The sequence below is a fragment of the Rhizobium sp. NPDC090279 genome (assembly GCF_044769665.1).
Lineage (GTDB): Bacteria > Pseudomonadota > Alphaproteobacteria > Rhizobiales > Rhizobiaceae > Rhizobium.
Genome location: NZ_JBIVYI010000007.1, coordinates 55873 through 285028 on the forward strand (window position 1 = coordinate 55873; position 229156 = coordinate 285028).

Consider the following 229156-nt stretch of genomic DNA (forward strand, 5'->3'; position numbering starts at 1 on the left):
GCGCGGTGACCGGCAACGTCCGCGGCGCAGCCGTCGGTGCCGCAATCGGCGGTCTTTCCGGTGCCGTCATCGGCAGCGTCCAGGAACAGCCCGGCCAGTGCTATTACCGCGACCGCTACGGCCGTCGCTACATCGACGATTGCCCGCGCGGCGGCTATCGCGGTTACTGATCGATCTTCGATCGAGATTTTGGAAGTCCCGGACCACAAGTCCGGGACTTTTTTTGTTCCAGCAGATAGAGCACTCCACCGCCGATACGACCAAACCGGATGCGGACCCGACAACTCAAACGGGTCATCTTTCAGGTCGCCGGAATATGCACAAACTTGCCGCAAACGCTGGTATTTCGCCCTTTGGTGGGCACATTTTCCAGGTTTTTGACTCCAAAACGGTACACCTGAGAGGCTTTTGCCTCTATGGTGGCCGCGCGTTAACTCCCGGGAAACGTCAAACTGAGTAAGTTCTCATGTAACCGTAAAGCGGCGTATGCATAAAAGAACTGAACCGAGAAAGAGTATTGCGTATCGGCAGGCAGGAACCGTGGCAGCGGTTGCGGCAGCGCTTGCGCTCGGTCCGATATACGCCGGAAATGCCTTTGCATTCAAACTCTTCGGTATAAAGCTTTGGGGCGAGGACGAAACGACGGATCAGGTTTACGATCCGGTGCGATACACCGTCGACTTCAAGTCCGACAATCTCGACAAGGACCTAAAGGACGCATTGAGCGAAACCTCGATGCTGGTTGCCGACGAAAAGAAGCCGGTATCCGGCGACCTCGGCGTTGTCGTGAAGGCGCGCGACGATCGCGACCGGCTGATTGCCTCCCTTTATGAGAAGGCGCGCTATGGCGGCGTGGTCACCATTGCCATCAATGGTACCCCTCTCGACGCCTTGCCGCCGACACCGACCTTCAGCCGCGCCAAGCCGGTTGCCGTGACCATCAGCGTCAATCCCGGCCCCGTCTTCAAACTCGGCAAGATCAACCTGCTCGACGACGCCGCCAGGCTCGACCCGGCTAAATATGGCCTCGCGCGCGGCGGCGACGCCGGCTCGTTGACCATCCTGAAGGCAGGCGACAAAATGGTCGCCGACTTCAAGAACGAGGGCCATCCGCTCGCCAAGCTGGACGAGCGCCAGGTCGTCGCCGACCATTCGACCGATACCGTCGACGTTTCGTTGAAGATCGAAAGCGGCCCCGTCGCTCCCTTCGGCAATGTCGGCGTCACCGGCCAGAAATCGGTCGATCCGGATTTCATCAAGCGCTATGCCCGCATCAATGAAGGCAAACCCTATTCGCCCGCGGAGCTGAAGAAGGCATCGGATCGCTTGAGAAAGCTCGGCGTCTTCTCCAGCGTTACCATCCGCGAGGCCGAAAAGCTGGCGCCGGATGGCAGCATCCCGACCACCATCGAAGTGTCGGAAGGTAAGCAGCGCTACTTCGGCGTCGGCGCGCAATATTCCACCATCGACGGCTTCGGCCTGCAGGGTTATTGGGGTCATCGCAATCTGACGGGACGCGCCGATTCTCTGCGCATCGAAGGATCTGTATCGCGCATCGGCGAGACTACGGATTTCGGCCAGCTCGACTACAGCGCCGGTATCACCTATGTCCGGCCCGCAACCTTCTATCCGTCGGCGACCTTTACCGCGGCTTTCAAAATGCAGACCCTGCATCCGGATGCCTATGACGCCAATCTGGCGACGGCAAGCGGCGCTCTCGCCTATGAGATCAATGACCAGGATACAGTCTCGGCCGGCGGCGAAGTGTCCTATGAATCGGACACCACCGATGCCTTCGGCAAGCAGAATTATCTCACGATCGCGATCCCGCTCGAATATGTCCGCGACACGCGCGACAACAAGCTGGACCCGACCGAGGGCTATCGCGCCTCGATCAGCGCCAAGCCGAGCTACGATGCGATAGGCGGTTCGGTCTTCAGTTCCTTCGAGGGCTCTATCACTGGCTACAAGGGCGTTGGCGCCAACAACAATGTCGTCTTCGCCGGCAAGCTCGCCGCCGGTTCGCTGCTGGGCGCAAACAGCATCGAGGATATTCCCGCCACCCGGCGCTTCTATGCCGGCGGCGGCGGTTCGGTGCGCGGCTACGGCTATCAGGAAATCTCGCCCTACAACTCAAACGGCGACGAAACCGGCGGACGCTCCTATGTGACCGCCTCGTTCGAGGCGCGCGTGAAGATCACCGACACAATCGGCGTCGTGCCTTTCGTCGACATGGGCAGCGTCACCGACACCGCCTTTCCGGACTTTTCCGATCTGCGCATTGGCGCAGGCGTCGGCCTGCGCTACGCTACGCCCTTCGGCCCGATCAGGCTCGATGTCGCCGTGCCGTTGAAGAAATATGACGACGGTACATCTTATGGCATCTATGCCGGCATCGGCCAGGCCTTCTGACAAACCGCATAGTTGTCGCGGACGTTTCAGCACACGGTTACAAAATTGAGGTTACTGTCGCTTTCATGAGCATATTGATTCGAATCCTCGGCAGATTGGTGCGCTGGCTGGCCTATGCGGTCGCGGCGATCCTTTTGCTCGTGATCGCGGCTGTGCTCGTCGTCGGCCTGGTACCCTCGGCAACCGGCTATGCCGTCGATCAGGTGGCGAAGCTTGCCTCGACGCCGGATCGCACCATTGCCATCGCCGCGCCGTCGGGACTGCTGAACGGCAATCTGAGGGTCGGTTCGATCACCGTGTCGGACACGAAGGGCACCTATGCCAAGGTGCGGAACCTTGCCATCGACTGGTCTCCGCTGTCTTTGCTGACCGGCACCTTTCATGCCAATCGCGTCGCGGCCGACGTCGTCGATTTCGAGCGACTGCCGGTTTCAACAGCCGCGCCCGCGCCGGAAACACCGTCGACGGGCGGCAGCGGCTTCTCGCTGCCTATCGCCATCGATATCGGTGCCATCGCCCTGCCTGATCTTCGCATCGGGCAGGCTCTCGCCGGACAGGACTTCGTTCTGGCCGCCAACGGCAGCGTCAAGGCAAACGGCAGCAGCATGGGCCTGAGGCTCAATGCCTTCAGGCGCGATGTACCCGATGCCAAGCTCTCCGCCGACATCGCCTTTGCGCCCGCCGAAAACCAGCTGAAGCTGAAGACGCAGATCTCCGAGCCGCGCGACGGCATGCTGGCCGGCCTCCTGCACCTGCCGGGCGGCCCGGCCATCAACATCGATCTCTCGGGCGACGGCCCCCTTTCCAATTGGGCCGGCAAGCTGCAGGCGGCGCTCGACGGCAAGCCCACGGTCGCCATCAGCGGTCGCCACAGCCTCTCCGCCGACGGCCTGCACCACATCGATGTCAAAGGCGGCGGCGATGTCGATTCGCTGCTGCCGCCGACCATGAGGCCGCTCTTTGCCGGCCAGACCACCATCGATCTTTCGGCCACCTTCGATGGCAAGGGCAAGATCGATATCCAGACCGGCAATCTTGCCACCGGCAGCGCCGTGCTTGCCGCATCGGGCACGCTCGATCCCACCGGCAATAACAGCCTCAATGCCAATCTGATCGGCACCTCCGGCCCGGTCGACTTCCGCTGGCCGATGGAAGGCGGCGAGGTCCGCGCCCTGATTTCGCGGGTCGATATCGCGCTGACGGGCGCTGCCCAGTCGGTCAAGATCGATGCCAAAGCCGCGCTTGACAGCGCCAGCACGCCGCAGGGCAATATCGGGCAAATCAATCTCAGCGCCCGCAGCGATTCCTTCAATCTCACCGGCATGTCAGGCCCGCTGCAGCTTCGCCTGGTCGTCGGTCAGACGGCTTTCGTCAGCGCCGATCTCAATCGTCTCATCCGCGCGCCGATCGCCCTGACTGCGCCGTTGCAGCTGTCGCCCGACACGATTGGCTTCAACAATACGACGCTCGAAAGCGCCAGCATCGGCGGCACGGTCAACGGCAAGTACACGCTGTCGTCGAAAGCATTGACGGGCAATTTCAAGCTCTTTGCGCTGCCCGGCGTCCTGCCCGACGGCATCTCCGACAAGTTCGAGGGTACGATCTCGCTGGAGGGTCAGGTCGCCGGCACGGTGCCGACCAAGATGACGCTCTCCAATCTCGCGGTGAAATCCAACGTCGCCGAGATCAACGGCAGTGTCGCGCTCAACGAGCAGTCGCTGACATCGGATCTGTCAGGCAAGGTGCTCGATCTTTCCAAGCTCGTCCCGAATGCGCAAGGACAGGCCGATATCGGCGTCAAGGCCAAGGGACCGCTCTCCGCGCTCGGCATCGATGCCACAGTCAAGGCCGTCAACGTCAAGCTGGCGGGACGGTTGCTGGATACGCTTGACGTCAATGTCACCGGCACCGCCGATCCCAAGGCTCCTCAGGCAAACGTTCAAGCAAGCGGCGCAATCGACGGCAAGCCGATCCGTATCACCGTCGACGCCGTTTCCAAGGACGGCCGCACCAGCATCCCGTCGCTGGCAGCCGAAATCGGCACGAACAAGCTGCAGGGCAAACTGGACCTGTCGCCGAGCTTCGAGCCGACAGGCGCTCTGACTTTCGACCTGCCGGATCTCAGCCTGCTTGCAGCGCTAGCCGGACAGAAGGCCGAGGGCGATCTCAAGGGTTCGCTCGATATCGCCAGCGCCAATGGCAAGATCGGCCTGAAGGTCAACGCCAGCGGCAACGGCATCCGCCGCGACGATCTCGTCATCAACAAGCCGGCCGTGGCGCTCGCCGTCGACGATCTCAAGGCTTTTGCCGCCAACGGCAGTATCCGCGCCGATACCATCGCCTCCGGCGCCAACCGCATCGCCGACCTCAACCTGACCTTCACCCAGCAGGGCAGCCGCACGGATTTCGATCTGAAATCGACTTACGACAACGCACCGCTGACGACGCGCGGCAGCGTCGAGACATCAGGCGGGCAGACGACCGTGAACCTCGACGCCTTCGCCGGCGCACCGAAGACGATACCGGTGAAACTCGCAGCACCGACCAAGATCGTCATCAAGGATGGCGTCGCCTCGCTGAACGGATTGACGCTGCAGACAGGCGGCGGCTCGGTAACCGTGGACGGCACCGCCGGCCAGGCCCTGAACATCAACGCCAAGATCGCCAACCTGCCGGCAAGCCTTGCCAATGTCTTCGCCCCGACACTTGCGGCAGAAGGCGCCATCTCCGGCACGGTCACGGTGACCGGCAAGGCCAGCTCGCCCGCCGTCGTGTTCCAGACCAACTGGTCGGGCGCGGCGACCAGCCAGACGAAGTCCGCCGGCCTCGCACCGCTCGGCATCAAGGCAGACGGCAAATTCGCCGACAATGTCGTCACCATCAACACCAACCTGACCGGCCAGAGCGGCCTGGTGCTCAACGGCGGCGGCACCGTCGCCATTGCCGGCAACAAGGCGATGGCGCTGAAATTCTCCGGCAATCTGCCCTTCGACGCCCTTGCCGGCCAGCTTGCCGCCCAAGCCCTGGTCATGACGGGCACGGCGAAGATCGACATGCAGATCGGCGGCACGACTGCCACACCGGCCATAACAGGCACGATTTCGACCGATGGCGCAAAGCTGGTCGACGTGCGGCGAAACCTGACCCTGAATGGCCTTGCCGCCACGGTCACGCTCGACGGCAGACAGGCCGTCATCTCGCGACTGAGCGGCAATCTCGCCAGCGGCGGCAGCATATCGGGCAGCGGCACGGTCGGCATCACCCCTGATAGCGGCTTCCCCGCCGATATCCAGGTGAAGTTCAACAATGCGACCTATGTCGACGGGACGCTGGTGGCTGCAACCGTCAACGGCACGCTCGGCGTCAAGGGTCCGTTGATGACCGCGCCGATGCTGACGGGCAATCTCAGGATCAACAAGGCGTCGATCACCGTGCCTGAGAAGCTGCCGGCCTCGCTCTCCGAGATCAATATCAAGCACAGGAATGCGCCGGCCGCGGTCACAGCTCAATTCAAGGATCGGCAGCCTGAGGGGCCACGCGGCAAATCGACCACCCTCGGCATCGATCTGCAGCTCGAAGCACCCTCGCAGATCTTCGTGCGCGGCCGCGGCATCGACGCCGAACTGGGCGGCAGCATCACCGTTCGCGGCACGGCGGCGGAGCCGGTCGTTTCCGGCGGCTTCACCATGCGGCGCGGACGTCTCACCATCCTCAGCCGCCGGCTGGATTTCACCGATAGCAGCAAGATCACCTTCGGCGGCGACCTGACGCCGGCGCTCAACATGGAAGCGACGTCAACGGTGAGCTCGACCACAATAACAGTCGATGTTACCGGTCTCGCCACCGATCCGCAGATCGGCTTTTCCTCTTCGCCTGCCCTGCCGCAGGACGAAGTGTTGGCGCAGCTGATCTTCGGCCAGTCCATGTCAAAGCTTTCGCCCATGCAGATCGCCCAGCTCGCCGATGCTGCGAGCCAGTTGGCAGGCGGGCGCTCCACCTCGCTGTTCGAAGGCTTGCGCAGCCATCTCGGCGTCGACGATCTCGACATCTCGACGGATGCAAACGGCCAGGCGCAGGTCGGCGCCGGCAAATACCTTAACAAGCGCACCTATATCGAGCTGCAGCAGGGCGCGTCCAACAACACCAAGGCGATCATCAACCTGAATGTCGGACGTGGCGTGAAGCTGCGTGGTGCCGCAGGCTCGGACGGCGCCGGCGAAGCCGGCATCGTCTACGAGCATGAGTATTGAGAGACAAATCCCCTCGCCCAATGTGGGGTGAGGTGGCGCTACCGGGAAATTGCCTTTCGCTCGCCGCGCACCCCTTCTCCCCACGGGGAGAAGGAGAAACGCGCCTTGCCAACAAGCGCACCGAGGAGACGGCGATCCGGATCACCATATGCTTGTCATTTCTGCTAAATCGAATTGACCAATTCGCCAAAAGCTAGTCAATTTTCGACAATTTTCCATCTTTTTGCTGTCACGCAGAAAATCAATAATGCGGGCAAATAGCCTCTAACCTCGGAGCAATGCCGATGAATACGCAATCCACCCCCATCACCTTGATCGGCGTTCCCCTGGAGGAAGGTTCCGGCCGCCGCGGCGCCGGCATGGGCCCGACGGCGCTTCGCATTGCCGGCATCGAAACCACCCTGATCGAGCTCGGCCATCGCGTCACCGACAGCGGCGACCTGCACCCGGCGCCAGCGGCAGACCTGCCGGAACATCCGCAGGCCCATAACCTGAAGATCGTCGGCGCCTTCACGCGCGCGCTCGAGGCAAAGGTCTATGACGTCGCATCATCAGGCAGCTTTCCGCTGATCCTCGGCGGTGACCACAGCCTGTCCATGGGTAGCGTCTCCGGCATGGCCCGCCATGCGGCGGAAGTCGGCCGTCCCCTCTTCGTCCTGTGGCTGGACGCGCATTCCGATTTCAATTCACCCGCCACCTCGCCATCGGGCAATATCCACGGCATGCCTGTCGCCTACTACTGCGGCGAGGCCGAGATCGCGAACGTATTGCCGGCCGGCCGGCCGCTGGTCGATCCGACGAAAGTCTTCCAGGTCGGCATCCGCTCCGTCGATCCGCGCGAGCGCGAGGCAATCCGCGAACACGGCGTCAACGTCTTCGACATGCGCTCGCTCGATGAACAGGGCGTGGCCGCCATCATGCGCAAGGTGCTCGACACGGTCGAAGCCGCCAATGGCCTGCTGCATGTCAGCTTCGACGTCGATTTCCTCGATCCGGATTTCGCGCCTGGCGTCGGAACGACGGTGCCTGGCGGCGCGACCTATCGCGAGGCGCATCTCATCATGGAAATGCTGTCCGACAGCAGCCTCGTCTCGTCGCTCGATCTCGTCGAGCTCAATCCCTTCCTCGACGACCGCGGCAAGAGCGCCCGCGTGCTGGTGGAAATGGCCGCAAGCCTTTTCGGCCGCCGCATCTTCGACCGTCCGACCAGAGCCGCCTGAGAGCTCTCTAGCCCACCGGTAGAGGGATATCCCGCCAAAGGAGCGGCCTTCCTCTCGGGGGCCATCCTCGCCCTTCGAGGCTTTAGCCCCTTCGACAAGCTCGGGAGCCTCCGCACCTCAGGGTGAGGATGGAGCAGCCTGGCCCTCGATATGGCTTGCCTCTTTTGGGCCGCGGAGCGAGAAGATCAGTCCTCATGGTGAGGTGGCGCGCAAGCGCCCTCGAACCACGAGGACGGGTAGCCAGCCTCCCTTGGCGGAAAGCCCCCCTTCCAGCCTCTTGCCCTGCCGGCCTATACTTCGAAGCCGCTTGTATAGATTTAGGTTTAAGCAATGTTCTTGCTCTATCGTGCCATCAACACGCCGCATTTGGCGTCGCGCTTCAACGGGAAGAACGTTCATGGCCACGATCAATTCCACCAGCTTCAGCGGCGATACCCTGGAAATCATTGCATTCCGCCTTCATGAGCAGGAATTCTGCGTCAAGACCACCACGATCCGCGAAATCCGCGGCTGGGCGCCATCGACGCCGATCCCGCACGCACCGGCCGATGTCATCGGTGTCATGAACCTGCGCGGCTCGGTGATCCCGATCATCGACCTTGCCTACAAGCTCGGCATGCAGAGCACGGTCGCCAATGAGCGCAGCGCCATCGTCGTTGCCGAAGTCCACAACATGGTCATCGGCATGCTGGTCGATCGCGTTTCCGACATCCTGACGATCGCCTCCAGCCAGGTGCAGCCGGTTCCGGAAGTGACCGCCTCCTTCGACCGCGCCTATTGCGAAGGTATCATCGCGACAGAGAACGGGATGATCTGCTTCCTGAACCTCGCCAAGATGTTCAAGGAGAATGAGACAGACGAACTCGCCGCGTAACTTCGCCTTATAGTCTTCTTCAAAGAACCGTCGCCTTTTCGCGGCGGTTTTTTATTTCCTCATAATTTTAGTTAGTTATATTTTATTTAAATTATAATTTCTAATAAACTAATTTTTACTCAAAATTAAGGGGGAGCACTCCATCATCGATTGTGAAGCGAGGAAAGAAAATACAATCTCAACATTCCGACCATCCCGTGCGGAACGTCGTCTTTCGGCGTGCCGGCGAGCGCGGCCGCCCGCTTCGATGCCATCAATCGACGCCCGGGCAGGCGCGAGCTTTCTGAGAGGGAATAGGAATGTTCAGTCTATCATCGGATGCCAGCCGCATTCTTTCCGCCGTTTCCAAATCGCAGGCCATCATCGAATTCGACCTTCAGGGTAAGGTTCTGACCGCAAACGAGAATTTCTGTCGCGCGCTAGGCTATGAGCTGAAGGAAATCGTCGGCAACCATCACCGGATGTTCTGCGAGCCGGCCTATGTCTCAACCCCCGCCTATCATGATTTCTGGGCGCGCCTCGGCCGCGGCGAATATGACGCCGGCACCTACAAGCGCCTTGCCAAGGGCAATCGCGAGATCTGGATACAGGCCTCCTACAACCCCGTCTTCCGCAACGGAAAGCCGGTAAAGGTTGTAAAATTCGCAGCCGACGTCACCGAAGCCAGGAAGAAGGCGATCGACGATGCCGGCAAGCTCGAAGCGCTCTCGCGCTCGCAGGCCGTCATCGAATTCCTGCCGACCGGGGAGATCCTGACGGCGAACGAAAACTTCTGCGGCGCCATGGGCTATGCGCTCAGCGAAATCACCGGCAAGCACCACAGCATCTTCTGCGAGCCGGCCTATGCCCGCACCGAGGAATACAAGCGCTTCTGGCAGCGTCTGGCGGAAGGCGAGTTCATCGCCAACGAATTCGTCCGCTACGGCAAGGGCGGCAAGGAAATCTGGATTCAGGCAGCCTACAACCCCATCACCGATGCCGATGGCAAGGTCTACAAGGTCGTGAAGTTCGCGACGGACGTCACCTCGCGCATGAGCGCCATCAGCGAGCTCGGCGGCGCCCTTCGCAGCCTGTCGGAAGGTGACCTGACGAAGACGCTCGAGCGGTCCTTCGTGCCCTCGATGGAGCAGCTTCGCCACGATTTCAACGCAACCGTCCACAAGCTCGCCGAGACATTGACCACTGTCGGCGACAATGCCAGCGCCATTGCCGCCGGCTCTCGCGAGCTCGGCGATTCGGCCGAAGCCTTCTCGCGACGCACCGAACAGCAGGCCGCCTCGGTGGAAGAGACGGCAGCGGCGCTGGAAGAGATCACCACGACAGTCGCCGATTCCAGCCAACGCGCCGAGGAAGCCGGGCGTCTCGTCGCCGAAACCAAGCAGGGCGCCGAGCAATCCGGCACCGTCGTCCGAAGCGCCGTCGCCGCCATGGATCAGATCGAGAAATCTTCGCGCGAGATCACCAACATCATCGGCGTCATCGATGACATTGCCTTCCAGACCAACCTTCTGGCGCTGAATGCCGGTGTCGAAGCGGCGCGAGCCGGCGAGGCAGGCAAAGGCTTTGCCGTCGTGGCGCAGGAAGTGCGGGAACTGGCGCAGCGCTCCGCCAGTGCTGCCAAGGAGATCAAGGCGCTGATCACGGCCTCCAGCGAGCATGTGAAAAACGGCGTCGGCCTCGTCGGCCAGACGGGCAAGGCGCTCGAGCAGATCGTCACCCAGGTCGGCGACATCAACACCAACGTCGCTGCCATCGTGAAGGCATCGAAGGAACAGACGATCGGCCTTCGGGAAATCAATTCGGCGATCAATTCGCTGGACCAGACGACCCAGCAGAATGCCGCGATGGTCGAGGAGAGCACCGCCGCAAGCCTCAGGCTCGCCAATGAGGCGGATGCGCTGCATACGCTGCTGGCCCAGTTCCGCCTCGCCGATGCTGTCATCAGGGATATGGTCATGCGCCGCGCGGCATGATTGCCATTACACTTGCCCTCTCAGCATGAAGCCGCCCCGACCAGGTCGAGGCGGCTTCATCATTTTTGGGAGGAGCAATCAGCCGAACAGTGCGTACGTGCTTTTGATCGTCACCCAGACGCCCCAGAGCAGCGGAATGCCGACAATGGCCCAGGCGATCAGCGCCTTGCCGTCGAAGCCGCCGGTGCCGATGCCGAAGGAGCCGGTGGGGCCGGCATTGGCGGCCGCGGTCTTTGCCTGCAACGCCGCGACCTCCTCATCCGACATGAACCACTTGTCCGAGAGCGGCTTGATCAGCAAGTTGGCGATCAGCCCCAGCGCCAGCATGCCGGCGAGGATATACATGGTGAAGGTATAGAGCTGCGCGCCCTGGACACCCGCGGCCTTCTGCGCCTCACGAATGTAGTTGACGACCACCGGGCCGATGATGCCGGCCGTTGCCCAGGCCGTCAGCAGCCGACCATGGATCGCGCCGACGAACTGCGTGCCGAAAATATCGGCGAGATAGGCGGGAACCGTTGCGAAGCCGCCGCCATACATCGACAGGATGATGCAAAGAGCGCCGACGAACAGCACCTTGCTGTGAATGCCCGCCGCCCAGGGGGCCAGGATATAGAGCACGATGCCGATGACGAAGAAGCAGTAATAGGTGTTCTTGCGGCCGATCTTGTCGGAGAGCGACGCCCAGAAGAAGCGACCGCCGATATTGAACAGCGACAAGAGCCCGGCAAAGCCGGCGGCGATGGCTGCGACGGTCGCCACCTGATCCTTGCTCAGGGCAGAGAACCCGACATCCGGCAGGCCGATCAGAGCACCGCCGAAGATTTCCTGCAGCATGGGCGAGGCCATGCCGATGACGCCGATTCCGGCCGAGACGTTGAGGCACAGCACCGCCCAGATGAGCCAGAACTGCTTGGTCTTGTGAGCATCGCGCAGATGCACATGCTTCGTCGTGATCATCGTGCTTTTTGCTACGGGCGGCGTCCAGCCTTCGGGGCGCCAGCCGGCCGGCGGCAGGCGATAGCCGAAGGCGCCGCCCATCATGAAGACGAAATAGATGGCCGCCATGACGATGAAGGTCTGCCAGACGCCGACCGAGCCGTCAGCGCGGAAATTGTTCATCAGCAGGCTCGCGAGCGGTGCTCCGATCATCGCGCCGCCGCCGAAGCCCATGATCGCCATGCCGGTCGCCATGCCGCGCCGGTCGGGAAACCATTTGATCAGCGTCGACACCGGCGAGATATAGCCGAGGCCGAGACCGATGCCGCCGATGACACCGGCGCCGATCCACATGATCCAGAGCTGGTGGAAGATGACGCCGATAGCCGCAATCACGATCCCGCCGCACCAGCAGCAGGCAGCGACGACGCCGGCCTTGCGCGGCCCGGCCTTTTCCAGCCAGCCGCCCCATATGGCGGCGGAAGAACCCAGCAATACGAAGAAGAGCGTATAGATCCAGCCGAGATCGCTGACGCGCCAGTCGCAGCTTGTCGTGAACAGGGCCGTCAGCAGATTGAGGCTGGCGCATTCCGCGGGAGCCGGCGTCGATGTACCGAGCGCCTTGGACAGTGGCAGCCAGAAGACGCTGAAGCCATAGGCCATGCCGATGCAAAGATGGATTGCCAACGCGGCCGGCGGCACAAGCCATCGGTTGAAGCCTGGCTTGGCGATGATGCGCTCACGATCGAGCAGGCCCGCCGTTGCCGCTCCTCGGGAAATATTGGTATCCGCAGCCGTCATGAACAACTCCTCCTTGCTCCAAAGACCGACGCCCATCCCCCTGACGGGAATCGCATGAGGGGATGGTGCTCCCCTCTCTCCACCCAGTCACCTGTCAATTTGAGTACTAAGTCGGCTTAATTTCCTCGGTCGGGGCCGGCCTGTGAATCAGCGCTGCCGCCTCCAATACCAACGGGTTCAGTCCGCTGTCGCCTTGGTCGATGATTGCGAACAGCTGGCGCCGCATACGCGGCTCCCAGAATTTGTTGATGTGCGTGGCGACGCCCTGTGCCGCTTCGCTCGCCGGCTGCGTCTTGAAGAAGGTGGCGATCTGGTTCGCCATGTAGATGAGCTTGGTTTCGGTCTTGCCGTGCTGCGTTTCGTCAAGCGACATCGGCGATGCTCCCCGTTATAATGCGATGCGGATGGGTGAAAATCTCGAAATCGTCGCCACGCACCAGCGCGACCAATGTCATGCCGGCCTCCTCGGCCGTGCGGATAGCAAGCGCCGTCGGCGCGGAGATGGCGACCAGCACGGAACTGCCCAATATGGCGGCCTTTTGTACCATCTCGACGGATAGACGGCTGGTGACAGCCACCACACCTTCCGCTCCCTTGCGGCCGGAGCGAATGACGGCGCCGCAGAGCTTGTCGAGCGCATTATGCCTGCCAACATCTTCCCGCACGGCAAGCAACCCCTCGGACGGAATATAGAAGCCGGCCCCATGCACGGCACGCGTCTCGCGATGCAGCGGCTGCGCGTCGTTGAGCAGCGCGATGGCGCGGACGATATCCTTCTGCGTGAGCGTCAACGCCACCTTCGAAACGTCGGGCACCTTGCGCACCGCCTGCTCGATCGATTCGATGCCGCAGAGGCCGCAGCCGACGGGACCGGCCATATGACGGCGGCGCAGCCGCAGCGCGTCGGCCGCGTCATCGACCAGGGTGATCTGCACATCGATCCCCTGCTCGTCCTCGATCGGTTCGATGGCGGCGACCTGAGCTATATCGGCGATGATACCCTCGGTCAGGCTGAAGCCGACGGCGAAATCCTCGATATCGGCGGGCGTGCCCATCATGACGGCGTGAGAAGAACCGCCATAGGAAAAAGCGATCGGCACCTCCTCGGGCACGATGCGCGAGCCGGAATTAATGACGCCGTTGCGGCGTGCGGTCTCGGGGACGGTCGTGGTGGGGGTGAATTTGGTCATTGAGTGACGGGGCATGAAATACCCCCCTCTGTCACTTCGTGACATCTCCCCCACAAGGGGTGAGATTGGTAGCGCGCAGCACTCTCTGGTCTCAAGCCGACGCCGAGTCTGCTGAAACCCGTGTCTATTGTCTTGCGAGTGATGAGCGGCAAACTCCGAACAATCTCCCCCCTTGTGGGGGAGATGTCACGAAAGTGACAGAGGGGGGTATTTCTCCACATCCTCAATCTCACTCAGCCGCCTCCATCTTCCCGGCAATACGACGAGACTGCTTGGCCTGCTCGTCATAATCGACCTGCCATTGCGACGGGCCGTTCGACGGCGAGACCTGCACCGCCGTCACCTTGTATTCCGGGCAATTCGTCGCCCAGTCGGAATAGTCCGTGGTGATGACGTTCGCCTGCGTGTCCGGGTGATGGAAGGTCGTGTAGACGACGCCCGGAGCCACGCGGTCGGTGATGAGAGCCCTGAGCGTCGTGTCGCCGGAGCGGCTGGTCAGCTTGATCCAGTCGCCTTCGCGAATGCCGCGCTGCTCGGCATCGTGCGGATGCATCTCCAGGCGATCCTCGGCGTGCCACATCACATTCTCTGTCCGCCGCGTCTGCGCGCCGACATTGTACTGGCTGAGGATACGCCCCGTGGTGAGCAGCAGCGGGAAGCGTGGGCCGGTGCGCTCGTCGGTTGCGACATATTCGGTGCGGATGAACTTACCCTTGCCGCGCACGAAGCCGTCGACATGCATGATCGGCGAACCGAGCGGCGTCTTCTCGTTGCAGGGCCACTGCACCGAGCCCATCTTTTCCAGATAGTCGTAGGAGACCAGGGCAAAGCTCGGCGTCGTCGCCGCGATCTCGTCCATGATCTCGGACGGATGCGCATAGTTCCAGCCCAGCCCCATGGCCTGCGCCATCTTCTGCGTCACTTCCCAGTCGGCATAGCCGTTGCGCGGCGTCATGACCTTGCGTACGCGGTTGATACGGCGCTCGGCATTGGTGAAGGTGCCGTCCTTTTCGAGGAAGGTCGAGCCGGGGAGGAAGACATGGGCGTAATTCGCCGTCTCGTTCAGGAAGAGATCATGGACGACAACGCATTCCATTGCGGCAAGGCCGGCGGCGACATGCTTGGTATCCGGATCTGACTGGAGGATATCCTCGCCTTGGATGTAGAGACCCCTGAAGCTGCCGTCGACGGCGGCATCGAGCATATTGGGAATGCGCAGGCCGGGCTCGTTGTTCAGCTTCACGCCCCAGAGCTTCTCGAAGATATCGCGGGTCGCATCGTCGGAGATATGGCGATAGCCCGGCAGCTCATGCGGGAAGGAGCCCATGTCGCAGGAGCCCTGCACGTTGTTCTGGCCGCGCAGCGGGTTCACGCCGACGCCGGGCCGGCCGATATTGCCGGTCACCATGGCGAGGTTGGCGATCGCCATGACGGTCGTCGAACCCTGACTGTGCTCGGTGACACCGAGGCCGTAGTAGATCGCGCCATTGCCGCCCTTGGCAAAGAGACGGGCCGCGCCGCGCACGAGATCGGCGGGAACGCCGGTGTATCTTTCCGTTTCCTCCGGGCTGTGCTGCGGCTCGGAGACGAAACCAGCCCAATCCTCGAACTCTGACCAGTCGCAGCGTTCGCGGATGAACTTTTCGTCGAACAGACCTTCGGTGACGATGACGTGAGCCAGCGCCGTCATCATGGCGACATTGGTGCCCGGCTTCAGCGGCAGGTGGAAGCTCGCCTCGACATGCGGCGTGCGCACCAGATCGATGCGGCGCGGATCGATGACGATGAGCTTGGCGCCTTGACGCAGCCGCTTCTTCAGGCGCGAGCCGAAGACCGGATGACCATCCGTCGGATTGGCGCCGATGACGATGACGACATCGGAATGCTCGACGCTGTCGAAATTCTGGGTGCCGGCAGACGTGCCGAAAGCCTGGCCGAGGCCATAGCCCGTGGGCGAATGGCAGACGCGGGCGCAAGTATCGACATTGTTGTTGCCGAAACCGGCGCGCACCAGCTTCTGCACCAAATAGGTTTCCTCGTTGGTGCAGCGCGAGGACGTGATGCCGCCGATCGAATCGCGGCCGTACTGATATTGCAGCCGCTTGAATTCGGTGGCGATATGGGCAAAGGCCTCGTCCCAGGTCACTTCGCGCCAGGGATCGGTCACCTTTTCGCGCACCATCGGATTGAGGATGCGGTCCTTGTGGGTCGAATAGCCATAGGCGAAGCGGCCCTTGACGCAGGAATGGCCGCGATTGGCCTGACCGTCCTTCCACGGCACCATGCGCACCAGCTCTTCGCCACGCATTTCCGCCTTGAAGGAGCAGCCGACGCCGCAATAGGCGCAGGTAGTGACAGCGGAATGCTCCGGCTGGCCGATAGCAATCACCGACTTCTCGGTCAGCGTTGCCGTCGGGCAGGCCTGCACGCAGGCGCCGCAGGACACGCATTCCGAGTCGATGAAATGTTCGTGCATACCCGGCGAGACGCGCGAGCCGAAACCACGGCCCTCGATCGTCAGCGCGAAGGTACCCTGCACTTCCTCGCAGGCACGCACGCAGCGGGAGCAGACGATGCATTTCGACGGGTCATAGGTGAAATAGGGGTTGGACTCGTCCTTCGGCATCCATTTCAGATTGATGTCGCCGCTGTTGCGCGCCTTGACGTGGTTGTCGCCCTCATAGCCATAGCGCACATCGCGCAGGCCGACGGCACCTGCCATGTCCTGCAATTCGCAATCGCCATTGGCAGCGCAGGTCAGACAGTCGAGCGGATGGTCGGAGATATAGAGCTCCATCACGCCCCGGCGGATGTCCTTCAGCCGGCCGGTCTGCGTGTGAACGACGAGACCGGGAGCAACCGGCGTCGTGCACGAGGCCGGCGTGCCGTTGCGGCCCTCGATCTCGACGAGACAGAGGCGGCAGGAGCCGAAGGCATCGACCATGTCGGTGGCGCAGAGTTTTGGCACCTGAATGCCGGCTTCCATCGAGGCGCGCATGATCGACGTGCCCTCAGGCACCGTGATCTGGCGTCCGTCGATGGTGAGCGTCACCATGGTTTCGGAGAGGGAGGCGGGCGTGCCGTAATCGATTTCTGGAACGAGGGACATGGCTCTTACTCCGCCGCTTCAATCAAGGGAGCCGGAGAAAAGTCCTCCGGAAAATGGGTCATGGCGCTCATGACGGGATAGGGCGTGAAACCGCCGAGCGCACAGAGCGAACCGAACTTCATCGTGTTGCAGAGATCGGCGAGCAGAACCCGGTTCTTCTCGGGCTCTATGCCTTGCGCGATCTTGTCGGCCGTCTCGACGCCGCGGGTCGAGCCGATGCGGCAGGGCGTGCATTTGCCGCAGCTTTCCACGGCACAGAATTCCATGGCGAAACGCGCTTGCTTCAGCATGTCGGCTGTATCGTCGAAAACAACGATGCCGGCATGGCCGATCAGGCCGTCCTTGGCCGCGAAGGATTCATAGTCGAACGGCGTGTCGAACAGAGCCCGCGGGAAATAGGCCCCAAGCGGGCCGCCCACCTGCACCGCCTTGACCGGCCGCCCGGTTATCGTGCCCCCGCCAATCCTGTCGACGATGTCGCCGAGCGAAAGGCCGAAGGCCGTCTCGTAGAGACCACCATGCTTGACGTTGCCGGCGATCTGCAGCGGGATCGTGCCGCGAGAGCGGCCCATGCCGAAATCGCGGTAGAAGGCAGCACCCTTGTCCATGATGACGGGAACGGAAGCCAGCGAGATCACGTTGTTGATGACTGTGGGGCAGTTGAACAAGCCTTTATGCGCCGGCAGCGGCGGCTTGGCGCGCACGATACCGCGCTTGCCCTCGAGGCTGTTCAGCAGTGCCGTTTCCTCACCGCAGACATAGGCGCCGGCGCCGGTGCGGATTTCCATGTCGAACGCCTTGCCGGAGCCGAGGACGGAGGCGCCGAGGATGCCCGCCTTGCGGGCGATTTCGACCGCTTCGGTCATCGCGGCAATCGCATGCGGATATTCGGAACGCGTATAGACGAAGCCCTTGGTCGCGCCGGTCGCAAGGCCTGCGATCGCCATGCCTTCGACCAGCACGAAGGGATCACCTTCCATGATCATCCGGTCGGCGAATGTGCCGCTGTCGCCCTCGTCGGCATTGCAGACGATGTATTTGCGGTCGCCCGGCGCATCGAGCACCGTCTTCCATTTGATGCCGGTCGGGAAACCCGCGCCGCCACGGCCGCGCAGGCCGGAATCGGTGACGTCCTTGACGATATCGGCCGCTGCCATGCCGATGGCGCGGCGCAGCCCCTTGAGGCCACCATGGGCTTCATAATCTGTGAGCGAAAGCGGATCAGTGATGCCGCAGCGGGCAAAGGTCAGGCGGGTCTGTTCTTTGAGGAATGGGAGGTTTTCGACCTCCCCAAGACAGAGCGGATGCTCGCCGCCTTCGGCGAGCCCGGCGTCAAAGAGTGCCGCGACATCCTTGGCCTTCACCGGACCATAGCCGATACGCTTGCCGCCGATCTCGACTTCGACCAGCGGCTCGAGCCAGAACATGCCGCGCGAGCCGTTGCGCACGATGCGCGCATCGAGGCCACGTTTGGCGATTTCCTGCGCGACCGACTTCGCGACCTTCTCCGCACCGAGCGAAAGGGCGGCGGCATCGCGGGGGATATAGATGGTCAAGCTCATTGGCGCGCCTCCTTCACGAGGTCGTCGGCGCTCTCATCGTCGAGCCGGCCATAGAGTTCTCCATCAAGCATCGCCGCCGGCGCGCAGGCGCAAAGCCCGAGACAGTAGACCGGTTCCAGCGTGACGCTGCCATCGAGCGTGGTCTGGTGGAAATCGATGCCCAGCAGCCGCTTGACACGCTCCGCCAGCGCATCGCCACCCATCGATTGACAGGCCTCGGCGCGACAGAGCTTCAGGACATGGCGACCGGTGGGATGGTCGCGATAGTCGTGATAGAAGGTCATCACGCCATGTACTTCGGCGCGGGAAAGGTTCAGAGCCTTGGCTACCAGCTGCAGTGCATCCTGCGGCACATAGCCGAATTCCTCCTGAATTCCATGCAGGATCGGCAAAAGCGGCCCTTCCATCGATTTCATGCTATCGATGATGGTGCCGGCACGGGTCGCAATCTCGCCCGCACCCAGGTTCAAGCTCATAAACAGACCTCCCACGCATAATCCGAAAACCGCCGCGGCAATTTCAGAAAGGCTTATGCGGCATTTCCTCCGTGGCGCGCGATCGACACGCCCAAGGATAAGGTCGCAGGGAGAAGGCAAAGGATCAATAAGGCAGTCCCGTCACTCGATAGAAAATTTCTATCAAGATCTATCAGCTTCTGCGAGCAATCTTGCCTCATGCAACAGAGCGGAGACGAGCGGTGTGAAGGGCTCGCGATGCGTGGCGACCAGCCCGACGAGATGCTCTGCATCCGGCTCCGTGATTGGAATTTTGCGGATATCGACCGGAAAACCGAAAGAATCGGCGATATTCTTTGGCATAATGCTGGCCCAGCGCCCGGTCTGAACGTGCGAAAACAACACGATCATCGAATTCGATTCCAGCGTCGGCTTGGCAACCGCGCCTGCCTCCGCAAGGTGACGGTTGATAATCCGACGGTTTTGCATGTCGGCCGTCAATAGACAAAGCCGAAGATTGCCGATCTCCTTCCAGGTGACCGTCTCTCGCTCCGAAAACGGGCTGCCGCCCGCCGTGATGAGGTGATAGCGCTCGGCATAGAGCGGTACACTGGTGACCCGGCCGAGCGGCTCGTTTTCCAGATAGGTGATGCCGGCATCGATCTCGAGGTTTTCGAGCAGGCTCAGAACCTGCAGCGAGTTGCGCGATAAGATGGAGAAGGTGACGTCAGGGTGCCTCTCCTGGAAAGGCGTCGTGATTCTCTGCACCATGGCAAGCGCCGTGGGAATGGCTGCGATCCGGATATGGCCGGCAAGGCCTTTGCGCGCCGCGCGCATCTCCTCGCGCATGGTGCGGCTGTCGCCGACGATGCGGCGGGCCCATTCCAGCACGCGCTGCCCCTCGGGCGTCAGGCCTTGAAAGCGCGAGCCGCGGCTGACGAGCATCACGCCGAGTTGATCTTCCAATTGCCGGATCGCCGCCGACAAAGTCGGCTGCGTCACGCCGCACTCCTCGGCGGCGCGGCCAAAATGCTTCTGATTCGCCAGCGCGATGAAGAATTCCAGCTTTTCGATCATCCTACTCTCCCGCAGCGAAAGAGTTAGACTGGCAGATCGGCGAGCGCAACACGCAAGGCCGCTTCAGGCATCAACGATCGCCCTGGCAGAAGGCTTTCTGCAGGGAATCGACGACCGCGCAGATTTCCGACCGCGCGACGGCATAGTGAATGAGCCGCCCTTCGCGGCGCGTATCGACCAGCTTGTCCAGGCGAAGGCGTGCCAGATGCTGCGATACGACGGCCTGCGGCAGATCGAGAAGAGCCTCGAGCTCCATCACCGTTTTCTCATGCTTGGCGAGCATGAAAAGAATTGCCAGACGGGTCTCATGAGACAGTGCTTTCAGCAGGGCGCTCGCCTTTCGCGCACTCCCCGTCATTTCTTCGACATCACGTTCCGCTTCACCGCCCTGCGGTAGAGACGACGACATATCACAGCCTCTAGTGAGAATTCCCCTAGAGGTATGCTTATAATATTATCAAACCTCAAGCTGATTCAAAAAAGACACGGAAAACCAAAAAAGGTCCGTTTTATCAGCAGATAAGCTGGCCACCGTTGATCTCGACCACCTGCCCCGTGATGTAGCCGGAAAGCGATGGTGCCGAGAGGAAGAGGTACGCCGGAGCGCAATCTTCCGGTGTGCCGAGGCGCTGAAGCGGAATAGACTTTCTGGTCTGCTCCAGCTTCTCCCTGGATGAATAACGCTCATGAAACTCGGTTGCTATCGTGCCGGGCGAGACGCAGTTCACCCGAATGCCGTCGGGCGCCAGCTCGCGCGCCAACGCTTTCGAATAGGTCGAGACGAAGGCTTTCGAGGCGGAATAGATCGCAGAGCCCGGACTGCCGCCAGTAAGAGCGGAGATCGAAACGGTATTGACGATCGCGGCCTGCCCGGCGGCCCGCAGCAACGGCAACAGCCCCCTCGTCACTTCCACGACGGAGGTCTGATTGAGATGAACGATCCCCGCATATTGCTCGTCCGTCAGCTCGCCGGCGGGAAACCGGCCGACCATGGTGCCGGCATTGTTGACCAGCACATCGATGCGGTCGAAACGCTCGCCCGCAGCGCTCGCGAAATCGCGTGTGCCATTGCCGGCGGCAAAATCGCCGGCAATGAGAAAGGCACGGCGGTCCGCCTCGGCCTCCATCAGGAAATCGGGCAATTGGCGACTGGCATCGCGGCCGATATGCGCGAGAACGTGGGCGCCGCAATCGAGAAACTGCCGCGCAACCTCCAGCCCGATGCCACGGCCGGCGCCGGTGACCACGACATTGCGGTTTTCGAATAGCTTCGGATGAAACACGGTAACCTCCCCAACCGCACTATTCGCGCGCCGGTAATTGCGGAATTTTCACTTTACCATATGATGACGAAAAAACGAAAGAAAGGGAGCGAAAACCATGTTCCTGTCCGGACGACAGACCGAGATCCTCGAAATCGCCAAGGCGGAGGGGCGCGTGCTGGTCGAGGAGCTGGCGCTGCGCTTCTCGGTCACGCCGCAAACCATCCGCAAGGACCTGAACGATCTCTGCGACGGGCGCGTGCTGTCGCGCGTGCATGGCGGCGCGATCTTTCCCGGCGGGACAGAGAACGTGAAATATGAGGCGAGACGGTCTATCGCCGCGCCCGAAAAGCATGCGATCGGCCGCGCCGCGGCCAGCCTGATCCCCAACAACAGCTCGCTCTTCATCAATATCGGCACGACGACGGAGGCCGTAGGCGAGGCATTGCTCGGCCATCATGAGTTGATGGTCATCACAAATAATATCAATGTTGCCAACAAGTTACGCATTTTCCCATCCATCGAGGTCGTGATTGCCGGCGGCGTTGTGCGCGGCTCGGATGGCGGCATCGTCGGCGAGGCGGCCGTCGATTTCATCAAGCAGTTCAAGGTCGACTACGCCGTGATCGGCGCCTCCGCGATCGATCCCGACGGCGCGCTCCTGGATTTCGATTTTCGCGAAGTGAAAGTCGCGCAGGCGATCATCGCCAATGCGAGGCATGTCATTCTCGTCGCCGACAGCACCAAGTTCGAACGAACCGCCCCGGTTCGCATCGGCCATCTCTCGCAGGTTCATACGTTCGTCACAGATGAATGTAGTATCGAATCCGTGCGATCCATCGCTGCGGAACATGACGTGCATCTCGTGGAAACCTCGCGCAGATCGGCTTGACGAGAGCATTTTCTGTCAAGAAACGTTCGTTTGACATTCGTATCTGTTTCGCTTTAGATGGATTAATTTCGATTTCCATCTTCAGGGGATGGCTGACCTTTGCGGAGGGGCGGGTGAGCGAGCAGGTCTACGACATTTTCGTTATCGGCGGCGGCATCAATGGTTGCGGCATCGCCCGCGACGCTACCGGGCGCGGCTACAAGGTCGCGCTCGCCGAGATGAACGACTTTGCCTCCGGCACCTCGTCCGGCGCCACCAAGCTCATCCATGGCGGCCTGCGTTATCTCGAACATTATGAATTCCGTCTCGTGCGCGAATCGCTGATGGAGCGCGAAGTGCTGTGGGCGATGGCGCCGCACATCATCTGGCCGATGCGCTTCGTCCTTCCCTATCACAAGGGCGGCATCCGGCCGGCCTGGCTCATCCGCCTCGGCCTTTTCCTCTACGATCATCTCGGCGGGCGAAAGCTGCTGCCGCCGACGGCGACGTTGGACATGAAGACCGACCCTGCGGGCAAGCCTTTGAAAGCACTTTTCACCAAGGCTTTCGAATATTCCGACGGCTGGGTGGACGATGCGCGCATGGTGGTTCTGAACGCGCGCGACGCGGCCGACCGCGGTGCGACGATCATGCCGCGAACGAAGGTGGTCTCGGCCCGGCGCGAAGGGGCGGTCTGGGCAATCGAAACGGAAAACACGATCAGCGGCGAGAAGCGCCAATTCCGCGCGCGCATGCTGGTCAATGCCGCAGGTCCCTGGGTCGATCACGTGCTCTCCGATGCCTTCGGCAAGAACCAGGTCCATAATGTCCGCCTCGTTCAGGGCAGCCACATCATCGTGCGCAAGAAGTTCGACGGTCCACGCGCCTATTTTTTCCAGAATCCGGATAACCGCATCATCTTCGCCATTCCCTACGAGCAGGATTTCACGCTCATCGGCACCACGGATCGCGACTACAAGGACGATCCGAAGGACGTGAAGATCAGCGAAGAGGAAACCCTCTATCTCTGCAACGCCGCCAGCGAATACTTCAAGGAGTCGGTACGGCCGGAAGACATCGTCTGGACCTATTCGGCCGTGCGCCCGCTCTATGACGATGGAGCATCCAAGGCGCAGGAAGCAACGCGCGATTACGTGCTGAAGGTCGAGGGCGAAGAGGGCCAGGCGCCGCTTCTGAATGTCTTCGGCGGCAAGCTCACCACCTATCGCCGCCTGGGCGAACACGCGCTGGAAAAGATCGGCGAGGCCATCGGTCTCAAGGGCACGCCCTGGACCGCCAAGAGCTCGCTGCCCGGCGGCGACTTCCCGGCTCGCGGCTACGATGCCGAAGTCTCCAAGCTCAAGTCGCGCTACGCTTTCCTCACCGATCCCCACGCTCGCCGCCTCATCCGCCGCTACGGGACACGGGCCGCGATGATTGTCGGCGACGCAAAGACGATTGCCGATCTCGGCCGCTGTTTCGGAAGCGATCTCTACGAGGCCGAAGTGCGGTATCTGATCGAGCAGGAATGGGCCCACAACGCCGCCGACATCCTCTGGCGCCGGTCCAAGAAGGGCCTCTACCTCTCGAAGGACGAGGCCGCAGCCCTCGACAGCTACATGGCCGACAGCCGCGTCCACGCCTGATCTCGGCCCATTATTCGGGATCGAGCAGTCTCGGTCCCGCCCCCTCCTCCGAGAGCCGGTCCCATGGGTTTCGCAGCGGGCAGCCTTCGAGCGACAGGCAACCGCAACCGATGCAGCTGTCCAATTGATTGCGAAGCCCCTGCAGGCGTTTGATCCTGGCGTCGAGATCGTCCTTCCATAGTTCCGAAAGCACTTTCCAATCGGATGCCGTGGGCGTGCGCCCCTGCGGCAGGGCACCGAGCGCCGCCTGAACCTCGGCGAGCGGAATACCAACCCGTTGCGCCACCTTGATGATCGCGACACGCCGCAGCACCTCGCGGGGATAACGCCGCTGGTTGCCACGGCTGCGATGGCTCTCGATGAGCCCCTTCGCCTCGTAGAAATGCAGTGCGGATACGGCCACTCCGCTGCGCGCCGCCACCTCGCCAACCGTCAGCAGTCTCGAAAATTGCGCGGGATCGATTTTTCCCATTCTGCCTATTGACCTCAACTTCACTTGAGGTTCTATAACCCGAGCTCCAAACCGCGTAAAGCAGGAGCATGACATGACCGAAAGAACCCGGCTGGCGATTATCTACGGCAGCACCCGCCCGGGTCGTTTGTGTGACCGGGTCGTCAATTGGGTGGCCCGGGAGCTGGCACACTATCCCCTCATCGATATCGACCTGATCGACCCCCTCGAATTTGATTTGCCGTTTCATCACGATCGGGAGCATCCCGGCGTCAGCGCCCTTTCCGACCGGCTTTCGGACGCCGATGCCTTCGTCATCGTCACGCCCGAATACAATCACAGCTTCACCGCCTCGCTGAAATTCCTGCTCGATCTCGTCTACGAGCCCTGGCATGGCAAGCCCGCCGCCTTCGTTTCCTATGGCGGCATCTCCGGCGGCCTGCGCGCCGTCGAGCAATTGCGGGTGGTGCTTGCAGAACTGCATACGGTGACGGTGCGCGACACCGTGAGCTTCGCCAATCCATGGGGTCGGTTCGCCGAAGACGGCACCCTGGAAAATCCGCTCGAAGCAAGAAAATCACTGGTGCTGATGATCGCCCGGCTGACCTGGTGGAGCAATGCTCTGAAACCGGCGCGCGCCAAGCGCCCCTATCGCTCCGCCGCCGCCTGATCCATTCCCCAGAACATCAATCCGGTCTCTCGTTTCTGGCAGGTGCGAGAGAGCGGTTCGACGCCCGGGCTTTGCACCATGGGTCCGGGCGTCATTGATTGCCTTTTGGCATCCGCCTTGCCGAAACCATCGGGATGACCTAACCCAATGAAGAGGGAGTTCGGCGGATACGGGAATGGAGCACGAGAAGCGGCTGGGAGGAGCAGATTTCATGCGCGCCGTCGCGTGCCTGATGGTGCTTGTTCATCATCTCGTGCTGCGGATGAATTTCTACAAGATCCCGCCGAATCTGGATATGACCTTCATACTGGCGCGCTTCGGTAATCACGGCGTCTCGGTCTTCTTCGTTCTCAGCGGCTTTCTGCTTGCCCGCCCCTTCTGGCTGGCGCTGGATAGGGGGCGGCCGCTACCGTCGCTGAGGATCTACGCCATGCGTCGCGCCGCCCGCATCCTGCCGGGCTTCTGGTTTGCCCTGACGGTCGGCTTCGTGATCAGCTTCACGGTCTACGGGTTTGCGCTCGATAGAGAGTTGACCGGCCGCTACATCGCCGGCTTCCTCCTGATGAGCCAATGGCATTGGCGCACCTTTTTCCCGGTGCAGGGGGACGGGCCATTGTGGTCGATTCCCTTCGAGACGACTTGTTATTTCCTGATGCCGATCGGCTTCCTGTTGCTGTTCAATGCCAAGCTGAGATCGCGCTCCGCCCTCGTCAGCCGCCTGCTCTGGATCGGCATCATCGCGGCCTCGCTTGTCGGCCATTGGCTTGTCGTCACCTATCTGCCGACAGATAGCGTCGGGCGCGGATGGCAATATGGCTTCCAGGGCGGCGCCAAGGAATGGATGCCGCGCTACAATCCCATCGGCTTCTTCGCGATCTTCGCGATCGGCGCGCTGGCTGCCGGCATCCAGACGATTCTCCCGCCCCGCCGCTCGGCGATCTACGATGTCATCGGAGCGCTCGCAATCATCATGGGCGCATGGCAGTTGCCGCAGTCCATCGGCGGTCCCGGAGAAGGCTATGCTTGGCTCGGCATTCCCTATCAATTCCCGCTGCTTCCGCTTGCGGTCGCGATCGCACTTACGACGCTGCCGCAATCGCTGCTGCTGGCAAAGCTGCTGGACAATCCCGCGAGCCGTTATGTCGCCACCGTCTCCTTCGGCGTCTATATCTGGCAGGATATCGTGCTGACGGTGATGCCGCAGCTCTTCCCTTCGTCCTTCGGCACCGGCTCGGACGACGTGCTGGGCGGCTGGATAACCTCAAGCCTCATCGCAACCGCCATCATCTTCGCCATCGGCACGCTGAGCTATGTCCTGCTCGAGCGCCCCATCATGCGTTGGGCTCGTGCGCGGGAAAATATCATGACACGACCCGTCACCGCCTGATTGGGACAACCGCATATGAAGCACGTCATTGCCATGCCCTCCTTCTCCCCGCGGGGAGAAGGAGCTTGCGGCGCCGAGGTGCCGGACATGCGGTCGCCCTGCTGCGTGGTAAGCAGTAGCAAACACGGTTTGGAATTCTGAAGGTACCTTTAAATACGCGTCGCCTTTAGGCGCTCCTCATCGAGGACGATGCCGAGCCCCGGCGCGACGCCGAGATCCAGCCAGCCGGCATCGTGCTTGAGTGGTGAGGCCATCGGATAGTCGCGGCGAGCCTCGCTCCACTCCGGATTGTCATAGGGGTATTCGAGCCAGGACGCATCGGCGACGCCTGCGGTCAGATGCGCATTGGCGAGAACCCCGATGCCGTTCGTCCAGGAATGCGGCGTGAACTGCACGCCCGCCTCGCGCGCCTGATAGGCCAGCCGCCGGCAACCGGTGATACCGCCGACGAGCGCGACATCGGGCTGGATGACATCGAAGGCACGCTCTTCGATGATATCGCGGAATTCGTAGAGTTCGCGCGTCATCTCGCCGCCGACAATCCGAACCGACGTTGCCTGCTTCAATTCCTTCATGCCCTTGCGGTCGGAGCGATGCAGCGGCTCTTCCATCCAATAGACGCCGAGCCGCTCGAGCTCCTTGGCAACGGTCAGCGCATCCTTGAAGGTCCAGGACAGCGTCGTATCCCACGGCATCCGCCAACCCTGATTGCAGTCGACCATCAGCTCCAGCCGGTCGCCGACGCGGGCGCGGATCGCTTCCAGCGCCTTGACATCCTCGCGCCAGCCGCCACGGCCGCCCGAAGACGAAGAGAAGCGCACCTTCATGGCCGGGAAGCCTTCATCGATATAGCGCTCGGCCTGTTCGGCCATGGCCGACGGCTCGCGCAGCACGCCGGAGGACGCATAGAGCCGCACGCGGCTGGCGCGGCCGCCAAGCATCCGCCAGACCGGCTCGCCGGTGATCTTGCCGGAGAGATCCCACAGAGCCAGATCCATCGGCCAGCAACGGCCATAATGGAAGTTTATATGCGAGAGCACCTCATAGTGACGCTCAAGATGGCGCGGGTCCTGCCCGATGAACAGGTCCTCGTGCCCTTCGAAGCCCTTCATCAGGTCACCGGAGCCGATGCCTTCCCGGCCCTCATCATCCCTGACGCGCACGATGGTCGCATCGAAATGCCGGCGTGGACGCCCGTCCCAGCTCGCCTTGAACGCCGGATCGAGCGGCAGGCGGTGATGGTTGATTTCGATGGAAACGATCTTGCTCATTATGCTCCCCTTTATCCTCCGGGCATGATCCCGAAAGCGTCGCCGCTTTGGATGGGATCATGCTGATTCAAACATCTTAGCCGAACTGCTGCCAGATCGTCTTGTAATCGCAATACTTATCGATCGCATGCACCGAGCGGTCACGGCCGAAGCCGGACTGCTTGAAGCCGCCGAACGGCGTCGCGAAGTTCGACATGTCGTAGGTGTTGATCCACACCGTACCCGCATGGATCTCTTCGGAAAAACGGTGAGCGCGGTTCATGTCCTTGGTGAAGACGGCCCCTGCCAACCCGTAGATCGTGTCATTGGCGATCTTGAGCGCCTCCTCCTCTGTGTCGAAGGGGATGGCTGCCAGCACAGGCCCGAAGATTTCCTGCCGTGCCAGGCTCATGTCGTTGGTCATGTCGACGAAGACGCCCGGCGAGACATAATAGCCGCCGGTTTCGCTCAAGACGCGCTCGGCACCGAAGGCACGGCGCGCGCCTTCCTTCTCGCCGGCGGCGATCATCGCCAGCACCTTGTTCATATGCTCTTCCTCGATCAAGGCGCCGATCTGCGCCGAAGGGTCGAGCGGATGCTTGAGCGCGATATCGGAGCGGGTGACCGCCTCGATCTTCTCGATCAGCCTGTCCTGCACCGAACGCTGCACGATCAGCCGCGTAGAGGCGTGGCAGGTCTCGCCGGAATTGTAGAAGCAGCCCCAGGCTGCAGCGACGGCAGCAGCATCGAGATCGGCATCTTCGAAGACGACCAGCGGCGACTTGCCGCCAAGCTCCAGCGCCACGCGCTTGACGTTCGATTGCGCCGCATAGCCCATGATCAGCTTGCCGACTTCGGTCGAGCCGGTAAAGGCGATCATGTCGACATCCATGTGCAGCGCCAGCGGCTTGCCGGTCTCCTCGCCGTAGCCCGTCACCACGTTGAAAACACCCGCCGGCAGGCCGGCTTCGATCGCCAGTTCGGCAAGGCGGATCGCCGACAGCGACGACTGCTCGGCCGGCTTCAGCACGACGGAATTGCCGGCGGCGATAGACGGCCCGAGCTTCCAGGCATCGATGATCATCGGGTAATTCCAGGGGGTGATCGCACCGATGACGCCGAGCGGCACCTTGCGGACCAACGCCCGCGCATTCGGACCGGTCGGCGCGACCTCGTCATACATCTTGTCGATCATTTCGCCGTAGAACTGGATGCCCTCGGCGCAAAGGCGCACGTCGACGCCAAGCGAGGCCATGACCGGCTTGCCGACGTCGATCGTCTCCAGCATGGCCAGTTCATCGCCATGGGCGCGGATCAGCTCCGCCCATCTCAGCATGATCTTCTTCTTCTCCAGCGGCTCCTTCTTGCGCCACACACCGCTTTCGAAGGCGGCGCGGGCAGACGCGACGGCGGCATCGATATCTGCGGCATTACCCCGCGCCAACTGCGCACCGGGCTTGCCGTCCATCGGGCGGATACGGGTGAAGGTCTCGCCCGAGGCGGAAGCACGATGAGCGCCGTCGATGAAATGACGGCCTTCGGGCTTGAGGCTGGAGAGCACGCCTTCCCAATAGTCGCGGGTATAGTTCTTGGTCATCTCAGATTCCTTTCGGCAGCGCCATGACGGCGGCGGCAAAGCGATCGATATCGGCATCCGTCACGTCGCGGATCGTCGAGCGCCGCATGGGCTGGTTTTCGGTTGCGCGCATCTCGCGGGCAAGATCACTTTCATCAAACGGCTTGAAGGCTGCAGGCAGCGAGCGCACGACGCCGCAACGATCCATCCAGTCGGACACGAAAGCGGGCAGCTCAGCGGCACTTGCGACACCGCAGGCCTTGGCTGCGGCGTTCAGCTCCGGCGTGTCGGCTTCGACCAGCCAGCCAAGCGTGACTTCGAAACCGAGCGCGGTCGCCAGACCGTGATGGACAGGGCCGAGGCCGGCCAGCGCATGGCTGACATTATGCGCGATCGCCGTGCCGCAATTATCGATGGCGATGCCGCCGAAGCAGGAGCCGAGCAGCACATCGCCGCGCGCCGCCATATCATCGGGCTGTCTGACAGCCGTTTCCAGGGCACCGGTCAGCAGCCGCAGCGCCTGATGCGCATAGAATTGCGCGCCACGATGGGTGTTGCGGTTCGTTGCGGCTTCGAAAGCATGGATGAAGGCATCGAGGCCACACCATGCCGTGAGATTGGCCGGCAAGGTCTTCGTCAGCGCGGGATCGAGGATGACGAGATCAGCCTTCGTTTCCGGGCCCCAGATCCAGAGCTTCTTGCCCTCGGGGCCGGCGAAGATATTCGTCGCCGATGTCTCCGAACCCGTACCTGCCGTGGTCGGGATCATGATCTTCTTCAGCGGATTTTTCGGCAGCGGATTGGCCGCCAGCGCATAATGCATCGGGTCCTCGCCCGACGCGATGCAGCAGGCGACGATCTTGCCGATATCGAGCGCCGAGCCGCCGCCGATGCCGATCACCATATCCGCACCCTGCCCGATCTCGATCGCCGCACGCAGATGCGCAAGCTTCGGCTCGCCGGCGAAATCGGAAAAGACCTGCGTCTTCACGCCGGCTTCTGCAAGCTCGGTGCTGACCTTGGCGGCAAGGCCCGACTGCGCCAGGAAGGCATCGATTACAAGCAGAACGGCGCCGACGCCATCGAAGGATTTAACTGCGGCAGGCAGGCTTGAGAGCGCATCCTCACCGAAGCGAATGTCAGGAATGGCGGAAATGGAGAAGGACACAGAGGAATCCCTTGGAAAAGCGGCTGGAAATGATGCTCTGATCCTGCATCACAATTTCAGATCTTCAAATCCGGGCAATTATCGGGAATATTGATGATCTGAAGTTATGGAGAGCCCATGCTCGAGAAAATACCGCTGGAGGCATTCCGCGTCTTCGACGCCGCCGCGCGCGCGATGAATTTTTCCCGCGCTGGCCGGGAGCTGAACATCACCCAGGCCGCCGTCAGCCGCCGCATCAAGGGGCTCGAGGATCACCTGGGCGCAACGCTGTTTACCCGGCGCGGCCGAAATCTCGCGCTCACGCCGGATGGCGAACGGCTGTTTCAGCGCGTGCGCGCGACGCTGGAATATCTGGAAGAGAGCCTGGAGCCTTTTCGCGCCGGCACGGGCGAGATCATCTCGATCGCGGCGAGCGGTTCGATCTCGCATCTCTGGCTCGGGCAACGGCTGAGAGACTTCGGCAAGGAAAGCCCGGGCATCTCCGTGCGCCTGCTGACGACGGACGTCCATTCCGAACTCGCCTCGGAGAACCACGATCTCATCATCATCTATTCTACGGGCGAACATCCACGCTGGAACCTGACGCCACTGTTGAAGGAGGTGCTGGTGCCGATCGCCTCGCCGGACTACCTGGCGGCGCGAGGCCTTGACCCGCAGGCGCTGACGGCGGTCGATATCGCCGGGCTTGATCTCATCGATTACGAGCGCGCCAATGCTCACTGGATCAGCCTTCGCCAATGGTTCGGCCGCATTGGCGACCCTTTGAAGGGTAAGCTGCCGAGGCCACGCCTTTCCTTTTCGACCTATATCATGGCGGTTGAGGCGGCGCTCAGGGGCGAAGGCATAGCACTCGGCAGCCTCGGCCTTGTCGAAGAGTATCTGCAGTCGGGCGCGCTCGTCACCGTCGGCACTGACCGCGTCGAGAGCGGTTTCGGATATTTTCTCGGCGCACCGCGCTTCCGGGCGCTCTCTCCGGAAGCCGCGCAACTACACAGGTTTCTGTTGCAGGGGCAACAGGCCTGATGGGGTTATCCCTACTATCTTCGCTGTGAGAAGCCGGGGATTTGAAGGGATTGCGGTCGTTCACCACCCGCCCTCGTGGTTCGAGGGCGCTTGCGCGCCACCTCACCATGAGGGCTGATCTTCTCACGCTGTCGCCAATGGGCCGCGAGCTATATCGGTGACTGTGCCAGCTCCATCCTCACCCTGAGGTGCGAGCCCTTCGGGCGAAGCCTCGAAGGGCGAGGATGGCCGCGAGGCCCCTTAACAAAAAAGCGGCCCTTAGGACCGCTTTCGTCTCATTCACTGCATCCAGATCGCATCAATCCTGCGGGATCGAGCCGCGCAGATGCGAGAGTTCCATGATGAAATGCTCAAGACGCGACTTGTGCTCGTGATGCTCGGCATCTTCAAGCTCGGTCTTGGCGGCATTGATGCGGCGATCCAGCTCGTCGCGGCTCATGTCCTCGACCGGAACGGCCGATTCGGCCAGCAGCGTGCAGCCGGTCGGCAGGATATCGGCAAAACCGCCGAACACGACATAATCCTGCTTCTTGCCCGAAGCCGAATGCACCTTCACGACGCCCGGCTTGATGGTGGTCATCGTCGGCGCATGATGCGCCATGACCGTCATCTCGCCGTCGGTGGCGGGAATGACGACATCGATGACCTGCTCCGACAGGAGCAGGCGCTCCGGAGAAACCAGTTCGAAATTGAAATTGTCAGCCATGGCCCGTCACTTCTCGATTGTCTCATTCGCAAGGCAAGGGCGCGCGGGCAATGCCGCGCGCCGATGGATTGGCCTTATCAGGCAGCCAGCTTCTTGGCCTTCTCGATCGCTTCTTCGATCGAGCCGACCATGTAGAAGGCAGCTTCCGGCAGGTGATCGTAGTCGCCGTTGACCAGGCCCTTGAAGCCCTTGATCGTGTCTTCGAGTGCTACGAGCTTGCCCGGCGAACCGGTGAAGACTTCGGCGACGAAGAACGGCTGCGACAGGAAGCGCTCGATCTTGCGGGCGCGGGCAACGGCCAGCTTGTCGTCTTCCGACAGTTCGTCCATGCCCAGGATGGCGATGATGTCCTGCAGGGCCTTGTAGCGCTGCAGCGTCGACTGAACCTTACGAGCGATTTCATAGTGCTCTTCGCCAACGACCATCGGGTCGAGCATGCGCGAGGTGGAGTCGAGCGGGTCGACGGCCGGGTAAATACCCTTTTCAGCGATCGAGCGCGACAGAACCGTCGTTGCGTCCAGGTGGGCGAACGAGGTAGCCGGCGCCGGGTCGGTCAAGTCGTCGGCCGGAACGTAAATGGCCTGAACCGAGGTGATCGAACCCTTGGTCGTCGTGGTGATGCGTTCCTGCATCTGACCCATGTCGGTGGCGAGCGTCGGCTGATAACCAACGGCCGAAGGAATACGGCCGAGCAGAGCCGACACTTCCGAACCTGCCTGGGTGAAGCGGAAGATGTTGTCGACGAAGAACAGAACGTCCTGGCCTTCATCACGGAAGTTCTCGGCAACGGTCAGACCGGTCAGAGCGACGCGAGCGCGGGCGCCCGGCGGTTCGTTCATCTGGCCATAAACCAGGGCTGCCTTGGAGCCTTCGCCGCCGCCATGCTTGTTGACGCCGGACTCGATCATTTCATGGTACAGGTCGTTACCTTCGCGGGTACGTTCACCTACGCCTGCGAATACCGAATAACCACCGTGCGCCTTGGCGACGTTGTTGATCAGTTCCATGATGAGAACGGTCTTGCCGACGCCGGCGCCGCCGAACAGGCCGATCTTGCCGCCCTTTGCATAAGGTGCGAGCAGGTCGACGACCTTGATGCCGGTGACCAGGATCTGGCCTTCCGTGGACTGCTCGACGTAGGACGGAGCATCCTGGTGGATGGCGCGCTTGTGGGCGGTAACCAGCGGACCGGCTTCGTCAACGGGCTCGCCGATGACGTTCATGATGCGGCCGAGCGTTTCGTGACCGACCGGAACCGAGATCGGAGCACCCGTGTCGGAAACGGCCTGGCCGCGAACCAGACCTTCGGTGGAATCCATGGCGATCGTGCGGACCGAGTTTTCGCCGAGGTGCTGCGCGACTTCCAGAACAAGGCGGTTGCCGTTGTTGCTGGTTTCGAGAGCGTTCAGGATCTTCGGCAGATCGCCGTCGAAAGAAACGTCGACGACGGCGCCGATCACCTGCGTAACCTTGCCGACCGAACCTGCGGCCTTAGCTGCGTCAGCCATAATCTTACCCTCTTTTCCTAACCTCAGAGCGCTTCCGCGCCCGAAATGATTTCAATCAATTCCTTGGTGATCTGCGCCTGACGCTGACGGTTGTAGTTCAGTGTCAGCTTGTTGATCATCTCACCGGCGTTGCGCGTCGCATTGTCCATCGCGCTCATCTTGGCGCCCATTTCACCCGCAACGTTCTCAAGAAGCGCGCGGAAGATCTGAACGGAGATGTTGCGCGGGATCAGATCCTCGAGGATCGAAGCCGCATCAGGCTCGTATTCGTAAACAGCACCCTTGTGGGCGGCGTCTTCTTCGACAACGGCCGGAGCCGATGCCGGAATGAGCTGCAGACCGGTCGGCACCTGGCTGATCACCGACTTGAATTCGGAATAGAACAGCGTGCAGACATCAAACTCGCCAGCCTCGAACATCTCGATGACGCGCTTGCCGATGGCATCCGCATTCTCGAAACCGATACGCTTGACGTCGCGCAATTCCTTGCGCTCGATGATCAGAGAAGCATACTCGCGACGCAGAATGTCGTAGCCCTTCTTGCCGACCGTGAAGATCTTCACGGTCTTGCCTTCGGAGAGCAGCTTGCGAACGTGATCGCGGGCAAAGCGCGCAATCTGCGAATTGAAACCGCCGCAAAGACCGCGTTCAGCCGTGCAGACCACAAGCAGATGCACATCGCTCTTGCCGGTGCCGGTCATCAGCAAAGGCGCGCCGTCGGCATCGCTGACGGCAGCCGTGATGTTGGCGAGAACGGCGCCCATGCGCTGCGAATAGGGCCGCGCGGCCTCGGCCGCCTCCTGGGCACGCCGAAGCTTCGCCGCGGCGACCATTTTCATCGCCTTGGTGATCTTCTGCGTCGCCTTGACGGAGGCGATCCGGTTTTTCAGATCCTTAAGTGAAGGCATCCGGTATCCGTCCTAGAAGTGAGGCCCGATCAGGCGAAAGACTTGGCGTAGCTATCAAGAGCGGCGGTGAGCTTGCCCTTGGTCGCGTCACTGATGGCCTTTTCGGTACGGATCGTGTCGAGGATTTCCTTGCCTTCCGACCGGAGGTAGGACAGCAGGCCCTGCTCGAACTTGCCGATCTGCGGAACGGCGATCTTGTCGAGGTAGCCGTTGACGCCGGCGAAGATCACCGCAACCTGCTCTTCCGTCTTCAGCGGCGAGAACTGCGGCTGCTTCAGAAGCTCGGTCAGGCGGGCACCGCGGTTCAGCAGGCGCTGCGTTGCGGCGTCGAGGTCCGAGCCGAACTGCGCGAAGGCGGCCATTTCGCGATACTGGGCAAGTTCGCCCTTGATCGAGCCGGCAACCTGCTTCATCGCCTTGATCTGTGCGGACGAGCCGACGCGCGAAACCGACAGACCGACGTTAACGGCCGGACGAATGCCCTGATAGAACAGGTCGGTTTCGAGGAAGATCTGGCCGTCGGTGATCGAAATCACGTTGGTCGGAATGAAGGCCGAAACGTCGTTGCCCTGGGTTTCGATGACAGGCAGAGCGGTCAGCGAGCCGGCGCCCAACTCGTCGTTCATCTTGGCAGCGCGCTCGAGGAGACGCGAATGGAGATAGAAAACGTCGCCCGGGTAAGCTTCGCGGCCCGGCGGGCGGCGCAGCAGCAGCGACATCTGACGGTAGGAAACAGCCTGCTTCGACAGGTCGTCATAGCCGATCAGGGCGTGCTGGGCGTTATCGCGGAAGTATTCGCCCATGGCGCAACCGGCAAACGGAGCCAGGAACTGCATCGGAGCCGGATCGGATGCCGTCGCGGCAACGATGATCGAGTACTTCAGCGCGCCGCGCTCTTCGAGCACCTTGACGAACTGAGCGACAGTCGAACGCTTCTGGCCGACGGCGACGTAGACGCAGTACAGCTTTTCGCTGTCCGGGCCGGCATCGTGGATGGCCTTCTGATTCAGGATCGTGTCGAGAATGATGGCGGTCTTGCCGGTCTGGCGGTCGCCGATGACGAGCTCGCGCTGGCCGCGGCCAACCGGGATCAGAGCATCGATAGCCTTGAGGCCGGTCGACATCGGCTCATGAACCGACTTGCGCGGAATGATGCCCGGAGCCTTGACGTCGACGCGCGAGCGGCGGGTCGCGTTGATCGGGCCCTTGCCGTCGATCGGATTGCCGAGAGCATCGACGACGCGGCCGAGCAGTTCCGGACCGACCGGAACGTCGACGATCGCGCCGGTGCGCTTGACGGTGTCGCCTTCCTTGATGTCGCGGTCCGATCCGAAGATGACCACGCCGACATTGTCGGCTTCAAGGTTCAGCGCCATGCCGCGAATGCCGCCCGGGAATTCGACCATTTCGCCGGCCTGGACGTTATCCAGACCGTAGACGCGGGCGATACCGTCACCGACGGAAAGAACCTGGCCGACTTCGGAGACTTCAGCTTCTTTGCCGAAGTTTTTGATCTGATCTTTCAGAATTGCGGAAATTTCCGCGGCGCGGATATCCATCAGCCGACCTCTTTCAATGCAAGCTTAAGGGTGGAGAGTTTGGTGCGAAGGGACGTATCGATCTGGCGCGAACCGACCTTGACGATCAGACCACCGAGGATCGACGGATCGACCGTGACGGCAATCGCCACGTCCTTGCCGGTAACGCCCTTCAGCGCCGCCTTCAGTTCATCTTCCTGCGCCTTGGTCAGCGCATGCGCCGAGGTAACCTCGGCGGAAATCTCGCCACGATGCTGCGCGGCGATAATGCGGAAAGCCTTGATCATGCCCGGCAGCGCAAAAAGGCGCCGATTGCTGGCCACAAGCTTCAGAAAATTGGTAACGTAAGCGCCGAAGCCTGCCTTGGTCGCCAGCGCCTGGATCGCGCCGACCTGCTCCTCGGCCGAGAAGACCGGGCTGAGCACGAAACGCTTCAGATCATCGCTGTCGTCAAGCATGGCTTGGAACCGATCGAGATCGGCGGTCACTGCCGGGACTGCGCCCTCCTCAAGGGCCAATTCAAACAATGACGAGGCATATCGTTCTGCGACACCAGAAATATGCTGGGATGTGTCTGCCACGGGCACAAAATTCCCTGATTTCAACCCAAGAACCAAACTTCCGGGTGACGGAAGCGATATGCTCTTGAATTCGTTTTGATTTCCCCCAGAAATCAGCAGGAGTGCTCTCCCGCCTCATCCGAAATTCGGGGTTCGTCTAACATAGGATATTGAGACTCGCAACACGCGTAATCGACGAATACGCCATTCGGGCGAATTTATGATGTCAAAATTCGAAAAGCATGGGGATAGCGCGGGCAAAAGAGGCCGCGTCGGAGCAGTTTTTGGCTCAAATATAGCCAAGCCCATAGAGAAAAGGTAGCGCCGCCAGTACAGCTTGCACAACCAGAAGGAGAAGACTCAAAAATATGCTGCCGCGATCCGACATTAGCGACAGGATGCGACCGAAAGCCGCGACACCGAAGGCCGCGCCGAGCGCGAGATAGATCATCGGCTGTGCGAGCAGGATCGCCACCAGCCCGAAGCCGACCATGAAGCCGCCGGCCGAGCGCGCTTCGGCATAGGCTTCAGACCGCCCTTCCTTCACCTGCAGTTTGAGGAAGCGGTAGGTGTAACCCGGCGCAAACAGCAGGAAGAGACCGATCAGCGCGGTGACCGCGGCAGAACAGTAGGCAAGCCGCTCGCCGAATTCGGTCGGAAAATAAAGCTCCATCGGTCGCCCCCAATATCAGCCGCGCGCAAATCACGTAAATGAGACGGCCGACTTATGGCATGATCCGCGCCGCAAGGGGAAGGCTGAGCCTGGATATCTGCCGCGTCAATCACAGAAAGCTTTGCGGATCGATATCGAGCTGCACCTGCACCGAACCGCGCTCCCTAGGCGACTGCGCCAGCATGGCCCTGAGGAACCCCTGCATATCGGAATTGCGCCGGCCATGCACGAGCAGGCGGAAGCGGTGACGGCCGCGCACAAGCGCGATCGGCGCTTCGGCCGGCCCGAGCACCGAGATACCCGAGACCTGCGGCGCCGCATTGCGTATGCCGCGGGCATGGGTCTCGGCATCCTGCCTGCTATCGGCGGAGACGATGATCGAGGCGAGCCGGCCGAAGGGCGGCAATATCGCCCTCTCCCGCTCGGAAATCTCGCGCTCGTAAAAGGCGCCGGCATCGCCCGACACGATCGCCTGCATGACGGGATGCTGCGGCTGGTAGGTCTGCAGCAACCCGTGGCTCTTCAGGCCGGTTCGCCCGGCACGCCCCGTCACCTGTGACAAAAGCTGGAATGTCCGCTCGGCGGCGCGCGGATCGCCATTGGCAAGGCCTAGATCGGCGTCGACAATGCCGACCAGCGTCATCAGCGGAAAATTATGCCCCTTGGCGACGAGCTGCGTGCCGATGACGATATCGGCCTCGCCTTTGGCGATCGCATCGAGCTCCAGTCTCAGCCGCTTGACCCCGCCCATGATGTCGGAAGACAGCATGATTGTCCGCGCTTCGGGAAAATGCCGCTCCACCTCCTCGGCGATGCGCTCGACGCCCGGCCCGCAGGCAACGAGATGGTCGAGCGTGCCGCATTCGGGGCAGGCTTCCGGCGTGCGCTCAGCGTAACCGCATTGATGGCACTGGATCTGGCCGCGAAACCGGTGCTCCACCAGCCAGCTTGAACATTGCGGGCACTGGAAGCGATGGCCGCAGACCCGACATAGCGTCAGCGGCGCGTAACCGCGCCTGTTGAGGAACAACAGCGCCTGCTCGCCCTTGGCGACCGTCTTGCCGATCGCGCGGATCATGACGGGTGAAAGGAACCCGCCGCGCTCCGGCGCGTGGCGGCGCATGTCGATCAGATGCAGGTCGGGAAGGGCCGCATCGCCATAGCGCGTCGGCAGGTGGATTGTCGTGTAGCGGCCGCTTTGGCCGTTGACCTGGCTTTCGACGGAGGGCGTGGCGGAGACCAGCACGACGGGGAAATCGCCGATGCGGCCGCGCACAACGGCCATGTCGCGCGCATTGTAATAGACGCGGTCCTCCTGCTTGTAGGCAGGATCATGTTCTTCGTCGACAATGATGAGCCCGAGATCCTCGAAAGGCAGGAACAGCGCCGAGCGCGCACCGGCCACGACCCTGACCTCGCCCGTCACGGCCTGGCGCCAGACCTTTTCGCGCATCTTGGGTGCAAGATCGGAATGCCATTCGGCCGGCTTGGCGCCGAAGCGATCCTGAAAACGTTCGAGAAAGCTTGCGGTCAGCGCGATTTCAGGCAGGAGGATAAGCACCTGCTTGCCGCGCCTCAGCGTTTCGGCGATGGCCTCGAAATAGACCTCCGTCTTGCCCGAGCCGGTGACGCCGTCGATCAGCGAAACCGCGAATTCGCCCTTGCGTACATCGGCCAGGATCTCGTCGGCGGCATCCTTCTGCGGGCCTTCCAGCCGGGACGGAATGAATTCAGGATCGGGCTTGGCGACGACGGGCGGCGGCGGTAGGAAGATGGTCTCGAAAATACCCTGCGAGATCAGCCCGTCGACGACGCTGGTGGAAACGCCGGCCGCATGCGCCAGGCCAAGCCGCGTCCACGACAGGCCGTCGGCGGCAATCTCCATCACCTTGGCGCGGGCCGGCGTCAGCCGCTCCGGCAGCCCGCCGATGAACCGCAACCCCTCCACCATCGGTTCGGGATCGAAGGCGGCAGGCGCGCGCAAGGCCATGCGCGCCACCAGCCCCGGCGGCGACAGCGTGTAAGTCGCAACCCAATCGACGAAATCGCGCATATGCTTGCCGAGCGGCGGGCAATCGAACACATGGCTGATCGGCCGAAGCTTCTTCGGATCGACCCCGCCATCGTCATCACCATCCCAGACGACGCCGATGACCTGCCGCGGCCCGAGCGGCACCTGCACGACCGACCCCGGCTCCACCGCCATGCCTTCAGGCACGGCATAGGAATAGGCCCTCGGCGCCGGCATCGGCACGAGAACGGGAACCGTGCGGTTCATCACAGGCTTCGCGGGCGCCGCCTCGAAAAGCGCACCGAACAGATCGGAAGAATCCTTGCTCATTGCGCCAGACCATGCCCCGGACGGGCGCAAAAGGAAACCCGGCTTTTGGCGCAGCGTTGCCCCACCGGCGCATCAAAATCTACCGATAACGTGTGAACAATACACCGCGCACAATGAGCCGAGCCGTTTGAAAATCTCTCGCTCACCAGGTGAAACGAGGACCGAAAGAGCCATAGGACCCCGGCGCCGATCCGCTTGGATCTAGCTGATTATCCCGTTGGACTCTGTCTTCCCATCGCCGACGCTCGGCCGCCTTGTCTTTGGCAGAAGCCGTCGACTTGCTCGCGATCACGGAACGGGGTTGACCGCCAGTTCCGCCGAACGTCGAGCAAGAAACAAGGGAAACGGCGGGAAAAACAACCAGAATGCCTAGCGCAACCGCCCTGGTGAGCCCGTAGTAGATCGGCTGCATAGACATCCCCAATGCTCTCGTTGGCCATCGCTAACAGAAAGAAAGATTATTCGATTTCGCGTCGAGTGGAAACCGGAGGCTATCCGGATTTCGATGTGATCGACAGCAGCCAATGCTGCAGCTCCACATCGTCCCCGCGGCCGGCATCGGCACGAGAACGGGAGCCATGCGGCTCATCACAGGTTTTGCGGGGGCCACCTCGAAAAGCGCACCGAACAGATCGGAAGAATCTTTGCTCATCGCGCCAGACCATGCTGCCGGAAGGGCAGAAAAAGAAACCCGGGAGTGGCGAGCGGCGGCTTGCAAAATGCGAGCGGTCTGTAGCTGCAGTGAGTATCCGACCCCTATAGAGCAATGTCGTCAATGACCATTATCAGCCCATTGCGGTGAGAGATCAGAACGTTGCCGACGAGGATGACTGCGGATTTATCTTTAGCGTTCGGGCCTCCAGTCCGGGGCATTTTTTAAAACTGGCGGGCGGTGGCCCTCATATTCAAATTCTGCAAAAGGTGGCTCCACTTTATAGGCAGGGTCGCAGTAGTGCCGCAGCCATTGAGCGGCACGCTCTTCGCAATGGCGCGAATTGAGAGGAACGCCGTTCTCGTCAAGTTCCAGATTGTTGGTGAAGACTGTATAGACCATCTCCATGGCGCTTGGTTCTTTCAGAACATCAGAATAGTCGATGCCTTCCAAGATAGGATACCCTACGGTTCCATTCGCTATCCAAAGCGAGAATCGGGCCAACACGCCGCGCATTTCCGGGTGCATTTTATTTCGCATTGCATCTTCTCGCCTATATCAAATGACTTAATGGTGAACGCAACTATAATGATACAAACTGGCGGCGTCACTGGCATAAAGTTGCAATGAATGGCTCTGCTCAATTTGGTCTCATCCGCTACCAAACTCCGTGAATACCAAAGATCTCACAACACCCCAGAAAGCCTGCCACCCTCGCGAATCTGAAGCGTCGGCCGCTCAAAATCGTCATTGTTGATAATCGCATCGGCGGAAAGAGCGGGCGCAGCCAAACTCTCATATAGCGCAAACGCCGGCCGATAGCGGTCGGCATAAAGCTGGCGGGTCGTCTCCGTTCCGCCCAGAAGCGCGGTGTCGCGCGCAATGCCGCGCTGCTCGGATACCTGCTCCGAGGTTTCGACGAAGATGGCGAGGTCCCAGCCTTCCCGCAGCTCCGGCCGCTGCAGAAAGGTGCCGTCGACGATGAGGATCGCGTCGGCTGGCGCAAATTGCGGGTCCTGTTCGATCGGCACGTCATTGTGCAGATCGAAGGATGCCGTGCGATACCATTGATCGCCGCCCGGCCCCAGGGGCTTGAGCAGCAGTGCATTGATCGCGGGAAGATCGCGAGCATCGTGGTAATAGCCCTCGGCGGAGTGCCGGCCGCGCGCATAGCGCTCCACCTTCGGCCGATGGAAGCCATCGATCGAGGTGCGGATGGTGTCCCGCCCGCTGACCTTCAGGCACTCGGCCAGTTCGTTCGCGAGCGTAGTCTTGCCCGACGCCGTCCGGCCGTCGATCGCAATGCGGATCGGCCGTGCCGGCTCGAGGCTCGCAATCATGGTGGCTAGATCGGTCAACAAAGCGGCCCTGCTCAAAGAGGTCATTTCAAAAATTCCTTTTGGGATTTTTCCATGTGGTAAAAAATGAAACAGCCGCCGGACGGTCGCTATTCGTCGTCATCGTCGATCTCGCCGGTCAGCCGCATGCCGTCGATCCAGGTGGAACCGTCCTCGCGGATGACCCGGCGCGGTTTTGCCCCGCAGCGCTCGCGCACGGCCTGCGCCAGAACCTCGGAATGGGTGACGATCCAGACCTGACTCGTTTTCGCGGCTTGCGCGATCATGTCGGCGAGCGGTGGCAGCATGTCAGGATGCAGGCTCGCCTCCGGCTCGTTGAGCGCGATCAGCGGCGGCAGGCGGTAGGACATCAGGGCCGCGGCAAGACCAAGGAAGCGGATCTGGCCGTCTGATAATTCGCGCGGCTGGAAGACGCGGTTGGGAAATTCGGGCAGCATCAGCCCGAAATCAGCCGTTTCCTCCGGCGTGGGCACAACGAGCCGCGCTCCACCGAGCGCTGCCGCAAGAACCCGGTCCAGCTCGACCGTGTCTCCTCGTATATGCGCGAGCGTGGCGAAAACGGCGGCAATATTGCCACCATCCTCGTCCAGCATCGGCGACGTGACCGCAAGGCACGGTGCGCGCAGCGGCGAGCCGCGATCAGTGCGGAAGCCATGAAAGAAGCGCCAGGCGTCGACAGCGCGGCGGAACGTGCCGATCTCCGGATAATGTCCGGCATCACCAAGTAGCGCGATCGCAGTTTCCGACGGCAAAGCCTGCTCGCGATAGGCTTCCATACGGCCAGTCTCGCCGCGCACCGAAATACCGGCCCCTTCGCGCTTCATCATCGTCACCGGCCGACGCCCGCCTTCGAACGAAAGTTCTTCGGCCTTAATTTCCGGCTCGAGCGAGAAACCGGCAGCACCCGGTGGACGCATGCCCGCCTCGATCCAGTAGCGGAAGGTCGCTGCCCTCTCCGTGTCGAGGAGTTCGACATCGAAACGGATGCGCGCGGACTCATGCGAACGCCGCTTGCCCGACCACATGGCCGAGAACATGCCGCCTTCGCTTGATATCTCATGCGCCAGCCGACCGCGAACCGCCGCCTGCACCAACTGCAACGAGCGATAGAGGTTGGATTTGCCGACGCCGTTCTCGCCGATGAACAAATTGACATCGGCCAGATCCATGCGGATCGAGCGCAGGGAGCGATAATTCCGGGCAAACATGGAGCGAAGTTGCATGCCGGAGGGTTTAGCCGATTCCCGTATTAAAGAGAATGCGAAACCAGGGCCTCGTCCTGCCGGGGGGAAACGAGCGGCGCGAAAGCTGCGTTGCCATCCGCCGCAAGGTCGACGACCGTGTGCTTCTCCAGCGCCTTCGTCACTTCATTGACGTCGCCATCCAGATGCTCGACGGGAATGAGATTGCCGACGAGGAAATCGAACCGGTCGCCGCGTTTGTTCAACAGCTCATGAAAGACGGTCATGTCGCGCAGCTCGGTCGACCATTTGGCGAACCAGTAGAACAGACCGGAATTGCGCGCCGTCAGATGCACGGGCAGGATCGGCAGGTTGTATTTGCGCGCCAGGCCCACGGCCGATGTCTTCCAGGGACGCTCGTTCAGCTTGCCGTTCGCCCAATAGGCGATGCGGCCGGATGGGAAGAGCACGGTGACCTTGCCCTCCGCGACGGCCCGGTTGGTCAGTTGCAGCGTCTCGCGCGTCTTCGGCTTGCTCTTATATTCCTCGCGCCATTCGACCGGAATGATCATCTCGGCGAAACGCGGATTGACCCGAACAGCATCGCGATTGGCAAAGATCATCATGTCGGGCCGGCGCGACTTCAGAAGATCGAAGACAGCGACACCATCGGCAATGCCTGTGGGGTGGTTGCTCACGAGGATGAAGCCGCCAGAGGCCGGAATTCGGTCGGCATGGGTGACGCCGATGTCGAGCCGCAGCAGATCGCTCATATATTCGAAGCACTGGAAGCCCGAAAGCTTCGCCACGTCATCGGCGAATTCGATTGCCTTGTTGTAGCGCAGCAGCGTGTAGAGAAACGGGCGCATGAGCGGCCAGAGCGGATTGCGCACGATCTTCTGACCGCGCTCGGCGATCAAAGTATCGACAATATGTCCGGGCTGGCCCTGAGACACCAAAGCGATCGCCTCTGCAAGCTGTCCCAGTGCAGTTATCGAACCGCGGCGTGCCATGAAAAGTCCTGAATGGTTGGGAAATATTCTATCGCAATCGAATATGATCGAAGCATGACAAGCGCCTCGCATATCGAGGCCGAACCATCCGAGATCCGGGATCGGCCCATATGCAGTTTCATTGAAGTCCAGCTGCGCTCGCGGCACGAGGGGAAACCTACCGGAAGCAACGGGAAAGTTAGCGATTCCATAACCTTCCTTCCTTCAAAGTGGCAGATGCGATCCGAATTTCAAGGGGTTTTCCACTGAACGAATTGTTGATCATCGCCGACTCAGGGTTGATGGCGGAACGCAACCGCTGGCTCGACGCGCTCGGCCGCGAGCGACGGCTGGCCGCCCACACGCTGAATGCCTATGAACGCGACACGCGACAGTTCCTGGCCTTCCTCACCGGTCATCTCGGTGGTCCGGCGACGATCGAGGATATTCATGCGCTCCGCCCCGCCGACTTTCGCGCCTTTCTTGCCGCCCGCCGAAAGGACGGCGCCGGTGCGCGCTCGCTCGGGCGCAATCTTGCCGGCCTTCGCTCGCTGCTGCGCTATCTCGAAAAGAAGGGTCTGGTGAATGCCGCGGGTGCTGCCGCGGTACGCTCGCCGAAACAGCCGAAATCGCTGCCGAAGCCGCTCTCCGACAGGCAGGCGATCACCGTCGTCAGCGACGAGGCGCAGCTGCACGAGGAACCCTGGATCGCCGCGCGCGACGCCGCCGTGCTGACGCTGCTCTATGGCTGCGGCCTGCGCATCTCCGAAGCGCTGGATCTGAGGCCGCAGGACTTTCCGCAAGGCGCCACTTCGCTGCGCATCACCGGCAAGGGCAACAAGACCAGGCTGGTGCCGCTGCTGCCGATCGTCGTCGAAGCTGTCGATCAATATCGCAAGCTCTGCCCTTACCATCTCGATGCGGACGGCGCGCTCTTTCGCGGCGCGCGCGGCGGCAAGCTGCAGCCGGGCATCATCCAGCACGGGATGCAGAAGCTGCGCGGTGCCTTCGGGCTGCCGGATACCGCCACGCCGCATGCGCTTCGCCATTCCTTCGCGACCCATCTCCTGGCCGGAGGCGGCGACCTGCGCACCATTCAGGAGCTGCTCGGCCACGCCAGTCTTTCGACGACACAGGTCTATACCGGCGTCGATTCCTCGCGCCTGCTCGAAGTCTACGACCGCGCCCATCCGCGTGCATAAGGAAGGATTAACCTCTCGCGTTAAGGGAATCTCCGTCTCGCGCGCGTAAAGCAGAACCATGTCCCGGCATGCCTCCCGAAAGCCGCTTTCGGGCGTTAGGGGTCATGCCCTCTGCAAACGGAAGATTCTAATGATTTCTGCCCTCGGGTCCAAGACGATGCGGTCGATGAAGCCAACGCTCGGCGATATCCTGCTCTGGCTTGCCACGGCCTTTCCGCTCATGCTCGCCATCCTGCTGATCGCGACCATGCTGACGCTGCAACCGGCACATGCCGAGGGCGCGGTGTCCGACAGCTGCGGCGGCAAGGATCTCATGGCCGAACTTCAAAAGAGCGATCCGGCGAAATATGCCTCCATCATCGCCGCCGGCGACAAGGTGGAAAACGGCAAGGGCATTTTCTGGAAGATCGAAAAACCCGGCCTGAAGCCGTCCTGGCTGCTCGGCACCATGCATGTCTCTGATTCGCGCGTGCTCACCATGCCAAAAGGTGCGGCGGAAGCCGCCGCTTCGGCCGACGCGATCGTCGTCGAGTCCGACGAGATCCTGGATGACAAGAAGGCTGCCGCCGCCCTCTTCGCCAATCCTTCGCTCACCATGCTCACCGATGGCTCGACCATCAGCCAGCATCTGTCGCCGGAGGACAATGCCCGTCTTGAAGCAGGATTGAAGGAGCGCGGCATTGCCCTTGCCGCCGTCTCCCGCATGCAGCCCTGGCTGATCTCGAGCTCATTCGAAATGACCGGCTGCGAGGTTCGCCGCAAGACAGCAGGCGCAAAGTTCCTCGACCAGAAACTCGCCACCGATGCCGCCGCCGAAGGCAAGAAGGTGGTCGGACTGGAGACACTTGCCGAGCAGGCCAAGGCCATGAGCGACCTGCCGATCGCGCTGCATCTGAAATCGCTGCTGCAGACGCTCGAGCTGGGCGACAAGATCAACGACGTCAACGAAACGATGACCGATCTCTATCTCGACGGCAATATTGGCGCGATGATCCCGATGCTGAAGGTGATCGAGCCGGACCAGAAGATCACGGATGCCGATACCGCCGCCTTCGAGCAGCGCATCATCCTCGATCGCAACAAGGTCATGGCAGAGCGTGCGGCACCGGTTCTCGACAAGGGCAACGCCTTCATCGCCGTCGGCGCGCTGCATCTCGTCGGCGATCAGGGCCTCGTGGCTCTCTTCCGCGAGCAGGGCTTTACGGTGACGGCGGGGAACTGATTACCCGTATGCGCTTGCCGAAATCAGCAAGCATCGTCGCGACGATCAGCCGGTGGAACGGCGCGATGACCGCGATATAGATCCGGCCAAGCAATATCTTCCGTCTGACAAGCGTGGTCGCATCGACGAGCCGGCGCCCCTCATCGTCGTCCCGCACGTCGATGACGACCCGAAAATCGAGATGCCGATCGTCGAAACCGAGAACGATCTGATTGTCAGACTGGCTGACGATAGGAAAGAAGCCGATCTTTTGCAGTCCGTCGGCCTGATGGCTCCGGGTGGATCTCAACCCGAACGGACCGGTCACCGCATCGCGCAATCGCAATAGAAGCCTTACCCACAACGGAAAGCGGCCAAGCATGGCGCGAGCCGCGGCAATCGCCGAGATATCCAATTTCGGAATCTGCAGTTCGTAGCAATCCGCCCAATCCGCGCCGGGCAACGCTGGATGCGGCACGTGTGCCTTTACCGTCGCGGGTCTTGCTGACATCGCTTCGTCCGTTGATCTGCCATCCCTGCAAGCTAGCATAAGCTGCAAGCAGACCCGACCGGCAAACGCCGACTGCGGCAATTTGGCCGGCAGATAGCAGCCTAGCGCACCGCCGATCCGTTGGCCGGCAATATCTTCAACCGCCAGGATGTCCCCGGCTTCAGATAGGTCGTTGCGATGGCGCGGACATCCTCGGCGGTCACGGCCTCGTAACCGCTGATGCTCCTGCGAATACGGTCCAGGCGTCGCGGGTCGGTCTGGGCATCGCGAAGGCTCTGAACCCAATAGCCGTTGGTCTGCTGCGAACGCTTTACCGCTTCGATAATCGGAACCTTGGCCCGCGTCAGTTCGTCGGGCGAAACGTCGCCGTTGCCGAGATCGGCGGTGATCTTGTTTGCCAGCTCGAAAAAGTGATCCACCTTGGCGGGCGTGGTTTCGACATAGAGATAGGCAAAACCATAGCCGGGGATCGATCTCGACAGGTCGACCTCACCCTGAGGGCTATAGGTCGCCCCCTCGGCGATGCGGAACTGGTCGATCAGGCGGTTCTGCAGGATCGCGCCTGCTACATTGGCGGCAGCTGCTCTCGGCAGATCGGAAAGGAAATCGCCGATCGGGATGGCAACGGCGGCACCCGCACTGTCGATTCGCCCGTCGTGAAGAAGGACGACGGGATCGGTGGTCGGCGCGGGAAAATGAACGCCGGAACCGTCGACACGATCCGCCCCGCCGCCGCGGGCTGGCAAGGCGCCAAAGGTCTGCGCCGTCAGGCGAATGGCGTCATCAACCGCGACATCGCCGGCGATGATAACCTCGATCGGCCCCTTTGAAAGCGAGGGCTGCAGAAGGCCCTCGAAGTCCTCCAGCTTGGCATCGACCAGTTGCGTCCGGTCCGGAAATGTCCAGCGCGGATCACCGGAATGGAGAAGACCGGAAAGATCGCGTCCGACCACGCTGCCCGGCGTCGCCTGCAGTTGGGGGAGCGTGTTCAGATAGGCTTGCTGAACCCGCTTGAAGACGTCCGGACGGTAAGCTGCGTCGGAAACATAGGCCGTCAGCAGCTGCAATTGCGTCTGTAGATCGCGCGGCCGCGTCGTGCCCTCGAATTTGAAGGCGGCGTCCTGAATGGCGAAATCCGCGCCGACGACCTTTGCGGCAAAGGCCTTTTGCATGTCGTCATAGCTAATGGCCTTCAGGCCGGAGAGCGGCAGCGCCGGCGCTGCCCAGATCGGCAGCGGACGGTCATTCGGCAGGTCCAGCCGGCCGTGGCCGATCTCGGCGCGGACTTGTATCTCGTCAACGCGATACTTGGTCGGCTTGATCGTCAGCCGGACACCATTGGCAAAGCGGACCATTGTCACACCGAGGTCATCGACCGTGCGGCGTTCGGCGACATCGCCCGGCTTGCCGAAATCGGTATAGGGCCATGCGACCGATGCCACATGTTCCGGCGCTGTCACCGCCACGGCGCGCGAGGCCGCATAGGCTTTCCCAACCGCAGCATCCCCACCATCGGGCAATTGAGGAATCTGCAGCACGAGTTGCGGACCATTGCCGGCAAAGACGCGCTGAAGAGCCTGGTTGACCTCATCGGCGCTCAGGTCTTTCATCGCCGCATCGAACAGCGCCAGATCTTCCGCTGGCGAGGTGAAAACCATGTTTTCGCCGACGCTCCAGTTGAGCGATCCGGCAATGTCGGGGCTCGTGCGCGTCGCGGCGCCACCTGCAGCAGCCTGCAGAGTGGAACGGTATTCGGCAATTTCGCGATCGATCTCGCTCTGGTCGGCGCCGAATTGCGCGATGCGGCGCTGTTCCTGGTCGATGGCCGCAAGTGCCATCTGCCATTTAGCGGGATCGCTGTCGGCGGCAATGATCGCTAGATGGGCTGATTTCAGCAGATCCTGCGAACCAGCCTGCGCGCTGACGAAGGCCGGATCGGGCTGTTGCGCCAGCACGGACAGGCGCCGGTTGAGAACGGCAAGGCCAATGTCCTCGACCAGCTGCGCGCGGCGCTTGGCAGCCATATCCGCCGAAGCGTCGTAGGGTCGCGTCCAGGCGATCTGCACACGGGTCGCGCCGCCGGGCACGACGACCGTACCGACGCGCTCTCCATGCTTCTGGAGCATGCCAAGATCAGGATCGGCCGGCGCCGGCGTAGCGGCAGCCCAATTGCCGAACCGGTTGCGGATATCGGCTTCGATGGCTGCCGCGTCGATATCGCCGACGACGATCAGGGTGGCCCGCTCGGGGCGATAATAGCTGCGGTAGAAATCCCGCAACAGATCGACAGGGGCATTACTGATGATGTCGGTCTTGCCGATGGGCGAGCGCAGCGGCACGCGCTGGCCCGGCAGCAGCTGAGTGAGGAAGCCGGTCCCGGCGCGATATTGCGGCGTGTCGCGCAGCTTCTCTTCCGAAAGGATAACGCCGCGCTCGCGGTCGAAGGCGCCGGCATCGAGCGTCAGCTCGCTCGCCGTCTCGCGCATCAGCATCAGGCCGGTGGAAACCGTCTCCGCATCGGCTTCGGGCAGATCGAGCGCATAGACCGTTTCGCCATAGCTCGTAGAGGCATTGGTATCCGCGCCGAAAGCCAGACCCAGGCGCTGAAGCGTGCGTATCATCTCGCCTTCGGGAACATGGGTCGATCCCTTGAAGGCCATATGCTCGAGAAAATGCGCCAGGCCCTGCTGATCGTCGCGCTCCTGCAGCGAGCCGGCCCCAATGCGGAAGCGGATCGCCACCTGACCGGCCGGCGTCGCGTTGTGCATGACCGCAAAGCGCATCCCGTTCGGCAGGGTCCCGAAACGGATGCCCTGCTCCACCGGCAGGTCGCTGACCGCTTGCGGCCAGCCGGCAGCCGGCACTTCGGCGTGAGCCGGGACTGCAACGGTCGCGAGGATTGCGAGCGTCGTTGCAATGAGGAGTTTTAGAGATGCGCGAAAGGATGAGATCTGACGTGACATGCTTGCTTTGCTGATGAGATCGAGTCGATGATGCGATGCGGGAGTGTTGCCGTTCATCGCATCATCGAGCAAGCATTGCAATCCCGGCGCCTGTTGCGCCGGGGCCGCCGATTCTTACATGTGGATCGGCTTGAAGAAGGTCGCGAGTGCCGCTTCCTTGACGGCTTCCGACATCGTCGGATGCGCATGGCACGTGCGGCCGAGATCTTCCGACGAACCGCCGAATTCCATCAGTACGGTGATCTCGTGGATCATCTCGCCGGCGCCGAAGCCGACGATGTGACCGCCGAGAACGCGGTCGGTTTCCTTGTCGGCGAGGATCTTGACGAAGCCATCCGTCGCCAGCATGGCGCGGGCGCGGCCGTTGGCCGAGAACGGGAACTTGCCGACCTTGTAGGCAACGCCCGCGGCCTTCAGCTCTTCCTCGGTCTTGCCGACGGAGGCGACTTCCGGCTGGGTGTAGACGACGCTCGGAATGACGTCGTAGTTCACATGACCGGCCTGGCCGGCGAGAATTTCGGCAAGCGCGACACCCTCGTCTTCGGCCTTGTGCGCCAGCATCGGGCCCTTCACCACATCGCCGATCGCATAGATGCCGACGACATTTGTCTTGAAGTGACCGTCGATCTCGACGCGGCCACGATTGTCGAGCACGACACCAGCCTCTTCCAGGCCGAGGCCCGCCGTGTACGGCTTGCGGCCGGTAGCGACCAGCACGACATCCGCATCGAGCACGACCTTGTCGCCGCCCTTGACCGGCTCGAAGGTGACCTTCGCGCCATTGCCGGACTTCTCAACGCCGACAACCTTGGCGCCGAGATGGAATTCGATGCCCTGCTTGGCCAGCATGCGCTGAAACTGCTTGGAGACTTCGCCGTCCATGCCACCGAGGATGCTGTCGAGATATTCGACGACCGTGACCTTGGCGCCGAGACGCGACCAGACCGAGCCGAGCTCGAGACCGATGACGCCGCCGCCGACCACGATCATCTTGCCCGGCACCTTGTCGAGCGCGATGCCGCCGGTCGACGAGATGATGACCTTTTCGTCGATTTCGAGCGGCACGCCCGGAATGCCCGCAACGTCGGAGCCGGTGGCGATGACGATGTTCTTGCCCTCGATCTCGGTGACCTTGCCGTCGTCGGCCGTGACGGCAACCTTGCCGGCGGCAACGATCTTGCCGGTGCCCTGGAAGGCATCGATCTTGTTCTTCTTGAACAGGAAGGCGACGCCGTCGACATTCGACTTCACCGTCGCATCCTTGTGCGCCAGCATCTTGCCAAGGTTCAACTTCGGCGCGGCAACCTCGACGCCGAGCGCATCCATGCCATGGCCGGCATGATGGAACACTTCGGAAGCGTGCAGCAGCGCCTTGGACGGAATGCAGCCGACGTTGAGGCAGGTGCCGCCATAGGTCGCGCGCTTTTCGACGACCGCGACCTTCAGGCCAAGCTGCGCTGCCTTGACTGCGCAGACATAGCCGCCGGGGCCGGTTCCGATAATGATCACATCGTAGGACATGTTTTAATTTCCTTGTTTGGTATCTTTTGTTAGTCGGTCGCCCGTGCCAAGGCGAGGCGGATGCCGAAGCCGACCAGCGCCGCTCCGGTGATGCGGTTAAACCACTTGCCCGAAGCGATGAAGCGATCGCGGACCGGCTTGACGGTGAAGAACGTGGAGACGCCGGCAAACCAGGCGACAAGCGCCGTCGCCATGCCGATGCCATAGCTGAACTGGATCAAGGCCGGCGTATCGTGATGCACCAGCGTCGAAAACAGCGACAGGAAGAACAGCACCGGCTTCGGGTTGAGCGCATTGGTGATGAAACCAGTCGCCAGGCAACGCCAGACGGAAACCGGCTTGCGGTCTTCCTCGGTGATCTCAACCTCCTTCACCTGGAAGCCAGGCTGGCGGAACGATTTGATGCCGAGATAGACGAGATAGGCCACGCCGGCCCATTTGATCAGGCTGAACAGGACAAGCGATTGCGAGACAATCAGGCCAAGGCCGAGAATGGTATAGCTGATGTGGAAGAGCAGCGAGAAGCCCATGCCGAGCCCGGTCATTATGGCGGCGCGGCGGCCATGCACGATGCTCTGGCGCAGGATGACGGCAAAATCGGCGCCAGGCATGACGATGAAAATCGAGAACACCGCCATCAGGCCGAGAAATTCGAGAATATACTGCATGTCACCTATCCATTCTGATCAGCGGCCGCCGCTCACGTCGACCACGGCGCCGGTTATATAGGATGCGTGCGGGCTGAGCAGATAGAGGATGGCGTCTGCGACCTCATCGGCCGTTCCCGCCCGCTTCATCGGCAGTTGCGGCGCGATATCGCGCGCACGATCCGGCAGGCCGGCAGCCGCATGGATATCCGTATCGATGATGCCCGGGCGGACGGCATTGACGCGGATGCCTTCCGCCGCCACCTCACGCGCAAGGCCGACGGTGAACGTATCAATCGCGCCCTTCGAGGCGGCATAATCGACATATTGCCCGCCACCGCCAAGTGTGGCGGCCATGGAAGAGACATTGACGATCACCCCGCCCTTGCCGCCATGCCGGGTCGACATGCGGCGCACGGCTTCGGCCGCTGCCAGCATCGAACCGGTGACGTTGATGCGGAACATGCGGTCGATCCGCTCAGGCGTCATCTCGTCCAGGCGCTGGATAGCATCGACGATGCCGGCATTGTTGACGAGGCCATCGATGCGGCCGAAATGCGCGTCGACCTTGGCGAAGATGGATTTGATGTCCTTGGGCTTGCCGACATCACCGGCGATCGCAATCGCCTCGCCGCCGGCGTCGCGGATCGTCCCCACCACCGCTTCGGCCGCATCCTTGTTGGACGCGTAGTTGACCGCCACGGCCCAGCCATGCTGAACGGCAGCCAAGCAAACCGCAGCGCCGATGCCGCGGCTGCCGCCGGTCACGAGAAGAACAGGTGCATCGCCGATCATTGATTGCATCCTTTCAGACTAAGGACATCCCAGGGCGCGACGGTCGCCTTGCCCTTGCCCCAGAGGGACGACTTCTGGATCGAGGGACCGAGCGCCGGCAGGAAAAGCCGGTCGGCCGCACTTTCGCCCTCTGCCGGCAATGCGCGGATATGGCCCTTCAGGTCGGAGGCGTAGATCATGCCCTGCCAGACGGTGCAGGCTCTGAGATCCGCCCCGGTCACATCGCCCTCCGGGCATTCGAACATGATCCTGCCATCAGCACTCGGTTGATCCTCGCCGCGCATGACGATGCCTTCTGCGATGATGGCGGTGTTGCGCACCGAGAATTTGAACTTGTTGCTGACGGACGATTCCGAGCCCATGGGCTCGAAACGCAACTCGTAGGCATTGTCCATATCGCCGTAGACGGCCTTTTCCTGCACGCATTCAGCCGAATACGCAGGCAAGGGATTGACGATAAAGGCCAGTATCGCCCCGCATAGAGGAGTACGCCGTGCCATCGCGCTTTCTGTCCGCATGGTCATTGTCCTCCCGGCTCGCGCCGGCCGTCGGCATTTTCGGTCACGCCAAAATCGGTAAACAGAACCAGTGGCCGACCGTCGGCATCGAGCCCCCAGAAAACCGGATAGAAACCGTCGCCCCAGCCGCTCCAGAAGACGGCGACATTGCCGCGCTTGCCCGCTATCGGCCGATGCATGGTGTATTTGTCGTTATTCGCTCCCAGTTCCGAAGCCAGGACATCGTCGTAGTAGTTGACATCCGACGAGGACTTCTCGGTCTGGACCTGCTTTTCGCGTTCCTGGATCAGCGCGTAAGTATCGGCATCCATATAACAACCGAGACCGGCATCCACCGGATAGCCGAAGAACTCGTCGCCCTTCAGCGAATTGATATCCTGGCCGGGGATCACGGCCAGCTCCCAGCGCATTGGCTTGCCTTCAGCAAAGCGCATGCTGGCAGCGGCGATGCGGCCGAACGCCTGATACAGCGTGACGGGATAGTCACCGGGGGAAACCGTGCGGGTGAGCGCCGGGCGATCAGGCCCGACAAGCGGATCGCTGGCGACAATGCGCCCGGAGGTCAGCTCCACCTTGCCGATGCGAAGGGTGTTGATCGCCCGGGCGGCAAGATCGGCGTCGCCAAGCGACGCCAGATCGAGATTGCTGCTGAGCTTGGAAATGTCGAGTTCGACCGCGCCAGCGGACGATGGCACCCATGCGGCGACGGCGCACAACAATCCGCGCAGCGTCCGCATGGGCCATGTCGACATGATCCAACGCTCCCCTTAGAGATCGAGAACGAGACGTTCCGGATCTTCCAGGCTTTCCTTGACGCGCACGAGGAAGGTCACCGCTTCCTTGCCGTCGACCATGCGATGGTCGTAGGAAAGCGCCAGATACATCATCGGACGGATGACGACCTGACCGCCGATGGCGACCGGACGTTCCTGGATCTTGTGCATGCCGAGAATACCCGACTGCGGCGCGTTCAGGATCGGCGAAGACATCAGCGAACCGTAGACACCGCCATTGGTGATGGTGAAAGTGCCGCCCTGCATGTCGGCCATCGACAGCGTGCCGTCGCGGGCAGCCTTCGCCAGACGGCCAAGCTCCTTCTCGACTTCGGCGATCGACATCTGGTCGGCATCGCGGATGACGGGAACGACCAGGCCCTTGTCGGTGCCGACAGCCATGCCGATGTGGCAATAGTTCTTGTAGATGATGTCGGTGCCGTCGATCTCGGCGTTGACGGCAGGCAGTTCCTTCAGCGCGTGCGTGACGGCCTTGGTGAAGAAGCCCATGAAGCCGAGCTTCACGCCATGCTTCTTCTCGAAGATGTCCTTGTACTTGTTGCGCAGGTCCATGACGGCCTTCATGTCCACCTCGTTATAGGTGGTGAGCATGGCGGCGGTGTTCTGCGCATCCTTGAGGCGGCGGGCAATCGTCTGGCGCAGGCGGGTCATCTTGACGCGCTCTTCGCGGCTGACGTCCTCGACGGCGGTCGGTGCGCGCGCGGCGACCGGAGCAGCCGGTACGGCGGCCGGCGCCGAAGCAGCCTTGGCGACGGCGGCGATCACATCGCCCTTCAGGACCTGGCCGCGCTTGCCGCTGCCTTCGACCTGATCGGCGGAGAGATTGTTTTCAGCAAGCAGCTTTCCAGCGGCCGGTGCCGGCGGCATGGAAGACGCCGGAGCGGAAACGGCGGGGGCAGCAACCGGAGCGGCAGGCGCAGCAGCAGCGGGTGCGGCGGCCTGTGCCGGAGCGGCCGCAGCGCCGTTGCCGGCAGAAATCTGGCCGAGCAGCGCGCCGAGACCTACGGTTTCGCCGGCCTGGGCAACGATTTCGGAAAGCGTGCCAGCGGAAGGCGCCGGAACTTCGATCGTCACCTTGTCGGTTTCAAGTTCGAGAAGCGGCTCATCGGCCTTGATGGCATCGCCGACCTTCTTGAACCAGGTACCGACGGTCGCTTCGCTGACGGATTCGCCGAGGGTAGGAACGCGGATTTCAGTGGCCATTGTTCAAATCCTGATTTTTCGTCTTTATGAGTTGGATGGAATTCCGGCGACAGACGGCCGGGGGACGGGTGATACGCCGCGGCGCAAGCGCCCGGGCGACGATAATAATCGACCGGGCATTTACTTGATCCTGGCGATAGGCGGCATGTTGCTGCATGGCGGCCATCTTCTCCCCCGTCGCGTCATGCGGAAGGCTGGGGCGCGACGCCGCGATTTTCAAACGAAAACGCGTCATCGCGCAACCCCTCAACCGCCGAGCGCGTCCTCAAGGAACGCCGCAAGCTGCGACAGATGCTTGGACATCAGGCCCGTCGCCGGAGAGGCGGCGGCCGGACGGCCGGTGTAGCGAACGCGCTGGTACTTGGCATCGATATGGGCAAGCACCCATTCCAGGTATGGATCGATGAAGGACCATGCGCCCATGTTCTTCGGCTCTTCCTGGCACCAGACCATCTCCGCATTACGGAAGCGGCTGAGCTCGTTGATGAGCGCCTTGGCCGGGAACGGATAGAGCTGTTCGATGCGCAGCAGGTAGATGTCGTCGATGCCGCGCTTCTCGCGCTCTTCCAGAAGATCGTAATAGACCTTGCCCGAGCAGATGACGACACGACGGATCTTGTTGTCCTTCTGCAGCTTGATCGGGCCGTCCTTGATCAGTTCGGCATCATCCCACAACAGGCGGTGGAAGGAGCTTTCGCCCGCCAACTCCGCAAGCGTCGACACGGCGCGCTTGTGGCGCAGCAGCGACTTCGGCGTCATCAGGATCAGCGGCTTGCGGAAGTCGCGCTTCAGCTGACGGCGCAGAATGTGGAAGTAGTTGGCCGGCGTCGTGACGTTGGCGACCTGCATGTTGTCCTCGGCGCAAAGCTGCAGATAGCGTTCAAGGCGGGCGGAGGAGTGTTCCGGGCCCTGGCCTTCATAGCCATGCGGCAGCAGGCAGACGAGGCCGGACATGCGCAGCCACTTGCGTTCGCCCGACGAGATGAACTGGTCGAAGACGACCTGTGCGCCGTTGGCGAAATCGCCGAACTGGGCTTCCCAGAGGGTCAGCGCATTCGGACGGGCCAGCGAATAGCCATACTCGAAGCCAAGAACCGCTTCTTCCGAAAGCATCGAGTTGATGACTTCGTAGCGAGCCTGGGTCGGCGAGAGGTTTGCGAGCGGGATGTAGCGCTCTTCGGTTTCCTGATCGTAGAGAACCGAATGACGCTGCGAGAAGGTGCCGCGTTCGCAGTCCTGACCGGACAGGCGGATCTTGTGCCCATCGACGACGAGCGAACCGAATGCCAGGGCTTCCGCCATGGCCCAGTCGATACCTTCGCCCGTCTGCACCATGTTGGCGCGGTTTTCCATGAAACGCTGGATGGTGCGGTGCGCATGGAAGCCGGCCGGGATTTCAGACAGCTTGCGGCCGATTTCCTTCAGCGACTTCATCGGCACGGCAGTCTTGCCGCGACGCTGCTCATCGGCATTGTCAGCCGTGTGCAGGCCGGACCACTCGCCGTCAAGCCAGTCGGCTTTGTTCGGCTTGTAATGCTGGCCGGCCTCGAACTCCTGCTCGAGATGGGCGCGCCAGTCGGCCTTCATCTTTTCGACTTCGCCTTCAGTCAGCACGCCTTCGCTGACCAGCCGCTGCGAGTAAAGCTGCAGGACCGTGCTGTGTGCGCGGATGACCTTGTACATGTTCGGCTGCGTGAAGGACGGTTCATCGCCTTCGTTATGGCCGTAGCGGCGATAGCAGAACATGTCGAGGACCACAGGCTTGTGGAACTTCATGCGGAATTCGGTCGCGATCTTCGCCGCATAGACGACGGCTTCCGGATCGTCACCGTTGACGTGGAAGATCGGCGCTTCGATCATCTTGGCGACGTCGGACGGATAGGGCGACGAACGCGAGAAGGCCGGATTGGTGGTGAAGCCGATCTGGTTGTTGATGATGACGTGCATCGTACCGGCGACACGATGACCGCGCAGACCGGAAAGGCCGAGGATTTCGGCAACGACGCCCTGGCCGGCGAAAGCCGCGTCGCCATGGATCAGCAGCGGCACGACCTTGGCGCGCTCGGACAGCGGGATGATGTCGCCGTCCCATTGGGTGGCCCCCATATCCTGCTTGGCGCGGGCCTTGCCCATGACGACGGGATTGACGATTTCCAGATGCGACGGATTTGCCGTCAGCGAGACGTGCACCTTGGCGCCGTCGAAATCGCGGTCAGAGGAGGCGCCGAGATGGTACTTGACGTCACCCGAACCTTCGACTTCGTCAGGAGCGTAGGAGCCGCCCTTGAACTCGTGGAAGATGGCGCGGTGCGGCTTGCCCATGACCTGGGAGAGCACGTTCAGGCGACCGCGATGGGCCATGCCGAAAAGGGCTTCCCTGAGGCCGAGCTGGCTGCCGCTCTTGAGGATCTGTTCGAGCGCCGGAATCAGCGATTCGCCGCCGTCAAGGCCGAAGCGCTTGGTGCCCTTGAACTTGACGTCGAGGAACTGCTCATAACCTTCGGCTTCGATGACCTTCTGGAGGATGGCTTTCTTGCGCTCGGGATTGAAGGCGATGCCCTTGTCCGGCCCTTCGATGCGTTCCTGAATCCATGCCTTTTCCTCCGGGTTGGAGATGTGCATGAATTCGACGCCGAGGGTCGAGCAGTAGGTACGCTCGAGGATCTCGATCATCTCGCGAATGGTCGCGAATTCGAGGCCGAGCACGTTATCGATGAAGATCTTGCGGTCGAGGTCCGCTTCGGTGAAACCGTAAGCTTCCGGCGACAGCTCCTTGTAGTCTTCCACCGGAGCAGCGATGCCGAGCGGGTCGAGCTTGGCGTGCAGGTGGCCGCGCATGCGATAGGCGCGGATCATCATGATGGCACGGACCGAATCGCGCGTCGCCTGTAGGACGTCGGTCGCCTCAGCCGGCGCACCGGCGGTTTCGGCCTTGGCCTTCAGCTTGGTCTCGATGACCTTCTCGACAACGCCCCAGTCGCCGTCGAGTGCGGAGACCAGATCGCCCTTTGCCGGGATCGGCCAGTTCTTGCGCTGCCAGGAGGCGCCCTTGGCTGCCCTCTTCACATCGTCGGGGCTATCCTCGAGCGCCTTGAAGAAAGACCGCCATTCGTCGGAGACCGATGAAGGATCGTCCTCGTAGCGCGCGTAAAGCTGCTCGATATAGGCAGCGTTGGCGCCGTCCAGGAACGAGGTGATCTGAAATTGCTCGTTGGCTTCTTGCCTTGCCATGGTGAATCCGCGGGCGCTCTCGCCCGTCTCCCAACTTGTTTGCATTGCCGGTTTTCGGGTCCCGGCGACCGTATTTCGTTCGCGGCCGTCAGGGCCGCAGATATGCACTTGCGAATGTCGAAACCGGACGGGAGAGGCGGCGCCGCCCCGTCCGGGTTTTGCTATGGGTAGGCTCAGCCCTTCAGGACTTCCACCAGCGTCTTGCCGAGACGCGCCGGCGATGGCGACACGCGAATGCCTGCCGCTTCCATCGCCGCAATCTTGTCTTCCGCGCCACCCTTGCCGCCGGAAATCACGGCGCCAGCATGGCCCATGGGGCGGCCGGGAGGTGCCGTGCGGCCGGCGATGTAGCCGACCATCGGCTTCTTGCGGCCCTTCTTGGCTTCGTCCTTGAGGAACTGCGCGGCTTCTTCTTCAGCCGAACCGCCGATTTCGCCGATCATGATGATCGACTTGGTTTCGTCGTCCGCGAGGAACATCTCGAGGATGTCGATGAACTCGGTGCCCTTGACCGGGTCGCCGCCGATACCGACAGCCGTCGTCTGGCCGAGACCTTCATTGGTGGTCTGGAACACGGCTTCGTAGGTCAGCGTGCCGGAACGCGAGAGAACGCCGACCGAACCCTTCTTGAAGATGGAGCCCGGCATGATGCCGATCTTGCATTCGTTCGGGGTCAGAACGCCCGGGCAGTTCGGCCCGATCAGACGCGACTTCGACTTGATGAGGCGGTCCTTGACCTTGACCATGTCGGCGACCGGAATGCCTTCCGTGATGCAGACGATCAGCGGGATCTCGGCGTCGATCGCTTCGAGGATCGCTGCGGCAGCGCCTGCCGGCGGCACGTAGATGACCGAGGCGTTGGCGCCGGTGGCGTCCTTGCCTTCGGCGACGGACTTGAAGATCGGCAGCTTTTCGCCGTCCTTGCCGGTCCAGGTTTCGCCACCCTTGGAGGGGTGGATACCGCCGACCATCTTCGTGCCGTGATAGGCAAGCGCTTGTTCGGTGTGGAAGGTGCCGGTCTTGCCGGTCAGGCCCTGAACCAGAACCTTGGTGTCTTTGTTGATGAGAATAGACATGCGAGGCCTTTGTTACGAGAGGTTGGAAGACGCGGAGGCAACGCGACGATATAAGCCGCTGACGACCTCCTGCCATGTATCGCTGCCGGCGGGCGAGAACGTGACGCCCATGCGGTAGCAGTCTTCATTTTCGAACTGGAAGAGAGTGCGCTGCGCACCGCGCGGCGAGACCTTGGTCAGGACAAGCTTGTCGTCGATCCATTCGCCGGAGGCCGGCGCGGCGGGTACAAAGCCCACCGTATCGAATTGATAGAGCTTGTAGGCCTGATCCGCAGCGTCGAAGCCGAAAATATTCCGGGCTTCGAACGATGTGGCTCCGTCCCGCGTCTGCACGTAGCGCTGTTCGACGAAAGCACCGTCGAACAGACACTGGGCCGTGAGTTGCGCGGTCGCCGTGCCTTCCTTCGTCCAGGCCGAAGCCGCGACGCGCTCTTCCCCTTCCCAGGTGCCGGCAAAGGCACCGAGGCGAAGATGAGCAGCCGTTGGAGCGAAGGAAGCAGCCATCCCGATCAGCCCTTGACTGCCTTGACGATCTTCTGGGCGGCATCGTCCAGGTCATCTGCGGAGATGACGTTGAGACCGGATTCGTTGATGATCTTCTTGCCGAGCTCGACATTGGTGCCTTCGAGGCGAACGACGAGCGGAACCTTCAGACCGACTTCCTTGACGGCTGCGAGCACGCCTTCGGCAATGACATCGCACTTCATGATGCCGCCGAAGATGTTGACCAGAATGCCCTGGACAGCCGGATCGGCAGTGATGATCTTGAAGGCGGCCGTAACCTTTTCCTTGGTGGCGCCACCGCCGACATCGAGGAAGTTCGCCGGCTCAGCACCGTAGAGCTTGATGATGTCCATGGTCGCCATGGCAAGGCCGGCGCCGTTGACCATGCAGCCGATGTTGCCGTCGAGGGCGACATAGGCGAGGTCGTATTCGTGCGCCTGGATTTCCTTCTCGTCTTCTTCCGACGTGTCGCGAAGCGCGCGGATGTCTTCGTGACGGAAGAGAGCGTTGCCGTCGAAGGAAACCTTGGCGTCGAGAACGCGCAGGCGGCCGTTGGTCATGACGATCAGCGGGTTGACTTCGAGCAGCGCCATGTCCTTTTCGACAAAGGCCTTGTAGAGGATCGGGAAGAGCTTGGCAGCGTCTTCGCGGGCAGCGTCCTCGAGCTTCAGCGCGTCGGAAAGAGCAGCCGAATTGGCAGCCGTGACGCCTGTCGACGGATCGATGGCGACGGTGATGATCTTTTCCGGCGTGTCGTGCGCGACGGTCTCGATGTCCATGCCGCCTTCGGTCGAAACGACGAAGGCGACCTGACCGACCGAGCGGTCGACGAGGATCGAGAGGTAAAGTTCACGGTCGATGTCGGCGCCGTCTTCGATGTAGAGGCGGTTGACCTGCTTGCCGGCAGGACCCGTCTGCTTGGTCACCAAAGTATTGCCGAGCATGTCCTTGGAATTGGCAACGACGTCCTCGACGGACTTGGCCAGGCGAACGCCGCCCTTGGCGTCCGGGCCGAGTTCCTTGAACTTGCCCTTGCCGCGGCCGCCGGCGTGGATCTGGCTCTTGACGACGTAAAGCGGGCCCGGAAGCTGCTTGGCAGCAGCAGCGGCTTCGTCTGCGGAGAAGATGGCAACGCCGTCCGCGACGGGTGCGCCATAGGACTTCAGCAGAGCCTTGGCCTGATATTCATGAATGTTCATGGGTGTATCCCTGTTATAACGGCTAGATTATTTCAGCGACGGCGCGATGGCGATGCAGGCTTCGCAAAGGCCGGCGACGGATGCGACCGACTTGTCGAAGGCTTCCTTCTCGGCCTTGTTCAGGTCGATCTCGATGATGCGCTCGACGCCGCCGGCGCCGATAACCGTGGGAACGCCGACATACATGTCCTTGACGCCATACTGACCATCGAGATGGGCAGCGCTGGGCAGAACGCGCTTCTTGTCCTTGAGGTAGGATTCAGCCATCGCGATGGCGGAGGCAGCCGGAGCGTAAAAGGCCGAGCCGGTCTTCAGGAGGCCGACGATCTCGGCGCCGCCGTCACGGGTGCGCTGGATGATCTCTTCCAGGCGCTCAGCGGTGAGCCAGCCCATGGTAACGAGGTCGGTCAGCGGGATGCCGGCAACGGTGGAGTAGCGAGCAAGCGGAACCATCGAATCGCCATGACCGCCGAGAACGAAAGCCGTGACGTCTTCGACCGAGACGTTGAATTCCTTGGCGAGGAACAGGCGGAAGCGCGAGCTATCGAGCACGCCGGCCATGCCGACGACCTTATTGGCCGGGAGGCCCGAGAACTTCTGCAGTGCCCAGACCATGGCGTCGAGCGGGTTGGTGATGCAGATCACGAAGGCGTTCGGGGCATACTTCTTGATGCCGGCGCCGACCTGCTCCATGACCTTGAGGTTGATGCCGAGAAGATCGTCGCGGCTCATGCCCGGCTTGCGGGCGACACCGGCGGTGACGATGCAGACGTCAGCGCCTTCGATCGCGGAATAGTCGCTGGCGCCGGTCAAGTTGGCGTCGAAGCCTTCGACCGGAGAAGACTGGGCGATGTCGAGACCCTTGCCCTGAGGAATGCCGTCCGCGATGTCGAACAGGACGATGTCGCCCAGTTCCTTCAGGCCGGCGAGATGCGCCAGCGTGCCACCAATCATGCCAGAACCAATAAGTGCGATCTTGTTGCGCGCCATTTCGGTGTATCCTTTGCGATCAAAATCCGTGGCGGGACACCGTGACAGGCATCCACAATAGCCGTCAATCGCATAGACCCAAAGGTCGAAATTGGCAATTGATTATTTTGAGATCAGGAATTTCAATCGGTTAGATAGAAAAATTCTTACGTAAACGTAAGATACTCTGTCACCGAATTGTTACTCGGCGGCGCGCTTGGCCGGAGTCTGGGCGAGATATTCGGCGCTGCGCATCTCGAAAAGCCGCGATGCCGTGCGGTCGAATTCGAAGCCTTCCGTCCCACGCCGCACCTCAAGAAGATCCTCCGGCATGGCAGCCGCGGAAACATAGAGACGGATGTTGTGATCGTAGAGCGTGTCGATCAGAATAATGAAACGCTTGGTCTGATTGCGTTTTTCCGGCCCGAGCTTCGGCACGCGATCAACGAAGATCGTATCGAAGCGTTCGGCGATGGCGAGAAAATCGGCAGGCCCGAGCGGCGCCTCGCAAAGATCGGCGAAAGAAAAGCGCGCCATGCGTTCGACAGCGAGCGGCACATGGATGGAGCGCCCCTTCATCGGGATTTCCATCGGCTGCGCTTTGCGGCCGTGCAGTGCCTGCATCCAGGAGGCGTCCATCGCCATGTCGGTGCGCTGGTCGAGAGGCGTCAGATAGACGGGCTGGCTGTTCAGCTTCTCCATGCGGTAGTCGGTCGGCGAATCCAGCGTCACCACATCGACATGCTTCTTCATGAGATCGATGAAGGGCAGAAACAGGCCGCGATTGAGCCCGTCGCGATAGAGATTGTCCGGCTCCACATTCGAGGTCGCGATCAGCACGCAGCCGCGCGAGAACAGCTCGGAAAACAGCCGCGACAGGATCATCGCATCGGCGATATCTGTGACGGTGAATTCGTCGAAGCATAGCAGCTCGGCTTCGGCATAGAGATCGGCGGCAACAGGCGGTATGGGGTCGGCCTGCTTGGTTTCGCCGTTCTTGAATTTCAGCCGCTGTGCCGCAATCCGGTTGTGCACATCGGTCATGAATTCGAAGAAATGCGCCCGGCGTTTCTTCTGGCTGGGCGCCATCGAGAAGAACATGTCCATCAGCATCGTCTTGCCGCGGCCGACGCTGCCATGAATATAGAGGCCCTTGATCGTCTCGACCGACTTCTTGCGTGCGGCAAACATCCAGCCGAGCGCGCTGGATTTGGCGGCGGGCCGCTTGCGCTTGAGATCGGCAAGCACGCGGTCCAGCATTTTCGCCACATCCATCTGCGCCGAATCCACCTGGAGCGATCCGGACGCCGTCAGCGCCTTCAGCTGTTCGCAGACGCTGATCGAGTAATCTGGCATGGGCTGCATGGGGAAATATCCGCCTGTGCAAATGGGGCGCACCCAAAGGTGCGGCCCCTTTCAAATAAGCTTATCGGCTGAGGCTGAGCGGCTGACCGGAAGCGGTCGAGCCGTCAAAGCGCGAATCGGCCGTCTTGTAGAGCGTACCGACCGTGGTGCCGTCGCGACTTTTCAGCAGAACCTGCTTGCCGGAAACTTCCCAGGAACCCATCGAGGTGAGTTCGCCTGCGCAGCCGCGCGTACCGCCACGCGAGCCGCTGCCGAGGTTGGTCAGCGTCAGGAACATGTCGCAGCTCGATCCGCCGTTGCTGACCTTCCAGCTGCCGACCATCGATTCCTTCGTGACATCCATGGCCGAAGCCGCCATCGCCTGCTGCTGCGCCGGGTTGGCTGCATTCGGCGCACCCGCCGGAGCGGCCGGGAATTGCGAACCGTTACCGGCGCCTGGAGGCGGAAGCTGGCTGGATTGTACGGAAGGGACAGGCTGGGCCTGCAGTGGCGGGGCAGAATAACTATCGTTATTGTATGCTGTGCGCTGGCAACCGGCAAGCGACAGGCCAATCGCCGCAGCCGTCACTGCATATCTAAACTGCATCATCACACTCCTGATTGATTGTCCACCGCTGACATCTGCAAAGTTATGTTCAATGATGTCCGAATTATCGTATTTCACTTTGGTTAATCAAGTCGATACCGCCACAAATTGCCGTTGGCCATAGCTGGACAAGAATCGGGTGGTTTCAAGGCTCAATCCGCCGAACCAGAGGTAAAATACACGCGAGCGGCTAATTTCGACGCGCCCTGGCACTAAGACGCGTCGAGAAAGATCGGAACAGCGGGTCAGACCCGCCGCTCGACCATCATCTTCTTGATTTCAGCGATCGCCTTGGCCGGGTTCAGGCCCTTCGGGCAGGTCTGGGCGCAGTTCATGATCGTGTGGCAGCGATAGAGGCGGAAGGGGTCCTCGAGATTGTCGAGGCGTTCGCCCTTGGCTTCGTCTCTGGAGTCGATCAGCCAGCGATAGGCCTGCAGCAGCACGGCGGGACCAAGGTAACGGTCGCCGTTCCACCAATAGCTCGGACAGGAAGTCGAGCAGCAGGCGCACAGGATGCACTCGTAAAGACCGTCGAGCTTCAGGCGGTCCTCGTGGCTCTGCTTCCACTCCTTGGCGGGCGGCGGCGAAACCGTCTTCAGCCAGGGCTCGATCGAGCGGTGCTGCGCATAGAAATTCGTCAGATCCGGCACGAGATCCTTGACGACGGGCATATGCGGCAGCGGATAGATCTTCACCGTGCCCTTGATCTCGTCCAGACCCTTGGTGCAGGCGAGCGTGTTGGTGCCGTCGATGTTCATCGCGCAGGAGCCGCAAATGCCTTCGCGACAGGAGCGGCGCAGCGTCAGCGTCGGGTCGATGTTGTTCTTGATGTAGAGCAGACCATCGAGCACCATCGGGCCGCAATCGTCGATATCGATATAGTAGGTATCGATGCTCGGGTTCAGGCCGTCATCCGGGCTCCAGCGATAGACGCGGAATTCGCGCGTATTCTTGGCGCCGACCGGCTTCGGCCAGACCTTGCCTTCGCGCATCTGAGAGTTCTTGGGGAGAGCGAGTTCAACCATGGTCAGTTATCCAATTCCTATGGCAGCTTCGGACGACATTTTACCGAATGATGATTCGGATCGGTGTGCCCGGTTAACCTAAAATTTCTCTGCGCCTCGGTCAGACACACTCGATTTGCTCCACCGGCCATTTCAGGAGCGGCTTCCTGCGCTGGATCATCTTCCCAACCGCAAGTTCCACAAATTTCCCATCCACCAGCTTCGCCGAATACAAGTGTGTCGCAACAAGGGCACGGAAAAACTCCATCAACGGCTATACGCGACGATGCCGCTTGGTCAGCCACATGAAAGTACTTTTCCGCCTCTGTTGTCATCATAAATCAATACACGCGTGCCTTCGGCTCGATCTTGTGCGGATCGATACCTTCGGCGATCAGGTCGGTGTGAACGGGACGATAGTCGAGCTTCACGTCGCCTGCATCATTGACCCAGGCAAGCGTATGCTTGCGCCAGTCTTCGTCGTTTCGGCCGGCGAACTTGCCCTCGGTGTAATCTTCGCGGGCATGCGAGCCCCGGCTTTCCTTGCGAGCCTCGGCGCCGTAGATCGTCGTGATGGCGTTGGCCATCAGATTGTGCAGTTCCAGCGTTTCGACGAGGTCGGAATTCCAGATCAGCGAACGGTCGGTGACCTTGATATCGGCCATGTCCTTCCAGATCTCCGAAATGCGGCGGCAGCCGGATTCCAGCGATTCCTGGGTGCGGAACACGGCGGCGTCTTCCTGCATGGCGCGCTGCATCTTTTCGCGCAGTGCCGCGGTCGGCGTCGAGCCGCTGGCGTGGCGCAGACGATCGAAGCGCTCCATGATCTTGTCGCAGGCAGCGACGTTGACGGGCGGGACCGGACCGACGCGATCGATGACCTGGCCGGCGCGGATGGCGGCGGCGCGGCCGAAGACCACGAGGTCGATCAGCGAGTTGGAGCCAAGACGATTGGCGCCATGCACCGAAGCGCAGCCGGCTTCGCCGACCGCCATCAGGCCCGGCAGGATGCGCTCGGGATTGTTGCTATCGGCATTCAGCACTTCGCCCCAATAGTTGGTGGGAATGCCGCCCATGTTGTAGTGAACCGTCGGCAAGACCGGGATCGGCTCGCGGGTCACGTCGACACCGGCGAAAATGCGGGCGCTCTCTGAAATGCCGGGCAGGCGCTCATGCAGCACGGCCGGATCGAGATGGTCGAGATGCAGGAAGATATGGTCCTTGTTCTTGCCGACGCCGCGACCCTCGCGGATTTCCAGCGTCATGCAGCGCGAGACGACGTCGCGCGAGGCAAGGTCCTTCGCCGAGGGAGCATAGCGCTCCATGAAGCGCTCGCCCTCGGAATTGACGAGATAGCCGCCTTCGCCGCGCGCGCCTTCGGTAATCAGGCAGCCTGAGCCGTAGATGCCGGTCGGATGGAACTGCACGAATTCCATGTCCTGCAGCGGCAGGCCGGCGCGGGCCACCATACCGCCACCGTCGCCGGTGCAGGTATGGGCAGAGGTCGCCGAGAAATAGGCGCGGCCGTAGCCGCCGGTCGCCAGCACCACCATCTTGGCGGCGAAGCGATGGATCGTGCCGTCATCGAGGCACCAAGCGACGACGCCGGTACAGCGGCTGCCATCGTCGGACATGATGAGGTCGAGCGCGAAATATTCGATGAAGAATTCGGCATTGTTGCGCAGCGACTGGCCGTAGAGCGTGTGCAGGATGGCGTGGCCGGTACGGTCGGCGGCAGCACAGGTGCGCTGCACCGGCGGTCCCTCGCCAAAATTCTGCATGTGGCCGCCGAACGGCCGCTGGTAGATCTTGCCCTCTTCATTGCGCGAGAAGGGCACGCCATAGTGCTCTAGCTCGTAGACGGCCTTCGGCGCTTCCATGACCATGTACTGCATGGCATCGACGTCGCCGAGCCAATCGGAGCCCTTGACGGTGTCGTAGAGGTGCCACTGCCAGCTGTCCGGCGTCATGTTCTGCAGCGAGGCGGCGATGCCGCCCTGGGCTGCGACGGTGTGCGAACGGGTGGGGAATACCTTGGTGATGCAGGCGGTGCGGAAACCCTGCTCTGCCATGCCGAGCGTGGCACGCAGGCCGGCGCCGCCGGCACCGACGACGATCACGTCATAGGAGTGATCGACATACTTGTAGGCTTTCCCGTTTTGGGCGGGCCCATTCTGAGCGGAAGAGTTCGTTGCCATGATGCATTTATCCTACGAACGCGATCTTCAGAATGGCGAAAAGACAGAGCCCGGCCATGATGATCGCGAAGAACGTGTTGAGCATGAGAAGGACGATCTTGCCGAATTCGCCGTGGACATAGTCTTCGATGATGACCTGCATGCCGAGCTTCATGTGAATGACGCCGGAGATCACCATCAGGCCGAAGATGACGGCGACGATCGGGTTAGAGATCGCGTGCACGACTTCCGCGTAGGGGGCGCCGGCATAGATCATCAGGAAGATGACGAAGAAAAGGAAGAGTGGAACGTTGGCAACGGCGGTCAGGCGCTGACGCCAGAAATGATCGGTGCCTTCCTTGGCGGAACCGAGACCGCGGACTTTGCCCAGAGGAGTGCGCATATCCATGAGAAATTTCCTTTAAAGCATGACCCCGAAAGGCGTCCGAGCGCTTCCGGGAGCGATCATGCCAATCAACCCATCCGGAAGACGATGCCGATGATCCAGACCAGCGCGGTCAGACAGATCGAAGCGACGAGCGTGAACTTGGCCATTTTCGTCGAGACGGCGGGATCGAAACCATGCCCGAGGTCCCAGACGAAGTGGCGCAGGCCGCCGATCATATGGTGCAGCAGCGCCCAGGTGTAGCCGAGCAGGATGATGCGGCCGATGATCGTGCCCATGATCCAGTTGACCAGCTCGAAATAGGCCTGGCCGGTCGCAGCGGCAATCAGCCACCAGGCAACCAGCACCGTGCCGAAGTAGAGCGCGCCACCCGTGATGCGGTGGACGATCGACATGACCATGGTGGGAATGGGTTTGTAGATTTGCAGGTGCGGCGACAAGGGCCGGTTTTGTGTGACGTTCGCCATCAGAACCTCGCGGCGTTACGATACGCTTAGAACCCGGATCTCCGGGGCAACGCATGCGCTAAGACGTGCAGTGTGCGTTGCATCATTGCGACCATTAATCACACAGACGCCCATCGACAAGCACAATTGATGCCTGCATCGAATTTAATCGATTCGGGTCGCTCTGCACTTTAGCGAGCATGCAGTGACGGACTTCCCATTCCGGGCTGTTTACCATTTCGGCAACCCTGACGTGGACTTCCAGCCGGTCTTGGGGCAATCTGCCGTTAAGATTTCATTAACCGGCGAAGCGGGGACGAATCATGACACCGCATCTTTTCAAGGCAGCAGCGCTCGTTTTAGCCGCAGCAGCCACCCTCTCCTTCGCGCCCGCATCGGCGGGCGACTATCGCCACTGGCATCACCACGATCGCTCCGGCATCGTGCGTCTGAAACAGATATCCCAGCCGCAGGGTTCGGAGCAGCACCCGGCCAGGATCGTGATCATGGAACGTCGCGATGCGGCGAACGCTGGCAGCTATGCCGGCTCGGCCGATGTCTATCGGGCCGATGGCGGCACCTATGTCATTGGCTATGGCGGCTACAATCCCTATGCGCGGCCTGTTGCGGCGCAACCAAGACCGAAGGCAAAGGTCATCGATGTCCGCTATGCGGGCAATCCTTGCTCGTACGAGGCCGGCGTCTGCGTCATCAGGCACTGACGATTTTCAACTGGCGAGAAATCGCCAGACCGTCGTTTTCTTGACCTCGCTGTCCTCGAGCGCCCGCGTCACCGGCACCTGATAGGTTGCCTGCGCCTCCAGACGATCCTTCGGAAGGTAGGCCCTGCCGGGATCGCCAACCAGAACAGTCCGGCCCTCCCCTGCTAAACGCCTGAACCAGGGAACAAGCTTCTCTGCAAAATCGCGATCGTAGAAGACATCGCCGGCAAGGATGACATCCGCATCCACGGCTCGGCCGATGATATCCTCGCCGGAGAAATCCAGGGGAACGCCATTTTCAACGGCATTGAGCCGGATCGCCGTGCCCGCCCAGGGATCGATATCGACGGCGAGCACATCGCTGGCGCCGGCACGCTTGGCCGCAATTGCGACAAGCCCGGAGCCGCTGGCAAAATCCAGCACCGTCCGGCCGGCAACGATCTCCGGATGGTCAAGGATATAGCGCGCCAGTCCCTGGCCGCCCGCCCAGGCGAAGGCCCAGAAGGGCGGCGGCAGGCCGATCTCTTCCAGTTCCTCCTCCGTCTTCAGCCAGAGATCGTGCGCCTCGCTTGCCAGATGCAGCCGGATTTCTGGCACATGCGGCGGCGCCATCAGGCTGGTATTGGTACGGATGAAGCTTTCCGGATCGGTTTTCAATGAACCTTACCTACCGAATCAGGCCGGAGGGTTGTCCAGACCGCCCATACGGCAGACTTCGAGCCATTCCTCATCCGTTACCGGCTGCACCGAAAGCCGCATCGAGGTGACGAGCGCCATCTGCGAGAGCTTCGGATTGGCCTTGATATCCTTCAAGGAGACAAATTTCGGCATGTCGCGGACGGCACGGATATCAACGCATTCCCAGCGAGGATCGTCCTTGGCGGTCGAATCCGGATGCGCCAGCGCGCAGACCTCAACGATGCCGACAACCTCCAGCCCGTCATTGGAGTGATAGAAGAAGCCCTTGTCGCCGATCTGCATGGCCCGCATATTGTTGCGGGCGAGATAGTTGCGCACGCCGGTCCATTCGGTTCCCTTGGCGCCGGCATCCTTCTGCTGCTGCCAGGACCAGGAGGACGGCTCGGATTTGTAAAGCCAGTGCGCCATGCCTCATGCCCCCGGATTGTTGAAGACCCAGTTGAACGGCTTGATCTCGACGCTCTCGAACAGGCCGGCCTTCGTATAGGGGTCCGCATCCGCAATCGCGACGGCCGCTTCGACGTTTTCCGCTTCGACAATCACCAGACTGCCATTCGGCTTGCCTTCCGCATCCAGGAACGGACCCGCCATCTTCAGCGTTCCCTCGGCATTGAGCTTGTTCAGATGCTCCACATGCGCCGGACGCGCCTCCATACGAACATTCAGGTGACCGGGTTTATCCTTGCAGACAAAGGCGAACAGCATTGTTTGGCTCCTTTAGATATCCAGAAACTATTCCGTGGTGATCGGCCGCGTCATCAATTGCCCGATGGCGGCCGTTATGTCGAGCTTGCCGTCGATGATGGCGGAGACGGCATCGGTGATCGGCATCTCGACACCGAGTTCGCGTGCGAGCCGAGCGGCGATCGAGGCGGCATAGGCGCCCTCGACCAAGGTGCCATGCGTGGGATCGGCAGTTTCGCCCTGACCAAGCGCGATACCGAATCTGAGATTGCGGGATTGATGGCTGGTCGCCGTCAGCACGAGGTCGCCAAGACCGGAGAGCCCGCGAACGGTCTCGGCTTTTCCGCCCTTGGCCGCGACGAAGCGTGACATTTCCGCCAACCCGCGGCTGATCAAGGCCGCCCGCGCGGAATCACCGATGCCCCGGCCCTCGACGATGCCGCAGGCAATGGCAAGGACATTCTTCAGAGCGCCGCCGAGCTGCACGCCGATGCGATCATCCGATGCGTAGAGACGGAAGGTCGGGCCGGAAATCGCCTGGGCGAGCCTTTCAGCGACAGTCATGTCCGCAGCGGCGATCGCCATGGCCGTCGGCAGGCCCTTGGCGATATCGGCAGCAAAACCCGGTCCCGAGAGAACGGCAATGGCGTGCTGCGGTAGTTCCCGTTCCAGCATGCTTGTCAGAAGATCGCCGGAAACCTTGTCGATGCCCTTGGCGCAGGTAACGACGATGGCATCCTTGCCAAGATATGGCCCATAGTGTCGGGCAGCATCGGCTTGCGCCTGCGACGGCATGGCGAAAAGAACGATGCCGGCGTCGGAAACGGAATCCGGGTCGGCCGCAAACTGCAGCGAATCGGGAAGCGCGACCCCAGGCAATACGGCATCATGCATCCGATCGGCGGCAAGGTCCGCCATCAGCCCCGCCTTGCGCCCGACGAGCGTCACGTCGCCGCGGCCGGTGAGCGCGATGACGGCCGCGAGCGCCGTGCCGAAAGCACCGGCGCCGATGACTGCAATTCGTTCTCTGCCGCTCATGCCTTCGCTCCACGTTTGCCGTGCCCCAGCAAAGTCTCCGCCCTCTGATCCAGCGGCCAGCGCGAGCGTGGCTGCACGTCGAGATCATCAGGTGCCGCACCCGTTGCCATGCGCTCCAGCCCCGCCCAGGCGATCATGACGGCATTGTCCGTACACAATCTCAATGGCGGCGCGATGAAGCGGAAACCATTGGCGTCGCAAAGTTCCTGCAAGGTGCGACGCAATTCGAGATTGGCGGCGACGCCGCCGGCCACGACAAGGGACGGCTTTTCTTCGGTCTTCGGAAATTCGGTCTTGAAGCGTTGCAGGCCGCGGCCGATCCGGTCTTTCAAGGTGCGCGAAATCGCCTTTTGGAAGGAAGCGCAGATATCGGCGATATCCTGCTCCGTGACAGGCGCGATCGCCGTTGCCGCCTGGCGCACCGCCGTCTTCAGGCCGGAAAAGGAGAAATCGAGGCGCGCCTCGCCGACCAGCGGCCGCGGGAGATCGAAGCGATCCGGATTGCCGCTTCTGGCAGCCGCTTCCACGGCCGGGCCGCCGGGATAGGGCAACCCGAGAAGCTTGGCCGTCTTGTCGAAGGCTTCGCCGAGCGCGTCATCGATGGTCGTACCCCAGCGCTCATATTCGCCGACGCCGCGCACCAGGATAAGCTGGGTATGGCCACCGGAAACCAGCAGCATGAGGTAAGGAAAGGCAAGCCCGTCCGTCAGCCGCGCCGTAAGCGCATGGCCTTCCAGATGGTTGATGGCGTATAATGGCTTGCCTGTCGCCCGCGAGATCGCCTTGCCGGTCATCAAGCCGACGAGCAGCCCACCGATGAGGCCGGGACCGGAGGTGGCGGCGATCGCATCGACGTCTGAGAGCGACACATTGGCGCGTTTCAATGCTTCGTCGATCAGCGTATCCAGCGCCTCGACATGCGCCCGCGCTGCAATTTCCGGCACGACGCCGCCATAGGCGCTATGTTCGTCCAGCTGGCTGAGGACGACGTCGGAACAGACCGTGGGCGTGCCGTCATCGCGGCGCTCGACAATGGCCGCAGCGGTTTCGTCGCAGCTTGTTTCGATGCCGAGAATACGAAGAACGGATGCCATGGAGAAAGTTCGTTGCCTACAGGTCGATTGCGGTAAAGCGGAAATATGGTTACGGGAACTGTCGGTAACAACGGATCAAAGCGGATGCAAACAAAACCTTTCCGGATCGGCACGCGCGGCAGCCCGCTGGCGCTCGCCCAGGCACACGAGGCACGCGACCGTCTGATGGCGGCCCATGGCCTTCCGGAGGAGATGTTCGAAATCGTCGTTCTCACCACCAAGGGCGACCGCATCACCGACCGGTCGCTCGCGGCGATCGGCGGCAAGGGCCTGTTCACCGAGGAGCTGGAGGAGAAGCTGATTTCGGGCGAGCTCGACTTCGCCGTACACTCGGCCAAGGACATGGCGACGAAACTGCCGCAAGGCCTGGCCTTGTCAACCTACCTGCCGCGCGAAGACATTCGCGATTCCGTTATCGGCCGCACGGCGCCGAGATTGATCGAGCTGCCGCATGGCGCGACCGTCGGCTCGGCATCGCTGCGCCGCCAGGCGCTGATCCGCCGTCTGCGCCCGGATCTTAACGTCATCACCTTTCGCGGTTCGGTCCAGACCCGGCTTCGGAAGCTGGAAGAGGGCCAGGCGGATGCAACACTCCTTGCCGTTGCCGGCCTGAAGCGGCTCGGCATGGTCGAGGTCATCACCGATATTCTCGACCCGGACGAATTCCCGCCCGCTCCAGCGCAAGGCGCGATCGCCATCGAGAGCCGCATCGGCGACAACAGGATGAACGACCTGCTCGCCGCCATCAATGACGGGCCGACCTTCGATGCGGTTTCTTGCGAACGCGCCTTCCTCGCAGCGCTCGACGGCTCCTGTCGCACGCCGATAGCCGGCTACGCAGTTTGCGAAGGCGATCATCTGCGCTTCTTCGGCATGATCCTCACCCCGGATGGCACGCAGGTGCACACGACCACCATCGAAGGCCATCGCCGCGACGCCGAGGCGCTCGGCGTCAATGCCGGCCAGGCGATCCGCGCCGAGGCCGGCAGCACCTTCTTCGAAGACTGGACCTGATAGAGTATGCGCGTCGTCGTCACCCGCCCTCAGCATTCGGGTGAACGCACCATGCGGCGGTTGGCGCAGATGGGGCACGAGCCCCTGCTGCTGCCGCTGGCAGAACCAGTCCACCATACAGAGGACGCCGGACACGCACTCTTCGCCACCAAGGGTGCCATCGCCATCACCAGCGCCGAAGCGATCCGAGCGCTTGCGCCATTGGGCTCCGATATCGAACCCCATCTCGGCCGCCTGCTCTTTGCTGTGGGCAAGGCGACCGCCAAAGACGCGGCTGACGTCGGATTCAACAACATCGCCATCTCGGAAGGCGGCGGCACCGAGCTTGCCGCCCTGATTTCCAGCCATTCCGCCGATCAGAATAACGGCCCCCTCCTTTATCTTGCCGGCTTTCCACGTGCGACCGGCTTTGAAGCCGGATTGACGGAACTGCACCTGCCGTTCCTGACCGTCGAATGCTACCGGATGCAGGATATCGTCCCCGACGACGCCGTTCTTCGCCGGCTTTTCGCCGACACGCGCACGGATGCCGTACTGCTTTATTCCCACGAGACCGCCAAACGTTTTTTCAGCCTGCCGTTCGTCGGGCACAACCCGGAGGCTTTTGCCGAAACACGGTTTCTCTGTTTGAGCGAGGCCATCGCCGGAGCTGTTCCGGAGCCGATGCGATCCCATGTCGACATCGCCGACGTGCCGAATGAAGACCGACTTCTGGCGCTTCTGACCCACGCCTAAGGCCGCAATTTTGATGTAAGGCCTTTCCATAATCGCCTTGTCTGTCTAACTTCGTTGCAGCGCATGAAAAGAGGACCTCATGGTATCGCGAAAAACGCCTAACCATTCGAAGCCCAACGACGAACCGGTCACGATCGATCTGGAAGCCGAAAAAACGGCGCAGGACGCAGTTCCCGAAGATTTGACTGAGCGCAGCCATGGCGAGCTCGGGGGCTCCTCGGCTGATGAAGTGGAAATGCCGCTCGAAGCGGATAAGGAGCCACTTCGCGAAGAAGCCAGGGGGTCTGCTTTCGCCACTGCTCCGGAAGAGCCGCAAGCGGCTACAACGCAGCAGGCCGACCCTGCGCCTTCCCATGCCGACGGCCGCCCGCCGTCGCGCGAAGGTTCGACCTCCGGTCTTCTCGCGGCCGGCATCGCCGGCGGCCTGATCGCACTCGTCTGCGCCGGCGCCTTGCAATATGCGGGCTTCCTGCCCGGCGGCCGGACCGGCAAGGACAATTCTGCCGATATCGCGGCGTTGAACGCGGAGATCGACGGCCTCAAGCAGAGCGTCGCCAATCTGGCCGCCGCACCTGCGGCAAAGCCGGACGAGGCGCTGGCGTCCCGTGTCACAGCGCTTGAAACGAGCGCGGCCAAAGGCACTTCGACGGACGGATCGGGCGGGACGGCAAATCCGGCATCCGATCAGAAGATCGCTTCGCTGACGAGTGAGGTCGAACAGTTGAAGGCGGATCTTAGCAAGACGACGCAGAGCCAGGCCACCTCCGACGCCGAAGTCAGCAAGCGTCTCGACGACGCCGAAAAGAAGCTGGCCGGCCCAAGCCAGGAAAGCGCCGTTGCCCGCGCGATTGCGGCGGCCGCCTTGAAGGCAGCGATAGACCGCGGCGGCCCCTTCCAGCCCGAGCTCGATACCTTCGCCAATGTCGCATCCGACGATCCGGCGGTTGCCGATCTCAAGAATTTCGCCCAGACCGGCGTTCCCTCGCGTGCTGATCTGATCCGTCAGGTTTCCGATGTCGCAACCGCAATCGTCGCGACAGCGCAGACGGACGATCCGAACCAGAGCTGGAGCAGCCGGCTGATGTCCGGCGCCAAATCGCTGGTGCAGGTCCGCCCGGTTGGCAATGTCCCTGGCGACAGCATCGACGCTATCGCCGCTCGCTTCGAGGACAAGGTCAGGAACGGCGATCTGCCGGGTGCGGTGACGGAATGGAACAGCCTGCCCGATGCCGCCAAGTCCGCATCGGCTGCCTTCAAGCAATCGCTGGAGGCCCGCATCCGCGTCGAGGATCTGGTAAGCGACGCCTTGTCGAAGGCGATCGCCAGTACCGGGAAACAGAACTAAGGACGGAGCGCAGCAATGATCAGACTGCTTATCTTCGCCATTCTCGTCCTGGCTCTCGGCTACGGCTTCTCCTGGCTGGCGGATCGCCCCGGCGATCTCTCGCTGGTATGGGGCGGCCAGCTCTACCAGACGAAGCTGATCGTGGCCGCCGCGATCCTCATCGCGCTGGTCGCGGCCGTCATGATCCTCTGGTGGTTCGTGCGGCTGATCTGGACCTCGCCGCACTCCGTTACCCGCTATTTCCGCGCCCGCAAGCGTGATCGCGGCTATCAGGCGCTCTCCACCGGCCTGATCGCCGCCGGTGCCGGCAATTCACTGCTGGCCCGCAAGATGGCCGCGCGCACCCGCGGCCTCATCCGCGCCGATCAGGAGCCGCTCATCAATCTGCTCGAGGCCCAGGCCGCATTGATCGAGGGCAAGCACGACGAGGCCCGCCAGAAATTCGAGCTGATGGCCAATGACCCCGAAACCCGCGAGCTCGGGCTGCGCGGCCTTTACCTAGAAGCCAAGCGCCTCGGGGCGCACGAGGCAGCACGGCAATATGCCGAAAAGGCCGCCGATCAGGCGCCCTATCTGCCTTGGGCCGCGCAGGCGACGCTGGAATATCGCAGCCAGTCCGGCCGCTGGGACGATGCCATCAAGCTGCTCGACCAGCAGAAGGTCGCCCATGTCGTCGACAAGACCACGGCCAACCGTCAACGCGCCGTACTGCTGACCGCGCGCGCCAACGACAGGCTGGAGAGCGATCCCACGGGCGCCCGCGACGATGCGTTGGCGGCATTGAAGCTCGAGGACGATTTCGTGCCTGCGGCGCTGATTGCGGCCAAGGCTCTGTTCCGTGAAGACAAGGTGCGCAAGGCCGCCTCCATTCTCGAACAGGTGTGGAAGGCGCGGCCCCATCCGGAGATCGGCAGGGCATACGTGCGGGCGCGCAGCGGCGATTCCGTTACCGACCGCCTCAAGCGCGCCGAACGGCTGGAGGCGATCCGCCCCAACAACGTCGAAGCGCTACTGCTTACGGCAAAGGCGGCGACGGATGCCGGCGATTTCGCCAAGGCCCGCGCCAAGGCCGAAGCCGCCGCACGGATCGACGCACGCGAAGGTGCCTTCCTGCTTCTCGCCGATATCGAAGAGGCCGAAACCAGCGATCAGGGTCGCGTCCGCCACTGGATGGCGCAGGCACTGCGCGCGCCGCGCGATCCGGCCTGGGTCGCCGACGGCGTCGTCTCGGAAAAATGGCTGCCGCTGTCGCCGATCACCGGCCGTCTCGACGCTTTCGAATGGAAGGCGCCGTTCGGCCAGATCGAAGGTCCGGTCGAAGAAGGTTCCATTGTGTCGGTCGATGCAGCGCTGAAGTCGTTGCCGCCGGTGCGCGAGGCGGCTTCCGCAACCGCGCACGAGAAGGTGACCTCACCGAAAGTTGCATCGCCGGCCGCCGATACCTATGTCATGGAATTGGAGCCCGCAGGGGCAAAGCCCGCGTCGAGCGCATCCGCCGCAGCGCCAAATCCGGCGCAGCTGGAGTCGGACCCCCGACCCTTTTTCGGGGGGGCGCCGGACGATCCGGGCGTGAAGGATCATAGACTTGAACCGGCCCCCAAGACACGGCTCAAGCTGTTTTAGAGCAATTCCAGCAAAGCTGCGCAGCGGTTTTGCTGGAATTGCGTGACGACGAAAAGATGGAGCACGGTGCCCCAAGAACCCTGCTCTCCTTGCTTTGAGAATGGAAACGGATGTTCGAACGCTTTCAGGAATTCCTTCATAACCTGACCCAGGACCACCCCAAATCCGGCTTTGCACCCGACGACCCGCGCGTCGCGGTCGCAGCCCTCTGCATCCAGGTCATGGAGGCGGACGGCAAGATCGAGAACAGCGAGAAGAAGCGGCTGCGCAAGCTCCTGAAGGAGCAATACGGCCTCGACGGCCGCCAGCTCGATCAGCTGATCGCCGCCGGCGAGGAGGCCGAGAGCGAAGCGGTCGACTATTATCGCTTCACCTCGGACCTGAAGCGCCATCTCGATGGCGCACAACGGCTGGAGCTGCTCGGCATCCTCTGGGATATCGTCTATGCCGATGGCGAGCGCAGCGAGATGGAAGACCATGCGATCTGGCGCATCGCCGATCTGATGGGCATTTCCGACCGCGAGCGCATCATGAAGCGCCAGGAAGCGGCCGCACGCGCGCCCGGCTCCAAGGTGGAGACAGGAAATGATGATTGAAGCGCCGAAGAGCGCTGGAAGACCTATATTGATCGTCCTGCATCAGGAGCGCTCCAGCCCCGGCCGTGTCGGCCAGATGCTGCTGGAGAAGGGTTACGATCTCGATATCCGCCGTCCGGTGCTTGGCGATCGCCTGCCCTCGACGCTCGAGGCGCATGCCGGCGCCGTGGTCTTCGGTGGCCCGATGAGCGCCAACGACCCGGACGATTTCGTCAAGGCCGAGATCGACTGGCTGAAGGTGCCGCTCAATGAGAACCGTCCCTATCTCGGCATCTGTCTCGGCGCGCAGATGCTCGCCCGCCATCTCGGCGCCAAGGTGAAGGCGCGCGACGACGGCAAGACGGAGATCGGCTGGTATGCGCTGCAGCCAACGGAAAAGGGCCGGCTGCTGATGCGCTGGCCGCAGATGGTCTATCATTTCCATCGCGAAGGCTTCGAGCTGCCCCACGGCGCCGATCTGCTGGCAACGGCCGACACCTATCCCAACCAGGCCTATCGCTACGGCGCCAATGCCTGGGGCCTGCAGTTCCATGCCGAGCTTACCCGCGCCATGATGCAGCGCTGGGTGGTGCATGGCGAGCATCGCTTCTGCATGCCGAACGCCCAGCAGGGTCGCGAGCATCTGGAAGGCCGCATGATCTTCGATGCCGCGCTCAAGGCCTGGCTATCCGAATTCCTCGACATGGTTTTCGCGGGCAAGCAGGCAATGTCGGCCGAAGTCTTAGCCCGCTGCTAGAATTCGATCATATTGCTCGATCGCCCCACGCACCGATCCGGCATATCGTCGTAGCCTCCCCGCATCCGCCAAGAGCATATCCCTGACGTGCCTTGGAATCTCCAGCTGAACGCCGGCATTCCGCCTGCCGCGATTGCATATGTTACCGGCGCCTGCCCCCGCCAGAGCTTCCCCTTTCGCCCTCGCAACCGCCGCGAAATCATTCCCGCGCAAAGCCTGAACGATCAGATCGCCAAGCGAGGTATCGAGGCCGCCGACCCAGCTTGTTTCCGGATCGCCCCTGTCCAACCGGCCATGGATGGTGATAACGATCAGCGATTGGGACACGAGGCCGAGACCCATCGGCTCGTCGAAATGCCCGGAAGTCAGGTGCAGCTCATGATGCAGCCTGTCCGCGCTCAACCCCTCGAAGCAGTAGAAGGAAAAGCTTTCGGCCGCTATCTCCAGCGTGATTTCCGACGTAGCAGGCTCGATGAAGCCGCCATGAGGAGCGATGATGGCCACTCGCGATGACCGGTCTTCCATGCGGATGCAATAGTCGACACCTTCGATCTCGTGCTCACACAGCGCCGAAAACGAAGCATATCGATCCGGCTGCCTTGTCATCACCCACTCCTCAGGCCGGCTGCGGCTCGCCGTCGCGATCGGGCGCCCTGAGGCTGTCGATCCGGCGAAGCTGCGGAAAGCCCGTCGCCCAGAGACCGGCAACGGCGAGCGTGCCGATACCGCCTATGACGACAGCGGGGATCGCGCCGAAATAATGAGCCATGGTGCCGGCACGGAACTCGCCGAGCTCGTTCGACGCTCCGACGAAGACCATGTTGACGGCATTGACCCGGCCGCGGACGTGATCGGGCGTCCAGAGCGTGATCAGCGTCTCGCGGACATAGACCGAGATCAGGTCGGAGGCGCCCATGATGGCGAGGGCTGATATCGACAGCCACGGCGTATGCGAGATGCCGAAGATCAGCGTTCCCAGGCCGAACAAGGCGACGCCGATGAACATGCAGATTCCGGCACGATGCCGGATGGGATAGGTCGCCAGAAACAGGCCCATTGCAATCGCACCGAAGCTCGGCGCTGCACGCAGCAGGCCGAGGCCCCAGGGGCCGAGATCAAGGATATCGCGCGCATAGATCGGCATCAGCGCGACGGCGCCGCCGAGCAGCACCGCGAAGAGATCGAGCGAGACCGCACCGAGCACAACTTTTTCCGACCAGATGAACCGGAAGCCGGCGAGCATTTCGTTCAGGCTTCGCGCCTCATGCGCCACGCGCTGCTGCGGCTTCGGGATCAGGAAGGTCAGTATCGAGCCGGCCCCAAAGAAAAGAACGGCAACCGTATAGGCAATTTCGGGACCGACACCGTAGAGTAGGCCACCCGCCACCGGACCGAGAATGGCGGCGGCATCCCAGGACATCGAATTCCAGGTGATGGCATTCGTCAGGTCCGCGGGCGGGATGAGATTGGGCGCCAGCGATTGCATGGCCGGCGTCATGAAGGCGCGCTCGATGCCGAAGACGGTGAGGATCATGAAGACCGGTAGCGGCGCGAAGGTGCCGGATACGGTCAGGAACAGCAGCGCGGCGGTGCAGATGGTGCCGACGAAAATGCAGATCGCCGCGATCATGCGCCTGTTGTAGCGGTCAGCGACGGTGCCCGTCACCAGGATCAGCAATAGCGACGGCAGGAATTGCACCAGGCCGATCAGGCCGAGATAGATCGGTTGGCCGGTATGCGCATACATCTGCCAGCCGACCGAGACGCTGACGATCTGCGTGGCGAAGGATGTCAAAAACCGCGCGAAGAAGAAGTAAGTATAGGCAACGTGCCTGAAGGCGGCAAACCGGTCTCCGCTGGCGGCGAACGACATGGGACGAGACTTTCCGACGCGGCGGCTAGCGCAAGCGCCTGCCTTTTAAACATGATTCAACATGCTTCGGAGCATGGGACTTGCCCGTTTAGTCGCCAATGTCTACATGTCTGTCAACCGCGAATTGGAGACGGACATGCTCGCCTTATTTCAAACCATTGATCTGGCTTTGAATCTTTATACCTGGATCTTGATCGCCAGCGCCATCTTTTCCTGGCTCCATGCGTTCAACGTCATCAATTCGAGCAATCAGTTCGTCAATTCCGTCGGCAACTTCCTTTATGCGGTCACCGAGCCGGCCCTGCGCCCGATCCGCCGCATCCTGCCTGATCTCGGCGGCATCGACATCTCGCCGGTCATCCTGCTGTTGCTCATCTTCTTCATTCGCTCGCTGATGTGGAATTCGATCGTCCCCCTGTTCCTGCGGTGAACAAGCCCTGGCGGGCTTTTCCGGATCACCTGTGACGATCGGTGCGGCTCACGCCCAATGGAGGGCGTGACGGGCTCGATGGGCTGGAAGCCGGCGGTGACGGCGAATGCTATCTGAAGGCGCGCGTCTCAGTCGCGCCGGAAAAGGGCACAGCTAACAAGGCGCCGGACGCCCTGCTTTCAAAGAGCCTCGATATCCCCAAATCCACGCTTGCCTTCCTCAGCGGCGACACGACGCGCAAAAAAATCCTCCGGATCGAGGGCGAACCGGAGGATTTGATTGGAAGGCTTTGCGCCGTAACCGAAGGCCGTTGTGATCAGGCCTTCTTGGCGCGCTCGATTGCTTCGAGAATGAGTTCGCCGGCTTCCTTCGAACCCTTCCAGCCGAAGATCTTGACCCACTTGCCGGGCTCCAGATCCTTGTAGTGCTCGAAGAAATGCTCGATCTGCTTCAGCGTGATCTCGGGCAGGTCGGTATATTCCTTGACCTTGTCGTAGCGCATCGTCAGCTTCGGCGCGGGAACGGCGATGATCTTCTCGTCCTTGCCCGAATTGTCTTCCATCATCAGCACGCCGATCGGGCGAACGTTGATGACGCAGCCGGGGATCAGCGGACGGGTGTTTGCGATCAGCACGTCGATCGGGTCGCCGTCGTCGGAGAGCGTGTGCGGAACGAAACCGTAATTGCCCGGATAGGTCATCGGCGTGTAGAGGAAACGGTCGACGACCAGCGTGCCGGCCTCCTTGTCCATTTCGTACTTGATCGGATGACCGCCGACCGGCACTTCAACGATGACGTTGACGTCTTCGGGCGGGTTCTTGCCAATGGAAATCGCGTCGATACGCATGCTTGTCCCCTAAATAAGGATGGTTGCCGCCAGCCCAATAATAGGAATCATGCCGCAACGCAACAACGCATCGGGAAAGAGGCGGATTTACTGCATAATTCCTTAAATCGATTCCGATTTAAGGACAAATTTATGCAGCAGATTTAAAGCGCTACAGCGCCGCTCAGGGCCAGACGAAGCCGATCTTTCTCAGCTGCCTGTGGTCGAAGGTTTCGATGCCCTCGCAGAAATCCGCGCCACCCTGCCCGCGATAGAAGCGGTCGGCATTCTCGTTTTCCTCGAGGCACCAGACGACCAGCCCTTTGCAGCCGAGGGACTTCAACAGCCTGCGCGCCTCGCCAAATAGCATACGCCCCAAGCCGAGACCCTGATATTGCGGGCGCAGATAGAGTTCGTAGATCTCGCCTTCTTGCGGCAGCGCGCGGGCGCGGTTGAGGCCGAGCGTGGCATAGCCTGCGATCTCGCCGGCAACATCCAGAACCAAGAGCGTCGCCGGACCGCTGGTCGCCTTGCGCCACCAGGCTTCCCCTCGGCGCTCGATCATCTGGCCAAGCGCGCGATGCGGAATGATGCCGGCATAGGTGTACTGCCACGCCTGGCGGTGCACCTCCGAAATGGCCCGGGCATCATGGGGTTCTGCCCGCCGAACATCAATCGACAACGTCTTCATAACGTCTACTCTGGTCTTACCAACGCGAATTAACCATCCTCATTCATAAAGACGGCAGACTTGCCCACAGGCTTTATCCGTGGATCATTAACAAAAATTAACGACTTTTTAACCTTTAGGACAAGGGCTCAAAAACCGAACATGCAAATAAAAACCCCGGCGTAATCGCCGGGGTTGAATAGTTCGAAGCGATACAGGCTAGACCTTAGGCGGTGCGTGCCTTTTCGAAGCGCTTGCGCTCGTTCGGGTCGAGATACATCTTGCGCAGGCGAATAGACTTCGGGGTCACTTCCATCAACTCGTCGTCCTGAATCCAGGACAGAGCGCGGTCGAGCGTCATGCGGATCGGCGGCGTCAGCTTCACGGCCTCATCCTTGCCGGCGGCGCGGATGTTGGTCAGCTGCTTGCCCTTGAGCACGTTGACTTCGAGGTCGTTGTCGCGGGAGTGAATGCCGATGATCATGCCGGCATAGACCTTTTCGCCCGGCTCGATGATCATCGGACCACGGTCTTCCAGGTTGAACATCGCGTAGGCGACGGCTTCGCCGGAGGCGTTGGAGAGCAGGACGCCATTGGTGCGGCCGCCGATCGCGCCCTTGAAGGGCTGATAATCATGGAACAGACGGTTCATGATGGCGGTGCCGCGCGTATCCGTCAGCAGTTCCGACTGGTAGCCGATCAGGCCGCGGGTCGGCGCGAAGAATTTCAGGCGCAGGCGATTGCCGCCGGACGGACGAAGCTCGACCATTTCGGCCTTGCGCTCGGACATCTTCTGCACGACGACACCCGAATGCTCCTCATCGACGTCGATGACGACTTCCTCGATCGGCTCCAGCATCTGGCCGGTGGCTTCGTCCTTGTGCATGACGACGCGCGGACGCGATACGGCAAGCTCGAAGCCTTCACGGCGCATGGTTTCGATCAGAACTGCGAGCTGCAATTCGCCGCGGCCGGAAACGTAGAACGAATCCTTGCCTTCGGCTTCTTCGATCTTCAGCGCGACGTTGCCTTCGGCTTCCTTGAACAGGCGGTCGCGAATGACGCGCGAGGTAACCTTGTCGCCCTCGGTGCCGGCCAGCGGGCTGTCGTTAACGATGAAGGACATGGTGACTGTCGGCGGATCGATCGGCTGGGCGTGCAGCGCCTCGGTGACGGACGGATCGCAGAACGTGTCGGCGACGGTGCCCTTGGACAGGCCGGCAATCGCAACGATATCGCCTGCATGGGCTTCGTCGATCGGCGTGCGCTCGATGCCACGGAAGGCGAGGATCTTGGAAATGCGACCGGTTTCGATCAGCTTGCCATCCTGGCCCAGAACCTTGACGGCCTGGTTCGGCTTGATCGAGCCGGAATGAATGCGGCCAGTGATGACGCGGCCGAGGAAGGGGTTGGATTCGAGCAGCGTGCCGATCATGCGGAACGCGCCGTCTTCTTCGCCGACACTCGGCTCCGGCACATGCTTCAGCACGAGATCGAGAAGCGGGCCAAGACCGTCATCAACCGGGCCATCCGGCGAATAGTTCATCCAGCCGGCGCGGCCCGAGCCGTAAAGGATCGGGAAATCGAGCTGCTCGTCGGTGGCGTCGAGTGCCGCGAAGAGATCGAAGACTTCGTTGATGACTTCCTCATGACGCGCATCGGGGCGGTCGATCTTGTTGATCGCAACGATCGGGCGAAGGCCGACTTTCAGCGCCTTGCCGACAACGAACTTGGTCTGCGGCATCGGGCCTTCCGAGGAATCGACCAGCACGATGGCGCCATCGACCATCGACAGGATGCGCTCGACTTCGCCGCCGAAGTCGGCGTGGCCTGGCGTGTCGACGATGTTGACGCGAACGCCCTTCCAGACGACAGAGGTTGCCTTGGCGAGAATGGTGATGCCACGTTCTTTTTCCAGATCGTTGGAATCCATCATGCGCTCAACAGTGCGCTGGTTCTCGCGGAAGGAACCGGACTGCTTCAGAAGCTCGTCAACGAGGGTGGTTTTCCCATGGTCAACGTGCGCGATGATCGCGATGTTGCGAAGTGCCATTTGTCTTAATCTCTGAGGCTGGGGCGCTGTATAAAGTAAACACGCCAATTACGTTTGGCGCGCTCATAGCCTTTTTTTCGCGATTGCGAAAGGGGGGAGGCGCGAAAGCTCGTTTCCACGCCTCCTTAAACCATCGAATCCAGCGTCCGGCTATCGAAGTCCGATAGCTGGGATCAGGCCGCCAGCCCCTTCTTCTTCAGCATCGCATCCGGGCTCGGCAGCTTGCCACGGAAAGCCTTGTAGGCGTCTTCCGGGTCGATCGAACCGCCGACGGAATAGATGTTGGCCTTCAGTTTTGCGGCCATATCGGCGTTGAAGGCATCGCCGGTTTCCTCGAAGGCGGAAAAGGCGTCGGCATCCAGCACTTCCGACCACATGTAGGAATAGTAGCCAGCCGAATAGCCGTCGCCGGAAAACACATGCTGGAAATGCGGGGTCGCATGGCGCATGACGATCGACTTCGGCATGCCGATCTCGGCAAGCACCTCCCCCTGCACCGCCATCGGATCTTCGACCGCGCCGCGGGTGTGGAAGGCCATGTCGACCAGCGCCGAGGAGGTGAACTCGACCGTGTTGAACCCGGCATTGAAGGTACGGGCCGCCAGAACCTTGTCGAGCAGCGCCTGCGGAATCGGCGCCCCGGTCTCGTAGTGAACCGCATATTCCTTCAGGATGGCGGGCACCGTCAGCCAATGCTCATAGAGCTGCGACGGCAATTCGACGAAATCGCGGGAAACGCCGGTGCCCGAAACGGACGGATAGGTGACGTTCGAAAGCATGCCGTGCAGCGCATGGCCAAATTCATGGAACAGCGTACGGGCATCGTCGAGCGACAATAGCGCCGGCTTGCCTTCCGCCGGCTTGGCGAAGTTGCAGACATTATAGATGATCGGCAGCTCGCCGACATGGCCGTTCTTCAGCGGCAGCTTGTGCTGCGACTGGAACGAGCTCATCCAGGCGCCGGAACGCTTCGAGCTGCGGGCGAAGTAATCGCCGAGGAACAAGGCAACGAGCTTGTCTGAGCGATCGCGGATCTCGAAGACGCGCACGTCGGGATGATAGGTGGGAATGCCCTTCTGCTCGACGGCCTTGATGCCGAACAGGCGGCCGGCGACATCGAAGCAGGCGGCGATGATCTTTTCCAGCTGCAGATAGGGCTTCAGCTCCGTTTCGGAGAAATCGAACTTCCGCGTCCGGATCTTCTCGGCATAGTGCCGCCAGTCCCAGGGCATGACCTCGTGATTGCGGCCTTCCTCGGCGATCAGCCCGGCAATATCCTTTTCCTCCTCTCCCGCGCGCGCGGCCGCCTTCGTCCACACGGTCATCAGAAGATCGTTCACCGCTGCCGGCGTCTTCGCCATGGTGTTGTCGAGCTTGAGTTCGGCAAAGTCGGCATAGCCGAGCAGCTTCGCCTTCTCCGCCCGCAGCGCCAGCGTCTCGCGGATGATTTCGCGATTGTCGGTCTTGCCGCCGTTGGCGCCGCGCGCCACCCAGGCATTGAAGGCCTGCTCGCGCAGGTCGCGCCGTTCGGAAGATGTCAGGAACGGCTCGATGATCGAGCGCGACAGGGTGACGGCATATTTGCCTTCGTCGCCGCGTTCGCGGGCCGCAGCCGCCATCGCATCGCGCAGATAGTCGGGAAGGCCGGCAAGGTCGGCCTCTTCCGACAACAGCAGCGCCCAGCTTTTTTCATCCGCGAGCACGTTCTGGCCGAACTGAGCGCCAAGGCCGGCGAGCTTCTCGTTGATTGCCGAGAGCCGCTCCTGCTCGGCCTTCGGCAGCTTGGCGCCCGACTTGACGAAGCCCTTCCAATGCCGCTCCAGCACGCGGGTTTCCTCCAGCGTCAGCCCCAGGGCCTCGCGACCCTCCCAGAGCGCGTCGAGGCGGGAGAAAAGCGCCGCATTCGTGCCGATCTTCGAATAGTGCCGCGCCATCTTCGGCGCGATCTCGCGCTCCAGCGCCTGGATCGTATCATTGGTGTGAGCACCAGCCTTGTTCCAGAACAGTGCCGAAATGCGCGACAGAGCGTCGCCGGCGATCTCGAGCGCGGTTACCGTGTTGGCAAAGGTCGGCGCCTCACCGTTCCCGGCGATCACATCGATCTCCGCCTCATGCGATACGAGTGCCGTATCGAAGGCGATTGCAAAATCCGTGTCCTTCACCGCGTCGAAACGCGGCAGCCCCTGATGTCCGGTCCATTCGGTGAGCGCAGGATTGACGGTAGCGTGAGAAGACATGCGGGCATCCTTTCGACAGACATCTGATCGAAGCACGATATAAGGCTACCCCCGCCGAATTGGTATGGCGGGGGCCGAACAAATTGATCCGATGAGATCAGGCCTTGCGCCAGCCGAGCAGGCCGGGCGTGGCATGCCAGAGCGCCTGCGCCGCAAACCCCATGAACAGCACGCCGGAGCAACGCACGATCAGCCGCTCATGCGCGCGATAGAAGCGACGCACGGCGCCCGCCCCGATGATGCTCACGAGAATGAGGTCGGCCGTTATGAAGCCGACAAAGGAAACGATGAGCAGCAGCGGCAATGCGCTGAAGGTTAATGCGCTGGCGGAGCCCGCGACAAGAGCCGTGAAGGTTGCCAGCGCGACCGGATATCCCTTCGGATTGGTGACGCCGAAGATCAGGCCGCGACGGAACGGGCGGTCGACATTGACGAGCGCCTTGCCATCGCCCTTCGGCTTGGCGGTCACGGCACTCCAGCCGATCCAGGCGAGATAGAAGCCGCACAGCAATCCAAGCAGATCGAAAACGAAGGTGCCGATGGTCTTTGCGCCGACGATGGCGACCAGGGCGAGCGTGGACCAGACGAGATCGCCGAGCAGATGGCCGCTGACGAAGAAGGCACCCGCCTTGCGCCCTTGGCCGGCACCTATGCCGAGCAGGGCGAGGAAGGCCGGACCGGGAATGAGCACGTAGAAAAGCGCGGCGAGGAAGGCGCCGACAACGAGTGATTGCGTCATGATGAATGTTCCTGCTGGTGATCGCGCGAGAGTAGCAATCTGCGAAACCCGGTCAAGCCGCTGGTCGTTTTAAGTCTCAGGAAGCCGTTGTGTTAAGCGGACGAAATCAATAAGAACGTAGTGGGGCCCCAAAAACTTAAAAAGCGTAGGTAGGGAAGCGCTTATGAACAGCAGGATTAACACGGACTCGCTTGCTTTTCTTGTAAGCGATTGTGCCCGACTGATCAGGACGGCTTTCGAGCGACGCATTCTTGTCGCCGGGCTGGGGTTGACGGCGGGCGAAGCACGTACGCTGATGCAGGTCGCCGCCATCAACGGCAGTCGCCAGCTCGACATCGCCTCCCGCATGGGATTGGAGCCGATGACGGTCAGCGCCTTTCTCGACAAGTTGCAGGCACGCGGCCTGATCGAACGCCAACCCGATCCGCTCGACCGCCGCGCCAAGCGGATCGTGCTTTCGGAAGCGGCCGATGCGAAGCTGAAGCAGATCGACCGGGAGATCTGCGAAGTCGAGCGCAACGCGACGCAGGGCTTCGGCAAGGATCTTCAAGTTCAGCTGCATGATGCGCTCTGCGCCTTCCGCAGCAACCTTCAGAAGGCCGAAGCGCCCGCGGAAGTCGAACGCGAGTTGAGGCCGGTGGACTAGCTCCAGGCCGTTTCCTCCAAAAGGAAGCCCGCCCCCGGCGACCGGAAGCGGGCTTTTCGCGTGTCGTGAATTACTTCGACAGGTTGCGCTTGGCGAGCGTCCGCAGGCGCAGAGCGTTGAGCTTGATGAAGCCGGCCGCGTCCTTCTGGTCGTAGGCGCCCTGGTCGTCCTCGAAGGTGACCAACTTGTCGGAATAGAGCGACTTCGGGCTTTCGCGACCGATCGTCATGACATTGCCCTTGTAGAGCTTCAGCGTCACTTCGCCTTCGACATGTTCCTGGCTCTTGTCGATAAGGGCCTGCAGCATCTCGCGTTCCGGCGAGAACCAGAAGCCGTAATAGATCAGCTCGGCATAGCGCGGCATCAGCTCGTCCTTGAGGTGCGCGGCACCGCGATCGAGCGTGATGGATTCGATGGCGCGGTGTGCTGCGAGCAGGATCGTGCCGCCGGGGGTCTCGTAGACGCCGCGCGACTTCATGCCGACGAAGCGGTTCTCGACGAGGTCGAGACGGCCGATGCCGTTGTCGCGGCCGTAATCGTTCAGCTTGGCAAGCAGGGTTGCGGGGCTCAGGCGCTCGCCGTTGATCGACACGGCATCGCCCTTTTCGAAGCCGACCTTGATGATCGTCGCCTTGTCGGGAGCGGCTTCGGGAGAAATCGTGCGCATATGCACGTATTCAGGCGCTTCCTGCGACGGATCTTCCAGAACCTTGCCTTCTGACGAGGAGTGCAGCAGGTTGGCGTCGACGGAGAACGGCGCTTCGCCCTTCTTATCCTTGGCAACCGGGATCTGGTGCTTTTCGGCAAATTCGAGCAGGTCGGTGCGGCTCTTGAACGACCAGTCGCGCCACGGAGCGATGATCTTGATGTCCGGGTTCAGCGCATAGGCCGACAGTTCGAAACGAACCTGGTCGTTGCCCTTGCCGGTTGCGCCATGCGCGATGGCATCGGCGCCGGTCTTCCTGGCGATTTCGATCAAATGCTTGGAGATCAGCGGACGGGCAATGGAGGTGCCGAGCAGATAGACGCCTTCATAGACGGCATTGGCGCGGAACATCGGGAAGACGAAATCGCGCACGAATTCCTCGCGCACGTCCTCGATATAGATTTCCTTGATGCCGAGCAGTTCGGCCTTCTTGCGCGCCGGCTCCAGCTCTTCGCCCTGGCCGAGATCGGCGGTGAAGGTGACGACTTCCGCGCCCAGCTCCGTCTGCAGCCACTTCAGGATAATCGAGGTGTCGAGACCGCCGGAATAGGCGAGAACGACTTTCTTCACGTCTTTATGTGATGCCATGATGAGTTCCGTTTGAAGGCGAGCCAGGGGAGAGGCCCGCAAACCTGTATCGCGGAACTTTTAGCGAGATTATCGGGAGGCGCAAGGGGAGGCGCCGTATCGCCGCCTCGGACGAGTTTGACACGCTTTCGGAAAGCGCCATATTCGCCGGCGAGCAAGCAATGCCTGGAGGGCACGCCTTTGACCGATATTCAAGACATTTTCAAGAAATCCAATGTTGCCGTCATCACCGGAGGCGCGTCCGGCATCGGCTTTGCGGCCGCTAAATATTTCGCCTCGCTCGGCATGAGCGTCGTCATTGCCGATCTCGGCGGCGACCGGCTGGCGGAAGCGAGCGCCGAGCTGAAGACGATCACGGGCGAAGAACACGTTCTGGCCGTCGAGACCGACGTCGCCAGCAAGGAGGCGCTGGAAGCGCTGGAGCGGGCCGTCCTGCAGCGCTTCGGCCGCGTGCATGTGCTGATGAACAATGCCGGCATCGGCCCGGAAACTTCTATCTTCAGCGCGCAAGGCGGCTGGGACGCCATTCTTGGCGTCAACCTGCTCGGCGTCATCAACGGCACGCGCGTCTTCGGACCGGGCATGCTGGCGCATGGCGAACCAGGCCTTATCATCAACACCGGCTCGAAGCAGGGCATCACCACGCCGCCGGGCAACCCCGCCTACAATGTCTCCAAGGCCGGCGTGAAGGTCTTTACCGAAGCGCTGCAGCACGAATTGCGCAATACGGAAGGCGCCAAGATATCCGCCCATCTCCTCATCCCTGGCTTCGTCTTCACCGGCCTGACCAAGGGCGAGCGCAAGGAAAAGCCCGCCGGAGCCTGGACGCCGGAGCAGACGGTCGAGTTCATGGTCGAGAGCCTGAAGCGTGGCGATTTCTATATCCTTTGCCCCGATAACGATGTCGCCCGTCCGACAGACGAACGCCGCATGCTCTGGGCCGCCGGCGATATCGTCGAGAACCGCCCTCCGCTGTCGCGCTGGCATCCCGACTACGCCGATCAATTCAAGGCATTCCTGGAAAAGAAGGATTGATTTGCAATCCCCCGAAAGCCGGATAAGAGAAAAATGCATTCCCCATCCGGCTTTCGGAGCATCCTATGGACTTCATACCCAGCCTGCCGACCCTTCTCGCCTTTTCGGCAGCAAGCCTCTTGCTGGCAATGACGCCAGGCCCCGACATGACGCTGTCGATCAGCCGTGCGCTGGCGCAGGGCAAGAAGGCGGCGCTCTTCGTCGTGCTCGGCACCACGCTCGGCGTCGTCGTCCACACCTGCCTGGTGGCCTTCGGCATTTCCGCGCTGATTACCGCCTCGCCGGTCGCCTTCACCGTGCTGAAGACGGGCGGCGCTGCCTACCTGCTGTGGCTGGCGATCCAGGCGATCCGCTTCGGGTCCAACCTGTCGGTCAAGAAAGTCGATGCCGTCGGCAAGACGCCCTTCGCCAACATCTCGAACGGCTTCTGGGTCAATCTGCTGAATCCGAAGGTCATCATCTTCTTCATGACCTTCCTGCCGCAGTTCGTCACCGTAGGCGATCCCGCCGTCGCGCACAAGCTGCTCTTCCTCGGCTTCTTCTTCATCGTCATCGGCATTCCGGTGAATGTGCTGGTCATTCTCGCCGCCGACGGCCTGTCGTCCTGGCTGCAGCGGAACCGCAGCGTCATGCGCGGTCTCGACTACACCTTTGCCAGCGTCTTCTCGATCTTCGCGGTGAAGATCTTCTTCACTCAGGCTCGCTGAGAACGGACCATCGCCCCGCAAACCGGCCGGCGATCCACCAATAGACGGTGGCGCTTGCGACACCCAAGAAGGCAAAGCAGACGGCAATAGTGATCAGATTGAGCGTCTGCGGCCGTTCTATGCCGCCCGAAATCAGGATGGAAGCGACCGCCGACAGCGTCGCGCCAAAGATCGCGTAGCCGTACCATCGGCGCATTCCGCGCCATTCCAGAATCGGAATGACCACGAGGGATGGCAGGATGCTGACGATCATCGCCACTTTCGTCAGCGCAATGGTCAGGACGAAAAGCTCGGGCGCCGCCGTTTCCGGCACGGTCCAGGCGGCAACGCAGGCGAGCACGAAGCCCATCAGAACGCAAGCGGCGAGATAGCCCCACAGGAGGCGTATCGGCTTGCGCAGTCCAAGGAGCATCGATCTCAATCCTCGCCGTGATTGGCGATCATCATCGCTTCGAATGCCAATCGCTCCGTCTTGCGCATGCGCTCGGATTCCGACTTCAGCTGACCGCAGGCGGCGAGAATATCGCGGCCGCGCGGCGTGCGGATCGGCGAGGCATAACCGGCCGAATTGATGAAATCGGCGAATTTCTCGATGTGCTCCCAGTCCGAACACTGATAGTTCGTGCCGGGCCAGGGGTTGAAGGGGATCAGGTTGATCTTGGCCGGAACGCCCTTCAGGAGCTGGATCAGTCCCTTGGCATCCTCAAGGCTGTCGTTGACGCCCTTCAGCATCACATATTCGAAGGTGATGCGCCGCGCATTCGACAGGCCCGGATAGGCCCGGCAGGCGTCCATCAGCTCCTTCAGCGGATACTTCTTGTTGATCGGCACCAGCATGTCGCGCAGGTCGTCGCGCACCGCATGGAGCGAAATCGCCAGCATCACGCCGATTTCTTCGCCGGTGCGGTAGATTTCCGGTACGACGCCCGAGGTCGAAAGGGTGATACGCCGCTTCGAAAGCGACAGGCCGTCGCCGTCGGATGCGATCAGCAGCGCCGTCTTGACGCTGTCGAAATTGTAGAGCGGCTCGCCCATGCCCATCATGACGATGTTGCTGACCTTGCGTCCCTCAGCCGGCATGACCGTGCCCTGCGGCGCTTCGCGGTCCGGGAAATCGCCGAGCCGGTCGCGTGCCAGCAGCAGCTGCGACAGGATCTCTTCCGCCGTCAGGTTGCGCACGAGGCGCTGCGTGCCCGTATGACAGAAGGAACAGGTGAGCGAACAGCCGACCTGGCTGGAAATGCACAGCGTGCCACGGCCTTCTTCCGGAATATAGACGGCCTCGATCTCGACGGGACGGCCGGCGCCGCGCGGCGGAAAGCGCAGCAGCCACTTGCGGGTGCCGTCGTTGGAGACCTGCTCCTCGACGATTTCGGGGCGCGCGATGGTGAAATGCGTCTTCAGCATTTCCCGCATGTCCTTCGAGACGTTCGCCATGGCATCGAAATCGGAGACGCCGCGCACATAGATCCAGTTCCAGAGCTGGCTGACGCGCATCTTGATCTGCTTGTCGGCAACGCCCTTTTCCTTGAGCGCCGCACCCATCTCTTCGCGCGTAAGGCCGATAAGCGATGGCTTCGGCGCAAGCTCGACCGGCTGGGATACCGGCATCGGCTTCATCTTGGAGGGGGTTATCACATCGGTGGCGGACATAGGATCATTCCAACGGTTCACATCGGCGATGCCGCAAAAGCTGACGAAAGCTGCGGATGCGGGCAAGGCACGGAAATCTGAGGATTCATGCGGTGGCGGGACATGCTGTCTGCCGGACACCTGCTGTTGGCGCGGCCTTTAGCATTAATTTCCGCTCGCGTCATCCCTTTCCCTCAAAAGCGAAGCTTGGCCCTCAAAAGCAAAGTTCGGCCCTCAAAAGCGAAAGGCCGGTCGACATGACCGGCCTTGTTCATTGCGGTCGCGGCAACGGGAGGATCACATTATCGTGATCCCTCGGTCCTCGATCTTATTTGCAGTTTTCGATCTGCTTCAGGGCAGCAGTCACACCCTTCAGCGAATAGGTATACGAGGTGGCAGTGCCCTTCTTCGAGGTCGCTGTGACCTTGAGCGAATGTCCGGACTTCAGAGCCGCGACCAGCGCGGGCTCCTGCGCGGCGTTTTCGACCCAGGCGGCCTTGTCCTTGGTGAACATCACGAAGGTCTTGTTGTCGATGACGACATTGACCTTGGAATTCTCTTTGAGGGGATAGCCCATCATCGCCTGCGGCTCATAGGAAATATTCTGGCCCGGCCGCTGCGACACGATGAAGAAATTGTCGCCGTGGTCGATGCCCGTCGCCGGCATCTTGGCAGTCGGCACGGAGAGGACGTAGCAGACCTTGCCAGCAGCGGACTGGTAGGAATAGGCGCCCCAGGCGTCGAACTGCTGAATGCGAGAAGGAGCCGCCGGTGCTGCTGCTGGTGCTGCCTGCGTCTGCTTCTTGGTCTGCGCGGACGCTATGCCGGTTCCGGCCAGAACGAGCGAGAGGGCGATTGCGAAGCTTTTTACAAACATGGTTTCCTGCCGATTTCTTGCGGTCCAGAGCTCATGGCGATTCGATTAACGCACGCCTATGCTCGTGAGCTGCCTTATTTTGACTTTATTCAGGTTACCAAACCGTCAACGGAGCGCCGCCCGCCACTGGCTCCGTGTCATTTCAACCCAGGTATCGCACTAAGCTTGAAAGGCACCAGAAGGAATTGGAAAACCCGGATGGTGGAGTACCACCCAACGGATTCGATTTAAGACAGAAAGATTCAGGCAAGAATTTGACCTCGCTAAAATCAGGGGATCTTATAAATCTCTGGAAACCCGAGAGGATTCCGATCTGCCTCGCAAAATGGGCATCAGGCCGTCTTCACGGCATCGGGCTCGTTCTCCAGAGCCCGGTCGGCGGCGTCGTAATGTTCCTGGCGGATATGCCCCCTGATCATGCTGAAGGCGAGCGTCAGCACCGCAACGTCATCCGAATAGCCGATGACGGCAAAGAAATCGGGGATGATATCGACGGGCATGACGAAATAGCCAAGTGCCGCGAGCAATATGCCGCGAACGCGGGTCGGCGTCTGCGGGTCGAGCGCGCAATAAAAGGCAGCCACGACATCGCGTGAAAACGGGATATGGCGAGCCGCCTTCCGCAAGGTCGGCCAGAATTTTCTGCGCACCGATGTCTCTTGCTCCTTTTGGGCCTCTTCGTCACCAGGCATCAGGATTTCCCCGTACTTGATGTCATCCATTCCATTCACCTCTATCGAGGCCCGTCGCCCGGGCCGTGTCAACATATGGTGATCGCTTGCCGCTATTCAATCGATCCGGCGCGCTGCCGCTTTCTCCATCGCCTTCGCCAGCTTGACGTCATGATCCGTCAGACCGCCGACATCATGCGTCGTCAGCTTCACCTCGACGCGGGAATAGACGTTGAACCATTCGGGGTGATGATTGAATTTTTCGGCGGCAAGCGCAGCTTCCGTCATGAAGCCGAAGGCTTCGACGAAGTTGCGGAACTTGAAGGTCTTCGAAATCGAAAGGCCGTCGGCGGCAAGCGCCCAGCCTGAGAGTTCTGCAAGATTTTCATCGATTGCCGTGCGGTCCAGCTTCTCGTATTTCATGACACGTCACTCCTCTCCAGAGCGTGATGCCGAAAAGTGTAGGCGGTTTTCGGCCGACATCACGCTCTACTCCCTTGATTCTGGAGCTGGATGATTTTAGCTCGATTCGACCTAAAATCATCCAGCTCCAGCGGTTGAACGATAGCATGGATCGTCACAGGGTACTTTTCGTCTGCGCCGGCAATATCTGCCGGTCGCCCCTTGCCGAAGGCATATTCAGGCATCTGGCGAACGAGGCCGGCCGCGCGGACGAATTCGAAATCGATTCGGCCGGCACCGGCGGCTGGCATCAGGGAGAGCCTCCGGATCGCCGCTCGATTGCGGCTGCGGCCGGTCATGGCATCGATATATCGGGCCAGCGAGCCCGACGCGTCGTATCAGCCGATTTCGGCAGGTTCGATCTGATCCTGGCAATGGATCAAGACAATTTGAAGAACTTGCGCAAGACAGCGCCCGCTGAAGCCTTCGGCAGGCTGCATCTGTTCAACACCCTTGCGCTTGGCAGCAACAAGGATATCCCCGACCCCTACTACGGCGACCGTGAGGATTTCGAGGCTGTCTATACCATGCTCTTGGCCGGCTGCAGCGCGCTGTTGCCCAAGGCGGGCAAGCTGCTGCGGGGCTCATGAAGCGGGAATATCTCTTCGGTGAGATAAGGACCGCCACCGACCGATTCGCGCGAGGACAGAAGCACGAAGCGTCCGACCGTGAACGGTTGAGTATAGAAGTTGCCGCGACCGGAGAGATAGTGCACGACATCATCGACCCGCGAGGATTTCAGCCTGGCGAGCGTCACATGCGGCGTGAACTTGCGGGGGTCGGACTGCAGGCCGATGCGCTGGCAGATGCGCTCGATTTCGCCTTGCAGCGCGAACATATCAGGCGTCTGCGAGACGCCGGCCCAGACCGAGTGCGGTTTCTTCGAACCAAAGGAACCGATGCCCTCCAGCCGAAGCTGGAACTCAGGTCGATCTATCCGGTCCAGCCGGTCGACGATCTCATCAGCCGTGCGGCCATCGACATCGCCGATGAAGCGCAAAGTGATGTGATAATTTTCAACGTCGATCCACCTGGCTCCCGGGAGACCACCGCGCAACAATGACAGGCTCATGGCCGCATTGCGCGGAATTTCGAGGGCGGTAAAAAGTCTCGGCATGACGAGCACTCCCCGAATCTCTTGCAGGTTTAAGTAGGGAATCACGCATTTGCAGTCGGTGCAAGCATCTATTTCGCACCTGCGTCAATCATCCCTACAAAACTCATAACGGCCGGTAAGATATGCTCGACCATGATATCGACGCCCTTGGGGTTCGGATGCATGCCGTCTGAGAGCTGCAGATCCGCATGCGTGGCAACGCCATCAAGGAAGAACGGATAAAGCGCAAGCTGGTATTTATCGGCCAGGCGCTTGTAGATCGGGTTGAATTTCTCGGCATAGTCGGCGCCCATATTCGGGGGCGCCAGCATGCCGGCGAGAAAGATCGGGATCTTTCTATCCCTCAGACGCTCGATCATCGTCTCGAGGTTCTTTTCCGTCTGCTCCGGCGGAATGCCGCGCAGCGCGTCGTTGGCGCCGAGTTCCAGGATCACGCCGTCCGTGCCGTCGGGCACCGACCAGTCTATGCGCGAGAGCCCACCCGAGGTCGTGTCGCCGGAAACGCCGGCATCGGCAACCGCCACATCCAGCCCCTTGGCCTTCAGCGCTGCCTGCAGCTTGGCGGGAAATCCGTCGCCGGGCGGCAGCTGATAGCCTGCCATCAGGCTGTCGCCGAAGCCGACCAGCTGTATGGTCCGCGCATTCGCAGCCGCTGCCGCGCCAAACAAAAGACCGAAAGTGATGACAGCGAATTGAAACGCAGCAACTTTAAATCTCATGATCCATTCCCTAAATTCGCTGCTCGGGCCAAATCACGCCCGCCATTATCTTTGATGTTCTCTGATATATAGGGCGTTCGCATTGGCAAAAACCATCATCGAGCTGAAGAAGGCGGATTTGACGCTCGGTAACGCCGCCGCATCGGTCCATGTGCTGAAGGGCATCGACCTGACGATCATGGAGGGCGAGGCCGTCGGCATCGTCGGTCCCTCCGGTTCCGGCAAGTCGACCTTGCTCATGGTGCTGGCCGGCCTCGAAAAGCTCGACAGTGGCGAACTTCTGATCCGCGACACGCCATTGCACAGCCTGAACGAAGACCGTATCGCCGATTTCCGCGGCCGCAACATCGGCATCGTCTTCCAGTCCTTCCACCTGATCGCCAACATGACGGCGCTCGAAAATGTCGCCGTGCCGCTGGAGCTTGCCAATGTCCGCGATGCCTTCGATATCGCCCGGCGGGAGCTGGAGGCGGTGGGGCTCGGCGAGCGGCTCACGCACTATCCCGGCCAGCTTTCCGGCGGCGAACAGCAGCGCGTGGCGATCGCCCGCGCGCTGGCGCCTTCGCCGGCCGTCCTCATCGCCGACGAACCGACGGGCAATCTCGACACCGATACCGGACGGCAGATCGCCGACCTGCTCTTTGCCCAGCAGGCCGAGCGCGGCACGACCATGCTGCTTGTGACCCATGATCCGGCGCTTGCCACCCGATGCTCGCGCCAGATTCGCGTCCGCTCCGGCGAAATCGAGAACGACAGCGCCCGCACCCGCGCCAACCAGGCAGCCATTGCATGAGCGCGGCGGGACTGCGCCTGCCCCTCGCCTTCCGTCTTGCCATGCGCGAACTGCGCGGCGGCCTTGGCGGCTTCTACATCTTTCTGGCCTGCATCGCGCTCGGCACCGGCGCGATTGCCGCCGTCAACTCGGTTTCCCGCTCGATCACCGACGCAATATCGACCCAAGGCCAGTCATTGCTATCGGGCGATGCCCGTTTCGAGCTGCGCAATCGCGAGGCGACGCCGGAAGAGTTCGCCTATCTCCAAAGCTTAGGGAAAGTCTCCCGCTCCACCGGCCTGCGCTCGATGGCACGATTGCCCGATAGCTCCGACCAGGCGCTGGTCGAGGTCAAGGCGGTCGATGACGCCTATCCGCTATACGGCACCTTCGAGGCGGACCCCAATCAGCCGCTCTCGACCCTGCTCGCGGCCAAGGACGGCGCCTATGGCGCCGTCGTCGCGCCGCTGCTGCTCGAACGCCTGAACCTCAAGATCGGCGATAATCTGCTGTTGGGCAACGTCAAGCTGCGCATATCGGGCACGATAACGACAGAGCCCGACGCCGTCTCGGAAGGCTTCGGCTTCGCCCCTCGCCTGCTCACCAGCCGCGACGCCTTGATCGCCTCCGGCCTGATTACGACGGGCAGCCTCGTCGAGCAGTCCTACAAGATCCGCATCGCCGATCCCGCAACCGGCCTTCGCAATCTCGGCGACCGTGCCAATGCCGCTTTCCCGCAAGCCGGCTGGTCGATCCGCAGCAGCGACCGCGCCGCGCCCCAGCTCGCCGACAACGTCACCCGCTTCTCGCAGTTCCTGACGCTGGTGGGATTGGCGGCGCTCATCGTCGGCGGCGTCGGTGTCGCCAATGCCGTGCGTGCCTTTCTCGACTCGAAGCGCACCACTATCGCCACCTTCAAATGCCTGGGCGCGCCCGCCTTTGTCGTCGTGCTGATCTATCTCATCCAGATCGCCGTCATTGCGCTCGCCGGCATTGTTGTCGGCCTTGTTCTCGGCGCCATCGCACCCATGATTGCTTCACAATTCATGGCCGAATTCCTGCCCATCTCGACCGCGCCACGGCTCTATCCCGGCGCGCTGACACTGGCGGCCCTGTTCGGCTTGCTGACGACGCTTGCCTTTGCCATTCCGCCGCTCGGCCACGCCCGCGAAGTGCCGGCAACGGCCCTGTTCCGGGAACAGGGCTTCGAGGCACGTCGCCTGCCCGGCTGGCCCTATCTGCTGGCCGCCGGCCTGCTGATGGCCGCGCTTGCGGCTTTGGCGATCGTCACCGCCTATGACCGCTTCATCGCCATCTTCTTCGTCGTTTCGATCGCAGGCGCTTTCGTCGTGCTGCGCGCCGTCGCCGCCCTGCTCTCCTGGCTTGCCCGCCGCAGCCCGCGGGTGCGCTCGCCCGCGCTGCGCCTTGCGATCGGCAACATCCACCGGCCGGGCGCGCTGACCTCGTCCGTCGTGCTGTCGCTCGGCCTCGGCCTGGCGCTCCTGGTGACGCTGACGCTGATCGACGGCAATATGCGCCGCGAGCTGATGGGGCGCATGAGCGAACAGGCGCCGAACTTCTTCTTCGTCGACATCCAGGGACCGGAGCTGGAAGGCTTCCGCAAGATCGTCCTCGACATCGACCCCAAGGGCAAGCTTGTCGAAGCGCCGATGTTGCGTGGCCGCATCGTCGCCTTCAACGGCGAGGATGTCACCAGGATGAAGGTGCCGGCCGCCGGGCAATGGGTGCTGCGCGGCGATCGCGGCATCACCTATGCCGAAACCGTGCCGGAAAACGCCGCCCTTACGGAAGGCAAATGGTGGGACAAGGATTATGGCGGCGAACCGCAGGTGTCCTTTTCCGAGGAGGAAGGCAAGGCGCTCGGCCTGAAGCTCGGCGACAAGGTCACCGTCAACGTGCTCGGCCGCAACGTCACCGCCAAGATCGCCAGCTTCCGCAAGGTGCAATGGCAATCGCTGTCGATCAATTTCGTGATGATCTTCTCGCCCAATACCTTCAAGGGCGCGCCGCACGCCTGGCTCGCGACGCTGACGGATACCTCCGCCACCTCGGAACAGGAGGCGACGATCCTGCGAAGGGTCACCAATGCCTATCCGACCATCACCAGCGTCCGCGTCAAGGATGCGCTCGATGTCGTCAATACGCTTGTGGGACAACTCGCCACCGCGATCCGCGCCGCCGCCTCGGTCGCACTCATCGCCTCCGTGCTGGTGCTTGCCGGCGCGCTTGCCGCCGGCAACCGTGCCCGCACCCATGACGCGGTCATCTTGAAGACGCTCGGCGCGACGCGGGCCATGCTGATTCGCGCCTTCAGCTACGAATATCTGATCCTGGGTGCCGCAACTGCCGTCTTCGCATTGATCGCCGGCTCGGCATCGGCCTGGTACATCGTCAGCCGCATCATGCACCTGCCCTCGACCTTCCTGCCCGATGTCGCCTTCTCGACGCTCGTCATCGCTCTGGTGCTGACGGTCGGTATCGGGCTGATCGGCACCTGGCGCATTCTCGGCCAAAAGGCGGCGCCCGTGCTACGTGAGCTTTAACCCCACGAAGCATTGACAGAACATCACGAATCGACCCGATATTACGCCGATTTAACATCGGCCCGACCGCTTGACCCTTGTGTATAAGGCCTGAAAGCCTCATATTCTGTGCAGGCATGCTGAAGCTCCGCAGCGGCGCCTGGGCCCGAAAGGCCCGACACCGTACCCAAATCGGAGCTTGAAAGAGGAAAACATGGCTGACTTTCGCAATTACCAAAACCGGGCGCAGAGCGATGCGCAATCCGGTGCGATGATAGACGCAGGCCTTCGAGCCTACATGCTCAAGGTCTATAACCTGATGGCGCTGGGTCTGGCGATCACGGGTGTTGCCGCCTATCTCTCGTTCTCGCTCGCTTTCTCGAACGGACAGATCACGGCCTTCGGCCAGGCGATCTATCTGAGCCCGCTGAAGTGGGTGGTCATTCTGGCACCGCTGGCAATGGTCTTCTTCCTGAGCTTCAGGATTAACCGTATGAGCGTGGCCGCCGCGACGACGACCTTCTGGGTCTACGCCGCGCTGGTGGGTCTGTCGCTGTCGTCGATCTTCATCATCTACACTGGCCAGAGCGTCGTGCAGACCTTCTTCGTGACCGCCGCCTCCTTCGGCGCGCTGTCGCTCTACGGCTACACGACCAAGCGTGATCTCTCCGCGATGGGCTCGTTCCTGATGATGGGTCTCTTCGGCCTGATCATCGCGTCGCTCGTCAACATCTTCCTGGCTTCGTCCGCGCTGCAGTTCGCGATCTCGGTGATCGGCGTGCTGATCTTCGCAGGCCTCACCGCCTACGACACGCAGCGGATCAAGGAAATGTACTACGCCGCCGACGATGCCACCATGGCAGGCCGCAAGGCGATCATGGGCGCCCTGTCGCTCTACCTCGACTTCATCAACCTGTTCATGTTCCTGCTGCAATTCATGGGCAACCGCCGTTAATCGCGCAGCATGAATAAGAAATGGAAAGGCGGCTTCGGCCGCCTTTTTTATTTGCCTGGCTGCCGGGCCTGCGATTTGATAGCGACGGTCATATCAAGCAGATCAGGCAATAGAAGCAATGTCCGCCAGCCTTCGCAGCGCAACCCCAGACGACCTCCCCCATATCACCGCCATCTACCGGGATTCCGTCTTGAACGGTACGGCGAGCTATGAACTCACCCCTCCGACCGAAGAGGAAATGGCGGCGCGTTTCCAGGCGATCCTCGACAAGGGTTATCCCTATATCGTCGCAGAGGGCCGAGGTGGCGAGTTCCTGGGCTATGCCTATGCCTCGGCATTTCGCACGCGCCCGGCCTATCGCTGGATGGTGGAGGATTCGATCTATCTGGCGCCGGAAGCACGCGGCCGCGGCGTCGGCAGGCTGCTGCTCGATGCCCTCGTCGAAAGCTGTCAGACGCTCGGCTTCCGCCAGATGATCGCCGTCATCGGCGGCGCCCATCCGGCCTCCGTCGCCGTGCATCGCGCCGCGGGGTTCACCGAAGTCGGGCTCTTGAAGGGCACCGGCTACAAGCATGGCCGCTGGCTGGATACCATGCTGATGCAGAAGGCGCTCGGCGAGGGAAGCGGCACAGATCCAGATCCGTCGGTCTATCCTGGGATTTTGTTTGGAGGTTAAAGCGGGTCTCGTATATGCCGCACCTCTGATACCCCCCTCTGTCACTGTCGTGACATCTCCCCCACAAGGGGGGAGATTGTAGGGAGTTTGACGCTCGTTCCTTCCAAATTAACAAACTGCAGATTCGACATTCGCTTGGGGCAAGAACGTGCGGCGAGTTACCAATCTCCCCCCTTGTGGGGGAGATGTCACGAAGTGACAGAGGGGGGTGCACCCTCCGCAAACATGCAATTAACGAAGAAAAACTACTTCTCCACCAGCTTCAGCTGCTTGTCGAACACCTTCAGCACCTGCTGCAGCTCGTGGCCGCGCTTCAGGATCATGCCGTTGGTGTTGACCACCGAGAAGGCGCCCTGCTTGGCGGCCAGCTTTGGATCCTTTTCTATGCGGAAGAGCGGCATCTCGCCGGAGCGCTTGAAGACGGAGAAAACCGCCTTGTCCTTCAAGTGGTCGATGGCGTAATCGCGCCATTCGCCCTCGCCAACCATGCGCCCATAGATCCAGAGAATCGCATCGAGTTCCCGGCGATGGAAGGTCACCGGCAGCGGGTCCTTGCTCTGTTTGTATTCCCTGAGATCGACGACGACGGAGGAATTCGTATCGGCGGAGCGGTTTTCGCCGTGTCGCAAATCCGGCTGATCAGTCATCAATCCCCCAGGGGCTATCTCATGACAGGAGAATGACAGTTTGCCTCAGCCGCACCAAATTGCAAGACGGCAGACGGCTCACAATTTCTTTCCCACGCCTGAAAGCACCTCGTCAGTGCCGCATTTCAGCCAAAACGACGCCCAATTTGCAGGAAGTATAGAGGGCCGTTTGACGCCGCCGCGTCAAACGGCCCGGCCGGGGCGCATCGATTAAACCCCAGCCCCGAATGCGTCCTCGCCGGGCACCTCTCCTTTTTGGTTTATGCCAAAATAGGGACCTTTTCGGCGCAGGCCGGAACGGGAAATCTTTTCGGGCGAACCGAAAAAGAAAAGCACGCCGGCAAAGCTGGAAGAAGCCGTTCAGCCGTCCGAGCCGACCACCAGAACAGTTGCTCCGAGAATGGCGGCCGGATCACCCGAAGGCGTCGACGATTGCAGCAGGACGGCAAGGCCTCTCCGACCGGCTTTATCCAGGACGTTGGAAGGCAGCACGAGACTCATGGCCTTTCCGTCCCACATGCCCACCGTCTCGACATCCGAGACCGCATGCATATAGGCGATCTGCTGCCCGGTGTTTTCGCCACCCTTTGGCGCTACCATCTGTTCCTTGTCGAAATAGACGATGACCACATTGGCCTTGCCCGCGCCGGCGCCGATCTTGATCTCGAGCTCGTCGCCCTTTGTCGATGCAATCACCGGAACCGTCAGGCCCTCGCCGCGGTGCTGGAAATCGTCCAGCTTGACATTGATGGCATCGAGGTCGGCACCGTTCATATGGTCTCTGCCGTTGACGATCGCCTGCGGCGTATAGACCCCGCTGCGCCCCATCGTGCGGGCATAGGCATATTGGCGCGCCGTATTGTCCTTGGACGCCATAGTGTCGTTCCAGCCGAGATAATTCCAGTAATCGACGTGATAGGCGAGCGCGACGACATTGCCCTGGCGAATCAGCTTGCGGAACGCCGCATCGGCCGGAGGACAGGAGGCGCAGCCCTGCGAGGTAAAGAGCTCGACGACACCTTTGATCTTCGCCGCTTCCTGCGCATGCAGCGAACTTGCCAGCGCGATGCCTGCCAGAAGTGGAACCAAAAATCGAAGGCGCATTCTATCTTACCTCTGAATCCAATCTCGAGCGCCGTTTGCCCGCTAGGGCTCCGAAACACTCGCGCTTCTTGGGGCGACCAAGCCACATCAAGCCGGAAAAATCTGAAACAAGAGATAATAGTTTAGCGCGATGACGCAAAGTCACGATGGGGTGAGGCCAATGCCACACGGCAGCAGCGCCGAACACAACACCGTGAAAAACAAGACGCCGCCGGAAGAGTTTCCCGGCGGCGTACAGGATTAATTTGAATGTCTATCAGGCAGCGAGATCGCGCAGAACGGTCTGCAGGATGCCGCCATTGTTGACGTAGACGACCTCATCCAACGTATCGATACGGCAGATGATCGGGATATCGCGAACCGTGCCGTCGCCATAGGTGACCTTGGCGATCTTGCGCTCGCGCGGCTTGATATCAGCCAGGCCTTCGATGGTGACGAGTTCATCGCCCTTCAGCTCGAGGCTTGCCCAGGTAGTGCCGTCCTCGAAGACGAAGGGGATGACGCCCATGCCCACCAGGTTCGAACGGTGGATACGCTCGAAGGACTGGGCGATCACCGCGCGCACACCGAGCAGGTTCGTGCCCTTGGCAGCCCAGTCGCGCGACGAGCCGTTGCCGTATTCGACACCGGCGAAGATGACGAGCGGAACGCCCTCGGTCTTGTACTGCATGGCCGCATCGTAGATCGACGTCTCTTCCTTGGACGGATAGTGGATGGTGTAGCCACCTTCCTTGCCGTTCGGGCCGAGCATGTGGTTGCGGATGCGGATGTTGGCGAAGGTGCCGCGCATCATGACTTCATGGTTGCCGCGGCGTGTGCCGTACTGGTTGAAGTCGGCAACGCCGACGCCATGACCGATGAGGTAGGCACCGGCGGGCGAGGCAGCCTTGATCGAACCGGCCGGAGAAATATGGTCGGTGGTGATCTTGTCGCCGAAGAGACCGAGAACGCGGGCACCCTTGATATCGGAAATACCGGCGCCGGTCTTGCCCATGCCCACGAAGTAGGGCGGGTTCTGCACGTAGGTCGAGTCGTCGTCCCACGCATAGGTCTGGCCCGGAGGAACCTGCACGGCCTGCCAGTTGGCATCGCCCTTGAAGACGTCGGCATACTTGCTCTCGTAGAGCTCGCGGGTGACGTACTTCTGGATGAACTCCTGAACCTCGTGCGAGGTCGGCCAGATGTCCTTCAGGTAAACAGGCTTGCCGTTCTGGTCTTCGCCAATCGGCTCCTTCGTCAGGTCGAGCTGTACGGTGCCGGCGAGCGCGTAAGCGACGACGAGCGGCGGCGAAGCCAGGTAGTTTGCCTGGACGTCTGGCGAAATACGGCCTTCGAAGTTGCGGTTGCCCGAGAGCACGCCCGACACGATCAGGCCCTTGTCGTTGATCGTCTTGGAGATCGGCGCCGGCAGCGGACCGGAGTTGCCGATGCAGGTGGTGCAGCCGAAACCGACCAGGTTGAAGCCGAGCTTGTCGAGATCGGCCTGCAGGCCGGACTTGGCGAGGTATTCGCCGACGACCTGCGATCCCGGTGCCAGCGAGGTCTTGACCCACGGCTTGGTCTTCAGGCCCTTTGCAACGGCATTGCGGGCGAGAAGGCCGGCTGCGATCAGCACCGACGGGTTGGAGGTGTTGGTGCAGGAGGTGATGGCTGCGATGGCGACGTCGCCATGGCCGATATCGAAATCCGTGCCTTCGACCGCATAGCGGTTGGAGAGCTGGCCGGGCTTCTTGTATTCGGTTTCGAGCGAGGTTGCGAAGCCGGAAGCGATATTTTCCAGCGCGATGCGGCCTTCCGGACGCTTCGGGCCGGCCATCGACGGCACGACGTCGCCAAGGTCGAGTTCCAGCGTGTCGGTGAAGACAAGATCGGAACCGTCGTTGTCGCGCCACATGCCTTGAGCCTTGGAATAGGCTTCGACGAGCGCGATGCGGTCCTTGGCGCGGCCGGACATGTTGAGGTAGTTCAGCGTTTCCTTGTCGACCGGGAAGAAGCCGCAGGTCGCGCCGTATTCCGGACCCATGTTGCCGATGGTGGCACGGTCGGCGAGCGGCATGTTGTCGAGGCCGGGGCCGAAGAATTCGACGAACTTGGAAACGACGCCCTTCTTTCGCAGCATCTGCACGACGGTCAGTACGAGGTCGGTCGCGGTGACGCCTTCTTTGAGCTTGCCGGTGAGCTTGAAGCCGATGACTTCAGGCAGCAGCATGGAGACCGGCTGGCCGAGCATCGCGGCTTCAGCTTCGATACCGCCCACACCCCAGCCGAGAACGCCGAGGCCGTTGATCATGGTCGTGTGCGAATCCGTTCCGACGCAGGTATCGGGATAGGCGATCGTTTCGCCGTCTTCTTCCTTCGTCCAGACGGTCTGGCCGAGGTATTCGAGATTGACCTGATGACAGATGCCGGTGCCGGGAGGAACGACGCGGAAGTTCTCGAAGGCCTGCTGGCCCCACTTCAGGAAGCGGTAGCGCTCGCCGTTGCGCTGGTATTCCAGCTCGACGTTGCGGGCGAAAGCCTGCGGCGTGCCGAATTCGTCGACAATGACGGAATGGTCGATGACGAGGTCGACGGGAACGAGCGGGTTGATCTTTTCCGGATCGCCACCGAGCGAAACCATCGCGTCGCGCATGGCGGCAAGGTCGACAACGGCCGGAACGCCGGTGAAGTCCTGCATCAGCACGCGCGCCGGGCGATAGGCGATTTCGTTCTCGACGGTGCCCTTGTTGGTCAGCCATTCGGCGACGGCAAGGATATGTTCCTTGGTAACCGACTGCCCGTCTTCAAAACGCAACAGGTTTTCCAGAAGCACCTTCATCGAATAAGGCAGCTTGGAAACATCGGGCAGACCGTTCGCTTCAGCCTTGGGCAGGCTGAAATAGGTGTAGTCTTTCCCGTTCACGGTCAGCGTGGAACGACAATTGAAACTGTCAAGAGATTTAGACACGAGATACCCCGTTTCTGATAGCCAACACAGTCGTGCGAACGCCTATGCACTTTATGCACATCAGGATGCGGGTACGGCCATTTCCGCTGTCCGCACGTAAGGCAGAAAACCTTATGTTCGGCGCAAGGATGAAATTCACGCCGACCGCTGGCGTGGTTGCAGGTCTTATAGATAATTTCGTAAAGACTTGCCAGAGTGACAAGATGCAAATTTGGACAAATTTTTGCGCGTTGCGGCAATGAAAATAAGGGAAGCCTGAGCGAATGCATCTAAGCGCTGAAAACCTGGCGGCAAGGCGGGGCGAAGACCTGATTTTCTCGAACGTTTCCTTTGACTTGGCGGGCGGCGACGCGCTCGTTCTGACCGGTCCTAACGGCTCTGGGAAATCGACGCTTCTGCGCGTCGTGGCCGGCCTTCTCAGACAGGAAAGGGGTCGTGTCACATGGACAGGAAACGGCGGCGAGCCGGACCGGCAGGCAGGCGAAGCCAGCCACTATCTCGGCCACCGCAATGCGATGAAATCCGAGCTGACCGTGACAGAAAACCTGGCCTTCTGGAAAACCTTTCTCGGCGACATGGCGGGCGGCCTCGGCCTAGATATCGATGAAGCGGCCAATGCCGTCGGGCTTGCCGGCATCACCCATCTGCCCTTCGGCTATCTCTCCGCCGGTCAGCAGCGGCGAATCGCTTTCGCAAAGCTGCTCGTCGCCCATCGCCCGATCTGGGTCCTCGACGAACCGACGGCAGCGCTCGACAGCTCGGCCGACCGACTCTTCGCTGATCTGATTGCGGCGCATCAAAAGAATGGCGGCATCGTTCTTGCAGCGACGCACCAGCCGCTCGGCCTGGAGAATGTGCGGGAAATGCGGATGACGGGATTTGCCGGGGTGAGCGAGGGGGTATGGGGATGAGTTCGATGCTTTTGCCTGCGCCGCACCTTCGCCACCCCCCTCTGTTCCTTCGGGACATCTCCCCCACAAGGGGGGAGATTGTTGGGAGTTTGCCGCACCTGCTTGCAAAACCAGCGGGCTCAGCTCCCGCTTCTATGGATTCGATGTTGGATGGGGAGATGTACGCGCCGCAAATGACCAATCTCCCCCCTTGTGGGGGAGATGTCCCGAAAGGGACAGAGGGGGGTATCGCACGGCATACTGGGTGCCACCCATGACCGCCCTCTTCCTCCGCGACCTCAGACTCTCGGTGCGCGCCGGCGGCGGGGCGTTGATCGGCATCCTTTTCTTCCTCACCGTCGTCGCCGTCATCCCCTTCGGCGTCGGACCTGACCTGAAGCTGCTTTCCCGCATCGGCCCGGCCATCGTCTGGATCGGTGCGCTGCTCGCCTGCCTGCTCGGCCTCGACCGCCTGTTCCAGGCAGAACGCGATGACGGTTCGCTCGATCTGCTCGTCATGCAGGAAACGCCGCTGGTCCTGACTGTTCTCGTCAAATGCGCGGCGCATTGGGTGGCGACCGGACTGCCGCTGGTCATCGCCTCGCCGCTGCTCGGGCTCTTTATGAATATGGACGAGACGGCGATCGGCGCGACGGCGCTGACTCTGCTCGTCGGCTCGCCGGCGATCACTCTCATCGGCGCCGTGGGTGCCGCCGTCGCCGTGGCGTTGCCGCGCGGCGGGTTGTTGGTGTCGATCCTCGTGCTGCCGCTCGCTATTCCGGTGCTGATCTTCGGCGTCAGCGCCACCTACGCGGCCGTCGAGGGGCCGCAACCCTTCCTGCCGCCCTTCCTGATCCTGATCGCTCTTACATTGTTCTTCGCCGTCATCGGCCCGGCAGCCGCCGCCCTTGCGCTGCGCAACACGACAGATTGATCGCTAGAGCCGGATGATTTTAGGTCGAATCGACCCAAAATCTGAATCCGCTCTAGAATCAAGGAAGTGGAGCGTGATGTCGTCCGAAAACCACCAACACTTTTCGGCATCACGCTCTAAGAGATACTGTTTCGTCGATCTGAGACAATGCTGTCGATTGCCGCAAAAGCCATAACGGGTTAAACAAGCCGCATGAGCGATATCAGCCCTGCGATCAGCCGATTTTCCGACCTCGCCAACCCCACGCGGTTCCTGGCCTTTTCGACGCGTCTCATTCCCTGGCTGGCGGCGATGACTGCCATACTCCTAGCGATCGGCCTCTATCTCTCCTTCTCGACCGAGGGCGACTACCAGCAGGGCGATACCGTCCGCATCATGTATATCCATGTGCCATCAGCCTGGCTTTCGATGATGTGCTACACGATCATGAGCATGTCGGCGATCGGCACGCTGGTCTGGCGCCATCCGCTCGCTGACGTCGCCGGCAAGACCGCCGCACCGCTCGGCGCCGCCTTCACCCTGATCGCGCTCGTCACCGGCTCGCTCTGGGGCAAGCCGATGTGGGGCACCTATTGGGTCTGGGATGCGCGCCTGACCTCCGTCTTCATCCTCTTCCTGATGTATCTCGGCCTGATCGCGCTCAACCGCGCCATGGACGATCCGTCGAAGGCCGCCCGCGTCGCCTCGGTGCTGACGCTGGTCGGCTTCATCAACATTCCGATCATCAAGTTCTCCGTCGACTGGTGGAACACCCTGCATCAGTCGGAAAGCATCATGCGCCTGGATGGCCCTGCCATCGACGCGGAATTCCTCTGGCCGCTCTTCATCATGGCGCTGGCCTTCACGCTGCTGTTCTTCACGCTGCATCTGATGGCGATCCGCAACGAGATCTGGCGCCGCCGCATCGCCGCGCAGCGCCGCATCGCCGCGCGCATGGCAAGCCGGGAGGAATAGCATGACCCATCCCTTCTACGTCTTCGGCTCCTATGGTTTTGCCGCCGTCATGATCCTCGCCATCATTGCCTGGACATGGATCGACGGCCGCCTGCGCCGCCGCGAACTGGCAGCACTCGAAGCATCCGGCATCCGCCGCCGTTCGCAGCGCCCGCCCGAAGGCGATGCGAAATGACCACCGATGCCGATAATAAGGATCAGCCGAAATCGGGCGGCGGCACCGCGCGCTATCTGCTGGCGCTGATCCCGCTGATCGTCTTTGCCTGTATCGCCCTTGCGGTCGGCAAGGTCATGTATGACCAGGAAGTTCATGGCACCGACATCTCCGCCATCCCCTCGGCGCTGATCGGTACGAAGGCGCCGAAGCTTGCTCTGCCCCCATTGGATGGCTCCAACCTGCCGGCGCTGACCGATGACGCCATCAAGGGCAAGCTGACCCTCGTCAACGTCTTCGCCTCCTGGTGCATTCCCTGCCGCGACGAGCATCCGGTGCTGAAGCAACTCGCCCAAGACGGCCGGCTGAATATCGTTGCGATCAATTACAAGGACACGAGCGAGAACGCGCTCCGTTTCCTCGGCGAACTCGGCAATCCCTACAACGCCATCGGCATCGACCCCAACGGTTCCGCCGCCATCGACTGGGGCGTCTACGGCATCCCGGAATCCTATCTCGTCTCGCCTGACGGCACGATCCTCTACAAGCAGGTCGGCCCGTTTACGCCGACCAGCTTGAAAGAGGGGCTTTATCCGGCGATCGAGAAAGCGGTGGGGAAGCCGGCGTCTTAATTTTATCCGAGAACAACCACCCGCCCTCGTGGTTCGAGGCTCCGGCCCGATGGGCCTCCGCACCTCACCATGAGGACTGATCTCCCTTGCTTCATCTAACGCTGAGCTACCGTTCAATCGTCGCGAGAACCGCTCCACCTCATGGTGAGGTGCCCTGTTGCCGAAGCATAACGCAGGCAATAGGGCCTCGAACCACGAGGTGGCCACGAAGTCAGCTTCAAAACTCTCCTAAATCCCACCCTGCCAGGTCTTGATCGCATCGACCGGCCAGACGAGCATCAGCACATTGAGCGTGAGATTGTCGCGGATCAGGTAGCCCGTCAGCAGCTCGAAGAAGATGGCGATGGCAACCGTCACCAGCACCGGAGCGCGCCAGGCGAACAGGAAGCCGACCACCATGAACACCGCGTCCATCGCCGAGTTCAGAATGCTGTCGCCGACATAGTCGAGCGAGATCGTCGCGGCACGATAGCGGTTGATGATGATCGGCGAGTTCTCCAAGAGCTCCCAGCCGGATTCGATCAACATGGCAACGAACAGCCGCATCGACAGCTGCTTGCCGCGCATGATCAGATGCGTGAGCCCGAAGAACAGGAAGCCGTGGATGATGTGCGACGGCGTGTACCAGTCGGCGATATGCTGCGAATTGCCGCTCGATTTCACCACCGGCTCGAAAAGCTTCACGTAGCCGCAGGTGCAGATCGGCACGCGGCCCATCATGTATTCCGCGACGATCTGCACGAGCAGAACGACCGCGCAGGCGATCAGCCAGAAGCTCTGCTGCCGATAGCGGTTTTGGTCGTCGAGGGTCGCGTTCATTTATCGCCGCTTATCGGCGGCTCGACCGTGTGCTTCATGATCAGCGGCATCTGCGACAGGGTGAAGAGGATGGTGATCGGCATCGTTCCCCAGACCTTGAAGTTGACCCAGAGATTGTCCGCGGCCTTGACGTCGGGCAGGTAGTACCAGTTCGAGCCACGCCAGACGACCTCGTTGAGCACGGCGAGAACGAAGAAGAAAATGCCCCAGCGCAGCGTCAGCTTGCGCCAGCCCTCGGCATCCAGCTGGAAGGCGGCATTGAAGACATAGCCGAGCAGTGACTTGCCGAAGACAAGGCCGCCGAGCAGCGCGGCGCCGAACAGCGCATTGACGATGGTCGGCTTCATCTTGATGAAGGTTTCGTTCTGCAGGTAGATGCCGAGCGCGCCGAAGACGAGGACGACGATACCAGATACGAACGGCATCAGCGGCAGATGGCCGAGCATGACCTTCGAAACGACGAGCGAGAGCACCGTTGCCGCCATGAACAGGCCGGTGGCGACGAAGAGCGGCCCGCCGAGCGCCGCCAGCTGCGGAAAATGCTGCACCAGCCAGTCGCCACGCAAATTGCCGAAGAAGAACACCAGCAATGGCCCGAGTTCCAGCACCAGCTTCAGCATCGGATGATGCTTGTCGGCTGCACTTGGGGTGAGGTCGTTGTCGCTGGTCGTCATTGCGGCACTTTCGCTATCGTCGAATTTGTTCTTGTCGTTCATTGGCTGCTTCCGGCGCCTGTCCCTGCGATGGCGTTGGCAAAATCCTCGGCCTCGAAAGGCTCGAGATCGTCTACACCCTCGCCGACGCCGATGAAATAGACCGGCAGCTTGTGCTTGGCCGAGATGGCCACAAGGATGCCACCGCGCGCCGTACCATCAAGCTTCGTCATGATCAGCCCGTTGACGCCGGCGACATTGCGGAAGATCTCCACCTGGCTCAACGCATTCTGACCTGTAGTGGCATCAAGCGTCTGCAGCACGGTGTGCGGCGCATCCGGATCGAGTTTGCCGAGCACGCGCACGATCTTCTCAAGCTCGGCCATCAGCTCCGCCTTGTTCTGCAGGCGGCCGGCGGTGTCGATGATCAGCACGTCGCTCTTGTTGGCCTTGGCCTGCTGGAAGGCATCGAAGGCGAGACCGGCGGCATCCGCGCCGAGCTTGGTACCGATGAATTCCGATTTGGTGCGGTCAGCCCAGATCTTCAACTGCTCGATGGCGGCGGCGCGGAACGTATCGCCAGCGGCGACCATGACCTTGAGACCGGCGCCGGACAGCTTCGACGCCAGCTTGCCGATGGTCGTCGTCTTGCCGGTGCCGTTGACGCCGACGACGAGGATGACATGCGGCTTGTGGCTGAGATCGAGCTGCAATGGCTTTGCCACAGGCTTCAGCACCTTGGCGATTTCCTGCGCCATGATGCGGCCGACATCCTCGCTGGTCACATCCTTGCCGTAACGCTCGGAGGCCAGCGTATCGGTGACGCGCATCGCCGTCTCGACGCCGAGATCGGCCTGAATCAATAGATCCTCGAGATCCTGCAGCGTCTGATCGTCAAGCTTGCGCTTGGTGAAGAGCGCCGCGATCTGGCCGGTCAGCTGCGAGGAGGTACGCGCGAGCCCGGCGCGCAGGCGCTGGAACCAGGAAAGCTTTTGCTTCGGGGCTTCGGGAGTGGGCTCGGGGATGCTGGAGGCGGTGGCGAAGCCTTTGGGAAGAATGGGGGCAGATGGGGTTTCGGTGTTTTCCGAGGAAGGTTCGGAGTCTTTCGACGAAGGTTCCGAGCTTGCCGAGGCTTCGTCACCCCCCTCTGTCCTGTCGGACATCTCCCCCACAGGGGGGGAGATCGGATCGGTGGGGCGCTCTTCCGAAACTAGATTCGCTTCCGTATCGGCGGATTGCTCCAGTTCGAGTGCCTGAAAGCCTTCATCCTGCTCTTGCGACTCGGATTCAAGAAAGCCGGGAGTTTCAGCGGCCTCGATCTCTTTCGCGCCGGAAGCATCCACCTGGCTTTCAGCGTGAGGTTCTTGCTCAGCCGGCCCTGCATCCTCCAAACGATCTCCCCCCTTGTGGGGGAGATGTCCCGAAGGGACAGAGGGGGGTGACGCGGGCTCGGCAAATTCGGAAGCCGGCGAAACATCCGTTTCCTGCCCCACAGCAGGCGTTTCAACCTTCGCCAAATCCTCCGCAGGCGCCTGCTCCTCAGCCGGCTTTTCACGGCCGAAGGTGAAGACTTTTTTGATGAAACCGAGCGCCATGAAGTGTCCGTTGAAGCATTAGGCCGCGTCGGCGGCCAGAAGTTGCATGTCGAGGTGCTTGCCATTGTGGCCGGTGATTGCGACCTGCACAAGGTCGCGCGGCCGGAGGCCGGGGGCGGCGACAAGCGTGAAGTTTTCCGTATGCGCCAACCCGCCATTCTCCACAAGCAGCCATTGCCGCGTGCCGACCATCTTGTCCAGATGGGCCTGATGCAATCTTTGTCCAGCTTCGCGCAGGCGGGCGGCGCGTTCCTTGATGAGGCCGCGGTCAAGCTGCGGCATACGGGCGGCCGGCGTGCCGGGGCGCGGGCTGTAGGGGAAGACGTGCAGATGCGCGATGCCGGCTTCTTCCGCAAGGCCGACGGCATTGGCGAACATCTCCTCCGTCTCCGTCGGAAAACCGGCGATCATGTCGGCGCCGAAGCTCGTCTCCGGGCGCAGGCGGCGCACATCCCTAATGAAGCCGATGGCATCGGCGCGCGAGTGCCGCCGCTTCATGCGCTTGAGGATCATGTCGTCGCCATGCTGCAGGGAGAGATGCAGATGCGGCATGAAGCGCGGCTCGTCGGCGATGAGATCCATCAGATGCTGATCGGCCTCGATGCTGTCGATCGAGGACAGCCGCAGCCGGCGGATATCCGGGAGCTGCTTCAAAAGCGTCTTGGCAAGCAGGCCGAGTGTCGGCGTTCCCGGCAGATCGGCGCCATAGCTCGTGGCGTCGACGCCGGTCAGCACAATCTCGCGATAGCCGCTTTCGGTGAGGTTGCGGGCCTGATCGACGACGGCGCCCATCGGCACCGAGCGCGAATTGCCGCGGCCATAGGGGATGATGCAGAAGGTGCAGCGATGGTCGCAGCCGTTCTGCACCTGGATGAAGGCGCGCACATGGCCATCGATATGGCGGATCATCTGCGGCGCCGTCGCTCGCACACTCATGATGTCGTTGACGCGCAGCTTCTCTTCCGCCGAAACGCCGAAATCCGGCAGGGAGCGGTAGGAAGCGCTCTTCAGCTTTTCCTCGTTGCCCAGAACTGCGTCCACTTCGGCCATTTCGGCAAAGGTCTGCTTTTCCGTCTGCGCGGCGCAGCCTGTCACGATGATACGGGCATGCGGGTTGTCGCGCCGCGCCCGGCGGATCGCCTGGCGCGCCTGACGTACGGCCTCGCCCGTCACGGCGCAGGTATTGACCAGGATAGCGTTGTTGAGCCCGGCGGCTTCCGCTTGCGCCCTCATCACTTCGGATTCATAGGTGTTGAGGCGACAGCCGAAGGTAATGACCTCGACCCCGCTCACCGCGCCTGAGCCCCCTGCTCCGGATCGCGCGAGAAGCTGCCCGTGACCGGATCGACGGTGCCGGACCATTCCCATTCGGCGGGGCCGGTCATGACGACATGGTCGTCACCCTCCCGCCACTCGATGGTAAGCTTGCCCGGAGCAGGCGCCGAGGCGACCTCGATCGTCACCTTGCGGCCGGTGCGGCCGGTACGTGCGGCGCTGACGGCGGCGGCACAGGCGGCGGAGCCGCAAGCAAGCGTCAGGCCGGCGCCGCGCTCCCAGGTGCGGGTGCGCACAAGCGTCGGCGACAGCACCTGCGCCAGCGTGATGTTGGCGCGCTCGGGAAACATCGGATGATTTTCCAGCAGCGGGCCGAAACGATCGAGATCGAAGGACATCGGGTCCTTGTCGACCCAGAAGATCGCATGCGGATTGCCCATCGAGGCAACCGAGGGCGAATGCAGGACGGGATTGTCGATCGGCCCGATCTGCAGCTCGATGCGGCTGGTATCGGCAAATTCCTCGGCAAGCGGGATCTTGTCCCAGGCAAAGACGGGCGTGCCCATATCGACCGAAATCGTGCCGTCCTCGTGCTCCCTGGCATTCAGAATGCCGGCCACTGTCTGGAAGGTAAAGACGTGTCTGCCGGTTTCCGCCGCCAGCGCCTGCACGACGCAGCGCGTGCCATTGCCGCAGGCCTGCGCCTTCGTGCCATCGCAGTTCAGAATATCGATCCAGGCATCAGTGCCCTCAAGCTTCGGATCGTGGATCGCCATGATCTGGTCGAACTGGGTTGCCGGATCGGCATTGAGCGCAATCGCCGCCGCCGCGGTCACCACGTCCTTACGGCCGCGCATGTCGACGACCAGGATCTTGTTGCCAAGCCCGTTCATCCTCGCGAATTCGACCGTATTGCTCATGATGCCATATCCGTCAGTGTTTTCGAGCTGTATATGGCGGAATTGCGGGGGAATTACCAGTGGGGAGTCAAGGACGGCACTATTCAGGATTGGTCGGGGACATCCGGGCCGCCCCGATCCTTCGAGGCTTCGCCCTTTGGGCTCACACCTCAGGATGAGGCGGAGTTTGCCTCATTCTGGCGATTCATGATTTTCTTTACGATAGCCACCCCACGAGAGCGCGACCAACTCAGAAGGTCAGTCCTCATGGTGAGGAGGCCTGCAGGGCCGTCTCGAACCACGAGGACGGATGACCCGCCCGTATGACTGGAGCGAAAATCCTGCCGAGAAACCTTGACGCGATTAACTTTGAGAAAAAATCATTCGCCGTGTCGGACCACCGAAACCCCGCACGTCCTAGGCTCGTCCACTCCGTCAAACCATAGGGATTATGACCATGCCGAATACCATACGCCTGCACCGCGTCCTGGCGACCAGCCCGGAAAAGGTCTATCGCGCATTCATCGAAGCGGATGCGCTTGCCAAGTGGCTGCCGCCGAACGGCTTTGCCTGCACCGTGCATCATCTGGAGCCGAGCGTCGGCGGCACGTTCAGAATGTCGTTCCGCAACTTCACGACGGGCGAAAGCCACTCCTTCGGCGGCGATTTCCGTGAGCTGATCCCGGGCGAGCTGGTGCGTTATACCGACAAGTTCGACGACCCGAACCTGCCGGGCGAAATGGAAGTGACCGTGACGTTGAAGAAGGTCCTCGTCGGAACCGAAGTCGACATCACCCAGGCCGGCGTGCCTGACGTCATTCCGCCCGAGACCTGCTATCTCGGCTGGCAGGAATCGCTGATCAACCTGGCAAAGCTCGTCGAGCCAGAGATCAATCAGTAAGGCGCGGCGACCCGCACAAGGCTTCCGGAAACTCCTTCTCCCCTCGGGGAGAAGGTGCCGACAGGCGGATGAGGGGGAGGAGCTGCCAGGACTACGAAAGTAGCGACGTCAAGGTGGTTAGCCCCCTCATCCGACCCTTCGGGCCACCTTACCCCCAAGGGGAGAAGGAGTTTTTGGCGCAATACTCAACCAATCGGCACGTCGAAGACTTCGCCTGCCCTGAGCGGGCGAAAGCGATCCGGCTCCACACCCTCCGTCTTCAGGGCCGCATCCAGCGCGTGAACAGGCTCGTCGATCCCCTCGTCCGTCAGCTGGAAGGTCGCGAAGTGATGTCCGGCGACATAGGCGGCATTGCAGAGCTTCATGCCCTTCACCGCCTCATCCGGATTCTGGTGTTGGCCCTTCATGAACCAGCGCGGCTCGTAGGCACCGAACGGCAGGATCGCGAGGCGGAAGCCGCCATGCTTGCGGGCAGCCGCCTCGTAATTGATGCCATCGTGAAAGCCGGTGTCGCCGACATGGTAGATCTTGCCCGCTGGCGTGGTCAGCACGAAGGCCGCCCAGAGCGCCATGCGCCGGTCGCCCATGCCGCGCGCCGACCAGTGATGACAGGGCTCGACATCGATGGTCACGCCGGCCTTGAAGGCGATGCGATCACCCCAGTCGACCACGGTGATATCGGCGTCGGGAACGGCGCGACGAATGATCGTGTCGTTGCCGAGCGGCGTCACGATGTCAGGCCGATGCGCATGATGCAGGCGCGCAAGCGTGGCGACATCGAGGTGATCGTAGTGATTATGCGTCACCAGCACGAGGTCGATATGCGGCAGGTCCTCAAAGCGGATGCCGGGCGGCACGACACGCTTCGGCCCTAGGGATCGGAAGGGGCTGACCCGCTCCGACCAGACCGGATCGGTCAGGATGTTCAGCCCGGCGACCTGCACCAGCATCGAGGCATGGCCGACCATCGTCACCCGCATCTGCTCGCCGAAGACGTGCCGGTCGGGTCTTGCCGGCGGAAAGGCGCTGATGACGGGATTGGGCCAGCGCACCCGCCCGCCGCCAAGCTGCCATCTCAGCAGATCGAACGCACCGCCCGGCTCGACGCCGCCGGGATTGAAGAAGCGCTGACCGTCGAAATGATCGGAAACCGGACCCTGATAATAGGGATTCTTCTTGGCGGTGCCGGATGCGCTGGTCATGCCTTATCCGCCCTTTGCGCGCCTGTCGCCTCGCTGGACGGCATGCCGGCCTTGGCGAACCATTCTTCGGCCTCGGACGCCGTCAGCGTCTCCTCCAGCACCACATTCGCCGGCATGGCGAAAAGCTGCGGCGTGAAGAAGCTCGTATCCCACAACGCCGCACCTTCGACGGGAGGCGAAAGCAGGATGACCTGCCGGCCATCGATGCGGGCGATCGTCTCAACTGAGGCCTCGCCTGATATATCGACAGGGCCTAGTCGATCCGGCTGCACCGTCTCATAGCGCCACCACGGCTCGTCATTGCCGTCTTCGGCCACCGTCACGCAGCGCGCCATGTCGACAATGAACCTGTTGGGTGCGCGGCCGCCTGGCAGCCGCTCGCCGAAGGCGGCCTGGATCAGCGTGAACAGATGGAAGCAGTTGACGATATTGTCGTAGCGCAGACGAAAGCCCCGACGGCTTGGCAGGTGCAGCACCAGCAGATCGTCGCTGCGGCTCAAGAGCACCTGACGGACCCAGGCCGCACCCGGCGTATAATCCTGCAGCTCGGCCAGCTGCGCCATCAACGCTTTATTGCCGGCCGCAAGCTTGCGTTCTTCCGGCATGGCGGAAAGATGCGAAACCGTCGACTGGCTGAGCAGCTGGAAGGCATCGAGCAGTTGCCTTTGCCGCGGGCTCAGCTCCTTGCGGCCGGCAAAACCGTGATGGATCTGCGGCAGCCATGCCAGGTAGAGCTCCCACACGGCGGCGCCGCTGCGCTCAACCGCCCCGCCTTTCTCGATGATGGTGCCGAGCATATTGGCAAGGATCGCAGCACCCGGCGGCGGCAGGCGGCCAAGCTCGCGCGCCGCCCGCGCCACGATCTTCGGCTGCGTCGTGGCGCTCGCATAGAAGGCCTGCGCCGCCTCGTTGAAACGGGGATCGACCCGGCCGCCGGCGTAAGCGCGGCAGGCGGCGAGGAGATCGGTCAGGGCTGCATCATTCATTCGGAACTGTCTCGGGGAATCACTTGATGGCGGGGATCGATACAATAATTGGAAGACGATGGTACGGGCAAAACGACATTGATATAGCCATGTCATCAGTGCATTTCAGGCATTTCGGCCGCCTTGGGTTGACTTTGCCGGCCTTTTCCTGTTTATCGCCCGCAATCTGCGACGAGCACAAGCCTCCGAGCCACCGACCGGGACCCATAAAAGGTATAAAGAGATCCCGGAGGTCAACACCCGACAGCGCGATGCGCCCTCGGGTGCTTTTTGGCTTTGCGTCTTGTTTTCGTCATGGAAAAGCACGACGTTTCGGGCAAGGAACCGCGCATCTCCCTTTCGAGGCAAGGCCGAGAAAGATAAGGCATAGGCGCAAATCCAAAGCCCAGAGCGATCGATAAGGAAGAATTGATGTTTGAAAACCTCCAGGACCGTCTTGGTTCCATTCTGAATGGACTGACAGGCCGCGGCGCGCTTTCGGAAACCGATGTTTCCGCAGCACTTCGCGAGGTTCGCCGCGCGCTCTTGGAAGCCGACGTGGCGCTTGACGTCGTTCGCTCCTTTACCGATCGCGTCCGCGAAAAGGCCGTCGGTGCCGAGATCCTGAAGTCGATCAAGCCCGGCCAGATGGTCGTCAAGATCGTCCATGACGAGCTGATCGAAATGCTCGGCGGCGAGGGCGTCGGCATCGACCTCAACGCGCCGGCCCCGGTCGTCGTCATGATGGTCGGCCTGCAGGGCTCGGGCAAGACGACGACCACGGCGAAGATCGCCAGCCGCATGACGAGCCGCGACCGCAAGAAAGTCCTGATGGCGTCGCTCGACACGCGCCGTCCGGCAGCACAGGAACAGCTGCGCCAGCTCGGCGTGCAGACGGGTGTCGATACGCTGCCGATCATTGCCGGCCAGTCGCCGACCGATATTGCCGCCCGCGCCGTACAGGCCGCCAAGCTCGGCGGCCACGACATCGTCATCCTCGACACCGCCGGCCGTACGCATATCGACGAGCCGCTCATGGTCGAGATGGCGGACATCAAGAAGAAGTCCAATCCGCATGAAATCCTGCTGGTCGCCGATAGCTTGACCGGTCAGGACGCCGTGAACCTCGCCCGCAATTTCGACGAGCGCGTGGGGATCACCGGCCTCGTGCTGACCCGCATGGACGGCGACGGCCGCGGCGGTGCTGCCCTTTCGATGCGCGCTGTGACCGGCAAGCCGATCAAGCTGATCGGCGTCGGCGAAAAGATGGGCGAGCTGGAGGAATTCCATCCCCGCCGCATCGCCGACCGCATCCTCGGCATGGGCGACATCGTTTCGCTGGTTGAGCGGGCTGCGGAAAATATCGACGCCGAAAAGGCGGCCGCCATGGCCGCCAAGATGGCCAAGGGCAAGTTCGACCTGAACGATCTTGCCGACCAGCTCGGCCAGATGCAGAAGATGGGCGGCATGGGCGGCATCATGGGAATGATGCCCGGCATGTCCGGCATGAAGGACAAGATGGCCGCCGCCGGCCTCAACGACAAGCTTTTCGGCCGCCAGATCGCCATCATCTCCTCGATGACCAAGGCCGAGCGCGCCAACCCGGATCTCCTCAAACATTCCCGCAAGAAGCGCATCGCCGCCGGCTCCGGCACCGACGCCTCCGATATCAACAAGCTTCTGAAGATGCACCGCCAGATGGCTGATATGATGAAGATGATGGGCGGCAAGGGCAAAGGCGGCATGATGAAGCAGATGATGGGCGGCCTTGCCGGCAAGATGGGTCTCGGCGGTGGTATGGGCGGGATGCCCGACCTGTCGAACATGGACCCGAAGCAACTCGAAGCCCTGCAGAAACAGGCCGAAGCCGCCGGCCTCGGTCGTCCCGGTGGTATGCCGGGCCTCGGCGGCGGCGGTGGATTGCCAGGCCTGGGCGGCGCCAAGTTGCCGGGCCTCGGCGGTGGTTTCCCGGGGCTTCCCGGTTTGCCGAAGAAGAAGTGAGAAGGATCGAAGACCCCCATGATTGATCCAGACGTCAAGGCCCAACTGGGCAACTACCGCCAGTCGATCGACAACATCGATGCCGCACTGGTGCATATGCTGGCCGAACGCTTCCGCTGCACGAAGGAAGTGGGCGTGCTGAAGGCCAAATATGACCTGCCGCCGGCCGATCCGGCGCGCGAAGAATACCAGATCGAACGTCTGCGCCATCTGGCAAAGGACGCCAATCTGGACCCGGATTTCGCCGAGAAGTTCCTGAACTTCGTCATCAAGGAAGTCATCCGGCATCATGAACAGATCGCTGCGGATCTCAAAGGGTAACCCCCGAGCAGCCTGATCCCGAAAGGCGCAGGACGCTTTCGACAGGGATCAGGCGGCAAGAGAAAAGCAGCGCGACGTAACCATACCGCCTCAACGAAGCGGTCAAGAAAAGCCTAAGGAGTAGAAATTATGGCACTGAAAATTCGTCTCGCCCGCGGTGGCTCCAAGAAGCGCCCGTACTACCACGTTGTGATCGCCGACGCCCGTTCGCCGCGCGATGGCCGTTTCCTGGAGAAGGTCGGTTCCTGGAACCCGATGCTCGCCAAGGACGACGCCAAGCGCGTTGAACTCGACGCCGAGCGCATCAAGCATTGGCTCGACAACGGCGCGCAGCCGACCGACCGCGTTCTGCGCTTCCTCGCAGAAGCCGGCGTTGCCCAGCGCGATGCCAAGAACAACCCGGAAAAGGCAAAGCCGGGCAAGCGCGCCCAGGAACGCGCTGCTGAGAAGGCACAGAAGGCCGCTGACGCCGCTGCTGCCGCTTCTGAATAAGCAGTTCTTGTGACGATCAAAAACGGGCGGCATGGCAACATGCCGCCCGTTTTTCATTTCCCATTGGCGGATGTTCAGCCTATGAGAGAACGCAACGACAGCGCCGCGCGTCAGATATGACGCGCAAAGGTCGCTGTAGTACTTTAGATCTGCTGCATAATTCCGGGCAATCAGCGAAGAGACCATGACGACACTGCAAAATCCGGTATTGATGGCGACCATCGGCGCCGCACAGGGCCTCAAGGGCGAGGTGCGCGCCCGCGCCTATACCTCCGATCCCACAACGCTGGGCGATTACGGCCACCTGCACAGCATGGACGGCCGCAGCTTCGAAGTTCTGGAAATCCGCGAGGCCAAGAACGTGGTCGTCGTGCGCTTCCGGGGCATCAACGACCGCAACGCCGCCGAGGCGCTGAACGGGCTGGAACTCTATATCGAGCGTGACAACCTGCCGGACGAAGAGCTCGACGATGACGAATTCTTCTATACCGATCTCGAAGGTCTGGAAGCCGTCGACGACAAGGGCACCGGCTACGGGACTGTCAGCGGCATCTATGATTTCGGCGCCGGCGATCTCCTCGAGCTGAAGGGTCCGGGCAAGCGCCCGGTGCTGATCCCCTTTTCGGAAGCGGCCGTGCTCGAAATCGATCTCGAGGGCGGCAAGATCCTGATCGACCCGATGGCCGCCGGCCTGATCGACGATCCCGACGATCTCATCGGCAAGCCCGCGAAGCCGGAAAAGCCGCAAGGCAAGACGAAGAAGTGATCCTCATTGGGAAGTGACCGCGCCATGAGTTTCCGGGCGACCATCCTGACGCTTTATCCCGAGATGTTTCCCGGCCATCTCGGCACATCCCTTGCAGGCAAGGCGATGGAGCGCGGGCAATGGGCGCTCGACACCGTGCAGATCCGCGATTTTACCACCGACAAGCATCGTACCGTCGACGATACGCCCGCCGGCGGCGGCGCCGGCATGGTGCTGAAGCCGGATGTTCTTGCCCGCGCCATCGACCATGCCAGCGAAAACGACAGCCGCCCGCGCCTGCTGATGAGCCCGCGCGGCAAGCCGCTGACGCAGAAGCGCGTGCGCGAGCTCGCTGATGGCGACGGCGTCATCATCGTCTGCGGCCGCTTCGAAGGCGTCGACCAGCGTGTGATCGATGGCCGCGACCTCGAGGAAGTCTCGATCGGCGACTATATCCTCTCGGGCGGCGAGCCGGCCGCGCTGATCCTGCTCGACGCCATCGTCCGCATCCTGCCCGGCGTCATGGGCAACGACCTCTCGGGCCTGCACGAAAGCTTCGAAGGCGGCCTGTTGGAGCATCCGCACTATACCCGTCCGCAGATCTGGGAAGACCGCGAGATCCCCGCCATCCTCACCTCGGGCAACCACGCGGCCATCGCCAAATGGCAGAGGGAGAAGGCCGAAGAGCTGACGCGAGAGCGCCGGCCGGATCTGCTTGACGGGCTGCCGGGGAAATAGCAACAGCGATCCTGCCGCTGAGTGGGGTAATGGAGATGATATCCCGGTAGCGGTGGCATCCATTCTCCTAGTGCTCTTGCAAGCTGACCGTTTCCAATGTGCTTGATGACCTGATCCAGGGGCAGATTGGCAAGTCCGAGACTGGCAAGTGCAGCATCCAGGATCAGATCTATGGTGTTAAACACCAGCAGCCCATCGATACGAACCCGAATTTCACGCCCATTTGGCAACTGGAAAAGATAGAGCGACCAACAAGGGAAAGATCGTCATCGCATGAGCGATAACGGTATTCTCCAAGTCGTGAATTTGTGCATAAGCGAAAAACAGGGTTGCCTTGGCGATGTATCCGAGGATCAATGAGGACTATGATACCCATCGTTAAAACTGATCTCGGCGAGCTTTATCAAGACGACTGCCTCACAGTTATGGCTTCGATGCCGGATGGTGTGGTGGATCTGGCCTTTGCCGATCCCCCTTTCAACTTAGGTAAAGCCTACGCATCCAAGATCGATGACTCACGTCGGGATCAGGAATACCTTGCATGGTGCAAACGGTGGATCGACGAAATGATCCGCGTGCTAAAGCCAGGCGGTTCCCTCTTCCTTTACAATCTTCCCAAATGGAATCTCCCACTCGGGGCTTATGCCGGAGAGAAGGTGACGTTCCGTCACTGGATCACGGTCGATATGAAATACTCGCTACCCATAGCGAAGCGCCTTTATCCGGCTCACTACTCGTTGCTATATTTCGTCAAGGGCGACAAGCCCACAATCTTTCATCCCGATCGGCTGCCCGTCCCATGCTGCCGGCATTGCGGCGGAGAGTTGCGTGACTACGGCGGATACAAAGATAAGATGAATCCCCTTGGCGTGAGCCTTACCGATGTGTGGACCGACATACCACCGGTAAGACACGCCAAATACAAGAAGCGAGACGCCAACGCCCTTGCACTAAAGTTCATGGACCGCATCATTTCAATGGCGAGCGACCCGGGCTCGCTGATATTGGATCCCTTCGGTGGGTCCGGCACAACTTTTGTAGCAGCAGAATTGACCGGGCGCCGATGGATCGGCGCAGAACTCGAATGCACCGATATCGTCGATCGTTTCAACGCCCTGGAAGGCGACCGAGATCACCTCGCTGACATCCATTCGAACAAGAATGTTCTCTTCACGCGGGACGATCTCAAGCGCCGCAAAAAATACGGCAAGCCGCTTCCGGCCGAATACCGCATACAGAGTGACCTCGCTCCACAATGCTCGTGCCCCGAACCTGCTCAGACGGACTTGGGTTTCTGACGTCTTTCGGCTTTGACTTTGGAAGCTTTTTTGGCATTCCCATCCTTGCCCACGCTGAGGAAGGGAACCGAGGGATCATCGGTCAGCTCGTCATGCTCAACAACGGTGATGGCAAGAACCCCACTATCGATAGCATCTCCCAGCCCGTGCCACATTTCAAGGTAGCCGGACAGCTCCTGAACATTGCCAATCCGATCCGTCAGGTGCTCGTAGAGCGCCCGCGAAGGTACGATCAATACGCCGACGTCAATCAACCGATTTGCAAGCGCGATTGCCAGCTTGTTCATGCTCCGATGCGAGGAGGAGATATTTCCCGTTTCCCACTCAATGGCGAATTTCAACCCACTCGGCCCGGTCGTCAGAAAATCAAACTGACCAAATTTCGAGCCAACCGGCTCTTGATATGACTTCAACGATGGATAGAGCTTCAGTTGTGGGGGCGCGTGATCCGGGTTGAGCTCGACATTCAGCTCGGCGCGCCATCCCCCTTCTGTTGTCATGTGCTCCAGAAACCGGGCACGCAGAAAGTTCACGCCATTTCGCAGCCAGTCGCTGTCCTTCTGATCCTCGTTCTTGCGCTCTTTCCGTCGCAGCGTGAGCGTGCCTGCCCCAGCAGGATGGTCAATGCTCGCGATCGACCGCACATAGCTGTCATGCAGGAGCCGGAGGTCGGACGACCCGAGAATATTTCCCTTGTCGAAAACGATGATAGTTCGGAGCCATTTCAACGTAAAAGCTCCGGGATGCCTGTTGTTAGTGCCGCAACATCACAGCTGAGCGCGATACAGACCTGACATAGCACCGAAAACGTGATGTTGCGTTCACCGCGCTCGATACCACCCATGTAGGAGCGGTCGATGCCAGCGCGATCCGCCAGTGTCTCCTGCGTCCACTGCAGGTGCTTCCGTCTATCACGGATACGTTGGCCGAGAATCTTTAGTGCAGAGGAATTGTTCACACACCAATCATCAGTTGAAAGAGGATTATGAGTCCACGGACAAGGATCCTCATTTTGATCGAAGCAACTGGTCGGTCAGCCTATGTTGCGCCTTGGCTGATCAAGCGGTAACCGGGGCACAAGTGAATGTGAAGAAACAAAGAGGCCGGGAACGATGGAGGAGGAAAGCGGCTGAGAGAGCCACGGCAGTGCTTATAGATCGAAAGGCGCGTCCCCGGCGGCCACCAATAAACGCCACTTAATTCCGCCCCAAGGGGTGACAAAGCTGTGACAATAGGATATGTGCGCGCCGGGCATGGGAAATTTCCCATCAACCACCAAAGAAAAACAGACGTATCCGCCCCTGCCGTAACAGGCATATATCCGAGGCGAGACCTTGAAGGTCCGACCAGGGATAGAGATCGTTCAGGGCGCTCTGGCTGTTGAAGCAACAACGAGGTTGATACTATGAACATCATTCAGCAGCTGGAAGCCGAACAGGCTGCCAAGATCGAAGCCAAGCGCACGCTTCCCGAATTTTCCGCCGGCGACACCGTTCGCGTCAACGTGAAGGTCACGGAAGGCAACCGTACCCGCGTTCAGGCCTATGAAGGCGTTTGCATCGCTCGCTCCGGCGGCGGTCTGCAGGAAAACTTCACGGTCCGCAAGATCTCCTACGGCGAAGGCGTCGAGCGCGTATTCCCGGTCTACTCGCCGATGATCGAAAGCGTCGAAATCGTTCGCCGCGGTAAGGTCCGTCGCGCCAAGCTCTACTACCTGCGCGACCTGCGCGGCAAGGCCGCCCGTATCGTCGAGAACACCGGCACCCGCGCCCGCAAGCTCAACGATGCCGAGCGTCAGGCTCTGGCCGAAGAAAAGGCACGCATCGAAGCCGAGAAGGTTGCAGCCGCTCAGGCGCTCGCAGCCGAAAAGGCAGCAGCAGAAGCCGCCGAAGCAAGGGCCGCAGCCGAAGCAGCAGCTGCTGCAGCGGCAGCCGCTGAACCGGCAGCAGAATAAGCTTTCGATCCCCTCGGATCGTAGACATCAAGGCGACCTTCGGGTCGCCTTTTTCGTTCTGGGCGGTCAAGTGTGGTTGGGGCCGAAGAAATATTCTCCGCAAGCCATGGGCTTTGGTGCAGCTTTTCTATTTTTATCATCGCGACCATGGCAATAGCCTTGCCATTCGCTTTCCAACTATGACAGTTTTCCGTCGCGCTATCTGGGGAGATTTCCATGGCATTCCGTCGTTCGTTCCTTCTGGGCCTCAGCGCCCTCATGCTTGCACCCTTTGCCTCCTTCGCCGCCGATCTTCCGAACCTCAACGGCAAGACCGTCATCGTCGTCACGGAGAATGCCTATCCGCCGCTGCAATTCATCGATCCAAAGACGAACAAGGCGATCGGCTGGGAATATGACGCGATGAACGAGATCGCCAAACGCCTGAATTTCAAGGTCGAGTACCAGAACACCAGCTGGGATGCGATGATCCAGGCCGTCTCCGAAGGCCAGTACAACATCGGCATGACCGGCATCACCATCAAGGATGACCGCAAGCAGAAGGTCGACTTCTCCGATCCCTACATGCGCTCCGAGCAGTTCATGCTGGTGCGCGGCGACGAAAAGCGCTTCACCGACGCCAAGAGCTTCGCCGCCTTCAAGGACGGCCTGATCGGCGCGCAGCCGGGCACGACGCCCTTCTACACCGCCGTCTATTCGGTCCTCGACGGCAACGAGCAGAATCCGCGCATCAAGACCTTCGAAACCTTCGGCGCCACCGTACAGGCGCTGAAAACAGGCGACGTCGACATGGTGCTGACCGACGGTACCGCCGGCAAGGGCTATGTCGATGCCTCCAATGGCGGCCTGAAGCTGGTCGGCGGCCCGCTCGGCACCGAGGATTTCGGCTTCATCTTCCAGAAGGGCTCAGATCTCGTCGCCCCGGTCAATGCCGCGATCGCCAGCCTCAAGGCTGACGGCACGCTCGAGGCGCTGAACAAGAAGTGGTTCCTCGATTACAAGATGGGCCAATGAACCCCGAAGATCGATATACGGGAAGCCCGCTCTGATGGCGCCATTGGCAGGGCCGGGCGGGCACCGCGGCAAGGAAGACTTTCCCTGGTGGTTGGTCGCCCTTGCCATCCTCGGCGGCGGCGCCTCGATCGCAATTGCGGCGAATGGCCTCTACGCCCAGATCTTCTCTCTTCTGCTGAACGGCATCGGCGTCACGATCTTCGTGACGCTGGTGGCGTTTACGCTTGCCATGCTGCTCGGCCTCGCGCTTGCGCTGCTCGGCCTGTCGGATTTCCTCGTGCTGCGACAGCTCGCGCGCTTCTATATCGAGATCGTACGCGGCATCCCGATACTGGTGCTGCTCTCCTATGTTGCCTTCGTCGGCACGCCGGCCTTTGTCGCCGTCTACAATTTCATCGTCTCGCCTTTGATCTCCGCCGGCTGGACAAGCCCGCTCGTCACCCGTGACGTGCCCTTCGTCTGGCGCACGATCATCGCGCTGACCATCGCCTATTCATCCTTCATCGCCGAAATCTTCCGCGCCGGCATCCAGGCGGTCGACCAGGGCCAGATCGAAGCGGCAAAGGCTCTCGGCCTCAGCCGCTTCCAGCGCTTCCGGCTCGTCGTCTTTCCGCAGGCGATCCGCGTCATCCTGCCGCCGCTGTCGAATGATTTCATCGCCATGGTCAAGGACAGCTCGCTGGTATCCGTGCTTGGGGTTGCCGATATCAGCCAGCTCGCCAAACTCTATTACTCGGCCAATTTCCGCTATTTCGAGACGTTGTCGATCCTCGCCTTCATCTATCTGCTGCTGACGGTCGGCTTGTCGCTGCTCCTGCGGCAACTCGAATCCTGGATGCGCCGGCGCTCCGGTAGCGACCGTTCCGCCTTCCACCGCATGGCGGCCGGCCAGCCGCCGGGCGCGCAAGTCTGACGACAGGTGTAGCGGCTGCGGTCAAATGCGGAGCGTACCGTCACACCCCATCGTCGCCATTGCCGAAAGTTTTGAAAATTGATATGAGCATGGCCATGAGTAAGATCATGAGCAAAGACGGCCGTTACGTCATGGCTTTCGTGCTGCAGGACCACAAGCGCCTGCCGGCACGTTTCTTTGCGATGATTTCGGGCGCGCTCAACAGCCGACTTCGCTGATCACACCCGAGGCCGGCGGTCCTGATCCGTCAATCCCTATCTTCGACAATGCCAATATGGATCTGTAGCCATGAGCGCTCCACGCACACTTTACGATAAAATCTGGGATGACCATCTGGTCGACGCACAGGATGACGGCACCTGTCTTCTCTATATCGACCGCCATCTCGTTCATGAGGTGACGTCGCCGCAGGCATTCGAAGGCCTGCGCATGACCGGTCGAAAGGTTCACGCCCCGCAGAAGACGCTGGCTGTCGTCGACCACAACGTTCCGACGTCTGCCGATCGTCACCTCGGCATCAAGAACGAGGAAAGCCGCATCCAGGTCGAGCAGCTTGCCAAGAACGCTGCCGAGTTCGGCGTGGAGTACTACTCCGAAAACGACAAGCGCCAGGGCATCGTTCACATCATCGGCCCTGAGCAGGGCTTCACCCTGCCCGGCATGACCATCGTCTGCGGTGACAGCCATACCTCGACGCACGGCGCATTCGGCTCGCTCGCCCATGGTATCGGCACCTCCGAGGTCGAGCACGTGCTCGCCACGCAGACGCTGATCCAGAAGAAGGCCAAGAACATGCTGGTGCAGGTCGACGGCCAGCTGCCGCCTGGCGTCACCGCCAAGGACATCATCCTTGCCATCATCGGCGAAATCGGCACCGCAGGCGGCACCGGCTACGTCATCGAATATGCGGGCGAAGCCATTCGCGCACTGTCGATGGAAGGCCGCATGACCATCTGCAACATGTCGATCGAGGGAGGCGCCCGTGCCGGCCTGATCGCGCCTGATGAGATCACCTTCGAATACATCAAGGGCAAGCCGCGCTCGCCGAAGGGTGAAGCGCTGGAACAGGCGATCGCCTACTGGAAGACGCTGACGTCGGATGAAGGCGCGCATTATGACCGCATCGTCAAGCTCGACGCCGCCGCCCTGCCGCCGATCGTCTCCTGGGGCTCCTCGCCGGAAGACGTCATCTCCATCCAGGGCATCGTTCCGAACCCGGACGAGATCCAGGACGAGACCAAGCGTACATCCAAGTGGCGCGCTCTTGACTATATGGGCCTGAAGCCGGGCACGCCGATGACCGAGATCAACGTCGATCGCGTCTTCATCGGCTCCTGCACCAACGGCCGCATCGAAGACCTGCGCGCCGTTGCCAAGGTCGTCGAAGGCAAGACGGTGGCGTCGACGGTCGACGCCATGATCGTTCCGGGCTCCGGCCTCGTGAAGGAACAGGCGGAAGCCGAAGGCCTCGACAAGATTTTCAAGGCTGCCGGCTTCGACTGGCGCGAGCCTGGCTGTTCCATGTGCCTGGCCATGAACGACGACCGCCTGAAGCCGGGCGAACGCTGCGCTTCGACCTCGAACCGCAACTTCGAAGGACGTCAGGGCTTCAAGGGCCGCACGCATCTGGTCTCCCCGGCCATGGCCGCAGCCGCCGCGATCGCCGGCCACTTCGTCGATATCCGCGAGTGGAACTGATCCTCTCGAAGGCATGAATAACAAAGGGCGGCCTCGGGCCGCCCTTTTTGTTTGTGGACAGAGCAATCGCCTATGAAATGAAAGTTCACCAGGGAACCCCTTCTCCCCTCGGGGGTCCGAAGGACGGGTTGAGACCCGCGGCTCAACCCCGGTTAGGTGCCGACAGGCGGATGAGGGGGATGTCAGAAGCATGAAAGCCTTTGGCTTAAAGAAGATTGCCCCCTCATCCGACCCTTCGGGCCACCTTCTCCCCAAGGGGAGAAGGAGTCTGCCGGGCCGCAGCCTGCTGCGCCCTCTGGCTGAGCCAGACGCTGCCGATGACGACGACAATGCCGAACATCTGCATCGCACTCAGCTGCTGACCAAGCACGACCCAACCCAGAATCACCGCCGTCGTCGGGCTAAGGAAGCCGAGCGGCGAGACCACCGAAGGTTCGAGCCGTGACAGCCCCCGGAACCAGAGAATATAGGTGAGCGCCGCGCCGATCAGCCCAAGATAGGCAAAGCCCAGAATATTGGCGCCCGTCAAATGCGGCAGCGGCGGTTCGAGCAGCAGCGCCACCGGCAGCAGCAATAGGCCGCCCGCCGTCAGCTGCCATGCCGTAAAGGTCAGCGGCGAAACATCCGGCCGCCAGCGGCGGCTGAGCACCGTTCCACCGGCCATGGAAAAGGCCCCCGCAATACCAGCGACGATGCCGATCGGATCGAGCGTCGCATTCGGCGTCAAGATCAGCAGCGCAACGCCTGCAATACCGGCAATGGCGGCGACGATGGAAAGGCTGCGGATCGGCGAGCCCAGCAGCAATCGCGCCAGAACGATGACGATCAGCGGCTGAACGGAGCCAACGGTGGCGGCGACGCCACCGGGCAAGCGGTAGGCCGAAATGAACAAAAGCCACCAGAAGATAGAGAAATTCAGCGCGCCGAGAATGATGGACTTGATCCACCAGATCCCATGCGGCAGCCGCCGCACGATCAGAAGCAGAAGAAGTCCGGCGGGCAGAGCGCGCACCATGGCGACCGTGAGGGGATAGCCGGCCGGCAGCAGTTGCGTCGTCACCAGATAGGTGCTGCCCCAGATCGCCGGCGCGATGGCTGTCAGCAACAGGTCGAGATTGCGGTTCATGACTTGGCCCCAGAATTTATCTTGACCTCAAGATAATTCAAAATACCTTGACGTCAAGATAAATTTGTGGCGATGTCTCGGCATGGATCGTATCGACAAAATTCTGGAGCAATGGCGCCGTGAGCGGCCCGATCTCGACACCACGGCCATGGGTCTCTTTGGGCGCATGCGCAACCTCACGCTCCATCTCTCGCGCGAAATGGAGAAGACCTTCGGCCGCTTCAACCTGAACTCGGCGAACTTCGACATGCTGGCGACCCTGCGCCGCTCGGGCGAGCCCTATACCCTCTCCCCCAGCGACCTGATGGAGACGATGATGGTGTCATCGGGCACGATGACCAATCGCATCGATCAGCTGGAAAGGGCCGGCCTCGTCGCCCGCAGCCAGAACCCGGATGACGGCCGCAGCTTCCTGATTTCCCTGACGCCAAAGGGTTTTGACCTGATCGACGCGGCGGTGACGGCGCATGTCGAAACGCAGAGACGTTTGATCTCGACCCTTTCAGAAGGCGAGCGAAAGGCTCTTGACCGCCTGCTGCGCAATTATTTAGCCGACTTCGAATCTCGCTGATTGGTCCGAACGCCGCTCGGCGCAGACATCGCGGATACAGCCGCGCAGCCAGCGATGCGCCGGATCGGCGTCCATCCGTGGATGCCAGAGCAGCGAGATCGTCACGTCCGAAGTCGGCACCGGCAGTGCGAAACTGTGCATATCGGCCCGCAAGTTGCCCGTATAACGTTCCGGCACGCTGACGATCATGTCGGAGGCCCGCGCCAAAGCCAGCGCCGCCGAGAAACTGCCGACGATTGTCGTTATCTGCCGCTCGCGCCCAAGCCTTTCCAGCGTCTCGTCGATCTCTCCCTTCCGCAAGCCGCGCCGCGAAATGAGAATATGCTGGCCGGCGGCATAACGAGCCGGCGTCATCGGGCCCTCGCTTAGCGGGTGGCCGCGTCTCACCACGCCTATGAAGCGGTCCCGGAACAGGGCCTGCGTTCTGAGCTCCGGCCCGGTATCATCGCCCACGACGCCAGTCTCGAAATCGATCGTACCGTCGCGCAAAGGCGTGCTGTCCTTGTCCACCTTCTGCGTGAAGTAGAGCCGCACGCCGGGAGCCTGCTCCGCGATGCGAGCAATCAGCTCAGGGCCGAAATTCTCCGCGAAGCCTTCGCGGGTGCGCAAGGTGAAGATCCGCACGAGCTGCTTCAGGTTCAGCGTCTCGGAGGGCCGTAACGCCGCCTCCGCCGCCTGCACGAGTTCGCCGACACGCTCGCGCAGCTCAAGCGCCCGCGGCGTCGGCACAAGCCCGCGACCGGCCCTGACCAGCAACGGATCGCCCGTCGTCTCGCGTAGGCGGGCCAGCGCCCGGCTCATGGCGGATGGACTTAACTGCAATCGCCGCGCCGCGCGCGCGACACTGCCCTCCGTAAGAAGCGCATTCAGAGTGACGAGCAGATTGAGATCAGGCGTGGACATGGCGCCAGCATAGCATGGTTTCGCCAATACATAGCGTCAAACGCACGAATGAAGTGCAAATGCTGCGCGTTCCGCCACATCGATCAAGCGGCTACCTTTCTGCCGGGACATTTTCGACGTCGCCAGAAACGGAGCCCATATTGAAATCAATCATCGAAAGACCGGACAAGACCGATTCCAGACGCATCAAAGTCACACCCTCGGTCCGATGGGCGCTCGCCAGCCTCTGCCTCTCCATGCTGATGCCCTCGCTCGACACCAGCATCGCCAATGTCGGCCTGCCGACGCTCGCCCAGGCATTCGGCGCCTCCTTCCAGCAGGTACAGTGGATCGTGCTTGCCTATCTGCTCACCATCACGACGCTGATCGTCAGCGTCGGGCGGCTCGGCGACATTTTCGGGCGGCGACGCCTGCTGCTGATCGGAATAGCCGTCTTCACGCTTGCCTCGCTCTTCTGCGGCATGGCCCCGACGCTGCCGCTCCTGCTCGCCGCCAGAGGCCTGCAGGGCCTCGGCGCCGCCATGATGATGGCGTTGACGGTGGCGATGGTCGGTGAAACCGTGCCGAAGGAAAGGACGGGTAGCGCCATGGGCCTGCTCGGCACCATGTCCGCCATCGGAACGACACTCGGCCCGTCGCTCGGCGGCATCCTGATTGCCAGCTTCGGCTGGGAAACCATTTTCCTGGTCAATATTCCGCTTGGCATCGCGAACTTCCTGCTCGCCGCCCGCTTCCTGCCGGCGGATCGTGCGGACCGGAAAACCGCTCAGGGGCGCCTCGATGCGATCGGCACCGCGCTTCTGGCCCTGACACTGGCTGCCTATGCGCTCGCCATGACGATGGGGCACGGCAGCTTCGGCGCGCTGAATATCGGCCTGCTGTTGGCCGCAGTCTTCGGAGTGGCTCTCTTTGCGTTCACCGAGATGAAAGTGAAATCACCGCTGCTGTGCCTTTCGATGTTCCGCGATCCCTCGCTGAGCGCCGGCCTTGCCATGAGCACCCTCGTCTCGACCGTCATGATGGCGACGCTGGTGGTCGGACCCTTCTATCTCTCCCGCGCCCTCGGCTTCGATGCGGCCCATGTCGGCGCCATCATGTCCGCCGGCCCCTTGATATCGGCGTTGACAGGCATACCCGCCGGCCGCATCGTCGATCGCTTGGGCGTCAACCGCATGATCGTGACCGGTCTCATCGGCATGATTGCCGGTCTATCCTTGTTAGTCATGCTGCAAGGCAGATTCGGTGTTGCCGGCTATATCGGCCCGCTCGTCATCGTCACCGCAAACTATGCACTGTTTCAGGCTGCCAACAACACCGCGATCATGACCGACATCCGGCCAGAACAGCGCGGCGTCATCTCGGGCATGCTGAGCCTGTCGCGAAACCTCGGGCTGATAACAGGCGCATCCGTCATGGGCGCGGTCTTCACGCTGGCATCGGGAACCGCCAACGTAACCGCGGCGGCCCCGGAGGCGGTCGCGACCGGCATGCAGATCACCTTCGCGATTGGCGCCCTCGTGATCACCACAACGCTCGCGATCGCCCTCATGGGCCTGGCATTTGCAAAGCGCGCCGCGCTCGCGCAGGAAACCTCGTGAGGATCGGCAGGCAAGGATGGCGGAGGACAAGCCCGCCATCCAGTCAAACCGATCCATGGCTGCCGAATTCGGCGGAAACGAAGTCGAGGAAGCTGCGAAGCTTTGGCGTGACGCGGCGATCAGGCGCGTAAAGAATATGCAGCGGGCGCGTCGGCACGCTGTATTCGGGCAGGATTGATACCAGCGCGCCTGCCTCCAGGCTCGATCGGATGAGTTCGAACGGCTGCAGGATGATGCCGATCCCCGCCAGCGCCGCCTGCAGCAGCGCCTCGCCATTATCGATCATCAACCGGCCGGAGATCGGAATGCTTATATTTCCGTCCGGCCCTTCGAAATCCCAATGGGTCCTCAACATTGTATGCGAGAAGATCAGGCACTCGTGATCCCTGAGATCATCCGGCCTGGAGGGGGCACCGTGCGCATGCAGATAGCCCGGCGCGGCGCAGATCACCAGTCGATACGGGTCAAGACGGCGGGCGATCAGGCCGCTGTCCGCAAGTTCGCCGACGCGAAACACCGCGTCATAGCCCTCGTCGATCAGATCCACCATGCGGTTCGACAGCGACAGCTCTATCGAAACCTCGGAATGCGCGCTGAGATATTTGGGAAGCTTCGGTGCGAGCGCATGAATTCCGAATGAGACGGGAGCATTGACCTTCAACCTTCCGCGCGGCACGGCGCGTGTCTCGGCCGCCAGCGCCTCAGCGGCCTCGACCTCGGCCAAAATATTCCGCGAGCGCTCATAGAACTGACTGCCGATCTCTGTCAGGTGCTGGCGACGAGTGGTTCGATTGAGAAGTCGAACGCCTAGATGCTGTTCGAGAAATTGCACGTGCTTGCCGACGAGCTGCGGCGACATGTTCAATGCATCGGCAGCAGCGCTGAACGAGCCGAATTCGACGGCCTTGACGAAGATGCTCATGCTGGAGAAACGATCCATTAGAAATATTCCATTTCAAGTATAGCCCCATATAGCTTATTTATCCCAATATGGCGATAATAGTATCTATTCGTCAGCAACAACAAGGAGCTGACGACCATGAAAATCGCTGTCATTGGTACTGGAAATATGGGAGCGGGCCTGGCACGCTTGCTGGCTGGAACGGGTTCGGACGTGGTGATCGGCCATCGCGATCCGGCAAAGGCGGCCGCATTTGCCGCGGAGCTGGGCACCAACGTCGAAGCGGGTGGGATTGCCGCCGCCGTCAAGCTCGCGGACATCGTCATATTGGCGCTGCCCTATGGCGTCGTGGCCGACGCCCTCAGGGAAGCCGGCAATCTCGAGGGAAAGATACTGATCGATATCAGCAATCCGGTCACCGCAGATTTCCGCGGTCTCGTTGTCGGCCACTCGACGTCGGCCGCCGAAGAAATTCAGGCGCTCGCGCCCGAGGCAACGGTGGTGAAGGCATTCAACACCATTTTCTCGCAGCTGCTGCCTGCCGAGGGGCGTAAGGGCAAGGCGCTACAGGTCTTCGTCGCCGGCGATAATGAGAAGGCCAAGGAGGCTGTATCCCGCCTCGCTCAATCCATCGGCTTCGAACCTGTCGATGCAGGTCCGCTCTCCAATGCCCGCTTTATCGAGCCCATCGGCGAGATGAACATTCATTTCGGCTTCTTCCTCGGCAAAGGCCCATCCGTGGCGCCTGCCTGGATTCAGCTCTGAGCGCATTCGGCAGCATGGAGACGAAAAAGGCCCGAGGCGAGAGCTTTGGGCCCTTTTGATAGCTGAACTTCCTCTGGAGCCGATATCAGAAGCTGGCCGTCATCGGGTCCGGGCCGATGCGACCACTGGCCGAATCGAGCTTGGCAATCTCGGCCAGATCGTCGCTATCCAGCTTGAAATCGAAAACCCTAAGATTTTCCTCGATGCGGCTCGGCGTCACCGATTTCGGGATGACGATCAGGCCGTTGTCGATGTGCCAGCGGATGATGACCTGCGCCGGCGTGCGGCCATGCTTTTGGGCGACATTGCCGATCACGGCATTGGTGAGAAGCTTGCCCTGGCCGAGCGGGCTCCAGGACTCGGTCTTGATGCCGAGCCTGTCATGCACGTCGCGAAGCGCCTTCTGCTGGAAGGTCGGATGCAGCTCGATCTGGTTGAGAACAGGCGTGACGCCCGTCTCGCCGATGATGCGGTCGAGATGCGCCTCGGCAAAATTGGAAACGCCGATCGAGCGGACCCGCCCTTCTTCCTTGAGGCGAACGAAGGCCTTCCAGGTGTCAAGATAGCGGTTGCGGTGCGGCGACGGCCAGTGGATGAGGTAAAGATCGACATAATCCGTACCGAGACGCTTCAGGCTTCCTTCGAAAGCCTTCAACGTGGAATCGAAGCCCTGCGCCTCGTTCCAGAGCTTGGTGGTCAGATAAATGTCCGCGCGAGCGACGCCGGATTGGCGCATGCCTTCGCCGACACCATCCTCATTGGCATAGATGGCAGCGGTATCGACGTGGCGATAGCCGGCTTTCAAAGCCGTGTTGACCGCCATCGGCGCGACGTTTTCCGGGGTTTGCCAGACGCCGAGGCCGACTTGCGGAATGGAATTGCCGTCATTGAACGTGATTGTCGGTTGCGTGGTCACGGTAAGTCTCCAAAGGATGAAAAGTGGGTGAAGTGAAGGCGTGATTTAAATTCTGAAAGGAAAGGGGTGGACCAGATCCGCGCAGGCGCGCCGGTCGAAAACCCATATAGTGGAGAATGTTGGGATTTTAACCCTGATCATTCGCTCAGACAACCCGGATGGCGGTTCCCTTGCGCAGCAGCGGCAGGATGCGTCGCATGTGGCCAAGGCTGACCGCGATACACCCGGCCGTCGGCTCATAGCCAGGCCTGATCAGGTGGAAGAAGATCGCCGAACCTCGATGGCGCCGGCGCGAACGCACATTCCAGTCGAGCACTAGGCAGATATCATAGAGGCCGTCGCTCCGCCGCAACTCCTCGTGGCTCGGCTTGAAGGGAGCCTTCACCAGCCTGTTGTAGTTGGGATTATCGGGCTGATCGCACCAGAGCATATTCGTGCGGATGCGCCGCATCGGCAGGGCCGTACTCATGAGGCGGACCCGATCGCCGCGCATGAAGCCGTAGAGCAGCTTCATGTCCGCAATCGGCGTCGCACCGTCCCCTTCCCGCTTCACGATGCTGCGCCCGGATCGGCCGATCGCTGCCGGCACGGTCAAGGGCCCCACCTGCACCAGGGCCCGTGTCTTCTTGCCCGGCGCGGGACGCACGACGATCGTCGAAGCTGTTCGCCTGGCCCCCGCCCTTGTCTTTTGCATTTTCCTCACATGTTTTTGCTTTGCGCGTGATTTCATTTGAAATCATAGCAGTTTCAACCAAACGACCAAGCCTGAGCCGCGTCGCGACTTGCTAAAAATGCAATTTGGCGTAGGACTTAGGTGGGATTAGAACGAGGACCCGAACGGCATGACTGCACGCACCATTCTCCTGGTGGACGATGACAACGACTTGCGCGAGATGTTGGTCGAGCAATTATCGCTTTATGAGGAATTCACTGTTCTGCAGGAGGCGACTGCCGGAAAGGGTGTGCAGACCGCGCGCACCGTGCCCGTCGATCTCCTCATCATGGATGTCGGCCTGCCCGATATGGACGGCCGCGAAGCCGTGAAGCTGCTGCGCAAGAACGGTTTCAAGCCGCCGATCATCATGCTGACGGGTCACGACACGGATTCCGACACCATCCTCGGCCTCGAAGCCGGCGCCAACGATTATGTGACGAAGCCTTTTCGCTTCGCCGTGCTTTTGGCCCGCATCCGCGCGCAGTTGCGCCAGCACGAGCAGAGTGAGGATGCGACCTTCACTGTAGGACGCTATCTCTTCAAGCCAAGCCAGAAGCTGCTCACCACCGAAGACGGGCAGAAGATCCGCCTGACGGAAAAGGAAGCGGCTATCATCCGCTATCTCTATCGCGCCGACCAGAAGGTTGTGACCCGCGATATCCTGCTGGAAGAAGTTTGGGGCTACAATTCCGGCGTCACCACCCACACGCTCGAAACCCATGTCTACCGCCTTCGCCAGAAGATCGAGCGCGACCCTTCCAATGCCGAGATCCTGGTGACGGAAAACGGCGGCTACAAGATCATTCCGTAGGCGATCGATGGCGCTGAACGACGATATCCGACTGCTGTCGCAACTGCCGCTGTTTCACGGCATGGGCGATGAGCCGTTGCGGCTGATCGCCTTCGGCGCCGATCGTCGCCATGTGAACGAGGGCCAGACGCTTTTCCGGGAAAAATCGCCCGCCGAATGTGCCTATGTCGTCACGCGCGGCAGTTTCGAGCTCAGCACCATCGATGGCACCGGCCAGAAGCAGGTCGAGGCGGTGGTCCAGGCAGGCACCATGCTTTCGGAGTTGGCGATGGTGACGCTGGTGGAGCGGAAATATACGGCTGTTGCCGCCGAGGAAGCCGACGTGATCCGCATCACCCGCGCTCTCTTCCACCGGCTGATCGAGGAATATCCGGACGCCGGGCTGCTGATCCAGAACCGCATCCGCGAAAACTTTGCCGCCCTTGCCCGGCAAGCGGCCGCACTTCTCGGCCGCTTTTCCTGACGTTCACCGACGACCGGCTTCAGGACAATGACTTTACGAGCAAGACCGTCGTCAGTCCGCTATCCCAATCTTCATCCGGATAGCGGTCAATCTCGCGATAACCTAGGGTTGCATAGAAGGCTTGGCTGGGATGATTGAATGTATCGGTTTCCAGCCGTGCCGTGGCAAAGCCGGCAGCGGCAATCTGCTTCTCCGCATGGTCCATCAGGCGTCGTCCTATTCCGCGTCGGGCATGCGCTGAATGCACGTGGAGGGCATGCACGAAGTCGTCCTCCCAATCGACAAAGCCGACGACCTCACCGGCAACCTCGGCCACCCAGAATTGAAGCCCGCGCATATCCACATAGGCAGCAGGTTTTTCCTCCTGAATAAACGCCTGCGCAGCGGTCTCGGTGATATTAGGCCGCCAGGTGCTGTTGAACGTATCGTGAAGAACATCGCTCAGGTGGGCCATGTCTTCCCGGCGCGCTGCCCGAAGGATGAGATCTCTATTTCCACTCATGATAGCAGGATAGACCTACCGGCGGATCGAATCCAGCGCTTGGTGCCCTCGTTTGACGGCAGCCCGCAGATCGATCGCAGAGCGGAAGACTCCGCCTATTCTATCCGCTAGAGATCGAAATGCGCCGTTACCGGCACATGGTCGGACGGACGATCCCAACCGCGCGCCGCCTTCAGGATCTCGATCCGCTGCAGGTGCGGGCCAAGGTCGGATGACGACCAGATGTGGTCGAGGCGGCGGCCGCGATCGGCAGCCTCCCAATCCTTGGCGCGATAGCTCCACCACGTATAGAGCTTCTCGCTGTCAGGCACCTGCTGGCGCATCAGGTCGAGCCAGGAGCCGCGCTTCATCACCTCGATCAAGCCGTCGGTCTCGATCGGCGTATGGCTGACGATCTTCAACAGCTGCTTGTGCGACCAGACGTCATGTTCCAGCGGCGCGATGTTGAGATCGCCGACGAGGATTGCAGAGGTGTTCTGCTCGGCATTCGCATGCAGCTTCTTCATCTCCTCGATGAAATCGAGCTTGTGGCCGAATTTCGGATTGATGCTGCGGTCCGGCTCGTCGCCGCCGGCCGGAACGTAGAAATTGTGCAGACGGATGCGCCGGCCGCCGCGCTCGAAGATCGCCGAAATATGCCTGCTGTCGCCGACATTGCAGTAATCCTGGCGATGATCCTCCGTCAGAGGAAAGCGCGAGGCGATTGCGACGCCATGATAGCCCTTCTGGCCGTGGATGATGATATGCTCGTAGCCAAGCGCTCTAAGAGGCGCATAGGGAAAAAGCTCGTTCGGAACCTTGGTTTCCTGCAGGCAGAGAATGTCGGGCCGGGCCTGCATGACGAACTGCTCGACGATGGGCATGCGCAGCCGCACCGAGTTGATGTTCCAGGTCGCTATCGAAAATCCCATGCCCAAACCTTCCCCTTAGAGCAATTCCAGGAAAAGTGCGCAGCGGTTTTCCGGCCGGAATTGAGTGAAAACAGACAGCTGGAGCGGCCCGGCGATTCCGTGAAACGCTAAACAGCTCTAGTCAGACTAAGGCTTTAGACCGGCTGCGCGCGAAAGAAAAGCGCCATTCAGCGCTTCCCTTGCCACCGAGGATGGAGATGTCGATCAGCGTATGTAATCGATGCGGAAAACGCTGTCGTCGAAGGACACATTGGTCTTGACGTTGTTGATGATGACGTCGGTCGTCTTGCCCTGCGGATCGATGACGGTCCATTGACGCAGGTCGTAAGTCTTTGAATCGAAGATCATCGTGATGGTGGAATCACCGAAGACGGTGCGGTTGCCGAGCGTGATCTTGGTCAAATCCGGCTGCGAATCGACATTGCGCACCATGTCGGCGGAAAGGTCGATCTTGTTGGCTAGCAAAAGGCTCAGCGGCGTTTTCGACAGCTGATACATGTTCTTCGTATTCGTCTGGTCGTTGACGACCTGCACGTTGTTGCCATCGCAGATGACGCGCATGCGGGATGGCGGATCGTAGTTGAAGCGCATCTTGCCCGGGCGCAGAATGAAAAACGCACCGCTCATCTGGTCACCGCGCGGCCCGATCTGCAGGAAGCCCCCCTTCATCGACTTGATGGACGAAAAGTGATCGGCGATAGCCTGGGCGATGTTGGGATTGAGGGTGGCTGGAGCTGCCTGGGCCTGGGCTTGCGCAAAGGCCGAAACGGGCAGAACGCCTGCCGCACCGACCGCGACCACGGCGCCGAGGAAATGCCGGCGGGTCAGGGAAAGTCGGTTGGACGGCTGCGCATCAAACTTTGTCATCGAATTCTCCTTCATGCTTTGTCCATGGCGCGCAAAATCGGCGTCTTCATGGCGCAACGGCCTATGGCCGGTAAGGGTCTGCGATCAAATTTCCCTGAACATGGCCGGGATGTGCGGCACAGAAAGACGGGCTGCCTCAGCGATCGAGAATATCGGCTTCGGTCGGAACGAGAATTTCGCGCTTGCCGGCATGGTTCGCCGGGCCGATCAGGCCTTCCTGCTCCATGCGCTCGATCAGCGACGCCGCACGGTTGTAGCCGATGCCGAGGCGCCGCTGGATATAGGATGTCGAGGCCTTGCCGTCGCGCAGCACGATCGCAACCGCCTGGTCGTAGGGGTCTTCCGAGTCGGAAAGATTGGAGGTGCCGACCGGACCGTGACCGTCTTCGTCCTCGTCGTCATCGGCAGTGATCGCTTCGAGATATTGCGGCGAGCCCTGCGTCTTCAGATAGGCGACGATATCCTCCACCTCGCCATCGGAGACGAAGGGGCCGTGGACGCGCTGGATGCGGCCGCCGCCGGCCATGTAGAGCATGTCGCCCATGCCGAGCAGCTGTTCCGCACCCTGCTCGCCGAGGATGGTTCGGCTGTCGATCTTCGACGTCACCTGGAAGGAGATGCGGGTCGGGAAGTTCGCCTTGATCGTGCCGGTGATGACGTCGACGGATGGACGCTGCGTCGCCATGATGACATGGATGCCGGCGGCACGCGCCATCTGTGCCAGGCGCTGCACCGCGCCTTCGATATCCTTGCCGGCGACCATCATCAGGTCGGCCATTTCGTCGATGATGACGACGATATAGGGCATCGGCTTCAGGTCGAATTCTTCCGTCTCGTAGATCGCCTCGCCCGTGTGGCGGTCGAAACCGGTCTGCACGGTCCGGCTGATCGCCTCGCCCTTGGCGACGGCCTGCTCGACGCGCGTATTGAAACCATCGATATTGCGAACGCCGATCTTCGACATCTTCTTGTAACGCTCTTCCATCTCGCGGACGGTCCATTTGAGCGCAACGACCGCCTTTTTCGGGTCGGTGACGACGGGCGACAGCAAATGCGGGATACCGTCATAGACTGACAGCTCCAGCATCTTCGGATCGATCATGATCAGGCGGCATTGCTCCGGCGTCATGCGATAGAGCAGCGACAGGATCATCGTATTGATGGCGACGGACTTGCCCGAGCCGGTGGTGCCGGCTACGAGCAGATGCGGCATCTTGGCGAGATCGGCGATCACGGGCTCGCCGCCGATCGTCTTGCCGAGCGACATGGCAAGCTTGGCCTTGGAGGTCTCGAAATCGCGGCTGGCGACGAGTTCGCGCAGATAGACCGTCTCGCGCGTCGAGTTCGGCAGTTCGATGCCGATGGCATTGCGGCCGGGAACGACCGCGACGCGGGCAGCAATCGCGCTCATCGAGCGGGCGATATCGTCGGCAAGACCGATGACGCGGGACGACTTGATGCCGGGCGCCGGCTCCAGTTCGTAGAGCGTGACAACCGGGCCGGGACGGACATGGATGATCTCGCCCTTGACGCCGAAATCCTCGAGGACGCCTTCGAGCATGCGGGCATTCTGCTCCAGCGCATCGGCCGAGAGCGTCGCATCGCGGGCGACGGCCTTCGGCTCGGCAAGCAGGTGGACGGCGGGAAGCTGGAATCCGTAGGGACGGATGAAGGAGGTCTGCGCCTCCCGTTCGGCCCGCGCACCCGGCTTCGGACGCGGTGCGGCTGCAGTGACGCGATGGCCGGCGGCGGTAGCCTTCGGCGCAGCCGGGGTCAGCGGCCAATCCTCTTCCTCATCGTCGGGCAGGATATCAGCCGGGCGCCGCGGATCGCGGTCATAGATCGAATCCTCGTCATCATCCTCGTCATCGCCGAGGCTGATCGAGGGCGCGGAAACAAGGCGGCGCGCTGCCGGGCCGTCCATGGACGGATCGAGACGGTCGCCGCGCGCCACCGGCGCCTTGGCGCGCACCGGCTCGTTCAGCGTACCGAATTCGTCGTCATTGAAATCATAGGGCGCATCGAAGGCATGGTCGCGGCGCTTGCGCGGCCCCATGCCGAACAGCCGGCGAAGGCGGGCCTGCGTGTTGTACCAAGCATGCATGATGGCGCCGAAGGCCATGAAATTGCTGAGGAAGCTGCCGCGGTCGTCGTCCTCGTCCGCATCGCCCACCCGGCGAGCACGGCTGCGGGTTTCCTCGTAATCGTCCTCATCCTCCTCGTCTTCCACAAGGTTTTCGCCGATGACGCCAGCGGCAAAGAGCATGAGCCAGATGGCCGGAACGGCAAGAACCGAACCGATGATGATGGCGACGATGCCGCTCGGATAGGTGCCGATGAAGAGCGCCGGAAGGCGCAGCAGAAGATCACCGACGACACCACCGATCCCGTTCGGGATGGGCCAGGTCGGCGGCGCTGGAAAGCAGGCGATGGAGCCGGCTGCGACGATGCAGCCGCCCAGCCAGGCGCCGAGGCGCGAAGGCACGCGATGAAGCTTGCGGTTGGTAATCAGCGCCAAGGCCCAGGCGGCGACGGGCAGCATTGCCAGAACCGAGGCAAGGCCAAGCGACTGCATCATGATGTCGGCAAAGGCAGCACCCGGAAAACCGAGCAGATTGGTTGGCGCATTGGCGGTTGCGTAGGAGTAGCTGGGGTCCATGACGTTCCATGTCGCCAGCGCCGCAACGGCGAGCGCCAGCAGGAACAGTATCGCAAAGCCTGTCAGGCCCTTGACCTGACGCCAAACCACGCTCGATAGCGATAAGCGGTCGGGGCGACCGCTCAACGCCGCCGAATTGCTTCTGCCCATGATATCCAGCCCCGTTCCGTATCCAAAGCGCAAGCGAATCGGTCTATGCCCACTCGCCGGCAGGTTAGCCCTACCTAATCAGAGGAGGGTTAATGGCATGTTAACCATGCAGGCCAACCCCGGGAATCGCCGGCTTTTGCAGCTGGATATCGTTGCATCAACGAAAAGGGCCCGAACCGAGGTCCGGGCCAAGGGCGGCCTATTTGCGATGAAATAGGACGCGACGGGATGTTGAGCGAAACCGGAGGCGATGCTCCGGTTTCGCAAGCTTCGATCAGGAATTGTGGTAGGCGGCTTCGCCGTGCGAGGCGAGGTCGAGACCTTCGCGCTCGGCTTCCGGAGCGACGCGCAGGCCGATGATGACGTCGACGACCTTGTAGAGGATCGCAGAGCCGATACCGCACCACAGGATGGTGGTGACGACCGCGGTCAGCTGGACCACGACCTGGCTGCCCATGGTGACGCCATCGGCATAACCGACACCGCCGAGCGAGGCGCTGGCGAAGATGCCAGTCGCGATGGCGCCGAAGATGCCGCCAATGCAGTGTACGCCGAAGACGTCAGCCGTATCGTCGTAGCCGAACTTGTTCTTGACGACCGAGACGAAGAAGTAGCACAGCGGCGAGACGATCAGGCCCATGACGATCGCGCCCATCGGACCGGCGATACCGGCGGCAGGCGTGATGGCGACGAGGCCGGCAACCATGCCCGAAGCGCCGCCGAGCATGGACGCCTTGCCGCGGGTGAAGGTTTCAACCAGCGACCAGGAGATGATGGCGGCGGCAGTTGCGACGAAGGTGTTGACGGTTGCGAGCATCGCGCCGCCGGAAGCTTCGAGGTTCGAGCCGGCATTGAAGCCGAACCAGCCGACCCAGAGCATCGAAGCGCCGACCATGGTCAGCGTCATGGAATGGGGAGCCATCATGTCCTTGCCGAAGCCGACGCGCTTGCCGACGAGAATGGCGCCGACGAAGCCGGCAATACCGGCATTGATGTGAACGACGGTGCCGCCTGCGAAGTCGAGAGCGCCCATCTTGAAGAGCATGCCGTTCGAATCCCAGACCATGTGAGCGATCGGGAAGTAGACGAAGGTCGCCCACAGCGCGCAGAAGAGCACGGCAGCGCCGAACTTGATGCGCTCGGCAAAGGCGCCGATGATCAGCGCCGGCGTGATGGCGGCAAAGGTCATCTGGAACAGCATGAAGATGAATTCAGGAATGACGACGCCCTTGGAGAAGGTTGCAGCCGTCGTCGAGGTCGAGACGCCCGACAGGAACATCTTGGCCGTGCCGCCCCAATAGGGGCTGGAGCCGCCGCCGAAAGCGAAGGAATAGCCGTAGAGAACCCAGAGGATCATCACGACGGCGCCGACCATCGTGCACTGCATCAGAACCGAAAGCATGTTCTTCGAACGGACCAGGCCGCCATAGAACAGCGCAAGACCCGGCACGAGCATGAAGAGCACGAGAATGGTGGAGATGAACATGAAGGCGGTATCGCCCTTGTCCGGAACCGGCGTGGCGGCGGTCGCAGCCGCGGCAGCCGGAGCGGCGTCCTGGGCGAAAGCGATCGCCGGCGCAAGCAAGGCCGCAGAAAGCGCGCCCACCCGAGTCAAGGTGGAGGAAAGCTTGGAAAATGACATGCAAATAACTCCCTGATCCGCCGTGTCTTACAGCGCTTCTGAATCGGTTTCGCCCGTACGGATGCGCACGGCATGGTCAATGGAATAGACAAAGATCTTGCCGTCGCCGATCTGGCCGGTCTTGGCGGCCGACGCGATGGCCTCGACGGCCTTGTCGACGGTTTCGGATGCGACCGCGACCTCGATCTTCAGCTTCGGCAGGAAGCTGACGGCATATTCGGTGCCGCGATAGATCTCGGTATGCCCCTTCTGGCGCCCGTAGCCCTTCACTTCGGTCACAGTCAGGCCCTGGATGCCGACAGCCGTGAGGGCTTCACGGACCTCATCGAGCTTGAACGGCTTGATAATGGCCATCACAATTTTCATCTGGTTTCCCATCCTTTGTTAGCCTCGGCACGGAGCCGACTCTCCTTGCCGCCGACGAGTGTTTCTGCAGCGACTGGGCATACACATTCAAAGGACGTGCCAGATTCGTGACACATTTATAACATATTGAAATTTAACAATTTTATTGAGAATACCCAATAAAGCAGCATTTCTCGTCGCGAGAACGGCACAAATAAAGTGCAAATTTATAAGTTTGCCGTTTATTTAATCATTTGCCTTTTTACGAATCAGGCCTTCCTGCGCCACCGACGCAATCAGAACACCGGATCGCGTAAACAGGCTGCCGCGCGTAAATCCGCGCGCGCCGGAGGCGCTGGGGCTTTCCTGGCTGTAGAGCAGCCAGTCATCGAGCTTGAACGGGCGATGAAACCACATGGCATGGTCGAGGCTCGCCACCTGGACGCTCGGGTCGAGAACCGATGTGCCATGCGCATTCAGCGAAACATCAAGCAGCGTCATGTCGGAGAGATAGGCGAGTACGGCATTCTGATAGAGCCGGTCATCCGGCACGGGTCCGGTCAGGCGGACCCAGATATTCTGCCGCTGGCTCGGCTGCGCGCGTGAGAAATAGCTCTCGATCGAGACCGGCCTGATTTCGACCGCACGCTTGCGCTCCCAGTAGCGGCGCACATTTTCGGGCGCATGGGCGAGATAGCGCTGCTTCACCTGTTCCTCGTCCATCAACTCCTCCGGCATCGGCACGTCGGGCATCTCTATCTGATGATCGAAGCCGGGCTCGTCGACCTGGAAGGAGGCCGTCAGCGCGAAGATCGCCTTGCCGTGCTGGACCGCCAGCACTCGCCGCGTGTTGAAGCTCGAACCATCGCGCAGGCGATCGACCTGATAGAGGATCGGCACCGAGGGATCGCCGGGCAGCATGAAATAGGCATGCAGCGAATGCGCGAACCGATCGCCATCAACGGTTCTCTGCGCCGCCATCAGCGCCTGGCCGATGACCTGCCCGCCGAAGACGCGCTGCCAACCGACCTGCGGGCTGCTGCCGCGAAACAGGTTCATCTCGATCGTTTCGAGATCGAGCGTCGCAAGCACGACCTCCATCGGGGTGGGCTTCTCGGTCTCTCGCGACATTTTGCTTGAACTCCAATGGTAGGAACCACGAACAGGATGTTCTATATAGAACAGGACGTGACAGTAGGACACAGGGAAGCGCTATGTTGGACATGCTGGTAGTGGGTGGCGGATATGTGGGTCTTGCCGCCGCGGTCGCGGTCAAGCAGGCGGCTCCCCACCTCGACGTCATGATCGTGGAAGCCGCGCCCGAAACCGTGTGGAAGAAGGATATGCGGGCATCGGCGGTGATCGCGGCCGCCTCGAAGATGCTCGACGTCCTCGGTGTCTGGAACGAGATCGCGCCGGAGGCTGAGCCGATCACCCGCATGATCGTTACCGATTCGCGCACCGGCGATCCCGTGCGTCCGGTTTTCCTCACTTTCGACGGCGAAGTGGCGGAAGGCCAGCCTTTCGCCCATATGGTGCCGAACCTCGCCATGGTCGGTGCCTTGCGCGGCGCCTGCGAGCGTCTCGGCATCACCATCAGGCATGGGCTCAGCGCCACCGGATTCGTGACCGACGATAGCAAGACGATGCTGACCCTCTCGGATGGCAACACGCTGGAAACGCGACTTCTGGTCGCCTGCGACGGCGTGCGCTCCAAGCTGCGCGACATGGCCGGCATCAAGACCGTCAACTGGGATTACGGCCAGTCCGGCATCGTCGTGACAGTCGAGCACGAGCGCCCGCATGGCGGCTGCGCCGAGGAACATTTCCTGCCCTCCGGCCCCTTCGCCATTCTGCCGCTGAAGAACAATCGCTCCTCGCTCGTCTGGACGGAGCGCACCTCCAATGCCGAACGGCTGGTCGCCTCGGACGATCTGCTCTTCGAAGAGGAACTGGAGCGCCGCTTCGGCCACAAGCTCGGCACGCTCACCACCATCGGCGAGCGCCGAGCCTTCCCGCTCGGCCTGACGCTTGCCCGCGACTTCGTCGCGCCGCGCTTTGCGCTAGCCGGCGACGCCGCCCACGGCATCCACCCGATCTCAGGCCAGGGCCTCAATCTCGGTTTCAAGGATGTGGCGGCATTGGCCGAAACCATCGTCGAGGCCGACCGCCTCGGCCTCGATATCGGCTCGATCAATACGCTCGAGCGCTACCAGACCTGGCGCCGCTTCGACACCTTCCGGATGGGGGTGACGACCGACGTGCTGAACCGGCTGTTCTCCAACGACAACACACCGCTTCGCATCGCCCGCGACTTCGGGCTTGGGATCGTCGACCGCCTGCCAAGCCTTAAATCCTTCTTCATCGGCCAGGCGGCGGGTACGACTGCTAGGGACAATCCGCGGCTGCTTGCCGGCGAGGCGATTTGAGCAGCCGAGGAATTTGAAGGGGTGTAATTCGCCGCAGACGTCTGCCACTAGGGCCGTGAGCGGACTGACCGCTGCTAGGACCTCCAAAAACGGATAGCGGGCACTCGCCCTTGCCACGGAGTTCGGGAATTGGGCGGGTTAAACCGGGCATAGTAGTGAGCTCCGGCAGCCAGAGTCGTTTTCCGCCGTATAAACTAAGCTTTACCCGACTGGTCATAATTTTGATTGTCGTAGCACACAACTGCGTAGCAACCCTATTAAACTGGGACGCTACTTGGGTTTGATGACCGCACTATCTGAACAGACTACGATCTTACGAGCACCGTTAGTGAGCGCGACATACAGATCCTGTGCCGAGAAGGAAGAGGTGTCCAGCAGCACCGCGACATCGGCCTCGAGCCCCCTTTAAGAGCAGAGTACTTACCACAGCTCAGCCCTTTATCTAAGACCACCCCCTTTGCATGGATCACTCATTTGTCGAACCATCCACAGGCTCGGCGGCATCTGCGGCGCCATGTGGACCAACGGCATCGCCAACTGGGGCAGTACGGGGTAGCCATTTGGTATTAAACAGTTCGTCTACCTTGCGCGAGTTTTCGGCCAAGTCGGCGTCCTCGTGCCACTTCTCCGTCAAGGGCAGCAAGGCGTCGACCGGCGCAGTCGTGTTGATATTGTCCACGATGACGTACCACCGATCCCGCTTGGAATCATATTTGTGCTTCTGGCCGATCGCTTCAGCGGCGATTCGAATTTTATCATTCATGGCCCTGCAGACCAGATAGGTGAAGCCACCCGATTCCGTCAAAATCGAGAACGACTTCATCTGCTTGCCCGCCGCGACCTCCTTCCGGATGGTTCCCACTGTCTTGGCGATATCTGTCAGCGAGCCATAAGAGAAATCATAGAGGTCGATCACGACCGAAGCTAGTTCGGGCGGCGCCGTCTTCAGGCTCTTGAAGAGGTCGGAAATGATCGGAATGTCCAACCGCTCAAGGATGCTGACGGGACGGACCGGCCTCGCACCAATATCCTGCGGCAACATGAAGTCCTCCACGATCTCCGCGAAATCCTTCTGCAGGGTCATGAAATCATACTCAGAGTCCATCACCAGCTTGTATTTCAAATGGTAGCCGAGAAAGTTGTATTCGCTGTCGGAGTGCACTTTGTCGAACACGTCCGAGCGGCATTTCAGGTAGTAGAGAAACTCGATCGGCGTCGGCAGCATGCGGGCTACGCAATCGAGAACGCCCAGGTCCCAGATGACGGGCGCGATCCTTTCGCTGCGCTTGAGCATAATATTGGAAAGGAATGTCGCTGCGGGAAAGGCGTCGCTTAGCACCACGGCCGGAAATGTCCGCACCGTTGTTGGGAACACAAGCGTCTTACCTTCTTTGGTTTTGCATTCCGCTCCGGCCTGGATCAGTTCGGCAAATTCGTAAGCTTGCCGATATGGATCTTGAATGGCCCGTTCGAAGTCATTCGCAAGGGCTTCTTCATCACCCGCTCTTGCCTTCAATGTCACACGCTTGGACTTAGCCTGCACGACGATCACGAACTCGCCGTAGACGACGAGCGCATCGGCTTCGCCCGCTGTCTTCTTTTTGCTCGGCTGGATAATAACGTTCTCAAAAACATTAGCTGGGCCAAACACGGAGCGGAGCAGATCGGCCGTCGCCCGTTCCAGAAAGATGCCCCTATGCTGGGCCGCTATGTCAAGATAATCGGGATCGGCCATCATCCAATAGGTCGGGCTTTCATATACGCTCTCAAGTAGCCGGTAGGCGTTGGGCGCGTAGAGATGTTCGCCGATGTCGATCATTGGCGCGAGATTGGCTTTGTTCACGAGGAACGGCGACGTGAAGGGTGCGTTGGCGTTTGTTGCTGGCGTGGCGAACCTCGCGATAAAGGCGCTCGCCTTCCCGGAGCCGAATTTTTTGACAAGTTCAGCCTTGGAGATGAGGAGGCTATTTGTCAGATCTTCCTTGCTGGGAGTGATCCCTTCCTTTCTCATCGCACCGATCGCCGACATCTGGCGCGAGATGCACTCCATGACGAATCGCGCGATTTCGACCATCGGCCGCGCCGCTATGCCAGCATTGCTGATTAGCCATTCGAAGTCGTAGCGATAGCGCTCTCGGCCAAAGCGCTCAAGCTGATGAAGAAAGAAGCTGTCTGCGCCGTAGTAGATAGCTTCCCTGGCAGCGGCACCGAATTTCTGTTCGATCTTTGCCGGATCGTCAAAGTTTATGGAATCTAACATCAACCGGTCGTGAAATTCCTGCAAAAGTTTGTCGGCCCTCTCTTCAAACTCGCTTTCGGGGGCGATGACGGAGAAGATGCGATCGGATGGCGACTGAACCATCAAACCGAGCAACAGCATGAATTCGTTACTGTTCAGCTTTGTCGCCGACCAACGTTTGTCCGGATCATCAGCAACTTTGCCCTCCTGGAGGTCAATGGCAACCACCCAATCGCGATACATGAGGACCGAAACATCGTGCAAAGCGCCGTCGCTGTGTGCCAGCGCCCGTAGGTCGTCGAAAATACTTTGCAGATTACGCGGCTCTGGCCGCTCGGTATTATCGGTTTCGGCATCCATAGAGTTGCAACCCATACATACTGTTGGTTCACATACCTATAGCGCAAGATCATTTTGCGGAGGATCAGTTTTCCGCCTCCGGCTGCGCGGGACTGGGCTCTTTTGGGCCAGCCAGTTCACGAGGACGTTTGGCATACTTCCGGGCCTCCATTTTTCCGGCCTTAGATTTCGGATCGACACAGAATCTGGGACAACACCGGCGATCGCCGACGAGCCGGCTTGCCTCGCAGACCATCTCGTCAGAAGTCGAGTCGCCTTGTTGAGACGCCCAGGATCATCTGGGACCGCAGTTCAGAGTATCCGCGACCGGGTCAGATCGCGACTTTCTCTGTATCCAGCATAAAGGTCGTAGACTGCGCGACGGCGACCTCCACCGTGGCCGTTAGCAGTGACTACTTTAGGCGATGGCAAAGCTGACTTTAACAGCAACAATGAAGGCGCAAAATTGCCATTCCATTGATCCCTGAGAGGGACGCCGGCCTCTAATTCCCAATCCCGCAAGAACCAACCTCAATCCTCGATGCGTCTTGCTTCCGAGATCAGCATGATCGGGATGCCATCGCGGATCGGATAGGCAAGGCGCGCCTTTTCCGAGATCAGCTCGTTCTTTTCCCGGTCGTAGCTCAGCCGCCCCTTGGTGAGCGGGCAGACGAGCAGATCGAGCAGTTTCGGATCGACCTTGCTGACCGTGACATCCATGGGCAAGCTCCTATTGCAGCAGCGAATCGGTATCGCCGGAGCCGGCGAGCACGATCTTGACGATGGCAATGAAGGTTTCCGCGCGGGTCTTCAGGTCAGGCGCTTCCAGCAGCGCCTGCTTCTCGGCCGGCTCGAAGGGCGCCATAATCGACAGCGAATTGACCAGCATCATGTTGTCGGCCCGTTCGACGCTTTCCCAATCCGCCTCCAGCGTGTTGGCTTCCAGATAGGCCCGGAAAGCCGACAGCAGCGCCGTGCGGTCGACCGTGCCCTCTTCGTGATGCGACTTGAGGTCGGAGATGAAGGGCGTGATGCGGAAGGTGCGATAGGGCTGGTGGGCGGTGATCTCGTCCATCAGGCGAAAACGGCATATGCCGGTCAGCGCAGCGATATAGCGTCCGTCGCCGGTTTCCGCGATGGACGTGATGCGCCCGAGGCAGCCGACATGCGAGAGGTTCGGGGATTCGGCCGGTTCGGAAAGAGCCGGCTGCACCATGCCGATCAGCCGGTTGCCGGCAATGGCCGCATCGAACATCGCGAGATAGCGCGGTTCGAAGATATTGAGCGGCAGTTGCGCACCGGGCAGCAGCAGCGCGCCGGACAGGGGAAAGACAACAACCGATTCGGGCAGATCGCCCGGCTTCAGATATCTGGCATTGCCGACTTGCATCTCTTCCATCCCGCTAAAGCATGTCGCGCAAAAGTATGCAGCGATTTTGCGACAACGACATGCGCAAAATCAAGGACCTAAAGTGCGAGAAGCGAATCTGAAAGATCGCGACGCGCTTTAGAACACCGCGCTGCCGGCCGCAGTGGGCCGTACAGGAACGACACACATCGCGGCCATCGCCCTTCTCGCGCCGCGTCACCGACAATGTGGGCCGGTCTGCCGAAAACACAAGAAAATTTTGAACGAGGACGCCAAGGTGCTTCCGCTCGCCGGATACCCGGGACTGCCGTCTGACAAGCGATCGTACGGAAGGTTCCGCACGATCGCCATGCCCTTTACGAAAATAGAATGGAGGAAAGCTTGCGCCGTGCCGCGATCGTGGCTGGGTCCTTCGCCCCCCAGACCTCGAAGAATTCCAGCAGCTGGCGGCGCGCGCCGTCATCGTCGAAGCTGCGATCCTTGCGCATCACCGTCAAAAGATGGTCGGCCGCCTCCTCCCGCTTGCCTTCGACATTGCGGATCTTGGCAAGCTTGATGCGCTGCTCGTGATTGTCGGGATTGGCGGCCAGCTCGTGCTCGATCGCCACGGGATCGCCGAGCTTGCGGGCTTCGTCGATCTGGTCGAGCTTCTTGACCACGGCCTGAATGCCGGCATCGTTGGCAAGCGTTTCCGGCAGGTCGGCAAGCGCTTCGCGGGCGCGCTGGCTCTGGCCGGCGGCGATCATGCATTCCGCCATGCCGGCAAGCGCCTTGGCATTTTCCGGGTCGGCCTGCAGCACCGCGCCGAACAATTCGGCCGCGCCGTTGACGTCGCCGGCGGCAAGCAGGCCGCTTGCTTCTTCCAGAACCGCGGCGATCTCGGCCGCCTGATCATCGGCGCCGCCTGCAGGGCCGCCGAGGCGATCGATGAACTGGCGAACCTGGCTTTCCGGAACCGCGCCCATGAACCCGTCGGCCGGACGGCCGTCGACGAAGGCGATAACCGCCGGGATCGACTGGATGCCGAGCTGGCCGGCGATCGACGGGTGATCGTCGATATTCATCTTGACGAGCTTGACCCGGCCCTGGGCTTCGGTGACGACCTTTTCCAGAACCGGCGTCAGCTGCTTGCACGGGCCGCACCAGGGCGCCCAGAAATCGACCAGCACCGGCTGCTTGCGCGATTCCTCGATAACGTCCTTGGCGAAATTGGCTGTCGTCGTGTCCTTGATCGGCGAAGCGCCGCCGGCGGCCGGCGCGGCGCCAAAGGATGCCGTGGCCGACATCTGCCCGCCGAAGGAAGCGTTATAGGGATTGTTCGAACCGCTCATGAGTGTCTCCCGCCTGCCGGCATCTTTGGATTTTGTGAGAAGCATGATCTCCAGACGAGACGACGCGATTCGCCTGGCAGCACGCTCCATGAAATGGCCAAAACGACCGGACAATCCGAAGACAAGCCGATCGCCATAATCTTAGCGCTAAAATCGTACGTTAGCTCGTCACTTTCAAGACTAGCGGTGCATGACCCGTCGCCTCCATGAAACGCAGGAGATCGCCGCTGGCAATCGAGGTCGTCGCATCGTTCGACAAAGGATGGCAATTGACGATGTCATGCGCCATCAGCTCGGCGTCGAGCACGAAGGTGACGTTCCCGGCCGTGTCGTTGATCGCGCCGAATGCCGTCACCGAGCCCGGAATGACGCCGAGATATTCCATCAGCTTTTCCGGCTTGCCGAAGGACACCTTGCTTGCCGCGCCGATCAGCGTGTGCACGGTCTTCAGGTCGACCGTCGCATTTTCTTCCACGGTCAGCAGGAAGAAATTGTCCTTCTTGTCCTTCACGAACAGGTTCTTCGTATGACCGCCCGGAATTTCGTCGCGCAACGACACCGATTCGGCCACGGTGAAGACCGGGGCATGATCCTTGGTCGCGTGGCTGATGCCGAGCCCGTCCAGGAATCGGAAAAGATCGTCGCGGGATTTCGGGCTGGTCTCGGTCATGGCGTCTCGCAATCAAGAATGGTATGCCCCTGATACGTCGCCGGCAATTTCATTGCAATCTTCCAGGCGACAAAGCCCGGCGTTTCCGGCCTTTGCGGCGGCTCCTGAAAAGAACATGCAATTTTTCTTGGCGAACTCGTCATTTCCCTGTTGCATTTGAAAATCGGTTAGGCCATATACCGCCCGTCGCCGCAAGACGACGCCCAGCGGTCCAACACACTACCCCGGATCGCGACGGGAATGAGCGGGTGTAGCTCAGGGGTAGAGCACAACCTTGCCAAGGTTGGGGTCGAGGGTTCGAATCCCTTCGCCCGCTCCAGTTTTCCAGCCTTTCTCTGATAACGAAGAAGCCACGGCTCAGGCTGCGGGCTGATTTTTGCCAAAAGGCCGAATTTCCATAGTCCTGTTTCCTTCCCCGGCACTATGGCTTTCCCAACGCGCCTTGGGTCTCAAATCAGTCTCATTTGGCGTTCAGGTCTGCGCGTCAGATGGATGGACGGAACCCGGTATTGACCGCATGAAAAGACAGACTTCCCTGCTGGTCGCGATGCTCGCGCTTCTGCCCGTTCCCGCGTCTGCCCATCCGCATATCTTCATTGACGCCAAGTTCGATGTCGTCGCAGCACCCGACGGCTCGATCAGCGAGCTGCGCAATGTCTGGAGCTTCGACGAGGTGTTCACCTCCTCCGTCCTCATGGATTTCGGCAAGGCTGGCGATGACGCGCTGAGCGCGAGCGAGCTGAAGGCGGTCGGCAAGACGGTCAAGGATTCGCTGGCGCAGTATGATTACTATACGAACGTCACCAGCAACGGCAAAGCCGTGCCGATGGCCAAGCCGGATGCGATCCAGGCCGACTACAAGGACGGTTCGCTGACCCTGACCTTTTCGCTGAAACCCGTGGAGAAGACCTTCCTCAAGGGAACGACGATCTTCGGGATCTACGACAAGACGCTCTACACCGCCGTCGATTTCGCCACCGACAACGACATGAGCATGTCGGGACCCGCGTCCGGCCGCTGCAAGCGCAAGGTCATCAGGCCCAATCCCAAGGAAGTCATGGCGGAAAACCAGGCCGCGCTGACAAGCATGTTTTTCAGCGATCCGAAGGGCACAGACTACTCGCTGCTCGTGGCGACGCGGCTGGAAGTCCAGTGCTGATCCCGCACCCGGAAATATCCCGATTCATTTGAGAGGCGGAGCGCCCCGCCCTGCTGGGCTCTCGCCATCCGGCGCAAGCGATATGTAGCGGCGGGCGATGATCCAGCAGGCGAGCGCCCAGGTCGCACCTGCGCACCAGCCGCCGAGAACGTCGGTCGGATAATGCACGCCGAGATAGATCCGGCTCGCGCCGATCATCAAGGTCAGGAGAATACCGGCCGCAACGGTGAAGACACGCGTCGACCGATAGGTCCGCGTGCCCGAGATCAGTGCGGCAAGGGTCAGATAGGTCACGGCAGACACCATCGCATGGCCGCTCGGAAAGCTCAGATCGTGAACCTCGACGAGATGCGGCACGATATCCGGTCGCGGTCGCGCGACGCCGACCTTCAGGGCCGCGCTCAACGCCCAGCCGCCAAGCACCGAAGCGAGAATGAAGATGGCGATGGCGCGCTGCCGGTCGAGCAGCAGATAGATCGTCACCAGGGCCGTCATCAGCGCGAGCACGGTCGTCCCGCCGAGACTTGTGATGTCCTTGACGGCATGGGTCAGCCAACCGGGCCCTATCGGAACGGAGAGATCGCCAGACTGGCGAAGCGCCAGCAATATCGCCTCGTCGAACCCCTTCGTGCTGCCTTCGAGAACCTCTCCCGTCAGGTAGATGAACAGGAGAATTCCACCCGAAAGCGCGGCGAACATGACAAGCAGCAAGGGCTCGTAGCGGTTCAACCATCCAGGTAGGCGCGATGTGTCAAATGGTCGATCCTTCATGCGCCGAAACCCGCCTTGCATATGATCATATCGTCTCTTCCATAGTCGGAACGCGAAACAGGACACTGCCTATCTAGGGATACAATGTGCGGCTTCCAACCGTGAAGCAAACAGACTTGGCCTGCTTGGCGCAACAAGCGCTTCAGGTTCATGACATGTTATGTCGCTATCCTGACAGATGTTTTCTGCAATCCACGGCTGCTGCGGGAGGGAATATGGTTCGGGTCATCTCCTGTTGAACGACGATGCGTGGGAGGCGTCGCCAAAGAGAAAGGATGTGTGCTGTGGCCGTATTTCCACAAACGGTGCAAAATCATCCCGTCCGTCCGGTAGCCGCGATGATTGCCGTAAAATTTCTGCTATTTTCGAAATGTTGAGCTGTGCTAGTAGTACCGCAGGGGCGATCAGAGATCGGGTAATGTCAGAGTGTTAAGTGTTGGGACATCTTTCTCCGCTCAGTTGTCGACGCTGGCCGGAATGGGATTGCTGGCTGCGTCTGTGGTCGGTATATTTCCCGTATCATCCAGGGCGGAAGACGCCGCAAAATCCTCCTCGAGCACCTGGGTTGTCACGCTCGGCGCCACCGTGGAATATGGCCCGAGCTATGAAGGCTCGAAGCACTATACATTCGGTGCCTTGCCCTCTTTCGACGTCCATCGCCTCGGCGAGGCCAAGGAATACAGCGCCCCGGACGATAATTTCGACTATCAGCTCCTTGATCTCGGCGGCCTCGAAATCGGCCCTGTGGTCGGCTTGAGGGATGATCGGTTCGATCTCAATAATCTGCATCTGCAAAGCCAGCGCAGGGTGCGCTGGAATTTCGATGCAGGCGGCTTCGCACAATATTGGCTGATGGAAAATCAGCTCCGGTTTCGCACGGAAGTGCGTCAATCGCTTTGGGGTGGCGATGGCCTGGTCGGCGATTTCGCGCTCGACTGGTTTCAGCCCGTTGGCGAGAAGTGGCTCTTCTCGGCAGGACCTCGCCTGTCGGTGGCCAACTCTGTCTATATGCGCAGCAATTTTGGTATTTCGGAGAGCGAGGCGGCAAGAAGAGCGCATGTCAGCGCTTTCGACGCCGGCGCCGGCGTGAAATCTGTCGGCTTTACCGTGGCTGCGACCTACACGATCTCCCCGGAATGGAGCGTGCAGGTCTATGAGAAATATAATCGCCTGGTGGGCGATGCAGCCGACAGCCCGATCACCTCGCGCTTCGGCTCACCCGACCAGAACATCATTGGCTTCACGCTGAACAGAACCTTCAACATCAACTTTTGAAGCGCTCTTCGCTTCATTCTCGGCGATATAATTGCGCGTCAGCGGAATGATGTCGTTGCGCTTGGCGATCTGGATCTGGAAGACGACGAGATCCTCGTAGCGGAAGGCGGCCTCCGCCGTCGAAAGATAATATTCCCACATGCGGCAGAAGCGCTCGTCATAAAGCTTGGCGGCATCGTCCCAGCGCGCCATGAAACGCTCCCGCCACGCCTCGAGCGTCTTGGCATAATGCAGCCGCAGCACTTCGACATCGGTGATGGCAAGCCCCGCCGCCTCGATCTCGGGCACGATTTCGGAAAGCGCCGGAATATAGCCGCCGGGAAAGATGTACTTGTCGAGCCATGGCGTCGTGAAGCCGGGGGTCGCCGAACAGCCGATGGTGTGAAGCACCATGATGCCGTCATCCTCGAGCAACTCCGCGCATTTGCGGAAGAAGGTGCGATAGGACGCCAGCCCGACATGCTCGAACATGCCGACGGAAACGATCCTGTCGAAATGGCCGGTGAGGCTGCGATAGTCCCTCAGTGCGAACTGAACATCTGCCGGCGTTCCTCCGGCCCTTTCGGCGACGCGTTTCGACGCATAGTCATGCTGCTCCTCGGAAAGGGTGACGCCGAGCACGGAGCCGCCTGGCGCCTGCTCTGCCATATGCAGCGCCAGACCGCCCCAGCCGCAGCCGATATCGAGGATGCTGTTTTTCGGTTCGATCAGCAGCTTGGCGGCGAGATGGCGCTTCTTGGCGAGCTGCGCATCCTCCAGCGACTGGTCGGCGCGCTCGAAATAGGCGCAGGAATATTGCCGGTCCGGATCGAGGAAGAGCTCGTAGAGCCGGCCATCGAGGTCATAGTGATGCGCGACATTGGCTTTCGATCGCCCAGGCAGATTGCGGTGGCGGAAAATCCGCAGCTTCGTCCTGATGTGATCGATGATGCGGGCAATGAGCGGGTGGGTAGTGTTCTGCCCCTCGCGCAGCATCATCGCCACGAAATCGTAAAGCGTGCCCTGTTCGACAATGAAGCGACCGTCCATGAAGAGCTCGCCAAGCCGCATATCGGCATCGATCAGAAGCGCCCATTCCGCGCGGTTGTCGGTGAAACGGACGTGAACAGGCTCGCCGGTGCCATCGCCGAAGGTCAGCACGCGGCCGCTTGCCGTCGTCACGGTCAGCGCCCCTCGCGTGACGATCGACGACAGCGCGCGCTTCACACACCAGTCGACAAGGCCGGAGAAAAACACATTGTTCTTGCCCTTGGGGCGGTTTTCAGCTTGAGAACTCGACATCACCTATCCTTGCCGGTACCCGTGCGCAGTTCATTGCGCTTCGCGTCCCATTCGCCATCATCGGCTTTCGTCTCGACGCTGGCGCCGGCAATCAGCCAGACGCCCGTCAGGATCAAGCCGCTACCAATCAACTGCAGGGCGACCACCCGCTCGCCGAAGACAAACCAGCCGCTCGCGACGACCAGCACGTAGGCGATGCCCGTCAGCGGAAAGGCGCGGCTGAGATCGAGCTCGGCAAGCACCTTCATCCAGATGAAGAAACCGACGATCTCGACGGCTATCGCCGCCAATATCCATTGGGAAGACAAAGCCTGCCAGAGCCAGGTCTGTGTACCTTCGTCGTGCAATTGCTCCGCACCGAGCTTAATGAAAAATTGGAACAGGGTGCTCAGCACCGGCACGGCGAGCCAGAAAAAACGCATAGGCATCACGCATCCGCCTCGTCTGTCGAGAACAGCGGCGATACCAGCCGTAGCAATCTCTGAAGCAAAGGGTTGCGATGGCGGAAATACATCGCATTGGCGGTCAGCTGGCTGCCGAGACGCAGCTTGTTTTCATAATGAGCCTGACCGCTCAGATAACGGCTCAGGCCGTTGTCCAGGCAGTAGCGCAGGTTGGTAAACCAGCTCAGGAAATAGAGGTTATAGGGCCGGCCCTTTTCGCCGTCCATGCAGAAGAATTTGTCGATGGCCACGCGCTCGTCATGCATGATCAGATTGGCAGCAAGCAGCTTGTCCTCGACGAAATAAAGAACGCAGAAGGAGCGTCCGGACATGCGGGCGAGAATGCCCTGGAAATAGGCCGATGTCAGTTCCTCGAATTGCAATTCGCTGCGGTTGCGCGTGTCGCGGTAGAGCGTCATGACCTCAGGCAGCAATTCGCCAAGCTCCGTCCGGATCTCCACCCTGACCTGCTCGAAGGATTTCATCTTGCGGCGCATGTCCTTGCGGGTGCCGGCCGAGAGCCTCGCGAGATAGTCGTCGATCGTCTTGAAGTCGATGTCGAGCCACGCCGTCGGAAGACCGCCGATCGCGGCATAGCCACGCGCGGCAAGCAGATCGCCGAACTCCGCCGAAGCCTGTTCCGGAACATCCTTGAGGCCGATCAGCCCGCAACGCTCCGTCGCGGCGACCTGATCGAAGAAGGACAGCATCTCCGTCAGCAGTAGGCGACGACGCTCGCGCGACAGGTCGGGATGAAAACCGATCGCGCCGGTTTCCGTGCATGGCGATCCCAGGCATGCAAGGCGCAACTTCAGGAAACCCGGAAAATTACGCTGCACGCTGCGCACTGATCTGCGCAGGAAACCTTCATCCAGCGTCGTATCGAGCGCATAGAGGCAAAGAAAAGCCGGCATGGCGGCGCTCACGCGCCCGCCTTCGGTGACGGTGATATAGCGCCATTCAAATCCCTCAAGGCCTGCTTCCTCGATGGCAAGCAGGCAATCATAGTCCTCGACCTGACCCGGGAAGCACGCATTCCACGCATCGCGGCCGATGGCGCAAATGCTGAAATGAACTTCGGCCACCGGATCGCCTGTCGGCCGAGGTGGGATTTTAAGCAGCGGCTGCGACATGACGCGCCTCGAAGAAGTCGGCCGTGAAATCGGCCACTTGGCGGTGCTGCCGGTCGACATGGATCATATGATAGCTGTCCGTGATCCATTTCAGCTCGTGCGGAGCGCCGATATGCTCGGAAATATAGCGGGCATGCTTCGGGCTGGCGAGATCGTCATCCTCGGCATGCAGGATCAGCGTCGGCGTCTGCATCTGCGGCAGCAGGCTGCGCAGCGTCTTGCCCAGCCGATGCATTTCGACCAGACCCTTGCCGGGGAACTTCTCCAGAACGCCTTCGCTCGCCATGCCTTCGATCAGCCGACGCATGCGTTCGTCCTTGATCCCGAGCGACGTGGTTTCGCTGAAACTCAGCCGATCGAGGAAAGGAACGCGCGACAGCCAGCCGATCTGGGAGGCCAGCAGCGGATAGTAGAAGGGAACGTCCCAGCCGTCATAACTGAAGCAGGGGGAATAGATCGCCACCGCGCTGATGGTCTTCTTCTGCTGTTCGGCAGCCAGCATGGCGAGCTTGCCGCCAACGCAGATACCGGCGGCGAAGACCTCCTGCGTTCTGGATGCCAATAGCTCCGATGCCGCGACGACAGAGGCGAGCCAGTCTTCCCAGCTGGTCTGCCGCAGCGTCTTCGCATCGACACCGTGACCGGCCAGCAGCGGCGCATAGACGCTGTATCCCCTGCGGTTGAGGTGCCGGGCGACCAGCTTCATTTCGGCAGGCGCCCCGGTCAGACCGTGGACCAGAAGGACGCCTTTGCCGTTTGAGCCCTCCATGAAGAAGCTCAATTCATCAGCTTTCATGAGACAGCTCCGACTGCCGGTTTTCCTTGGCCATGAAGCCGAGGGCATGGCAGGTGCTGATCACATGCGTGCCATTCTTTTCCTGCTCGTCCTTGATCTGCTCGTGCAGCGCCGGGAGCTTCGTCCAGTGAGTGCGCGGACGATAATGATGCTCCGCATGATAGCCATTGCCGAACCACAGCCAGTTGTAGAAAGGCTGGTGGCTCGAAACGCCCCAGGCAATCGGCTCGTCCGGATCGCCGTTCAGATGCTCGTAATAACCGTTCAGCGACGACAGGCAGTTGCCGATATAATAGAACGGCACGAAGAACAGCACGGCCTTCCAGTCGTAGATGAGCGCAAGCGCGGCAAGCCCCAGGAAGAAATAGAGCTCGAACCGCCCCCAGGCCGCATCGAACGGCCGATTGCGGGCAATCGCCTTGTGGATGTCGCCGATGCTGTCACGGAAGAAGCTCAGGAGCGTATAGGACCAGACGTTCTCAGGCTGGCCGTCATGGCCGTGGCGATAGATCGACAGCAGATCGACAGTATCGCCTTTTTCGTCCGGCCGGTCGCTGTTGCCGGAATGATGACGCATATGCACCCAATGATAATAGGTCTGCGAGAAACCGATCGCGACCGATTCCAGCAGGCTGAAGCCGTAGTTCATCCAGCGCGGCTTGAAATAGGGCGTGTGGATGAAGTTGTGCGATATGCTGTTGATGTTCCAGGAGATCGACACAGCGTAAAGGCAGCCGAGAACGGCCGAAAGCCAAAGCGGCCGGCTTTCGAAGCCGACGATCAGATAGACATCGAAGGCGAGATGGGCGACAGCGGCCAGAACCGGCGCCAGATCCCATCGAGTGTGTGCAAAGATTTTCATAATCCTGTAACTCCCACGCAAACCACGCCGGCGGTGACGAGAAACACGCCCGTCGCGTGGCGCAGGTTGATGTTTTCCTTGAAGATGACGGCGCCGGCGAACACGATGATGACATAGCTCAGCGCCATCAGCGGGAAGGCGATGGTCAGCGGGACGTGTTCCAGAACGGCCGTCCAGGCGAAAAGCTCCACGACCCAGAGCACGATGCCGAGCCAGGTGACCGGCTTTGCCAGCGCCGAAAGGGGGGCGTTTCCACTGGCCGATTGCTTGAAGCAGACCTCGCGGGCGGTCTCCGCGATCACGCAGAACAATATGAGCCCAAGCATGGGAAGTGTCAGGCTGCCAGTCATTCCATGTACTCCGCCAGCACCTCCAGCAGGGCGTGATTGGCCGCGCTGTTGATGTTCCTCATCGTCTCGACGCCCTGCCGCATGCGCGGCTGATCGATGAAGATCTCCGCGCGTTTCATGAACTGCGTCCGAAGGCTGCCAGCATAACTCGGAGTTGAATAATCCCCAATGACATCCGCGCCGATGATGCGGTGACGGCTGCCGATTTCACTGATCAGAGCCAGGAGATAGGGCAGCCGCATGCGGCCTTGGTCCCAATTGGTGACGGCATCGTCAGCGGCCAGCACGTCCTTGTCGATCGTGACGTAGACGGTCTCGGTGCGAATGCGGCTGAGCATGTGGTCGATGAAATTTTCCTCGCCGATTTCGGCGATCGATTTCCAATGCAGCGCACCCTTTTCTTGCCGGTAACTGGCGCCGGTTCCGTAATCGGCCAGCACGCGGCTCGGCGGATGTTCGTAAGGGTAGAGTTCCAGCTTGCCATCGCCGAGCCAGTGCAGGTTGGCCCCCTTGCGCTCCGGGCTGCGAAGATCATGGCTGCAGACGCCGATGGTGATGACCTTCTGGATATTCGGATTGGCAAGGGCGGTGTTGACCCAGGAACCGCAATGCATGCCGCCGTCGAATTTGACCCAATCGGGATGATTGTCGAAATGGATCAGCGTGGCCGCGCCGGACTGTCGTTCGAGCGCGGCATCGAGCAGCAAGGCGGTGATGTGATGGAAGTCGCCCGACCCCATGAAACACAATTGCGGGTCCTTGCCGGTCGTCGGCCTGTTCTTGACGATCTCGCGGCTGAGGTCGTCAAGGGCGCCCTGCTTGCTCCACAGTCGAACCTGCGACCCCGCATTCTTGCCGAAATACTGGTGCGCGCCTGCGAATTTGCAAGCGCGCACGAAGTCTGGCTGCAACTCCAAAGCATCATCGAGATGAAGAAGCAGCAGTTGCACGGTCTTATCTCCGGACCGCGCGCGTCAGAAGCTGATCGAGCAGGGCAAGCGCCAGGTCGATCTCTTCGCGGGTAATGAGCAGATTGGGGGCGAAGGTGATGACGTTCTTGTGGTAGCCGCCGACGTCGAGCACGAGGCCGTAGGTCTTGCCGCCGACCTGAAGATCGCCCTTCATGCCTTCGTCGCACATCCAGTCCATCGTCGCCTTGCTGGGCGTGTAGCTGTCGTCCTGGCAGATTTCCATGCGAAGGGCGAGGCCGAGACCATCGACTTCGCCGACAATGGCGTGGCGCTTCTGCAGCTGCTTCAGCCCGTCAAGGAAGTGTGCGCCCTTCTCCATGATCGCGGCGCCGAAATCTTCCTCTTCCAGCATCTTCATGGTTTCGAGCGCAACGGCAGTCCCCATCGGGTTGCTGGCGAAGGTCGAATGCGTGGAGCCGGGCGGGAAGATGGTCGGATTGATCATCTCTTCACGGGCCCAGACGCCCGAAAGCGGGTTGAGGCCGTTGGTGATCGCCTTGCCGAAGACGAGAATGTCAGGCGAAACGCCGAAGTGCTCGATCGACCAGAGTTTGCCGGTGCGGTAGACGCCCATCTGGATTTCGTCGACAACGAGCAAAATACCGTGTTCGTCCAGCACCTTCTTCAGTTCGACGAAGAAGTTCATCGGCGGAATGACGTAGCCGCCCGTGCCCTGGATCGGCTCGATGTAGAAGGCTGCATATTCGGACTTGCCGGCCTTGGGGTCCCAGACGCCGTTATATTCGCTCTCGAACAGGCGAGCGAACTTCTGGACGCAATAATGTCCGTATTCTTCCTTCGACATGCCCTTCGGGCCGCGGAAATAATAGGGGAACTCGACGAACTGCGCCCGATCGCCGAAATGGCCGTAGCGACGGCGATAACGGTAGCTCGAGGTGATCGCGGACGCGCCGAGCGTACGGCCGTGATAGCCGCCTTCGAAGGCGAACATCAGGCTCTTGCCGCCGGTATAGTTGCGCACCAGCTTCAGCGAATCCTCGACGGCCTGCGAGCCGCCGACGTTGAAATGAACGCGGCCCTTGTGGCCGAACTTGCGCTCGGCGTCCTGGGCGATCATCGCGGCAAGCTCCACCTTTTCACGGTGCAGATACTGCGAGGCGACCTGCGGCAGGCGATCGAGCTGGCGATGGGCGGCTTCGTTCAGGCGCTCGTTGCGATAGCCGAAATTGACGGCGGAGTACCACATCTGCAGATCGAGGAACGGCGTGCCGGTCCGATCGTAGACGAAGGAGCCTTCGCATTCCTCGAAGAATTTGGGCTTGTCGGTGTAGTGAACCGTGTCGCCGTGCGAGCAATAGAGCTCTTCGAGGGCGCGCAATTCTTCTTCGGAGCGGACAGACTCGGTCTCGCCGCTGAAGGCTTCTGCTGCATTCGTTTTCATTCAATGCCTCTTGGTCTGGTTTACGCTGTCTTGAAATGCGGCAGCGTACGGGAGCGTCGTTCGACGCTCGGGAGAACGGCTTCCATCTTCGGAAGCAGATCGGAAAAGTCTTCGAAACCGACATAGGGGATGCCGTTTTCCTCGCAGTAATCGACAAGCTTGGCTTTGGCGAAAACGAGGTCGACCTTGTCGGAAACGCAGAAGTCGCTTCGACCGTCGCCGATGTAGACCTGCAGGTCGTTGCTATCGACGACGCGACATTTGCAGACGCCGGCACCGGACACGCAGCCGGTCGCCGTGAATGGCGGAAACAGCGAGTAGGACTCGCGACCCTGTGAAACGCTGCAGGTCAGCACGTTGGCGATGATCGGCAAGCCGTCTATGCCATGACGCGCCAGGATGCGGCGGATGAAATAGTCCACACCATCACTGACGATCGTGACAGGCAATTCACCACGCCGGCAAAAAGACAGGAAGCCCTCAAAGCCCGGATCGATCGATAGAGTGTCGAGAAACCGGTCGAGTTCGCCTCTGTTGGCCTGGATGAGGGCGATCTGCCGACGCATGCACTCGCCGGAGCCGATCAGCCCCTGCTTCCACAGCTTCTCAATATCTTCCCACTCGGAACCGGCGAAACGGGTTAGCACCATATCCGTCGCGTCTTCGATGGATATGGTTCCATCAAAATCGCAAAACACCTGCATGAAACACCCTTTCGCCTTATCCTAAGTTGCGTCTAACAACCTCAGATGAGCCGGGTATGAGCGGAAAATGATGCGAAAATGAAAAACGACGAGAGGTCGATTTTTAGCTCAAAGGCAATCTTAGATCAACTTGAAGACCGCTGCCGGAACGCGAAGTAGAAAGGTCGACCATCGCCGAAAGGCGGTCCGCGGTATCCGCAACGATGGCGAGGCCGAGGCCGGCGCCTTCCGTGTGAAGCGTATTGAGGCGGTAGAAACGCTGGAACACCGCCTCCCTCTCATGCGGCGGGATGCCGGGACCGCTGTCGCTGATCGAAATGCGGCCGAAACCGTCCTCGGAGGCGATGGAAATTTTGATCTCCCCCCCGACGGGCGTGTACTTGATGGCGTTGTCGAGCAGGTTTGTGACCAGCATGCGCAGCAGCGACTCGTCGGTCGTGACCTGGATCAGCTCGTCCCCTTCGAGCACGACGTCGAGCTCGCGGCTGGTGATGATGTTGCCAAATTCGGCAATGAGCGACGCCATCCAGTGATAGAGCGGCACCGATGTCAGATTAAGGGGATGATGGCTGACCCTGGCGAGCCGCAGCAGCTGCTCGATCAGATGGATGGTGCGGTTGTTGCTGGCGACGAGATCGGAAATGATCGCCTGCCGCTCGTGATCGCTGTCGCTGTGTTCGAGCATCCGCAAAAGCAGCTTCACGCTCGCCTGCGGCGTGCGCAGCTGATGCGCGGCAAGGTCGGAGAAACGCCGCTCCAGCGTCAGCGACTGGCCGAGCTTTTCCAGCAGCTGGTTGATCGACCGGCCGAGCGGCAGGAGGTCGCGCGGCAACTCCTCGACGGGGATTGCGGAGAGATCCTCGGGTGATCGCGTGCGGATCTGCCGCACCAGCCCATGGATGGTGCGCAGGCCGCTATTGATGCCGAGCCAGATGAGGAAGCCGATGACCGGCACCAGCATCAGCAGCGGAAAGAACAGATTGAGGAGAATGTTGGAGACCAGCGTTTCGCGAAGCGCGATCTTTTCGCCAAGCTCGATCACGATGCTCGTATTCGGGATCGGCAGCGAATAGATGCGCCACTCCTCCCCGCCATAGGTCAGCGTGGTGAAGCCGACCCTTTGCTGCGGCACATCGGACAGGAAGGCCGTGCTGCTGTAGAAGCGGATCTTGCCGTCGACCCAGGCGCGAAACATGTGCGCGTCGGCATAATCGTCGGCGTCTTCGTTGAAGGCCAGCTGATTGTCCATGTTGAAATCGATGTCGTCGATCTGCTTGGCCGCATGGTCCGGATTCTTCTCCAGCGGCCGGCGCAGCAGGCTCCAGATCACGTTGGCATCGTCGATGAGCTGCGCGTCGTAGATATTGTTGATCTCCCGCGTCGCGCTGTTGAAGGCGAAGGCGGCGATGACGACTATGGTCACCACGACGACGGGTGCGATGCGGAGAAATAGCTTGCGGGTAAGCGTGGAATTGTTCATCGCTCGATCATGTAGCCGACGCCGCGGATCGACTTGATGAAATCGGTGCCGAGCTTCTTGCGGAGATTGTAGATCGTCACTTCGATCGTATTGCTTTCGACGGTGTTTTCCGCGTCGTAGAGCGCATATTCGATATCGTTCTTCGTCACGTATCGGCCGCTGCGCTCCATCAGCAGCTTCAAGAGATGGAATTCCTTCGCCGTGGTATGGACCTGCACACTGCCCTTGCGCGCCACCATGGCGGAGGGATCGACCTCCACGTCGCCACAGCGGATGACGCTTTCGGTCCGCCCGTCGCGCCGGCGGATGAGCGCCCGCAGCCGCGCCAGCAGCTCGTCGAGATCGAACGGCTTGACCAGATAGTCGTCGGCGCCCTCATCCAGCCCTTCGACCTTCTGGCGCACCGAATCCATCGCCGTCAGCAACAGCACAGGCACGGAATTTCCCCGCTGCCGGATGCGCCGCAACACCTCCATGCCGCTCAGCAACGGCAAATTGATGTCGAGGACGATCGCCGCGAAATGCGAATGTGCCGCTGCCTCGAGACCGGATTCGCCATCGCGCATCCAGTCGACGCCATAGGCATGCTTTTCCAGCGCCTTCTTCAGCGATGATCCGAGGATATTGTCGTCTTCAACAAGCAGAACGCGCACGACCGACCTCATTTAGTCGAATATTTCTTAGCCGATGTGGGCCGCAATTGGCGCGGCGATGTGGCAAAGCTATGACGGATCATTTCCGTCTGGCAAGAGCGGTGGCTTATCGCCGCTCCTAAACATGGCGAAAACGATCGCCAATCCACTGGTCGGGAGCGCTATTTCAACCTTCGCATCGAGGCTTCCAGCACCTCGAAGATCCGGGGATCGGTCGATTGTGCAACATTGAACCGCATAAAACGTCCGGCCCCCTCCGAGAGGCTGAAAACGTTGCCTGGCGCGAGAACGATACCCTCGGCGACGCAAACGCGGGCAACATCGGCGGCATCGAGCCCCTCCGGCAGCCGGCACCAGAGAAACATCCCAGCCTGCGGCTTCAGCCAGGGCACGATGCCGATCGCCTCCAGCCGCGCCGATACCTCCTCCATCGTCTTGGCGAGCCGCAGCCGCAGCGCCTCCACATGCTTGCGGTAGCTGCCATCCTTCAAGGTCAGATAGACCAGCTCGGCCGACAGCTGTCCGGAGCTGAAGCTGCTCGCAACCTTGAGATCGACAAGCCCGTCGATCCAGTCCCGTCTCGCCGCAATGAAGCCGCAGCGTATCGAGGCCGAAAGGGTCTTCGAAAAGCTGCCGATATGGATCACCCGGTCGAGCCCGTCAAAGGCGGCAAGACGCGGCGCCGGCACATGCTCGAAATCGGCGAAGATATCGTCCTCGATGATGACCAGGCCGGAAGCCTCGGCGAGCTTCAGCAGGCGATGCGCCGTGACAGGCGAGAGCACGGCGCCTGTGGGATTGTGGATCGCCGAATTGGTGATGTAGAGCCGCGGCTTGTGCCGTTCGAGAGCCTGACCGAACAGCTCGATGTCCGCCCCCGTCGGCGTGAAGGGCACGCCGATGACGTTGACGCGATGCGCCCGCAGGAGCGCATGAAAATTGAAATAGCAGGGATCGTCGACCAGCACGGTATCGCCGGGCTCAACGAGGAAGCGGCAGAGAAGATCGATCGCATGCGTTCCGGATTCCGTCAGCATGATCTGATCCGGCGGCACCGTGATGCCGTGATCGCCGAGGCGTCTTGCCAGCAGCTGCCGCAATGGCCGCAGGCCGAGTGGCGTTCCGTAATTGGCAAGCACGCCCATATCCCCTCGTGCCACCGTTCGCAGCGCGCGCCGCAATCCCGGCTGCGGCAGCCAGGAGGGCGGAAGCCAGCCGCAGCCGGGCTTCAAGACGTCATCGCCCATTTCCAGCGATTGTCGCGCGATCCACAGCGGATCGACGTCGGGATCGGACGCCGTGCCCCCCTCCGACAGTGAAAGCGGCGGCAGCGGGCCGCATACATAGAATCCCGAGCCCGGTCGCGAGCGGATCGTGCCTTCGGCGGCAAGCCGCTCATAGGCTTCGACCACGGTGGAAACCGACACCTGCATCGTCTTGGCGAAGCCGCGCACGGAAGGAAGCCGGGCTCCCGGCATCAGGCTGCGACTGGCGATGCGGTCGGAAATCGCCGCCATCACCTCCTCGATGCGGGTGCTTCCACCTGTGTTTTGCGGCGATAGATTGTCCATCCGTACTGCCTCTTATGCCATAACAGTTCTCAAAAATTGTACTGCACTGTCTCTGGCTTGACCAGGCGAAGTTTCCGATACCGCTGGGATCAAGAAGGAGCATGTACAATGGATAAGACGACGACGGGATGGATCTACGGGATGACCGGGGTGGTGATCTTCAGCGGATCGCTGCCGGCGACACGCGTGGCCGTCATGGATTTCGACCCGCTGTTCCTGACGGTCGCCCGTGCTGTGATCGCCGGCCTGTTGGGCCTTTGCCTATTGCTCGCCTTTCGCGAAAAGCGCCCCGCTCGTAGCGACATCGTATCACTGGCGATCGTCGCACTCGGCTGCGTCATCGGCTTTCCCCTATTGACGGCGCTGGCACTCAAGCACGTCACGTCAGCCCATTCGATCGTCTTCATCGGCTTGCTGCCGCTGGCGACCGCCATCTTCGGCGTATTGCGCGGCGGCGAGCGACCACGCCCGGCATTCTGGATATTCTCCGCCATCGGCAGCGCCCTCGTCAGCGGTTATGCACTGGCGCAGGGCATCTCGGCTTCGCCGGTCGGCGATCTCCTGATGCTGGCGGCCGTCGTCGTCTGCGGGCTCGGCTACGCCGAAGGTGCCGTGCTCTCGCGCCGGCTCGGCGGCTGGCAGGTCATCTGCTGGGCGCTTGTTTTGTCCCTGCCGGTCACCATCGCGCTTTGCGTCATGACCATGCCCCAAACCCTTGACGGCATCGGCGAGCCGGCCTGGCTTGGCCTCACCTATGTTTCGCTGTTCAGCATGCTGATCGGCTTCATCTTCTGGTATCGTGGGCTGGCGCAAGGCGGTATCGCCGCCGTCGGCCAGCTGCAATTCCTGCAGCCCTTCTTCGGCTTCGCGCTCGCCGCAGCGCTCCTCAAGGAAAGCGTCAGCTGGTCGATGCTCGTGGTGACGATCGCCGTCGTCGGCTGCGTCGCCGGGGCGCGGAAATTCGCGCACTGAGACCATTACCTCGGCAAAATCCCAGCTGCTTGATCTTCTAAACCGATCAGTCTATAAATAACCAATCGGTTTAGAAGGAGCTCGTCATGCCGACCCCACTCGTCCCGCCTTTCACCCGCGAAACCGCCATCGCCAAGGTCCGCATGGCCGAAGACGGCTGGAACAGCCGCGATCCCGAGCGCGTCTCCAAGGTCTATACGGAAGACAGCCAATGGCGGAACCGCGCCGAATTCCCGCGCGGCCGCAAGGAGATCGTCGAATTCCTGACACGCAAATGGGCAAGGGAACTGGACTATCGGCTGATCAAGGAGCTCTGGACCTTCGAAGGCAATCGCATTGCCGTGCGCTTTGCCTATGAATGGCATGACGATAGTGGTCACTGGTTCCGTTCCTACGGCAACGAGAACTGGGAATTCGATGCCGATGGCCTGATGCAGCGCCGTTTCGCCTCCATCAACGACATGCCGATCGGGCAAGAAGACCGGAAGTTCCACTGGCCACTCGGCCGCCGGCCCGACGATCATCCCGGCTTGTCGGAACTCGGCCTTTGAGATGGTGCGAACCGTCTTCGAAAAATCCGATGCCGTTGCCCTCGTGGCCGAGGTCTTTCGCGAACTCGGCTACGAGGGGGCGTCGATGAGCGAGATCACCGCCCGCACGAAGCTCTCCAAGGGCAGCCTCTATCACTTCTTTCCCGGCGGCAAGGAACAGATGGCGGCAGAGATCATGGCCCATATCGACGCCTGGTTCGTCGCGGAAATGTTCAGGCCGCTCGAGGAGGGCGAACCGCACGAGGCCATATCCAGCATGTGGGAGACGACCGACAGCTATTTCCGCTCCGGCCGCCGCGTCTGCCTGATCGGCGCCTTTGCGCTGGACGAAACGCGCGATCACTTTTCAGCTGTCATCCTCGGCTATTTTCACCGCTGGATCGAAGCGCTTGCCGGCGCCCTGACGAGAGCTGGCATGGCCAGCATCGAAGCACAGGCGCTCGCCGAAGAAACGGTTGTCGGCATTCAGGGTGCGCTGATGCTTGCAAGGGCACTTGGGGATGAAGCGGTCTTTGGGCGAATGTTGGAGCGGCTGAAGAACCGTGTGGAGGCCGCGCTAGTGCTTTAACGCGGCCAGCGCCAGGATGGCTGCGACAGCCGCCACGTCAGGAATTCCGCCAATGCTTCGATCTTTGCCGGTCGCGCCCGAGCCGACTGGGTGACGAAATAGAGACCACCGCCTTTCAGCGACCAATCCGGCACAAGCCGCTCCAGCCGCCCGTCGGCAAGATACTTCGCAGCGACGAACTCCGGCAGTTCGGCGATGCTGAGCCCCGAGAGCGTCATCGGGATCAAGGCGTCGACATTGGTGGCCTTCAAATATCCCCGAGGTGTCACCGTCTCCTCCTCCTCGTCGGCATTGAAGAGTCGCCATACGTCCTGGCGGGGACGATAGGCGTAGCCGAGACAATGACGTTCATTGAGATCTTTGGGATGCGCCGGACGGCCATGACGGGCAATATACTCCGGGGAGGCGACGATAAAGCGCGAGACCGGGGTGAGCTTGCGCACCGCCAATGACGAATCCGGTAACGCCACGGCGATTCTCAGCGCCGCATCGAACCCTTCCGCGACCAGATCGACAACGGCGTCGCTCAGATGCAGATCGATCGAGACATCGGGATAGGCCTTGAAAAAATCCGGCAATATCGGCGCCAGCCAGTGCAATCCGAAAGACATCGGCACAGCGAAGCGGATGAGCCCCCGCGGCGCGCCCGCCATATCGCGGGCCTCGTTTTCCGCCTTCTCAGCCTCGCAATAGATCTGACTGGCGTGCTCGGCAAGCGTCCGCCCGGCATCCGTCAGTGAGAGCTGGCGCGAGGTGCGGTTCAAAAGCCGAACGCCGAGACTGTCCTCCAGCCGACTGACGCCGCGCGAGACGGTGGCGACGGAAATATCCATCGCTCGGGCGGCAGCCGCGAAGGAGCGCTCCTCGGCCACCTTGGCGAACATCGCCAGCCCCTCGAAATCCGGTCGTTTCGACATCATCAAATCTGCAACGATAGTTTGCGTTTCTTTCTATTTCTAAACGATGGCGGCGTCCATACCTCTTCGTTCGGCACTCCGCCTAACCGAACACAAGAGAACTGGAAAGAAGATGTCCCTTAAGCTCGAAGGAAAAATCGCCGTCATCACTGGCGCCACCACCGGTATCGGCCTCGCCATCGCCAAGCGTTTCGCCAGGGAAGGCGCGGAAGTCGTTATCACCGGCCGCCGCAAGGCGGAGCTCGACGCGGCCGTTGCCGCTATCGGCTCGCGGGCCACCGGCATTCAGGCCGACTCGACCAGCCTTTCCGATCTCGACGATCTCTATGCAAGGGTGAAGGCCGAGAAACACCGGATCGACGTGCTCGTCGCCAATGCCGGCGGCGGATCGATGCTGCCGCTCGGCGCAATCACCGAAGAACAGTATGAAGACACGTTCAATCGTAATGTCAAAGGTGTGCTCTTCACCGTGCAGAAGGCATTGCCGCTGCTTTCCGATGGTGCCTCCATCATCGTCACCGGCTCGACCGCCGGCAGCACTGCGACACCGGCCTTCAGCGTCTATGCAGCCTCGAAGGCAGCCAGCCGCAATCTCGTGCGCAACTGGATTCTGGACCTGAAGGACCGCAAGATCCGCGTCAATACCCTAAGCCCCGGCCCAACGAAAACGCCCGGCCTCGTCGATCTAGCCGGCCCGGATGCCGCCAACCAGCAGGGCTTGCTCGACTATCTCGCCACGCAAGTGCCGCTCGGCCGTGTCGGCGAGCCGGACGAAATCGCCAAGGCCGCCATCTTCCTCGCCTCTGACGATGCAAGCTTCATTACCGGCACCGAGCTGTTTGTCGACGGCGGCCAGGCACAGGTCTGATATCGAGCGCCGCCCTTCCTCATCAGGGAGAATTTACCTCACGCTACCGCCAGTAATCTCGCGGCGGTAGCAGCCGAACCATGAGTGTGACCATTTCGCCATCTCTTAAACAATCGTCCATAAAATAATGCCATTATTAATCATGTTTGATTTGCAACTATCCAAGCTCCCATGTTCAGCAGGCAATGGGAGCATCGAGGAGATGGATAGAAGATGCTGCAGCAGGTAAACGAAACCGACGACGCGCTGATCGACCAACTGCAACGCTCGGCGTTCGAATATTTCATGCTCCACACCAATCCGCAAAACGGACTGGTGGCGGATACCTCCATAAAGACGAGCCATTGCAGCATCGCCGCGGTCGGCTTTGCGCTGTCGAGCTATCCCGTCGCCGTCGAGCGCGGATGGATCAGCCGTGCCGATGCGGCCAAACGGGTGCTGACGACGCTCGATTTCTTCGCCAACAGCGATCAGGGCACCGAGCGCGGCGCCACCGGCCATCGCGGCTTCTACTATCACTTCCTCTATATGGAGACGGGCAACCGCGCCTGGAACAGCGAACTTTCGACCATCGATACCGGTCTGTTGCTGCTCGGCGTCTTGACCGCGGCGGCCTATTTCACCGGAAACGGTCAGGTCGAGCGCGACCTCCGCAAGCAGGCAAAATTCCTCTATGAGCGCTGCGACTGGCACTGGGCCCTGAACAAGGGGCAAACCATCAGCATGGGCTGGAAACCGGCGAGCGGCTTCCTGCGCTGGCGCTACCAGGGCTATGACGAGGCGATCTTCCTCTACGTCATGGCGCTCGCTTCGCCCACGCATCCGATCCCATCCTCAAGCTACGATGCCTTCGCCTCGACCTACACCTGGATGATGTTCAAGGACACGCCCTTTCTCTATGCCGGGCCGCTGTTCATCCACCTTTTCTCGCATGCCTGGATCGATTTCCGCGATATCCGCGACAAGCATGTCGCCGACAAGGATACCGACTACTTCCGCAATACGCAGACGGCGATATCAGTGCAGCGCGATTATACCGAACGCAATCCCGGCCATTTCGCCGGCTATACCAAGGACATATGGGGTCTCTCCGCCTGCGATGGCCCGAACCCCACGGGCACCAAGCATAGCCTGCGCTATGCCCCGAAAGTTTTCGGCTATGCCGCCCGCGGCGCTCCGCTCGGCCCGGACGACGGCACCATCGCCCCCTGGGGACCGCTATCCTGCCTTGCTTTCGACCGACAGGCCGCACTCGACGGCACGCGGGCGCTGCTTTCGACCTATCCCAACCTGCTGCTCGACGGCCGCTTTCCCGGCGGCTTCAACCCGAGCGTCAAAGGCCCCGGCCCGGAAGGCTGGGTGGATGATCGCTCCGTCGCCATCGACCAGGGCCTGCTGGTCATGATGATCGAAAATGCTCGCACCGGCATGATCTGGAACCTGATGCGGCAGTCACCGATCCTCCGCACCGGGCTGGAACGCGCCGGCTTCACCGGCGGCTGGCTGGACGAGAAGAAGACGGCGCCCGCCATCGCTTGATCTGCGGATCATCGGTAGATTTCGGCCATATGATATCAGAGCGTCGGGCTTGGCCCCTCACCCGACCTTTGGCCCCTCAAAGCCTCTCGATCGCCGCAATCACCTCATCCTCGACGGAGATTCCCTCCGTGAGAGCAAGCCGCCGCGAACTCTGCCCGCGCCGGCCCGGCAGACGGACATTCGGGTCGCGGGTGATTTCGCCTGCGAGCAAGGCCAGCCGTTGCGCCGTATCGGCCGCACTCGTCGCTACCGGGTTGATGGCAATGATCGTGTGACCAAGCGCTGGTGGTGCCCCCTTGTCGTCGAAGAGCGAAGAGGATTCGAAGGCGTAATTGGCGCCGGTCAGGCCGGCCGCCAGAATTTCGACCATGAGCGCGAGTGCCGCCCCTTTCGAATCGCCGGCCGGGATCATCGTGCCGGCCAAGGCCTCTTCGGCATTGGTGGTCGGTCTTCCCTCGCGGTCGAAAGCCCAGTCGGCGGGGATCGCGGCACCCTGCTGCCGGGCGGCCATCACCTTGCCGCGCGCCACCTTCGAAAGCGCCAGATCAATGACGATCGGCTCGTCATCCGGAAGCGGCGCGGCGAAAGCGATCGGGTTGGTACCGAAGACCGGCGTCTTGCCGCCCCAGGGCGCCATCGCCGCCGGCGCATTGGCAACCATCAGCGCCACCAGTCCCTGATCGGCGAACCGCTCCACCGTCAGGCCCATGACGCCGGCATGATGCGAGCGGCTGACGGCGGCAAGCGCGATCCCCTGCTCGCGGGCAATCTTGGGAAGCTCGGCAACGGCAAGATCGAGCGCGGGGTAAGCATAGCCATTGCCGGCATCGATGCGCAGCACGGCCGGAAAGGGCCGGCTCAACCGCGGCGTGGCAAGGCCATCGGTCTTGCCGACCTTGGCCTGTCCGGCATAGGCGGGAACGCGGCGCAGACCATGACCGCTCTGCCCCGCAGCCTCTGCCGCAACGAGCGCAACCGCCACCGAACGGGCATTTTCCACACTCACCTTGCTTCGCTGCAACGCCTCCACGACCAATGTTTCGGCTTCGGCAAGCGACAGGTGCATGAGACAAGACCTTGAAAACCAATGGGGAGGATAGAGGCTTTCTACGCCTTCGCCCTCCCCATCGCAATGCAGCAAAACTCTTGTCTTATTGTTCCTTTACGCATTCCGGACGGAAAACCGCTACGCACTTTTCCTGGAAATGCTCCTGCGCTATGCCACGTCGAACTTGACGCCCTGGGCCAGCGGCAGCGTGCGGCCGTAATTGATGGTGTTGGTCGCCCGGCGCATATAGGCCTTCCAGGCATCCGATCCGGACTCGCGGCCGCCGCCGGTTTCCTTCTCGCCGCCGAAAGCGCCACCGATCTCGGCACCGGAGGGACCGAGATTGACATTGGCGATGCCGCAATCCGAGCCACGCGCGGATACAAATGTCTCTGCTTCCCGCATGTCGTTGGTGAAGATCGAGGACGACAGGCCCTGTGGTACGGCGTTATGCAGCGCCAGCGCTCTGTCGAAATCGCCGTACTTCATCACATAGAGGATCGGCGCAAAGGTTTCCTGCTCGACCGGGCCGGTCTGCTCTGGCATTTCGACGAGGGCCGGACGGACGTAAAAGGCGTCGGCGGAACCGCTTTCGACGCGCTCGCCGCCGGTGACGGTACCGCCAGCCGACTTCGCAGCGACAAGAGCCGACTGCATGCGGTCGAAGGCCTGCTTGTCGATCAGCGGGCCAACGAGGGTCCCTGCTTCAAGCGGATTGCCGATCGTCACCGAGCCATAGGCTTTCTGCAGGCGCGGCACGAGCTGATCGTAGACGCTCTCATGGACGAAGAGACGGCGCAGCGACGTGCAGCGCTGGCCTGCCGTGCCCATCGCGGAGAAGGCGACGCCGCGCAATGTCAGGTCGAGATCGGCAGACGGGCAGACGATCGCGGCATTGTTGCCGCCAAGTTCGAGAATGGCGCGGGCAAAGCGACCGGCAAGGCGCGGACCAACGGCGCGGCCCATCGCCGTCGAACCGGTTGCCGAGACCAGCGGCACCTGCGGATGATCGACCAGCAGCTCGCCGAGATCGCGGCCGCCGATCAACAGCGTCGAAAGATTGGCCGGCGCTTCGCCACCCTCGGCGACATAGCGCTTCAGCGCCTTTTCGAACAAGGCCTGCACGGCAAGCGCCGTCAACGGCGTCTTTTCCGATGGCTTCCAGATGGTGGAATTGCCGCAGACGATGGCGAGCGCCGCATTCCACGACCAGACGGCAACCGGGAAATTGAAGGCGGAGATAATGCCGATGGCACCCAGCGGATGCCAGCTTTCCATCATCCGGTGTTCCGAGCGCTCGGTGGCGATGGTCAGGCCATAAAGCTGGCGCGAGAGTCCCACAGCGAAATCGCAGATATCGATCATCTCCTGCACCTCGCCGAGGCCTTCGGACGTGATCTTGCCGACTTCGACGGACACGAGACGGCCAAGCGCCGCCTTGCCGGCGCGCAGCTCTTCTCCAAGCAGGCGGATCAGCTCGCCGCGCTTCGGCGCGGGCACATTGCGCCAGGACAGAAACGCCTCGTGCGCCGCCCCGATCGCAGCCTTCGCCTCGGCGGCCGAATGCTCCTTGAGCCGGCCGATCTCCGCGCCGGTGACCGGCGAGGTAACGGCAAGCGTACCGCCGGTATAGCGATCGGCCGATACGCCAAGCTCCGTCAATATTGCCTTGGTTTCGGCAGCAAGATCTGATGTCGCGGTCATCTTGTTTCCTCTTCCCGTAGTTCTGGTTCGTTGTTTTTTAGACCCGAGCACCGACGAAATGCGCGGCCTGGGCGCCGGCCTCGTACCACATTTCCTTTGCCGCCCTGAAGCTTGGCTCGACGATATCGCTCACCGGCAGCGGCAGATCGGCCTCGGAAATCTGCCCGAGAATATGCCCGGCAAGCACCTTGCCAAACACGGTGCCCGGCGCGATGCCACGGCCATTATAGCCGGAGAAACCGACGACATTCTGGGCGAGCTTGTGGAAGCGCGGCAGGGCGTTGTCGGTCATGCCGATCTTGCCGTACCATTCGCATTCGAAGGGAATGTCGCCAAGCTGCGGAAAGAGTTTCTTGATCGACCGCCGCGCCCAGCTCTTGTGGATGGCAAGGCCGGTGTTGCGCAGCGCACCGACGCTGCCGAAGACGAGCCGGCCGGCCTGATCCATGCGGAAGGATGAGAGCACTTCCTTGGTGTCCCAAGCGCCCTCGCGCCCAGGCAGGACGGACTTGCGCAAGTTGTCGCCCAGCGGCACGGTCGCGAAATTGAAATAGGGCAGATGCACCTGTTCGTTCCTGATCGCCTCCCACGGACCGGTGCTGTAGGCGTCGGTGGCGACGACGATCCAGTCGGCGCTGACCTTGCCGCTATCGGTCGAAACCACCCATTTCGCGCCGCTTCGTTCCGTCGACGTCACACGACTGCCGGTATGGATGGCGACGCCTGATTTCACCGCGGCGTGGGCAAGACCGCGCGCATAGGCAAGCGGCTGCAAGGTGCCGGCGCGCATATCGAGCAACGCGCCTGCATAAGCGGAACTGCCGACGCGGCGCTCCGTCTCCCGCGCATCGAGGACGGTAACCGGCGCTCCGCGTTTGCCCCATTGCCGGGCCCGCTCCTCGATTTCCTTCAATCCTTCGGGGCCGACAGCGCAATGCAGCGTGCCGTTACGCTCGAGCTCGCAGGCGATGCCGTGCTTTTCGATCAGTTCCATCACCAGCTTCGGCCCATTGCCGAGCAGATCGAGCAGTCGTTCGCCGTGGACGGCACCGAGTTCGCCCGGCAGATCATCCGGCATCACCCACATGCCGGCATTGATGAGACCGACATTGCGTCCCGCACCGCCGAAACCGATTTCATTGGCTTCCAGCAGCACGACGCTCGTGCCGGCTTCCGCCAGATGCAGTGCCGTCGAAAGACCGGTATAGCCGCCACCGACCACCACGACATCGGCGTGGACATCGCCGGAAAGCGGCTTGGTTGCCGGCGGCGAAGGGGCGGTCTTTTCCCAAAGACCATGGGAGCGCGGGTCATTCAGCATGAAATCAGTCCAATCAAGAGAGATATTCGCGCCAATCTAGCGCCACGCGCGAAATTGCGGAAGCGGCAAGAACGACATCCGGTGGACAGAGCATGATGCCGAAAAGTGTGATCGGTTTTCGGACGACATCATGCTCCACTTCTTTGGTTCCAGAGCGGATGATTTAAGGTCGAACAGACCTAAAATCATCCGCTCTGGAGAAAAACTTGCATGGCGGCGGGGCTTTCGGCCATTATAGAGAAAATGCCGGCCGCCATGGTGGCCGCAGACAAAAACACGCCGCCATCGCGGCTGCGGACAAAAGCAGGACACTCTCATGAAGCCCATTTTCGTTCAGCTCCAATGCGCGCCCGGCAAGACCTACGAGGTCGCCGACGCAATCTACCAGACGGAGCTGGTTTCGGAGCTGTATTCCACCAGCGGCGACTACGATCTACTGCTGAAGGTCTACATCAAGGAAGAGCAGGATATCGGCATTTTCATCAACGACAATATCGCCAAAATCCCCGGCATCGTCCGCTCGCTGACGACACTGACCTTCCGAGCGTTTTAAGAGGTCGAGATTTCGGATCGGCACCCGTCACGGTTAAAGCCGCGTTCGCAGGATTGCCCCTCACCCCAACCCTCTCCCCGTTCTGACGGGGAGAGGGAGTTCACTGAGTTTTGTGGCTGGGGCAGGATCGCGCTGCAAGCGCCGGACCAGTCCCCTCTCCCTGCATTGCGGGGAGAGGGCTAGGGTGAGGGGCCAGGCACTATAATCCGGCATCAACACACTCACCTGACAAGCACAATACCCTTACGCGACACTCCGATATTAACCCTCTTACCTAAAGCTGCTTGGCTTTCGACCGGCAATTAAGCCCTCTTTAACCACCCCGATGATCTGCTTTGCCGACTGATCAACGGGTGGCGCGCTGCAGCGCCGGATTGCCGGCACGTGGCGCGGCATAGGGGTCGAGGGTGGATCGATGACATCGGCTGTTGCGGATATTCAGGCAAACAAACAGGCCGGGCCGCTGATCGTGCATGTCGTGCGCCAGTTCCTGCCGAACAAGGGCGGCCTGGAAGACGTCGTCGCCAATCTCTGCCGTCAGCTGGTCACCCGCGGCTATCGCGTCCGGGTCGTCACCTGCAACAGCCTGTTTTCCGATCCCGGCCGGGAACTCGCGGAACGCGAAACGATCGATGGCATCGAGATCGTCCGCATTCCCTGGTCCGGCTCCAGCCGCTATCCGCTGGCTCCGAAGGTTTTTCGCCATCTGGCCGATGCCGACCTCGTTCATGTCCACGCCGTCGATTTCTTCTTCGATGCGCTGGCCTGGGGCAAGCTGATGCATGGGCGGCCCATGGTTGCCACCACCCATGGCGGCTTCTTCCACACCCAGAAATATGCGGCCATCAAGAAGGTCTGGTTCAATACGGCAACGCGGCTTTCGGCCCTCGGCTATCATTCGCTCATCTGCTGCAGCCAGTCCGACGCGCGGCTCTTTTCCCAGATTGCAGAGAGCCGTGTCCGCCTCATCGAAAACGGCGCCGATGTCAGCAAGTTTTCCAATTGCGCCGCGCTGGAAGCCCGCCGCCGCATCGTCACCATCGGCCGCTTCTCGGTCAACAAGCGGCTCGACCACCTGCTCGACGTCATGAAAGTGCTGGCAGCCCGCGAGGCCGACTGGCATCTCGACATCATCGGCGCCGCGTCGGATCTCGATCGGCCGATGCTGGAAAAGGAAATTGCCGCCCACGGCCTCGACCACAATGTCGCGCTGCATGTGTCGATCGATGACGGCTCGATCCGCAATATCATCGCCCGCGCCTCGCTCTTCGCGTCGGCCTCCGAATATGAAGGCTTCGGTCTGGTGGCGATTGAAGCCATGAGCGCCGGCCTGCTGCCGGTGCTGAACGCCAACGAAGCCTATAAGGCGATGGCCGAAACCCACCCTGCCCTGATGCTCTCGGATTTCTCCGATGCGCAAGCCGCCGCCGATACGCTGACATCAGCCTTCGAACGCCTCATGGCCGACGACCTGAGCCTGCGGCAGGAGTTGCTGCGCGATGCCCGCGCCTACGCCTGGGACGAAGTCGCTCAGCGCTACATGGATGTCTATGCCGAAACCCTGACACCGAAAGGCAAGTCGCCTCAGCTTCTCCGCCAACGCGGCCAGGTGGCGTAACCTTCCAGAATACCCATCAGCCAGGCGCGCTTGTAGCGGGCCGCATCGAGGTTGAAACGTGCCAGCGCCGCCAGCCAGCCGGCGACCGGCCGAAACAGTCGGTAGCCGACATAGTACAGGGGAAAGGCCTGCTTGCGCATCAGCGCGCCGAAGCCGCGTCCATATTTGCGCGCCCGCTCCACCTGCCGCGGCCCATATTCGCTGGTGACCTGATCGTGATGGACGATAAGCTCCGGAAAGAACGCCGCTTGTCTGCCGGCGGCAAGCGCGCGCAGCAGAAAATCCGCCTCCTCGCCGCTCTGAAAGGGCGATTCCGAGCCGACGCCGAGATCCTCATCGAAGCCGCCGATATCGGCAAGCGCCGCACGGCGCACGAATATGCCGTTGGAATTGCCGCATTTCAGGTAGTTCCAGCGCGTCAGTACAAGCCGCGTCTCGCCCGTCGGGCTGACGGAGGCCGCCCCTTCGGCATCGAGCGTGCGGCCGGTGACGATCGCCAGGTCCAGATGAGTCGAAAACAGCATCGCAGCCGTCGAAAGCGTATCGGCTTCGTACCAGCAGTCGTCGTCGGGAAAGCAGACATAATCACCTTCGACAACCGCCATGCCGTTGTTACGCGCCCGCGAAAGTCCCTTCGGCGAACGGATATGGCGAATGAGGAAGGAAGGCGAGAAACTGTCGATGAGCACACGCAGCCGGTCGTCGACATTCTGGTCGACGACGATAACTTCGAAATCCCGGTGGCTTTGCGCCGCCAGCGAACGGAACAGCCGCTCCAGCTGGTCGAACCGATCGATCGTGCAGACGATGAGGCTGAACACTAAAACCCTCCGCACAAGCCCCAAGCGACCAATATCAGAGAGAAAGAATATTAGCCGAAGTAAAAAATGAACTTAGGGCAGCATTAAACCCTAAATATTAAGGCATATGAAATAGAGCTGACGTTATCCCGCAATCAACCGGATGTGTGCGAGTAGGTTCCGGTGATTTGAGGAACGGTCTGTCTTCATGACGAAGAGCATTATGGCAAATTCGGTTTTGAACGCGGCGGCGGGATTGACCCTGCTTGCGACCGGCTTTGCATGTTCGATCATCGCGGCGCGATTGCTTGGCCCGGAGGCCAACGGCATCATCGCCTTTTCCCTGTGGCTGACGACGACCGGCGCGTTGATCGCCGAGCTCGGCGCTGGCGTTACCCTGCTGCGCATCCTGCCGCAACTGAAGGGAAATGGCTATTCGACGGAAGAGCGGCTTGGCTTTGCCGCCTATCTCCTGCAGCCGACGATTCTCGCAACCGGAATTCTGCTTCTCGGCTACGCCGCCTATTATTGGGATACGGAGCGATTGCATTGGGCCGGCGATGCGTCCGCAGTCATCGCCATCACCGGGGTATTCTTCGTTCTTCAGTCACTCGGCGCCTACAGCAAGAACTATCTGATCGGCGAGCAGCAAGTCGGCGCGTTCCTGCGCATTACCGTGACGAGTTCGGTGTTGCAGCTCGTTACCGTGCTCGCGGGAGCCATTTTCTTCGGCGTCAGCGGCGCGTTGGCCGGCTATGCGATCGGCCAGCTGCCGATGTTCATTGCAACGCTCAGGATTGCGATCGCGCGCAAGAACAGCTGCGGCGTCGGCTTTTCCGCCCTCGTCGGTTCATCGCTCATTCTCTCGATCGAACTCATCAACAGCTCGATCTTCCTCAATCGCATCGAGCTCGTCTTCCTGCAGCGTTACTGGGGCATCGAAGCAGTCGGCTTCTATGCCGTCGGCCTGTCGCTCGCCAACCTGGCGCTGCAGCTGCCGGTACAATTGAGCGGCAGCCTGCTACCCTATTATTCCGAGCAGATGCACGCGCGGGCATCGGACAAGCTGCCGGTCGAGGTCTTTGCCGGCGTGGCGCGCAGCATAGCCTATATCACCCTGCCGATGAGCTTCGGGCTTGCCGCCATCTCGCCCGAGCTTGTCGTGACGATCTTCGGCCCGGCCTTTGCGCCGAGCGGAAGCATGGTCGCGCTTCTGTCCCTGACCGCGGCCCCCTACGTCTTGATGCAGATATGCACGCAATATCTCTATTCGCTCGATCGCGTGCGCGAACGCACCGTCATCGGCGTCATCGCCAGCGTCCTCATGGTCATCGGCTGCCTGATCGCCGTACCGTATTACGGAGGCGAAGGAGCGGCGCTGGTCCGCCTGCTGGCCTTCACCGCCATATGCGTGCTGACGGTGCGACGCATGGAATTCGAGGGATCGACACGGGGCATGCTGATCAACCTTGCAAAAGTTACGGTTGCTGCCATTGTGTGCGCGGTTGCAGCCTATGGTTTCGTTCAGGCGCTGACCGGTGTCGCAGGTCTCATAAGCGCCATCATCGCCGGCGCCCTGGCCTATTGTGCCGCGCTCAGATTGCTGAATGCCATTCCAGCCGAAGATATCGAGGTCTTGCAGAAGATCGCAGCGCGATTGCCTGCCAGGGCTCATCCTATTGCCACTCAGGCTCTGGCACTACTTGCGCCACGCCGAATGTGAGGAGAATGCCATGGCTGGTTGGGGAGCCGCCGAAAAAGAACGGAACGAAGGCAAGCAGCTGAGATCGGCAGCGACACCGGCAACCTTCGCCGGAACGGTCGGCCTGTTTACATCAGCCATTGCACCCTCGCGTGGCACGGCCGTGCTGTTTCTCAGCCCCTGGGGCTTCGAGGAGATGTGCGTCCGCAAGTTCTGGCGGATTCTGGCTGAGGATCTCGCCGATATCGGCCTGGCCAGCCTGCGTTTCGACTATGCCGGCACCGGCGATGCGCTTGATGCGGCGGACGAAGGCGAGGGTCTTACGCTTTGGCAGGAAACCGCGCTTGCCGCCGCTGCCGAGCTCAAGGCGCTTTCCGGCTGCAAGCGCCTGATCCTCGTCAGCCAGGGACTTGGCGGAACCATCGCCGCTGCTCTCGCCGAACGTCTTGCCGGCGTTGACGGCATTGCCTTTCTTGCACCCGTCATCTCCGGCCGCGCCTATCTGCGCGAACTGACGGTCTGGTCCAGGATGATCGATGAAAGCATGGGGCTTGCCGAAGCGCAGCGTCTGGCCGAGGGCGTCACCGTCGCCAGCCTGCGCATGCCCGATAGCGCGGCCGATGCGATCAGGAAGCTGAACCTCATGACGCTCGACCGGCTCGGCACACCGAACTGCCTCGTGCTGACGCGACCCGGCCGCCCCGGAGACGCCGACTTTGCGCGTCATCTCGAAACGCTGGCTCCCCAGGTCGCACAGGCCTCCTACGAAGGCTACGACGATCTCGTCTCGAACCCGACCGTCGCCACCATGCCGACCGCAGCCGGCCGGAATATAATCGAGTGGGTGCAGTCGGTCGCCGCCGTGCCTGGCGAGATCGCAGCGACCGATCCTGCCCTGCCCGTCGCGCAGCCTCTCGTCGGCGAAGGTTTTCGCGAGACGCCGCTGCGCTTCGGCGCGGAAAGCCGCCTATTCGGTATTCTCTGCGAACCCGAAGGCAGCCGCACCGGCGCGACCGCGCTGCTCCTGACCACAGCCTATGACAGAAGCGCCGGTTGGGGCCGGATGTCGGTCACCATGGCGCGCACGCTTGCCCGCGACGGCATTGCCTCGCTGCGTTTCGATACGGCCAACGTCGGTGACAGCCCGCCGCTTTCCGGCGCTCCCGAGCAGGTGCTCTATTCCCGCGAACAGCACCGGGATGTCGCGGAGGCGCTGGACCTCTTGGAAAAGCGAAATCTGCTACCGGCCTATGTGGTGGGGCGTTGCAGCGGCGGCTATCTCGCCTTCCAGGCCGCGGTGCGCGACGCGCGCTGCGGTGGCCTCATCACCGTCAACCCCTACAGCTTCCATTGGGATGAGAGTCGATCGGTCGACGAAGCGCTGCGCTTCGCGCCCCGGTCGCTGGAAACCTACGGCCGAAAACTGCTGCAGATGGAGACGCTGAAGCGGCTCTTTGGCGGCCAGATCGATGCGAAAAGCGCCATATACAACATGGCGACCGGGCTCCGCCGGCGCGCGGCACGAACGGGCCGTCAGCTGCTCGGCGCATTCCCCGTCTTCGCCGCGGCGCAAGGACCTGTCCTTGGTGGTTTTCGCACGCTTGCCAGGCGCGGCGTCGACATGTCCTTGATCTACAGCGCCCATGACATCGGCCTCGACCACCTGCATGACCAGTTCGGCGAGAACGGCGTCGGCCTGAAACATTTTCCGGATATACGCCTCACCATCATTCCCGAAGCAGATCACAATCTGACCCCGCCCTATGCGCGCAAGGTCTATCTGAAAGAGGTCAGGGAAATGGGTTTGCGGCTCGGCGCACGATGATGCCTCGACTGGAAAACTGCCGGAAATGTTCGCCACATCCGATACTTGCTGTATAGTCGTCCGATGAGGCTCCTGATCGTCGAAGACAACCGCGAACTGGCGTCCTGGCTCGGCAAGGCGCTGCGTCAGGCGCAATATGTCGTCGACATCGCCTATGACGGCGAGGACGCCGAGCACATGCTGAAAGTTGCGGCCTATGCCATCGTCATCCTCGATCTGTCGCTGCCGAAAATGGACGGATTGACGCTGCTGAAACGCCTGCGCCAAAGCGGCAACAAGGTGCCTGTCATCATCCTGACGGCCAATGCCAGCCTCGACGGCCGGGTGACCGGCCTCGACAGCGGCGCCGATGACTATCTGGCAAAACCCTTCGAAATTGCCGAGCTGGAAGCCCGCATACGCGCCGCCGTCCGCCGCGGTCATGACCGTGCCGCGCCCGAGATCGCCGTCGGCGACCTCGTGTTCGACGGCGGCACACGGCAATTCTACCTGGCCGGCGAATCCTTGGCGCTAACCCCGCGCGAACACGCCGTGCTCGAACATCTGGTCATGAAGGCAGGCACGACCGTCACCAAGACGACGCTGTCGGAAAGCGTCTTCGGCTTTGACGATCTCGCCGACACCAGCGCCATCGAGATCTATGTGCATCGCGTCCGCAAGAAGCTCGAAGGCAGCACCGTGCAGATCGCGACGCTGCGCGGCCTGGGTTACCTCCTTCGCCATGCACAATGACGAGATTTCCCGACCTCAAGGAGTCCTGAGCCGCGCCATGCGCGCGCTGACGACGAGCCTTCGGGCGCAACTCTTCGCCTGGGTGGTGCTGACCCTGATCGGGGCGATCTGCATCAACCTTTATCTGAGCTACCGTTCGGCCGACGCGACGGCCAAGCTCGTCACCGACCACACATTGCTTGCTTCGGCGCGCGTGATCGCCGAGGCCGTGCGTGTCGATGCCAGCGGCTCGGTGCAGATCGACATTCCGCCCGCCGCACTGGAAATGTTCGACACCGGCTATGGCGACCGCGTCTTCTATCAGGTGATGACCGCGTGGGGAAACCTCGTCGCCGGCTTCCCCGATCTGCCACGGCCGGAGCGTGATCGGGTCGGCGAGGACAAGACGTTCCGGACCGATGGCGTCCGCGTACTGATGCTGAGCCATCCCGTTGTTGGCCTCGATCAGGACAGCACCATTTCTGTTGCCGTCGCCGTCACCCATAACAGCCAGGATGCCATGCGCCGCAGACTGTGGCTGTCGGATTTCACAAAGCAGCTCGTTCTCGTCCTTCTCGCCGGTCTTGTGACCATTATCGGCCTGCAGCGCGGCCTTGCGCCGGTGCTGCGCCTGCGCGACGCCGTTCGCGAACGCGGCCGCCAGCGCCTCGATCCACTGGACCCTCACATGGTGCAGAACGAGCTCCGGCCGCTGGTCCATGCCCTCAACGATCATATGGAGCGGGTGCAGAACCAGATGGCGGCGCAACGCCGCTTCGTCTCGAATGCCGCCCATCAACTGCGCACCCCGCTTGCCCTGATCTCGACGCAGGCAGGTTTTGCCGCGCGCGAAACGGACAGTATCAGACGCGACGAGGCGCTGACGGCGCTGCGTTCCAGCACGCGGCAGGTCACACGCCTTGCCAGCCAGCTCCTGACATTGTCTCGTGCCGAGCACGGCAGCCGGCGGCCGCGCAACGATACGATCGATCTCGGGGAGACGGCCCGGCGGGTGCTGGAAACGCTCGCCGAGGAAGCCTTGCGCCGTAATATCGACCTCGGACTGGAGGCCGATGACACGCCCGTGCATATCGAAGGCGACGGCACCATGCTGCGCGAAATGCTTGTTAATCTCGTCGACAATGCGCTGCGCTACACGCAGGCGGGCGGCCGCGTGACGGTCGGCGTCGCACAAGAAGGCGACACGGCGCTCCTATGGGTCGAAGATAACGGCCCGGGCATTCCCGAGGCCGAGCGCGCCCATGTGTTTGAGCGTTTCTACCGCATCATGGGCACGGAGCCGGAAGGCAGCGGCCTCGGGCTTGCCATCGTCCGCGAGGTCGTCGACGGCGCCGGCGGTTCCGCCGCCCTTGCCGATGCCGCCGGCGGCGGGCTGCTGGTCAGCGTTCGGCTGCCGGCCGTTTGAGGCGCAGTAATTTCGGGATAGTCCCCTCTCCCCGCCTGCGGGGGAGAGGGAGTCTCTTGTGGCGATAAAACAAAAAAGGCCGGGCAAGATGCCCGGCCTCAGCCTTGGGAGGCTACGGAAATAGTCGCTTAATGCGTGTCGAGGCTCTGCTGCGGACGCCAGCGGGTGATGTGGTTCTCGATGAGCGTCATCACGTATTCGGCGCCGAGCGTCACCACCATGACAAGGATGATCGCAGCGTAGAGGCCGGCTGCATCATAGGTGCCCTTGGCGATGGAGATCAGGTAGCCGATACCGGCCAGCGAACCGACGAACTCGCCGACGATCGCGCCGATGATGGCGAACGAGAACGAGACGTGCAGGCTGGCGAAGATCCAGCTCATCGCCGACGGCAGGATGACGTTGCGGGTCACCTGCCAGTTCGAGGCGCCGAGGATGCGGGCATTGGCGATCATGTTCCGGTCGGCTTCGCGAACGCCCTGGAAGGCATTGGCGAACACGACGAAGAATACCATGATGAAGGCGAGCGCCACCTTGGACGGCAGGCCGAGACCCATGATCATCACGAAGATCGGCGCGAGAACGACGCGCGGGATCGAGTTGATCGCCTTGATGTAGATCGACAGAATATCGGACGCCAGCTTGTTGCGGCCGAGTGCGACGCCGACGAGAACGCCGGCGACCGAGCCGATGATAAAGCCGATCAGCGCTTCTTCCATGGTGACGCCGAGGTGATACCAGAGCGAGCCGCTCTCGGTGCCTTCGGTGATCCATTCCCAGAGGCGCAGCGCAATACCATACGGGCTCGAATAGAAGAACGGGTCGATCCAGTGCAGGTCCGAGGCAATCTGCCAGAGGCCGAGGATCGCGGCGAGAATGGCGACCTGCCAGAACAGCACGACGTATTTGCGCCGTGTCATCGCCTTCATCGCTGCGGCTTCAATTTCCGCATCCGAGGTGCCGGCGCGGAAGATGGGGGCATTGCCTGCTTCGAGAGCTGTATTTGCCATGATCAATCCTCCCTTATGCCGCTTCCGCGGCACGGCGATAGCTGGTTTCGACCTCTTCACGCAGGTCGTCCCAGATCGTCTTGCAATAATCGATGAAGTTCTGCTCGTAGCGGATCTCGGAGACCACGCGCGGCCGCGGCAGATCGATCGTGTAGACCGACTTCACCGTCGCCGGGCCGGCCGTCAGCACATAGACCTTGTCGGCGAGCGCGACGGCCTCTTCGAGATCGTGCGTGACGAAGACGACGGACGCCTGCCGTTCGGCCCAGAGCTTCAACAGCTCTTCATGCATGACCGTGCGGGTCTGCACGTCGAGCGCCGAGAAGGGCTCGTCCATCAGCAGGATTTCCGGCTCATTGATGAAGGTCTGCGCCAGCGAGACGCGCTTGCGCATGCCGCCCGAGAGCTGATGCGGATAGTGATGCAGGAATTTCGTGAGGCCGACGCGGGCAAGCCAGTCCTTGGCCATCTTTTCAGCCTCAGCCTTCGGCTTGCCGCGAAACAGCGGGCCGGCCATGACGTTTTCGATGACGTTCTTCCAGGGGAAGAGCGCATCCGTCTGGAAGGCGAAGCCGACGCGCGGGTCGATGCCGCTGACCGGGCCGCCCATCAGGCGAACTTCGCCGGCACTGGGCCTGGCAAGGCCGGTAACGAGATTGAGGGTCGTGGACTTGCCACAGCCCGTCGGTCCGACAACGGCGACGAATTCGCCGCGTTCGACCGTCATGTTGAAATCGCGAAGTGCCGTCAGCGACTTGCCGGTCGGCGATACGAAACGGCGGCTGACATTGATGAGCTCGATCGCCGGAGTGCGGCGTCCATCCTGTTGCATGGTGCTGATCCTCACGCGTGCCTTCGGGCGTGCACGCAAAGCCCGGTGAACTGCAAAGTCCCTTGAACTGCCGCTTCCGGAATCTGTCTGAAAACTGGCCGGAAGCGGCGTTATGACTGCTTACTTGACGTTCTTGACGAATTCCGTCGTGTAGGTCTTCGACAGGTCGATCGTCTTGCCCTTGACGTTCTTGGAGAACTGCGAGAGCACGGCGAGAACGGTCTTTGGACCATCTTCCGGCATCACGCCGTCGGCCGTGAACATTTCCTTGCCGGCGTCGAGAGCCTTGATGTAGCCGTCCTTGTCGCCGACGTAAAAGTCCTTCGGCATCTTGTCGGCAATCTCGGCGGCGGAATGCGTGTGGATGAAGCGCATCGTCTTGACGAAGGCGTTCGCCAGCTTCTGCACCTCTTCCTTATGAGCGTCGACCCATGCGGCATCCATATAGAGCGAAGCGGCCGGATAGGTACCGCCGAGCGCTTCCTCGGTGCCCTTCAGCGTGCGCAGATCGACGAGGATCTTGGCTTCGCCGGTCTTGAGCAGGCGCGAGATTGTCGGTTCGGTGGTCATGCCGACCTGGATGGCGTCCTGCTGCATGGCGGCGATAAAGGTCTGGCCGGCACCGACCGGAACCGGCGTGATATCAGCCGGCGACAGGCCGGCCTTCGACGCCATGTAGAGTGTCAGGAAGTTGGTGGACGAGCCGAGGCCGGTGACGCCGGCGCGCTTGCCCTTGAGATCGGCGAAGGACTTGATATCAGGATACTTGGCCGAGACCAGCTCCACTTCGCCCGGTGCCTGGCTGAACTGCACGACAGACTTGATGAACTTGCCCTTGGCCTGCAGGTCGACACAATGGTCGTAGAAACCGACGACGCCCTGAACGGCGCCGGCCAGCAACTGGTTTTCGGCGTCAACGCCGGCGGACTCGTTCAGAAGCTCGACCTCGAGGCCTTCATCCTTGAAGTAGCCGAGGGATTCGGCGAGCTTGGCCGGCAGATAGATCTGCTTTTCGTAGCCGCCCACCATGATGGAGATCTTATCGGCGGCGTTGGCGGCCGTGGCTGCAAAGGAAGCAGCTGAAATGACAAGGGAAAGGGCTACGGTATGAAAAAAGGTGCGCGATGGACGCATCAATGTCTCCTCCTGTTTGAATAGCTGCGCCACACGACGCTGCGAAAATATGCTTCCTCCACGAAGCTCGGCGAACCTAACGTGGGCAACCTTTCAGTCAGCTTTCAGCGCACAATCCTTCTAGGGCGGCATTGCAATTTTATTTCAGCGGTGCCGGCGGCACGATTATGGCTGCCGGCGCTGTCTTTTACTTCGGGATCGGAGATGTGGCCCCGAAGCATCCGGTCAATACCGGAAGCGATACTCGAGCTATTTGGCGTTCTTGACGAATTCCGTCGTATAGGTCTTCGACAGGTCGATCGACTTGCCCTGGACGTTCTTGGAGAATTCGGAAAGCACGGCGAGAACGGTTTTCGGTCCATCTTCCGGCATCACGCCATCGGGCGTGAACATGGCCTTGCCGTTTTCGAGCGCCTTCACATAGCCTTCCTTGTCACCGACATAGAAATCCCTAGGCATCTTGTCGGCGATCTCGGCGGCCGAATGGGTGTTGATGAAATGCAGAGTCTTGACGAAGGCGTTGGCAAGCTTCTGCACGTCCTCCTTGTGATCCTTGATCCATGATTCCTGCATGTAAAGAGAAGCGGCGGGATAGGTTCCGCCCAGAACGGCCTTCGTTCCGGCCATCGTGCGCATGTCGATCAAAACCGTGGCCTCGCCGGTCTTCAACAGGCGCGAGATCGTCGGCTCCGTCGTCATGCCCGCCTGGATGGCGTCCTGCTGCATGGCGGCGATGAAGGTCTGGCCGGCGCCGACCGGAACGGACGTAAATTCTCCGAGCTTCAGGCCGTTCTTGACCGCCAGATATTGCGTCAGGAAATTGGTCGAGGACCCAAGGCCGGTGACGCCGAGGCTCTTGCCCTTGAAATCGGCCGGCGACTTGATTTCCGGATGTTTGGCCGACACCAGCTCCACTTCGCCCGGCGCCTGGCTGAACTGCACGACGGATTCGACGAACTTGCCCTTGCCCTGAAGGTCGATGCAATGGTCGTAGAAGCCGACGACCCCCTGGACGGCGCCGGCGAGCATTTCATTTTCAGCATCGACGCCGGCAGGCTCGTTGAGAAGCTCGACGTTCAGACCCTCGTCCTTGAAATAGCCGAGCGCTTCCGCGAGTTTCGCCGGCAGATAGATCTGCTTTTCGTAACCGCCCACCATGATCGAAATCTTGCCGGCTGCCTGTGCCGTCGTCGTAGCGAATGAGGCGGCGGTCACCGCAAGGGAAAGAGCCGCCGAATATCTGAGAATGCTGGATGCACGCATGAAGTCCTCCTCTCCATTTGTGTACCGACGCCGATTGATAGCGGCACGGCACGCGCTTCCTCCTGAAGCGAAAGAGACATGCACGCCCAACCTTTCATTGAGCTGAAAGCTGCTGATTCCCCTTATCCGCGGCTGACATCGGCCGTGATCGCTGGCGTCTCATCAATGCAAAACCGGATCGCCGTGCAACGGGAAGCATCACCACATCTTGGCATTTCCCGTATCGCTACTATTTTAGATTGAGCGCTTTTGCGGGAGAGACCATCCATGAAAATCATTGCCGCAGCCCTTATTCTGACGGTGATCGCGATAGCCGGGCCGGCATCGGCAATTTCCCGCTACGAGTCGCTCAGCAAAACCTGTGCGTCGGTGCAGCAACTCATCGCCGGCGAACGCGCCGTGATATTGCGCTATCCTGCACCCCGTGGCGGCCCCGTTCTCTACGACCGCTACGTGGCCGACAGCGGCCAATGCGACATTTCAGAATATGCCGGCCGCAGCTACGTGCCGACGAGGGACAACCCGCGCTGCCCGGTCTACAATTGCAAGCCGTCATCCGTCTTCAATCCGCATTGACGCGAATCATCTTTTCTGCGGTTTATGCGCGTGGCGGAGTTATAAAATTTAACATAAAAAGACTTTTAGTTGAATTCTACCCATATTTAACGCACATTTTGCGGGCAGATAGAGCACGCGTCCCTTCCCGCGAAGGGTCACGAGTATGGTGCTATCCACCAGCCCCTATTTGATAAGGAGATCGCGCAGTGAGTGCAAAAGTACCGAACCCGATCGATGCCTATGTTGGCTCTCGCGTGCGCACGCGCCGTCTTATGCTTGGCATGAGCCAGGAGCGGCTCGCCGAACAGATCGGCGTGACGTTTCAGCAGGTGCAGAAATACGAAAAGGGCACCAATCGCATCGGCGCCAGCCGGCTGCAGGCCATCGCCGGCGTGCTGGCCGTTCCGGTCGCCTTCTTCTTCCAGCAGGACAATTCGCAGCCGCTGAACACGGACGGCCTTGGCGCGATCAACGGCCTCGAGGACCTGTCGGATTTTCTGACGTCCAAGGAAGGGCTGAGCCTCAACAAGGCGTTCATGAAGATCAACGATCCCAGCATCCGCCAGTCCGTGCTGATGCTGATCAAGTCGCTGGCAAATGCTTCCGACGTTCTACCGGATCACGTTCCCCATGCGAAGAACGTGTCGGTCAGCTTGCACAGCTGAGGCCTGCCACCGGCGAGCATGCCGGTTTATTTTATTCGCGCCGAAACCTGCCGATAGCGGAAGCATAGGCGGGTTTCGGCAAGCAAATATTCGGGCCGCGATATCGCTTGCCCGTCTACATGCCGCGGTTTCGCGCCTTGAAATTGCAAAATAAAAATTTTGCCACAATCAAGCATCGTGTCACGCCGCATGTCACGCGCCAAGCTGCAAAACATTCGTTACGGTTTGCTCATGTTCCCGGCCAGACACGATTCGTCTGCCGGGAACGGGGGCAATAGAGGGCACGAAATGACAGCAGCACTTCCGATCGGAACAGCATACCAGGACCCGGACTCACTCAAGGAGCTGGCATCCATCGCTCGACTGATCACTTATGCACGGCAGAGCGCCAAAAACCTGAATGCGGAATTCCCGGTCTGGTGCCTGGACTTGGCGCTCGGTGCCGTGCTGCAGGAAATGTATCAAAGCGGCTTGCCGAACCCCGTGTTTGACGAGGCGATGGATGCGGCAAACGTGGTGGCACACTGAATGCAGTAATCCCGGCTTTCGCCGGATACGGAACGATGCCGATATGGTTAGAAGCCATATCGGCATTTTTCGTTGATGAGCCGAGATTGTCAGAGCGAACAGGCTTAGCAATCGCCCTTGCGCGGCTGGACGCCGGCGGTAAAAATCGCGATGCAGTGGCGCAGATGACGCAGCCGCGTTTCACGGTTTGGCCAGTCGTTCGGGTGGCCCGGTTTCGAAATCATCGCGCCGAAGATCATGTTCATCAGCATGCGCGCACCGCTCGAAGCATCGGCAATCTCGATCAGGCCGCGCCGCTGCTGCTCGCTAAGCCAGTCCGCCAGCATCTGCTGCGATTGCCTGGCGCCATAGGTGTGCAGCAACGTCGCGATCTCGGGAAATTGCTGTGATTCGCTAAGGGCGAGGTGGATGAAGGCCTCGCGTTCGCGCTCCTGGGCTTCGTCCATGTCGATCATGAATATCTGTTCGAGCGCCTCGTCGAGCGGCAGATCCTCATCCGCGGGGCGCGGCAAGGCAAACATGGAAGCGCGATGTTCGGCGATGATCGCCATGAAAAGTTCGGTCTTGCTCGGAAACAGTCTGTAGAGGGTCTGCTTCGACATCCGGCACCGGGCGGCCACGAGATCCATCGTCGTGCCGCCATAGCCGAGCTCATAGAAGGTCGCGCGCGCCTCGCTGACGATCTCGGCTCTGCGAGCGTCGTCGTTGATGGTTTTAGGGCGGCCCCGCGGGCGACGCTGGTCAGCCTTGGCTGCTCGTTCCTTTGTCAGCACTTCCGTATTGACCTCAACAGCCGAATGCGATTGACATTTGAAGCAGTACAAATATTTTCTGTACGACATGGTACCATAAATAAGGCAACAGGAAATAGCAACGTGCGAAAGCTCGCCCCTCCCACTTCTGCACCCGCATATCCGGCGATATCCAACCGCCTTTCGGTTGGCCGCGGCTCGATGACCGCTGCCGGAATTGTCGCCGTGATGTTGCTGGCAGGCTGCAACCAGCAGAATGCCGCCAAAAACAATACTCCCGTCGTCAAGGCGGAAGTCAGCGCGATGTCGCTGCATCCGCAATCCGTCGCCATCACTGCCGAATTGCCAGGCCGCACCAGCGCCTACCTCGTCGCCGAAGTGCGGCCGCAGGTCGGCGGCATCATCCGCAGCCGCAATTTCAAGGAAGGCACGGAGGTCCGGGAAGGCGAGGTGCTCTACGAAATCGATCCGGCCTCCTACCAGGCATCCTATGACAGCGCCGCAGCAGCCTTGCAGAAGGCAGAGGGTGCCGTGCCCAGCGCCCAGGCCAAGCTCGACCGCTACAAGGGCTTGAGCGCGCAGAACGCCGTCAGCAAGCAGGATTTCGATGACGCGCAGTCCACGCTGGTACAGGCGCAGGCCGATGTCGCCTCCGCCAAGGCTGCGCTCGAAACCGCCCGCATCAATCTCGACTACACGAAGATGCGCGCGCCGATCTCCGGCCGCGTCGATGCCTCCACGGTCACGGTCGGCGCACTCGTCACCGCCAATCAGACGACGGCGCTGACCACCATCCGCCAGCTCGATCCGATCAATGTCGACGTCACCCAGTCGAGCACCAACCTGCTCGAATTCCGCCGCGCCGTCGCCGACGGCCGGCTGAAGACCAGCGGCGACAACGTCTCCGTGCATCTGACGCTCGAGGACGGCAGCCAGTACAAGGAAACCGGCAAGTTGGAATTTGCCGAATCCTCCGTCGCTGAGACGGTCGGCACCATTACCGTCCGCGCCGTCTTCCCTAATCCCGACCGCATCCTGCTGCCAGGCATGTATGTCCGTGCCACCATCCAGGAAGGCATTGCCGAAAACAGCTTCCTGGTGCCGCAGCGCGCCGTGACGCGTAACACGAAGGGCGAACCGATCGCCCTGTTCGTGACCGCAGAAGGCAAGGTGCAGCAGCGGGTCTTGAAGGTGGAGCGCAGCATCGGCAACAGCTGGCTCGTCAATCAAGGGGTCGCCGACGGCGACCGCGTGGTCGTCGAGGGCATCCAGCGCGTCCGCGACGGTCAGGAAGTCAACATTTCTCCGGTGACGATCGACGATGCGACCGGCGAAGTGAAGCAGGCCGCCGCCGACAGCAAGCCGTCCTCGGAGCAGGCCGGCCTGGAAAAGACCGATATGAAAGCCGCCTCCGGCGTCCAGAAGTAAGGTTAGATCATGTCTCGTTTTTTCATCGACAGGCCGATCTTTGCCTGGGTGATCGCCATCGTCATCATGCTGGCGGGCGCTTTGTCGATCTTCACGCTGTCGATCTCGCAATATCCGCAGATCGCACCGACGACGGTCAGCATCAGCGCCACCTATCCAGGCGCTGATGCCGCAACCGTCGAAAACTCGGTGACCAAGGTCATCGAGCAAGGCATGACCGGTATCGATAATCTCGACTACATGACGTCGACGTCCACCTCGACGGGTCAGGCCTCGATCTCGGTGACCTTCACCAACAAGGCCGATCCCGACGTCGCGCAGATGCAGGTGCAGAACAAGCTGCAGCTCGTCACCGCCCAGCTGCCGCAGACCGTGCAGTCCACAGGCATCGTCGTTTCCAAGTCGACGTCGAACTTCCTCATGGTCGTTGGCTTCGTCTCGACCGATGGCAAGCTGAACTCCAACGACTTGGCGGATTATGTTGCCAGCACGCTAAACGATACGCTGAAGCGCATTGACGGCGTCGGCAACACCCAGATTTTCGGCGCCGGCTATGCCATGCGCATCTGGGTCAATCCGGACAAGCTTGCCAAATATCAGCTGATGGTCAGCGACGTCACCAGCGCGATAGAAGCTCAGAACTCGCAGGTCTCGGCTGGCCAGCTCGGCGCGTTGCCGCAACGCAAGGGTCAGCAGCTCAACGCAACGGTGACCGCCAAGAGCCGCCTGCAGACGCCGGAGCAGTTCGAGAATATCATCCTGAAGAGCCAACCCGACGGCTCTCTGGTGCGTATCAACGATGTCGCCACCGTCGAGCTCGGGGCTTCATCCTATACGACCTCGACCACTTATAACGGCCATCCCTCGGCCGGCCTTGCCGTGATGCTCGCCTCGGGCGCCAACGCCATCAATACGGCCGAGGCGGTGAGGTCGACCATCAACAATCTGAGCCAGACCCTGCCGCCGAATGTCGAGATCGTCTATCCCTATGACACGACGCCGTTCGTGAAGCTGTCGATCGAGGACGTGGTCAAGACGCTGTTCGAAGCCATCGTGCTCGTCTTCATCGTCATGTTCGTCTTCCTGCAGAACATTCGCGCCACCCTCATCCCGACGCTTGCCGTCCCGGTCGTGCTGCTCGGCACCTTCGGCGTGCTGTCGCTGTTCGGCTACTCGATCAACACATTGACGATGTTCGGCATGGTGCTGGCGATCGGTCTTCTGGTCGACGACGCCATCGTCGTCGTCGAAAACGTCGAGCGTGTGATGGAGGAAGAGGGATTGTCGCCGCGCGAGGCGACGATCAAGTCGATGCAGGAAATCACCGGCGCGCTGATCGGCATCGCCACGGTCTTGTCGGCGGTGTTCATCCCGATGGCCTTCTTCTCCGGTTCCGTCGGCGTCATCTACCGGCAGTTCTCGGTGACGATCGTCTCGGCGATGGTGCTGTCGGTCATCGTCGCCCTGATCCTGACGCCGGCCCTTTGCGCCACCCTTCTGAAGCAACCCAAGCATGGGGCCAAGGAGAAGGGCGCCTTCGGCTGGTTCAACCGTAATTTCGAACGGGCGACTCATCGCTACCAGCGCAGCATCCGCGGCATGATCCGCTTCTCCGCCGTCTTCCTGGTGATCTTCGTGCTGATCGGCGTCGGTGTCGGTTATCTTTTCAACCGTCTTCCCAGCTCGTTCCTGCCGGAAGAAGACCAGGGCATCCTGCTCACCGCCGTCCAGTTGCCGCCTGGCGCCGCGGATTCGCGGACCTGGGCCGTGCTCGATCAGGTGAGGGACTACTACCTCAACACCGAGAAGGACTATGTCGAAGGCGCATTCGCCGTCGCCGGCTTCGGCTTCAGCGGCCAGGGCCAGAACGTCGGCCTCGTCTTCGTCCGATTGAAGGATTTCGATCAGCGCAAGACACCGCAATCGAAGGCACAGGCGATCGCCGGCCGCGCAATGGGCGCCTTCTCGAAGATCAAGGACGGCAGCGTCTTCGCGCTGGCGCCGCCGGCAATCCCCGGCTTCGGCAGCTCCAGCGGCTTCGACTTCTTCATCAAGGATATCAATGGCGCCGGCCATGCAGCCTTGATCGCCGCTCGCAACCAGCTGCTGGGAGCAGCCGCCAAGAATCCGAAGCTCTTCGGCACGCGTCCGAACGGCCAGGAGGACACGCCGCAATACTCGGTCGACATCGATCAGGAAAAGGCAAGCGCCTTGAACATCACCTTGTCGGATATCGACTCGACGTTGTCGACGGCCTGGGGCGGCACCTATGTCAACGACTTCATCGACCGCGGCCGCGTCAAGCCGGTCTACGTGCAGGCCGACAAGGATTTCCGCATGCAGCCGGAGGATTTCGGCCGCTGGTATGTGCGCAACTCCAGTGGCGACATGGTCCCGTTCTCGGCCTTCTCGAGCGGCGAATGGAATTATGGCTCGCCGCGACTGGAACGCTACAACGGCTCGTCCGCCGTCGAAATCCAGGGGGCGGCCGCTCCCGGTGTTTCCTCGGGCGACGCCATGAACGAGATCGACAAGATCATGGCAACCCTGCCGCCCGGCTTCAGCCATGAGTGGACCAGCCTGTCCGCTCAGGAAAAACTGTCAGGCAACCAGGCAAGCCAGCTCTATGCCATCTCCATCCTGGTCGTCTTCCTGGCGCTCGCAGCACTCTATGAGAGCTGGTCGATCCCGCTCGCCGTCATGCTGTCGGTGCCGATCGGCATCTTCGGCGCGCTCTTGGCTGCGACGCTGTTCGGTCAGTCGAACGACGTCTATTTCAAGGTCGGCCTGCTGACGACCATCGGTCTGGCCGCCAAGAACGCCATTCTGATCGTCGAATTCGCCATCGAGCAGCAGAACCAGGGCAAGAACCTGATCGATGCGACGCTCGAAGCATCTCGCCAGCGCCTGCGGCCGATCCTGATGACCTCGCTTGCCTTCATCCTCGGCGTTCTGCCGCTGGCGATCGCCAACGGCGCAGGCTCGGGTAGCCAGAACTCGATCGGCATCGGCGTCATGGGTGGCATGATTTCCGCCACCGTGCTCGGCATCTTCTTCATTCCGCTGCTCTTCGTCTCCGTCCGTCGTGTCTTCAAGGGCAGGGTTGGCGCGGTGACCGCGCAGGAGACGCCGGCGCCCGATAGCGGCACTACGCATTAACGAAATACCGCCCGCCCTCGACAGGGGAGCGGGCGGCGTCACTCCTGATTAAGCCAAGGGGGCTCCCGCATTGATGCGGGAACCCCTTTCGTTTTGATGTCATAGGAGCCGAACAAATACTCGGGAACTGTCTCCGGGAAACGCAGGGTAGTCTCATGCGAGGCATGTCGGCGGCGCAAGCTCCTTCTCCCCTCGGGGAGAAGGTGGCCCGAAGGGTCGGATGAGGGGGCGGCTGACCGATCTGAATTCATGGATTTCGCGCTCTTGGCAGGCCCCCCTCATCCGCCTGACGGCACCTTCTCCCCGCTGGGGAGAAGGGGTACGCGCCAACGATCAATGGAGGTAAGGTCAACTCAGCTCGACGATACCGGAGCCGGTGCCGCGGGCTGCGCCTTCGGCGACCATTTTGCGTGCAGCTTGGCGAGCATCAGATAGATGATCGGCGTCGTATAGAGCGTCAGCACCTGCGACACGACAAGGCCGCCGACGATGGTGATCCCGAGCGGACGGCGCAGCTCCGAACCGGGGCCGGAGGCGATGATCAGCGGAATGGCGCCCATCAGCGCGGCGAGCGTCGTCATCAGGATCGGGCGGAAACGCTTCAGGCACGCCTGATAGATCGCTTCCTCCGGCGGCAGGCCGAGCGTGCGCTCACCCTGCAGGGCGAAGTCCACCATCATGATGCCGTTCTTCTTGACGATGCCGATCAGCAAAATAATGCCGATGAAGGCGATGATCGTCAGTTCGGTGCCGCTGATTGCGAGCGCCAGCAGCGCGCCGAGACCGGCCGACGGCAGCGTCGAGATGATCGTCAGCGGATGCGCCAGGCTCTCATAGAGAATGCCGAGAACGATGTAGACCGTCAGCAAGGCCGCCAAAAGCAGAAGCGGCTGGCTGCCGGAGGACTGGCTGACGCTTGCAGCATCGCCGGCGAAATCCGCATGCAGCGTATCGGGCAGGTGCATGTCCAGCACCGCCTTCTGGATCGCGTCGTTCGCCAGCTGCAGCGGCGTGTTGAGCGCCAGATTGTAGGAGATGGTGACGGCGGGATACTGCCCCTGATGATTGACCACCAGCGGCGCCAGCGTCCGGTCGATCGACGCCACTGCGCTCAGCGGCACCTGCGTGCCGCCCGTCGCCGGCACATAAAGCTTGGAAATATCGTGCGGATCGAGAGCATAGTTCGGATCTGCCTCCAGCACGACGCGATACTGGTTGCGCTGCGTGTAGATCGTCGAGATCTGCCGCTGCGCGAAGGCGTTGTTGAGCGCCGAATCGATGGATTGGATGTTGACGCCGAGCTGGGAAGCGAGGCTTCGGTCGATATTGACGGTCGCCTGCAGGCCGTTGGGCTGCCTGTCGGTCGCGACATCCGTCAACGTCGGAAGGGCCTGCAGCCGCTCCAGCACCTTGGGCGCCCATTCCACCAGCTCGTCGTAATTCGCGCTCCAGAGCGTGAATTGGTATTGCGATTGCGACTGGCGGGCGCCGGCGCGGATATCGCCCGGCGAAAACAGGAATGTGCTGAGGCCTGGAACGGCCATCAGCTGCTTGCGGAGCCGGTCGATGACCTCGGCCGTCGGCGCACGCTCCGATTCCGGCTTCAGCGAAATATAGAGCTGCCCGCGATTGATCGAGCTGGAAAAACCGCCGCCGCCAACGGATGAGCCGAGACCCGACACCGCAGGGTCTTTCGAGGCGATATCCGCCGCCTGCTGCTGGAGCTTGACCATGGCGGGATAGGAAATATCGGTCGCCGCCTGCGTTCCGCCCTGGATGAAGCCGGTGTCGTCCTGCGGAATGAAGCCCTTCGGAACCTTGACGTAAAGATAGCCCGACATGACCACGCAAGCGATGATGACGAGCACCGACAAGACCCGGTGATGCAGCACCGCCCGCAGCGTCCGGCCATAAAAGCCGATAATGGCGCCCAATGTGCCCTCGACGATGCGGCCGAACGGGCCGGGCCGGGCATCGATATCATGCTGGCGCAGGCGATGGCCGCAGATCATCGGTGTCAGCGTCAGCGACACCAGCGTCGAGACAACGATGGTAAACCCGAGCGTCAGCGAGAAGGTCTGGAAGAACCGGCCGACGATGCCGCCCATGAAGAACAGCGGGATGAAGGCGGCAAGCAGCGACAGGCTGATCGAAACGACGGTGAAGCCGATCTGCTTTGCCCCCTCGAGCGCCGCCTTCATCGGCTTCATGCCGGTTTCCAGATTGGCATAGATATTCTCGATCATGACGATGGCATCGTCGACGACGAAGCCGACGGATACCGCAAGCGCCATCAGGGAGAGATTGTCGATCGACAGCCCGAACAGCCACATCGCGGCGAAGGTCCCTGCGAGCGATAGCGGAACGGTGACGCCGGCCGCGACCGTGGGCGTGGCGCGCCGCAGAAACACGAAGACGACGGCCATGACCAGGCAGATGGTGGCAAGCAGCGTCCACTGCATGTCGTTGACGCTGGCGTGAATCGTCGTGGTGCGGTCAGAAAGGATCGATATTTTGACGCCGGCGGGAATGAGACGCTGCAGCTCGGGGATCAGCTGCTTGACGCCGTCGACCGTGGCGATGACGTTCGCATCCGCCTGCTTGGTGATATTGAGCAGCACGGCAGGCTTGCCGTCAAACCAGGCATCCGAGCGGCTGTTGCGAACGCCCGGCTCGACGGTGGCGATATCGGAGAGGCGAACGGCGGTGCCGTCGCCGCTCTGCACGATGATCCTTCCATAGGCTTCCGGCGTCCGCAACTGGCTGTTCACAGCAAGCGAGAAAGCGCCCCCCGCCCCGTCGATGGCGCCAAACGGCCCCAGCACGCTGGCGTTGACGATCGCCGTGCGGACGGCATCGAGCGACAGGCCCATGGCCGAGAGACGGTCGGGATCGAGCCTGACGCGTACGGCGGGCTGGTCCGCGCCGCTGACGGTGACGCCGCCGACGCCATCCACCTGCGAAATGCGCTGCACGACCACCGTATCGGCTGCATCATAAATGGCGCTTGGAGAGACGTTGTCCGATGTCAGCGCCAGGATCAGGACAGGTGCTGCCGCCGGATTGATCTTGCGGAAGGACGGCAGGGTCGGCAGATCGCCAGGCAGGTCGGTTGCCGCCGCATTCAAGGCGGCCTGCACGTCCTGCGCCGCGCCATCGACGCTGCGCGAGAGATCGAATTGCGCGATGATGGTGCTCGAACCGAGCGAGCTCACCGATGTCAACTGCGTGACGCCGGCAATGGTGCCGAGATGGCGTTCGAGCGGTGCTGCGACGCTCGCAGCCATGCTGGCGGGATCTGCGCCCGGACGGCTGGCGGAGACGACGATCGTCGGCAGGTCCACGGTCGGCAGGCTTGCGACCGGCAGGAAGCGATAGGCAACGATGCCGAGGATCATCAGCCCGATCGCCAGAAGCGTCGTCCCGACAGGGCGTTTGACGAACGGCTCGGAGATGTTCATGTCTCGCCGCCCGCCAGTTCGTCCATCTCGGTGCTCGGCGTACCGCTATTGCGGCCGACGACCTTGGCGCGCAGGCGCTCGAAGGCGAGATAGATCACAGGTGTCGTATAAAGCGTCAGGAGCTGCGACAGCACGAGGCCGCCGATGATGGTGATTCCGAGCGGAATGCGCAGCTCTGCGCCGGTGCCCTGTGCGAGTGCCAGCGGCAGCGCGCCGAACAACGCCGCCAGCGTCGTCATCATGATCGGCCGGAAACGCAGGATCGAAGCCTTCAGAATGGCCTCGCGCGGCTCAAGGCCTTCCTTGCGCTCCGCCTCGAGCGCGAAGTCGATCATCATGATCGCATTCTTCTTGACGATACCCATCAGGAGCACGATGCCGATGAGGGCGATGATCGACAGATCCTGCCCGAACAGCATCAGCGCCAGAAGCGCGCCGACGCCGGCCGAAGGCAGTGTCGACAGGATCGTGATCGGATGGACGGCGCTTTCGTAAAGCAGGCCGAGCACGATGTAGATCGTCACGACGGCCGCCAGGATCAGCCAGGGCTCGCCGGCAAGCGAGGAGGCGAATTCCTCGGCGTCGCCTGAATATTTGCGCTGGATATTGTCGGGCATGCCGATATCCAGCTCGGCCGCCTTGACCTCGGCCACGGCATCGCTGAGCGACGCGCCCTTGGCAAGATCGAAGCTGAGCGTCACGGCCGGAAACTGTTCGTCGTGGCTGATGACCAGCGGCGCGGTCGTGAAACTCGCCGTGGTGAAGGCGTTGAGCGGAACCTGGGTGTCGCTGGCGCCGGCGACATAGAGCTTGTCGAGCGACTTCGGGTCCGCCTGATATTGCGGCGCGGCCTCGAGGATGACGCGATACTGGTTCGCCTGGCCGTAGATCGTCGCGATCTGCCGCTGGCCGAAGGCATCGTTCAACGTATCGCTGACGGCCTGCATCGACACGCCGAGCCGCGAAGCAGTCTCGCGATTGACGTCGACGAAGATGCGACCGCCGCCCATTTCGACTTCGGAGGAGACATCGAAGAGCTTCGGGCTCTCCTGCAGGCGCTGAGCGAGCTTCTGCGACCAGTCGACCACCGTGTTCGTGTCCGTGCCGGTCAAGGTATATTGATAGGGCGCGCGGCTTGCCCTGGTGCTGATGGAGATGTCGCGCACGCTCTGGAAGGTGACGTGGATGCCGGGCATACCGGTGACCTCGCCGCGCATCCGGTCGATGATCTGATCGGCGGAAGCATTACGCTCGCTGCGCGGCTTCAGCACGAGACTGAGATTGCCCGTATTCAGCGTCAGATTGCTGGCGCTGGCGCCGATGACGGAGACGACGCCATCGACATCCGGGTCCTTGCGCAGCCGGTCGGTCACATCAGCCTGGATCTGTTTCATGGTCTCGAAGGACGTCGTCGGCTCCGCCTCGATGACGGCGGTGATGAGACCCGTGTCCTGCGCCGGCAGAAAGCCCTTGGGAATGACGATATAGAGCGCGATGGTTGCGGCGAGCGTCACCACCGTCACCAGCAGCATGAGTGCGCTGCGATCCACGGCCCAGACCAGGCTGCGGCGATAGCCTTCGATCATCCAGTCCGTGAAGCGGTCGGCGCCGGCCAGGAAGCCGCCCCGGCGCTCCTTGGGCTTGCGCAGGATGCGCGCGCACATCATCGGCGTCAGCGTCAGCGAGACCACCGCCGACACGACGACGGCAATGGTGAGCGTCAATGCGAATTCGCGGAACATGCGCCCGACGATCCCGGTCATGAACAGCAGCGGAATGAACACCGCAACGAGAGAGACCGTCAGCGAAATGATGGTGAAGCCGATCTCGCCGGCGCCCTTCAGCGCCGCCTGCATCGGGTTTTCGCCCTCCTCGATATGGCGGGCGATATTCTCGATCATCACGATGGCATCGTCGACGACGAAGCCGGTGCCGATGGTCAGCGCCATGAGCGACAGATTATCGAGGCTGAAGCCGGCAAACCACATGACGCCGAAGGTCGCGATCAGCGACAACGGCAGGGCGACGCCGGCGATGAAGGTCGCCGTCATCGTCCGCAGGAACAGCAGAACCACGAGGATGACGAGGCCGATGGAGATGACCAGCGTCCATTGCACGTCATGGATCGAGGCGCGGATGGTCTCGGTACGGTCATTGACGATATCGAGGGAAACGCCGGCCGGCATGGCCTGCTTCAGCTTCGGGATCTGCTTCAGCACGTTCTCGACCGTCTGGATGACGTTGGCGCCCGGCTGGCGCATGATGTCGATAATGACGGCGGGCTGCCCCTGATACCAGGCGCCGACGCGGTTGTTCTCCAGCCCTTCGACAACAGTCGCCACGTCCTTCAATTGCACCGGCGCACTGTTGCGATAGGCGACGATGACAGACCTGTAGATGTTCGGATCGACGATCTGGTCGTTGGCCGCCAGCGTGAAGCTCTGCTGGGTGCCGTCGAGCGAGCCCTTGGCGCCGGCAACGCTGGCATTGGTGATGGCAGAACGGATGTCTTCCAGCGCCAGGCCATAGGAAGCAAGGCGCGGCAGGTCCACCTGGATGCGGATGGCCGGCTTGACGCCGCCCTGGATATTGACGTCGCCGACGCCGGATACTTCGCTCAGACGCTGCGCCATCATCGTGTCGGCGAAATCGCTGAGCTCGCGGATCGAATAGCTGTTGGAGCGCAGCGCCAGTGTCACGATCGGCGTATCGGCCGGGTTCACCTTCGAATAGGTTGGCGGATAGGGAAGCGTGCGCGGCAAGGTCGAACCGGCGGCATTGATCGCCGCCTGGACATCCTGCGCGGCGCCATCGATATCGCGGCCGAGATCGAATTGCAGCGTGATCTGGCTGATGCCGAAAGCACTCGACGAGGTCATGGAGGCGAGCGATGGGATCTGGCCGAGCGGCCGCTCCAGGGGTGCCGTCACCAGCGCCGCCATCGTGTCGGGATCGGCTCCCGGAAGCTGCGTCGTCACCTGGATCGTCGGGAAATCCACCTGCGGCAGCGGCGCGACCGGCAGAAAGATAAAACCGAGAATGCCGCCCAACAGAACCGCCACCCCGAGAAGCGAGGTGGCGATAGGCCTGGAGATGAAGAGCGACGAGACGTTCATTGTTGTTGCGTCGGCGTAGCGGAGGAATTGTTGGCCGTGGAGCCGCCGCCCGTATCCGCCCCCTGCGCGGCGCCAGCAGCAGGCTGACCATCCTGGCCGCGATGGCCGTTGTGACCGCCCGTGCCGCCCTGACCACCTTGGCCGCCGTTTCCACCCTGGCCGTTGTGGCGGCGATGCGGACGTTCGCCCGCGTTCGCGGCGCCGGCACCGGCATTCTGCGGGTCGTTCTCCGCCACCGGTTGCCCGTTGTTGTCGGTTGACGGCGCAGCCGGCGAAGCCTGATCCGGATTGGCCGAGATCTCCACCTTCGATCCGTTCTGAAGCCGCGCGAAGCCCGTCGTCACCACCTTGTCGCCGGGCGACACGCCATCGGTAATGACGGCCAGCGTGTCGTCCTGCTGACGCACCTTCACCGGCTTCATCGCGACCGTCTGATCCTGTCCGATGATATAGACGAAGGTGCCGTTCGGCCCGCGCTGCACGGCGCCACTCGGAATGACGGTGACGCCCTTCAGCGTCTCGACGAGCAGGCGGGCATTGACGAAGGCGCCGGGCCACAGCGCCAGCTTGTCGTTCGGGAAATTCGCCTTCAACTTGACCGTGCCCGTCGTGGGATCGACCTGATTGTCGACCACTCCCAGCGAACCATCGTCGACGACCGTCTCGCCGTCATTGCCCATGGCCTGGACGGCAAGCGTTCCGGCTGCGCTTGCCGCATTGACGCGGGCAAGCTGCTGCTGTGGAATGGAAAACAGCACGGAGATCGGCTTGATCTGGGAGAGCGTCACGATGCCGGTCGCGTCCGACGAGCTGACGAGGTTGCCGACATCGACGTTGCGGATACCGGTCCGCCCGTCGAAGGCTGCCCTGATCGTCGTATAGTCCAAAGTCGCCTGCGCGCTTTCGATGGCGGCCACATCCACCTGGACCTGCGCGGTATATTGCGCCACCAATGACGTCTGCGTGTCGACCTGCTGCTGCGTGCCGGAGGCGCTCTTCACCATCAGCTGATAGCGCACGAGGTCGCGCTGGGCGCCGGCGAGCAGAGCTTCGTCCTGCGCCTTCTTGGCGATCGCCTGGTCGAGCTGCGCCTTATAGACGGAATCGTCGATGCGGGCGATGACATCGCCCTTCTTGATATCCTGGCCCTCGACGAAATTGATTCCGACGATTCGTCCGTTGACCTGCGCACGCACCGTCACGGTATTCAGCGCCTTCACCGAACCCACGCCATTGATATAGACGGGAACGTCGGCCGTCGTCGCATCCGCGGCCAGCACCGGAACCGGCCCGCTGAACTGCGACAGGCTGCGCCGTCCGCCGGAGCCGCCGCCCTGCCCCTGGCCGTTACGGCGTCCGCCCTGGGCCTGCTCGCCAGGTGCTGCAGCATTCTGATAGCCGAGCAGCTTCTCTGCCGGCCCAAGCCAACGATCGCGGGTCGCATAGGCGCCGTACCCCACTGCGCCAATAACAGCCAACCACACCACGACCCGAAACGTCCGAGCCATTCACGCACCTTTCTTCAAAGCCCCAGGTGATCCGTGATCCCCCGATTTTCATGGCGCGACCTTAGCTTGCATCGTGCCGCTTAGGAATTTGGTATGGGCATTAAATTTTGTCCATTTTAGCGCCACTTAGCGTAACAAACTGTAACATTGGACGAAAAACTAGGGTTGTGGTTGCAACGCCGCCGCGCCTACCCGCACTGGCCGTTGCGGCGCATCAAAGGACGCCCCAGCCACGGTAGCGGCCACGACCCGTCATCTCGCGCAGGCCGAGTTCGGCCACCAGATTGAGCGCACCTCTGGAAGTAACGCCGACATGACGCGCGATCATCTTTGCCGACACGATCGGCCGCGACAGCACGATGTCGATGACTTCGGGCAGGCTGCTGTTCGATCGCCGGTCCTTGAGCCGCAGCTCCATCTGCAGCCGGGCGAGCGAAAGCCGATCGAGCTCCTTCAGACCCGAATCGGCCGACAGCGCCATCGCCTCCAGAAAGGCTGTCAGCCGCGTGATGCGGTCCGGCGCGCGCCGCCGATCATGCCGGACGGCTTTGAGCCCGACATTCAGGCAGAAGAGATGCGACGTGACCTTGCCCCGGCTGCGCAGATAGGCGCTGACCAGCAAGCCGCCGAGCCAATGCTGGCGCCTGAGCGGTTCGATCCGCTCCCAGGCATCGAACAGCACCGCGGCGCCGAGAGCCGCGGGCAACAGATCCGCCTCGCGGATGATGGCACGCCAACTCTCCACCCGTTCGTCTTCATCCCAATCCTCGTCGCGGATGAGCGCCAGGGGGTCTTCGATATCGACCGTCGGCAGCCGGGCCTCCGGGATGCCGCCGTTCAGGATCTTGTCGGATCGGGCAAGGATCGCATCGATCTCGGCGAAATCGACCCCGAAATCGTCCTCCTCGTCCTGCTGCTCGTCTGGCTCCATAATTTCCGCAGGCGTCGAACGCGGCACAATTGCATCCTCGGCCTCGCCGACGTCACCGCGCAGGACGGCAAGACCTGCCGGCTCCAGCCCCCAGGAAGGATCGGCGGTCCAAAGGCGGCGCCGGCTGCGCAGCACGGCATGGGCGATGGTCAGCTCGTGCGTCGGCGTGCGCGTATCCATGCGCGCGTCATGCAGAACGAGATCCTCCACATGCACGAGTTCCCCGCCGACCCAGAGCGCGCCGGCCGCGTCGAAAAAATGCCCGCGCTCGCGAAAGCCATCCGCCACCACGTGCCTGAGGACACGCTCGTCCAGCCGCGCCAACATGTCTTCCGCCTTGACGATGGCGGGCAGAAGCGTGGCAAGCGGCAGTGTGGTCAGATCATATCGCATTGGAATCACATCGTTGCATCGATCTTACGGAACCTATCATCGCCATTCGCAGCGAGATAGGAAGGCAACTCTGTGAACTGTGGATGGCAATCACTATTTTTCGTCTTGACCTTCCAGCGATGGGAAGGTTCATAAAACGATCCGACGCCCTCTTCGGGCAAGGGAGTATGACATGACACCGCACGACGAGTACGATCACGGCAATCATGGTCATAGCCGCGACCATCATGACGCCCATGTGCAGGATGTGGTGATCCGCGATCCCGTCTGCGGCATGACCGTCGATCCCACGGGCAAGCCGTCGCTGGATTATCGCGGCCGCGCGTTTCACTTCTGCAGCAACGGCTGCCGCGCGAAGTTCGAGGCTGCGCCGGAAAACTATCTCACCGCCAAGGACCCCGTCTGCGGCATGGCGGTCGATCGCGCCACCGCACGCCATTTCCTGAAGCATGAAGGCGAGAAATTCTACTTCTGCTCCGCCGGCTGCCAAACAAAGTTCGAGGCAGATCCATCCGCCTATCTCGACGGCAACAAGCCGGCGCCGAAGCCGGTGCCGAAAGGCACGCTCTACACCTGCCCGATGCACCCCGAAGTCGTCAGCGACCACCCCGGCGATTGCCCGAAATGCGGCATGGCGCTGGAACCGATGGGCGCGCCCGCCGCCGATGAAGGCCCGAACCCGGAACTGGTCGATTTCACGCGCCGGCTCTGGATCAGTGCCGCCCTGTCGCTGCCGCTGCTCGTCATCAGCATGGGGCCGATGCTCGGCCTGCCCATCCGCGGCTGGATCGGCGAACCCACAGCCACATGGGTCGAACTCGTCCTCGCGGCGCCGGTCGTGCTCTGGGCCGCCCTGCCCTTCTTCCGCCGCGCCTGGAACTCGATCGTCAATCGCAGCCCCAACATGTGGACGCTGATCGGCCTCGGCGTCGGCACCGCCTATCTCTACAGCATCGTCGCCACGCTGGCGCCTGGCCTCTTCCCCATGATGTCTAGTGGCCATGGCGAGGCCATACCCGTCTATTTCGAGGCGGCGTCGGTCATCGTCGCACTGGTCTTTGTCGGCCAGGTATTAGAACTGAAAGCCCGTGAACGCACCGGCTCGGCCATCCGCGCCTTGCTCGATCTCGCGCCGAAGACGGCGCGGCGTATCGACGCCAACGGCAGCGAAACCGATGTGCCCGTCGACGAAATCCTGGCTGGCGACCGACTGCGCGTGCGCCCTGGCGAGCGCGTTCCCGTGGACGGTTCCGTCGTCGAAGGGCAATCCACCATCGATGAATCAATGATCACAGGCGAACCCTTGCCGGTCGAAAGGGCCAAGGGCGATCCCTTGACCGGCGGCACGATCAACAAGAACGGCACGCTCATCATGCGGGCCGAGAAGGTCGGCGCCGAGACGACGCTGTCGCGTATCGTCGAGCTCGTCGCCAAGGCACAGCGTTCGCGCGCGCCGATCCAGACAATGGTCGACCGCGTCTCCGCCGTCTTCGTGCCCGCCGTCGTGGCGGCCGCCATCATCGCCTTTGCCGTCTGGGCCTTTGTCGGGCCGGAGCCGCGCCTGGCGCATGCGCTGCTTGCCGCCGTCGCCGTTCTGATCATCGCCTGCCCTTGCGCGCTCGGCCTGGCAACGCCGATGTCCATCATGATTGCCACGGGCAGAGGCGCGCACGAAGGCGTGCTGGTGCGCGACGCCGAGGCGCTGGAACGCTTCGCCAAGGTCGACACGCTGATCGTCGACAAAACCGGCACGCTGACCGAAGGCAAACCGAACCTCACCGATATCGTCACCGCTGCGGGTGTCGATGAGGCGCGCCTGCTTTCCCTCGCCGCCAGCCTGGAGCGCGGGTCCGAACACCCGCTCGCCGAAGCGATCCTTGCCGGCGCCGAGCAGCGCGGCGCGCAATTTGTCGAAATCTCCGGCTTCTCGGCGGTGACCGGCAAGGGCGTCGAAGGCCGCGTCGGCGAGACCGTAATCGCGCTCGGCAATGCCGCGATGATGGCCGACCTCGGCGTTACGACCGATGCCTTGAAGGCGGAGACCGAGCGCCTGCGCGGCGAAGGCAAGACCGTCATGTTCGTCGCCATCGACGGGAAGCTTGCCGGCCTTGTCGCCGTCGCCGACCGGATCAAGCCGACCACGGCAGCCGCGATCAAGGCGCTGCATGACAGCGGCCTCAAGATCGTCATGGCGACCGGCGACAATGGCAAAACCGCCGCCGCCGTCGCCAGAGAGCTCGGCATAGACGAGGTGCGCGCCGACATGCTGCCCGAGAGCAAGAAGGCGCTGATCGACGAACTGCGCACCAGAGGCTACGTCGTTGCCATGGCCGGCGACGGCGTCAACGACGCGCCGGCGCTTGCGTCAGCCGATGTCGGCATCGCCATGGGCACGGGCGCCGATGTCGCGATGGAAAGCGCCGGCATCACGCTGGTCAAGGGCGATCTGAACGGCATCGTCCGGGCGCGCCGCCTCTCGGAAGCGACTATTCGCAACATCAAGCAGAACCTCGCCTTCGCCTTCGGCTACAATGCGCTCGGCGTGCCGCTGGCAGCCGGCGTGCTCTACCCGGTCTTCGGGCTGCTTCTGTCTCCGATGATCGCCGCGGCGGCGATGAGCCTCTCCTCAGTCTCGGTCATCGCCAACGCACTCCGGCTCCGGCTGGCGAAATAGAGCAATATTGAGAAATTGGACACCGCAAATGCCTGATGCCAGTATCCGTTCGCCAAACAAGACAGCGGATGGGGCAAGAACAGGGATCAATTTCAGCTAAGGCGGCGAAGCGACGACTTGGTTTTGTACGTTTCATCGCAAACAGCTGCCCGACGGAAAGATCGGCTACCAGCGTGAGGACGCCGACCTCTGGATCAGCTTTCAATCGGGTTTCGGCTGGGGCGTTTGGGACGACAAAGACGCGGCCTTGCTCGGCAGACCATGGAACGTGCCGTTTCCGGAACAGGATGCCGATTATCCGCCCGAAGGAGAATGGGTAAGCAAGAAGGAGGCGAAATCCTACGTCTACGAACTGGTCTATGTTTAACGGCATGGAGAGGGCGGACCGCGCTGCCCCTCACCCCAGCCCTCTCCCCGCAAGCGGCGCGAGGGGGCTTTGATGGCATAGCCTACGATCTTTCCTGTAAGTTCACGGGCCTGGCGTAGTCGTCCCTTCTCCCCGCCTGCGGGGAGAAGGTTAGGATGAGGGGCTATCTCGCCAGGCGCACCCTAAGCATCTTTTAGCTAACCCGCTCGATAGCAATCGCCGTCGCCTCGCCGCCGCCGATGCAGAGCGCGGCAACGCCACGCCGCGCACCCTGACGTTCGAGCGCATGCAGCAGCGTCACGATCAACCTTGCCCCCGTGGCGCCGATCGGGTGGCCAAGGGCGCAGGCGCCACCGTTGACATTCAGGCGATCGCGCGCAATGCCGAGCTCCTTGGCGGCCGCCATGGCGACGACGGCAAAGGCCTCGTTGATCTCGAAGAGATCGACATCGCCCACCTTCCATCCGGTCTTCTCAAGCAGCTTGCGGATCGCCGGGATCGGCGCGGTCGTGTACCAGGCAGGCTCTTGGCTGTGCGTGGCATGGGCCTTGATCTCGGCAAGGATCGGCAACCCCTCGCGCTCGGCAACCGAGCGGCGCGTCAGGACCAAGGCTGCCGCACCATCGGCATTGGCAGAGGCGCTGGCCGCTGTGATGGTGCCGTCCTTACGGAAGGCGGGCTTGAGCGTCGGGATCTTCTCCGGCGAGACTTTCTGCGGATGCTCATCCTTCGACACCATGACAGCGCCACCCTTAGCCATGACGGAAACTGGGGTAATTTCCGCCTCGAAAGCACCTGTCTCCAGCGCCTTGCGAGCACGTGACAGGGTTTCGACCGCATAGGCATCCTGATCGTCGCGAGTGAACTGATAGGCCTCGACCGCCCTCTCGCCGAAATCGCCCATAGATCGGCCTTTCTCATAGGCATCCTCGAGCCCGTCGAGCATCATATGGTCGAGGATGCGGTCATGGCCCATGCGATAACCGCCGCGCGCCTTGGCAAGCAGATAAGGCGCATTCGACATGGACTCCATGCCGCCGGCGATTGCAATGGAGGCCGAACCGGCAAGAATGAGGTCATGCGCCAGCATGGTCGCCTTCATGCCCGAGCCGCAGACCTTGTTGACGGTGGTGGCGCCGACGGCATCCGGCAGGCCAGCCCCGCGAGCAGCCTGCCGGGCCGGCGCCTGTCCCTGCCCCGCGGGCAGGACGCAGCCGAACAGAACTTCATCCACCCTGTCAGCCGAAAGGCCGGCACGCTCCAGCGCGGCGCGGATAACATGCGCGCCAAGCTCGGGCGCCTGCAAAGGCGAAAGATCTCCCAGGAAACGGCCGAGCGGCGTACGCGTGGCGGATACGATGACGACGGGGTCGATAGCGGACATGACGTTTCCTCACGGGTCAACAAACGATATCTTCGCCTGTATAGCTATCACGTTAGATGATGATCGTCATCTAAATATTGCGAGAGGTTGAATGCGAAACCGGCGACAGATGTGATTGCCCGCTTAGCGGATACACCGTAAGGATATCTCTAGAATTCAAAGGGATATTCCATGCCGCTTTACATCAAGGACGACGCCATCGACCGGCTGGCACGGCGCTACCAGGTGCTGACCAAGGCCCCCACCAAGACCGAAGCCGTGCGGCTCGCCTTGCAGAAGGCACTGGATGAGGAACTGACCAAACCGGCGCTCGCCGACGTCGCCGTCGCCTTCTGCCGCAACCTCAGGCAGAAGGCCACCGCCAGGGGTGGAAGCGCTGACACGACGGGGGAGGTTTGATGTTTATCGACGCTTCGGTGCTGTCGGCGATGATGACCGACGAGGAGGAGGCGCGCGCCTTCGCCATCCGCATGCAGCCGGCAACCGTCAGAATGACCTCGCCGCTTGCCGCAGCCAATGCCACAATCCAGGTTTCCACCACTTTGGGGATGTCGCCGACCGAGGCCGGCGAAGCAGTGCGCACGTTTCTGCAACTGATGAATATTCAGCTGCTCGCAGTTCCGCCTCGTGCCGCCGCCTTGGCGGCAGAAGCATATGAGCATTTCGGCCAAGGCCGCCACTCGGCGGGCCTCAGCCTTGACGATTGCATGACCTATGCCTGCACTCGCTATTATCGCCAGCCGCTATTGTCGAAGAGCGACCGGTTCAAGCAGACGGACATCGAGCTGGCCTAAGCGGCTCGATGCGATATTGCGATCAAGGGCAAAGCGATGCTGAACCTGCGGAAAACGCGCTCGCGCGCGCGCCGACAGAGTTCGGTGCGGCAGCGCATTGCAGACGGGAAATCGTGTCACCCGCACGGATCGGGCCGGTCACCGACGGGTCGGTATTGATAACCCCGTTCGGGAGGATTGCGTCCTTCGAATGATCGACATTGCCGATATCGGTCTGGAGCGCCTCGACATTGACGCGCTTGGGATGATGCTTGTGCACCTGTTCCGCCATGGCGGCGCTGGACATGCCGATGACGAGGGCGGAAATGGCGAGGGTTCTGAGCAGCATGGAACTGGCTCCTGTGGGAGTTGACGCAAATTTCATATGGGAACTGGCAGGCCATTTTTACAGCGGCTTGCCTGTCAATATCGTTAAGAATTTGAAGGTTTTGATCAGGTCTTCACTTTATGGCGGGACACCTCGGCGCCGGCATCATGCGGCAGGCTGATAAAACGCAATGCGGAGATGCCACCGATAAGGCCAACGACGAGGAAAGCCCAGCGAAAATCGACGAGCGAAAGCGTTTCCCCACCATGAATCGTGCGCGAGAGATTGAGGACGGCGGCGGCCACGGCAACGCCGAGCAAGAGCGAAACCTGCTGCAGCATGCTCGACAACGTCGAGGCTGAACTGCGCTGCGCGGCATGAATATCGGCAAACCCCAGCGTATTCAGCGCCGTGAAGTTCATCGACCGCGAAAGGCCGGCAATGAATAGCAGGCAATATATCAGCAGGTCCGGTGTCGACGGGGACAGAAACGCACAGCCGCCAATGCTGGCCGACGAGATCAGGCCATTGACGACGAGCACGTTGCGGAAGCCGAAGATTTTCAGCATCTGCGTCGTGATCGCCTTCATGCCGAGATTGCCGGCGAAGTAAAACAGCAGATAGGTGCCCGCGTCGATCGCCGTGCGGCCGAAGCCGACTTGAAAAAGCAGCGGGATCAGAAACGGCGTCGCGTTGATCGCGATCCGGCTCGCCGTGCCGGCCGAAAGCGTCGACATGGCGAAGGTCTGGACCTTGAAGGCCGAGAGATCGAGCAAAGGGGCGTCGACCCGCATGAAATGCCGGGTGGCAATGACCGAAAGGACGATCCCGACGACAATCAGCCCGACACTGGGCGCAAGACCGAACGTGCCCTGGACGACAAATTCAAGACCGGCAAGCAGGAAGGTCAGCCCTGCCGCCGACTGGAGGAAACCGACGACATCGAGCGGTACGGCCTTCTCCTCGCGCTGATCCGGCACGAAGCGCAGGACGAGACCGATGCCGACGAGACCGATCGGGATATTGATCAGAAAATTCCAGTGCCATGTCAGGTAAGTCGTGATGAAGCTGCCGAGCACCGGCCCGATGACGGGCGCCGTCAGCGCCGGCCAGACGATCATCGACATGGCGTTCACGAGATCGGACTTGCGGGCGTTGCGCAACACGATGATGCGCCCGACAGGCGTCATCAGCGCGCTGCCGACACCCTGGACGGCGCGCGCGATGACGAACTCGGTGAGGCTGCCGGACAGGCCGCAAAACAGCGACGCCGCGGTAAAGATGATGATCGACGCCAGAAACACCCGCCGGGCGCCGTAGCGATCGCCCGCCCAGCCGGCGAGCGGCACGAAGGCCGCCATGGTCAACAGGTAGACCGTGATGCCGATGCTCATCGACACCGGCTCGACGCCGAACGTCAGCGCCATCTGCGGCAGCGAGGTGGTGATGATCGTGCCGTCCAGGAACTGCATGAAAAAGGAGACGGCGACGACGAAGGCGATGATACGCGATTGCCGGCCGAAATTGTCTTCGGAAAGCTGTTCTGTAGTCCGGGCAACGGTCATGGCATGGAATTTCAAAGAATCGTGTTCAAGGGATGGTCGGGTTCTCCCGACAGCAATCATAGGATCAATGAATACGCCCATCGCCACGGCTTGCAAAGCCGCAACCCATGTCAGAGGTCATCAAAAATTGGCACTATGACATAAGAAACCCCGCCGCTAGCCGGATTTGCCGCGGTAACTCTCGATCCGCACCACTACCCAGGCGTCAATCGTCGGAATAACGTTGCTCGCGCCAGGGGTCGCCATACATGTGATAGCCGTTCTTCTCCCAGAAGCCGGCCCTGTCGGCGCCGATGAGCTCGATGCGGTTCAGCCATTTCGCGCTCTTCCAGAAATAGAGATGCGGCACGACGAGACGCATCGGCCCGCCATGCTCGCCGGTCAGCGGCTGGCCCTCCCAGGCGGTGGCGAGGATCGCATCCTCGGCCGCGAAATCTGAAAGCGGGAGGTTGGTGGTATAGCCGTCATAGCTCGTCAGCAGCACATGATGCGCCTCCGCCGTCGGCATGACGAGATCAAGGAGATCGCGCGTCGAAACCCCTTCCCAGCGATTGTCGTAGCGCGACCATGTCGTCACGCAATGGATGTCGCTGATCCCCGTACTTTGTACGATCGCCTGGAAGGCAGCCCAATCGAGGCTGAGCCGCTTTTCCACGAACCCGAACACATCGAGCCGCCAGCTCGACAGCGAAACCTGCGGCTGCTCCCCGAGATCGAGTACCGGCCAGTTCTTGACGAGATGCTGCCCCGGCGGCAGGCGCTCGGTCTCGGGTCGGCTGATGCGCCCGGTCAGAAACCTGCCCTCCGCCGCCCAGCGGCGCTTGGAAGTGGTGAGCTTGCTGTCGGCGGGGATCTGGTCGTCGCTCATGCAGCTATCCTCTCTGCTGAGCAGAAATAGGATGACCGAGCTGCGCGGGAGTCAAGTCAAGGACGGCAGATAGCCAACTATATAGCCGCGATGGCGATGCAGAACAGCTGCGCCTTGCCGGAGATCGAGCGCCTTGCGGCACTGTCATCCGTGACAAGCAGGCAATCGCCCGCATCAAGCGCCATGCCATCGATTTCAGCATTGCCGCGATGGCAAAGAACAAGGCTGGCCCCGCCCTCGAAACCGACTTCGCCATTGCCATCCACCGAAACGCGCCGCACCGAATGCGTGAAGCGTCCCCGCCGCGTCATCACGTTGAGATCCGTGATCGTCCCGTCGATCAAGGTCGCCGAAGTCGGCGCATCGGCCGCAAAGGGTAGCGGATCGCTTGTCTGCGTCAGACGCTCCGGCTCGCGCCCCTCGATGAAGAGGGTCATTCCCTCGCCTTCGAGAATGGACAGCGTGCGATCGATGCCCGGAAAGACCGAAAACGGCCCGTCCGTGGCAACGGTCGCCATGCTGACGCGCCAGTCGAAGTCGGCAAGCCCCACGCCCTCGGGCGAAACGGCGATCTCCACCGTTTCTCCGCCGCCGTTTTTCCAGGGCATGCGCTTGTGATCACCGGCGCGCAGCAGCTTCATCTTTAGTTCCCCAGGATGGCCGGCAGGCGCAGGCCCTGCTGCTTGGCCCAATCGAGCGCAACGTCGTAGCCGGCATCGGCGTGGCGCATGACGCCGGTTGCCGGATCGTTCCAGAGAACACGCTCCAGACGACGGGCCGCATCATCCGTGCCATCGGCGCAGATGACCATGCCCGAATGCTGGCTGAAGCCCATGCCGACGCCGCCGCCGTGGTGCAGCGATACCCAGGTCGCACCGGATGCGGTGTTGAGCAGGGCATTGAGCAGCGGCCAGTCGGAAACGGCATCAGAGCCGTCCTTCATGGCTTCCGTTTCGCGGTTCGGCGAGGCGACCGAGCCGGAGTCGAGATGGTCGCGGCCGATGACGACAGGCGCCTTCAGCTCGCCGTTCCTGACCATTTCGTTGAAGGCGAGGCCGAGGCGATGGCGATCGCCAAGACCGACCCAGCAAATGCGCGCCGGCAGGCCCTGGAAGGCGATGCGCTCGCGCGCCATGTCGAGCCAGTTGTGCAGGTGGGTGTTGCCGGGGGTGAGTTCCTTCACCTTGGCATCCGTCTTGTAGATATCTTCCGGATCGCCCGAAAGAGCGGCCCAACGGAAGGGACCGATGCCCCGGCAGAAGAGCGGGCGGATATAGGCCGGCACGAAGCCCGGGAAGGCGAAGGCGTTTTCAAAACCCTCGTCCTTGGCGACCTGGCGGATGTTGTTGCCGTAGTCGAGCGTCGGCACGCCGGCGTTCCAAAAATCGACCATGGCTTCCACATGCACCTTCATCGAAGCGCGGGCGGCAGCTTCGACGGCCTTCGGATCGCTCTCGCGCTTGGCCCTGTGTTCGGCAACGGTCCAGCCGGCCGGCAGGTAGCCGTTCAGCGGGTCGTGGGCGGAGGTCTGGTCCGTGACGATGTCCGGACGCGGGCCGCCGGCCTTCATGCGCTTCACCAGTTCCGGGAAGATTTCGGCGGCGTTGCCGAGCAGGCCGACAGACTTGGCTTCGCCGGCCTTGGTCCACTTTTCGATCAGATCAAGCGCTTCGTCGAGGCTCGATGCCTTCTCATCGACATAGCGGGTGCGCAGGCGGAAATCGATGCGGGTTTCGTCGCTCTCGACGGCGAGGCAGCAGGCGCCGGCCATGACGGCCGCCAGCGGCTGTGCGCCACCCATGCCGCCGAGACCGCCGGTCAGTATCCACTTGCCCTTGAGGCTGCCGTTGTAGTGCTGGCGACCGGCTTCGACGAAGGTCTCGTAGGTACCCTGCACGATGCCCTGCGTGCCGATATAGATCCACGAGCCGGCCGTCATCTGGCCGTACATGGCAAGGCCCTTCTTATCCAGCTCGTTGAAGTGATCCCAGGTCGCCCAATGCGGCACGAGATTGGAGTTGGCGATCAGCACGCGCGGCGCATCCTTGTGGGTGCGGAACACGGCGACCGGCTTGCCGGACTGCACTAGCAGCGTCTCATCCTCGTTGAGCGTCTTCAGCGTCGCGGCGATGCGGTCGAAATCGTCCCAGGTGCGGGCGGCGCGGCCGATGCCGCCGTAAACCACCAGCTCGTTCGGGTTTTCCGCAACGTCCGGATCGAGGTTGTTCATCAGCATGCGCAGCGGCGCTTCGGTCAACCAGCTCTTGGCATTGAGCTCCGGACCACGAGGAGCGCGGATTTCGCGGATATTATGGCGTGGATTGGTCATGTCACATCTCCAAGGAGGGCAGGATGTCGGTTGAGATCGAGGCATTCAGTGCGCCGGAAGCGATGAGGTCGCTGGCGGCCTTGAGGTCGTTTGCCATGTAGCGGTCCTCTTCCAGCGACGGCACGGCGGCGCGTATCGAAGCAATGGCAAGGGTCAGCTCCGGGCTGGTCGTCAGCGGCGCGCGCAGCTCGACGCCCTGGGCGGCGGTGAGCGCTTCGATGCCGATGATGCCGAACAGGTTTTCGGTCATCCCGAGCAAACGGCGCGCGCCATGGCAAGCCATGGACACATGGTCTTCCTGGTTGGCGGAAGTCGGCGTCGAGTCGACCGAGGCCGGGTGCGACATCTGCTTGTTTTCCGACATCAGCGCCGCCGAGGTCACTTCGGCAATCATCAGGCCGGAATTCAGGCCCGGCTTCTTGGCGAGGAAGGCGGGAAGACCATAGCTGAGTGCCGGGTCGACGAGCAGCGCGATGCGGCGCTGTGCGATCGCGCCGATTTCGCAAACCGCGATAGCGATCTGGTCGGCGGCGAAGGCGACCGGCTCTGCATGGAAATTGCCGCCGGAAACGACGGAATTGTCCGAAAGCACGAGCGGATTGTCGGTGACGGCGTTGGCTTCGATTTCGAGCGTGCGGCCGACGGAGCGCAGAAGGTCGAGGCAGGCGCCGTCGACCTGCGGCTGGCAGCGAATGCAATAGGGGTCCTGCACGCGCTCGTCACCCTCGATATGGCTTTGGCGGATCACCGAGCCGGCGAGCAGGCCGCGAAGGGCGGCGGCCGTATCGATCTGGCCCTTATGGCCACGCAGCGTATGGATATCGGGATGGAACGGCGCCGAGGAGCCCATCGCCGCATCCGTCGACATGGCGCCGGTGATGAGAGCGGCCTGGGCGGCGCGATGAGCGCGGAAGAGACCGGCGAGCGCCAGTGCCGTCGAAACCTGCGTGCCGTTGATGAGCGCCAGCCCTTCCTTGGCGGCCAGCACCACCGGCGTCAGGCCAGCCTTATTGAGCGCTGCCGCGCCGGAAAGCTGTTCGCCGGCATAAAAGGCTTCGCCATGACCCATCATGACGGCAGTCATATGGGCAAGCGGCGCGAGATCGCCCGATGCGCCGACGGAACCCTTTTCAGGAATGACGGGAACGACGCCCTTTTCGAGCATATCTTCGATCAGCCGCACCAGCTCCAGCCGCACGCCCGACGCACCGCGGCCGAGCGAAACAAGCTTCAGCGACATGATGAGGCGAACGACATTCTCGGGCAGCGGCTGGCCGACACCACAGCAATGCGAGAGGATGAGATTGCGCTGCAGCGTCGCGACATCCGCGCTGTCGATCTTGATCGACGCCAGTTTGCCGAAGCCGGTGTTGATACCATAGACCGGCGCATTGCCGGCGGCGATCTCGGCAATGCGGGCCGCCGCCTTGGCAATACCCGCGTCAAAGGACACATCAAGCTTAGCCGGCTCACCGCTCCAATAGATCGTCGCCAGCTGTTGCAGCGAGACGGAGCCCGGATGGAGAACGACAGTCATCGGTTGAACCTCTTTCCCTTGAAAACATGAGCGTGGAGCGGATTGAAGCCGATGCGGTAGACGAGCTCCGCCAGGCTTTCGACATCCCAGATGGCGAAATCGGCCGACTTGCCGGCTTCGAGCGTTCCGGTCTCCGACAGAAGGCCAAGGGCGCGCGCGCCTTCACGGGTGGCGCCGGCAATGCATTCCTCGACCGTCAGGCGGAAAAGGGTGGCAGCCATGTTCATGGTCAGGAGCAGCGACGTCAGCGGCGAAGTGCCGGGATTGGAGTCCGTGGCGATGGCGATCGAGACGCCCGCATCGCGCAGCGCCTGAACCGGCGGCTTCTGCTTCTCGTTGATGGCATAGAAGGCGCCGGGCAGGAGCACGGCAACCGTTCCCGCCGCAGCCATCGCCTTGACGCCATCCTCGTCGAGATATTCGACATGATCGGCTGACAGAGCACCATAGGAGGCGGCAAGCTTGGCACCGCCGAGATTGGAAAGCTGTTCCGCGTGCAGCTTCATCGGAATGCCGAGCGACTTGGCGAGATCGAAGACGCGGGCGATGTCCGCCGTCGAGAAGGCGATGCCTTCACAGAAACCGTCGACAGCATCGACGAGGCCTTCGGCATGCGCCTGCTTGAGGCCTGGCAGCACGACATCGTCGATATAGTCGCCATTGCGGCCCTTATACTCCGCCGGCGTCGCATGCGCGCCGAGATAGGAGGTGACGACGCGGACCGGGCGAACTTTCTCCAGCTTCCGGGCGGCCCGCAGCATCTTCAGTTCGGATTCAATATTGAGGCCGTAACCCGACTTCACCTCGATCGTGGTCACGCCCTCGGACAACAGCGTATCTAGGCGCGGTAGCGCGACGGCAACGAGTTCGTCCACCGACAGCGCGCGCGTCGCATTGACGGAGGAAACGATGCCGCCACCGGCCCTGGCGATTTCTTCATAGCTCGCGCCTTCCAGCCGCATCTCGAATTCGCGGGCGCGATTGCCGCCATAGACGATATGTGTGTGGCAATCGACGAGGCCAGGGGTCACCCAGCGTCCTTCGAGATCGATCGTTTCGGCACCGGAGGTATCGGGCAGGTCGGCTTCATCACCGGCAAAGACGATACGGCCGCCCTTCGTCAGGATTGCGCCCTTCTCGATCGTACCGAGCCGCGTCTCGCCCTCTTTCAAGGTCGCGAGGCGGAGATTGCGCCAGACGCGGCTTGCTACGCCGCTCTCCTTACCATCTTCGGAAAAATTGTTCCCACCCATCAGCTTTACGCCTTTCCTCGTTGGCTCATAATGTATATACATAATCGAAAGGCTGACAAGAGGGATTTTGGACTCCGCGTCCAAAAGGAAAGGGTGAGACCATGACGACACTTCATGCATGCTCGGCACTGCTCGGCGACGGATGGCACGAGAATGTGCGATTGACCCTCGAAGGCGGCCGGATCGCCGAGATCGCGACGGGTGTTGCACCCGAAGCCGGTGACAGCAGGCAGGATGTTCTGGTGCCGGCAATGCCGAACCTGCACAGCCACGCCTTCCAGCGCGCCATGGCCGGCCTTGCCGAAGTCCGCGGCCCGGCCAACGACAGCTTCTGGAGCTGGCGCACCGTCATGTACAAGTTCGCTCTGTCGATGACGCCGGAGCATGTCGAGGCCGTCGCCGCGCAGCTCTATATGGAGATGCTGGAGGCCGGCTTTTCCCGCGTTGGCGAATTCCACTATCTGCATCACGATAAGGACGGCAGTCACTATGCCAATATCGCCGAGCTGGCCGAGCGCATTGGCGCCGCCAGCGCCGAGACCGGCATTGCGCTGACGCTGCTCCCGGTCTTCTACGCCCATTCCGGTTTCGGTGGTACCACCCCCATCGATGGCCAGCGCCGCTTCATCAATTCGATCGACAGCTTCGAGGCGCTGATGGCCGGCTGCCGCGCGGTCACCAGCCGGCTCCCCGGCGCCGAACTCGGCATCGCGCCGCACAGCCTGCGCGCCGTGACGCCGGAGGAACTGGCAAAGCTCGTGCCGATCGCCGGCGACGGCCCGATCCACATCCATGTCGCCGAGCAGGTGAAGGAAGTCGAGGATTGCATCGTCTGGTCCGGTGCCCGCCCGGTGCAGTGGCTGCTCGACAATGCCCCGGTCAATGATCGCTGGTGCCTGATCCACGCGACGCACATGACCGAGGACGAAACCCGGCGCATGGCCAAGAGCGGTGCAATTGCCGGCCTTTGCCCCATCACCGAAGCCAATCTCGGCGACGGCGCCTTCGCGGCGCCACTCTTCCTTGAGGAGCGCGGCCGTTATGGCATCGGCTCTGACTCGAATATCCTGATTTCAGTGCCGGAAGAGTTGCGACAGCTCGAATATTCGCAGCGTCTGGCACTGCGCGCCCGCAATGTCATCGCTGAAACCGGCGGCTCGACCGCGCGCATGCTGTTCGACGGAGCACTGGCTGGCGGCGGCATGGCACTGAAGGCGGCAGCAGGTCTTGCCGTCGGCAATCACGCCGACATTGTTTCGCTCGATGTGAGCGCCGTGCCCTATCTCTCCGGCGACCGCATTCTCGATCACTGGACCTTCGCCGGCGGCGTCAAGATTGACGGCGTCTGGGTGCTTGGCCGCAAGCAGGTGGAGGGCGGCCGTCACCAGAAGAGAGAGGCAATCTCGACGCGATTCCGCAAGACGATGGCCGAACTCATCGGTTAGAGCATGATGCCGAAAAGTGTGAGGGGATTTCGGACGACATCATGCTCTACTTCTTTGATTTTAGAGCGGATTCAGATTTTAGGTCGTTTCGACCTAAAATCATCCGACTCTAAGAAACCGCTTTTCCTTCCATTGATTGGCCCCTAAATAACTTGCGGGAAATTCCATGTCTCACACGGAACAGATGGGCGGTATGACCACAGTCAAAGAGGCGACCCTGCATCAGCGTATCCTCAGCGATATCGAGAGCCAGATCGTTTCCGGCGCCTGGCCGCCGGGCCACCGCATTCCATTCGAAATGGATCTGGCGGAGCAATATGACTGCTCGCGCATGACGGTGAACAAGGTGCTGACCCAGCTCGCACGCGCCGGTCTGATCGAGCGGCGAAAGCGTTCGGGCAGTTTCGTCACGCACCCGCAAGCGCAATCCGCCGTGCTTGAGATCCACGACATAAAGTCCGAGGTGCTGTCGCTCAATCTGTCTTATTCCCACAGGCTGACAAAGCTTGCCGCGCGGCGCGGGCGGCCGGAAGACGCACGCAGGCTGCAGTTTGTCGGCTCGATCCCGGTGCTGGAGATCAACTGCATCCATTACGCCGGCGCACGTCCCTTCTGTCTGGAAGATCGCGTCATCAACCTGGACGTTGTGCCGGAAGCGGCAAAGGCTGATTTCGAGACCTTGCCACCGGGCCCCTGGCTGCTCAATCAGGTGCCGTGGAGCACCGCCGAACACCAGATCCGCGCGATTTCAGCCGAAGCCGACGCCGCCATGAATCTCGATATCCAGAAGGGTACGGCATGCCTCGTCGTGGAACGGCGCACATGGAGCACGGCTGGTCCGATAACCCACGTCCGCCTCACCTATCCCGGCGATCGCCATAGCCTTGTCGCCCGCTTCACGCCGGCAAGCTGACCGCATTTCTGGTGCTGCTTCAGGGGCGCTGCGGAGATTCGGTCTGTGGCGGGATAAGGCTTTCGGATTGGCGGACAGGCTGGACGGGATCGACCAGCAGGATGCTGAGCGCAATCAACACCAACGTCAGAATCAGCAGGATTCCGATCAGAAGTGGACGAATCGCGGTCATTTCGTTCTCCGATCTCCCCAGCCCAGCGCAACGCGCGATAGGGAATTCGAGATAACCGGCGCAGTCTAGCGATAAACGTTAATCAATGCTTGATGTTCCGGAAAATATCCGTCCTTTTCCAAGAATTTCCGGCCTCATCGGCCAAGACGGCCGTCTCACGCTTGTTTGAATGGCGAACGAGACAAGCGGCGCATAGGATCGCGGCGCGGATGCCCCCATGCCGTTGCGCGGCGTGGCGGAAATCCCGCAGACCGGCCCCAATCTTCTCATCACAGACGACCGGCGCCTATCGCACGGTCGACACTCAAGGGAGACATTGCCCATGCATCGCAAACCCCTGATCGTGGCTGCGCTGACGCTCTCCGTCGCCGTGTTCGCCGCGCTGCAAAGCGCCGATGCCGGCGAGCGCGTGAGAGTGCGCGGCACCGTGGAAAGCCTTGATGGCGATACGCTCAAGGTCAAGTCCCGCGACGGCAAGGACATCACGGTGGCGCTGAAATCCGGCTTGAATGTCGGCGGCGTGGTCAAGGCCGCCGTCAGCGACATCAAGCCCGGCGATTTCGTCGGCATCGCCTCGCAGGCGACCGACAGCGGCATCAATGGCGCGATCGAAGTGGTGATCTTCCCAGCCTCGATGAAGGGAACCGGCGAAGGCGACCGCCCCTGGGATTCGCAGCCGAACAGCTCGATGACCAATGCCACGGTCTCCAATGCCGTGACCTCCGTCAATGGTCCGACCTTGACGCTCACCTACAAGGGTGGCGAACGCAAGATCAAGATACCGGATGGCACGCCCGTCGTGACGCTCGCGCCGGCAACGAAAGCCGATCTGAAAGCCGGCGCCGGCGTCTTCATCACAGGCGAACGCAACGGCGATTCCACGGTTACCGCCGACCGCATCGCCGTCGGCCTCAACGGCACCACGCCGCCGATGTGATCGCTGCGGGAACGGCACACGGCCAGCCGGCCTTGAACTCGATCTCCAAAAGTAATACCTCTCGTTCAGAAGTTATTACCGAGGATCGGATGAGCAAGACCGTAACAGCGAAAGGACAAGTCACGATTCCCAAGGCCGTTCGCGACATGCTTGGAATCGGACCCGGAAGCCAGGTCGATTTTCGCCGGCTGCCCGATGGCAATATCGTCGTCGTGCCGGTGGATGCGGGCAAGCAGGTCAGCCGATTTGCCAAGTTTCGCGGTCACGCCGGAAAGGGAATGACCACGGATGAAATCATGGCTTTGACGCGCGGTGACGAGTGACGTGATTTTCGTCGATTCCAACGTGCTGCTGGATGTCATCACCAACGACCCAGCATGGTATGATTGGTCGCTCACGCAGCTCGACGCCGCGAGCCTTCTCGGGCCTTTGTGCATCAACGACGTCGTCTATGCTGAAATATCCGTGCGTTACGACAGGATCGAAGATCTCGACGAGATGCTTGCCGAGACCGGCCTTCGCATAGAGCCGATCCCGCGCGAGGCGCTCTTCCTCGCCGCCAAGGTCTTCGCTCAATATAGAAAATCGGGCGGAACGCGTGGCGGCGTCCTGCCCGATTTCTTCATTGGAGCACATGCGGCCGTCAGTGGCCTATCCCTCCTGACGCGCGACACAAAGCGATTCCGGACCTATTTTCGGTCTGTCACGCTCATCAGCCCGCAGGAAGGCTGAGGCGGGATAGAGCAGGAAACCCTACTCCGCCGCCTGCGCGTGCGGGCGATGCTCGATCGCATCGTCCTCGTCATCCTCATGCGGCTTCGGCTGTTTCCAGGCAATCAGCCGGTAGAACATCGGGATGAAGAAGGTGGCGATGAAGGTCGCCGCCAGCATGCCGCCGATGACGCCGGTGCCGATGGCATGGCGGCTGGCCGAACCGGCACCGCTGCTGATGGCAAGCGGCACGACGCCGAGGATGAAGGCGAGTGAAGTCATGACAATTGGGCGGAAGCGTAAGCGCGCCGCCTCGAGCGCGGCTTCCGCCGCACCCATGCCTTCCTTGCGTTTCAACACCGCGAACTCGACGATCAGGATGGCGTTCTTTGCCGCCAGGCCGATCAGCGTCACCATGCCGATCTGGAAATAGACGTCGTTGGTAAGCCCGCGCAGATAGGTGGCGAGTAGCGCACCGAACAGCGCGAAGGGGATCGCGGTGATGACGGCGAGCGGCAGGCTCCATTTTTCATACTGGGCGGCGAGGATCAGGAACACCATGATGACGCCGAAGATCATCGCCTGCGTGCCGGCGCCGCTGGTCTCCAACTCCTGGTAGGCAGAGCCCGTCCAGGCGATCTGGAATCCCTCCGGCAAGGTCTCGGCCGCCACCTGCTGCATCGCCTTGATCGCATCACCTGACGTATAGCCGGGCGCCGGATTGCCGGTGATCTTGGCGGCATTGAAGGCATTGTAGCGCTCGAGCTGGTCCGGTCCGATCGTGCGCGTCACCTTGATAAGGGTGTCGAGCGGGATCATCTTGCCGCTGTCGGAGCGCACGAAGACCTGACGCAGATCGTCTGGCGATTCGCGGAACGGCGCTTCCGACTGCAGGTTGACCTGGTAGTTGCGGCCGTAAAGCGTGAAGTCGTTCACATAGAGGCTGCCGAAGGTCGCCTGCATGGCGTCGAAGACCGAGTTGATCGGCACGCCGAGCGCCTTGGCCTTTTCGCGGTCGAGATCGGCGCGGAATTGCGGGACGTTGGTGTCGAGCGTGGTGCGGACAGCCGCAAGCTCCGGCCGCTTGGAGGCGGCCGCAACAAGCTTCTGCGCCTGTTCGGAAAGCCCGGCGACACCCTTGCCGCTGCGGTCCTGCACGTAGACCTCGAAACCGCCCGTGGTCGATAGGCCCTGGATCGGCGGCGGATTGAAGGCGAGCACCATGGCATCCTTGATGCCCATGTTGGCGCCAATCAGCGGGCCTGCGAGATTGCGGGCGTCGAGTTCGGGCGTCTTGCGCTCGCTCCAGTCCTTCAGCGTCACGAAGGCGACGCCGGCGCTGCTCTTCAGGCCACCCGACAAAAGGTCGAAACCGGAGACGGCAAAGACGTTCTCGACGCCGGGCAGCTTCTCGGTGTTGACAAGCGCCTCATCCATGACGGCCTGGGTACGCGTCAGCGAAGCCGCCGGCGGCAGGATGGCGATCTGGAACAGCGAACCCTGGTCTTCATCCGGCACCAGCGATCCCGGTAGCGTATAGAAGAGATAACCGGTCACCCCAAGCAGGCCGGCGACCAGCACGCAGCCGACGATGACGCGCTTCAGGAAGAAGGCGACACCGGCTGCGTAGCCTTCCGTCAACCGCTCGAAGGCGCGGTTGAAGATGCGGAACGGCAGGATCGGTTCGTGATGGCCGGGCTTCAGGATCAGCGCGCAGAGCGCCGGCGTCAGCGTCAGCGCCACGATGCCCGATAGCGTGACCGAGATCGCGATGGTGACGGCGAACTGCTTGTACATCTGGCCCGCCAGCCCGCCCATGAAGGAGACCGGGATGAAGACGGCGCAAAGCACGAGCACGATGGCGATGACCGGCCCCGTGACTTCACCCATCGCCTTGATGGCCGCCTTCCTTGGCGACAGTTTCTCCGTCGTCATCAGACGCTCGACGTTTTCGAGCACGACGATGGCGTCGTCGACAACGATACCGATCGCCAGTACCAGGCCGAACAGCGTCAGAAGATTGATCGAGAAGCCGAGCAGATACATGCCCGCGAAAGTGCCGATGATCGAGATCGGCACGGCGACGACCGGAATGAGCGTCGCACGCCAATTCTGCAGGAAGACGAAGACGACGATGATGACCAGCACGATGGCTTCGATGAAGGTCTTGACCACCTCCTCGATCGACACCTGGATGAACTTCGTCGTGTCGTAGGGGATCTGATAGGCGACCCCTTGCGGGAAGGACTTCTGCAGCTCGTCGAGGCGCGACTTCAGCGCCGCCATGGTATTCAAGGCGTTGGCGCCCGGCTGCAGATAGACGGCGATCGGAACGGCCGGCGTGCCATTGAGGCTGCTCTGGATCGAATAGCTCTTGGTGCCGAGCTCGATGCGCGCCACGTCCTTCAACCTCAGCGTCGCCGCATTGCTCGTCGAACGCAGGATGATCTCGCCGAAGCCGTCGACGTCAGGCAGGCGCCCCTGCGTCGTCACCGTATAGGTGAAGGCCTGCGGGTTGTTGCTGGGCTGGTCGCCGAAACGGCCGGCGGCAAATTGCGAGTTCTGCTCCTGAATGGCGGTCGCGACATCGCTCGGCGTCAGATTATACTGTGCAAGCTTGTCGGGCCGCAGCCAGATTCGCATCGAATAGTCGACATCGCCGAGCAGGTTGACGTCGCCGATGCCGGGAATGCGCTTGAGATCGTCGATGACGTTCAAAAGCGCATAATTGCCGACATAGGTGCGGTCATAACGGCTGTCTGTCGAATACATCGCCACGAAGCCGAGGATCGACGTCGAACGCTTGGTGACGACGACGCCGAGACGCGTCACATCCTGCGGCAGGGTCGTAACGGCACGCTGCACGCGGTTGTTGACGTTGATTGCCGCCTGGTCCGGGTCCGTGCCGAGCGCGAAGGTCACCGTGATCTGCATCGCGCCGCTGTTGGAGTTCGTCGACTGCATGTAGAGCATGTTTTCGACGCCGTTGATCTGCTGCTCCAGCGGAGCGGCAACGGTCTGCGCCACCGTCTCGGCGCTGGCGCCGGGATAGGTCGCGGTGACCACGACCTGCGGCGGCGTCAGTTCCGGATATTGCGCGATCGGCAGGATACGGATGCAGACGGCGCCCGCGAGCAGGATGACGATCGAGATCACCGCCGCGAAAACGGGGCGATCGATAAAGAATCTGTTGCCTAACATCAGTTCTGCGCCACCTTCTTCGCGTCTTTAGGCGTTGCATCTGCCGTCGCCTGCACCGGTGCGCCCGGACGCACCTTGATGATGCCTTCCGTGATGAGCTTGTCGCCGGCCTTGAGGCCTGAAAGCACCAGCCAGCTGCTGCCGACCTTCTGGCCGAGCGTCACCGGATTGACGTGCGCCTTGCCGTCCTGATCGATCGTGTAGACGAACTGGCCCTGCGGGCTCTGCATCAAGGCGACTTCCGGGATAGTGATGGCGTTGTCGAGCGAAACGCCCGTCACCTTGGCGCGCACGAACTGGCCCGGCAGCAGCCGGCGATCGGGATTGTCGACCACGGCGCGGGCCTGCAAGGTTCCCGTCGATACGTCGATCGTGGAGGAGGTGAAGTCGACGACGCCGTCATGGTCGTAGCTCGTGCCGTCGCCGAAGGAGATCTTGACGCCGAGGTTCGGCGCCTCGCCCTTGGCCTTCTTCATGTCGATAAGCCGGCGCACTTCGGCAGCTTCCGCATCCGAGAAGGAGAAGTTGACGTAGACCGGGTCGAGCTGCGTGATGCTGGTCAGCAGGCCGGTATCGCCCGTCGTGCCGATGAGGCTGCCTTCGGAGACCTGCTCGAGACTGGTGATGCCGCCGACCGGGGCGGTGACCTGCGTATAGTCGAGATTGAGCTGCGCCGTCTGGACCTGGGCTTGCGCGGCCGCAACCGACGCCTCTGCCAGCTGCCGTGTCGAAACCGCATCGTCGCGCGCCTTCTGTGTCGCGGCGTTCTGCCCGAAGAGGTTGATGTTGCGCTTTTCCTCGCGCTGCGCCTGCTCAAGCTGCGCCTGCGCCTGCTGAAGCTGCGCCTTGGCCTGGGCGAGCGCCGCCTGATAGGAGGCGGGATCGATCAGGAAGAGCACGTCGCCGGCCTTCACTTCGGCGCCTTCGACAAAGTTTCTTTTCAACAGGATACCGCCGACGCGGGCCCGTACATCGACTTGCCTAAAGGCGGAGATGCGCGCAGCATATTCGTAAGACAGCGCCACGGTCTGGGGCTTGACGTCGATCACCGTCACCTGCGGCGGCGGCATCTGTCCAGCCTGCTGCGCAAGGGAGGGGAAAGCGCAGAAAATAAACAGCCCGGCTGCAAGGAGACCGCTGCGCAGAAGGAGAGATTTATGCGTCGTCATGGGAAAATCACCGCGAGATTCGACATTTTTGTTGCGCCGCAATATACAAACATCCATGAATGATTGTAAATATCAAATCGACGTGACTTTTATGGCCGATATCGGGAACCTCATGCGGCGTTCAGATATTAGGATATAAAATCAAACATATAGAGTGAGACGAATGCCCCCTTTCGTCTTACGGAAACTTCGAGGAGGAGCATGCGCAGAACCAAGGAAGAGGCAGCCAAGACCAGAGAGGAAGTCCTGACTGCAGCCGCCGAGATTTTCTATGAGAACGGCGTCAGCGGCTCGAGCCTCGAAAAGATCGCCCAGCGCGCCGGCGTAACGCGCGGTGCGATCTACTGGCATTTCAAGGACAAGGCCGAGGTCTTGACGGCGCTGCACAAGGAAATCCGCCTGCCGCAGGAAACCATCGTCGACTATGCGATCGAGCATGGCCATGACGATCCGCTTGGGCTGATCGAGGAAGGCGCCATCCAGGTCCTGCAGACCCTTGTCAACGACGAACAGCAGCAGCGCGTCTTCGCCATCATGATCCTCGGCTGCGAGTTTACGGAGCACCTGTCGGATGCGGCCCAGAGAATAGTGACCGCCAATCACGAAATGTTCGGCAAGCTGACGCGGCTGATCGAGATGGCCGACCAACAGAGCCCGCTCGCGCCGCTATGGACGGCCGATAGCGCCGCCCGCGCCATCCAATGCTCGATGAACGGCCTCTTGGCCGAAT

Annotated in this window: 210 protein-coding genes, 1 tRNA gene and 2 pseudogenes (2 of these 213 running past the window's edge); 80 read left to right on the forward strand and 133 right to left on the reverse strand. The window is 61.4% G+C overall.

The window, feature by feature from the left end; all coding sequences use genetic code 11:
- From ACIQWP_RS18380 to ACIQWP_RS18405, 6 genes are all read left to right on the forward strand, one after another.
- On the forward strand, positions 1-170 hold the 3' portion of the coding sequence (locus ACIQWP_RS18380) for a glycine zipper domain-containing protein (RefSeq protein ID WP_402790073.1). Its footprint begins 106 nt before the window's first position; only the last 170 of its 276 coding nucleotides appear in the window; its start codon lies off the left edge, out of view; its stop codon occupies positions 168-170.
- Between the two features lie 316 nt (positions 171-486).
- Positions 487-2412 (forward strand): autotransporter assembly complex family protein, encoded by a 1926-nt coding sequence (locus ACIQWP_RS18385; RefSeq protein WP_402790076.1) that lies wholly within the window; start codon positions 487-489, stop codon positions 2410-2412.
- A gap of 65 nt (positions 2413-2477) precedes the next feature.
- Complete coding sequence (locus ACIQWP_RS18390; RefSeq protein ID WP_402790079.1) at positions 2478-6662, forward strand: translocation/assembly module TamB domain-containing protein; 4185 nt, start codon at positions 2478-2480, stop codon at positions 6660-6662.
- Between the two features lie 284 nt (positions 6663-6946).
- Positions 6947-7882, forward strand: coding sequence for an arginase (rocF, locus tag ACIQWP_RS18395; protein ID WP_402790082.1), 936 nt, complete (start codon positions 6947-6949; stop codon positions 7880-7882).
- A 397-nt stretch (positions 7883-8279) separates the two neighbouring features.
- On the forward strand, positions 8280-8756 hold the full coding sequence (locus ACIQWP_RS18400) for a chemotaxis protein CheW (RefSeq protein ID WP_402790084.1): 477 nt from the start codon (positions 8280-8282) through the stop codon (positions 8754-8756).
- Between the two features lie 299 nt (positions 8757-9055).
- Positions 9056-10729 (forward strand): methyl-accepting chemotaxis protein, encoded by a 1674-nt coding sequence (locus ACIQWP_RS18405; RefSeq protein WP_402790087.1) that lies wholly within the window; start codon positions 9056-9058, stop codon positions 10727-10729.
- 78 nt (positions 10730-10807) lie between these two features.
- Here the strand turns inward: ACIQWP_RS18405 and ACIQWP_RS18410 are convergent, their stop codons facing one another.
- The 9 genes from ACIQWP_RS18410 to ACIQWP_RS18450 all read right to left on the reverse strand — a co-directional run bounded on the left by ACIQWP_RS18410 (position 10808) and on the right by ACIQWP_RS18450 (position 21145).
- Complete coding sequence (locus ACIQWP_RS18410) at positions 10808-12469, reverse strand: OFA family MFS transporter (protein WP_402790090.1); 1662 nt, start codon at positions 12467-12469, stop codon at positions 10808-10810.
- Between the two features lie 106 nt (positions 12470-12575).
- Positions 12576-12842, reverse strand: coding sequence for a formate dehydrogenase subunit delta (locus tag ACIQWP_RS18415; RefSeq protein WP_402790092.1), 267 nt, complete (start codon positions 12840-12842; stop codon positions 12576-12578).
- A complete protein-coding gene (gene fdhD, locus ACIQWP_RS18420) occupies positions 12832-13659 on the reverse strand; it encodes a formate dehydrogenase accessory sulfurtransferase FdhD (RefSeq protein WP_402790990.1) in 828 nt (275 codons plus the stop codon). The genes ACIQWP_RS18415 and fdhD overlap by 11 nt, the downstream gene beginning before the upstream one ends.
- 229 nt (positions 13660-13888) lie before the next feature.
- The gene (gene fdhF, locus ACIQWP_RS18425; RefSeq protein ID WP_402790095.1) at positions 13889-16768 is read right to left on the reverse strand and encodes a formate dehydrogenase subunit alpha; all 2880 of its coding nucleotides are present in this window, start codon (positions 16766-16768) and stop codon (positions 13889-13891) included.
- 5 nt (positions 16769-16773) lie between these two features.
- Positions 16774-18330 (reverse strand): formate dehydrogenase beta subunit, encoded by a 1557-nt coding sequence (locus ACIQWP_RS18430; RefSeq protein ID WP_402790098.1) that lies wholly within the window; start codon positions 18328-18330, stop codon positions 16774-16776.
- Positions 18327-18806 (reverse strand): formate dehydrogenase subunit gamma, encoded by a 480-nt coding sequence (locus ACIQWP_RS18435; RefSeq protein ID WP_402790101.1) that lies wholly within the window; start codon positions 18804-18806, stop codon positions 18327-18329. Before ACIQWP_RS18435 ends, ACIQWP_RS18430 begins: the two co-directional genes overlap by 4 nt.
- Before the next feature lie 162 nt (positions 18807-18968).
- Positions 18969-19862, reverse strand: coding sequence for a LysR family transcriptional regulator (locus tag ACIQWP_RS18440; RefSeq protein ID WP_402790104.1), 894 nt, complete (start codon positions 19860-19862; stop codon positions 18969-18971).
- 70 nt (positions 19863-19932) lie between these two features.
- Positions 19933-20271 carry an ArsR/SmtB family transcription factor gene (locus ACIQWP_RS18445; protein WP_402790107.1) on the reverse strand — a complete coding sequence of 113 codons (339 nt, stop codon included), beginning with the start codon at positions 20269-20271 and terminating at the stop codon, positions 19933-19935.
- A 103-nt stretch (positions 20272-20374) separates the two neighbouring features.
- A complete protein-coding gene (locus ACIQWP_RS18450) occupies positions 20375-21145 on the reverse strand; it encodes an SDR family NAD(P)-dependent oxidoreductase (protein WP_402790110.1) in 771 nt (256 codons plus the stop codon).
- Between the two features lie 97 nt (positions 21146-21242).
- On the opposite strand from ACIQWP_RS18450, the gene ACIQWP_RS18455 reads away from it, so the two are divergent.
- Entirely contained in the window at positions 21243-22016 is a 774-nt protein-coding gene (locus ACIQWP_RS18455) for a DeoR/GlpR family DNA-binding transcription regulator (protein WP_402790113.1), read from the forward strand.
- A gap of 113 nt (positions 22017-22129) precedes the next feature.
- Entirely contained in the window at positions 22130-23641 is a 1512-nt protein-coding gene (gene glpD / locus ACIQWP_RS18460) for a glycerol-3-phosphate dehydrogenase (protein ID WP_402790115.1), read from the forward strand.
- A gap of 10 nt (positions 23642-23651) precedes the next feature.
- Here the strand turns inward: glpD and soxR are convergent, their stop codons facing one another.
- Positions 23652-24113, reverse strand: coding sequence for a redox-sensitive transcriptional activator SoxR (gene soxR / locus ACIQWP_RS18465; protein ID WP_402790118.1), 462 nt, complete (start codon positions 24111-24113; stop codon positions 23652-23654).
- A gap of 73 nt (positions 24114-24186) precedes the next feature.
- On the opposite strand from soxR, the gene ACIQWP_RS18470 reads away from it, so the two are divergent.
- Both ACIQWP_RS18470 and ACIQWP_RS18475 read left to right on the forward strand, forming a co-directional pair.
- On the forward strand, positions 24187-24762 hold the full coding sequence (locus tag ACIQWP_RS18470) for an NADPH-dependent FMN reductase (RefSeq protein WP_402790121.1): 576 nt from the start codon (positions 24187-24189) through the stop codon (positions 24760-24762).
- A 175-nt stretch (positions 24763-24937) separates the two neighbouring features.
- The gene (locus ACIQWP_RS18475; protein ID WP_402790123.1) at positions 24938-26149 is read left to right on the forward strand and encodes an acyltransferase family protein; all 1212 of its coding nucleotides are present in this window, start codon (positions 24938-24940) and stop codon (positions 26147-26149) included.
- Between the two features lie 149 nt (positions 26150-26298).
- Here the strand turns inward: ACIQWP_RS18475 and ACIQWP_RS18480 are convergent, their stop codons facing one another.
- The 3 genes from ACIQWP_RS18480 to ACIQWP_RS18490 form a co-directional block, all read right to left on the reverse strand.
- Positions 26299-27420 (reverse strand): mandelate racemase/muconate lactonizing enzyme family protein, encoded by a 1122-nt coding sequence (locus ACIQWP_RS18480; RefSeq protein ID WP_402790125.1) that lies wholly within the window; start codon positions 27418-27420, stop codon positions 26299-26301.
- 76 nt (positions 27421-27496) lie between these two features.
- Entirely contained in the window at positions 27497-28996 is a 1500-nt protein-coding gene (locus ACIQWP_RS18485) for an aldehyde dehydrogenase (protein WP_402790128.1), read from the reverse strand.
- Position 28997: 1 nt separating this feature from the next.
- Positions 28998-30143, reverse strand: coding sequence for an iron-containing alcohol dehydrogenase (locus ACIQWP_RS18490; protein ID WP_402790131.1), 1146 nt, complete (start codon positions 30141-30143; stop codon positions 28998-29000).
- A gap of 117 nt (positions 30144-30260) precedes the next feature.
- Here ACIQWP_RS18490 and ACIQWP_RS18495 point away from each other — a divergent pair, with 117 nt between their 5' ends.
- Positions 30261-31166 (forward strand): LysR substrate-binding domain-containing protein, encoded by a 906-nt coding sequence (locus ACIQWP_RS18495; RefSeq protein WP_402790134.1) that lies wholly within the window; start codon positions 30261-30263, stop codon positions 31164-31166.
- A 298-nt stretch (positions 31167-31464) separates the two neighbouring features.
- On the opposite strand, the gene ACIQWP_RS18500 is transcribed toward ACIQWP_RS18495, so the two are convergent.
- The 11 genes from ACIQWP_RS18500 to ACIQWP_RS18550 all read right to left on the reverse strand — a co-directional run bounded on the left by ACIQWP_RS18500 (position 31465) and on the right by ACIQWP_RS18550 (position 43604).
- Entirely contained in the window at positions 31465-31872 is a 408-nt protein-coding gene (locus ACIQWP_RS18500) for a F0F1 ATP synthase subunit epsilon (RefSeq protein WP_402790137.1), read from the reverse strand.
- Positions 31873-31949: 77 nt separating this feature from the next.
- Positions 31950-33380: a F0F1 ATP synthase subunit beta gene (gene atpD, locus ACIQWP_RS18505; protein ID WP_402790140.1), complete on the reverse strand. Its 1431-nt coding sequence runs from the start codon at positions 33378-33380 to the stop codon at positions 31950-31952.
- Between the two features lie 23 nt (positions 33381-33403).
- Entirely contained in the window at positions 33404-34288 is an 885-nt protein-coding gene (locus tag ACIQWP_RS18510) for a F0F1 ATP synthase subunit gamma (protein ID WP_068388937.1), read from the reverse strand.
- A 29-nt stretch (positions 34289-34317) separates the two neighbouring features.
- Positions 34318-35847: a F0F1 ATP synthase subunit alpha gene (gene atpA, locus ACIQWP_RS18515; RefSeq protein ID WP_402790145.1), complete on the reverse strand. Its 1530-nt coding sequence runs from the start codon at positions 35845-35847 to the stop codon at positions 34318-34320.
- A complete protein-coding gene (locus ACIQWP_RS18520) occupies positions 35847-36413 on the reverse strand; it encodes a F0F1 ATP synthase subunit delta (RefSeq protein ID WP_402790148.1) in 567 nt (188 codons plus the stop codon). Before ACIQWP_RS18520 ends, atpA begins: the two co-directional genes overlap by 1 nt.
- Positions 36414-36675: 262 nt before the next feature.
- On the reverse strand, positions 36676-37059 hold the full coding sequence (locus tag ACIQWP_RS18525) for a DUF4345 domain-containing protein (protein ID WP_402790151.1): 384 nt from the start codon (positions 37057-37059) through the stop codon (positions 36676-36678).
- 109 nt (positions 37060-37168) lie between these two features.
- Positions 37169-39400, reverse strand: a complete 2232-nt coding sequence (locus ACIQWP_RS18530; protein ID WP_402790154.1) for a primosomal protein N' — start codon at positions 39398-39400, stop codon at positions 37169-37171.
- 844 nt (positions 39401-40244) lie between these two features.
- Positions 40245-40505 (reverse strand): hypothetical protein, encoded by a 261-nt coding sequence (locus tag ACIQWP_RS18535; protein WP_402790157.1) that lies wholly within the window; start codon positions 40503-40505, stop codon positions 40245-40247.
- Positions 40506-40738: 233 nt separating this feature from the next.
- The gene (locus tag ACIQWP_RS18540) at positions 40739-41437 is read right to left on the reverse strand and encodes a uridylate kinase (protein ID WP_402790160.1); all 699 of its coding nucleotides are present in this window, start codon (positions 41435-41437) and stop codon (positions 40739-40741) included.
- 62 nt (positions 41438-41499) lie between these two features.
- Positions 41500-42633: an AAA family ATPase gene (locus ACIQWP_RS18545; RefSeq protein ID WP_402790163.1), complete on the reverse strand. Its 1134-nt coding sequence runs from the start codon at positions 42631-42633 to the stop codon at positions 41500-41502.
- A 26-nt stretch (positions 42634-42659) separates the two neighbouring features.
- Positions 42660-43604, reverse strand: a complete 945-nt coding sequence (locus ACIQWP_RS18550; RefSeq protein WP_402790166.1) for a GNAT family N-acetyltransferase — start codon at positions 43602-43604, stop codon at positions 42660-42662.
- 245 nt (positions 43605-43849) lie between these two features.
- On the opposite strand from ACIQWP_RS18550, the gene ACIQWP_RS18555 reads away from it, so the two are divergent.
- The gene (locus tag ACIQWP_RS18555; RefSeq protein ID WP_402790993.1) at positions 43850-44785 is read left to right on the forward strand and encodes a tyrosine recombinase XerC; all 936 of its coding nucleotides are present in this window, start codon (positions 43850-43852) and stop codon (positions 44783-44785) included.
- Between the two features lie 130 nt (positions 44786-44915).
- On the forward strand, positions 44916-46007 hold the full coding sequence (locus ACIQWP_RS18560; RefSeq protein WP_402790169.1) for a TraB/GumN family protein: 1092 nt from the start codon (positions 44916-44918) through the stop codon (positions 46005-46007).
- Here ACIQWP_RS18560 and ACIQWP_RS18565 read toward each other — a convergent pair.
- The 21 genes from ACIQWP_RS18565 to sdhC form a co-directional block, all read right to left on the reverse strand.
- Positions 45985-46497, reverse strand: a complete 513-nt coding sequence (locus tag ACIQWP_RS18565; RefSeq protein WP_402790172.1) for a DUF2867 domain-containing protein — start codon at positions 46495-46497, stop codon at positions 45985-45987. The two genes, ACIQWP_RS18560 and ACIQWP_RS18565, sit on opposite strands and share 23 nt — an antisense overlap.
- Positions 46498-46598: 101 nt before the next feature.
- Entirely contained in the window at positions 46599-49460 is a 2862-nt protein-coding gene (locus ACIQWP_RS18570) for a M16 family metallopeptidase (RefSeq protein ID WP_402790175.1), read from the reverse strand.
- Between the two features lie 114 nt (positions 49461-49574).
- Positions 49575-50981 (reverse strand): dihydrolipoyl dehydrogenase, encoded by a 1407-nt coding sequence (lpdA, locus tag ACIQWP_RS18575; protein ID WP_402790178.1) that lies wholly within the window; start codon positions 50979-50981, stop codon positions 49575-49577.
- Positions 50982-51010: 29 nt separating this feature from the next.
- Entirely contained in the window at positions 51011-51649 is a 639-nt protein-coding gene (locus ACIQWP_RS18580; RefSeq protein ID WP_402790181.1) for a LysE family translocator, read from the reverse strand.
- 18 nt (positions 51650-51667) lie between these two features.
- Entirely contained in the window at positions 51668-52420 is a 753-nt protein-coding gene (locus tag ACIQWP_RS18585; RefSeq protein WP_402790996.1) for an SDR family oxidoreductase, read from the reverse strand.
- On the reverse strand, positions 52420-52947 hold the full coding sequence (locus tag ACIQWP_RS18590; RefSeq protein ID WP_402790184.1) for a hypothetical protein: 528 nt from the start codon (positions 52945-52947) through the stop codon (positions 52420-52422). Before ACIQWP_RS18590 ends, ACIQWP_RS18585 begins: the two co-directional genes overlap by 1 nt.
- Positions 52944-53693: a DUF4241 domain-containing protein gene (locus ACIQWP_RS18595; protein WP_402790187.1), complete on the reverse strand. Its 750-nt coding sequence runs from the start codon at positions 53691-53693 to the stop codon at positions 52944-52946. Before ACIQWP_RS18595 ends, ACIQWP_RS18590 begins: the two co-directional genes overlap by 4 nt.
- 15 nt (positions 53694-53708) lie before the next feature.
- Complete coding sequence (gene odhB / locus ACIQWP_RS18600; protein ID WP_402790190.1) at positions 53709-54938, reverse strand: 2-oxoglutarate dehydrogenase complex dihydrolipoyllysine-residue succinyltransferase; 1230 nt, start codon at positions 54936-54938, stop codon at positions 53709-53711.
- The gene (locus tag ACIQWP_RS18605) at positions 54928-55173 is read right to left on the reverse strand and encodes a hypothetical protein (RefSeq protein WP_402790193.1); all 246 of its coding nucleotides are present in this window, start codon (positions 55171-55173) and stop codon (positions 54928-54930) included. The genes odhB and ACIQWP_RS18605 overlap by 11 nt, the downstream gene beginning before the upstream one ends.
- Before the next feature lie 11 nt (positions 55174-55184).
- A complete protein-coding gene (locus tag ACIQWP_RS18610; RefSeq protein ID WP_402790196.1) occupies positions 55185-58169 on the reverse strand; it encodes a 2-oxoglutarate dehydrogenase E1 component in 2985 nt (994 codons plus the stop codon).
- A 173-nt stretch (positions 58170-58342) separates the two neighbouring features.
- A complete protein-coding gene (gene sucD / locus ACIQWP_RS18615) occupies positions 58343-59245 on the reverse strand; it encodes a succinate--CoA ligase subunit alpha (protein WP_402790199.1) in 903 nt (300 codons plus the stop codon).
- Positions 59246-59257: 12 nt separating this feature from the next.
- Entirely contained in the window at positions 59258-59749 is a 492-nt protein-coding gene (locus ACIQWP_RS18620) for a DUF1579 family protein (RefSeq protein WP_402790202.1), read from the reverse strand.
- 5 nt (positions 59750-59754) lie between these two features.
- Positions 59755-60948, reverse strand: a complete 1194-nt coding sequence (gene sucC / locus ACIQWP_RS18625; RefSeq protein WP_402790205.1) for an ADP-forming succinate--CoA ligase subunit beta — start codon at positions 60946-60948, stop codon at positions 59755-59757.
- A gap of 27 nt (positions 60949-60975) precedes the next feature.
- Positions 60976-61938 (reverse strand): malate dehydrogenase, encoded by a 963-nt coding sequence (gene mdh, locus ACIQWP_RS18630; protein ID WP_402790208.1) that lies wholly within the window; start codon positions 61936-61938, stop codon positions 60976-60978.
- Between the two features lie 180 nt (positions 61939-62118).
- Positions 62119-63282, reverse strand: a complete 1164-nt coding sequence (zapE, locus tag ACIQWP_RS18635) for a cell division protein ZapE (protein WP_402790211.1) — start codon at positions 63280-63282, stop codon at positions 62119-62121.
- 61 nt (positions 63283-63343) lie between these two features.
- Positions 63344-63868 (reverse strand): protease inhibitor Inh/omp19 family protein, encoded by a 525-nt coding sequence (locus tag ACIQWP_RS18640; protein ID WP_402790213.1) that lies wholly within the window; start codon positions 63866-63868, stop codon positions 63344-63346.
- Between the two features lie 245 nt (positions 63869-64113).
- The gene (locus tag ACIQWP_RS18645; protein WP_402790216.1) at positions 64114-64893 is read right to left on the reverse strand and encodes a succinate dehydrogenase iron-sulfur subunit; all 780 of its coding nucleotides are present in this window, start codon (positions 64891-64893) and stop codon (positions 64114-64116) included.
- Positions 64894-64910: 17 nt separating this feature from the next.
- The gene (locus ACIQWP_RS18650) at positions 64911-65210 is read right to left on the reverse strand and encodes a CPCC family cysteine-rich protein (RefSeq protein WP_402790219.1); all 300 of its coding nucleotides are present in this window, start codon (positions 65208-65210) and stop codon (positions 64911-64913) included.
- A 3-nt stretch (positions 65211-65213) separates the two neighbouring features.
- Complete coding sequence (gene sdhA / locus ACIQWP_RS18655; RefSeq protein WP_402790222.1) at positions 65214-67070, reverse strand: succinate dehydrogenase flavoprotein subunit; 1857 nt, start codon at positions 67068-67070, stop codon at positions 65214-65216.
- A gap of 7 nt (positions 67071-67077) precedes the next feature.
- Entirely contained in the window at positions 67078-67458 is a 381-nt protein-coding gene (gene sdhD, locus ACIQWP_RS18660) for a succinate dehydrogenase, hydrophobic membrane anchor protein (protein ID WP_402790225.1), read from the reverse strand.
- 65 nt (positions 67459-67523) lie between these two features.
- A complete protein-coding gene (gene sdhC, locus ACIQWP_RS18665; protein WP_402790228.1) occupies positions 67524-67922 on the reverse strand; it encodes a succinate dehydrogenase, cytochrome b556 subunit in 399 nt (132 codons plus the stop codon).
- 302 nt (positions 67923-68224) lie between these two features.
- On the opposite strand from sdhC, the gene ACIQWP_RS18670 reads away from it, so the two are divergent.
- Positions 68225-68623 carry a hypothetical protein gene (locus tag ACIQWP_RS18670; RefSeq protein ID WP_402790231.1) on the forward strand — a complete coding sequence of 133 codons (399 nt, stop codon included), beginning with the start codon at positions 68225-68227 and terminating at the stop codon, positions 68621-68623.
- Positions 68624-68629: 6 nt separating this feature from the next.
- Here the strand turns inward: ACIQWP_RS18670 and ACIQWP_RS18675 are convergent, their stop codons facing one another.
- Genes ACIQWP_RS18675 through tsaD form a run of 5 tightly spaced genes read right to left on the reverse strand, consistent with a single transcriptional unit; the run spans position 68630 to position 72138 of the window.
- On the reverse strand, positions 68630-69280 hold the full coding sequence (locus ACIQWP_RS18675) for a class I SAM-dependent methyltransferase (RefSeq protein WP_402790234.1): 651 nt from the start codon (positions 69278-69280) through the stop codon (positions 68630-68632).
- 18 nt (positions 69281-69298) lie between these two features.
- Positions 69299-69730 carry an EVE domain-containing protein gene (locus ACIQWP_RS18680; RefSeq protein WP_402790237.1) on the reverse strand — a complete coding sequence of 144 codons (432 nt, stop codon included), beginning with the start codon at positions 69728-69730 and terminating at the stop codon, positions 69299-69301.
- Positions 69731-69733: 3 nt separating this feature from the next.
- Entirely contained in the window at positions 69734-70027 is a 294-nt protein-coding gene (locus ACIQWP_RS18685) for a YciI-like protein (RefSeq protein ID WP_402790240.1), read from the reverse strand.
- 27 nt (positions 70028-70054) lie between these two features.
- A complete protein-coding gene (locus tag ACIQWP_RS18690) occupies positions 70055-71044 on the reverse strand; it encodes an NAD(P)H-dependent glycerol-3-phosphate dehydrogenase (RefSeq protein WP_402790243.1) in 990 nt (329 codons plus the stop codon).
- Complete coding sequence (tsaD, locus tag ACIQWP_RS18695; protein ID WP_402790246.1) at positions 71041-72138, reverse strand: tRNA (adenosine(37)-N6)-threonylcarbamoyltransferase complex transferase subunit TsaD; 1098 nt, start codon at positions 72136-72138, stop codon at positions 71041-71043. Before tsaD ends, ACIQWP_RS18690 begins: the two co-directional genes overlap by 4 nt.
- Before the next feature lie 84 nt (positions 72139-72222).
- Here tsaD and hemC point away from each other — a divergent pair, with 84 nt between their 5' ends.
- From hemC to ACIQWP_RS18725, 6 genes are all read left to right on the forward strand, one after another.
- The gene (hemC, locus tag ACIQWP_RS18700) at positions 72223-73152 is read left to right on the forward strand and encodes a hydroxymethylbilane synthase (protein ID WP_402790250.1); all 930 of its coding nucleotides are present in this window, start codon (positions 72223-72225) and stop codon (positions 73150-73152) included.
- Between the two features lie 6 nt (positions 73153-73158).
- Complete coding sequence (locus tag ACIQWP_RS18705; protein ID WP_402790253.1) at positions 73159-73887, forward strand: uroporphyrinogen-III synthase; 729 nt, start codon at positions 73159-73161, stop codon at positions 73885-73887.
- A gap of 79 nt (positions 73888-73966) precedes the next feature.
- On the forward strand, positions 73967-75232 hold the full coding sequence (locus tag ACIQWP_RS18710) for a COG4223 family protein (RefSeq protein ID WP_402790256.1): 1266 nt from the start codon (positions 73967-73969) through the stop codon (positions 75230-75232).
- Positions 75233-75247: 15 nt separating this feature from the next.
- The gene (locus tag ACIQWP_RS18715; protein ID WP_402790259.1) at positions 75248-76855 is read left to right on the forward strand and encodes a heme biosynthesis protein HemY; all 1608 of its coding nucleotides are present in this window, start codon (positions 75248-75250) and stop codon (positions 76853-76855) included.
- Positions 76856-76965: 110 nt separating this feature from the next.
- Positions 76966-77451, forward strand: a complete 486-nt coding sequence (locus tag ACIQWP_RS18720) for a TerB family tellurite resistance protein (RefSeq protein WP_402790262.1) — start codon at positions 76966-76968, stop codon at positions 77449-77451.
- A complete protein-coding gene (locus ACIQWP_RS18725; RefSeq protein WP_402790999.1) occupies positions 77444-78187 on the forward strand; it encodes a glutamine amidotransferase in 744 nt (247 codons plus the stop codon). The genes ACIQWP_RS18720 and ACIQWP_RS18725 overlap by 8 nt, the downstream gene beginning before the upstream one ends.
- Here ACIQWP_RS18725 and ACIQWP_RS18730 read toward each other — a convergent pair.
- On the reverse strand, positions 78173-78793 hold the full coding sequence (locus ACIQWP_RS18730) for a poly-gamma-glutamate hydrolase family protein (RefSeq protein ID WP_402790265.1): 621 nt from the start codon (positions 78791-78793) through the stop codon (positions 78173-78175). The genes ACIQWP_RS18725 and ACIQWP_RS18730 overlap by 15 nt on opposite strands.
- A 10-nt stretch (positions 78794-78803) precedes the next feature.
- Positions 78804-80060, reverse strand: a complete 1257-nt coding sequence (locus tag ACIQWP_RS18735) for an MFS transporter (protein WP_402790268.1) — start codon at positions 80058-80060, stop codon at positions 78804-78806.
- 106 nt (positions 80061-80166) lie between these two features.
- On the opposite strand from ACIQWP_RS18735, the gene ACIQWP_RS18740 reads away from it, so the two are divergent.
- Both ACIQWP_RS18740 and ACIQWP_RS18745 read left to right on the forward strand, forming a co-directional pair.
- Positions 80167-80490, forward strand: coding sequence for a YggT family protein (locus tag ACIQWP_RS18740; protein ID WP_402790271.1), 324 nt, complete (start codon positions 80167-80169; stop codon positions 80488-80490).
- 41 nt (positions 80491-80531) lie between these two features.
- Positions 80532-80780: pseudogene (locus ACIQWP_RS18745) on the forward strand (DUF167 family protein); the annotation flags it as partial.
- A 26-nt stretch (positions 80781-80806) separates the two neighbouring features.
- Here ACIQWP_RS18745 and ppa read toward each other — a convergent pair.
- The 5 genes from ppa to ACIQWP_RS18770 form a co-directional block, all read right to left on the reverse strand.
- On the reverse strand, positions 80807-81337 hold the full coding sequence (gene ppa / locus ACIQWP_RS18750) for an inorganic diphosphatase (RefSeq protein WP_402790273.1): 531 nt from the start codon (positions 81335-81337) through the stop codon (positions 80807-80809).
- A 163-nt stretch (positions 81338-81500) separates the two neighbouring features.
- Positions 81501-82007, reverse strand: a complete 507-nt coding sequence (locus ACIQWP_RS18755) for a GNAT family N-acetyltransferase (RefSeq protein WP_402790275.1) — start codon at positions 82005-82007, stop codon at positions 81501-81503.
- Positions 82008-82212: 205 nt separating this feature from the next.
- A complete protein-coding gene (gene typA, locus ACIQWP_RS18760; protein WP_402790278.1) occupies positions 82213-84039 on the reverse strand; it encodes a translational GTPase TypA in 1827 nt (608 codons plus the stop codon).
- 173 nt (positions 84040-84212) lie between these two features.
- Positions 84213-86276, reverse strand: a complete 2064-nt coding sequence (locus ACIQWP_RS18765; protein ID WP_402790281.1) for a M3 family metallopeptidase — start codon at positions 86274-86276, stop codon at positions 84213-84215.
- A gap of 97 nt (positions 86277-86373) precedes the next feature.
- Positions 86374-87015 (reverse strand): LysE family translocator, encoded by a 642-nt coding sequence (locus tag ACIQWP_RS18770; protein WP_402790283.1) that lies wholly within the window; start codon positions 87013-87015, stop codon positions 86374-86376.
- Positions 87016-87178: 163 nt separating this feature from the next.
- Between ACIQWP_RS18770 and ACIQWP_RS18775 the strand changes: the two genes are divergently transcribed.
- A complete protein-coding gene (locus ACIQWP_RS18775; protein ID WP_402790286.1) occupies positions 87179-87661 on the forward strand; it encodes a MarR family winged helix-turn-helix transcriptional regulator in 483 nt (160 codons plus the stop codon).
- A gap of 70 nt (positions 87662-87731) precedes the next feature.
- Here the strand turns inward: ACIQWP_RS18775 and ACIQWP_RS18780 are convergent, their stop codons facing one another.
- Complete coding sequence (locus ACIQWP_RS18780) at positions 87732-88955, reverse strand: argininosuccinate synthase (RefSeq protein WP_402790289.1); 1224 nt, start codon at positions 88953-88955, stop codon at positions 87732-87734.
- Between the two features lie 180 nt (positions 88956-89135).
- On the opposite strand from ACIQWP_RS18780, the gene ACIQWP_RS18785 reads away from it, so the two are divergent.
- Both ACIQWP_RS18785 and ACIQWP_RS18790 read left to right on the forward strand, forming a co-directional pair.
- Positions 89136-89990: an SDR family NAD(P)-dependent oxidoreductase gene (locus tag ACIQWP_RS18785; protein WP_402790292.1), complete on the forward strand. Its 855-nt coding sequence runs from the start codon at positions 89136-89138 to the stop codon at positions 89988-89990.
- A gap of 65 nt (positions 89991-90055) precedes the next feature.
- Positions 90056-90697 carry a LysE family translocator gene (locus tag ACIQWP_RS18790; RefSeq protein WP_402790295.1) on the forward strand — a complete coding sequence of 214 codons (642 nt, stop codon included), beginning with the start codon at positions 90056-90058 and terminating at the stop codon, positions 90695-90697.
- On the opposite strand, the gene ACIQWP_RS18795 is transcribed toward ACIQWP_RS18790, so the two are convergent.
- From ACIQWP_RS18795 to ACIQWP_RS18815, 5 genes are all read right to left on the reverse strand, one after another.
- The gene (locus tag ACIQWP_RS18795; RefSeq protein WP_402790298.1) at positions 90681-91109 is read right to left on the reverse strand and encodes a hypothetical protein; all 429 of its coding nucleotides are present in this window, start codon (positions 91107-91109) and stop codon (positions 90681-90683) included. The two genes, ACIQWP_RS18790 and ACIQWP_RS18795, sit on opposite strands and share 17 nt — an antisense overlap.
- Positions 91110-91114: 5 nt before the next feature.
- Positions 91115-92350 carry a 23S rRNA (adenine(2503)-C(2))-methyltransferase RlmN gene (gene rlmN / locus ACIQWP_RS18800; protein ID WP_402790301.1) on the reverse strand — a complete coding sequence of 412 codons (1236 nt, stop codon included), beginning with the start codon at positions 92348-92350 and terminating at the stop codon, positions 91115-91117.
- A 307-nt stretch (positions 92351-92657) separates the two neighbouring features.
- Positions 92658-93206, reverse strand: a complete 549-nt coding sequence (locus ACIQWP_RS18805) for an invasion associated locus B family protein (RefSeq protein ID WP_402790304.1) — start codon at positions 93204-93206, stop codon at positions 92658-92660.
- A gap of 332 nt (positions 93207-93538) precedes the next feature.
- Positions 93539-93928 (reverse strand): YkvA family protein, encoded by a 390-nt coding sequence (locus tag ACIQWP_RS18810; RefSeq protein WP_402790307.1) that lies wholly within the window; start codon positions 93926-93928, stop codon positions 93539-93541.
- A 66-nt stretch (positions 93929-93994) separates the two neighbouring features.
- Positions 93995-94300 carry a 4a-hydroxytetrahydrobiopterin dehydratase gene (locus tag ACIQWP_RS18815; protein WP_402790310.1) on the reverse strand — a complete coding sequence of 102 codons (306 nt, stop codon included), beginning with the start codon at positions 94298-94300 and terminating at the stop codon, positions 93995-93997.
- A 146-nt stretch (positions 94301-94446) separates the two neighbouring features.
- On the opposite strand from ACIQWP_RS18815, the gene ACIQWP_RS18820 reads away from it, so the two are divergent.
- Positions 94447-94929: a low molecular weight protein-tyrosine-phosphatase gene (locus tag ACIQWP_RS18820; RefSeq protein WP_402790313.1), complete on the forward strand. Its 483-nt coding sequence runs from the start codon at positions 94447-94449 to the stop codon at positions 94927-94929.
- On the opposite strand, the gene thpR is transcribed toward ACIQWP_RS18820, so the two are convergent.
- Together thpR and ACIQWP_RS18830 are read right to left on the reverse strand one after the other, a co-directional pair.
- Complete coding sequence (gene thpR, locus ACIQWP_RS18825) at positions 94860-95456, reverse strand: RNA 2',3'-cyclic phosphodiesterase (RefSeq protein ID WP_402790316.1); 597 nt, start codon at positions 95454-95456, stop codon at positions 94860-94862. The genes ACIQWP_RS18820 and thpR overlap by 70 nt on opposite strands.
- 68 nt (positions 95457-95524) lie before the next feature.
- Positions 95525-96175 (reverse strand): arylesterase, encoded by a 651-nt coding sequence (locus tag ACIQWP_RS18830; protein ID WP_402790319.1) that lies wholly within the window; start codon positions 96173-96175, stop codon positions 95525-95527.
- A gap of 82 nt (positions 96176-96257) precedes the next feature.
- Between ACIQWP_RS18830 and ACIQWP_RS18835 the strand changes: the two genes are divergently transcribed.
- From ACIQWP_RS18835 to ACIQWP_RS18850, 4 genes are all read left to right on the forward strand, one after another.
- The gene (locus tag ACIQWP_RS18835) at positions 96258-96968 is read left to right on the forward strand and encodes an ABC transporter ATP-binding protein (RefSeq protein ID WP_402790322.1); all 711 of its coding nucleotides are present in this window, start codon (positions 96258-96260) and stop codon (positions 96966-96968) included.
- A complete protein-coding gene (locus tag ACIQWP_RS18840; RefSeq protein ID WP_402790325.1) occupies positions 96965-99511 on the forward strand; it encodes an ABC transporter permease in 2547 nt (848 codons plus the stop codon). The genes ACIQWP_RS18835 and ACIQWP_RS18840 overlap by 4 nt, the downstream gene beginning before the upstream one ends.
- 193 nt (positions 99512-99704) lie before the next feature.
- Positions 99705-100445, forward strand: a complete 741-nt coding sequence (locus ACIQWP_RS18845) for a Bax inhibitor-1/YccA family protein (RefSeq protein WP_402790328.1) — start codon at positions 99705-99707, stop codon at positions 100443-100445.
- A 118-nt stretch (positions 100446-100563) separates the two neighbouring features.
- A complete protein-coding gene (locus ACIQWP_RS18850; protein ID WP_402790331.1) occupies positions 100564-101121 on the forward strand; it encodes a GNAT family N-acetyltransferase in 558 nt (185 codons plus the stop codon).
- Between the two features lie 245 nt (positions 101122-101366).
- Here ACIQWP_RS18850 and ACIQWP_RS18855 read toward each other — a convergent pair whose 3' ends face one another.
- The 3 genes from ACIQWP_RS18855 to acnA all read right to left on the reverse strand — a co-directional run bounded on the left by ACIQWP_RS18855 (position 101367) and on the right by acnA (position 105819).
- Positions 101367-101768 (reverse strand): DUF2794 domain-containing protein, encoded by a 402-nt coding sequence (locus ACIQWP_RS18855; protein WP_402790334.1) that lies wholly within the window; start codon positions 101766-101768, stop codon positions 101367-101369.
- A gap of 360 nt (positions 101769-102128) precedes the next feature.
- Positions 102129-102872, reverse strand: a complete 744-nt coding sequence (locus tag ACIQWP_RS18860; protein ID WP_402790337.1) for a DUF1223 domain-containing protein — start codon at positions 102870-102872, stop codon at positions 102129-102131.
- Between the two features lie 256 nt (positions 102873-103128).
- Positions 103129-105819, reverse strand: coding sequence for an aconitate hydratase AcnA (gene acnA, locus ACIQWP_RS18865; protein ID WP_402790340.1), 2691 nt, complete (start codon positions 105817-105819; stop codon positions 103129-103131).
- A gap of 263 nt (positions 105820-106082) precedes the next feature.
- On the opposite strand from acnA, the gene ccmA reads away from it, so the two are divergent.
- The 5 genes from ccmA (at position 106083) to ACIQWP_RS18890 (ending at position 109383) form a co-directional block, all read left to right on the forward strand.
- Positions 106083-106730: a heme ABC exporter ATP-binding protein CcmA gene (ccmA, locus tag ACIQWP_RS18870; protein WP_402790343.1), complete on the forward strand. Its 648-nt coding sequence runs from the start codon at positions 106083-106085 to the stop codon at positions 106728-106730.
- A 253-nt stretch (positions 106731-106983) separates the two neighbouring features.
- Entirely contained in the window at positions 106984-107643 is a 660-nt protein-coding gene (gene ccmB, locus ACIQWP_RS18875) for a heme exporter protein CcmB (RefSeq protein ID WP_402790346.1), read from the forward strand.
- 192 nt (positions 107644-107835) lie between these two features.
- Positions 107836-108597, forward strand: a complete 762-nt coding sequence (locus tag ACIQWP_RS18880; RefSeq protein ID WP_402790348.1) for a heme ABC transporter permease — start codon at positions 107836-107838, stop codon at positions 108595-108597.
- A 1-nt stretch (position 108598) separates the two neighbouring features.
- A complete protein-coding gene (gene ccmD, locus ACIQWP_RS18885) occupies positions 108599-108772 on the forward strand; it encodes a heme exporter protein CcmD (protein WP_077471973.1) in 174 nt (57 codons plus the stop codon).
- A complete protein-coding gene (locus tag ACIQWP_RS18890) occupies positions 108769-109383 on the forward strand; it encodes a DsbE family thiol:disulfide interchange protein (RefSeq protein ID WP_402790352.1) in 615 nt (204 codons plus the stop codon). The genes ccmD and ACIQWP_RS18890 overlap by 4 nt, the downstream gene beginning before the upstream one ends.
- A gap of 228 nt (positions 109384-109611) precedes the next feature.
- On the opposite strand, the gene ACIQWP_RS18895 is transcribed toward ACIQWP_RS18890, so the two are convergent.
- From ACIQWP_RS18895 to dapF, 5 genes are read right to left on the reverse strand one after another with little or no spacing between them, the layout of a single operon-like run.
- Positions 109612-110202: a DUF2585 domain-containing protein gene (locus ACIQWP_RS18895; RefSeq protein ID WP_402790355.1), complete on the reverse strand. Its 591-nt coding sequence runs from the start codon at positions 110200-110202 to the stop codon at positions 109612-109614.
- The gene (locus tag ACIQWP_RS18900) at positions 110199-110918 is read right to left on the reverse strand and encodes a septation protein A (RefSeq protein WP_402790358.1); all 720 of its coding nucleotides are present in this window, start codon (positions 110916-110918) and stop codon (positions 110199-110201) included. The genes ACIQWP_RS18895 and ACIQWP_RS18900 overlap by 4 nt, the downstream gene beginning before the upstream one ends.
- A complete protein-coding gene (ftsY, locus tag ACIQWP_RS18905) occupies positions 110915-112450 on the reverse strand; it encodes a signal recognition particle-docking protein FtsY (protein ID WP_402790361.1) in 1536 nt (511 codons plus the stop codon). The genes ACIQWP_RS18900 and ftsY overlap by 4 nt, the downstream gene beginning before the upstream one ends.
- A gap of 18 nt (positions 112451-112468) precedes the next feature.
- A complete protein-coding gene (gene mtaB / locus ACIQWP_RS18910) occupies positions 112469-113743 on the reverse strand; it encodes a tRNA (N(6)-L-threonylcarbamoyladenosine(37)-C(2))-methylthiotransferase MtaB (protein WP_402790364.1) in 1275 nt (424 codons plus the stop codon).
- Positions 113740-114645, reverse strand: coding sequence for a diaminopimelate epimerase (dapF, locus tag ACIQWP_RS18915; RefSeq protein ID WP_402790367.1), 906 nt, complete (start codon positions 114643-114645; stop codon positions 113740-113742). Before dapF ends, mtaB begins: the two co-directional genes overlap by 4 nt.
- Before the next feature lie 436 nt (positions 114646-115081).
- On the opposite strand from dapF, the gene ACIQWP_RS18920 reads away from it, so the two are divergent.
- Positions 115082-115525 (forward strand): SRPBCC family protein, encoded by a 444-nt coding sequence (locus ACIQWP_RS18920; protein WP_402790370.1) that lies wholly within the window; start codon positions 115082-115084, stop codon positions 115523-115525.
- A 185-nt stretch (positions 115526-115710) separates the two neighbouring features.
- Here ACIQWP_RS18920 and ACIQWP_RS18925 read toward each other — a convergent pair whose 3' ends face one another.
- A complete protein-coding gene (locus ACIQWP_RS18925) occupies positions 115711-116727 on the reverse strand; it encodes an MBL fold metallo-hydrolase (RefSeq protein WP_402790372.1) in 1017 nt (338 codons plus the stop codon).
- Complete coding sequence (locus ACIQWP_RS18930; protein WP_402790375.1) at positions 116724-117713, reverse strand: hypothetical protein; 990 nt, start codon at positions 117711-117713, stop codon at positions 116724-116726. Before ACIQWP_RS18930 ends, ACIQWP_RS18925 begins: the two co-directional genes overlap by 4 nt.
- Positions 117714-118124: 411 nt before the next feature.
- Between ACIQWP_RS18930 and ffh the strand changes: the two genes are divergently transcribed.
- The 5 genes from ffh to trmD all read left to right on the forward strand — a co-directional run bounded on the left by ffh (position 118125) and on the right by trmD (position 121989).
- The gene (gene ffh / locus ACIQWP_RS18935) at positions 118125-119693 is read left to right on the forward strand and encodes a signal recognition particle protein (RefSeq protein ID WP_402790378.1); all 1569 of its coding nucleotides are present in this window, start codon (positions 118125-118127) and stop codon (positions 119691-119693) included.
- Between the two features lie 18 nt (positions 119694-119711).
- Complete coding sequence (locus ACIQWP_RS18940) at positions 119712-120014, forward strand: chorismate mutase (RefSeq protein ID WP_402790381.1); 303 nt, start codon at positions 119712-119714, stop codon at positions 120012-120014.
- 129 nt (positions 120015-120143) lie between these two features.
- Positions 120144-120506, forward strand: a complete 363-nt coding sequence (rpsP, locus tag ACIQWP_RS18945; protein WP_402790384.1) for a 30S ribosomal protein S16 — start codon at positions 120144-120146, stop codon at positions 120504-120506.
- Positions 120507-120690: 184 nt separating this feature from the next.
- Positions 120691-121272, forward strand: coding sequence for a ribosome maturation factor RimM (gene rimM / locus ACIQWP_RS18950; RefSeq protein ID WP_402790387.1), 582 nt, complete (start codon positions 120691-120693; stop codon positions 121270-121272).
- A 24-nt stretch (positions 121273-121296) separates the two neighbouring features.
- Positions 121297-121989 (forward strand): tRNA (guanosine(37)-N1)-methyltransferase TrmD, encoded by a 693-nt coding sequence (gene trmD, locus ACIQWP_RS18955; protein ID WP_402790390.1) that lies wholly within the window; start codon positions 121297-121299, stop codon positions 121987-121989.
- A gap of 23 nt (positions 121990-122012) precedes the next feature.
- Here trmD and ACIQWP_RS18960 read toward each other — a convergent pair.
- Positions 122013-122219, reverse strand: a pseudogene (locus ACIQWP_RS18960) (LysR substrate-binding domain-containing protein); the annotation flags it as partial.
- 135 nt (positions 122220-122354) lie between these two features.
- Between ACIQWP_RS18960 and ACIQWP_RS18965 the strand changes: the two are divergent.
- Positions 122355-123287, forward strand: a complete 933-nt coding sequence (locus ACIQWP_RS18965; protein WP_402790393.1) for a DNA-methyltransferase — start codon at positions 122355-122357, stop codon at positions 123285-123287.
- Here the strand turns inward: ACIQWP_RS18965 and ACIQWP_RS18970 are convergent.
- Positions 123266-124015, reverse strand: a complete 750-nt coding sequence (locus ACIQWP_RS18970) for a hypothetical protein (protein ID WP_402790396.1) — start codon at positions 124013-124015, stop codon at positions 123266-123268. The genes ACIQWP_RS18965 and ACIQWP_RS18970 overlap by 22 nt on opposite strands.
- The gene (locus tag ACIQWP_RS18975) at positions 124012-124245 is read right to left on the reverse strand and encodes a helix-turn-helix domain-containing protein (RefSeq protein WP_402790399.1); all 234 of its coding nucleotides are present in this window, start codon (positions 124243-124245) and stop codon (positions 124012-124014) included. The genes ACIQWP_RS18970 and ACIQWP_RS18975 overlap by 4 nt, the downstream gene beginning before the upstream one ends.
- Before the next feature lie 447 nt (positions 124246-124692).
- On the opposite strand from ACIQWP_RS18975, the gene rplS reads away from it, so the two are divergent.
- From rplS to leuC, 4 genes are all read left to right on the forward strand, one after another.
- Positions 124693-125241 (forward strand): 50S ribosomal protein L19, encoded by a 549-nt coding sequence (gene rplS / locus ACIQWP_RS18980; RefSeq protein ID WP_402790401.1) that lies wholly within the window; start codon positions 124693-124695, stop codon positions 125239-125241.
- Positions 125242-125457: 216 nt separating this feature from the next.
- Complete coding sequence (locus ACIQWP_RS18985; protein WP_402790404.1) at positions 125458-126255, forward strand: transporter substrate-binding domain-containing protein; 798 nt, start codon at positions 125458-125460, stop codon at positions 126253-126255.
- Positions 126256-126289: 34 nt separating this feature from the next.
- Positions 126290-127168: an amino acid ABC transporter permease gene (locus ACIQWP_RS18990; RefSeq protein WP_402790407.1), complete on the forward strand. Its 879-nt coding sequence runs from the start codon at positions 126290-126292 to the stop codon at positions 127166-127168.
- 288 nt (positions 127169-127456) lie between these two features.
- A complete protein-coding gene (gene leuC, locus ACIQWP_RS18995; RefSeq protein WP_402790410.1) occupies positions 127457-128866 on the forward strand; it encodes a 3-isopropylmalate dehydratase large subunit in 1410 nt (469 codons plus the stop codon).
- A gap of 223 nt (positions 128867-129089) precedes the next feature.
- Here the strand turns inward: leuC and ACIQWP_RS19000 are convergent, their stop codons facing one another.
- Positions 129090-129992 carry an EamA family transporter gene (locus ACIQWP_RS19000; protein WP_402790413.1) on the reverse strand — a complete coding sequence of 301 codons (903 nt, stop codon included), beginning with the start codon at positions 129990-129992 and terminating at the stop codon, positions 129090-129092.
- Between the two features lie 82 nt (positions 129993-130074).
- Between ACIQWP_RS19000 and ACIQWP_RS19005 the strand changes: the two genes are divergently transcribed.
- Positions 130075-130563 (forward strand): MarR family winged helix-turn-helix transcriptional regulator, encoded by a 489-nt coding sequence (locus tag ACIQWP_RS19005; protein WP_402790416.1) that lies wholly within the window; start codon positions 130075-130077, stop codon positions 130561-130563.
- Here ACIQWP_RS19005 and ACIQWP_RS19010 read toward each other — a convergent pair.
- Positions 130540-131466 carry a LysR family transcriptional regulator gene (locus ACIQWP_RS19010; RefSeq protein ID WP_402790419.1) on the reverse strand — a complete coding sequence of 309 codons (927 nt, stop codon included), beginning with the start codon at positions 131464-131466 and terminating at the stop codon, positions 130540-130542. The two genes, ACIQWP_RS19005 and ACIQWP_RS19010, sit on opposite strands and share 24 nt — an antisense overlap.
- Before the next feature lie 140 nt (positions 131467-131606).
- On the opposite strand from ACIQWP_RS19010, the gene ACIQWP_RS19015 reads away from it, so the two are divergent.
- Positions 131607-133064, forward strand: a complete 1458-nt coding sequence (locus ACIQWP_RS19015; protein ID WP_402790422.1) for an MFS transporter — start codon at positions 131607-131609, stop codon at positions 133062-133064.
- 43 nt (positions 133065-133107) lie between these two features.
- On the opposite strand, the gene ACIQWP_RS19020 is transcribed toward ACIQWP_RS19015, so the two are convergent.
- Complete coding sequence (locus tag ACIQWP_RS19020; RefSeq protein WP_402790425.1) at positions 133108-134004, reverse strand: LysR family transcriptional regulator; 897 nt, start codon at positions 134002-134004, stop codon at positions 133108-133110.
- 90 nt (positions 134005-134094) lie between these two features.
- Between ACIQWP_RS19020 and ACIQWP_RS19025 the strand changes: the two genes are divergently transcribed.
- On the forward strand, positions 134095-134730 hold the full coding sequence (locus ACIQWP_RS19025; protein WP_402791002.1) for an NADPH-dependent F420 reductase: 636 nt from the start codon (positions 134095-134097) through the stop codon (positions 134728-134730).
- Positions 134731-134815: 85 nt separating this feature from the next.
- Here ACIQWP_RS19025 and ACIQWP_RS19030 read toward each other — a convergent pair whose 3' ends face one another.
- Positions 134816-135646, reverse strand: coding sequence for an aldo/keto reductase (locus ACIQWP_RS19030; RefSeq protein WP_402790428.1), 831 nt, complete (start codon positions 135644-135646; stop codon positions 134816-134818).
- A gap of 145 nt (positions 135647-135791) precedes the next feature.
- Complete coding sequence (locus ACIQWP_RS19035) at positions 135792-136340, reverse strand: L,D-transpeptidase (protein WP_402790431.1); 549 nt, start codon at positions 136338-136340, stop codon at positions 135792-135794.
- Between the two features lie 148 nt (positions 136341-136488).
- Between ACIQWP_RS19035 and ACIQWP_RS19040 the strand changes: the two genes are divergently transcribed.
- Positions 136489-137172, forward strand: a complete 684-nt coding sequence (locus ACIQWP_RS19040; RefSeq protein ID WP_402790434.1) for a response regulator transcription factor — start codon at positions 136489-136491, stop codon at positions 137170-137172.
- A gap of 7 nt (positions 137173-137179) precedes the next feature.
- Positions 137180-137635: a cyclic nucleotide-binding domain-containing protein gene (locus ACIQWP_RS19045; protein WP_402790436.1), complete on the forward strand. Its 456-nt coding sequence runs from the start codon at positions 137180-137182 to the stop codon at positions 137633-137635.
- 19 nt (positions 137636-137654) lie between these two features.
- Here ACIQWP_RS19045 and ACIQWP_RS19050 read toward each other — a convergent pair whose 3' ends face one another.
- From ACIQWP_RS19050 to tesB, 7 genes are all read right to left on the reverse strand, one after another.
- A complete protein-coding gene (locus tag ACIQWP_RS19050; RefSeq protein ID WP_402790439.1) occupies positions 137655-138089 on the reverse strand; it encodes a GNAT family N-acetyltransferase in 435 nt (144 codons plus the stop codon).
- Between the two features lie 155 nt (positions 138090-138244).
- Positions 138245-139048, reverse strand: coding sequence for an exodeoxyribonuclease III (locus tag ACIQWP_RS19055; protein ID WP_402790442.1), 804 nt, complete (start codon positions 139046-139048; stop codon positions 138245-138247).
- Between the two features lie 204 nt (positions 139049-139252).
- Positions 139253-139915 carry an outer-membrane lipoprotein carrier protein LolA gene (locus tag ACIQWP_RS19060; RefSeq protein WP_402790445.1) on the reverse strand — a complete coding sequence of 221 codons (663 nt, stop codon included), beginning with the start codon at positions 139913-139915 and terminating at the stop codon, positions 139253-139255.
- A gap of 136 nt (positions 139916-140051) precedes the next feature.
- Positions 140052-142724 carry a DNA translocase FtsK 4TM domain-containing protein gene (locus ACIQWP_RS19065; protein WP_402790448.1) on the reverse strand — a complete coding sequence of 891 codons (2673 nt, stop codon included), beginning with the start codon at positions 142722-142724 and terminating at the stop codon, positions 140052-140054.
- Positions 142725-142998: 274 nt separating this feature from the next.
- Positions 142999-144366: an ammonium transporter gene (locus tag ACIQWP_RS19070; protein ID WP_402790451.1), complete on the reverse strand. Its 1368-nt coding sequence runs from the start codon at positions 144364-144366 to the stop codon at positions 142999-143001.
- A 27-nt stretch (positions 144367-144393) separates the two neighbouring features.
- Positions 144394-144744, reverse strand: a complete 351-nt coding sequence (locus ACIQWP_RS19075; RefSeq protein ID WP_015341499.1) for a P-II family nitrogen regulator — start codon at positions 144742-144744, stop codon at positions 144394-144396.
- 213 nt (positions 144745-144957) lie between these two features.
- On the reverse strand, positions 144958-145842 hold the full coding sequence (tesB, locus tag ACIQWP_RS19080) for an acyl-CoA thioesterase II (protein ID WP_402790457.1): 885 nt from the start codon (positions 145840-145842) through the stop codon (positions 144958-144960).
- Positions 145843-145925: 83 nt separating this feature from the next.
- Between tesB and ACIQWP_RS19085 the strand changes: the two genes are divergently transcribed.
- Positions 145926-147140, forward strand: coding sequence for a ubiquinone biosynthesis hydroxylase (locus ACIQWP_RS19085; protein WP_402790460.1), 1215 nt, complete (start codon positions 145926-145928; stop codon positions 147138-147140).
- 466 nt (positions 147141-147606) lie between these two features.
- On the opposite strand, the gene ACIQWP_RS19090 is transcribed toward ACIQWP_RS19085, so the two are convergent.
- The 5 genes from ACIQWP_RS19090 to ACIQWP_RS19110 all read right to left on the reverse strand — a co-directional run bounded on the left by ACIQWP_RS19090 (position 147607) and on the right by ACIQWP_RS19110 (position 153088).
- Entirely contained in the window at positions 147607-149739 is a 2133-nt protein-coding gene (locus ACIQWP_RS19090; RefSeq protein WP_402790463.1) for a nuclease-related domain-containing protein, read from the reverse strand.
- 510 nt (positions 149740-150249) lie between these two features.
- Positions 150250-150438, reverse strand: a complete 189-nt coding sequence (locus ACIQWP_RS19095) for a Trm112 family protein (protein ID WP_037154712.1) — start codon at positions 150436-150438, stop codon at positions 150250-150252.
- A gap of 10 nt (positions 150439-150448) precedes the next feature.
- Positions 150449-151108, reverse strand: a complete 660-nt coding sequence (locus ACIQWP_RS19100) for an LON peptidase substrate-binding domain-containing protein (RefSeq protein WP_402790466.1) — start codon at positions 151106-151108, stop codon at positions 150449-150451.
- 335 nt (positions 151109-151443) lie between these two features.
- Positions 151444-152418, reverse strand: coding sequence for a thioredoxin (gene trxA / locus ACIQWP_RS19105; RefSeq protein WP_402790469.1), 975 nt, complete (start codon positions 152416-152418; stop codon positions 151444-151446).
- A gap of 160 nt (positions 152419-152578) precedes the next feature.
- On the reverse strand, positions 152579-153088 hold the full coding sequence (locus ACIQWP_RS19110; protein WP_402790472.1) for a prolyl-tRNA synthetase associated domain-containing protein: 510 nt from the start codon (positions 153086-153088) through the stop codon (positions 152579-152581).
- Between the two features lie 244 nt (positions 153089-153332).
- Here ACIQWP_RS19110 and ACIQWP_RS19115 point away from each other — a divergent pair.
- Together ACIQWP_RS19115 and ACIQWP_RS19120 are read left to right on the forward strand one after the other, a co-directional pair.
- A tRNA-Gly gene (locus tag ACIQWP_RS19115) sits at positions 153333-153407 on the forward strand.
- Positions 153408-153605: 198 nt separating this feature from the next.
- The gene (locus ACIQWP_RS19120) at positions 153606-154247 is read left to right on the forward strand and encodes a DUF1007 family protein (RefSeq protein ID WP_402790474.1); all 642 of its coding nucleotides are present in this window, start codon (positions 153606-153608) and stop codon (positions 154245-154247) included.
- 24 nt (positions 154248-154271) lie between these two features.
- Here ACIQWP_RS19120 and ACIQWP_RS19125 read toward each other — a convergent pair whose 3' ends face one another.
- Positions 154272-155018 carry a phosphatase PAP2 family protein gene (locus tag ACIQWP_RS19125; protein WP_402790477.1) on the reverse strand — a complete coding sequence of 249 codons (747 nt, stop codon included), beginning with the start codon at positions 155016-155018 and terminating at the stop codon, positions 154272-154274.
- 477 nt (positions 155019-155495) lie between these two features.
- On the opposite strand from ACIQWP_RS19125, the gene ACIQWP_RS19130 reads away from it, so the two are divergent.
- Entirely contained in the window at positions 155496-156293 is a 798-nt protein-coding gene (locus ACIQWP_RS19130) for a MipA/OmpV family protein (RefSeq protein ID WP_402790480.1), read from the forward strand.
- Here the strand turns inward: ACIQWP_RS19130 and ACIQWP_RS19135 are convergent.
- From ACIQWP_RS19135 to ACIQWP_RS19190, 12 genes are all read right to left on the reverse strand, one after another.
- On the reverse strand, positions 156234-157574 hold the full coding sequence (locus ACIQWP_RS19135; protein ID WP_402790483.1) for a class I SAM-dependent methyltransferase: 1341 nt from the start codon (positions 157572-157574) through the stop codon (positions 156234-156236). The genes ACIQWP_RS19130 and ACIQWP_RS19135 overlap by 60 nt on opposite strands.
- A complete protein-coding gene (locus tag ACIQWP_RS19140; protein WP_402790486.1) occupies positions 157574-158002 on the reverse strand; it encodes a DMT family transporter in 429 nt (142 codons plus the stop codon). Before ACIQWP_RS19140 ends, ACIQWP_RS19135 begins: the two co-directional genes overlap by 1 nt.
- The gene (locus ACIQWP_RS19145; RefSeq protein ID WP_402790489.1) at positions 158002-159150 is read right to left on the reverse strand and encodes a GNAT family N-acetyltransferase; all 1149 of its coding nucleotides are present in this window, start codon (positions 159148-159150) and stop codon (positions 158002-158004) included. Before ACIQWP_RS19145 ends, ACIQWP_RS19140 begins: the two co-directional genes overlap by 1 nt.
- Positions 159131-159946, reverse strand: a complete 816-nt coding sequence (locus ACIQWP_RS19150; RefSeq protein WP_402790492.1) for an alpha/beta hydrolase — start codon at positions 159944-159946, stop codon at positions 159131-159133. The genes ACIQWP_RS19145 and ACIQWP_RS19150 overlap by 20 nt, the downstream gene beginning before the upstream one ends.
- Positions 159936-160808: a fatty acid desaturase family protein gene (locus tag ACIQWP_RS19155; protein ID WP_402790495.1), complete on the reverse strand. Its 873-nt coding sequence runs from the start codon at positions 160806-160808 to the stop codon at positions 159936-159938. The genes ACIQWP_RS19150 and ACIQWP_RS19155 overlap by 11 nt, the downstream gene beginning before the upstream one ends.
- A complete protein-coding gene (locus tag ACIQWP_RS19160) occupies positions 160805-161158 on the reverse strand; it encodes an EamA family transporter (protein WP_402790498.1) in 354 nt (117 codons plus the stop codon). The genes ACIQWP_RS19155 and ACIQWP_RS19160 overlap by 4 nt, the downstream gene beginning before the upstream one ends.
- Positions 161155-162108, reverse strand: coding sequence for an arginase (locus ACIQWP_RS19165; RefSeq protein WP_402790499.1), 954 nt, complete (start codon positions 162106-162108; stop codon positions 161155-161157). The genes ACIQWP_RS19160 and ACIQWP_RS19165 overlap by 4 nt, the downstream gene beginning before the upstream one ends.
- A 4-nt stretch (positions 162109-162112) precedes the next feature.
- On the reverse strand, positions 162113-163531 hold the full coding sequence (locus ACIQWP_RS19170; protein WP_402790502.1) for an aspartate aminotransferase family protein: 1419 nt from the start codon (positions 163529-163531) through the stop codon (positions 162113-162115).
- Positions 163532-163551: 20 nt separating this feature from the next.
- Positions 163552-164235, reverse strand: a complete 684-nt coding sequence (locus ACIQWP_RS19175; protein WP_402790505.1) for an MtnX-like HAD-IB family phosphatase — start codon at positions 164233-164235, stop codon at positions 163552-163554.
- A gap of 103 nt (positions 164236-164338) precedes the next feature.
- Positions 164339-165715 (reverse strand): sensor histidine kinase, encoded by a 1377-nt coding sequence (locus ACIQWP_RS19180; protein WP_402790508.1) that lies wholly within the window; start codon positions 165713-165715, stop codon positions 164339-164341.
- Positions 165712-166368, reverse strand: coding sequence for a response regulator transcription factor (locus ACIQWP_RS19185; protein WP_402790511.1), 657 nt, complete (start codon positions 166366-166368; stop codon positions 165712-165714). The genes ACIQWP_RS19180 and ACIQWP_RS19185 overlap by 4 nt, the downstream gene beginning before the upstream one ends.
- Positions 166369-166529: 161 nt before the next feature.
- Positions 166530-167939, reverse strand: coding sequence for a PLP-dependent aminotransferase family protein (locus ACIQWP_RS19190; RefSeq protein ID WP_402790514.1), 1410 nt, complete (start codon positions 167937-167939; stop codon positions 166530-166532).
- Positions 167940-168047: 108 nt separating this feature from the next.
- Between ACIQWP_RS19190 and ACIQWP_RS19195 the strand changes: the two genes are divergently transcribed.
- The 3 genes from ACIQWP_RS19195 to ACIQWP_RS19205 all read left to right on the forward strand — a co-directional run bounded on the left by ACIQWP_RS19195 (position 168048) and on the right by ACIQWP_RS19205 (position 170030).
- Positions 168048-168911, forward strand: coding sequence for a DMT family transporter (locus ACIQWP_RS19195; RefSeq protein WP_402790516.1), 864 nt, complete (start codon positions 168048-168050; stop codon positions 168909-168911).
- 86 nt (positions 168912-168997) lie between these two features.
- Positions 168998-169462 carry a DUF1348 family protein gene (locus ACIQWP_RS19200; RefSeq protein ID WP_402790518.1) on the forward strand — a complete coding sequence of 155 codons (465 nt, stop codon included), beginning with the start codon at positions 168998-169000 and terminating at the stop codon, positions 169460-169462.
- Between the two features lies 1 nt (position 169463).
- Positions 169464-170030 (forward strand): TetR/AcrR family transcriptional regulator, encoded by a 567-nt coding sequence (locus tag ACIQWP_RS19205; protein WP_402790521.1) that lies wholly within the window; start codon positions 169464-169466, stop codon positions 170028-170030.
- On the opposite strand, the gene ACIQWP_RS19210 is transcribed toward ACIQWP_RS19205, so the two are convergent.
- Positions 170027-170947, reverse strand: coding sequence for a LysR family transcriptional regulator (locus ACIQWP_RS19210; protein ID WP_402790524.1), 921 nt, complete (start codon positions 170945-170947; stop codon positions 170027-170029). The genes ACIQWP_RS19205 and ACIQWP_RS19210 overlap by 4 nt on opposite strands.
- A gap of 112 nt (positions 170948-171059) precedes the next feature.
- On the opposite strand from ACIQWP_RS19210, the gene ACIQWP_RS19215 reads away from it, so the two are divergent.
- Both ACIQWP_RS19215 and ACIQWP_RS19220 read left to right on the forward strand, forming a co-directional pair.
- Entirely contained in the window at positions 171060-171815 is a 756-nt protein-coding gene (locus tag ACIQWP_RS19215; protein ID WP_402790527.1) for an SDR family NAD(P)-dependent oxidoreductase, read from the forward strand.
- Between the two features lie 213 nt (positions 171816-172028).
- Positions 172029-173354, forward strand: coding sequence for a glucoamylase family protein (locus ACIQWP_RS19220; protein ID WP_402790530.1), 1326 nt, complete (start codon positions 172029-172031; stop codon positions 173352-173354).
- A gap of 76 nt (positions 173355-173430) precedes the next feature.
- On the opposite strand, the gene ACIQWP_RS19225 is transcribed toward ACIQWP_RS19220, so the two are convergent.
- The 3 genes from ACIQWP_RS19225 to ACIQWP_RS19235 all read right to left on the reverse strand — a co-directional run bounded on the left by ACIQWP_RS19225 (position 173431) and on the right by ACIQWP_RS19235 (position 177427).
- Complete coding sequence (locus ACIQWP_RS19225) at positions 173431-174420, reverse strand: Ldh family oxidoreductase (protein WP_402790533.1); 990 nt, start codon at positions 174418-174420, stop codon at positions 173431-173433.
- A gap of 150 nt (positions 174421-174570) precedes the next feature.
- Complete coding sequence (locus tag ACIQWP_RS19230; RefSeq protein ID WP_402790536.1) at positions 174571-176106, reverse strand: aldehyde dehydrogenase family protein; 1536 nt, start codon at positions 176104-176106, stop codon at positions 174571-174573.
- Positions 176107-176143: 37 nt separating this feature from the next.
- Positions 176144-177427, reverse strand: a complete 1284-nt coding sequence (locus ACIQWP_RS19235) for an NAD(P)/FAD-dependent oxidoreductase (protein ID WP_402790539.1) — start codon at positions 177425-177427, stop codon at positions 176144-176146.
- A 316-nt stretch (positions 177428-177743) separates the two neighbouring features.
- On the opposite strand from ACIQWP_RS19235, the gene ACIQWP_RS19240 reads away from it, so the two are divergent.
- Together ACIQWP_RS19240 and ACIQWP_RS19245 are read left to right on the forward strand one after the other, a co-directional pair.
- The gene (locus ACIQWP_RS19240) at positions 177744-177980 is read left to right on the forward strand and encodes an Lrp/AsnC ligand binding domain-containing protein (protein WP_402790542.1); all 237 of its coding nucleotides are present in this window, start codon (positions 177744-177746) and stop codon (positions 177978-177980) included.
- A gap of 415 nt (positions 177981-178395) precedes the next feature.
- A complete protein-coding gene (locus ACIQWP_RS19245) occupies positions 178396-179598 on the forward strand; it encodes a glycosyltransferase family 4 protein (RefSeq protein WP_402790545.1) in 1203 nt (400 codons plus the stop codon).
- Here the strand turns inward: ACIQWP_RS19245 and ACIQWP_RS19250 are convergent.
- Positions 179565-180419 (reverse strand): glycosyltransferase family 2 protein, encoded by an 855-nt coding sequence (locus tag ACIQWP_RS19250; RefSeq protein ID WP_402790548.1) that lies wholly within the window; start codon positions 180417-180419, stop codon positions 179565-179567. The genes ACIQWP_RS19245 and ACIQWP_RS19250 overlap by 34 nt on opposite strands.
- Positions 180420-180606: 187 nt before the next feature.
- Between ACIQWP_RS19250 and ACIQWP_RS19255 the strand changes: the two genes are divergently transcribed.
- The 4 genes from ACIQWP_RS19255 (at position 180607) to ACIQWP_RS19270 (ending at position 186062) form a co-directional block, all read left to right on the forward strand.
- Complete coding sequence (locus ACIQWP_RS19255; RefSeq protein WP_402790551.1) at positions 180607-182121, forward strand: lipopolysaccharide biosynthesis protein; 1515 nt, start codon at positions 180607-180609, stop codon at positions 182119-182121.
- 10 nt (positions 182122-182131) lie between these two features.
- Entirely contained in the window at positions 182132-183925 is a 1794-nt protein-coding gene (locus ACIQWP_RS19260; protein ID WP_402790554.1) for an alpha/beta fold hydrolase, read from the forward strand.
- Between the two features lie 63 nt (positions 183926-183988).
- The gene (locus tag ACIQWP_RS19265) at positions 183989-184657 is read left to right on the forward strand and encodes a response regulator (RefSeq protein ID WP_402790557.1); all 669 of its coding nucleotides are present in this window, start codon (positions 183989-183991) and stop codon (positions 184655-184657) included.
- Positions 184658-184694: 37 nt separating this feature from the next.
- Complete coding sequence (locus tag ACIQWP_RS19270) at positions 184695-186062, forward strand: sensor histidine kinase (protein WP_402790560.1); 1368 nt, start codon at positions 184695-184697, stop codon at positions 186060-186062.
- A 128-nt stretch (positions 186063-186190) separates the two neighbouring features.
- Here ACIQWP_RS19270 and ACIQWP_RS19275 read toward each other — a convergent pair whose 3' ends face one another.
- From ACIQWP_RS19275 to ACIQWP_RS19290, 4 genes are all read right to left on the reverse strand, one after another.
- Entirely contained in the window at positions 186191-187072 is an 882-nt protein-coding gene (locus ACIQWP_RS19275; RefSeq protein WP_402790563.1) for an ABC transporter permease, read from the reverse strand.
- Between the two features lie 13 nt (positions 187073-187085).
- Positions 187086-187904, reverse strand: coding sequence for an ABC transporter ATP-binding protein (locus ACIQWP_RS19280; protein ID WP_402790566.1), 819 nt, complete (start codon positions 187902-187904; stop codon positions 187086-187088).
- 120 nt (positions 187905-188024) lie between these two features.
- Positions 188025-189038 (reverse strand): ABC transporter substrate-binding protein, encoded by a 1014-nt coding sequence (locus tag ACIQWP_RS19285; RefSeq protein ID WP_402790568.1) that lies wholly within the window; start codon positions 189036-189038, stop codon positions 188025-188027.
- A 249-nt stretch (positions 189039-189287) separates the two neighbouring features.
- Positions 189288-190301 (reverse strand): ABC transporter substrate-binding protein, encoded by a 1014-nt coding sequence (locus tag ACIQWP_RS19290; protein WP_402790570.1) that lies wholly within the window; start codon positions 190299-190301, stop codon positions 189288-189290.
- A gap of 267 nt (positions 190302-190568) precedes the next feature.
- Between ACIQWP_RS19290 and ACIQWP_RS19295 the strand changes: the two genes are divergently transcribed.
- The 3 genes from ACIQWP_RS19295 to ACIQWP_RS19305 all read left to right on the forward strand — a co-directional run bounded on the left by ACIQWP_RS19295 (position 190569) and on the right by ACIQWP_RS19305 (position 192052).
- Positions 190569-190877 (forward strand): hypothetical protein, encoded by a 309-nt coding sequence (locus ACIQWP_RS19295; protein ID WP_402790573.1) that lies wholly within the window; start codon positions 190569-190571, stop codon positions 190875-190877.
- 188 nt (positions 190878-191065) lie between these two features.
- Entirely contained in the window at positions 191066-191524 is a 459-nt protein-coding gene (locus ACIQWP_RS19300; RefSeq protein WP_402790575.1) for a helix-turn-helix domain-containing protein, read from the forward strand.
- Between the two features lie 288 nt (positions 191525-191812).
- The gene (locus ACIQWP_RS19305; protein ID WP_402790578.1) at positions 191813-192052 is read left to right on the forward strand and encodes a hypothetical protein; all 240 of its coding nucleotides are present in this window, start codon (positions 191813-191815) and stop codon (positions 192050-192052) included.
- Between the two features lie 104 nt (positions 192053-192156).
- Here ACIQWP_RS19305 and ACIQWP_RS19310 read toward each other — a convergent pair whose 3' ends face one another.
- Complete coding sequence (locus ACIQWP_RS19310) at positions 192157-192825, reverse strand: TetR/AcrR family transcriptional regulator (RefSeq protein ID WP_402790581.1); 669 nt, start codon at positions 192823-192825, stop codon at positions 192157-192159.
- 180 nt (positions 192826-193005) lie between these two features.
- Here ACIQWP_RS19310 and ACIQWP_RS19315 point away from each other — a divergent pair, with 180 nt between their 5' ends.
- Both ACIQWP_RS19315 and ACIQWP_RS19320 read left to right on the forward strand, forming a co-directional pair.
- Positions 193006-194232, forward strand: coding sequence for an efflux RND transporter periplasmic adaptor subunit (locus ACIQWP_RS19315; protein WP_402790584.1), 1227 nt, complete (start codon positions 193006-193008; stop codon positions 194230-194232).
- Positions 194233-194241: 9 nt separating this feature from the next.
- Positions 194242-197391 carry an efflux RND transporter permease subunit gene (locus tag ACIQWP_RS19320; RefSeq protein WP_402790587.1) on the forward strand — a complete coding sequence of 1050 codons (3150 nt, stop codon included), beginning with the start codon at positions 194242-194244 and terminating at the stop codon, positions 197389-197391.
- Positions 197392-197744: 353 nt separating this feature from the next.
- Here the strand turns inward: ACIQWP_RS19320 and ACIQWP_RS19325 are convergent, their stop codons facing one another.
- The 4 genes from ACIQWP_RS19325 to ACIQWP_RS19340 all read right to left on the reverse strand — a co-directional run bounded on the left by ACIQWP_RS19325 (position 197745) and on the right by ACIQWP_RS19340 (position 206800).
- Positions 197745-200852, reverse strand: a complete 3108-nt coding sequence (locus ACIQWP_RS19325; protein ID WP_402790590.1) for an efflux RND transporter permease subunit — start codon at positions 200850-200852, stop codon at positions 197745-197747.
- Entirely contained in the window at positions 200849-203968 is a 3120-nt protein-coding gene (locus ACIQWP_RS19330) for an efflux RND transporter permease subunit (protein WP_402790593.1), read from the reverse strand. Before ACIQWP_RS19330 ends, ACIQWP_RS19325 begins: the two co-directional genes overlap by 4 nt.
- Positions 203965-205476 (reverse strand): efflux RND transporter periplasmic adaptor subunit, encoded by a 1512-nt coding sequence (locus tag ACIQWP_RS19335; protein ID WP_402790596.1) that lies wholly within the window; start codon positions 205474-205476, stop codon positions 203965-203967. Before ACIQWP_RS19335 ends, ACIQWP_RS19330 begins: the two co-directional genes overlap by 4 nt.
- A 214-nt stretch (positions 205477-205690) precedes the next feature.
- Complete coding sequence (locus tag ACIQWP_RS19340) at positions 205691-206800, reverse strand: RHE_PE00001 family protein (protein ID WP_402790599.1); 1110 nt, start codon at positions 206798-206800, stop codon at positions 205691-205693.
- A 172-nt stretch (positions 206801-206972) separates the two neighbouring features.
- On the opposite strand from ACIQWP_RS19340, the gene ACIQWP_RS19345 reads away from it, so the two are divergent.
- Positions 206973-209474: a heavy metal translocating P-type ATPase gene (locus ACIQWP_RS19345; RefSeq protein WP_402790601.1), complete on the forward strand. Its 2502-nt coding sequence runs from the start codon at positions 206973-206975 to the stop codon at positions 209472-209474.
- A gap of 560 nt (positions 209475-210034) precedes the next feature.
- Here the strand turns inward: ACIQWP_RS19345 and ACIQWP_RS19350 are convergent.
- A complete protein-coding gene (locus ACIQWP_RS19350; protein ID WP_402790604.1) occupies positions 210035-211225 on the reverse strand; it encodes an acetyl-CoA C-acyltransferase in 1191 nt (396 codons plus the stop codon).
- 171 nt (positions 211226-211396) lie between these two features.
- On the opposite strand from ACIQWP_RS19350, the gene ACIQWP_RS19355 reads away from it, so the two are divergent.
- Both ACIQWP_RS19355 and ACIQWP_RS19360 read left to right on the forward strand, forming a co-directional pair.
- Complete coding sequence (locus tag ACIQWP_RS19355; protein ID WP_402790607.1) at positions 211397-211624, forward strand: type II toxin-antitoxin system VapB family antitoxin; 228 nt, start codon at positions 211397-211399, stop codon at positions 211622-211624.
- The gene (locus tag ACIQWP_RS19360) at positions 211624-212019 is read left to right on the forward strand and encodes a type II toxin-antitoxin system VapC family toxin (protein ID WP_402790609.1); all 396 of its coding nucleotides are present in this window, start codon (positions 211624-211626) and stop codon (positions 212017-212019) included. The genes ACIQWP_RS19355 and ACIQWP_RS19360 overlap by 1 nt, the downstream gene beginning before the upstream one ends.
- A gap of 22 nt (positions 212020-212041) precedes the next feature.
- On the opposite strand, the gene ACIQWP_RS19365 is transcribed toward ACIQWP_RS19360, so the two are convergent.
- From ACIQWP_RS19365 to hutI, 7 genes are all read right to left on the reverse strand, one after another.
- Positions 212042-212347: a hypothetical protein gene (locus ACIQWP_RS19365; RefSeq protein ID WP_402790612.1), complete on the reverse strand. Its 306-nt coding sequence runs from the start codon at positions 212345-212347 to the stop codon at positions 212042-212044.
- 104 nt (positions 212348-212451) lie between these two features.
- Positions 212452-213891, reverse strand: a complete 1440-nt coding sequence (locus ACIQWP_RS19370) for an MFS transporter (protein WP_402790615.1) — start codon at positions 213889-213891, stop codon at positions 212452-212454.
- A gap of 205 nt (positions 213892-214096) precedes the next feature.
- Complete coding sequence (locus ACIQWP_RS19375; protein WP_402790618.1) at positions 214097-214759, reverse strand: sulfite oxidase-like oxidoreductase; 663 nt, start codon at positions 214757-214759, stop codon at positions 214097-214099.
- Positions 214760-214836: 77 nt separating this feature from the next.
- The gene (locus ACIQWP_RS19380; protein WP_402790621.1) at positions 214837-215400 is read right to left on the reverse strand and encodes a HutD family protein; all 564 of its coding nucleotides are present in this window, start codon (positions 215398-215400) and stop codon (positions 214837-214839) included.
- Between the two features lie 2 nt (positions 215401-215402).
- Positions 215403-217088 carry a urocanate hydratase gene (hutU, locus tag ACIQWP_RS19385; protein ID WP_402790624.1) on the reverse strand — a complete coding sequence of 562 codons (1686 nt, stop codon included), beginning with the start codon at positions 217086-217088 and terminating at the stop codon, positions 215403-215405.
- 1 nt (position 217089) lies between these two features.
- A complete protein-coding gene (gene hutH / locus ACIQWP_RS19390) occupies positions 217090-218625 on the reverse strand; it encodes a histidine ammonia-lyase (protein ID WP_402790626.1) in 1536 nt (511 codons plus the stop codon).
- Positions 218622-219878, reverse strand: a complete 1257-nt coding sequence (gene hutI, locus ACIQWP_RS19395; protein WP_402790628.1) for an imidazolonepropionase — start codon at positions 219876-219878, stop codon at positions 218622-218624. The genes hutH and hutI overlap by 4 nt, the downstream gene beginning before the upstream one ends.
- 101 nt (positions 219879-219979) lie before the next feature.
- Between hutI and ACIQWP_RS19400 the strand changes: the two genes are divergently transcribed.
- Both ACIQWP_RS19400 and hutC read left to right on the forward strand, forming a co-directional pair.
- On the forward strand, positions 219980-221323 hold the full coding sequence (locus tag ACIQWP_RS19400; RefSeq protein ID WP_402790630.1) for a formimidoylglutamate deiminase: 1344 nt from the start codon (positions 219980-219982) through the stop codon (positions 221321-221323).
- 193 nt (positions 221324-221516) lie between these two features.
- Entirely contained in the window at positions 221517-222236 is a 720-nt protein-coding gene (gene hutC / locus ACIQWP_RS19405) for a histidine utilization repressor (protein WP_402791005.1), read from the forward strand.
- A 19-nt stretch (positions 222237-222255) separates the two neighbouring features.
- Here the strand turns inward: hutC and ACIQWP_RS19410 are convergent, their stop codons facing one another.
- A complete protein-coding gene (locus ACIQWP_RS19410; RefSeq protein ID WP_402790633.1) occupies positions 222256-222408 on the reverse strand; it encodes a hypothetical protein in 153 nt (50 codons plus the stop codon).
- Positions 222409-222730: 322 nt separating this feature from the next.
- Here ACIQWP_RS19410 and ACIQWP_RS19415 point away from each other — a divergent pair, with 322 nt between their 5' ends.
- The 3 genes from ACIQWP_RS19415 (at position 222731) to ACIQWP_RS19425 (ending at position 224077) form a co-directional block, all read left to right on the forward strand.
- Positions 222731-223345, forward strand: coding sequence for a hypothetical protein (locus ACIQWP_RS19415; RefSeq protein WP_402790635.1), 615 nt, complete (start codon positions 222731-222733; stop codon positions 223343-223345).
- Between the two features lie 89 nt (positions 223346-223434).
- Complete coding sequence (locus ACIQWP_RS19420; RefSeq protein ID WP_402791008.1) at positions 223435-223668, forward strand: AbrB/MazE/SpoVT family DNA-binding domain-containing protein; 234 nt, start codon at positions 223435-223437, stop codon at positions 223666-223668.
- Position 223669: 1 nt separating this feature from the next.
- Positions 223670-224077 (forward strand): type II toxin-antitoxin system VapC family toxin, encoded by a 408-nt coding sequence (locus ACIQWP_RS19425; RefSeq protein ID WP_402790638.1) that lies wholly within the window; start codon positions 223670-223672, stop codon positions 224075-224077.
- A 21-nt stretch (positions 224078-224098) separates the two neighbouring features.
- On the opposite strand, the gene ACIQWP_RS19430 is transcribed toward ACIQWP_RS19425, so the two are convergent.
- Both ACIQWP_RS19430 and ACIQWP_RS19435 read right to left on the reverse strand, forming a co-directional pair.
- Positions 224099-227257, reverse strand: coding sequence for an efflux RND transporter permease subunit (locus ACIQWP_RS19430; protein WP_402790641.1), 3159 nt, complete (start codon positions 227255-227257; stop codon positions 224099-224101).
- Positions 227257-228426: an efflux RND transporter periplasmic adaptor subunit gene (locus ACIQWP_RS19435; RefSeq protein ID WP_402790644.1), complete on the reverse strand. Its 1170-nt coding sequence runs from the start codon at positions 228424-228426 to the stop codon at positions 227257-227259. The genes ACIQWP_RS19430 and ACIQWP_RS19435 overlap by 1 nt, the downstream gene beginning before the upstream one ends.
- A 201-nt stretch (positions 228427-228627) precedes the next feature.
- On the opposite strand from ACIQWP_RS19435, the gene ACIQWP_RS19440 reads away from it, so the two are divergent.
- On the forward strand, positions 228628-229156 hold the 5' portion of the coding sequence (locus ACIQWP_RS19440) for a TetR family transcriptional regulator (RefSeq protein ID WP_402790647.1). The gene runs 107 nt beyond the window's last position; 529 of the gene's 636 nt are visible here — the first part of the coding sequence; it begins with the start codon at positions 228628-228630; its stop codon lies beyond the right edge, outside the window.

Excerpts from the sequence above, each read along its gene's own strand:
- ACIQWP_RS18385 (WP_402790076.1), top strand. The coding sequence starts at position 487 with ATGCATAAAAGAACTGAACCGAGAAAGAGTATTGCGTATCGGCAGGCA.
- ACIQWP_RS18390 (WP_402790079.1), top strand. The coding sequence starts at position 2,478 with ATGAGCATATTGATTCGAATCCTCGGCAGATTGGTGCGCTGGCTGGCC.
- rocF (WP_402790082.1), top strand. The coding sequence starts at position 6,947 with ATGAATACGCAATCCACCCCCATCACCTTGATCGGCGTTCCCCTGGAG.
- ACIQWP_RS18400 (WP_402790084.1), top strand. The coding sequence starts at position 8,280 with ATGGCCACGATCAATTCCACCAGCTTCAGCGGCGATACCCTGGAAATC.
- ACIQWP_RS18405 (WP_402790087.1), top strand. The coding sequence starts at position 9,056 with ATGTTCAGTCTATCATCGGATGCCAGCCGCATTCTTTCCGCCGTTTCC.
- ACIQWP_RS18410 (WP_402790090.1), bottom strand. The coding sequence starts at position 12,469 with ATGACGGCTGCGGATACCAATATTTCCCGAGGAGCGGCAACGGCGGGC.
- ACIQWP_RS18415 (WP_402790092.1), bottom strand. The coding sequence starts at position 12,842 with ATGTCGCTTGACGAAACGCAGCACGGCAAGACCGAAACCAAGCTCATC.
- fdhD (WP_402790990.1), bottom strand. The coding sequence starts at position 13,659 with ATGACCAAATTCACCCCCACCACGACCGTCCCCGAGACCGCACGCCGC.
- fdhF (WP_402790095.1), bottom strand. The coding sequence starts at position 16,768 with ATGTCCCTCGTTCCAGAAATCGATTACGGCACGCCCGCCTCCCTCTCC.
- ACIQWP_RS18430 (WP_402790098.1), bottom strand. The coding sequence starts at position 18,330 with ATGAGCTTGACCATCTATATCCCCCGCGATGCCGCCGCCCTTTCGCTC.
- ACIQWP_RS18435 (WP_402790101.1), bottom strand. The coding sequence starts at position 18,806 with ATGAGCTTGAACCTGGGTGCGGGCGAGATTGCGACCCGTGCCGGCACC.
- ACIQWP_RS18440 (WP_402790104.1), bottom strand. The coding sequence starts at position 19,862 with ATGATCGAAAAGCTGGAATTCTTCATCGCGCTGGCGAATCAGAAGCAT.
- ACIQWP_RS18445 (WP_402790107.1), bottom strand. The coding sequence starts at position 20,271 with ATGTCGTCGTCTCTACCGCAGGGCGGTGAAGCGGAACGTGATGTCGAA.
- ACIQWP_RS18455 (WP_402790113.1), top strand. The coding sequence starts at position 21,243 with ATGTTCCTGTCCGGACGACAGACCGAGATCCTCGAAATCGCCAAGGCG.
- soxR (WP_402790118.1), bottom strand. The coding sequence starts at position 24,113 with ATGGGAAAAATCGATCCCGCGCAATTTTCGAGACTGCTGACGGTTGGC.
- ACIQWP_RS18470 (WP_402790121.1), top strand. The coding sequence starts at position 24,187 with ATGACCGAAAGAACCCGGCTGGCGATTATCTACGGCAGCACCCGCCCG.
- ACIQWP_RS18475 (WP_402790123.1), top strand. The coding sequence starts at position 24,938 with ATGGAGCACGAGAAGCGGCTGGGAGGAGCAGATTTCATGCGCGCCGTC.
- ACIQWP_RS18480 (WP_402790125.1), bottom strand. The coding sequence starts at position 27,420 with ATGAGCAAGATCGTTTCCATCGAAATCAACCATCACCGCCTGCCGCTC.
- ACIQWP_RS18485 (WP_402790128.1), bottom strand. The coding sequence starts at position 28,996 with ATGACCAAGAACTATACCCGCGACTATTGGGAAGGCGTGCTCTCCAGC.
- ACIQWP_RS18495 (WP_402790134.1), top strand. The coding sequence starts at position 30,261 with ATGCTCGAGAAAATACCGCTGGAGGCATTCCGCGTCTTCGACGCCGCC.
- ACIQWP_RS18500 (WP_402790137.1), bottom strand. The coding sequence starts at position 31,872 with ATGGCTGACAATTTCAATTTCGAACTGGTTTCTCCGGAGCGCCTGCTC.
- atpD (WP_402790140.1), bottom strand. The coding sequence starts at position 33,380 with ATGGCTGACGCAGCTAAGGCCGCAGGTTCGGTCGGCAAGGTTACGCAG.
- ACIQWP_RS18510 (WP_068388937.1), bottom strand. The coding sequence starts at position 34,288 with ATGCCTTCACTTAAGGATCTGAAAAACCGGATCGCCTCCGTCAAGGCG.
- atpA (WP_402790145.1), bottom strand. The coding sequence starts at position 35,847 with ATGGATATCCGCGCCGCGGAAATTTCCGCAATTCTGAAAGATCAGATC.
- ACIQWP_RS18525 (WP_402790151.1), bottom strand. The coding sequence starts at position 37,059 with ATGGAGCTTTATTTTCCGACCGAATTCGGCGAGCGGCTTGCCTACTGT.
- ACIQWP_RS18530 (WP_402790154.1), bottom strand. The coding sequence starts at position 39,400 with ATGAGCAAGGATTCTTCCGATCTGTTCGGTGCGCTTTTCGAGGCGGCG.
- ACIQWP_RS18540 (WP_402790160.1), bottom strand. The coding sequence starts at position 41,437 with ATGACCTCTTTGAGCAGGGCCGCTTTGTTGACCGATCTAGCCACCATG.
- ACIQWP_RS18545 (WP_402790163.1), bottom strand. The coding sequence starts at position 42,633 with ATGCAACTTCGCTCCATGTTTGCCCGGAATTATCGCTCCCTGCGCTCG.
- ACIQWP_RS18550 (WP_402790166.1), bottom strand. The coding sequence starts at position 43,604 with ATGGCACGCCGCGGTTCGATAACTGCACTGGGACAGCTTGCAGAGGCG.
- ACIQWP_RS18560 (WP_402790169.1), top strand. The coding sequence starts at position 44,916 with ATGATTTCTGCCCTCGGGTCCAAGACGATGCGGTCGATGAAGCCAACG.
- ACIQWP_RS18565 (WP_402790172.1), bottom strand. The coding sequence starts at position 46,497 with ATGTCAGCAAGACCCGCGACGGTAAAGGCACACGTGCCGCATCCAGCG.
- ACIQWP_RS18570 (WP_402790175.1), bottom strand. The coding sequence starts at position 49,460 with ATGTCACGTCAGATCTCATCCTTTCGCGCATCTCTAAAACTCCTCATT.
- lpdA (WP_402790178.1), bottom strand. The coding sequence starts at position 50,981 with ATGTCCTACGATGTGATCATTATCGGAACCGGCCCCGGCGGCTATGTC.
- ACIQWP_RS18580 (WP_402790181.1), bottom strand. The coding sequence starts at position 51,649 with ATGCAGTATATTCTCGAATTTCTCGGCCTGATGGCGGTGTTCTCGATT.
- ACIQWP_RS18590 (WP_402790184.1), bottom strand. The coding sequence starts at position 52,947 with ATGACCATGCGGACAGAAAGCGCGATGGCACGGCGTACTCCTCTATGC.
- ACIQWP_RS18595 (WP_402790187.1), bottom strand. The coding sequence starts at position 53,693 with ATGTCGACATGGCCCATGCGGACGCTGCGCGGATTGTTGTGCGCCGTC.
- odhB (WP_402790190.1), bottom strand. The coding sequence starts at position 54,938 with ATGGCCACTGAAATCCGCGTTCCTACCCTCGGCGAATCCGTCAGCGAA.
- ACIQWP_RS18605 (WP_402790193.1), bottom strand. The coding sequence starts at position 55,173 with ATGACGCGTTTTCGTTTGAAAATCGCGGCGTCGCGCCCCAGCCTTCCG.
- ACIQWP_RS18610 (WP_402790196.1), bottom strand. The coding sequence starts at position 58,169 with ATGGCAAGGCAAGAAGCCAACGAGCAATTTCAGATCACCTCGTTCCTG.
- sucD (WP_402790199.1), bottom strand. The coding sequence starts at position 59,245 with ATGTCTATTCTCATCAACAAAGACACCAAGGTTCTGGTTCAGGGCCTG.
- ACIQWP_RS18620 (WP_402790202.1), bottom strand. The coding sequence starts at position 59,749 with ATGGCTGCTTCCTTCGCTCCAACGGCTGCTCATCTTCGCCTCGGTGCC.
- sucC (WP_402790205.1), bottom strand. The coding sequence starts at position 60,948 with ATGAACATTCATGAATATCAGGCCAAGGCTCTGCTGAAGTCCTATGGC.
- mdh (WP_402790208.1), bottom strand. The coding sequence starts at position 61,938 with ATGGCGCGCAACAAGATCGCACTTATTGGTTCTGGCATGATTGGTGGC.
- zapE (WP_402790211.1), bottom strand. The coding sequence starts at position 63,282 with ATGCAGCCCATGCCAGATTACTCGATCAGCGTCTGCGAACAGCTGAAG.
- ACIQWP_RS18640 (WP_402790213.1), bottom strand. The coding sequence starts at position 63,868 with ATGCAGTTTAGATATGCAGTGACGGCTGCGGCGATTGGCCTGTCGCTT.
- ACIQWP_RS18645 (WP_402790216.1), bottom strand. The coding sequence starts at position 64,893 with ATGGTTGAACTCGCTCTCCCCAAGAACTCTCAGATGCGCGAAGGCAAG.
- ACIQWP_RS18650 (WP_402790219.1), bottom strand. The coding sequence starts at position 65,210 with ATGATGACAACAGAGGCGGAAAAGTACTTTCATGTGGCTGACCAAGCG.
- sdhA (WP_402790222.1), bottom strand. The coding sequence starts at position 67,070 with ATGGCAACGAACTCTTCCGCTCAGAATGGGCCCGCCCAAAACGGGAAA.
- sdhD (WP_402790225.1), bottom strand. The coding sequence starts at position 67,458 with ATGGATATGCGCACTCCTCTGGGCAAAGTCCGCGGTCTCGGTTCCGCC.
- sdhC (WP_402790228.1), bottom strand. The coding sequence starts at position 67,922 with ATGGCGAACGTCACACAAAACCGGCCCTTGTCGCCGCACCTGCAAATC.
- ACIQWP_RS18670 (WP_402790231.1), top strand. The coding sequence starts at position 68,225 with ATGACACCGCATCTTTTCAAGGCAGCAGCGCTCGTTTTAGCCGCAGCA.
- ACIQWP_RS18680 (WP_402790237.1), bottom strand. The coding sequence starts at position 69,730 with ATGGCGCACTGGCTTTACAAATCCGAGCCGTCCTCCTGGTCCTGGCAG.
- ACIQWP_RS18685 (WP_402790240.1), bottom strand. The coding sequence starts at position 70,027 with ATGCTGTTCGCCTTTGTCTGCAAGGATAAACCCGGTCACCTGAATGTT.
- ACIQWP_RS18690 (WP_402790243.1), bottom strand. The coding sequence starts at position 71,044 with ATGAGCGGCAGAGAACGAATTGCAGTCATCGGCGCCGGTGCTTTCGGC.
- tsaD (WP_402790246.1), bottom strand. The coding sequence starts at position 72,138 with ATGGCATCCGTTCTTCGTATTCTCGGCATCGAAACAAGCTGCGACGAA.
- hemC (WP_402790250.1), top strand. The coding sequence starts at position 72,223 with ATGCAAACAAAACCTTTCCGGATCGGCACGCGCGGCAGCCCGCTGGCG.
- ACIQWP_RS18705 (WP_402790253.1), top strand. The coding sequence starts at position 73,159 with ATGCGCGTCGTCGTCACCCGCCCTCAGCATTCGGGTGAACGCACCATG.
- ACIQWP_RS18710 (WP_402790256.1), top strand. The coding sequence starts at position 73,967 with ATGGTATCGCGAAAAACGCCTAACCATTCGAAGCCCAACGACGAACCG.
- ACIQWP_RS18715 (WP_402790259.1), top strand. The coding sequence starts at position 75,248 with ATGATCAGACTGCTTATCTTCGCCATTCTCGTCCTGGCTCTCGGCTAC.
- ACIQWP_RS18720 (WP_402790262.1), top strand. The coding sequence starts at position 76,966 with ATGTTCGAACGCTTTCAGGAATTCCTTCATAACCTGACCCAGGACCAC.
- ACIQWP_RS18725 (WP_402790999.1), top strand. The coding sequence starts at position 77,444 with ATGATTGAAGCGCCGAAGAGCGCTGGAAGACCTATATTGATCGTCCTG.
- ACIQWP_RS18730 (WP_402790265.1), bottom strand. The coding sequence starts at position 78,793 with ATGACAAGGCAGCCGGATCGATATGCTTCGTTTTCGGCGCTGTGTGAG.
- ACIQWP_RS18735 (WP_402790268.1), bottom strand. The coding sequence starts at position 80,060 with ATGTCGTTCGCCGCCAGCGGAGACCGGTTTGCCGCCTTCAGGCACGTT.
- ACIQWP_RS18740 (WP_402790271.1), top strand. The coding sequence starts at position 80,167 with ATGTCTGTCAACCGCGAATTGGAGACGGACATGCTCGCCTTATTTCAA.
- ppa (WP_402790273.1), bottom strand. The coding sequence starts at position 81,337 with ATGCGTATCGACGCGATTTCCATTGGCAAGAACCCGCCCGAAGACGTC.
- ACIQWP_RS18755 (WP_402790275.1), bottom strand. The coding sequence starts at position 82,007 with ATGAAGACGTTGTCGATTGATGTTCGGCGGGCAGAACCCCATGATGCC.
- typA (WP_402790278.1), bottom strand. The coding sequence starts at position 84,039 with ATGGCACTTCGCAACATCGCGATCATCGCGCACGTTGACCATGGGAAA.
- ACIQWP_RS18765 (WP_402790281.1), bottom strand. The coding sequence starts at position 86,276 with ATGTCTTCTCACGCTACCGTCAATCCTGCGCTCACCGAATGGACCGGA.
- ACIQWP_RS18770 (WP_402790283.1), bottom strand. The coding sequence starts at position 87,015 with ATGACGCAATCACTCGTTGTCGGCGCCTTCCTCGCCGCGCTTTTCTAC.
- ACIQWP_RS18775 (WP_402790286.1), top strand. The coding sequence starts at position 87,179 with ATGAACAGCAGGATTAACACGGACTCGCTTGCTTTTCTTGTAAGCGAT.
- ACIQWP_RS18780 (WP_402790289.1), bottom strand. The coding sequence starts at position 88,955 with ATGGCATCACATAAAGACGTGAAGAAAGTCGTTCTCGCCTATTCCGGC.
- ACIQWP_RS18790 (WP_402790295.1), top strand. The coding sequence starts at position 90,056 with ATGGACTTCATACCCAGCCTGCCGACCCTTCTCGCCTTTTCGGCAGCA.
- ACIQWP_RS18795 (WP_402790298.1), bottom strand. The coding sequence starts at position 91,109 with ATGCTCCTTGGACTGCGCAAGCCGATACGCCTCCTGTGGGGCTATCTC.
- rlmN (WP_402790301.1), bottom strand. The coding sequence starts at position 92,350 with ATGTCCGCCACCGATGTGATAACCCCCTCCAAGATGAAGCCGATGCCG.
- ACIQWP_RS18805 (WP_402790304.1), bottom strand. The coding sequence starts at position 93,206 with ATGTTTGTAAAAAGCTTCGCAATCGCCCTCTCGCTCGTTCTGGCCGGA.
- ACIQWP_RS18810 (WP_402790307.1), bottom strand. The coding sequence starts at position 93,928 with ATGGATGACATCAAGTACGGGGAAATCCTGATGCCTGGTGACGAAGAG.
- ACIQWP_RS18815 (WP_402790310.1), bottom strand. The coding sequence starts at position 94,300 with ATGAAATACGAGAAGCTGGACCGCACGGCAATCGATGAAAATCTTGCA.
- ACIQWP_RS18820 (WP_402790313.1), top strand. The coding sequence starts at position 94,447 with ATGGATCGTCACAGGGTACTTTTCGTCTGCGCCGGCAATATCTGCCGG.
- thpR (WP_402790316.1), bottom strand. The coding sequence starts at position 95,456 with ATGCCGAGACTTTTTACCGCCCTCGAAATTCCGCGCAATGCGGCCATG.
- ACIQWP_RS18830 (WP_402790319.1), bottom strand. The coding sequence starts at position 96,175 with ATGAGATTTAAAGTTGCTGCGTTTCAATTCGCTGTCATCACTTTCGGT.
- ACIQWP_RS18840 (WP_402790325.1), top strand. The coding sequence starts at position 96,965 with ATGAGCGCGGCGGGACTGCGCCTGCCCCTCGCCTTCCGTCTTGCCATG.
- ACIQWP_RS18845 (WP_402790328.1), top strand. The coding sequence starts at position 99,705 with ATGGCTGACTTTCGCAATTACCAAAACCGGGCGCAGAGCGATGCGCAA.
- ACIQWP_RS18850 (WP_402790331.1), top strand. The coding sequence starts at position 100,564 with ATGTCCGCCAGCCTTCGCAGCGCAACCCCAGACGACCTCCCCCATATC.
- ACIQWP_RS18855 (WP_402790334.1), bottom strand. The coding sequence starts at position 101,768 with ATGACTGATCAGCCGGATTTGCGACACGGCGAAAACCGCTCCGCCGAT.
- ACIQWP_RS18860 (WP_402790337.1), bottom strand. The coding sequence starts at position 102,872 with ATGCGCCTTCGATTTTTGGTTCCACTTCTGGCAGGCATCGCGCTGGCA.
- ccmA (WP_402790343.1), top strand. The coding sequence starts at position 106,083 with ATGCATCTAAGCGCTGAAAACCTGGCGGCAAGGCGGGGCGAAGACCTG.
- ccmB (WP_402790346.1), top strand. The coding sequence starts at position 106,984 with ATGACCGCCCTCTTCCTCCGCGACCTCAGACTCTCGGTGCGCGCCGGC.
- ACIQWP_RS18880 (WP_402790348.1), top strand. The coding sequence starts at position 107,836 with ATGAGCGATATCAGCCCTGCGATCAGCCGATTTTCCGACCTCGCCAAC.
- ccmD (WP_077471973.1), top strand. The coding sequence starts at position 108,599 with ATGACCCATCCCTTCTACGTCTTCGGCTCCTATGGTTTTGCCGCCGTC.
- ACIQWP_RS18890 (WP_402790352.1), top strand. The coding sequence starts at position 108,769 with ATGACCACCGATGCCGATAATAAGGATCAGCCGAAATCGGGCGGCGGC.
- ACIQWP_RS18895 (WP_402790355.1), bottom strand. The coding sequence starts at position 110,202 with ATGAACGCGACCCTCGACGACCAAAACCGCTATCGGCAGCAGAGCTTC.
- ACIQWP_RS18900 (WP_402790358.1), bottom strand. The coding sequence starts at position 110,918 with ATGAACGACAAGAACAAATTCGACGATAGCGAAAGTGCCGCAATGACG.
- ftsY (WP_402790361.1), bottom strand. The coding sequence starts at position 112,450 with ATGGCGCTCGGTTTCATCAAAAAAGTCTTCACCTTCGGCCGTGAAAAG.
- dapF (WP_402790367.1), bottom strand. The coding sequence starts at position 114,645 with ATGAGCAATACGGTCGAATTCGCGAGGATGAACGGGCTTGGCAACAAG.
- ACIQWP_RS18920 (WP_402790370.1), top strand. The coding sequence starts at position 115,082 with ATGCCGAATACCATACGCCTGCACCGCGTCCTGGCGACCAGCCCGGAA.
- ACIQWP_RS18925 (WP_402790372.1), bottom strand. The coding sequence starts at position 116,727 with ATGACCAGCGCATCCGGCACCGCCAAGAAGAATCCCTATTATCAGGGT.
- ACIQWP_RS18930 (WP_402790375.1), bottom strand. The coding sequence starts at position 117,713 with ATGAATGATGCAGCCCTGACCGATCTCCTCGCCGCCTGCCGCGCTTAC.
- ffh (WP_402790378.1), top strand. The coding sequence starts at position 118,125 with ATGTTTGAAAACCTCCAGGACCGTCTTGGTTCCATTCTGAATGGACTG.
- ACIQWP_RS18940 (WP_402790381.1), top strand. The coding sequence starts at position 119,712 with ATGATTGATCCAGACGTCAAGGCCCAACTGGGCAACTACCGCCAGTCG.
- rpsP (WP_402790384.1), top strand. The coding sequence starts at position 120,144 with ATGGCACTGAAAATTCGTCTCGCCCGCGGTGGCTCCAAGAAGCGCCCG.
- rimM (WP_402790387.1), top strand. The coding sequence starts at position 120,691 with ATGACGACACTGCAAAATCCGGTATTGATGGCGACCATCGGCGCCGCA.
- trmD (WP_402790390.1), top strand. The coding sequence starts at position 121,297 with ATGAGTTTCCGGGCGACCATCCTGACGCTTTATCCCGAGATGTTTCCC.
- ACIQWP_RS18965 (WP_402790393.1), top strand. The coding sequence starts at position 122,355 with ATGATACCCATCGTTAAAACTGATCTCGGCGAGCTTTATCAAGACGAC.
- rplS (WP_402790401.1), top strand. The coding sequence starts at position 124,693 with ATGAACATCATTCAGCAGCTGGAAGCCGAACAGGCTGCCAAGATCGAA.
- ACIQWP_RS18985 (WP_402790404.1), top strand. The coding sequence starts at position 125,458 with ATGGCATTCCGTCGTTCGTTCCTTCTGGGCCTCAGCGCCCTCATGCTT.
- ACIQWP_RS18990 (WP_402790407.1), top strand. The coding sequence starts at position 126,290 with ATGGCGCCATTGGCAGGGCCGGGCGGGCACCGCGGCAAGGAAGACTTT.
- leuC (WP_402790410.1), top strand. The coding sequence starts at position 127,457 with ATGAGCGCTCCACGCACACTTTACGATAAAATCTGGGATGACCATCTG.
- ACIQWP_RS19000 (WP_402790413.1), bottom strand. The coding sequence starts at position 129,992 with ATGAACCGCAATCTCGACCTGTTGCTGACAGCCATCGCGCCGGCGATC.
- ACIQWP_RS19005 (WP_402790416.1), top strand. The coding sequence starts at position 130,075 with ATGGATCGTATCGACAAAATTCTGGAGCAATGGCGCCGTGAGCGGCCC.
- ACIQWP_RS19010 (WP_402790419.1), bottom strand. The coding sequence starts at position 131,466 with ATGTCCACGCCTGATCTCAATCTGCTCGTCACTCTGAATGCGCTTCTT.
- ACIQWP_RS19020 (WP_402790425.1), bottom strand. The coding sequence starts at position 134,004 with ATGGATCGTTTCTCCAGCATGAGCATCTTCGTCAAGGCCGTCGAATTC.
- ACIQWP_RS19035 (WP_402790431.1), bottom strand. The coding sequence starts at position 136,340 with ATGCAAAAGACAAGGGCGGGGGCCAGGCGAACAGCTTCGACGATCGTC.
- ACIQWP_RS19040 (WP_402790434.1), top strand. The coding sequence starts at position 136,489 with ATGACTGCACGCACCATTCTCCTGGTGGACGATGACAACGACTTGCGC.
- ACIQWP_RS19045 (WP_402790436.1), top strand. The coding sequence starts at position 137,180 with ATGGCGCTGAACGACGATATCCGACTGCTGTCGCAACTGCCGCTGTTT.
- ACIQWP_RS19050 (WP_402790439.1), bottom strand. The coding sequence starts at position 138,089 with ATGGCCCACCTGAGCGATGTTCTTCACGATACGTTCAACAGCACCTGG.
- ACIQWP_RS19055 (WP_402790442.1), bottom strand. The coding sequence starts at position 139,048 with ATGGGATTTTCGATAGCGACCTGGAACATCAACTCGGTGCGGCTGCGC.
- ACIQWP_RS19060 (WP_402790445.1), bottom strand. The coding sequence starts at position 139,915 with ATGACAAAGTTTGATGCGCAGCCGTCCAACCGACTTTCCCTGACCCGC.
- ACIQWP_RS19065 (WP_402790448.1), bottom strand. The coding sequence starts at position 142,724 with ATGGGCAGAAGCAATTCGGCGGCGTTGAGCGGTCGCCCCGACCGCTTA.
- ACIQWP_RS19070 (WP_402790451.1), bottom strand. The coding sequence starts at position 144,366 with ATGTCATTTTCCAAGCTTTCCTCCACCTTGACTCGGGTGGGCGCGCTT.
- ACIQWP_RS19075 (WP_015341499.1), bottom strand. The coding sequence starts at position 144,744 with ATGGGAAACCAGATGAAAATTGTGATGGCCATTATCAAGCCGTTCAAG.
- tesB (WP_402790457.1), bottom strand. The coding sequence starts at position 145,842 with ATGTCGCGAGAGACCGAGAAGCCCACCCCGATGGAGGTCGTGCTTGCG.
- ACIQWP_RS19085 (WP_402790460.1), top strand. The coding sequence starts at position 145,926 with ATGTTGGACATGCTGGTAGTGGGTGGCGGATATGTGGGTCTTGCCGCC.
- ACIQWP_RS19090 (WP_402790463.1), bottom strand. The coding sequence starts at position 149,739 with ATGGATGCCGAAACCGATAATACCGAGCGGCCAGAGCCGCGTAATCTG.
- ACIQWP_RS19095 (WP_037154712.1), bottom strand. The coding sequence starts at position 150,438 with ATGGATGTCACGGTCAGCAAGGTCGATCCGAAACTGCTCGATCTGCTC.
- ACIQWP_RS19100 (WP_402790466.1), bottom strand. The coding sequence starts at position 151,108 with ATGCAAGTCGGCAATGCCAGATATCTGAAGCCGGGCGATCTGCCCGAA.
- trxA (WP_402790469.1), bottom strand. The coding sequence starts at position 152,418 with ATGAGCGGTTCGAACAATCCCTATAACGCTTCCTTCGGCGGGCAGATG.
- ACIQWP_RS19110 (WP_402790472.1), bottom strand. The coding sequence starts at position 153,088 with ATGACCGAGACCAGCCCGAAATCCCGCGACGATCTTTTCCGATTCCTG.
- ACIQWP_RS19120 (WP_402790474.1), top strand. The coding sequence starts at position 153,606 with ATGAAAAGACAGACTTCCCTGCTGGTCGCGATGCTCGCGCTTCTGCCC.
- ACIQWP_RS19125 (WP_402790477.1), bottom strand. The coding sequence starts at position 155,018 with ATGAAGGATCGACCATTTGACACATCGCGCCTACCTGGATGGTTGAAC.
- ACIQWP_RS19130 (WP_402790480.1), top strand. The coding sequence starts at position 155,496 with ATGGGATTGCTGGCTGCGTCTGTGGTCGGTATATTTCCCGTATCATCC.
- ACIQWP_RS19135 (WP_402790483.1), bottom strand. The coding sequence starts at position 157,574 with ATGTCGAGTTCTCAAGCTGAAAACCGCCCCAAGGGCAAGAACAATGTG.
- ACIQWP_RS19140 (WP_402790486.1), bottom strand. The coding sequence starts at position 158,002 with ATGCCTATGCGTTTTTTCTGGCTCGCCGTGCCGGTGCTGAGCACCCTG.
- ACIQWP_RS19145 (WP_402790489.1), bottom strand. The coding sequence starts at position 159,150 with ATGTCGCAGCCGCTGCTTAAAATCCCACCTCGGCCGACAGGCGATCCG.
- ACIQWP_RS19150 (WP_402790492.1), bottom strand. The coding sequence starts at position 159,946 with ATGAAAGCTGATGAATTGAGCTTCTTCATGGAGGGCTCAAACGGCAAA.
- ACIQWP_RS19155 (WP_402790495.1), bottom strand. The coding sequence starts at position 160,808 with ATGAAAATCTTTGCACACACTCGATGGGATCTGGCGCCGGTTCTGGCC.
- ACIQWP_RS19160 (WP_402790498.1), bottom strand. The coding sequence starts at position 161,158 with ATGACTGGCAGCCTGACACTTCCCATGCTTGGGCTCATATTGTTCTGC.
- ACIQWP_RS19170 (WP_402790502.1), bottom strand. The coding sequence starts at position 163,531 with ATGAAAACGAATGCAGCAGAAGCCTTCAGCGGCGAGACCGAGTCTGTC.
- ACIQWP_RS19175 (WP_402790505.1), bottom strand. The coding sequence starts at position 164,235 with ATGCAGGTGTTTTGCGATTTTGATGGAACCATATCCATCGAAGACGCG.
- ACIQWP_RS19180 (WP_402790508.1), bottom strand. The coding sequence starts at position 165,715 with ATGAACAATTCCACGCTTACCCGCAAGCTATTTCTCCGCATCGCACCC.
- ACIQWP_RS19190 (WP_402790514.1), bottom strand. The coding sequence starts at position 167,939 with ATGGACAATCTATCGCCGCAAAACACAGGTGGAAGCACCCGCATCGAG.
- ACIQWP_RS19195 (WP_402790516.1), top strand. The coding sequence starts at position 168,048 with ATGGATAAGACGACGACGGGATGGATCTACGGGATGACCGGGGTGGTG.
- ACIQWP_RS19200 (WP_402790518.1), top strand. The coding sequence starts at position 168,998 with ATGCCGACCCCACTCGTCCCGCCTTTCACCCGCGAAACCGCCATCGCC.
- ACIQWP_RS19205 (WP_402790521.1), top strand. The coding sequence starts at position 169,464 with ATGGTGCGAACCGTCTTCGAAAAATCCGATGCCGTTGCCCTCGTGGCC.
- ACIQWP_RS19210 (WP_402790524.1), bottom strand. The coding sequence starts at position 170,947 with ATGTCGAAACGACCGGATTTCGAGGGGCTGGCGATGTTCGCCAAGGTG.
- ACIQWP_RS19215 (WP_402790527.1), top strand. The coding sequence starts at position 171,060 with ATGTCCCTTAAGCTCGAAGGAAAAATCGCCGTCATCACTGGCGCCACC.
- ACIQWP_RS19220 (WP_402790530.1), top strand. The coding sequence starts at position 172,029 with ATGCTGCAGCAGGTAAACGAAACCGACGACGCGCTGATCGACCAACTG.
- ACIQWP_RS19225 (WP_402790533.1), bottom strand. The coding sequence starts at position 174,420 with ATGCACCTGTCGCTTGCCGAAGCCGAAACATTGGTCGTGGAGGCGTTG.
- ACIQWP_RS19230 (WP_402790536.1), bottom strand. The coding sequence starts at position 176,106 with ATGACCGCGACATCAGATCTTGCTGCCGAAACCAAGGCAATATTGACG.
- ACIQWP_RS19235 (WP_402790539.1), bottom strand. The coding sequence starts at position 177,427 with ATGCTGAATGACCCGCGCTCCCATGGTCTTTGGGAAAAGACCGCCCCT.
- ACIQWP_RS19240 (WP_402790542.1), top strand. The coding sequence starts at position 177,744 with ATGAAGCCCATTTTCGTTCAGCTCCAATGCGCGCCCGGCAAGACCTAC.
- ACIQWP_RS19245 (WP_402790545.1), top strand. The coding sequence starts at position 178,396 with ATGACATCGGCTGTTGCGGATATTCAGGCAAACAAACAGGCCGGGCCG.
- ACIQWP_RS19255 (WP_402790551.1), top strand. The coding sequence starts at position 180,607 with ATGACGAAGAGCATTATGGCAAATTCGGTTTTGAACGCGGCGGCGGGA.
- ACIQWP_RS19260 (WP_402790554.1), top strand. The coding sequence starts at position 182,132 with ATGGCTGGTTGGGGAGCCGCCGAAAAAGAACGGAACGAAGGCAAGCAG.
- ACIQWP_RS19265 (WP_402790557.1), top strand. The coding sequence starts at position 183,989 with ATGAGGCTCCTGATCGTCGAAGACAACCGCGAACTGGCGTCCTGGCTC.
- ACIQWP_RS19270 (WP_402790560.1), top strand. The coding sequence starts at position 184,695 with ATGCGCGCGCTGACGACGAGCCTTCGGGCGCAACTCTTCGCCTGGGTG.
- ACIQWP_RS19275 (WP_402790563.1), bottom strand. The coding sequence starts at position 187,072 with ATGGCAAATACAGCTCTCGAAGCAGGCAATGCCCCCATCTTCCGCGCC.
- ACIQWP_RS19280 (WP_402790566.1), bottom strand. The coding sequence starts at position 187,904 with ATGCAACAGGATGGACGCCGCACTCCGGCGATCGAGCTCATCAATGTC.
- ACIQWP_RS19285 (WP_402790568.1), bottom strand. The coding sequence starts at position 189,038 with ATGCGTCCATCGCGCACCTTTTTTCATACCGTAGCCCTTTCCCTTGTC.
- ACIQWP_RS19290 (WP_402790570.1), bottom strand. The coding sequence starts at position 190,301 with ATGCGTGCATCCAGCATTCTCAGATATTCGGCGGCTCTTTCCCTTGCG.
- ACIQWP_RS19295 (WP_402790573.1), top strand. The coding sequence starts at position 190,569 with ATGAAAATCATTGCCGCAGCCCTTATTCTGACGGTGATCGCGATAGCC.
- ACIQWP_RS19305 (WP_402790578.1), top strand. The coding sequence starts at position 191,813 with ATGACAGCAGCACTTCCGATCGGAACAGCATACCAGGACCCGGACTCA.
- ACIQWP_RS19315 (WP_402790584.1), top strand. The coding sequence starts at position 193,006 with ATGACCGCTGCCGGAATTGTCGCCGTGATGTTGCTGGCAGGCTGCAAC.
- ACIQWP_RS19320 (WP_402790587.1), top strand. The coding sequence starts at position 194,242 with ATGTCTCGTTTTTTCATCGACAGGCCGATCTTTGCCTGGGTGATCGCC.
- ACIQWP_RS19325 (WP_402790590.1), bottom strand. The coding sequence starts at position 200,852 with ATGAACATCTCCGAGCCGTTCGTCAAACGCCCTGTCGGGACGACGCTT.
- ACIQWP_RS19330 (WP_402790593.1), bottom strand. The coding sequence starts at position 203,968 with ATGAACGTCTCGTCGCTCTTCATCTCCAGGCCTATCGCCACCTCGCTT.
- ACIQWP_RS19335 (WP_402790596.1), bottom strand. The coding sequence starts at position 205,476 with ATGGCTCGGACGTTTCGGGTCGTGGTGTGGTTGGCTGTTATTGGCGCA.
- ACIQWP_RS19340 (WP_402790599.1), bottom strand. The coding sequence starts at position 206,800 with ATGCGATATGATCTGACCACACTGCCGCTTGCCACGCTTCTGCCCGCC.
- ACIQWP_RS19345 (WP_402790601.1), top strand. The coding sequence starts at position 206,973 with ATGACACCGCACGACGAGTACGATCACGGCAATCATGGTCATAGCCGC.
- ACIQWP_RS19350 (WP_402790604.1), bottom strand. The coding sequence starts at position 211,225 with ATGTCCGCTATCGACCCCGTCGTCATCGTATCCGCCACGCGTACGCCG.
- ACIQWP_RS19355 (WP_402790607.1), top strand. The coding sequence starts at position 211,397 with ATGCCGCTTTACATCAAGGACGACGCCATCGACCGGCTGGCACGGCGC.
- ACIQWP_RS19360 (WP_402790609.1), top strand. The coding sequence starts at position 211,624 with ATGTTTATCGACGCTTCGGTGCTGTCGGCGATGATGACCGACGAGGAG.
- ACIQWP_RS19365 (WP_402790612.1), bottom strand. The coding sequence starts at position 212,347 with ATGCTGCTCAGAACCCTCGCCATTTCCGCCCTCGTCATCGGCATGTCC.
- ACIQWP_RS19370 (WP_402790615.1), bottom strand. The coding sequence starts at position 213,891 with ATGACCGTTGCCCGGACTACAGAACAGCTTTCCGAAGACAATTTCGGC.
- ACIQWP_RS19375 (WP_402790618.1), bottom strand. The coding sequence starts at position 214,759 with ATGAGCGACGACCAGATCCCCGCCGACAGCAAGCTCACCACTTCCAAG.
- ACIQWP_RS19380 (WP_402790621.1), bottom strand. The coding sequence starts at position 215,400 with ATGAAGCTGCTGCGCGCCGGTGATCACAAGCGCATGCCCTGGAAAAAC.
- hutU (WP_402790624.1), bottom strand. The coding sequence starts at position 217,088 with ATGACCAATCCACGCCATAATATCCGCGAAATCCGCGCTCCTCGTGGT.
- hutH (WP_402790626.1), bottom strand. The coding sequence starts at position 218,625 with ATGACTGTCGTTCTCCATCCGGGCTCCGTCTCGCTGCAACAGCTGGCG.
- hutI (WP_402790628.1), bottom strand. The coding sequence starts at position 219,878 with ATGGGTGGGAACAATTTTTCCGAAGATGGTAAGGAGAGCGGCGTAGCA.
- ACIQWP_RS19400 (WP_402790630.1), top strand. The coding sequence starts at position 219,980 with ATGACGACACTTCATGCATGCTCGGCACTGCTCGGCGACGGATGGCAC.
- hutC (WP_402791005.1), top strand. The coding sequence starts at position 221,517 with ATGACCACAGTCAAAGAGGCGACCCTGCATCAGCGTATCCTCAGCGAT.
- ACIQWP_RS19410 (WP_402790633.1), bottom strand. The coding sequence starts at position 222,408 with ATGACCGCGATTCGTCCACTTCTGATCGGAATCCTGCTGATTCTGACG.
- ACIQWP_RS19415 (WP_402790635.1), top strand. The coding sequence starts at position 222,731 with ATGCATCGCAAACCCCTGATCGTGGCTGCGCTGACGCTCTCCGTCGCC.
- ACIQWP_RS19420 (WP_402791008.1), top strand. The coding sequence starts at position 223,435 with ATGAGCAAGACCGTAACAGCGAAAGGACAAGTCACGATTCCCAAGGCC.
- ACIQWP_RS19430 (WP_402790641.1), bottom strand. The coding sequence starts at position 227,257 with ATGTTAGGCAACAGATTCTTTATCGATCGCCCCGTTTTCGCGGCGGTG.
- ACIQWP_RS19435 (WP_402790644.1), bottom strand. The coding sequence starts at position 228,426 with ATGACGACGCATAAATCTCTCCTTCTGCGCAGCGGTCTCCTTGCAGCC.